General features: G+C 40.1%; 204 protein-coding genes and 2 tRNA genes (2 of these 206 cut by a window edge). 95 read left to right on the top strand and 111 right to left on the bottom strand.

Features of this window, described 5'->3' with window-relative positions; all coding sequences use genetic code 11:
- Positions 1-1,028, bottom strand: partial view of a TonB-dependent receptor gene (locus BGO42_RS12680; protein ID WP_273244251.1) — the 5' portion only. 1,231 nt of this gene lie to the left of the window's left edge; 1,028 of the gene's 2,259 nt are visible here — the first part of the coding sequence; the start codon lies at positions 1,026-1,028; its stop codon lies beyond the left edge, outside the window.
- Between the two features lie 100 nt (positions 1,029-1,128).
- Here BGO42_RS12680 and BGO42_RS12675 point away from each other — a divergent pair, with 100 nt between their 5' ends.
- Positions 1,129-1,785, top strand: coding sequence for a metal-dependent transcriptional regulator (locus BGO42_RS12675; RefSeq protein ID WP_177730640.1), 657 nt, complete (start codon positions 1,129-1,131; stop codon positions 1,783-1,785).
- A gap of 1 nt (position 1,786) precedes the next feature.
- Positions 1,787-3,673 (top strand): Nramp family divalent metal transporter, encoded by a 1,887-nt coding sequence (locus BGO42_RS12670; protein ID WP_273244253.1) that lies wholly within the window; start codon positions 1,787-1,789, stop codon positions 3,671-3,673.
- On the opposite strand, the gene BGO42_RS12665 is transcribed toward BGO42_RS12670, so the two are convergent.
- The 5 genes from BGO42_RS12665 to BGO42_RS12645 form a co-directional block, all read right to left on the bottom strand.
- A complete protein-coding gene (locus tag BGO42_RS12665; RefSeq protein WP_177730636.1) occupies positions 3,670-3,795 on the bottom strand; it encodes a FeoB-associated Cys-rich membrane protein in 126 nt (41 codons plus the stop codon). The genes BGO42_RS12670 and BGO42_RS12665 overlap by 4 nt on opposite strands.
- 1 nt (position 3,796) lies before the next feature.
- Entirely contained in the window at positions 3,797-5,899 is a 2,103-nt protein-coding gene (feoB, locus tag BGO42_RS12660; RefSeq protein ID WP_177730634.1) for a ferrous iron transport protein B, read from the bottom strand.
- 11 nt (positions 5,900-5,910) lie between these two features.
- Entirely contained in the window at positions 5,911-6,138 is a 228-nt protein-coding gene (locus tag BGO42_RS12655) for a FeoA family protein (protein WP_273244256.1), read from the bottom strand.
- A 167-nt stretch (positions 6,139-6,305) separates the two neighbouring features.
- On the bottom strand, positions 6,306-6,821 hold the full coding sequence (locus BGO42_RS12650; RefSeq protein WP_273244258.1) for a MepB family protein: 516 nt from the start codon (positions 6,819-6,821) through the stop codon (positions 6,306-6,308).
- 23 nt (positions 6,822-6,844) lie between these two features.
- Positions 6,845-7,516, bottom strand: a complete 672-nt coding sequence (locus tag BGO42_RS12645; protein WP_273244260.1) for an SCO family protein — start codon at positions 7,514-7,516, stop codon at positions 6,845-6,847.
- Between the two features lie 152 nt (positions 7,517-7,668).
- Between BGO42_RS12645 and BGO42_RS12640 the strand changes: the two genes are divergently transcribed.
- Positions 7,669-9,744 carry a M13 family metallopeptidase gene (locus tag BGO42_RS12640; RefSeq protein ID WP_273244262.1) on the top strand — a complete coding sequence of 692 codons (2,076 nt, stop codon included), beginning with the start codon at positions 7,669-7,671 and terminating at the stop codon, positions 9,742-9,744.
- Positions 9,745-9,819: 75 nt separating this feature from the next.
- On the opposite strand, the gene BGO42_RS12635 is transcribed toward BGO42_RS12640, so the two are convergent.
- The 9 genes from BGO42_RS12635 to BGO42_RS12595 form a co-directional block, all read right to left on the bottom strand.
- Positions 9,820-12,549, bottom strand: coding sequence for a M12 family metallo-peptidase (locus BGO42_RS12635; protein WP_273244263.1), 2,730 nt, complete (start codon positions 12,547-12,549; stop codon positions 9,820-9,822).
- Positions 12,550-13,018: 469 nt separating this feature from the next.
- On the bottom strand, positions 13,019-13,429 hold the full coding sequence (locus BGO42_RS12630) for a DUF6157 family protein (RefSeq protein ID WP_273244265.1): 411 nt from the start codon (positions 13,427-13,429) through the stop codon (positions 13,019-13,021).
- 47 nt (positions 13,430-13,476) lie between these two features.
- A complete protein-coding gene (locus tag BGO42_RS12625) occupies positions 13,477-13,869 on the bottom strand; it encodes a VOC family protein (RefSeq protein WP_273244267.1) in 393 nt (130 codons plus the stop codon).
- A gap of 18 nt (positions 13,870-13,887) precedes the next feature.
- Positions 13,888-14,970, bottom strand: coding sequence for a winged helix DNA-binding domain-containing protein (locus tag BGO42_RS12620; protein WP_273244269.1), 1,083 nt, complete (start codon positions 14,968-14,970; stop codon positions 13,888-13,890).
- Positions 14,971-14,979: 9 nt separating this feature from the next.
- The gene (locus BGO42_RS12615) at positions 14,980-15,579 is read right to left on the bottom strand and encodes a hypothetical protein (protein WP_273244271.1); all 600 of its coding nucleotides are present in this window, start codon (positions 15,577-15,579) and stop codon (positions 14,980-14,982) included.
- Positions 15,580-15,659: 80 nt separating this feature from the next.
- The gene (locus tag BGO42_RS12610; protein WP_273244273.1) at positions 15,660-16,466 is read right to left on the bottom strand and encodes an SDR family oxidoreductase; all 807 of its coding nucleotides are present in this window, start codon (positions 16,464-16,466) and stop codon (positions 15,660-15,662) included.
- A 6-nt stretch (positions 16,467-16,472) separates the two neighbouring features.
- Positions 16,473-16,820, bottom strand: coding sequence for a hypothetical protein (locus BGO42_RS12605; RefSeq protein ID WP_273244275.1), 348 nt, complete (start codon positions 16,818-16,820; stop codon positions 16,473-16,475).
- A 48-nt stretch (positions 16,821-16,868) separates the two neighbouring features.
- On the bottom strand, positions 16,869-17,408 hold the full coding sequence (locus BGO42_RS12600; protein ID WP_273244277.1) for a YfiT family bacillithiol transferase: 540 nt from the start codon (positions 17,406-17,408) through the stop codon (positions 16,869-16,871).
- A 5-nt stretch (positions 17,409-17,413) separates the two neighbouring features.
- Positions 17,414-18,946: a bifunctional GNAT family N-acetyltransferase/carbon-nitrogen hydrolase family protein gene (locus BGO42_RS12595; protein ID WP_177730610.1), complete on the bottom strand. Its 1,533-nt coding sequence runs from the start codon at positions 18,944-18,946 to the stop codon at positions 17,414-17,416.
- 251 nt (positions 18,947-19,197) lie between these two features.
- Between BGO42_RS12595 and BGO42_RS12590 the strand changes: the two genes are divergently transcribed.
- Both BGO42_RS12590 and BGO42_RS12585 read left to right on the top strand, forming a co-directional pair.
- The gene (locus tag BGO42_RS12590; protein ID WP_273244279.1) at positions 19,198-20,964 is read left to right on the top strand and encodes a T9SS type A sorting domain-containing protein; all 1,767 of its coding nucleotides are present in this window, start codon (positions 19,198-19,200) and stop codon (positions 20,962-20,964) included.
- A gap of 86 nt (positions 20,965-21,050) precedes the next feature.
- Positions 21,051-21,386, top strand: coding sequence for a single-stranded DNA-binding protein (locus BGO42_RS12585; RefSeq protein ID WP_273244281.1), 336 nt, complete (start codon positions 21,051-21,053; stop codon positions 21,384-21,386).
- 51 nt (positions 21,387-21,437) lie between these two features.
- Here the strand turns inward: BGO42_RS12585 and BGO42_RS12580 are convergent, their stop codons facing one another.
- Genes BGO42_RS12580 through metG form a run of 5 tightly spaced genes read right to left on the bottom strand, consistent with a single transcriptional unit; the run spans position 21,438 to position 26,204 of the window.
- On the bottom strand, positions 21,438-22,340 hold the full coding sequence (locus BGO42_RS12580; RefSeq protein ID WP_273244283.1) for a histone deacetylase family protein: 903 nt from the start codon (positions 22,338-22,340) through the stop codon (positions 21,438-21,440).
- Entirely contained in the window at positions 22,341-22,799 is a 459-nt protein-coding gene (locus tag BGO42_RS12575; RefSeq protein WP_177730602.1) for an NUDIX hydrolase, read from the bottom strand.
- 2 nt (positions 22,800-22,801) lie between these two features.
- Positions 22,802-23,428 carry a chloramphenicol acetyltransferase gene (locus tag BGO42_RS12570; protein ID WP_273244286.1) on the bottom strand — a complete coding sequence of 209 codons (627 nt, stop codon included), beginning with the start codon at positions 23,426-23,428 and terminating at the stop codon, positions 22,802-22,804.
- Positions 23,428-24,114: an HAD family hydrolase gene (locus tag BGO42_RS12565; protein WP_177730598.1), complete on the bottom strand. Its 687-nt coding sequence runs from the start codon at positions 24,112-24,114 to the stop codon at positions 23,428-23,430. The genes BGO42_RS12570 and BGO42_RS12565 overlap by 1 nt, the downstream gene beginning before the upstream one ends.
- Before the next feature lie 29 nt (positions 24,115-24,143).
- The gene (gene metG / locus BGO42_RS12560) at positions 24,144-26,204 is read right to left on the bottom strand and encodes a methionine--tRNA ligase (RefSeq protein ID WP_273244289.1); all 2,061 of its coding nucleotides are present in this window, start codon (positions 26,202-26,204) and stop codon (positions 24,144-24,146) included.
- A 264-nt stretch (positions 26,205-26,468) separates the two neighbouring features.
- On the opposite strand from metG, the gene BGO42_RS12555 reads away from it, so the two are divergent.
- The 6 genes from BGO42_RS12555 to BGO42_RS12530 all read left to right on the top strand — a co-directional run bounded on the left by BGO42_RS12555 (position 26,469) and on the right by BGO42_RS12530 (position 31,831).
- On the top strand, positions 26,469-27,368 hold the full coding sequence (locus BGO42_RS12555; RefSeq protein ID WP_273244291.1) for a S66 peptidase family protein: 900 nt from the start codon (positions 26,469-26,471) through the stop codon (positions 27,366-27,368).
- Between the two features lie 11 nt (positions 27,369-27,379).
- Complete coding sequence (locus tag BGO42_RS12550) at positions 27,380-27,739, top strand: YraN family protein (protein WP_177730583.1); 360 nt, start codon at positions 27,380-27,382, stop codon at positions 27,737-27,739.
- A 73-nt stretch (positions 27,740-27,812) separates the two neighbouring features.
- Entirely contained in the window at positions 27,813-28,472 is a 660-nt protein-coding gene (locus tag BGO42_RS12545) for an aspartate kinase (RefSeq protein ID WP_177730581.1), read from the top strand.
- A gap of 101 nt (positions 28,473-28,573) precedes the next feature.
- On the top strand, positions 28,574-30,766 hold the full coding sequence (locus tag BGO42_RS12540) for a M12 family metallo-peptidase (RefSeq protein WP_273244293.1): 2,193 nt from the start codon (positions 28,574-28,576) through the stop codon (positions 30,764-30,766).
- 103 nt (positions 30,767-30,869) lie between these two features.
- On the top strand, positions 30,870-31,292 hold the full coding sequence (locus BGO42_RS12535; protein WP_273244295.1) for a hypothetical protein: 423 nt from the start codon (positions 30,870-30,872) through the stop codon (positions 31,290-31,292).
- Positions 31,293-31,369: 77 nt separating this feature from the next.
- Positions 31,370-31,831, top strand: a complete 462-nt coding sequence (locus BGO42_RS12530) for a septal ring lytic transglycosylase RlpA family protein (RefSeq protein ID WP_177730575.1) — start codon at positions 31,370-31,372, stop codon at positions 31,829-31,831.
- Here BGO42_RS12530 and BGO42_RS12525 read toward each other — a convergent pair whose 3' ends face one another.
- Both BGO42_RS12525 and BGO42_RS12520 read right to left on the bottom strand, forming a co-directional pair.
- Positions 31,832-32,272: a YciI family protein gene (locus tag BGO42_RS12525; protein ID WP_273244309.1), complete on the bottom strand. Its 441-nt coding sequence runs from the start codon at positions 32,270-32,272 to the stop codon at positions 31,832-31,834. It lies immediately after the preceding gene.
- A gap of 10 nt (positions 32,273-32,282) precedes the next feature.
- Positions 32,283-32,756: a CYTH domain-containing protein gene (locus BGO42_RS12520; protein ID WP_177730571.1), complete on the bottom strand. Its 474-nt coding sequence runs from the start codon at positions 32,754-32,756 to the stop codon at positions 32,283-32,285.
- 94 nt (positions 32,757-32,850) lie between these two features.
- Here BGO42_RS12520 and BGO42_RS12515 point away from each other — a divergent pair, with 94 nt between their 5' ends.
- Positions 32,851-34,890 carry a site-specific recombinase gene (locus tag BGO42_RS12515; protein ID WP_177730569.1) on the top strand — a complete coding sequence of 680 codons (2,040 nt, stop codon included), beginning with the start codon at positions 32,851-32,853 and terminating at the stop codon, positions 34,888-34,890.
- On the opposite strand, the gene BGO42_RS12510 is transcribed toward BGO42_RS12515, so the two are convergent.
- Positions 34,878-35,852 carry a helix-turn-helix domain-containing protein gene (locus BGO42_RS12510; protein ID WP_273244311.1) on the bottom strand — a complete coding sequence of 325 codons (975 nt, stop codon included), beginning with the start codon at positions 35,850-35,852 and terminating at the stop codon, positions 34,878-34,880. The genes BGO42_RS12515 and BGO42_RS12510 overlap by 13 nt on opposite strands.
- 331 nt (positions 35,853-36,183) lie before the next feature.
- On the opposite strand from BGO42_RS12510, the gene BGO42_RS12505 reads away from it, so the two are divergent.
- Positions 36,184-37,032, top strand: a complete 849-nt coding sequence (locus BGO42_RS12505) for a phage tail-like protein (RefSeq protein ID WP_273244313.1) — start codon at positions 36,184-36,186, stop codon at positions 37,030-37,032.
- A gap of 278 nt (positions 37,033-37,310) precedes the next feature.
- On the top strand, positions 37,311-38,393 hold the full coding sequence (dinB, locus tag BGO42_RS12500; protein WP_177730563.1) for a DNA polymerase IV: 1,083 nt from the start codon (positions 37,311-37,313) through the stop codon (positions 38,391-38,393).
- A gap of 65 nt (positions 38,394-38,458) precedes the next feature.
- Here the strand turns inward: dinB and pyk are convergent, their stop codons facing one another.
- From pyk to BGO42_RS12475, 5 genes are all read right to left on the bottom strand, one after another.
- Entirely contained in the window at positions 38,459-39,889 is a 1,431-nt protein-coding gene (gene pyk, locus BGO42_RS12495) for a pyruvate kinase (RefSeq protein ID WP_177730554.1), read from the bottom strand.
- A gap of 5 nt (positions 39,890-39,894) precedes the next feature.
- The gene (locus tag BGO42_RS12490) at positions 39,895-40,380 is read right to left on the bottom strand and encodes an IPExxxVDY family protein (protein ID WP_177730552.1); all 486 of its coding nucleotides are present in this window, start codon (positions 40,378-40,380) and stop codon (positions 39,895-39,897) included.
- Positions 40,381-40,474: 94 nt separating this feature from the next.
- Positions 40,475-41,215, bottom strand: a complete 741-nt coding sequence (gene rnc, locus BGO42_RS12485; RefSeq protein WP_177730550.1) for a ribonuclease III — start codon at positions 41,213-41,215, stop codon at positions 40,475-40,477.
- A 7-nt stretch (positions 41,216-41,222) separates the two neighbouring features.
- Positions 41,223-42,476 carry a beta-ketoacyl-ACP synthase II gene (fabF, locus tag BGO42_RS12480; protein ID WP_177730548.1) on the bottom strand — a complete coding sequence of 418 codons (1,254 nt, stop codon included), beginning with the start codon at positions 42,474-42,476 and terminating at the stop codon, positions 41,223-41,225.
- A 198-nt stretch (positions 42,477-42,674) separates the two neighbouring features.
- The gene (locus BGO42_RS12475) at positions 42,675-42,911 is read right to left on the bottom strand and encodes an acyl carrier protein (RefSeq protein WP_007137004.1); all 237 of its coding nucleotides are present in this window, start codon (positions 42,909-42,911) and stop codon (positions 42,675-42,677) included.
- A 176-nt stretch (positions 42,912-43,087) separates the two neighbouring features.
- On the opposite strand from BGO42_RS12475, the gene purN reads away from it, so the two are divergent.
- The 4 genes from purN (at position 43,088) to BGO42_RS12455 (ending at position 47,125) form a co-directional block, all read left to right on the top strand.
- Positions 43,088-43,651, top strand: coding sequence for a phosphoribosylglycinamide formyltransferase (purN, locus tag BGO42_RS12470; RefSeq protein WP_177730546.1), 564 nt, complete (start codon positions 43,088-43,090; stop codon positions 43,649-43,651).
- A 1-nt stretch (position 43,652) separates the two neighbouring features.
- Entirely contained in the window at positions 43,653-44,126 is a 474-nt protein-coding gene (gene rnhA, locus BGO42_RS12465; protein WP_177730544.1) for a ribonuclease HI, read from the top strand.
- Between the two features lie 99 nt (positions 44,127-44,225).
- Entirely contained in the window at positions 44,226-45,155 is a 930-nt protein-coding gene (locus BGO42_RS12460; RefSeq protein ID WP_177730542.1) for a PfkB family carbohydrate kinase, read from the top strand.
- Positions 45,156-45,226: 71 nt separating this feature from the next.
- Positions 45,227-47,125, top strand: coding sequence for an amidophosphoribosyltransferase (locus BGO42_RS12455; RefSeq protein ID WP_273244318.1), 1,899 nt, complete (start codon positions 45,227-45,229; stop codon positions 47,123-47,125).
- A gap of 233 nt (positions 47,126-47,358) precedes the next feature.
- On the opposite strand, the gene BGO42_RS12450 is transcribed toward BGO42_RS12455, so the two are convergent.
- Positions 47,359-47,967, bottom strand: coding sequence for a superoxide dismutase (locus BGO42_RS12450; protein ID WP_177730537.1), 609 nt, complete (start codon positions 47,965-47,967; stop codon positions 47,359-47,361).
- A 119-nt stretch (positions 47,968-48,086) separates the two neighbouring features.
- On the opposite strand from BGO42_RS12450, the gene BGO42_RS12445 reads away from it, so the two are divergent.
- The 4 genes from BGO42_RS12445 to BGO42_RS12430 all read left to right on the top strand — a co-directional run bounded on the left by BGO42_RS12445 (position 48,087) and on the right by BGO42_RS12430 (position 56,959).
- Positions 48,087-51,239: a UvrD-helicase domain-containing protein gene (locus BGO42_RS12445; protein ID WP_273244320.1), complete on the top strand. Its 3,153-nt coding sequence runs from the start codon at positions 48,087-48,089 to the stop codon at positions 51,237-51,239.
- A 35-nt stretch (positions 51,240-51,274) separates the two neighbouring features.
- Positions 51,275-52,471 carry a glycine C-acetyltransferase gene (gene kbl / locus BGO42_RS12440; protein WP_177730533.1) on the top strand — a complete coding sequence of 399 codons (1,197 nt, stop codon included), beginning with the start codon at positions 51,275-51,277 and terminating at the stop codon, positions 52,469-52,471.
- A 109-nt stretch (positions 52,472-52,580) separates the two neighbouring features.
- Positions 52,581-53,984, top strand: coding sequence for an OmpA family protein (locus BGO42_RS12435; protein ID WP_177730531.1), 1,404 nt, complete (start codon positions 52,581-52,583; stop codon positions 53,982-53,984).
- Positions 53,985-54,196: 212 nt separating this feature from the next.
- Positions 54,197-56,959, top strand: coding sequence for a PD-(D/E)XK nuclease family protein (locus tag BGO42_RS12430; RefSeq protein WP_273244323.1), 2,763 nt, complete (start codon positions 54,197-54,199; stop codon positions 56,957-56,959).
- Position 56,960: 1 nt separating this feature from the next.
- Here the strand turns inward: BGO42_RS12430 and BGO42_RS12425 are convergent, their stop codons facing one another.
- Together BGO42_RS12425 and BGO42_RS12420 are read right to left on the bottom strand one after the other, a co-directional pair.
- Positions 56,961-57,743: an alpha/beta fold hydrolase gene (locus BGO42_RS12425; RefSeq protein WP_177730527.1), complete on the bottom strand. Its 783-nt coding sequence runs from the start codon at positions 57,741-57,743 to the stop codon at positions 56,961-56,963.
- 107 nt (positions 57,744-57,850) lie between these two features.
- Positions 57,851-59,143: an aminopeptidase P family protein gene (locus tag BGO42_RS12420; protein WP_273244325.1), complete on the bottom strand. Its 1,293-nt coding sequence runs from the start codon at positions 59,141-59,143 to the stop codon at positions 57,851-57,853.
- 113 nt (positions 59,144-59,256) lie between these two features.
- On the opposite strand from BGO42_RS12420, the gene BGO42_RS12415 reads away from it, so the two are divergent.
- The 6 genes from BGO42_RS12415 (at position 59,257) to BGO42_RS12390 (ending at position 65,819) form a co-directional block, all read left to right on the top strand.
- On the top strand, positions 59,257-60,111 hold the full coding sequence (locus BGO42_RS12415) for a ChaN family lipoprotein (protein WP_273244327.1): 855 nt from the start codon (positions 59,257-59,259) through the stop codon (positions 60,109-60,111).
- Positions 60,112-60,165: 54 nt separating this feature from the next.
- Positions 60,166-61,032, top strand: a complete 867-nt coding sequence (locus BGO42_RS12410; protein WP_273244329.1) for a hypothetical protein — start codon at positions 60,166-60,168, stop codon at positions 61,030-61,032.
- Positions 61,033-61,214: 182 nt separating this feature from the next.
- Entirely contained in the window at positions 61,215-62,051 is an 837-nt protein-coding gene (locus BGO42_RS12405) for a succinate dehydrogenase cytochrome b subunit (protein ID WP_177730519.1), read from the top strand.
- A gap of 20 nt (positions 62,052-62,071) precedes the next feature.
- On the top strand, positions 62,072-64,072 hold the full coding sequence (locus BGO42_RS12400) for a fumarate reductase/succinate dehydrogenase flavoprotein subunit (protein ID WP_177730517.1): 2,001 nt from the start codon (positions 62,072-62,074) through the stop codon (positions 64,070-64,072).
- A gap of 58 nt (positions 64,073-64,130) precedes the next feature.
- Positions 64,131-64,874 carry a succinate dehydrogenase/fumarate reductase iron-sulfur subunit gene (locus BGO42_RS12395; protein ID WP_177730514.1) on the top strand — a complete coding sequence of 248 codons (744 nt, stop codon included), beginning with the start codon at positions 64,131-64,133 and terminating at the stop codon, positions 64,872-64,874.
- 177 nt (positions 64,875-65,051) lie between these two features.
- Positions 65,052-65,819: an amidohydrolase gene (locus BGO42_RS12390; RefSeq protein WP_177730512.1), complete on the top strand. Its 768-nt coding sequence runs from the start codon at positions 65,052-65,054 to the stop codon at positions 65,817-65,819.
- Here BGO42_RS12390 and BGO42_RS12385 read toward each other — a convergent pair.
- Positions 65,806-67,407, bottom strand: coding sequence for an Ig-like domain-containing domain (locus BGO42_RS12385; protein ID WP_177730510.1), 1,602 nt, complete (start codon positions 67,405-67,407; stop codon positions 65,806-65,808). The two genes, BGO42_RS12390 and BGO42_RS12385, sit on opposite strands and share 14 nt — an antisense overlap.
- A 77-nt stretch (positions 67,408-67,484) precedes the next feature.
- Complete coding sequence (locus BGO42_RS12380; RefSeq protein WP_273244333.1) at positions 67,485-68,168, bottom strand: ComF family protein; 684 nt, start codon at positions 68,166-68,168, stop codon at positions 67,485-67,487.
- A 62-nt stretch (positions 68,169-68,230) separates the two neighbouring features.
- On the opposite strand from BGO42_RS12380, the gene BGO42_RS12375 reads away from it, so the two are divergent.
- Both BGO42_RS12375 and BGO42_RS12370 read left to right on the top strand, forming a co-directional pair.
- On the top strand, positions 68,231-69,037 hold the full coding sequence (locus tag BGO42_RS12375) for a DUF8428 domain-containing protein (RefSeq protein WP_273244335.1): 807 nt from the start codon (positions 68,231-68,233) through the stop codon (positions 69,035-69,037).
- A 60-nt stretch (positions 69,038-69,097) separates the two neighbouring features.
- A complete protein-coding gene (locus BGO42_RS12370; protein ID WP_177730504.1) occupies positions 69,098-70,639 on the top strand; it encodes a glycine--tRNA ligase in 1,542 nt (513 codons plus the stop codon).
- 407 nt (positions 70,640-71,046) lie between these two features.
- Here the strand turns inward: BGO42_RS12370 and thiL are convergent, their stop codons facing one another.
- From thiL to lepA, 3 genes are all read right to left on the bottom strand, one after another.
- On the bottom strand, positions 71,047-72,096 hold the full coding sequence (gene thiL / locus BGO42_RS12365) for a thiamine-phosphate kinase (RefSeq protein ID WP_273244337.1): 1,050 nt from the start codon (positions 72,094-72,096) through the stop codon (positions 71,047-71,049).
- Between the two features lie 79 nt (positions 72,097-72,175).
- Positions 72,176-76,228: a T9SS type B sorting domain-containing protein gene (locus BGO42_RS12360; RefSeq protein ID WP_273244339.1), complete on the bottom strand. Its 4,053-nt coding sequence runs from the start codon at positions 76,226-76,228 to the stop codon at positions 72,176-72,178.
- Between the two features lie 223 nt (positions 76,229-76,451).
- A complete protein-coding gene (lepA, locus tag BGO42_RS12355; protein ID WP_177730497.1) occupies positions 76,452-78,248 on the bottom strand; it encodes a translation elongation factor 4 in 1,797 nt (598 codons plus the stop codon).
- On the opposite strand from lepA, the gene BGO42_RS12350 reads away from it, so the two are divergent.
- Both BGO42_RS12350 and dusB read left to right on the top strand, forming a co-directional pair.
- On the top strand, positions 78,240-78,530 hold the full coding sequence (locus BGO42_RS12350; RefSeq protein ID WP_273244343.1) for a hypothetical protein: 291 nt from the start codon (positions 78,240-78,242) through the stop codon (positions 78,528-78,530). The two genes, lepA and BGO42_RS12350, sit on opposite strands and share 9 nt — an antisense overlap.
- Positions 78,531-78,706: 176 nt before the next feature.
- Positions 78,707-79,699 carry a tRNA dihydrouridine synthase DusB gene (dusB, locus tag BGO42_RS12345; RefSeq protein ID WP_273244345.1) on the top strand — a complete coding sequence of 331 codons (993 nt, stop codon included), beginning with the start codon at positions 78,707-78,709 and terminating at the stop codon, positions 79,697-79,699.
- A gap of 34 nt (positions 79,700-79,733) precedes the next feature.
- Here dusB and BGO42_RS12340 read toward each other — a convergent pair whose 3' ends face one another.
- The 3 genes from BGO42_RS12340 to rbfA form a co-directional block, all read right to left on the bottom strand.
- Positions 79,734-81,161 (bottom strand): MATE family efflux transporter, encoded by a 1,428-nt coding sequence (locus tag BGO42_RS12340; protein ID WP_273244347.1) that lies wholly within the window; start codon positions 81,159-81,161, stop codon positions 79,734-79,736.
- A gap of 161 nt (positions 81,162-81,322) precedes the next feature.
- Positions 81,323-82,522: an ABC transporter permease gene (locus BGO42_RS12335; RefSeq protein ID WP_273244349.1), complete on the bottom strand. Its 1,200-nt coding sequence runs from the start codon at positions 82,520-82,522 to the stop codon at positions 81,323-81,325.
- Positions 82,523-82,915 carry a 30S ribosome-binding factor RbfA gene (gene rbfA / locus BGO42_RS12330; protein WP_177730489.1) on the bottom strand — a complete coding sequence of 131 codons (393 nt, stop codon included), beginning with the start codon at positions 82,913-82,915 and terminating at the stop codon, positions 82,523-82,525.
- Positions 82,916-83,042: 127 nt separating this feature from the next.
- Here rbfA and mce point away from each other — a divergent pair, with 127 nt between their 5' ends.
- Both mce and BGO42_RS12320 read left to right on the top strand, forming a co-directional pair.
- Entirely contained in the window at positions 83,043-83,447 is a 405-nt protein-coding gene (gene mce, locus BGO42_RS12325; RefSeq protein ID WP_177730486.1) for a methylmalonyl-CoA epimerase, read from the top strand.
- 46 nt (positions 83,448-83,493) lie between these two features.
- Positions 83,494-83,567 (top strand) — tRNA-Ile (locus BGO42_RS12320).
- Positions 83,568-83,732: 165 nt separating this feature from the next.
- On the opposite strand, the gene BGO42_RS12315 is transcribed toward BGO42_RS12320, so the two are convergent.
- A complete protein-coding gene (locus BGO42_RS12315) occupies positions 83,733-86,645 on the bottom strand; it encodes a type 2 lanthipeptide synthetase LanM family protein (RefSeq protein ID WP_273244352.1) in 2,913 nt (970 codons plus the stop codon).
- Between the two features lie 156 nt (positions 86,646-86,801).
- Positions 86,802-87,128, bottom strand: coding sequence for a hypothetical protein (locus tag BGO42_RS12310; protein ID WP_177730477.1), 327 nt, complete (start codon positions 87,126-87,128; stop codon positions 86,802-86,804).
- Positions 87,129-87,699: 571 nt separating this feature from the next.
- Between BGO42_RS12310 and BGO42_RS17965 the strand changes: the two genes are divergently transcribed.
- Positions 87,700-87,915: an Fjoh_0651 family PID-CTERM protein gene (locus BGO42_RS17965; protein WP_502686366.1), complete on the top strand. Its 216-nt coding sequence runs from the start codon at positions 87,700-87,702 to the stop codon at positions 87,913-87,915.
- 15 nt (positions 87,916-87,930) lie between these two features.
- On the opposite strand, the gene BGO42_RS12300 is transcribed toward BGO42_RS17965, so the two are convergent.
- Positions 87,931-88,521: a riboflavin synthase gene (locus BGO42_RS12300; protein ID WP_273244354.1), complete on the bottom strand. Its 591-nt coding sequence runs from the start codon at positions 88,519-88,521 to the stop codon at positions 87,931-87,933.
- A gap of 58 nt (positions 88,522-88,579) precedes the next feature.
- Here BGO42_RS12300 and pdxA point away from each other — a divergent pair, with 58 nt between their 5' ends.
- The 6 genes from pdxA (at position 88,580) to accC (ending at position 93,553) form a co-directional block, all read left to right on the top strand.
- Positions 88,580-89,629, top strand: a complete 1,050-nt coding sequence (gene pdxA, locus BGO42_RS12295; protein ID WP_273244356.1) for a 4-hydroxythreonine-4-phosphate dehydrogenase PdxA — start codon at positions 88,580-88,582, stop codon at positions 89,627-89,629.
- Positions 89,630-89,699: 70 nt separating this feature from the next.
- Entirely contained in the window at positions 89,700-90,233 is a 534-nt protein-coding gene (locus tag BGO42_RS12290) for a YceD family protein (RefSeq protein WP_177730450.1), read from the top strand.
- 9 nt (positions 90,234-90,242) lie between these two features.
- A complete protein-coding gene (gene rpmF / locus BGO42_RS12285) occupies positions 90,243-90,437 on the top strand; it encodes a 50S ribosomal protein L32 (RefSeq protein ID WP_082482157.1) in 195 nt (64 codons plus the stop codon).
- Positions 90,438-90,599: 162 nt separating this feature from the next.
- Entirely contained in the window at positions 90,600-91,598 is a 999-nt protein-coding gene (locus BGO42_RS12280; protein WP_177730448.1) for a beta-ketoacyl-ACP synthase III, read from the top strand.
- Positions 91,599-91,625: 27 nt separating this feature from the next.
- The gene (gene accB / locus BGO42_RS12275; RefSeq protein ID WP_177730446.1) at positions 91,626-92,111 is read left to right on the top strand and encodes an acetyl-CoA carboxylase biotin carboxyl carrier protein; all 486 of its coding nucleotides are present in this window, start codon (positions 91,626-91,628) and stop codon (positions 92,109-92,111) included.
- Positions 92,112-92,203: 92 nt separating this feature from the next.
- A complete protein-coding gene (gene accC, locus BGO42_RS12270) occupies positions 92,204-93,553 on the top strand; it encodes an acetyl-CoA carboxylase biotin carboxylase subunit (protein WP_177730444.1) in 1,350 nt (449 codons plus the stop codon).
- A gap of 51 nt (positions 93,554-93,604) precedes the next feature.
- Here accC and BGO42_RS12265 read toward each other — a convergent pair whose 3' ends face one another.
- From BGO42_RS12265 to BGO42_RS12250, 4 genes are all read right to left on the bottom strand, one after another.
- Entirely contained in the window at positions 93,605-94,801 is a 1,197-nt protein-coding gene (locus BGO42_RS12265) for a DoxX family protein (RefSeq protein ID WP_273244360.1), read from the bottom strand.
- Between the two features lie 104 nt (positions 94,802-94,905).
- Positions 94,906-96,102 carry a C1 family peptidase gene (locus BGO42_RS12260; protein WP_177730440.1) on the bottom strand — a complete coding sequence of 399 codons (1,197 nt, stop codon included), beginning with the start codon at positions 96,100-96,102 and terminating at the stop codon, positions 94,906-94,908.
- Between the two features lie 443 nt (positions 96,103-96,545).
- Complete coding sequence (locus tag BGO42_RS12255; RefSeq protein WP_273244361.1) at positions 96,546-97,253, bottom strand: hypothetical protein; 708 nt, start codon at positions 97,251-97,253, stop codon at positions 96,546-96,548.
- A 358-nt stretch (positions 97,254-97,611) separates the two neighbouring features.
- Positions 97,612-99,462 (bottom strand): T9SS type A sorting domain-containing protein, encoded by a 1,851-nt coding sequence (locus BGO42_RS12250; RefSeq protein WP_273244363.1) that lies wholly within the window; start codon positions 99,460-99,462, stop codon positions 97,612-97,614.
- A gap of 204 nt (positions 99,463-99,666) precedes the next feature.
- On the opposite strand from BGO42_RS12250, the gene BGO42_RS12245 reads away from it, so the two are divergent.
- Together BGO42_RS12245 and BGO42_RS12240 are read left to right on the top strand one after the other, a co-directional pair.
- Positions 99,667-101,031: a T9SS type A sorting domain-containing protein gene (locus tag BGO42_RS12245; protein ID WP_273244365.1), complete on the top strand. Its 1,365-nt coding sequence runs from the start codon at positions 99,667-99,669 to the stop codon at positions 101,029-101,031.
- Between the two features lie 205 nt (positions 101,032-101,236).
- Positions 101,237-102,079, top strand: a complete 843-nt coding sequence (locus tag BGO42_RS12240) for a T9SS type A sorting domain-containing protein (protein WP_273244367.1) — start codon at positions 101,237-101,239, stop codon at positions 102,077-102,079.
- Positions 102,080-102,134: 55 nt separating this feature from the next.
- On the opposite strand, the gene BGO42_RS12235 is transcribed toward BGO42_RS12240, so the two are convergent.
- Both BGO42_RS12235 and BGO42_RS12230 read right to left on the bottom strand, forming a co-directional pair.
- Positions 102,135-104,036, bottom strand: a complete 1,902-nt coding sequence (locus BGO42_RS12235) for a S9 family peptidase (protein WP_273244369.1) — start codon at positions 104,034-104,036, stop codon at positions 102,135-102,137.
- A 130-nt stretch (positions 104,037-104,166) separates the two neighbouring features.
- Complete coding sequence (locus BGO42_RS12230; RefSeq protein ID WP_273244371.1) at positions 104,167-107,520, bottom strand: GEVED domain-containing protein; 3,354 nt, start codon at positions 107,518-107,520, stop codon at positions 104,167-104,169.
- 258 nt (positions 107,521-107,778) lie between these two features.
- Here BGO42_RS12230 and BGO42_RS12225 point away from each other — a divergent pair, with 258 nt between their 5' ends.
- From BGO42_RS12225 to mtgA, 5 genes are read left to right on the top strand one after another with little or no spacing between them, the layout of a single operon-like run.
- Complete coding sequence (locus BGO42_RS12225) at positions 107,779-109,278, top strand: dicarboxylate/amino acid:cation symporter (protein WP_273244372.1); 1,500 nt, start codon at positions 107,779-107,781, stop codon at positions 109,276-109,278.
- Between the two features lie 38 nt (positions 109,279-109,316).
- Positions 109,317-110,003, top strand: coding sequence for a DedA family protein (locus BGO42_RS12220; protein WP_177730424.1), 687 nt, complete (start codon positions 109,317-109,319; stop codon positions 110,001-110,003).
- Positions 110,003-111,118: an NAD(P)/FAD-dependent oxidoreductase gene (locus BGO42_RS12215; protein WP_273244374.1), complete on the top strand. Its 1,116-nt coding sequence runs from the start codon at positions 110,003-110,005 to the stop codon at positions 111,116-111,118. Before BGO42_RS12220 ends, BGO42_RS12215 begins: the two co-directional genes overlap by 1 nt.
- Before the next feature lie 4 nt (positions 111,119-111,122).
- Complete coding sequence (locus tag BGO42_RS12210) at positions 111,123-115,895, top strand: T9SS-dependent choice-of-anchor J family protein (protein WP_273244376.1); 4,773 nt, start codon at positions 111,123-111,125, stop codon at positions 115,893-115,895.
- Positions 115,896-115,914: 19 nt separating this feature from the next.
- Positions 115,915-116,658 carry a monofunctional biosynthetic peptidoglycan transglycosylase gene (gene mtgA, locus BGO42_RS12205; protein ID WP_177730418.1) on the top strand — a complete coding sequence of 248 codons (744 nt, stop codon included), beginning with the start codon at positions 115,915-115,917 and terminating at the stop codon, positions 116,656-116,658.
- A gap of 78 nt (positions 116,659-116,736) precedes the next feature.
- Here the strand turns inward: mtgA and BGO42_RS12200 are convergent, their stop codons facing one another.
- Positions 116,737-117,177: a DUF1842 domain-containing protein gene (locus BGO42_RS12200; protein ID WP_218618737.1), complete on the bottom strand. Its 441-nt coding sequence runs from the start codon at positions 117,175-117,177 to the stop codon at positions 116,737-116,739.
- 214 nt (positions 117,178-117,391) lie between these two features.
- Between BGO42_RS12200 and BGO42_RS12195 the strand changes: the two genes are divergently transcribed.
- Positions 117,392-118,195 (top strand): TIGR00266 family protein, encoded by an 804-nt coding sequence (locus BGO42_RS12195; RefSeq protein ID WP_177730416.1) that lies wholly within the window; start codon positions 117,392-117,394, stop codon positions 118,193-118,195.
- A gap of 86 nt (positions 118,196-118,281) precedes the next feature.
- Here BGO42_RS12195 and BGO42_RS12190 read toward each other — a convergent pair whose 3' ends face one another.
- The 8 genes from BGO42_RS12190 to BGO42_RS12155 form a co-directional block, all read right to left on the bottom strand.
- The gene (locus BGO42_RS12190; RefSeq protein ID WP_273244592.1) at positions 118,282-120,366 is read right to left on the bottom strand and encodes a prolyl oligopeptidase family serine peptidase; all 2,085 of its coding nucleotides are present in this window, start codon (positions 120,364-120,366) and stop codon (positions 118,282-118,284) included.
- A 153-nt stretch (positions 120,367-120,519) separates the two neighbouring features.
- Positions 120,520-121,095, bottom strand: a complete 576-nt coding sequence (locus BGO42_RS12185; RefSeq protein ID WP_273244380.1) for a type 1 periplasmic binding fold superfamily protein — start codon at positions 121,093-121,095, stop codon at positions 120,520-120,522.
- 14 nt (positions 121,096-121,109) lie between these two features.
- The gene (locus tag BGO42_RS12180; protein ID WP_273244383.1) at positions 121,110-123,494 is read right to left on the bottom strand and encodes a TonB-dependent receptor; all 2,385 of its coding nucleotides are present in this window, start codon (positions 123,492-123,494) and stop codon (positions 121,110-121,112) included.
- Between the two features lie 78 nt (positions 123,495-123,572).
- Positions 123,573-123,920 (bottom strand): hypothetical protein, encoded by a 348-nt coding sequence (locus BGO42_RS12175; protein ID WP_177730409.1) that lies wholly within the window; start codon positions 123,918-123,920, stop codon positions 123,573-123,575.
- Positions 123,921-124,019: 99 nt separating this feature from the next.
- Positions 124,020-125,009 carry an aspartate-semialdehyde dehydrogenase gene (locus tag BGO42_RS12170; protein ID WP_273244385.1) on the bottom strand — a complete coding sequence of 330 codons (990 nt, stop codon included), beginning with the start codon at positions 125,007-125,009 and terminating at the stop codon, positions 124,020-124,022.
- A 127-nt stretch (positions 125,010-125,136) separates the two neighbouring features.
- On the bottom strand, positions 125,137-125,514 hold the full coding sequence (gene mscL, locus BGO42_RS12165) for a large conductance mechanosensitive channel protein MscL (protein ID WP_177730399.1): 378 nt from the start codon (positions 125,512-125,514) through the stop codon (positions 125,137-125,139).
- A gap of 83 nt (positions 125,515-125,597) precedes the next feature.
- Complete coding sequence (locus BGO42_RS12160; protein WP_273244388.1) at positions 125,598-128,033, bottom strand: bifunctional UDP-N-acetylmuramoyl-tripeptide:D-alanyl-D-alanine ligase/alanine racemase; 2,436 nt, start codon at positions 128,031-128,033, stop codon at positions 125,598-125,600.
- 3 nt (positions 128,034-128,036) lie between these two features.
- Positions 128,037-128,654, bottom strand: a complete 618-nt coding sequence (locus tag BGO42_RS12155; protein WP_177730395.1) for a thymidine kinase — start codon at positions 128,652-128,654, stop codon at positions 128,037-128,039.
- Between the two features lie 103 nt (positions 128,655-128,757).
- Between BGO42_RS12155 and BGO42_RS12150 the strand changes: the two genes are divergently transcribed.
- The 6 genes from BGO42_RS12150 (at position 128,758) to BGO42_RS12125 (ending at position 134,345) form a co-directional block, all read left to right on the top strand.
- Positions 128,758-129,804, top strand: coding sequence for a DUF8457 domain-containing protein (locus BGO42_RS12150; protein ID WP_273244390.1), 1,047 nt, complete (start codon positions 128,758-128,760; stop codon positions 129,802-129,804).
- A gap of 73 nt (positions 129,805-129,877) precedes the next feature.
- Complete coding sequence (gene rsmI / locus BGO42_RS12145) at positions 129,878-130,582, top strand: 16S rRNA (cytidine(1402)-2'-O)-methyltransferase (RefSeq protein WP_177730391.1); 705 nt, start codon at positions 129,878-129,880, stop codon at positions 130,580-130,582.
- A gap of 13 nt (positions 130,583-130,595) precedes the next feature.
- A complete protein-coding gene (locus BGO42_RS12140; protein WP_273244392.1) occupies positions 130,596-131,018 on the top strand; it encodes an OsmC family protein in 423 nt (140 codons plus the stop codon).
- 33 nt (positions 131,019-131,051) lie between these two features.
- On the top strand, positions 131,052-132,749 hold the full coding sequence (recJ, locus tag BGO42_RS12135; RefSeq protein WP_273244394.1) for a single-stranded-DNA-specific exonuclease RecJ: 1,698 nt from the start codon (positions 131,052-131,054) through the stop codon (positions 132,747-132,749).
- Between the two features lie 67 nt (positions 132,750-132,816).
- The gene (locus tag BGO42_RS12130; RefSeq protein ID WP_273244396.1) at positions 132,817-133,830 is read left to right on the top strand and encodes an LLM class flavin-dependent oxidoreductase; all 1,014 of its coding nucleotides are present in this window, start codon (positions 132,817-132,819) and stop codon (positions 133,828-133,830) included.
- 161 nt (positions 133,831-133,991) lie between these two features.
- The gene (locus BGO42_RS12125) at positions 133,992-134,345 is read left to right on the top strand and encodes a hypothetical protein (protein ID WP_273244398.1); all 354 of its coding nucleotides are present in this window, start codon (positions 133,992-133,994) and stop codon (positions 134,343-134,345) included.
- On the opposite strand, the gene BGO42_RS12120 is transcribed toward BGO42_RS12125, so the two are convergent.
- From BGO42_RS12120 to aspS, 18 genes are all read right to left on the bottom strand, one after another.
- The gene (locus BGO42_RS12120; protein ID WP_177730381.1) at positions 134,342-134,779 is read right to left on the bottom strand and encodes a LexA family protein; all 438 of its coding nucleotides are present in this window, start codon (positions 134,777-134,779) and stop codon (positions 134,342-134,344) included. The two genes, BGO42_RS12125 and BGO42_RS12120, sit on opposite strands and share 4 nt — an antisense overlap.
- A complete protein-coding gene (locus tag BGO42_RS12115) occupies positions 134,770-136,038 on the bottom strand; it encodes a Y-family DNA polymerase (RefSeq protein ID WP_273244400.1) in 1,269 nt (422 codons plus the stop codon). Before BGO42_RS12115 ends, BGO42_RS12120 begins: the two co-directional genes overlap by 10 nt.
- A 142-nt stretch (positions 136,039-136,180) precedes the next feature.
- Positions 136,181-137,548 carry an NADH-quinone oxidoreductase subunit N gene (locus BGO42_RS12110; RefSeq protein WP_177730376.1) on the bottom strand — a complete coding sequence of 456 codons (1,368 nt, stop codon included), beginning with the start codon at positions 137,546-137,548 and terminating at the stop codon, positions 136,181-136,183.
- A 15-nt stretch (positions 137,549-137,563) separates the two neighbouring features.
- Positions 137,564-138,997 (bottom strand): complex I subunit 4 family protein, encoded by a 1,434-nt coding sequence (locus BGO42_RS12105; protein WP_177730374.1) that lies wholly within the window; start codon positions 138,995-138,997, stop codon positions 137,564-137,566.
- Positions 138,998-139,007: 10 nt separating this feature from the next.
- On the bottom strand, positions 139,008-140,894 hold the full coding sequence (nuoL, locus tag BGO42_RS12100; RefSeq protein ID WP_273244403.1) for an NADH-quinone oxidoreductase subunit L: 1,887 nt from the start codon (positions 140,892-140,894) through the stop codon (positions 139,008-139,010).
- Between the two features lie 6 nt (positions 140,895-140,900).
- Entirely contained in the window at positions 140,901-141,221 is a 321-nt protein-coding gene (gene nuoK / locus BGO42_RS12095; protein WP_136403880.1) for an NADH-quinone oxidoreductase subunit NuoK, read from the bottom strand.
- Between the two features lie 6 nt (positions 141,222-141,227).
- Positions 141,228-141,734 carry an NADH-quinone oxidoreductase subunit J family protein gene (locus tag BGO42_RS12090; RefSeq protein ID WP_177730370.1) on the bottom strand — a complete coding sequence of 169 codons (507 nt, stop codon included), beginning with the start codon at positions 141,732-141,734 and terminating at the stop codon, positions 141,228-141,230.
- Positions 141,735-141,736: 2 nt separating this feature from the next.
- A complete protein-coding gene (gene nuoI, locus BGO42_RS12085) occupies positions 141,737-142,282 on the bottom strand; it encodes an NADH-quinone oxidoreductase subunit NuoI (RefSeq protein WP_177730368.1) in 546 nt (181 codons plus the stop codon).
- Positions 142,283-142,295: 13 nt separating this feature from the next.
- On the bottom strand, positions 142,296-143,327 hold the full coding sequence (nuoH, locus tag BGO42_RS12080; protein ID WP_177730366.1) for an NADH-quinone oxidoreductase subunit NuoH: 1,032 nt from the start codon (positions 143,325-143,327) through the stop codon (positions 142,296-142,298).
- Positions 143,328-143,333: 6 nt separating this feature from the next.
- The gene (locus BGO42_RS12075) at positions 143,334-144,362 is read right to left on the bottom strand and encodes an NADH-quinone oxidoreductase subunit G (protein ID WP_177730364.1); all 1,029 of its coding nucleotides are present in this window, start codon (positions 144,360-144,362) and stop codon (positions 143,334-143,336) included.
- An 18-nt stretch (positions 144,363-144,380) separates the two neighbouring features.
- Positions 144,381-145,748, bottom strand: a complete 1,368-nt coding sequence (gene nuoF / locus BGO42_RS12070) for an NADH-quinone oxidoreductase subunit NuoF (protein ID WP_177730362.1) — start codon at positions 145,746-145,748, stop codon at positions 144,381-144,383.
- A gap of 4 nt (positions 145,749-145,752) precedes the next feature.
- Complete coding sequence (locus tag BGO42_RS12065) at positions 145,753-146,283, bottom strand: NADH-quinone oxidoreductase subunit NuoE family protein (RefSeq protein ID WP_273244409.1); 531 nt, start codon at positions 146,281-146,283, stop codon at positions 145,753-145,755.
- Positions 146,284-146,288: 5 nt separating this feature from the next.
- The gene (locus BGO42_RS12060) at positions 146,289-147,524 is read right to left on the bottom strand and encodes an NADH-quinone oxidoreductase subunit D (RefSeq protein WP_177730358.1); all 1,236 of its coding nucleotides are present in this window, start codon (positions 147,522-147,524) and stop codon (positions 146,289-146,291) included.
- Positions 147,525-147,557: 33 nt separating this feature from the next.
- Positions 147,558-148,079, bottom strand: a complete 522-nt coding sequence (locus tag BGO42_RS12055) for an NADH-quinone oxidoreductase subunit C (RefSeq protein ID WP_273244412.1) — start codon at positions 148,077-148,079, stop codon at positions 147,558-147,560.
- A gap of 1 nt (position 148,080) precedes the next feature.
- Positions 148,081-148,632, bottom strand: a complete 552-nt coding sequence (locus BGO42_RS12050; RefSeq protein ID WP_177730354.1) for an NADH-quinone oxidoreductase subunit B — start codon at positions 148,630-148,632, stop codon at positions 148,081-148,083.
- 65 nt (positions 148,633-148,697) lie between these two features.
- On the bottom strand, positions 148,698-149,063 hold the full coding sequence (locus BGO42_RS12045) for an NADH-quinone oxidoreductase subunit A (RefSeq protein WP_177730352.1): 366 nt from the start codon (positions 149,061-149,063) through the stop codon (positions 148,698-148,700).
- A 233-nt stretch (positions 149,064-149,296) separates the two neighbouring features.
- Positions 149,297-149,497, bottom strand: coding sequence for a cold-shock protein (locus tag BGO42_RS12040; RefSeq protein ID WP_177730349.1), 201 nt, complete (start codon positions 149,495-149,497; stop codon positions 149,297-149,299).
- Between the two features lie 171 nt (positions 149,498-149,668).
- Positions 149,669-151,423, bottom strand: a complete 1,755-nt coding sequence (gene aspS, locus BGO42_RS12035) for an aspartate--tRNA ligase (RefSeq protein ID WP_273244415.1) — start codon at positions 151,421-151,423, stop codon at positions 149,669-149,671.
- A gap of 230 nt (positions 151,424-151,653) precedes the next feature.
- Between aspS and BGO42_RS12030 the strand changes: the two genes are divergently transcribed.
- Positions 151,654-152,001 (top strand): toxin-antitoxin system YwqK family antitoxin, encoded by a 348-nt coding sequence (locus BGO42_RS12030; RefSeq protein WP_177730345.1) that lies wholly within the window; start codon positions 151,654-151,656, stop codon positions 151,999-152,001.
- A gap of 133 nt (positions 152,002-152,134) precedes the next feature.
- On the opposite strand, the gene BGO42_RS12025 is transcribed toward BGO42_RS12030, so the two are convergent.
- The 4 genes from BGO42_RS12025 to BGO42_RS12010 are packed head-to-tail and all read right to left on the bottom strand — an operon-like array spanning position 152,135 to position 158,379.
- Positions 152,135-155,308, bottom strand: coding sequence for an efflux RND transporter permease subunit (locus BGO42_RS12025; RefSeq protein WP_273244417.1), 3,174 nt, complete (start codon positions 155,306-155,308; stop codon positions 152,135-152,137).
- A 51-nt stretch (positions 155,309-155,359) separates the two neighbouring features.
- A complete protein-coding gene (locus BGO42_RS12020; protein WP_273244419.1) occupies positions 155,360-156,424 on the bottom strand; it encodes an efflux RND transporter periplasmic adaptor subunit in 1,065 nt (354 codons plus the stop codon).
- Between the two features lie 15 nt (positions 156,425-156,439).
- Positions 156,440-157,771, bottom strand: a complete 1,332-nt coding sequence (locus BGO42_RS12015) for a TolC family protein (protein WP_273244421.1) — start codon at positions 157,769-157,771, stop codon at positions 156,440-156,442.
- Positions 157,772-157,785: 14 nt separating this feature from the next.
- Entirely contained in the window at positions 157,786-158,379 is a 594-nt protein-coding gene (locus BGO42_RS12010) for a TetR/AcrR family transcriptional regulator (RefSeq protein ID WP_177730337.1), read from the bottom strand.
- 135 nt (positions 158,380-158,514) lie between these two features.
- Here BGO42_RS12010 and BGO42_RS12005 point away from each other — a divergent pair, with 135 nt between their 5' ends.
- Both BGO42_RS12005 and BGO42_RS12000 read left to right on the top strand, forming a co-directional pair.
- Complete coding sequence (locus BGO42_RS12005) at positions 158,515-159,489, top strand: polyprenyl synthetase family protein (protein WP_273244424.1); 975 nt, start codon at positions 158,515-158,517, stop codon at positions 159,487-159,489.
- Positions 159,490-159,511: 22 nt separating this feature from the next.
- On the top strand, positions 159,512-159,862 hold the full coding sequence (locus BGO42_RS12000; RefSeq protein ID WP_177730333.1) for a hypothetical protein: 351 nt from the start codon (positions 159,512-159,514) through the stop codon (positions 159,860-159,862).
- Here the strand turns inward: BGO42_RS12000 and BGO42_RS11995 are convergent.
- Entirely contained in the window at positions 159,846-160,391 is a 546-nt protein-coding gene (locus BGO42_RS11995; RefSeq protein WP_273244593.1) for a hypothetical protein, read from the bottom strand. The genes BGO42_RS12000 and BGO42_RS11995 overlap by 17 nt on opposite strands.
- Positions 160,392-160,505: 114 nt before the next feature.
- Between BGO42_RS11995 and BGO42_RS11990 the strand changes: the two genes are divergently transcribed.
- From BGO42_RS11990 to BGO42_RS11980, 3 genes are all read left to right on the top strand, one after another.
- A complete protein-coding gene (locus BGO42_RS11990) occupies positions 160,506-163,277 on the top strand; it encodes a 2-oxoglutarate dehydrogenase E1 component (RefSeq protein ID WP_273244426.1) in 2,772 nt (923 codons plus the stop codon).
- A gap of 55 nt (positions 163,278-163,332) precedes the next feature.
- Positions 163,333-164,553: a 2-oxoglutarate dehydrogenase complex dihydrolipoyllysine-residue succinyltransferase gene (gene odhB, locus BGO42_RS11985; RefSeq protein WP_177730329.1), complete on the top strand. Its 1,221-nt coding sequence runs from the start codon at positions 163,333-163,335 to the stop codon at positions 164,551-164,553.
- A gap of 171 nt (positions 164,554-164,724) precedes the next feature.
- The gene (locus BGO42_RS11980) at positions 164,725-165,942 is read left to right on the top strand and encodes a TCR/Tet family MFS transporter (protein WP_177730327.1); all 1,218 of its coding nucleotides are present in this window, start codon (positions 164,725-164,727) and stop codon (positions 165,940-165,942) included.
- Between the two features lie 37 nt (positions 165,943-165,979).
- On the opposite strand, the gene BGO42_RS11975 is transcribed toward BGO42_RS11980, so the two are convergent.
- The 3 genes from BGO42_RS11975 to BGO42_RS11965 all read right to left on the bottom strand — a co-directional run bounded on the left by BGO42_RS11975 (position 165,980) and on the right by BGO42_RS11965 (position 169,344).
- Positions 165,980-166,810: a hypothetical protein gene (locus BGO42_RS11975; RefSeq protein WP_273244429.1), complete on the bottom strand. Its 831-nt coding sequence runs from the start codon at positions 166,808-166,810 to the stop codon at positions 165,980-165,982.
- Positions 166,811-167,249: 439 nt separating this feature from the next.
- Positions 167,250-168,842, bottom strand: coding sequence for an FIDD domain-containing protein (locus tag BGO42_RS11970; protein WP_273244431.1), 1,593 nt, complete (start codon positions 168,840-168,842; stop codon positions 167,250-167,252).
- A gap of 61 nt (positions 168,843-168,903) precedes the next feature.
- Complete coding sequence (locus tag BGO42_RS11965) at positions 168,904-169,344, bottom strand: retropepsin-like aspartic protease (protein WP_273244432.1); 441 nt, start codon at positions 169,342-169,344, stop codon at positions 168,904-168,906.
- A 65-nt stretch (positions 169,345-169,409) separates the two neighbouring features.
- On the opposite strand from BGO42_RS11965, the gene BGO42_RS11960 reads away from it, so the two are divergent.
- From BGO42_RS11960 to BGO42_RS11905, 12 genes are all read left to right on the top strand, one after another.
- Positions 169,410-170,177, top strand: coding sequence for a TatD family hydrolase (locus tag BGO42_RS11960; protein WP_273244434.1), 768 nt, complete (start codon positions 169,410-169,412; stop codon positions 170,175-170,177).
- Positions 170,178-170,241: 64 nt separating this feature from the next.
- On the top strand, positions 170,242-171,375 hold the full coding sequence (locus BGO42_RS11955) for a 1-acyl-sn-glycerol-3-phosphate acyltransferase (protein WP_177730317.1): 1,134 nt from the start codon (positions 170,242-170,244) through the stop codon (positions 171,373-171,375).
- Positions 171,368-172,396, top strand: coding sequence for an asparaginase (locus tag BGO42_RS11950; protein ID WP_273244436.1), 1,029 nt, complete (start codon positions 171,368-171,370; stop codon positions 172,394-172,396). The genes BGO42_RS11955 and BGO42_RS11950 overlap by 8 nt, the downstream gene beginning before the upstream one ends.
- Before the next feature lie 60 nt (positions 172,397-172,456).
- Positions 172,457-172,544, top strand: a tRNA-Ser gene (locus BGO42_RS11945).
- 449 nt (positions 172,545-172,993) lie between these two features.
- A complete protein-coding gene (locus BGO42_RS11940) occupies positions 172,994-173,674 on the top strand; it encodes a MarR family winged helix-turn-helix transcriptional regulator (RefSeq protein WP_273244438.1) in 681 nt (226 codons plus the stop codon).
- On the top strand, positions 173,671-175,164 hold the full coding sequence (gene crtID / locus BGO42_RS11935; protein ID WP_273244440.1) for a bifunctional phytoene desaturase/3,4-desaturase: 1,494 nt from the start codon (positions 173,671-173,673) through the stop codon (positions 175,162-175,164). Before BGO42_RS11940 ends, crtID begins: the two co-directional genes overlap by 4 nt.
- Complete coding sequence (locus tag BGO42_RS11930; RefSeq protein WP_273244442.1) at positions 175,148-175,984, top strand: phytoene/squalene synthase family protein; 837 nt, start codon at positions 175,148-175,150, stop codon at positions 175,982-175,984. The genes crtID and BGO42_RS11930 overlap by 17 nt, the downstream gene beginning before the upstream one ends.
- Positions 175,981-176,448 carry a hypothetical protein gene (locus tag BGO42_RS11925; RefSeq protein WP_273244444.1) on the top strand — a complete coding sequence of 156 codons (468 nt, stop codon included), beginning with the start codon at positions 175,981-175,983 and terminating at the stop codon, positions 176,446-176,448. The genes BGO42_RS11930 and BGO42_RS11925 overlap by 4 nt, the downstream gene beginning before the upstream one ends.
- A 169-nt stretch (positions 176,449-176,617) precedes the next feature.
- Entirely contained in the window at positions 176,618-177,073 is a 456-nt protein-coding gene (locus BGO42_RS11920; protein WP_177730304.1) for a sterol desaturase family protein, read from the top strand.
- Positions 177,073-177,759: a lycopene cyclase domain-containing protein gene (locus BGO42_RS11915; protein WP_273244446.1), complete on the top strand. Its 687-nt coding sequence runs from the start codon at positions 177,073-177,075 to the stop codon at positions 177,757-177,759. The genes BGO42_RS11920 and BGO42_RS11915 overlap by 1 nt, the downstream gene beginning before the upstream one ends.
- A gap of 269 nt (positions 177,760-178,028) precedes the next feature.
- Positions 178,029-178,286, top strand: coding sequence for a hypothetical protein (locus BGO42_RS11910; protein ID WP_273244448.1), 258 nt, complete (start codon positions 178,029-178,031; stop codon positions 178,284-178,286).
- The gene (locus BGO42_RS11905) at positions 178,287-178,574 is read left to right on the top strand and encodes a hypothetical protein (protein WP_177730298.1); all 288 of its coding nucleotides are present in this window, start codon (positions 178,287-178,289) and stop codon (positions 178,572-178,574) included.
- 215 nt (positions 178,575-178,789) lie between these two features.
- On the opposite strand, the gene BGO42_RS11900 is transcribed toward BGO42_RS11905, so the two are convergent.
- The 4 genes from BGO42_RS11900 to BGO42_RS11885 all read right to left on the bottom strand — a co-directional run bounded on the left by BGO42_RS11900 (position 178,790) and on the right by BGO42_RS11885 (position 182,742).
- Positions 178,790-179,266 carry a hypothetical protein gene (locus tag BGO42_RS11900; protein WP_273244451.1) on the bottom strand — a complete coding sequence of 159 codons (477 nt, stop codon included), beginning with the start codon at positions 179,264-179,266 and terminating at the stop codon, positions 178,790-178,792.
- Positions 179,267-179,280: 14 nt separating this feature from the next.
- Positions 179,281-181,317 (bottom strand): tetratricopeptide repeat-containing sensor histidine kinase, encoded by a 2,037-nt coding sequence (locus tag BGO42_RS11895; protein WP_273244453.1) that lies wholly within the window; start codon positions 181,315-181,317, stop codon positions 179,281-179,283.
- A gap of 123 nt (positions 181,318-181,440) precedes the next feature.
- Positions 181,441-181,692, bottom strand: coding sequence for a hypothetical protein (locus BGO42_RS11890; protein ID WP_177730292.1), 252 nt, complete (start codon positions 181,690-181,692; stop codon positions 181,441-181,443).
- 300 nt (positions 181,693-181,992) lie between these two features.
- Positions 181,993-182,742, bottom strand: coding sequence for a LytR/AlgR family response regulator transcription factor (locus tag BGO42_RS11885; RefSeq protein ID WP_273244455.1), 750 nt, complete (start codon positions 182,740-182,742; stop codon positions 181,993-181,995).
- Positions 182,743-182,804: 62 nt separating this feature from the next.
- Here BGO42_RS11885 and BGO42_RS11880 point away from each other — a divergent pair, with 62 nt between their 5' ends.
- Positions 182,805-183,479, top strand: coding sequence for a response regulator (locus BGO42_RS11880; RefSeq protein WP_177730288.1), 675 nt, complete (start codon positions 182,805-182,807; stop codon positions 183,477-183,479).
- A gap of 76 nt (positions 183,480-183,555) precedes the next feature.
- Positions 183,556-184,260: a porin family protein gene (locus tag BGO42_RS11875; protein ID WP_273244457.1), complete on the top strand. Its 705-nt coding sequence runs from the start codon at positions 183,556-183,558 to the stop codon at positions 184,258-184,260.
- Here the strand turns inward: BGO42_RS11875 and BGO42_RS11870 are convergent.
- The 6 genes from BGO42_RS11870 to BGO42_RS11845 form a co-directional block, all read right to left on the bottom strand.
- Positions 184,255-184,869, bottom strand: coding sequence for a hypothetical protein (locus BGO42_RS11870; RefSeq protein ID WP_273244459.1), 615 nt, complete (start codon positions 184,867-184,869; stop codon positions 184,255-184,257). The genes BGO42_RS11875 and BGO42_RS11870 overlap by 6 nt on opposite strands.
- A 30-nt stretch (positions 184,870-184,899) precedes the next feature.
- Positions 184,900-186,363: an RNA polymerase factor sigma-54 gene (gene rpoN / locus BGO42_RS11865; protein ID WP_177730282.1), complete on the bottom strand. Its 1,464-nt coding sequence runs from the start codon at positions 186,361-186,363 to the stop codon at positions 184,900-184,902.
- 199 nt (positions 186,364-186,562) lie between these two features.
- Positions 186,563-187,996: an asparagine--tRNA ligase gene (asnS, locus tag BGO42_RS11860; protein ID WP_177730280.1), complete on the bottom strand. Its 1,434-nt coding sequence runs from the start codon at positions 187,994-187,996 to the stop codon at positions 186,563-186,565.
- 188 nt (positions 187,997-188,184) lie between these two features.
- Positions 188,185-188,748 carry a ribosome recycling factor gene (frr, locus tag BGO42_RS11855; protein WP_177730278.1) on the bottom strand — a complete coding sequence of 188 codons (564 nt, stop codon included), beginning with the start codon at positions 188,746-188,748 and terminating at the stop codon, positions 188,185-188,187.
- A 24-nt stretch (positions 188,749-188,772) separates the two neighbouring features.
- Positions 188,773-189,480, bottom strand: coding sequence for a UMP kinase (pyrH, locus tag BGO42_RS11850; protein WP_177730276.1), 708 nt, complete (start codon positions 189,478-189,480; stop codon positions 188,773-188,775).
- Between the two features lie 131 nt (positions 189,481-189,611).
- On the bottom strand, positions 189,612-190,391 hold the full coding sequence (locus BGO42_RS11845) for a patatin-like phospholipase family protein (RefSeq protein WP_177730274.1): 780 nt from the start codon (positions 190,389-190,391) through the stop codon (positions 189,612-189,614).
- 108 nt (positions 190,392-190,499) lie between these two features.
- On the opposite strand from BGO42_RS11845, the gene BGO42_RS11840 reads away from it, so the two are divergent.
- A complete protein-coding gene (locus tag BGO42_RS11840; RefSeq protein ID WP_273244464.1) occupies positions 190,500-191,099 on the top strand; it encodes a thioredoxin family protein in 600 nt (199 codons plus the stop codon).
- A gap of 83 nt (positions 191,100-191,182) precedes the next feature.
- Here the strand turns inward: BGO42_RS11840 and truB are convergent, their stop codons facing one another.
- Genes truB through BGO42_RS11820 form a run of 4 tightly spaced genes read right to left on the bottom strand, consistent with a single transcriptional unit; the run spans position 191,183 to position 193,865 of the window.
- Positions 191,183-191,872 (bottom strand): tRNA pseudouridine(55) synthase TruB, encoded by a 690-nt coding sequence (truB, locus tag BGO42_RS11835; protein WP_177736134.1) that lies wholly within the window; start codon positions 191,870-191,872, stop codon positions 191,183-191,185.
- A gap of 10 nt (positions 191,873-191,882) precedes the next feature.
- The gene (locus BGO42_RS11830; RefSeq protein ID WP_177730270.1) at positions 191,883-192,692 is read right to left on the bottom strand and encodes an undecaprenyl-diphosphate phosphatase; all 810 of its coding nucleotides are present in this window, start codon (positions 192,690-192,692) and stop codon (positions 191,883-191,885) included.
- An 11-nt stretch (positions 192,693-192,703) separates the two neighbouring features.
- Positions 192,704-192,958 (bottom strand): DUF3098 domain-containing protein, encoded by a 255-nt coding sequence (locus BGO42_RS11825; protein WP_273244466.1) that lies wholly within the window; start codon positions 192,956-192,958, stop codon positions 192,704-192,706.
- Between the two features lie 31 nt (positions 192,959-192,989).
- Complete coding sequence (locus BGO42_RS11820) at positions 192,990-193,865, bottom strand: cell division protein FtsX (protein WP_177730267.1); 876 nt, start codon at positions 193,863-193,865, stop codon at positions 192,990-192,992.
- Positions 193,866-194,129: 264 nt separating this feature from the next.
- On the opposite strand from BGO42_RS11820, the gene BGO42_RS11815 reads away from it, so the two are divergent.
- A complete protein-coding gene (locus BGO42_RS11815) occupies positions 194,130-197,039 on the top strand; it encodes a leucine--tRNA ligase (protein ID WP_273244468.1) in 2,910 nt (969 codons plus the stop codon).
- Between the two features lie 98 nt (positions 197,040-197,137).
- Positions 197,138-197,833, top strand: coding sequence for a zinc metallopeptidase (locus tag BGO42_RS11810; RefSeq protein ID WP_177730263.1), 696 nt, complete (start codon positions 197,138-197,140; stop codon positions 197,831-197,833).
- Positions 197,834-197,888: 55 nt separating this feature from the next.
- Here BGO42_RS11810 and BGO42_RS11805 read toward each other — a convergent pair whose 3' ends face one another.
- Together BGO42_RS11805 and BGO42_RS11800 are read right to left on the bottom strand one after the other, a co-directional pair.
- Positions 197,889-198,359, bottom strand: coding sequence for an Lrp/AsnC family transcriptional regulator (locus tag BGO42_RS11805; RefSeq protein WP_177730261.1), 471 nt, complete (start codon positions 198,357-198,359; stop codon positions 197,889-197,891).
- Between the two features lie 87 nt (positions 198,360-198,446).
- A complete protein-coding gene (locus tag BGO42_RS11800) occupies positions 198,447-199,799 on the bottom strand; it encodes a saccharopine dehydrogenase family protein (RefSeq protein ID WP_177730259.1) in 1,353 nt (450 codons plus the stop codon).
- Positions 199,800-199,927: 128 nt separating this feature from the next.
- On the opposite strand from BGO42_RS11800, the gene BGO42_RS11795 reads away from it, so the two are divergent.
- The 3 genes from BGO42_RS11795 to BGO42_RS11785 all read left to right on the top strand — a co-directional run bounded on the left by BGO42_RS11795 (position 199,928) and on the right by BGO42_RS11785 (position 202,610).
- Positions 199,928-200,314 (top strand): DUF423 domain-containing protein, encoded by a 387-nt coding sequence (locus tag BGO42_RS11795; RefSeq protein ID WP_273244471.1) that lies wholly within the window; start codon positions 199,928-199,930, stop codon positions 200,312-200,314.
- 79 nt (positions 200,315-200,393) lie between these two features.
- A complete protein-coding gene (gene pckA, locus BGO42_RS11790) occupies positions 200,394-202,007 on the top strand; it encodes a phosphoenolpyruvate carboxykinase (ATP) (protein ID WP_273244473.1) in 1,614 nt (537 codons plus the stop codon).
- Positions 202,008-202,319: 312 nt separating this feature from the next.
- Positions 202,320-202,610, top strand: coding sequence for a hypothetical protein (locus BGO42_RS11785; protein ID WP_273244475.1), 291 nt, complete (start codon positions 202,320-202,322; stop codon positions 202,608-202,610).
- 96 nt (positions 202,611-202,706) lie between these two features.
- Here BGO42_RS11785 and BGO42_RS11780 read toward each other — a convergent pair whose 3' ends face one another.
- On the bottom strand, positions 202,707-203,465 hold the full coding sequence (locus tag BGO42_RS11780) for a uroporphyrinogen-III synthase (RefSeq protein WP_177730251.1): 759 nt from the start codon (positions 203,463-203,465) through the stop codon (positions 202,707-202,709).
- Between the two features lie 20 nt (positions 203,466-203,485).
- The gene (locus tag BGO42_RS11775) at positions 203,486-204,151 is read right to left on the bottom strand and encodes a DUF4271 domain-containing protein (RefSeq protein ID WP_177730249.1); all 666 of its coding nucleotides are present in this window, start codon (positions 204,149-204,151) and stop codon (positions 203,486-203,488) included.
- A 105-nt stretch (positions 204,152-204,256) separates the two neighbouring features.
- Between BGO42_RS11775 and BGO42_RS11770 the strand changes: the two genes are divergently transcribed.
- From BGO42_RS11770 to BGO42_RS11760, 3 genes are read left to right on the top strand one after another with little or no spacing between them, the layout of a single operon-like run.
- Entirely contained in the window at positions 204,257-204,979 is a 723-nt protein-coding gene (locus BGO42_RS11770; protein ID WP_273244479.1) for a polyprenol monophosphomannose synthase, read from the top strand.
- A 15-nt stretch (positions 204,980-204,994) separates the two neighbouring features.
- Complete coding sequence (locus BGO42_RS11765; RefSeq protein ID WP_177730245.1) at positions 204,995-206,335, top strand: dihydroorotase; 1,341 nt, start codon at positions 204,995-204,997, stop codon at positions 206,333-206,335.
- Positions 206,336-206,339: 4 nt separating this feature from the next.
- Positions 206,340-206,720, top strand: a complete 381-nt coding sequence (locus tag BGO42_RS11760; protein ID WP_177730244.1) for a DUF4296 domain-containing protein — start codon at positions 206,340-206,342, stop codon at positions 206,718-206,720.
- Here the strand turns inward: BGO42_RS11760 and BGO42_RS11755 are convergent.
- Complete coding sequence (locus tag BGO42_RS11755) at positions 206,713-207,711, bottom strand: NAD-dependent epimerase/dehydratase family protein (protein WP_273244481.1); 999 nt, start codon at positions 207,709-207,711, stop codon at positions 206,713-206,715. The two genes, BGO42_RS11760 and BGO42_RS11755, sit on opposite strands and share 8 nt — an antisense overlap.
- A 125-nt stretch (positions 207,712-207,836) precedes the next feature.
- Between BGO42_RS11755 and tyrS the strand changes: the two genes are divergently transcribed.
- Positions 207,837-209,129, top strand: coding sequence for a tyrosine--tRNA ligase (gene tyrS / locus BGO42_RS11750; RefSeq protein ID WP_273244483.1), 1,293 nt, complete (start codon positions 207,837-207,839; stop codon positions 209,127-209,129).
- Between the two features lie 32 nt (positions 209,130-209,161).
- On the opposite strand, the gene BGO42_RS11745 is transcribed toward tyrS, so the two are convergent.
- The 6 genes from BGO42_RS11745 to BGO42_RS11720 all read right to left on the bottom strand — a co-directional run bounded on the left by BGO42_RS11745 (position 209,162) and on the right by BGO42_RS11720 (position 216,942).
- On the bottom strand, positions 209,162-210,142 hold the full coding sequence (locus BGO42_RS11745; RefSeq protein ID WP_273244484.1) for a LuxE/PaaK family acyltransferase: 981 nt from the start codon (positions 210,140-210,142) through the stop codon (positions 209,162-209,164).
- A gap of 82 nt (positions 210,143-210,224) precedes the next feature.
- On the bottom strand, positions 210,225-211,055 hold the full coding sequence (locus tag BGO42_RS11740; RefSeq protein WP_273244486.1) for a T9SS type A sorting domain-containing protein: 831 nt from the start codon (positions 211,053-211,055) through the stop codon (positions 210,225-210,227).
- Between the two features lie 153 nt (positions 211,056-211,208).
- On the bottom strand, positions 211,209-212,258 hold the full coding sequence (locus BGO42_RS11735; protein WP_273244488.1) for a T9SS type A sorting domain-containing protein: 1,050 nt from the start codon (positions 212,256-212,258) through the stop codon (positions 211,209-211,211).
- Positions 212,259-212,368: 110 nt separating this feature from the next.
- Complete coding sequence (locus tag BGO42_RS11730; protein ID WP_273244490.1) at positions 212,369-212,695, bottom strand: T9SS type A sorting domain-containing protein; 327 nt, start codon at positions 212,693-212,695, stop codon at positions 212,369-212,371.
- Positions 212,696-212,806: 111 nt separating this feature from the next.
- Positions 212,807-213,994, bottom strand: a complete 1,188-nt coding sequence (locus tag BGO42_RS11725; RefSeq protein WP_273244492.1) for a beta-helix domain-containing protein — start codon at positions 213,992-213,994, stop codon at positions 212,807-212,809.
- 197 nt (positions 213,995-214,191) lie between these two features.
- Positions 214,192-216,942 carry a TonB-dependent receptor gene (locus tag BGO42_RS11720; RefSeq protein WP_177730227.1) on the bottom strand — a complete coding sequence of 917 codons (2,751 nt, stop codon included), beginning with the start codon at positions 216,940-216,942 and terminating at the stop codon, positions 214,192-214,194.
- A gap of 183 nt (positions 216,943-217,125) precedes the next feature.
- On the opposite strand from BGO42_RS11720, the gene BGO42_RS11715 reads away from it, so the two are divergent.
- A complete protein-coding gene (locus BGO42_RS11715) occupies positions 217,126-217,809 on the top strand; it encodes a response regulator transcription factor (RefSeq protein ID WP_177730224.1) in 684 nt (227 codons plus the stop codon).
- Complete coding sequence (locus BGO42_RS11710) at positions 217,810-218,853, top strand: sensor histidine kinase (RefSeq protein WP_273244495.1); 1,044 nt, start codon at positions 217,810-217,812, stop codon at positions 218,851-218,853.
- Here the strand turns inward: BGO42_RS11710 and BGO42_RS11705 are convergent.
- Complete coding sequence (locus BGO42_RS11705; protein ID WP_273244497.1) at positions 218,818-219,894, bottom strand: glycosyltransferase; 1,077 nt, start codon at positions 219,892-219,894, stop codon at positions 218,818-218,820. The genes BGO42_RS11710 and BGO42_RS11705 overlap by 36 nt on opposite strands.
- Positions 219,895-220,149: 255 nt before the next feature.
- Here BGO42_RS11705 and trmB point away from each other — a divergent pair, with 255 nt between their 5' ends.
- From trmB to BGO42_RS11690, 3 genes are read left to right on the top strand one after another with little or no spacing between them, the layout of a single operon-like run.
- Positions 220,150-220,824, top strand: coding sequence for a tRNA (guanosine(46)-N7)-methyltransferase TrmB (gene trmB, locus BGO42_RS11700; RefSeq protein ID WP_177730218.1), 675 nt, complete (start codon positions 220,150-220,152; stop codon positions 220,822-220,824).
- Positions 220,825-221,463 (top strand): LysE family transporter, encoded by a 639-nt coding sequence (locus BGO42_RS11695; protein WP_273244499.1) that lies wholly within the window; start codon positions 220,825-220,827, stop codon positions 221,461-221,463.
- A complete protein-coding gene (locus BGO42_RS11690; RefSeq protein ID WP_177730214.1) occupies positions 221,463-221,795 on the top strand; it encodes an MGMT family protein in 333 nt (110 codons plus the stop codon). The genes BGO42_RS11695 and BGO42_RS11690 overlap by 1 nt, the downstream gene beginning before the upstream one ends.
- Here the strand turns inward: BGO42_RS11690 and BGO42_RS11685 are convergent.
- Positions 221,792-223,153: a sensor histidine kinase gene (locus BGO42_RS11685; RefSeq protein WP_273244501.1), complete on the bottom strand. Its 1,362-nt coding sequence runs from the start codon at positions 223,151-223,153 to the stop codon at positions 221,792-221,794. The two genes, BGO42_RS11690 and BGO42_RS11685, sit on opposite strands and share 4 nt — an antisense overlap.
- 11 nt (positions 223,154-223,164) lie before the next feature.
- On the bottom strand, positions 223,165-224,517 hold the full coding sequence (locus BGO42_RS11680) for a sigma-54-dependent transcriptional regulator (protein WP_273244503.1): 1,353 nt from the start codon (positions 224,515-224,517) through the stop codon (positions 223,165-223,167).
- Between the two features lie 147 nt (positions 224,518-224,664).
- Here BGO42_RS11680 and BGO42_RS11675 point away from each other — a divergent pair, with 147 nt between their 5' ends.
- The 5 genes from BGO42_RS11675 to BGO42_RS11655 form a co-directional block, all read left to right on the top strand.
- Positions 224,665-225,906, top strand: coding sequence for an efflux RND transporter periplasmic adaptor subunit (locus BGO42_RS11675; protein ID WP_273244505.1), 1,242 nt, complete (start codon positions 224,665-224,667; stop codon positions 225,904-225,906).
- 231 nt (positions 225,907-226,137) lie between these two features.
- A complete protein-coding gene (locus tag BGO42_RS11670; protein ID WP_273244506.1) occupies positions 226,138-226,851 on the top strand; it encodes an ABC transporter ATP-binding protein in 714 nt (237 codons plus the stop codon).
- Between the two features lie 18 nt (positions 226,852-226,869).
- A complete protein-coding gene (locus BGO42_RS11665) occupies positions 226,870-227,613 on the top strand; it encodes a head GIN domain-containing protein (protein ID WP_273244508.1) in 744 nt (247 codons plus the stop codon).
- Positions 227,614-227,778: 165 nt separating this feature from the next.
- Entirely contained in the window at positions 227,779-230,190 is a 2,412-nt protein-coding gene (locus tag BGO42_RS11660; protein ID WP_273244510.1) for an ABC transporter permease, read from the top strand.
- A gap of 326 nt (positions 230,191-230,516) precedes the next feature.
- Positions 230,517-230,686: the beginning of an Mrp/NBP35 family ATP-binding protein gene (locus BGO42_RS11655; protein WP_177730200.1), read on the top strand. 961 nt of this gene lie beyond the right edge of the window; 170 of the gene's 1,131 nt are visible here — the first part of the coding sequence; its start codon is at positions 230,517-230,519; its stop codon lies off the right edge, out of view.

The following is a 230,686-nucleotide window of genomic DNA, read 5'->3' as shown; positions in this document are numbered from 1 at the left end:
ATGCTCTCGCCGTATACTTCACTGCCGCCACGGTATTTTTTCTCCCATTGCATTTCTCCTCCCCAGCGGTCTTCATAAAAATAACGTCCGGCAACGGAAAATAATTTATTGCTTTTCCGGTTAAAGTTCCATTTCTGAAAAACGGAAATCCTGTCCTGCAGGGTAACATCGGTAAAATTATCATGATTGTTGTCAATCGGATTGCTGTAATTGAAATAGTTGATCCCGGTTAAAAGGGAAGCGGTTTTTCCGATATTCGCTTTAAAACCCAGATCGGCATTTACTTCACCCCAACTGGTTCCGAAAGCATCCGCAGATACAACCGGGGCATTTGTAGGGCTTTTGGTAATAATATTGATCAGTCCGCCAACGGCTTCACTGCCGTAAAGAGAAGAAGCAGGGCCTTTAACCACTTCTACGCGTTCCAGTAAAGAATTCGGAATTCCGGACAAGCCGTACACGGTCGACAAACCGCTCACGATAGGCATACCGTCAATTAAAACCAGCGTGTAAGGACCTTCCAGTCCGTTGATGTGAATATCACCGGTATTGCAGACATTGCAATTTAACTGCGGACGAACGCCGTTTACGTTTTGCAGTGCCTCAAAAATATTGGAAGTGGGATTCTTTTTAAAAAAAGTAGGCTTGTACACTTCAACGGGAACAGGGCTTTCGATTCTGTTCACCGCCTTCAGTGTACCGGTGACCACAACTTCATCCAATGAATTGTTTTCTTTCAGATCAAAATTCAGTATAACGGTTGTGGTGTCACTAATCGTAATATTTTTTCGTTGTGCCTTAAATCCGGTAAAAGAAACCTGGATCTCATAATTCCCGCGGGCTACTTTTTCGAGCGTGTAATTCCCGTCTGCATCTGCCGATGCACCCTTTTTTAATTTGTCAATAACAACATTGGCATATTGTAACGGTATTCCGTCGGAAGTTACTTTCCCTTTAATTACGGTTTGAGCAGCAGCGAAATAACCGGAAAGTAAGCAAATGGCGAGCAATGGGATTAGATTTTTCACAATTTTATTTTAGATTATGTTTAAATTAATTTTTAGGCAAAGCTAAAAATATTTTTTGAATCAAAAAAAATTGTATTTTTGAATTCGTAAAATTTAACAAATGACGCATTCAGAAGAAAACTATCTAAAAGTAATCTATCACTTGTCTGTTGTATCGCCAAGAGGAGTAAATACAAATGCTATTGCCGGAATGATTGAAAGTAAAGCTTCATCGGTAACAGACATGGTAAAGAAACTGGCAGAGAAAGATTTGATCCTTTATCAGAAATACCAAGGGGTTACGCTGACAGAAAAAGGTGCTTTGGCGGCAAAAATGATTGTGCGCAAGCATCGTTTATGGGAAGTTTTCTTAGTGGAAAAGCTTGATTTTTCCTGGGATGAGGTTCATGATGTGGCAGAAGAACTGGAACATATCAAATCGGAAAAGCTGATTAATAAACTGGATGCCTATCTGGGATTTCCAACGGAAGATCCGCATGGCGACCCGATTCCGAATGCGAAAGGAGAAATTAAAAAAATAGACAAACAATTATTGTCCGATCTGGAAGTGCAGCAAAAAGGAATTTGTGTGGGTGTTAAGGATTCATCGGCCAATTTTTTGCAATACCTGGACAAACAGCAAATCGCGTTAGGATCAAAAATTGAAGTGCTCAGTAAAGAAACGTTCGATATGTCGCTGACGATAAAAGTGGAAGGAAAAGAAATGATTATCTCCAATAAGATTGCCAATAATCTTTTTGTAAAAATAGAGCATTAATATGGCAAAGAAAACCACCAATTCACTGGAAGAAGTTCATGAATCTGTTGCAATAGTCCAGAACACGACTGTCTGGAAAAAGATCCTTGCTTTTTTTGGTCCGGCTTACATGGTGAGTGTGGGCTATATGGATCCCGGAAACTGGGCGACGGATATTGCGGGAGGAAGTCAGTTTGGCTACCAGCTGATTTGGGTTTTGCTGATGTCCAATATCATGGCGCTGCTGTTGCAGAGCCTCAGTGCCCGTCTGGGCATTGTCCGCCAGCGGGATTTGGCGCAAGCCTCTCGGGACACCTATTCCCGTCCGGTGAATTTTGTGCTGTATTTTTTAGCCGAAATAGCCATTGCTGCCTGCGACCTGGCGGAAGTACTGGGAATGGCGATCGGGTTACAGCTGCTTTTTGACATTCCGCTGCTTTGGGGTGTGAGCATCACCATGCTGGATACTTTTTTATTGCTGTTCCTGCTCAATAAAGGCATCCGGAAAATGGAAGCGTTTATCATTGCCCTTATCGCCATAATCGGGATGTCGTTTTTAATAGAAATGTTTTTAGCCAAACCGGATGTGACCGAAATTGCCAAAGGACTGATCCCTTCCATTCCGGATAGCACCGCTTTATATATCGCAATCGGGATTATCGGGGCAACGGTAATGCCGCATAATTTATACCTGCATTCTTCTTTGGTACAGACCCGGAAGTTCGACCGTTCGCCAAAAGGGATCAAACAGGCAATACGCTACAATTTCTTTGACTCTTTAATTGCATTGAACCTGGCCTTTTTTGTAAATGCCGCGATATTGATTTTAGCGGCGGCAGCCTTTTATAAAAACGGCATGTTTGAAGTGGCGGAAATCCAGGACGCACACCGTTTGCTGGAGCCGTTGCTGGGAACACACTGGGCTTCGGTGCTATTTGCCTTAGCGCTCATTGCCGCCGGGCAAAGTTCCACAATTACCGGTACACTCGCCGGGCAGATCGTGATGGAAGGCTATCTGAATTTGAGGATACAGCCGTGGGTGCGCCGTATTATTACACGGTTAATCGCTATTATTCCGGCATTTGTGGCAATTGTTTATTTTGGAGAAGAAGCTACCGGAAAACTGCTGCTGCTGAGCCAGGTAGTCCTGAGTCTGCAATTGGGATTTGCGATTATTCCGCTGATACATTTTGTGAGTGATAATAAAAAAATGCAGGGTTTTGCAATCGGGAAATGGACAAAGATCTCTTCCTGGTTGGTGGCTTTGATTATTGTTGCCCTGAATGCAAAACTGGTTTTTGATGAAATTGTAACCTGGCTGCAGGAATCGGAACATCCGGTGTATATCTGGGCTTTTGTTGTTCCTTTTGCCGTAGGTGCGGCAGTTCTTTTAGTGTATATTATCATCAAACCGATAGTCGATAAAAAATGGTCGAATCCGAAATTAGTACCGCATATTAACGAGATTGTCGTAAGTGAGGCAGATGCGCCCATGATCTATGCCAATATTGCCATTGCGCTGGATTTTTCCAAAACAGACCAAAAGAGTATTTCGAGGGCGTTACAACTGGGCGGTAAAGAAGCGCATTATACCATTATTCACGTGGTAGAAACGGTTGGAGCTATGATATACGGAGAAGAAATCCACGATTTCGAAACGTCAAGCGACCATTTGTATCTGGAAGCCTATAAGAAAACACTGGAAGCCAAAGGCTACAAAGTGGCAATCAAACTGGATTTTGGCAGTCCGAAAAAGAGTATTGCCAAAGTGGTCAATGAAAATAATTTTGACATACTGATTCTTGGAGCACACGGACACAACTGGTTTAAGGACCTGCTATTCGGAACCACAGTAGATGCCGTTCGTCACAGTATCACGATTCCTTTACTGATCGTTAAAGATCATTAACTGCAGCCGCAATCGGGTCCGCCGCAGTTCTTCTTTTTCTTTTTCCAAAGGTATTTCCGGATCAGGAAAAGTACGGCTGCTGCGAGGATAACATAAACGGCTATTTGCTGATAGTCTACCATATTAACTAAGTATTTGATAAGCAACCAGGGAAACAACATAGGCAAATCCGCTCATGAATACAAGCTGGATCGCCGGCCATTTCCAGGAGTTGGTTTCTTTTTTAGTAATGGCCAGCGTGGAAATACACTGCATGGCAAAAGCATAGAACAGCAGTAAAGAAACACCTGTGGCCAGGTTGAAGATTTTTACCCCGGTTACCGGATTTATTTCGGCATTCATACGGTTTTTAATGGTGGTTTCCTCTTCAGAGTGACTTCCCACACTATATATCGTAGCCAGTGTTCCTACAAACACTTCACGGGCAGCAAAAGAGCTGACTACGGCAATCCCGATTTTCCAGTCGTAACCTAACGGACGGATAACCGGTTCAATGCTTTTTCCGATGATTCCGATATAGGAGTTTTCCAGTTTGAATGAAGCAACCAGATCTTCTTTTTCACCGCTGATGGTTTTCTGAGCTAATTCCTGTTCGATGATCTGTTCGGCATTTTTAAAGTTTTTATCCGGTCCGTGAGAACCTAAAAACCATAAAATAACGGACAATGCCAAAATGATTTTACCGGCTCCAAAAACGAAAGCTTTTGTTTTTTCGATAACATTCAACGCGACATTTTTAAATAAAGGAACTTTATAACCCGGCATTTCCACTACAAAGTAGGATTTGCTTTTTACTTTTAAAATCTTGTTCAGGATATAAGCCGATAAGATAGCCATTCCGAAACCTAAAAGGTAAAGCGTCATCAGGGTCAATCCCTGCAGGTTGAATATTCCGAAAATATATTTGTGCGGAATAATCAGCGAGATTAAAATGGCATATACCGGTAAACGTGCGGAACAGGTGGTAAAAGGCGTAACCAATATCGTGATCAGTCGTTCTTTCCAGTTTTCAATATTCCGTGCCGCCATAATTGCCGGAATAGCACAGGCCGTTCCCGAAATTAAAGGCACCACGCTTTTTCCGCTCAAACCGAAACGGCGCATGATCTTGTCCATTAAGAATACCACACGGCTCATATAGCCGCTTTCTTCCAATAGGGAAATAAAAAGGAACAGGAAGGCGATCTGCGGAATGAAAATGATGATTCCGCCCAATCCCGGAATGATTCCCTGCGAAATCAGGTCGGTAAGTACGCCCGGCTGCATGTTTTCGGCTGCATAGGCACTTAAGGACGCAAAACTTTCGTCTATAAAATCCATCGGGATGCTGGACCAGCTGAAAATGGACTGGAATATCAGCATCAGGATTCCGAAGAAAATGATATAACCGAAAATCTTATGGGTTAATATTCTGTCCAGCTTACTGCGGATATCTCTGGCATTAGCCGTATCTACTTTGTAAGTCAGTTTAAGCGTATCGTTGATAAACTGGTATCGTTTGATGGTTTCTTTTTGCTGTAGTCGTTTTAATTCGGTATCCGATTTTACAAAAGATTTAATCGAAACTTCATTACGGTGCAGGCCGCCAAAATTAACGTCCTGAGTTATAACCAGCCATAGTTTGTACAAAAGCTGGTTCGGGAAAGCATTGCGCAGGCTGTTAAAATATTCCGGATCAATACTGGTGGCATTCAAACAAGGTTCGGTAGACAACTCTTTATAATTGATCAGTAAATTTTTCAGTGTTTCAATTCCTGTTTTTTTTCGGGAACTGACCAATGCAATTTTTGTTTTAAGTTCTTTTTCAAGAAGCGGGATATCAAGCGTAATTCCTTTGTATTCCATTCGGTCGGACATGTTGATCACGAGAATGGTCGGAATTTCCAGATCTTTGATCTGAGTGAACAGTAATAAATTACGTTTTAAGTTTTCCACTTCGCTAACCACTACGGCAACATCCGGAAAGTCTTTGTCGTTTTTGTTCATCAACAATTCGATAACGACATTTTCATCAAGTGAACTGGCATTTAAACTGTAAGTTCCGGGAAGGTCAAGGATATTCGCTTTAACGGTTGGGGACAGTTTGCTGATTCCTTGTTTTTTTTCTACCGTGATGCCGGGATAGTTCCCTACTTGTTGGTTTAAACCGGTAAGTTGATTAAAGACGGATGTTTTTCCGGTATTCGGGTTACCTATTAAGGCTACTTTTAACGTATTTGTACTCATGAATTTTTTCCTTATATAATCTCAACCTCAATTTGGCTGGCGGTTTCGATACGAATGGCCACGTGACTATCGTTTACATTAATGTATAACGGATCACCCAGCGGAGCAACTTGCAACAGCTCTACAGTATTGCCGGGTAGACAGCCCATTTCTAAAAGTTTTAGTGGAATTACATCAACATTAAAATCCTTGATCACGGCTTTTTGTCCTTTTTTTATTTGTGCTAGCGTGGTTTTCACCTTATTTAGATTGAATTAAAATAGATATGCAAAAATAAGCATTTAAAACTGATAAGCCATGATAAAACACACTTTCACATTTTTTTATGAAATGATTAGGATATCGATTTCAGTTGAAAAATTCTTACAAATGTTAAATACGGAGATATGTTGAGGCGTGTAATGATTTACGGCAGGAGCAGCGTTAACGCCCGGTTCCGGCTGCTGGTGCAATTGGCGGAGCCTTCTAAAAAGTAGGGCAATTGCCAGGCCTGCGTTTGCTGTGCCTGTTTGCTGCCGGGTATATCCCAGGGCGGATAAACCCTGAAACCACGTTTGCCTTCTTTTTGAGCAGTGGAAATAATACCGCGGGCGGCCAAAACAGCTTTCGGGAAAATAAACTGCCCCGATTGTTCGTCTTTTCGTGTACTGATAATCACGAGATCAATCGTGTCCGTAACCGAAAAGGGTTCGATAGGACCTGCTTCGCTTCTTTTCCAGAGGGTTACAAACTGCCCGGTTTTTGCAGGGGTAATTTTTGCCTGCCGGTAGCAGACAAATTGTCCGTTCAGGCGGAAGGTAAGGGCGTCATATTCCGCACTTTCGGCGGCAGCCCGGAAATCGGAACATTCCAGACCGCATGGGTCATAAACAGATTCTTTGGCTGTTAAAAGGTCCTGAGGTATGGCGAAAATGGATTTCAAAATTATTCCGGTTGTATAAACGACTATTTTTCGTTTTGGGACAACCAGTTAATATCTTCCAGTAAACGTTTTACATCTTCCATTTTGGTACCGTCATAAAAACCGCGGACACGGCGTTTGGCATCTACTAAAACAAAGTTTTCGGTATGCACCATGTCGTATAATTCTTCCGGTTTCCCGGTTTTTACCGCTAAATAAGATTTTCGGGCAATATAATAGATGTCTTTTTTATCGCCGGTAACCAGATTCCATTTGCTGTCAATCACTCCTTTGTCCAGCGCATATTTTTTCAAGACCGGTACGCTGTCAATATCCGGAGTTACCGAATGCGAAAGCAGCATCACTTTCGGGTTGTTCTTAATTTGATCCTGTAACCATACCATATTGGTTGTCATGATCGGGCAAATTGTCGGACAGGTGGTAAAGAAAAAGTCGGCTACATAAATTTTTCCCTCATAATCTTTTTGGGTAATGGTTTTTCCGTTCTGATTGGTAAAGGCAAAATCGGCAATAGTATGTTTATTGGCAATATGCTGAATCGTGGTATCCACCAATTCCGGGTTAACCATGGACGGGGTATAGATAGCAAGCTTTTTTTTAGGGGTAAGGGCGTTATAGAAAAGGGTTATGATAATGGCAGAAAGCACAAAAAGGACAATAAAAAACAGTCGGTATTTCTTGAAAAAAGATAGCATGATTTATTTTTTTGCAAAAGTAAAAAGAAGTTCGCTATTAGCGGGTTAAATATTCTCTAAATCGGGACGGATTCAATTTTAACAAATAAAAAAATCAATTCGGTTACTAATTGTTATTTTTGTTATCCGAACACCAATCAAAAAATAAGAATATGGAATTAAAAGTGAATAAGGGAGTTCTACTTTGTGCTACGGCTTCGTTAGTGTTGTTCTCCTGTAAAACAAATCAGACCGCCACGGCAGAAAAGACGGCTACACATCCGGGGATTAACCTTGGATTTATGGATAAGTCGGTTAAACCGGGGGATGATTTTTTCCGTTATGTAAACGGAACCTGGTATGACAAAACGGAAATCCCGAGTGATAAAACCCGTTGGGGAAGTTTTGACGAATTACGCCAGAATACCGATAAAGACGCTTTAGCCATTTTAAAAGAGGCTGCTGCAAATAAAAATCTGGATCCGAAATCGGATCAGGCAAAAGCTGTAAATGTGTACAGAACATTTATGGATACGATTTCCAGAAACAAACTGGGAATTACCCCAATCAAAGAACAGCTGGCAAAGATCAATGCGGTTAAGAATGCACAGGATGTAAATGCCCTGTTATTAGAAATGGAACCGCAGGGAGGTTTAGGTTTTTATGGTATGGGAATTGGTGCCGATGCTAAAAACAGTAACCGTAATGTGGTATATGTCGGATTGGGAAGCTTAGGATTGCCGGATCGTGACTATTATATTTCGGATGATGCCGATTCTAAAGAGAAAAGAGAGAAATATGTGGCACATGTGGCCCGTATGCTGCAATTTTTAGGAGAAGGACCAAGTCAGGCAAAAGAAGATGCGGTTAGAGTACTGGCATTGGAAACGGCTATGGCAAAACCAAGACTGGACAGAGTGGAGCGCCGCGACCGTAGAAAAACCTACAACCCGATGCGTGTTGCCGACCTGCAAAAACTGACACCAACAGTAAACTGGAAAAACTATTTTGACGGTTTAGGTGTTAAAAATCTGGATTCTTTAGTGGTATCACAACCGCGCTATATGACCGCTCTGGAAGATATTTTTAAAGCAAACGATGTGGATAGCTGGAAAGCCTATTTGCGTTGGACGCTGATTAACAAATCTACCGGTGTGTTAACAACCGATATTGAAAATGCCAACTGGGATTTTTACAGCAAAACCTTACAGGGAGCTATCAAGCAGCGTCCGAGAGAAGAGCGCGCATTACAGGTTGTAAATGGAACGGTGGGAGAAGCTTTAGGGAAATTATATGTAGAGAAAAAATTCCCGGCTGAAGCAAAAGCAAAAGCGAAAGCAATGATTGAAAATGTATTCCTTGCTTTTGAAAACCGTATCAATAAATTGCCTTGGATGACGCCAGCAACCAGACAGGGAGCTATCGAAAAATTAAGAAAATCGACGGTTAAGATCGGTTATCCGGACAAATGGAAAGACTATTCCAAATTAGAGATCAAGAGTATCGCCGATGGCGGATCGTACTATGACAACATGAAAAATGTTGCCAAATGGGGCTTTGATGAAAACATCGAAGACCTGAAAAAACCGGTAGATAAAACCCGTTGGGGAATGTCGCCGCAAACAGTAAATGCATATTTCAACCCGTCGTATAACGAAATCGTTTTCCCGGCGGCTATTTTACAACCGCCTTTCTATGATTATAAAGCAGACGAAGCGGTAAACTACGGTGGTATCGGAGCGGTTATCGGACATGAAATTTCACATGGTTTTGATGATTCCGGTGCCCGTTATAATGCAGACGGAAATTTAGTAAACTGGTGGACAGATGAAGATTTAAAACAATTTACAGGTTTAGGTGGTGCTTTAGCGGCACAATATAGTGCGCTGGAACCGTTACCGGGAACGTTTGTAGACGGTAAATTTACATTAGGGGAAAACATTGGTGACCTTGGTGGTGTGAATGCTGCTTATGACGGTTTACAGTTGTATTTAAAGAAAAACGGTAATCCGGGCTTGATCGACGGTTATACACCGGAACAACGTTTCTTTATTTCCTGGGCGACTATCTGGCGTTCTAAAATGAGAGATGAAGCGATTAAAAATCAGGTAAAAACCGATCCGCATTCACCGGGAATGTACCGTGCTTATGTGCCGTTGCAAAATGTTGAAGCTTTCTATCAGGCATTCGATATCCAACCGGGTGATAAACTATATGTTAAACCGGAAGACAGAGTTAAAATCTGGTAATCAATATAAAAGCCTCCCAAACGGGAGGCTTTTTTTATGAAAGGCAGACAACTTTTTTGATGCTGGTTGCCGTTTTTATTTGCCTTTGTTTACAATGATCTTGGTTGTAAACACCGGCTGATTTTCGGAATGAATCTGTACAATATACAGCCCGCCCGCTAAATGCTGTAAGGATAAGGTGTTGTTTGACCCGGTTAAAGGTTGCTGCAGGACGGTTTTTCCCATAATATCAATAAGGCTGATGTTTGCCTGCTTGATCTCGATATTGTTAAAATCAATATTCAGGACATCATGGGTTGGATTCGGATAGATCAGCATATTGTCGTTAACTGCAATTACCGTTGATTTTTCGATTTCCATTTCCGGACCGGCCTGTTTCATGTTCTGGTTAGGCAATTCCCCGCGGTACATTGAAGCCAGTGATGCTTCATACCATTCTTTATACCAGAACCACCATCCGAAACTTCTTTTAATATACTGGATGTTAAAGATCTGGTCAGGTGCTGTTGGTGCTGCCTTTACTAAAAACTGTCGGGAACGCTGGTTCAGATACCAGTCGTTATAATAGGAACTTCCGCCATTACTCCAGTTAAAGGACATACCGGGACCGCCATTGCTATAGTCATAACTGCCAATCCAGGTATTGCTGATGGCCAGGTATTCGCTGTAGCCGTCGTTGTCCAGATTTCCGGTCATCATTTTGTAGCTGCTGTGCGCCGGCGTCACGTTAGTTGTTGTAAAGCTGGTACCCAATCCCTGTCCGCCGGTTAACGTCCAGGTGCTTCCGGTAAAGCGCATAATAGCAGAGAAATTACTGGAAGAATTGCTCACGAAAGCATAAAGTTCATCACGGGTAGTGGTGCGCATTTTTCCTTTCAGGTAGCGTTGTATCTGCGAGATCTGCAATCCGCCAATCCATCCGGAACCGTTATTGCTCCAGATCGTCTGCGGGGAATACCAACCGCCGCCGCTGGAATTGAATTTTACCAGATGTGCCCAGCCATTCGGGTTAACACACAATAGTTCGTCCTTACCGTCGCCGTCAAAATCGCCAATGGTAAAAGTGTCCTGTGGTCCCATATACCAGTAGGCTATAGGAGTATTACCGCCGTTGTTGCTCCATCGCTCTTTCCACGACCAGCTGCCGGGCAGGTATTCTTTAATCTGAGCCCAGCTGCCATTATCGGTACGGGATAAAATCTCATCTTTGCCATCGCCGTCAAAATCACCGGCATAGTACCGGTCGCCGTAATTACGGTACCAGCAACCGAAGCTTCTGTTTCCGCCATTGCCCCAAAGGTGGTACCAATCGGTTCCCTGGTCGCAGGAGAAATCCATAATACCAACCCAGTTTCGATCCGGATTTGCAAAGAAAATTTCCTCATCGTTGTTTTCACCGTCAAAATTTCCGGCTAACATATAATCGCCTTCCTGCATGTACCAGGTAGCCACCCATTTCAGGTTGCGGTTGTTTGTCCATGATTTTACAATTTCACTGGAATTATTCACATTCGCATAATCATTCAGGCAATAGGCATGGCTGTTTATAGAGTTTAGAATAATACTTCGCGTATGCGGACTGAAATATAAAGGGGAATACGAGGATGTGTACATACACATGATCGGTACGTCGCTGCCGCTGCAGGAAGAAGAGCCGTAATGCTCGTCGTCATGAAGGGAACCGAAAATATGTCCCATTTCATGAGTGATGATACGAATTCTGGTCGGGTCTTTTCCAATGACACCGTAAGCGGAATATGTGGAACATAAAGAATTGGTAAAAGCAATACCTACCGTACCGCCATCTGGCCGTCTTCCGGTAAACAGTAAGGCTAAATCGCGATCCTTGTTTGTATGGTTGGCATTCCAGTTGTCCCGGAATTTATAGAGTATGTCTGTGGCATTGTTGGTGTTGTATAATGAACCGTTCGTAGGTAGAAGGTTGACATGTTTTACGATGAACGAGATGTTGAAGTAGTGCGTATACACACATTCGGCCAAAAAGAGACTGTTCAGGATGTTGGATGCCGAGTTGCTTCCGTTCTGGTCGCACCAGGGTTTATCGCCTTCTGCGGCTATTGTGACAAAGCGCGGCGTACAATCTTTAAAATAACCCTTTTGTACCACAGGAGGTTCCTGGATTAATTCCTGGATTTGCTGGCATCTTGAGTTTTGGGTGCTGATGATGTTTCCGAGATTAAAAACCAATAATGGGTTTTCGTCGGTAACAAAATCATCGCCGTTTAATTTGATAAAATCCTGCAGGGACGTGTAATACAATACCTGATTGCTTTCGGTATCCCATTTCAATCCTACCAGATTGTCTTTAAAGATGGCCAGACGAACCAGTGTTCCGGGATTATTATCGGCGGTTCCTTTTAAAGTAGGGACATTATAGTTAAGATCGGTTTCGGCGGTACGCTGAAAAGTGATCTGATTTTCTCCTCCTTCATGGGTAATCCCTTCGGTATAATCCAACGCTCTCATGTCGTGGCGCTGAAGGGTAAATTTGGTGTTACCGGAATTGTCCTTTAGGATAAACTCTATCGCATAAGGATTTTTAAGAAGGTAATCGTTTAGTGCAGCATAGTTAAAATGATAGGCAGCATAGCCTTCAACTCTGGAGCTGAGGTAGTCCTGTACTTCTCCGCCTATCTGTGCCGGATGCAATTCATAAGCGGGCAGCTGAGGCTGTTGGGGTTGGGTGTAGCTGGGCGGATCGTCCGGACCGCTGGTTTCGGGAACCTGTGCCATTGCCGCCAGAGAGGTCAGCAATGCCGAAAATAAGAGTAAGCATTTTTTCATAATTAATTGTTTTTGGTGTTAAAGTTGTACGCAATGAAAATATCATTTGGTGTATGGAGTACCGTTGAAACAAAAAAGGTAATTATGAGGCTTGTATGAGATTAACAGCTTATATGTTAAAAATGGTATTTTTTATCAATAAAATAACAGTTGTAAAATTAAAAATGGTAAATTTTGTACCAAATATAATAAATAATAAACAGGGTGTTATATTTTATCTGAATAATTAATAAAAAAAAATTTTTGTGAAATAAAGAGTGTTTTAAGGGTGGTTATTTGTAGAATACTGCCGTTTTATGCTGATAGGACGAACAAAAACCGGCTTTGACCTTGATCAAAGCCGGTTTTTTTAGAGGTTCAAAATCCTGAAATCAGGAATGAATTATAACCGTAATGCCGGTTATAATATTTTGGAGCACTGCTCAAAAGCAGGAAACTATTTTTAATAAAGCAGATAAAATATAAGGGATTATTTTTTACCGGAACGCATTGCTTTGGTATGGTGCAGGCTATCGTCGGCAGCCAGTTTTTGATAGGCTTCGGTTTCTATTCCGTAAATAGCCATCTTTCCTTCTTCATTGCAATGAACGCCCCAACCGTATCTTTTGGGAAGCGGAGAGCAGCGAAAACAAGCCTGTCCTTTCGAAAAATAATGCTCTTTTTCCTGTTCTGAATCTTCTCTTTGAATATTGTTTTTAGCGGCATAAATGTTGAATAAAACGGTATCGGAAGTAAACCGGTACGGATTTTCAATAAGGGTTTCAAACTGGATAACCGCTATTGATTTGCCCGTTTTTTTTAAAGGCGGGATTTCGGCGGTTTTTGCCGGACAATCTGCTGCAACAGCAATAAAAGTATTGTAATAATTAGTCGATTTCATTGGCAATAAATTTAAGGTTGAACAAAAGCGACAGCTGACGGTGCCGATTAAGATGCCGGTTCTATCAAATCCCAGAGATTACCGTACAAATCGGCAAAAATGGCAACTTTCCCCCAGGGTTCTTCCACGATACCTCTTATGATCGTTACCTTATTGTTGGTGAAATTTTCGAAATCGCGCGCGATATCATCTGTTTTTAAAAAGAAGGCAACTTTTCCTCCGGTCTGGTTGCCAACGCTTCTTTTTTCTTCCGGATTTTCGGCTTTCATCAAAACAAAAGCACTGCCAGCGGATCCTTTCGGAGCCAGCGTTACCCAGCGTCTTCCGTGTTCGCCATGAATGTTTTCCAAAAGGGAAAAGTTTAATTGTCCGGTATAGAAAGCGATGGTTTCTTCATAGTCGTTTACCATTAAGGTAATATGAGCAATATGCTGTTTCATAAAATAGATTCGTGGGGTTTAGGAATGGTAAATTGTTTCCGGTGTTTTGTCCAGAAAAGTACCCAGTTTCCCGATTTCGTGTTCGATAATTTTTTTGAAATCGGCAGAAAAAGGTTCAAACGGATAAATATCGATTGTCACGGCATTCTTTTTTAAAGACCGTTTCCATATTCCGACAGCTTTTCCGTTACTAACGATTACCGGGTGAAAAATTCCGTTTCGGGTAATTGCTTTTTTGTGATGATCCATCGTCAGGGTTGCTGTCCGGTCCTTGTAGCTGATCAGAAATTCATCAAATGCCGGCAGCAGCTGAACGGAATTGCTTTCTTTTTCCGGAAAAACAAGAGCCGGGGAAAACCAGTAGGTTTCCGTACCGATCGTTTCTGAAATAAAATCGGATTGGACCAATTCCAGTGCTTTTTTGGTTTCGGTTAAAGACAGACCGCACCACCAGTGGAAATCCAGAATTGTTGCCGGACCATGACTGGTAAAATATTTCCGGGCCAGTTTTGCCAGAGCTTCTTCCCGGGGCAGGATGTTTTTTTGAGGAACCCATTCCGGAAGAAATGCGTAGGTGGATTTTTTGTTTTTTGTTTTTCCGCTGCCAAGGATACCGCTCAATTCGGCATGCATCAGTATGTAAGACGAACGGCTGTCATTGGTGGCGATGTTATGCTTTTCCAGTTCTGAAACCAGTTCTTCCCGGGTCAGATGATTGTGATCTCTTAAGGCCTTTTCCATAACGGAATAACATTTGGAAAGGACGGTTTGATCAAGTTCCAGTTCTTTCAGGCCGCTGGTCATAGACGACTTTATCCGGTTTGCCGAAAGTTCAAGGATCCAGTAAATATCGGACGCCGCAACGGTATGCCAGGTCGGGCGCATTACATGCGTACGGATAATTTCGCCATTATCCATGGCTGCTTCAACAAGCGATTCGGTAGCATTTGCATGCCGGATTCCCAATGCCCATTTTGACATCGCATAGTCCTGTGCCTGAAGTGCTCCCATATAGGTGGCGATTTCGGAAATACTACCGGCTTTGTTCCGGATTAAAAGCTGATTGGCCAGGCGGATGTTGGCAATGTCCGTTAAGGTCATACACGTATCTTATTTATACAAAATGATAAACCAGTCGGCATGTTGTGGCTGAAAAACACCTAATCCCGGTGTGTAGAGCATAAAGCCGACTTTTGCATTTTCGGCAGTGAACTGATGGACAATTTCCAGGTTGCTGACCGCATTCCAGATGGTTTCATAGTTGAAACTGGTATAACCTTCCGATGCAATAATATCGGCTGTTGGAGTAAAATACTGGGCAGTGGCCAAATCGGCAGCGCTATTTGTTGGTAAAACAGAATACGTTTCCGGTGCGCTATAATCGGGTGTTGCTATTTCTGAAGAAGTTCCCATCCAGGTAACAGGTCCGTTAAAGATAACTTCACCGGTTGGCGTGAATGCTAATTTATAATTGCCAAAATCACTTGGCGGAAGATAGGTTTCCGTTAGCGGAATTGATGGAGTCATCGGAACACCTTCAAAATGGAATAGTTTTCCGCCTTTAAACTGGTTCGTTTCAAAATCCACCCGTAACATCAAAAGTTCACGGGATGCATTGGGTGTTTCCTGTATTGGCGCATAATCGTCAAAATCTTTTGTACAGGATACAATTAAAAAGAGTAAAGGAAGATAAAGCAATAGTTTTTTCATAATACTGGGTAGCGTAAGATTTTTTTGTGTTGGTTCTGATATTCCGGTTTTGTAAAGTATAAAGTTAGAATTAATTATGATTAAAAATCCAAAACTTTAAAAGTATACTGCAAAACGGTGGTGAGTTTATCGGTATTGATTCGTTTTCCAACGGAAGGTTTCTGATGGTTGAATTTCGGAACTGCCAGGGCTAATGCCGCTGCTTTTTGCGTATAATAGGCTTCCCGGCCTGGATGTACCGGTGCCACAGCATTAAAAGTGGCGCCCCATTGACGCTGTTCGATTATTGTTAAAATGATTCCGATGCAGTCCGTTTGATGAATAAAATTAATCGGGCTTTCCGGGTTTTCGATATTTTCCCTGCCGGCTAAAAATTTAACGGGATGCCTGTCGCTGCCAATCAATCCTCCAAAGCGGAGAACCGTTGTCTGGAAATGGCTGTTTTGCTGTAAAAGCCGTTCTGCTTCCAGAAGCTGCCTGCCGCTTTCGGTATCCGGCTGCGGAATGGTGGCTTCGGACACTTCCGAATTATCATCGGCATATACGGAAGTAGAACTGATAAACAGGACCTGCTTTACTGTTGCCGTTTCGATATGAGGAATAAGATTCCGGATTTTTGCGGTGAAATTTTCCGGATTATCCCCTCTCAATTTTGGCGGGATATCAATAATCAGTATTTCAGGACCGTTAAGAAAAGCGGTTATGTCGCCCTTTGTTGCTTCTTCATGCAGACTGACTAAAAAAGGATGAATCCGGTTTTCGGCTAAAAGGGAAAGCTTGTTTTCGGATGTTGTAGAGCCGTTAACAGGGTAATGCTGATTGATTAATGCTTTCGCTAACGGAAGGCCGAGCCATCCGCATCCTAAAATTGCTATTGGTGTTGTCATACTGAATCAGGGGTCTTTTTTTACCAATACAAAGTAATCGTTTTCTAAAGCCATATAACCCTGATTGTATAAAAAATAATAGGTATTTCCTGTTTTAGTGTTTAAAATGCCGGTAAAAAAATCAAAATCAAATCCTTTGCTCAAAAGTTTGGTTCGGGTGGTTTTTGATTTTCCGTCGGTATTTAAAGCCGACAAAATCCGGTAATTCCTGCGCAGCTTGTTGTTAATATTGCGCATCAGGTTGGTAACATCTTTATTCTTTTTGTTATTGTAGGCATTGCGGCATCCGTCACTGCAGAATTTTTTGTCTTCCCGGCCTACAATTCTCTCTTCACATTCAAGGCATTTTTTCATGATAACTGATTTTGGTTGGCGTATACGGTTTTTAGGAGTGCAGGTATTTTATTCGAAATTTCCTTTATAATGCAGGGCTTGTTTGATGTGTGCCAGATGATGTCTGGAATGCCAGTCGTAAATCCCGATCGCTTCTTTGAGCGAATAAAGGCGCTGGTGCTGCGGATGGAAATACAACAAAGCCAGATCTTCCTCGGTTAAGGTATCCAACAGATAAACCCAGCGGTTGTGTACGCCGGTTATGATCTGCAGGGATGCACTGATGTCGTCATCCTGCCCGTCTGCAGTAACAGCCCATTTGTGTTCTTCATAAGGACGGACTTCCGGTACGTTTTCGGTTAGGGTTAATTTAAAGCGGATAAAGCTGTTCATGTGGCTGTCGGCAAGGTGATGGATAACCTGTTTGATGCTCCAGCCATCGGGTCTGTAAATCCAGTTCCGTTCGGTAACGCTGAGGTCTTTTACCAAGGCATTTAGTTCCTGTGGAAGCGATTGGATTGTTGCTTTCCACGATTGGATGTGCTGCCGGTCTATTTCTGTCGGGACAATAAATTTTCCGACAGGATATCTTAATTGTTCTAATTTCATAAACCTTAGTTTGTTTTTAGTCTTTTAATCTGGTATAAATCTTTTCTACGGTCTTTCATGGTTCGGACACTTCCGTGTTCGTGCAGTTCTTTCAGCAAATCGACATCCACATCCACAATCAGCGTCATTTCGGTATTGGGTGTGGCTTCCGCTTTGATCCCGTTAGTCGGAAAAGCAAAGTCGGAAGGGGTAAATACAGCCGCCTGTGCAAACTGAATGTCCATATTGTTTACTTTCGGCAGGTTGCCTACGCAACCGGCAATAGCCACATAGCATTCGTTTTCAATAGCCCGTGCCTGTGCACAGTTCCGTACCCGGGTATAACCGTTTTGGGTATCGGTAAGAAACGGGACAAACAGGATATCCATCCCTTCATCGGCCAGCAGTCGGGACAATTCCGGGAATTCCACATCATAGCAGATCATGATGCCTATTTTACCGCAATCGGTATCAAAGGTCTTGATCTGGGAACCGCCTTTCATTCCCCAGTAAAACACTTCGTTTGGCGTGATGTGTATCTTGGAATACATTTCGGACGTTCCGTCTCTTTTGCAAAGGAAACCAACATTGTACAGGTTTCCGTTTTCTAACAGCGGCATGCTTCCGGTAATGATGTTGATATTGTAGGAAATGGCAAATTCCTGGAATTTTTTACGGATCGGTTCGCTGTAACGGGCGAGTTCCCGAATGGCATCGGCTTCCGAAAGATGGTTGTAGTCGGCCATTAGCGGAGCGATGAAAAGTTCCGGAAACATCGCGAAATCGCTGGCATAACCGGAAACCGCATCAATAAAAAATTCGGCTTGTTCAAATAAAGCTTCCAGGTTGTTTAACGGACGCATCTGCCATTGAATCAATCCCAGCCGGATCACACTTTTACGGGTGTTGATAAGCTGCTGGTTTTTTTCATAATAGATGTTGTTCCATTCCAGTAACACGGCATATTCCTGTGAGCTGACATCGCCTTCCAGGTAATTTTTCATCACCTTGATCACGTGGAAATCATTGCTGAGCTGAAAAGATAAAACCGGGTCGTGCAGTTCTTTTACCCTTACCTTTTCGATATATTGTTTTGGGGTCAATGCTTTGGAGTGTTCGGCATATTTGGGAATACGGCCGGCAAAAATAATGGACTGTAAATTCAGCTGTTCGCAAATCTCTTTACGGGCATCGTATAGTCTTCTGCCCAACCGGAGTCCGCGGTAATCGGGATGGATAAATACATCAATACCATAAAGAACATCGCCAAAGGGATCGTGAGTGGAAAAAGTATAGTTTCCGGTGATTTTTTCATAGGTATGATTGGCACTGGCTTTCCGGTAATCCATAATTAAGGATAAGGCAGAGCCCACAACCTTGCCGTCTGCCAGTATGACCAGCTGACCGTCGGGAAATATCTCCAGCAAACGTTCTATCTGGTGTTCTTCCCAGTAAGCTTCTTCAAGCTCACTATAGGCTTCCATCATGGAATTCCGGAGTTCTTTATAGTCTTCAATCTTTAAATTTCGTAATTCGACTTTATTGATTGCCTTTTGCATGGGGTTTGTTTTTTCAGAAAGTTACAAAAAATACCAACTGCTTACAAACGCTTACAATTATTTATAATCGAAAGTAAACGGTTAAATGTCGGATAAAGATCCGGCTGCAGTGCAATTTTGCAGTATAACTCTTTGCGGTTCTTTTGAAGTTTGGATTCGAAAACTAATTGGTTTGCGTATAATTCTAATTTACCTTGTATTATTTATTGTAATTTTATTATTTTAGGCAAAATAATGATAAAAACACAGATATGAGATTAAAATTACTTTTTGCAATGGTTTGCATTAGTGCTCTTGACATGTACGGTCAGGCACTGAATCAGAGTGAATGGCTTTGGAATATCAAGGTCGAAAACACATCGATAATTGACAGTAAACCGTTGAGTTTTGTTGATAAAGACAACAACTATTTTATGGTGGGCAACTTTAATGGTGCTACCACTTCTATACAGGGAACCACTTTGCAAAACACGAGTTTGCCGGCTGGTACTGCTATTGTAGGCGATGCGTTTATTGCAAAATTTGATGAAAACGGAACATTCCTGAATGTAAAGCATTTCGGGGGATCCCGCAATGAGGTCATTACGTCTGTTGATTATGATGGTGATGCCCATTATTATATTGCCGGTGCTTTTAACGGAACCATGGATTTGGGCAGTGGTACCGTTTTAGAAAATACCGATCTGTATGCAACAAAAACCTTTATTGCAAAATATACATTATCGGGAACATTGGTCTGGTCCAAAGTATTTGATCAGTATGTAGGAAACGGTTATGTAAAGTATAAAAACGATAAATTGTATTTTGCCGCAAATTATGGCTATGATCAGCTGTCTTTTGATGGGGTAACCTTACCGGTAGCTAATTATTCGCCCACAATAGCAGGCATGGATAAAAACCTGGTAGCGAGATTTGATGCGAGTAACGGAGCGCTTCAATGGGTTTCTTCCTCCCGTTATACAGGACCATACACCAGTATTTCGGCCGACAGGATAGGAGCGCAGATCAGAACAATGACTGTTGATAATAACGGGAATGTTTATATTGCCGGAGAGTTCTTTTCCAGATCGGTAACTTTTGGCAGTATCACCTTAAACAGAACAAGCAGTTCAAATTCCAATTTGTTTTTTGTACGATATGACAATACCGGAGCGGTAGCCTGGGCAAAAACTGCTGCTACAAGCGGCGGTGCTGATTCCAAGGTGGAGGATCTTGCTGTAGATGCTGCCAATGATGTTTATTTGGCTGGAAGGGTGTATAATTCTTCCGCAAATTTTGATGGAACAATTTTGCAATTCCCTGGAAATTACGGTGGTTTTCTGGTAAAATATAATACTGCCGGAAGTTTGGTTTGGGCCCGAAGAGCAGGGATATCCTCCGATCAGGCTCCGACTACAGGACTGAGCCTTTCAAGGTTATCAAAATTACATATCGATGCACAGGATAATGTATATGTGGGCGGAAGCTTCTATAAATATTTGAATCTGGCTCCGAACTTTGTTTACAATCTTAGCAATCAGTTTTATCTTTTGCTGGCAAAATACAGTAAACAGGGAGTGGTACAATCCTGTGAAATTTATCCTTGTGAGCCAAATGGCGTGCGCGATCTGAAAGTACTGAATTCGACGGCTGATAATTTTTCTGTTGTTTCCGACCTGTCTATAGATTTTCAGTTAAACAACCTCCCGATAGCTGCCGAGCAGAAAAACCGACTTTATATTGCGAAAAGAGATGTGGTTACAGCAGGTAGCGAGGATTTTGATAAAACCGCTTTTTCGGTATATCCCAACCCGGCGATGGAATCCCTGTTTGTAAAAGGTATTGAAACATTGGACGACCAGCTGCAATTCTCCATATTTGATTTTAACGGCAGAAAAATCAGCAAAACGGAAAAACAAACAGTAATGGAAAAAGGAATAGACGTTTCAAAATTAGCCGGAGGAGTTTATTTCCTGCGTATAGAGGATGCTAAAGGAAATGTAAAACAGCATTCAAAATTCATCAAAAATAACCAATAATAACTGCCCGCTTCTTTATAAGTGGTGCAGCAGTGTTAATGCAAAAAAGAGATCAGATTTAAGTCGAACCATTAATTTTATAAGCCATGAATGCATTAAGAAACAAAGTACAGTTAATCGGTAATGTAGGGAATGATCCCGAAATTAGAAACTTAGGCGAAGGAAAAAAACTGGCAAAGTTAGCCATTGCCACGAATGAGGTTTATTATAACGACAAAGGGGATAAGATCACCGATACCCAGTGGCATACCGTGGTAGCCTGGGGGAAAGCGGCAGAAATTATCGAGAAATTTGTTGAAAAAGGAAAGGAAATTGCCATTGAAGGAAAGCTGGTTCATAAAGTCTGGGAAGACAAAGACGGCAACAAACGCTATACTACGGAAGTCGTTGCCAATGAACTGCTGCTTTTAGGAGGCAGGTAACTTACCAACACAAAAGCTTGTCTTCGGATAAGCTTTTGTTTTTTTAATAGTTTATGAATAAAGATCGGCAGCAACCCTGTAGGTATTGGCATGCGCCTCGATGATGGTTTTAATATCGGGAGAATAGCCGCCACCCATACTGCATTGTACCGGAATACCGTGTGTCCGGCATAGTTGCAAGACCAATTCATCCCGTCTTTTGCAGGCAGCTACAGAGCAGCCCAGTTTGCCTAACTTGTCTGATGCTAAAATATCAACACCGCTGAGGTAGAAAATAAAATCCGGTTTTTGTTCGTGGATCAATTGCGGTAAGGTCCGGGTAAGAATGGCTAAATAAGCCTCGTCATCCGTATGGTCCGGAAGGGCAATGTCCAGATCGGAAATTTCTTTTTTAAACGGATAATTGGATTTTCCATGCATGGAAAAAGTAAAAACAGCATTGTCGTTCTGAAAAATTTCGGCAGTTCCGTTTCCCTGATGTACATCCAGGTCGACAATAAGGATTTTTTCAGCCAGTTTTTTACGAATCAGGTACCGGGCACCAATAGCCTGATCGTTTAACAGACAAAAGGCTTCCCCTCTGTCAGAATACGCATGATGTGTGCCGCCGGCAATATTGAAGGCAATACCGGTCTGTAAGGCTTTTTCGGCGCCTAAAATGGTTCCCTGTGCCAAACGCAATTCTCTTTCAACCAATTCGGCAGATAACGGAAAACCGATTTTGCGGACAGCTCTCGGATCCAGCGTTAGTGCGGTTAAGGCATCGACATATTCCTTTTTATGAACGGCGGTAATGTGCTCCATGTCGGGTAAACCGGGTTCAAAAAAAGCGGCTGCCGTTACCGTTCCTTCATGGAGTAACTGTTGCGGCAATAACTCATATTTGAGCATCGGAAAGCGGTGTCCTTCAGGAAGCGGATGCCTGTAAATGGGATGGAAAGCAATGGGAAACATCTATAGCGGATTAAGCTCGTCTGTAAGGCTTAACAGTACAAGGTTTTCATCATATTTAGCACTATAGGCAAAGTTTTTACCCTCGAAAATTTTCTGGTATATATGCGCGTCTGTTTCCGGAGTTTTTAGGGTGCCTAAATTGTCTTTAGGAATCCATTCCAGAATTCCTTCATTGGAAACCGGAGCAGGCTGATACGGAATATCGGCAACGTAAACAAAGCTGATCCAGTTATAATCTACCGGAGAAACTTCAAACAGGGTTCCCATAAAGGTGATGGTACTTAATTGTATTCCGGTTTCTTCAAATGTTTCCCTGATGGCGGTTTCATGCGGAATCTCATAAGGTTCCAGTTTTCCGCCCACGGGAGTATAGTGATCCTTAAAAGGTTCTTTAAATCTTTTGAGCAGGAGCAATTCGTCATTGTGTTTCAGAATAACAAAAACAGCTATCTTTTTCATCTTTATTCGTTTAATAATTGCTGCAATTTTTCAAGGAATAAGCCAACGTGATAACCGTCTGCCAGCCCGTGGTGAACGTGAACGGAAATGGCCATTTCCATTACACCGTTTGTAGTGGTCATTTTGCCATAGGATATTTTCGGACAGCTATCGGCTAAGGTAAAACTCCGGGCATGGGATAATGAGGTGAAATTGACCCATGGCACAGAGGAGAAATGAATCAGATTGTCGCTGTTGAATTCCCGGGTAAAAAGACCGGAAGTATTGCGAACGCGTTCGATCTCGTTTTGTGCTATGACGGCAAAAGTATTAATGTCTTCGTGGTACTCAATATAAGAGAAACCAAAACTGGTGTCCTCTCTGAAAATCGTGGAAGAAGCATCGATGCGGTCGTACACAACCACATGGTCACCGTCTATCCGGTAGCGAAAAGCTTCGACAGCATTTACCGCTGCCAGTGTTTTGTGTAAATAATAGGTAAAGAAAGAAATACCCAGGTTTTTTGCCGTGCTGTAGGCTTTGGTACAGTCAACCGTTGCGGTAAGTCCGAAAAAAGGCTCTTCAAATTTTCTAAAAAACTCAAAGTGCTCTTTTCGGTTCCAGTTAGCGATATCCAATTGTTTCTTCACTATAATAGTATCGGCAGTATGTCCGTTAATTTTTCGATTGTTCTGAAATTCGGATGTTCTATTTTGTGATCAATCCGTTCGTGTGCCCAGGTGGTATGAAAAGGAACGTGAACCGCATGGCCGCCAATTCCTAAAACCGGCAGTACATCCGATTTCAGGGAATTTCCGATCATAAAGAATTCTTCCGGTTTCAGATCCAGACGGGTTACCAGTTTCTGGTAATCGATTTCCTGTTTGTCCGACATAACTTCAATATGGTGGAAATAATGCCCGAGGCCGGAATCGTGAAGCTTTCGGTGCTGGTCTTTTAAATCACCTTTGGTTGCTACTACCAAACGGTATTTTCCTTTTAAAGATTCCAGCGTTTCTTCAACGCCGTCCAGTAATTCAATCGGTTTTTCTAAAAGTTCTTTTCCCAGTTGGATTATTCTTTCAATAATGGCAACGTTAATCGTATTGTTCGATATTTTTAAAGCCGCTTCAATCATGGAAAGGATATATCCTTTAATGCCATAACCGTATAACGGCAGGTTTTCAATTTCGATTTTAAATAATTCCTGCGATAAGCCCTGGTGTGACAAATAATCCTGCATTAACTCGCAGAACTTTTTTTCGGTCTCTTCAAAATAAGGTTCGTTTACCCAAAGCGTATCATCGGCATCAAAGGCAATAACTTTTAAAGACATAAGGAATGGCGTTTAAAAAGGTTAATAATTTAGTTGATCGTTTCGCCGTTTTTAACGCCTCCTGCATCCGGATTGACAAAAACCAGTTTTCCTTCGGCATTTTCAGTCATTAAAATCATTCCTTCACTTTCCACGCCTCTTAAAGCTCTTGGCGCTAAATTAGCCAGAACGGTAACTTGTTTTCCAATAACTTCTTCCGGTGTAAAATGTTCTGCAATGCCGGAAACAATAGTGCGAACGTCTATTCCGGTATCTACTTTAAGTACTAAAAGCTTGTTGGCTTTCGGCATTTTTTCGGCGGCAACGATTGTCCCGACTCTAAGGTCAAGTTTTGCGAAATCGTCGAAAGTAGCGACTTCTTTTTGAGGCGTAACGATTTTATTTTCGGCTTTATTGGCTACTTTGGTCGCTTCCAGCTTGTCTATTTGTTTCTGAATTTCTTCGTCTTCAATTTTAGCGAATAATAATGTTGCCTGTCCGATCTGATGTCCGGCAGGAAGTAAGTCGGATGTGGTACTGATGTCATTCCATCCGAAAGTATTGTCAATATTCAGGATGCCTTTTAATTTTGCTGCTGTAAACGGAAGGAAAGGTTCTGCTAAAACACTTAATGCTGCGGCAATCTGCAGGGCAACATACATTTGTGTCTGTACTCTTTCCGGGTTTTCTTTTACAATTTTCCAGGGCTCTTCATCGGCTAAATATTTATTACCCAAACGGGCTACATTCATCAATTCGCCTAAAGCTTCTCTGAAACGGTAACGTTCTATCGAGCTTGCAATAACCGCCGGATAGGCTTTCAGTTCTGTTAAAACAGCTTCGTCTACGGCTGTTAAGGCATTTGGCTGCGGGATGATTCCCTCATAATATTTGTTGCTCAGAACTACCACACGGTTGATGAAGTTTCCGAAAATAGCAACCAGTTCGTTGTTGTTTCTCGCCTGGAAATCTTTCCAGGTAAAATCGTTATCTTTTGTTTCCGGAGCGTTAGCGGTCAGTGCATAACGCAATACATCCTGTTTTTCCGGGAAGTCTGTTAAATATTCATGTAACCAGACCGCCCAGTTTTTGGAGGTGGAAAGTTTGTTTCCTTCTAAATTTAAAAATTCGTTTGCCGGAACATTATCCGGTAAAATATAGCTTCCTTCTGCTTTTAGCATCGCCGGGAAGATCACACAATGGAATACAATATTATCTTTTCCGATAAAGTGTACCAGTTTTGTATCCTGGTCTTTCCAGTACGGTTCCCAGTCTTTTCCTTCACGGGCAGCCCATTCTTTTGTAGAAGAGATATAACCGATAGGCGCATCAAACCATACATATAATACTTTGCCTTCGGCACCTTCAACAGGAACCGGGATTCCCCAATCCAGGTCACGGGTTACGGCACGTGGTTTTAAACCATCGTCCAGCCATGATTTTACCTGTCCGAAAACATTTGGTTTCCAGTCGTTTTTATGTCCGGTCAGGATCCATTCGCGTAAAAAAGCATCGTATTGATCCAAAGGCAGGAACCAGTGTTTTGTGGACTTTAAAACCGGTTTAGTTCCGGTTATCGTCGATTTCGGATTGATTAAATCGGTTGCATTTAAAGATGTTCCGCATTTTTCACATTGGTCACCGTATGCTTCTTCATTGCCGCATTTCGGGCAGGTTCCGATAACAAAACGGTCGGCAAGGAACTGTTGTGCCTTTTCGTCAAATAACTGCTCGGTAACTTCTTCGATGAACTTCCCGTCCTGATACAGCTTTTTGAAAAATTCTGAAGCGGTATCGTGATGGATCTGTGCAGAGGTTCTGGAATAATTGTCAAAAGAAATACCAAAATCTTCAAACGATTTTTTAATAATTCCGTTGTATTTATCGATAACTTCCTGCGGTGTAATGCCTTCTTTCTTTGCTTTCATAGAAATAGCCACACCGTGTTCGTCGCTTCCGCAAATGAAAGCAACATCTTTACCCTGCTGGCGTAAATAGCGGGCATAAATGTCGGATGGGACATAAACTCCGGCTAAATGGCCAATGTGTATCGGACCGTTAGTATAAGGTAAAGCGGCAGTGATCGTATATCTTTTTGGATTTTGTATCATAAAAACGTAAAATTAGATTTTGATAGTATTTTCAAAATGAAATGCAAAAATAGTTTATTAGACACTAATTAGTATGTTTTTTTCGCTCAAATTGCATAAAAACCTTTGTAAAAGGAATGAAAACATTGCCATAAAAAATAGTAAATTTGTTAGAAACGATTTCAAATGAAAATTATCAAACTATTCTCAAAAGCGGTATTTTTGAAGTCCTTTTTGATTTTAATATTATTAAATACAACGACTGATATATACTCGCAGAAAAGAATGAAAATACCATCCTATCTTAAAAAAGGCGACACGGTTGCCATTGTTTGTACCGCAAGAAAATTTTTCCCGGAAGATGCACAGCCTGCCATTGATTTGTTAAAGTCCTGGGGACTTGAAGTAAAATTAGGCAGAACCATCGGACTTGACAGCTGCCAGTTGGGCGGAACGGATAAGGAACGGATCCGGGATTTTCAGGAAATGATGGACGACGACGATGTTAAGGCAATCTGGTGTGCCAGAGGCGGATATGGAACAGTGCGTATTGTAGACAGCCTGGATTTTACCAAATTTAAAAAACACCCGAAATGGGTTATCGGATTTAGCGATGTAACGGTTTTGCACAGCCATATTCACAATATGAAAGTGGCAACACTACACGGTATCATGCCGTTTACAGTTCCCAGAACAGAAGAAATTTCGAAGGAAACGCTTCGGAAAGCTCTTTTTGGAGAAAAACTAAAATATGAAGTACCGGCAAAGGGATATGAAATTGAAGGCAAGGCTAGCGGGCAGTTAGTGGGAGGTAACCTCTCTATTCTGTACAGTTTGTTAGGTTCGAAGTCGTCTATTGATACCAAAGACAAGATCTTGTTTATTGAAGATCTGGACGAATACCTGTATCATGTGGACAGAATGATGTATAACCTGAAGCGGAACGGCTATTTTGAAGGATTGAAAGGACTGGTTGTGGGCGGTATGACCGATATGCATGATAATGAGATACCGTTCGGACAAAATGAGGTTGGAATTATTTTAGCCATCGCCAAAGAGTACAAAATTCCGGTTTGTTTTTATTTTCCGGCAGGCCATGTGAAGGATAACAGGGCACTTATTTTGGGAAGTAGCGTAGATCTGGAAGTTACGAAAGATAAAATTACGCTGGAGTTCAAACCGTAATTGTTTTTAAGATGGCATCGCATAATGATTTGGGAAAACAGGGAGAAGAGATGGCGGTTGCCTTTTTAAAGCAAAAAGGGTATGAAATAGTGGAACAAAATTGGAAGTTTCAAAAGGCAGAAATAGATATAATTGCGAAAAAAGATGCAATTTTAGTAGTAGTTGAAGTTAAGACCCGTTCTAAATTAGATTTCGGTCTTCCTCAGGAATTTGTAAAATCGAGAAAAATTCAGCTTTTACTGAAAGCGGTTAACGAATATGTAATCCTAGAGGATATCGAATGTGACGTCCGTTTTGATATTATTGCTATCCATAAAGAGGAGGGTTGTTTTAATATTGAACATTATGAGGATGCTTTTTATTATTTCTAATTTATTTTTGTTAAAGTTTTAACAGATTGTTTTTTTTGTAATTTTACAAGATTTTTAAAAACCCACTATATTTATGAAAACTATTTCCTCTGTAGTTGAACATTACATTAAAACAAAGCCATTTTTGCTCAATGGTTTGTCGCAAGGCATTATTAATTTAACTTCACTGGCACGGGTAATGATGCCGGAACTAGAGCAAGAATTAGGTAAAAACATTAAACAGGGTGCTGTAGTAATGGCCCTTAAAAGACTTTCCGAAGAGCTCGGATTTCGAATGAACCATAAATTAGATAAGGTTCTGAAGAATCTCGGAGAAATTACCGTTCGCTCTTCACTGACGGATTATAATTTCGCAATTACACCAAAGGTGCTGAGCTGTCAATCAGATCTTATTGCTGAAATTAATAACTATACCGATATCTTTTATACCTCTTCAAGAGGAGTTAACGAAACCAATATTATTGTAAGTGATTCGCTTAATCATCTGGTAGAAAAACATTTCGCAGAAGAGAAGTGGGCACATAAAACAGAAAATCTGGCTTCGATTACCGTTAAACTTCCAAAAGACAATCTTTCTGTTCCCGGATTGTTCTACTATGTTTTCCAGCGTTTGGCCTGGGAAGGAGTAAACATCTGTGAAGTAGTTTCAACAAATTACGAGTTTACTATAATCGTGAGCGACGATCAGGTTGATATTGCCTTTAAAGCAATAAAAGACCTTAAGAGTATGTAGTTAAAAGGTTAAAATCATACGGTTATACCGTTAGTATTGATTAGTAGTTGATTATTTTTTTATATTTGGACTGACTAAAAATACTAACTAGACTAGCTAAAATGAAAAAAATTACCCTTTTTCTGACCCTAATGGTAGGGTTAACTGTCTTTTCTCAGAATAAAGTCGCCCAGAAAGTGGGTGAATTGCAGTCGAGAAAGGCAGACTTCAAGAAATTTTCGATATTAGCAGCGTCACAAAAACCGCAGGGTAAAGAAATTGCCCGGGTGGTAAGTGATGCTTCTTTTGCAGAGATTAAGACGGAAGCGGTTAATGAAATTGTATCCCAGAAAAACGGAACAATTGAGTTGGAAATACCTTATCACGATGAAATCATAACGCTTCAGCTTTATAAAGTGGATTTATTAGCTGAAGGGTTTCATATTGATACGGATAAGAAGAAAAATATTGCCTACCAGCCGGGTGTTTATTATCGCGGAATCATTAAAGGAGATGACAAATCGTTAGTGTCCTTTAACTTTTTCAGGAATGAATTGAACGGAATTGTTTCCAGTGCAAAACTGAGTAATCTGACCATCGGTAAACTGGATAAAAAGAACAACCAGAAAGATTACATTATCTATGAAGATCAGAAATTAAAAATTGCCAACGATGCAGAATGTGCTACTGATGATAAAGTAGGGGAATTCAAAAATGAACCTGCTACATCATTGAACCCAACTAGTACAAAATGTGTGACGGTTTATTTTGAAATGGATTACAACCTGTATCAGTCCAACGGAAGTAATACAACAACAACTTCAAACTGGATGACCTCTGTTTTTAATAATGTACAGACATTATATAATAACGATGGTATTACAACAGCGTTGAAATCGGTTTATATCTGGACAACACAGGATCCTTATGAAGGAGTAGGAACCAGTTCAGGGGATTATCTTGGTAAATTTAATGCCGTAAGACCGGTTTTTGATGGCGATGTAGGACAGCTTGTAGGTATTGATCCGGGAGGATTAGGCGGTGTAGCAGTAACCATTGGCGGAATATGTACAGCTAACAATTACAGTTATTCTGATGTGAACTTCAGCTACAGTACAGTGCCTACTTATTCCTGGACCGTTCAGGTGGTAACACACGAATTGGGTCACTTGCTTGGATCAAGACATACGCATGCCTGTGTGTGGAATGGCAATAACACGGCGATTGATAACTGTGCACCAAGTGCATTGGGATCTACAGCAGAAGGATACAGCTGTATGACAAACCCTCCAACAATCCCTTCTTCTTCCGTTAAAGGAACCATTATGAGCTACTGCCATTTGGTGAATGGAGTAGGAATAAGCTTTACAAACGGATTTGGTCCGCAGCCAACAACGGCCATTTTAAATCACGTAAACTCCAGAGCCTGTTTGAGTACAGACTGTATCAATACCTGTATCAATACGGTTACCGGAATAGAATCGACTATGGGAGCTGGCAATACATCAGCCATCATCACATGGACAGATTCCGGAACGGCTACCTCATGGGAAATTGTGGTATTCCCGTTTTCAGGAACGCCGGGAACGTGGACTACGGTTACTACCAATTCGTTTGATGCTCAGGGCTTAAGTCCGAATACCTATTATAAAGTTAGAATCAGACCGGTTTGTACTGCCGGAGCAACCTCATTATCCCGTGATTATATATTGTTAACAGGTGCAGATTACTGTAACAATATTCAGTTAACAGATACCGGAGGTGTATTTGGACAATATGCTAACAACCAGACTTTTGTTAGATCGTTAGTGCCGAATCTGGCTAATAATAAAGTGAAAATCACTTTTACAAGCTTCAGACTGGAAGACGGTTATGACTTCCTGTATGTTTATAACGGTTCTACTACTGCAGCACCATTGGTGGGCGGTGCAGGATTAACCGGAACAACAATTCCGGCACCAATTGAATCGACAGCTGCAGACGGAGCATTGACACTTAAATTCGTTTCCGATCCGGGTGTAACCGATTCCGGCTGGGTAGCAACAACATCTTGTGTACCGTCATTGGGATTAGATGAAGCAACCTATCTGGATTTCTCTTACTATCCGAATCCTGCAAACGGTTTGGTAACTATAGTTTCCAAAGATGCGATAACCGCTTTAGAGGTGTTTAACGTACAGGGACAATTATTGTACTCGAACAAGCTGAATGATATGACTACAAAAGTTGACATGTCAAATTATGCAACAGGTACTTATTTCTTTAAAATGACTATCAATAATCAGACAGTGAATTTTAAAATTGTGAAATTTTAATTAAAATAAAATCACCAATGTTTAAAAACCGTTTACACTCACAGGTAAACGGTTTTTTTAATTTTCAAATCCTTATCTTTGTTTGTAAAACAAAAACAAAACTATGTACGAAATTATTCAAAAGGCCCATTCCGGTTTGGCTTACCTGGCTTTATTGGCATTATTTATTGCAGTGATTAATGCTTTTATGGGGATTAATTCTAAAAGAAATTTTGAACCAAAAGACCGAAGAATCTCATTATTCGGATTAATTTTTTCCCACATCCAATTACTTTTTGGTTTTATTCTTTACTTCGTTTCCCCGTTAGGTAAAGAAGCACTTGGACAAATGAGTAACAGTGCCCTTCGATTAACATCCTTGGAACATCCGCTGATCAATATTATTGCGATTGCTTTAATCACTGTAGGATGGTCAAAACATAAAAGAGAAGAAAGCGAAAATGGAAAATTCAAAAAAATCGCCGTTTTTTATGCAATAGGATTACTTCTTATATTAAGCAGAATACCATGGAGTCTATGGTTTTAATAATTGAAAGCCCGTAAGGGCTTTTTTTATCAATGGCATGTTTCTTGCTGACTTAAGTATCTTTAAAATTGAATAGAATGAAAAAAATAATTGTATATATAGTATTCGTTTCGCTTTCTGTTTTGCTAATTAGCAGTGTTACCGGTAAGGTTTTTGCCGTACAGGCTGACCCTAAAACAAAAGCAAATGATACCATTAAAAAAGATTCAATCGCTATTCAGGGCGGACTTAAACTTAAGGGTTTCAAAAAAAATGTTCACGCATCCTATTATGCCGATCGGTTTAATGGCAGACGAACAGCCAGCGGTAAAAAATTTGACAATTCAAAATATACGGCAGCACACCGGAACTTACCGTTCGGATCTAAAATTAAAGTGACAAACGTTGCCAATAAAAAAGCGGTTATCGTTGAGGTAATCGACAGAGGACCATTTACCAGAGGACGTGAAATCGATTTGTCCAAAAAGGCGTTTATGGAAATCACTCATGGTAAAGGAAGAGGATTTGTCAATGTAAATATTGAAATAATCCAGGATTAATTACTTCAGCTTACTTCCTTTAGCAGCCCACCATCCGATGGTTTCCACTTCCAGCCGGCCGGCTTTTACCGCCGGATCCAGTTTGGCAAGACTGTCAGCCTCTTTTAAAGTAGCGGTGTTAAAAATGACAATACCGGAAATATTGTCGTGTTTGTCAATAGGACCGGCAAGGCTTATTTTACCGGTTTCATGCAGCCAGGAAAGATGGGCCATGTGATTTTTCTGGATCACTTCCGTTTCTTCTTTCGGCTGATTTCTGTTTTTCCCTTTTTTTAATAAAACCAGGAAATACTTCTGCATGGTGTAGGTAGTATCACCGTCTTGATATCGAAACGTCTCCGGGGCAATTCCGGAAACCACTGCTTTCTTTTCCGTTTGGTTTTTTGGAGTACCGCATGAAAAAAGAAAGAATAATACCGATAAGGAGGTAAAATATTTCATAAACAAGGGGTTAAAGTGACCAGCTTTGATACGGATGATGACTTAAAAAAGCATTGTAATACCTTTTGTCACCCGTGACTTCTTTGCCAATCCAGTCCGGTTTTTCGAAATGCTCCGATTCCGAATCCAGTTCAATCTCGGCAATAATCAATCCTTCGTTTTCTCCGGAAAACACATCCACTTCATAAACGTGATTACCCTGCGGTATCTCGTAACGGATTTTATCGATAACACCCTTTTCACATAAAAGAAGAAGGTTTTCGGCCTCTGCCAGTGGAATCTCAGTTTCCCATTCAAACCGGGTCGTTCCCGACGCATTGCCTTTGCCTTTGATCGTGATATAACCCTTTTTGCCTTTAATCCGTACCCTTACCGTTCTTTCCGGATTGGAATTCAGATAACCCTGAACAATCCTGTTTTCGGTATGTGCAGCGGCTTTAAAAGCATCGGATGTAACTAAAAACTTTCGTTCTATTTCCTGCATTTTTAGAGAAATTAACCTAATTTAGGAGCAAGTTAAGAAAATAATACCGCTCAAATTGTAATTTTGCGGGAGAATAATTGCCAAAAACAACAGTATGAATTTAAGACATAAACTACAATCAGCCTTGACCATTGAAGCGTTGTTTAACAAACACTTTGAAAATCAACAATATGTCTCTGAAGATAATCTGCATTTTTTGGTGGATTTAGTTCATCTTTTCCGACCGAAAAAACCGAAAAAAGAAACCGTTGTTTCCATTGCGAAATTACTGCTCTACCTACAGGAGAATCCCGAAAAAAGAGCCTTACTGATAACCTATCTGACGCATGTTTTTAAAGAAAGAAAATTCAGCCGGATGCTTTCGGATGCAGCGATATTACAGGATTCCGATTTTGTTTTTGAAGTAAAAAAACGATTGTTAGCCAAGGTTTTACCCTATCAGCCGCAAAAAGACACACTGCAATACATCTTGAATCAGGTGTTTTACCTGAACTCGGATGCTGTCTGGATTAACAAAGTCCCGATAGAAGAGCTGTACCAGCTTTATGATTTATTGTCTTTTAACGATATGTATGTTTCGGCTAAAGAAAAATCACCACTATCCGAAATGTTGCAGGTAATGAGCATTATCCCGCAGCGTATGAGCGGTAGAGCGATGGAGAATGATGTGATCAAGATGGTGCCGGAATACAGCCAGTTTGAAAGTCCGTTTACCGCTTTTGAAAAAGAATTGCTGCTGATAATAGAAAGGGTAAGAACCGATGAAGCGCATTCCATTACATCCGATGATCATTTTTACAAGCAATTACTGATCTTACACAAGCAATGTGAAGAATATGTCGACAAGGCATTTAGCAACAGCTCCAAATACGGAATATCGATAAAAGTTAACCAGAGTTTGCTGCGAATCCGCCAGCAGCTGTACCGGATGAAAATCCTGATTCCGTTATTGGTGGTCAATAAAGAAGAAGACAAAAGAAACAATACCATTCAGTTAGCATTAAAACTCATCAAGTTTAATTGCTATAAAAATAATGTTGGCCAGTTGTTCAACGAAAGTACACAGCTGCTTTCGTATGAAATCACGCAGCATACGGCCAAAACCGGCGAGCATTATATTACGGAAAGTGCCGGCGAATATTTTGGCATGCTGAAGGCGGCGCTTGGCGGCGGCTTTATTGTTGGGGTGCTTTGCGTGATCAAACTATTGTTTTCGAAGATTGAAACCAGTGCTTTCGGGCATGCCTTTTTATACAGTTTGAACTATTCACTGGGTTTTATCGCCATTTACCTTTGCGGATTTACGCTGGCAACCAAACAGCCGGCAATGACGGCAGCAACCATTATCCAGTCGTTAGAAAAAGGAATGAAGAAACAGTCCAGAAACGAAGACAAGCACAGCTCGTTTGCCCGGCTTTTTGCCCGTTTATTCCGTTCGCAGTTTATCGCTTTTGTGGGTAACGTAGTCATGGCTTTCCCCGTTTCGTTATTGGGAATATGGCTTATCGACCTTGTTTTCGATTACAATATTGCAGCGACAAAATGGCCTAAACTATTGGGTGATTTAAACCCCATATATTCTGCGGCCATCTTCCACGCTTCGATAGCCGGTGTGTTTTTATTCCTTTCCGGGATTATTTCGGGAAGTATTTCCAATCGAAACAAACACAATCAGGTGTATTATAGAATCCAGGAGCACCCGTTGTTAAAGCTGAGTCTGGGTGTGGAAAAAACAAAAAAAATAGCCACCTGGTTTGAAAATAACTGGGCGGGAATTGTTTCAAACGGATGGTTTGGCGTCTTTTTGGGAAGTACCGCTTCAATAGGAATCTTTTTAGGACTAAACCTGGATATCCGCCACATTACTTTTGCCAGCGGAAACTTTGCCTTAGGACTATACGGAACCGATTTTAAAGTGGATTTCTGGATGATTTTCTGGAGTATTCTCGGAATCGGAATAATTGGTTTTATGAACTTTATTGTGAGCTTTGCACTGTCGTTAGGACTTGCGTTTCGTTCCCGGAATATTCCAATCTCGGAATTCCGTTTGCTGAATAAAGCCATCTGGGCACATTTTAAAAAACATCCGGGTGCCTTTTTCTTCCCGCTAAAGGAAAGAAATCACGAAGAATAATCGTTATTCAGCTGCCGGATCATATCGGAAGGCGTGATCTTTTCAAGCTGCTTAAACACACGGTTAAAAGTAGATTGATTCGAGAATCCGGCTTCCGTATAAATAGACATCAGCGTTACTTTTTCCAGATCGTTTTCGACCAATAGTTTTTTCACACAATTAACCCTGTACCGGTTGAGATAGCTGTTAAAATTGGGATAACCGTGATGGCGTATTGCTTTTGAGATATAGCTGTTGTTTACACCCAATGCTGCCGACAGTTTGGAGATGTTGAAAGTAACATCCTTATAAAACTGCTGGTCTTGCATGGCGCTTTCAATCTTTTCAAACAGTTCATCTGCAAACGGCGGATCTTTTTCGGCAACGTTGCCCGTTCGGGTTTCCGTATTCGGCACATTTTCAATTTGATGGTAAATCTCTTCCCGCCGTATTTTATCCTTGTAATAGATGAGAAGGGCAATCACAGCTACATTAGAGATAACAAGAAAAGTATCCGTCAGCTTTACATCTTCCCGGCTGTGTTCTTTAAAGTCAAAATCAAAATTTACGGAAATCAAATAGCCTGCAGCAATATTTAAAAGAACAAACAGACTGTAGAGAATAACATATTTTCTGGAGAAAAACACATAAGCGGCTAATGGAATTGGCATAAGCCATACAAAACTTGCTACAGAGTTGTGCCAGAAAGCGAGCATGATGTAAAAATTGTAAAAGGAAGCAATGATCATATACGAATGAACCAGTATGTTAACAGAGTACCGCTTGCCAATGATGAAATAAGAATATAGCAGGAAAAAAAGCCCGCCATAGAGATACCAGGACATTGTTTTGTCTACAATGAAAAAGGTAAAAATGCCGGCAAATATAAAAAGCACAATGGCCATTAAAATGATATAGGAACGAACCAGCGCTTTTTTATATTTTTCGATCTTCTGAAGTTTTGTAAGGCCTGAGGATGTCATTACTGTTCTATTATTACCGGGTTATTACTTCAACTATTTTTCAATCAGTCATATTCTGTAAATGACTGTATTAAGGCGTTGACTAGGAGTGCTTTATAGAGTATAAGCCGTTTTCCGGTTTTCATTGATAGGACCTGAAAATGATTTGTCTGGCGGGATAACTTTGCACTTCAATAAAGCGGGATAACTCTTTGTACTATTAAAGCGGGGTAACTTTATTTTGGGGTAAAGTGTTTATTAGTGTAAAGATAAAGAAGACAGGGTAAAAATAAAATGATTTCCAGGTCGTATCCCGCTTTTTTAATAAAATATTTAAAAAGCACGTAAAAAGATGAAGGAAGTTAAGTTATTGGGATGCAGTTTGATTTTAAGTTTTTTTTCTATTGGAATTTTTGCACAGGTAGGCATCAATACTGCGGCTCCGAAAGCCACTCTGGATGTTGTAGGAAAACCGGATGCCGCAACATCGGCCGACGGCGTAATTGCTCCGAGAATGACCGGTGATCAGCTAAAAGCCAAAGATGCGGTCTATCTTGCTGAGCAGACCGGAGCACTGGTATATGTAACGGAAGCGGTAAACACACCATCAGTAAAAACGGCGAGAGTAGATAAGCCGGGATATTATCTCTTTAACGGGGTAACCTGGAAATTTGCTTTTGGCGGAAATGATGAGGACATTGCCATCGGCGAATTGGTCTATTATCACGGTAGTATTCCGGCAAGTACGGCCGGCGCGAATATCCTGGCAAGCACCTATCTTGCTGACCTTCCCGTATTGGGCGGTGTGCTGAGGCTGGATGCCCAGTTTAACGCCAATTCCTCGGGAACAGGTGCCGCAACTACATTTAATCCCCGTTTGTACAACGTGAGTACCGGCAATATTAAAATTTGGGTTTCGGAAGTGTCTACCCATACCGGAGATTCCGATAATGGAAACATAAAATTAGTGCCGGGTGATTACCGGCAGTTTGACGATGGCGTTTACCTAACCCAGACCCATAATGAAACCGTAACTTTTGATATTACAATGCAGGAGCCGGAACCACGATGGTACAGGGTATATTATGCCATTCGCGTAGACAATAAATCCTATGCAGGAAGCAGTAATGCGACTACTACAGATACAAATACGGCAGACAATACCCGGGAATTGTTTTTATCCGTACAGAAGCTGTATTGATTTCCGGAACTATTTAAAAAAATCCATTTCTACAAACATAAAACAGAACCTATGTGATCGGAGAGGCTTAACGGCCTCTTTTTTTATTTGCGGATTTTGTTCTTTCGCCGCTGTAGCAAACAGCCTGAGGGCGAAAAACGGAAGCCTCTTTTTCGTATCATTATCGCTTCATAACAGGGTTAATAATAAATTTCCTATTAAACCGAAAGTGTCTGAAAGTATCGCCGTTTTTTTCAGGAATGCTTATTTTTTTATGGAATATACAATAAATTTACGCCATGGAATCGACTCCCTATTTCCGCAAAATTATCCATGTCGATATGGATGCTTTTTATGCTTCTGTTGAGCAAATGGACAACCCTATGCTTAAAGGGAAACCTGTTGCTGTTGGTGGTAGTGAAGTGCGGGGAGTGGTTTCGGCAGCGAGTTATGAAGCCCGGAAATTTGGTGTTCGGAGTGCAATGAGCGGCTATCTTGCCAAGAAGAATTGCCCGGAACTCATTTTTGTCCGGCCCCGTTTTGACCGCTATAAAGAGATCTCTAAAAAAATCCGTGCTATTTTTCATGATTATACGGATCTGGTGGAGCCACTTTCGCTGGATGAAGCCTATCTGGATGTTACCGAGAACAAAAAAGGAAATCCCAGTGCGACATTAATTGCCAAAGAAATCCGGAAACGGATTTTTGATGAAGTGGGCCTGACCGCTTCGGCTGGAATTTCCATTAATAAATTTGTGGCAAAAGTAGCCAGCGACATTAATAAACCAAACGGACAAAAAACCATCAACCCGGAAGAAGTGGAGCAATTTCTGGAAGAACTGGATATTAAAAAATTCTACGGAATTGGTAAGGTCACGGCGGAAAAAATGTATCAGAGCGGAATCTTTACCGGCAAGGATTTAAAAGCAAAATCGGTGGAATATTTAGAAGAACATTTTGGAAAAAGCGGCGTGCATTATTACAGCATTGTCAGGGGTATTCACAACAGTTCGGTAAAACCCAACCGGACGTTGAAATCGGTTGGTGCTGAAAGAACCTTTAACATCAATCTCTCTTCGGAAATCTTTATGGAAGAGAAGCTGGAAAACATTGCAAAAGAACTGGATAAGCGAATGAAGCCTCAAAAAATAGCCGGCAAAACCGTTACGCTTAAAATTAAATATTCCGATTTTACGTTGCAGACAAGAAGCAAGACGCTGCCGTATTTTATTTCGGATAAAAGCCTGATTTTTGAAACGGCCAAAGAATTGCTCTATCAGGAAAAAATGAAAGATTCGGTGCGTTTGCTCGGAATTTCTTTAGGAAACCTGAATACGGAAATAAAGAAAGCCGTTGTAGTACAGTTAAAATTTGATTTCTAAGTATAATCCGGAAACCGGTATCAAACAAAAAAGCTACCCGTTTGGATAGCTTTTTTAGTAGTATGTTAGTTGATCTGCGAGATTCGTAAGGTATTAACCATCCCTTTGTCAATCACCGGCATGGCGGCAAGATTGATAAGCATGTCGCCTTCTTCGACAAATCCTTTTTCTTTCGAAATTTTATTGATATCCTCTACGGTATCGTCAGTGCTGACCAATTTATCGTATAGGAATGTATGTACCCCCCAAAGCAGGCTCAATTGTGTTACAATTCGTTTGTTTGAAGTAAATACCAGAATATGGGAATGAGGTCTCCATGCCGAAATCTGGAAAGCCGTATAACCGCTATTCGTTAAAGTTGAAATGGCTTTGGCATCAATATCATTAGCCATTAAAGCGGCGTGGTAACAAATCGATTTTGTAATGTAGCGTTTGGTTCTTACCAATGGCGGATTTTGAGGCACTTTAATTAAAGGAGAGTTTTCAACGCTCTCAATAATCTGTGTCATTTTCTCAATTACCTGAACCGGGTAACTACCCACAGACGTTTCTCCGGAAAGCATTACGGCATCGGCACCATCCATTACGGAGTTTGCCACGTCGTTTACTTCTGCACGGGTAGGTGTTAGGCTGGTGATCATTGTTTCCATCATTTGTGTGGCAATGATTACCGGTATACGGGCTGTTTTAGCTCGGTGTACCAGTTTTTTCTGGATCAGCGGCACTTCCTGAGCCGGCATTTCCACACCCAGATCACCACGGGCAACCATTAAACCATCGGCAAAAGCAACGATTTTATCAATGTTTTCAACAGCTTCCGGTTTTTCAATCTTAGCAATAATCGGAATTTTATGGTCGGAATTTGCAGCGATCAGATCCTGTAAATCTTCCAGGTCTTTCGGTGTTCTAACGAATGAAAGCGCAATCCAGTCTACATTGTTCTTAATGGCAAAAAGCGCATCACGGATATCTTTTTCGGTTAAAGCCGGAAGTGATACTTTGGTATTCGGAAGGTTTACCCCTTTTTTAGATTTTAAAGGACCACCCTGAATCACAACCGCTTTTACTTCGGTGTTTTTATCGGTTTCCAGAACTTCGAAAATAAGCTTTCCGTCGTCCAGAAGGATGCGTTCTCCGGGATTCACATCTCTCGGGAACTCTTTATAGTTCATGTACACTTTTTGGGCAGTACCTAAAATGTCTTCGGCAGTGGTGAAAGTGATTTCATCGCCTTTGCTGACTACGACATCTTCCTTCATAACGCCTACGCGCAGTTTTGGTCCCTGTAAATCGGCCAGTATGGATGTTGCATAGCCAAATTCTTCGTTTAGCCCTCTAATAATGTCAATACGTTCTTTAACATCGGTATAATCAGCATGAGAAAAATTAATTCTAAACACATTTACTCCTGCATCGATCATATCTTTAATGATCTCTCTTGTACTGCATGCAGGACCAAGTGTTGCTACAATTTTTGTCTTTTTTCTTGTCGGCATTTGTATTAGAAAATTAAATTATTTTTTGATTTTAGTTTGTTCTGATCGATTTTGTAGGCCATGGTAATCTGTTTAATCGTTAGTAATTGGTCGATTAAACTGTCCAGGTCAAAAAAATCGTCGGTATTTTCGATTTTTATAATGTAATCCACTTTTTTTAATTCCGGAAGCAGGAAGATGTTGGTAGTAATATCAAATTCTGTTTCCTCAAAAAGGGTTGTTGCTTTCGTTTGGCGGGTTATTATTTTGGTCTTGTTCGGAATTAAATTCCAGAACAATTCATTGGCTTCGTCATCAAAAATAAAGCGGGTAAAATGACTTTTTCCCTCCTCGATCTGGATGCCGATGTCTTTACTGCTTTTTTCGAAGGTAACCGGTAATTTCTGATTGATAAAATAGGCTAATCGATAATCTTCCAAGGTAGCATGAATTGCAATCAATTCATAATCTTCGGAAATGAAATCGTCAATCAGTAGTTTGTGAATAGCCATATTTTCTTAAAAAATCAAATGTAAAGATAGTACATTAAAGATTTAAAAAACAGCAAAGCCGTGTTGTTAACGATAATTTAGCAAAGGCAGGTTGTTACTTTTTGTTCATCTTTTCCTGAAAAGCAAAATAGGCTCTTTGTGAGGCTTTCTCTTCTGCTTTTTTCTTAGACGTTGCTCTTGCTCTTGCAACGATCTTGTTGTCAATCTTTAATTTAACGCCAAAATATTTAATGCCTTCGTTTCCGTTGTCTTCAAAAACATCATAATGGAATGACAGCTTTTCTTTCTGGCACCATTCAATAACAAGACTTTTATAACTGATTACTTTTCCTTCCAGTTTCGGGATATCGACATAAGGAGTGATTACCTTTTTATGGATAAATTTCTCACAATAGGTAAACCCTCTGTCCAGGTAAATGGCGCCGATTAAGGCTTCGAATAAATTTCCGTGTATATTCTCGCCAAAATGCTGGGTAGACACTTTGCTTTCCACGTGTTTAATCAGGTTCAGGTCCTTGCCCAATTCGTTAAGGTGTTCCCGGCTCACGATTTTGGAGCGCATCTTGGTCAGATAGCCTTCATCGCCGGTGGGAACCATATTGAAAAGGTGGGCTGCAATAACAGAGCCCAGCATGGCATCGCCTAAAAACTCCAAACGTTCGTAGTTAAGCGGGTTTCCATCCTCGTCCGTTTTGTTCATCGAACGGTGGGTGAAAGCCTTGCGGTAATGGTTTAAATTTGCGGGTTTGAATCCTAATATTTTTTGGATTTCATCAAAAAAAATCCCGTCTTCATTAGAGCGGGAATTTGAAAATATTTTTTTGATAATACTCATTAGAATACTATAGCTCTATTTTTTTAACTAATACGCAAGCATTGTGTCCGCCAAAACCAAAAGTATTACTCATCACAACTTTCATGTCTCTTTTCTGAGCCTGATTGAAGGTGAAGTTTAATTTGTTATCGATGTTTTCATCATCGGTAAAATGGTTGATCGTTGGAGGAACAATTCCGTGTACGATAGAAAGAATAGAAGCAATTGCTTCAATGGCTCCGGCAGCACCCAGTAAGTGTCCGGTCATTGATTTTGTTGAATTCAGGTTTAACGTATAAGCGTGTTCGCCAAATACGTGCTGAATAGCTTTGCTTTCGGCAATATCGCCTAATGGTGTAGAAGTTCCGTGCATGTTCACACCGTCTACATCCGTTGGTTGTAAACCGGCATCTCTCAAACAGTTCAACATTACATTTTTAGCACCAAATCCTTCCGGATGCGGAGCTGTAATGTGGTGTGCATCTGCTGACATTCCGCCACCGCCAATTTCGCAATAGATTCTGGCACCACGAGCCACAGCGTGTTCGTATTCTTCCAGAATTAATGCACCGGCTCCTTCTCCTAGTACAAAACCTTCACGGTCTTTGTCCATAGGACGGGAAGCTGTCTTGGGATCGTTGTTTCTTGTAGAAAGGGCATGCATCGCATTAAAACCACCCATACCTGCAATGGTAACTGCTGCTTCAGAACCACCCGTAACCATAACATCAGCATGGCCTAAACGGATATAGTTAAAAGCATCAATTAATGCATTTGTAGAGGAAGCGCAAGCTGAAACTGTAGTGAAGTTCGGGCCTCTGAATCCGTATTTTATTGAAATGTGACCTCCGGCGATATCCGCGATCATTTTTGGTATAAAGAACGGATTGAACTTAGGAATACCACTTCCTTTTGCAAAATCCATAACTTCCTGCTGGAAAGTTTCCAAACCGCCAATACCGGATCCCCAGATAACACCAACTCTGTCTTTATCTAATTTGTCAAAATTGAAATTAGCATCGTTAACCGCCTCTTCAGATGAAACCATTGCATATTGCGCATAACGGTCCATTTTACGAGCCTCTTTACGATCTATGAAATTTTCAACATTAAAACCTTTTAGCTCACAAGCAAATTGTGTTTTGAAGTTGGTTGCATCAAAATAAGTAATTGGAGCCGCTCCGCTTACACCATTAATAAGACCATTCCAGTATTCTTGAATATTGTTACCAATAGGAGTAAGTGCACCTAATCCCGTTACTACAACTCGTCTTAATTTCATACGTTCAATTTTATAGTTTCAATTTAAACAAAAATACCCATGTTGTTTTCTTTTATGAATCAAAGGAAACATGGGTAATTTGATATATATTTTAATAGATTGTTTCCAATCAGTAGTATTTCTCTTAACCAAATACCTGTTGAAAAATAATAACACCCATGTATTCAGGAAAATGAACACATGGGATGCATGAGGTTATTATTTCTTAGCTTCTTCTATGTAAGAGATAGCTTGGCCAACAGTAGCAATGTTTTCAGCTTGGTCATCTGGAATTTGAATATCGAATTCTTTTTCGAACTCCATAATAAGCTCAACAGTGTCTAATGAATCAGCTCCTAAATCGTTAGTGAAGCTTGCTTCCGTTACAACTTCGTTTTCGTCAACACCTAATTTGTCTACGATAATCGCTTTTACTCTTGATGCAATGTCTGACATAATCTTTAATTTTAAAATTTAATTTGTTGGCAAAAATAAAAAACTTTATTTTAATACAACATTTTAGTTAATAAATGTGGCTACGAAAATAAAAAATTAATTTTACAAAGGCCTCTAAAAACTGTTTAATATCATTTATTATTCTTTTTTTTGCGGAATAAAAAAACACGGGATCGATGAGAAAGATTGTGATATTTGCTTCTGGTTCGGGCTCTAACGCCGAAAAAATTATTTTACACTTCAGGGATAATAGCCAAATACAGGTGGCGGCAGTTTTTTCGAATAATGCCACTGCAAAAGTTTTGGAAAAATCGGAAAAATTGGGTGTTTCGACCGTAATTTTTGACAAAAACGAGCTTTTTGACGGAACTGTTCTGGAAAAAATCGACACAATTCGGCCGGATCTGATCGTTTTGGCAGGATTTCTTTGGAAGTTTCCGGACAGTATTATTGCGCATTATCCCGATAAAATCATCAATATTCATCCGGCATTATTACCGAAATATGGCGGTAAAGGAATGTATGGCATGCATGTTCACCGTGCCGTTCTGGAAAATAAAGAAGCGGAAACGGGGATTACAATACATTATGTAAACGAACATTATGACGAAGGCGGTATTGTATTTCAGGCGCGGACAGCTGTTGCAGATTGTCTGACGCCCGAAGAAATTGCGCATAAAGTGCAGCTTCTGGAACACGACCATTTCCCGGTGGTGATTGAAAACCTGTTAAAAGAATAACGTGAGTCACGAAGTACATATATATACAGACGGTGCTGCCAAAGGCAATCCCGGTCCCGGCGGTTACGGTGTAATCCTGCAATGGGTGGGCAAACCGTATAAAAAAGAATTCTTTGAAGGTTTCCGCCTCACGACCAATAACAGGATGGAATTGCTGGCGGTAATCGTAGGACTTGAAAAGCTCAAAATACAGGGCACAAAAGTGCTGGTTATCTCCGATTCCAGATATGTGATTGATTCCGTAGTGAAAGGCTGGGTTTTCGGCTGGGAAAAGAAAAACTTTGACGGGAAGAAAAATCCGGATCTCTGGATGCGGTTTTTAAAGATTTACCGCAAACACCAGGTGGACTTCAAATGGGTAAAAGGACATAATAACCACCCTCAGAATGAACGATGTGACGAGCTGGCGGTAATGGCTTCACAGTTGGAAAAGCTTTCTGTGGATACCTTTTATGAAAGAGAGCAGCATAATTAGGGAATGCTGTTGTAAACTTTACAATTACTTTGTGATGCTGAATCGTTGCAACTCTGAAACTTATGAAGTATATTTGCACCCTAATTTTCAACTCGTTTTATGAATAAATTATTAATTGTAGGAACTGTTGCTTTTGATGCAATTGAAACACCGTTTGGAAAGACTGATAAAATTTTAGGTGGTGCTGCTACATATATTGGACTTTCGGCTTCTTTTTTTAATTTAAAGTCGGCTATAGTTTCTGTAGTTGGTGAAGATTTTCCACAAGAATATTTAGACTCACTTAAAAATAGAAATATTGATATCTCAGGACTTGAAGTGGTAAAAGGAGGAAAGACCTTCTTTTGGAGCGGACGTTATCACAACGATTTAAATTCAAGAGATACCTTAGATACACAATTGAATGTATTGGCAGATTTCCAGCCAAAAGTACCGGCAGATTTTAAAGATGCCGATGTAGTAATGTTAGGAAACTTGCATCCTATTGTACAAAGCAGTGTTTTGGATCAAATGGAATCACGTCCTAAATTAGTAGTATTGGATACCATGAACTTCTGGATGGATTGCGCTTTACCGGAATTACTGGATGTCATTAAAAGAGTAGATGTAATTACAATTAATGATGAAGAAGCACGCCAGTTGTCCGGAGAATACTCTTTGGTGAAAGCGGCTGCTAAAATTCAGGAAATGGGACCTAAGTTTGTGGTAATCAAAAAAGGAGAGCACGGAGCATTATTGTTCCACAATAAAGAAGTTTTCTTTGCACCGGCTTTACCATTGGAAGAGGTTTTCGATCCAACAGGAGCCGGAGATACTTTTGCAGGAGGTTTTTCAGGATATATCGCGCAGAGCGAAAATGTTTCTTTTGAAAACCTTAAAAACGCCATTGTTTACGGATCCAATTTAGCATCGTTCTGTGTTGAAGAATTCGGAACGCAGCGAATGGAACGTTTGCAAAAACCGGAAGTACTGTCCCGCTTGAAACAATTTAAAGCATTAACGCAATTTGAAATTGCATTACAAGAATAACGGATACATCCGAAGCCTCGAAACGGGGCTTTTTTTATTAATATACAAAAACACACAACAACACAACAACTATGAGTGACGCAATAAAACATGAGTGTGGCATTGCCCTTTTGAGATTAAAAAAACCATTGGAATTCTATAAAGAAAAATATGGTTCTGCTTTTTACGGGATACAGAAAATGTACCTGTTAATGGAAAAGCAGCACAACAGAGGGCAGGATGGAGCAGGTTTGGCAAGTATTAAATTAGATGTGGAACCGGGAGAGCGCTATATCAGCAGAATCAGATCCAATCAGGCGCAACCGATTCAGGACATTTTTGCACAAGTCAATCAAAGGATTAATGAAGAATTAGCGTTACATCCGGAGTATAACGACAATGTAGAACTACAGAAAAAAGAAATCCCTTATATCGGTGAACTGTTTTTAGGGCACGTTCGTTACGGGACTTTTGGAAAAAACAGCATTGAAAGTGTACATCCGTTTTTACGTCAGAACAACTGGATGCACCGCAACCTGATTGTTGCCGGAAACTTTAACATGACGAATGTTAAAGAACTTTTCGACGATTTGGTACGATTAGGGCAGCATCCGAAAGAAATGGCCGATACCGTTACGGTAATGGAAAAAATCGGACATTTTCTGGATGATGAAATTACAGACCTGTATCAGGAATGTAAAAACGAAGGACTAAGCAAAAGAGATGCTTCTCCGGTAATTGCCGAAAGGCTGGATATTGCCCGTATTTTAAGACGTGCTTCCAAAAACTGGGATGGCGGATATGCAATGGCAGGACTTTTAGGTCATGGTGATGCTTTCGTAACAAGAGATCCGGCAGGAATCCGTCCGGCATTTTATTACCAGGATGATGAAATCGTGGTGGTAGCATCCGAAAGACCGGTTATTCAGACCGTTTTCAATGTTCCGTTTGAGGCCATTCAGGAAATTACTCCGGGACATGCCATTATCGTAAAAAAAGACGGCCGCGTACTGGACGAACAAATCAGAGAGGCATTACCTTTAAAAGCCTGTTCTTTTGAAAGAATCTATTTTTCAAGAGGAAGCGATGCCGAAATTTACCAGGAACGTAAAGATTTGGGTAAACTGATCATGCCGGCTGTTTTAGAGGCTATTGATAATGATACGGACAATACGGTATTCTCGTATATTCCCAATACTGCAGAAACCTCCTTTTACGGAATGGTGGAAGCGGCTCAGGATTTCTTAAACCAGCGTAAAATATCCGATATCTTAGCGAATAAAGAAGTTTTAACGGCTGAGAAGTTACAGGATATCCTTTCTGTAAAACTGAGAACCGAAAAAGTAGCGATTAAAGATGCGAAGCTGCGTACGTTTATTACAGAAGACAGCAGCCGTGATGATCTGGTAGCACACGTTTATGATGTGACCTACGGGGTTATTAAACCGACCGACAATCTGGTTATCATTGATGACAGTATTGTTCGTGGTACGACCTTAAAGAAAAGTATCATCAAAATGATGGACAGGCTGCATCCTAAAAAGATAGTGATTGTTTCTTCGGCACCGCAGATCCGTTATCCGGATTGTTACGGTATCGATATGGCAAAACTGGAAGGACTGGTTGCTTTTCAGGCCGCTTTGGAATTGCTGAAAGAGCGTAACCTGTACCATATAGTGGAAGAAGTTTATCAAAAATCGAAAGCACAGGAAAATTTACCGGATAGTGAAGTGGTTAACTATGTAAAAGAAATGTATGCTCCTTTTACAGATCAGGAAATTTCCGATAAAATTGCTGCAATGCTGACTACTTCCTGTGTGGGAGCAGAGGTAAAAATCATCTTCCAGACCGTTGAAAATTTACACAAAGCATGTCCTAAAAATTTAGGAGATTGGTACTTTACAGGCGACTATCCGACAAACGGTGGTAATCGTGTTGTGAACCGGGCTTTTATGAATTTTTATGAAGGTAAGGATGCCCGTGCTTATTAAAGAGTTAAAACGCGCTTTTTATCGAATTTATTAGTAGATAATCTGATTTATTTGATGACGGAAAGCGTTGACAATACATTTGTATCACCATAGCATTAGTAGGTTAAGTTTATGGTAGATTTGGGGCAAAAAGGGTGGAATTCTATTCCACCTTTTTCATTTTATAAAAAGGCATAAAAAAACCCGAAAGAATCATCCCTGATTCTTTCGGGTTTTTTTGTAAAAGATATCTTTTATTTTGCAGCTGCAAAACGTTTTGCTACTTCAGCCCAGTTAATTACATTAAAGAAAGCTTCAATATAATCCGGTCTTCTGTTTTGATAGTTCAGGTAGTAAGCATGTTCCCATACGTCCATTCCTAAAATAGGCGTTCCGCCGCATCCGATTCCCGGCATTAATGGGTTGTCCTGGTTAGGCGTTCCGCAAACATCCAGTTTTCCGCCTTTCTGAACACAAAGCCAAGCCCATCCGGAACCGAATTGTGTTGCTCCAGCTTTTGAAAACTGTGCTTTAAATTCTTCAAAAGAACCAAAAGCAGCCGTAATCGCCTCTGCTAATTCTCCCGTTGGTTGTCCGCCGCCGTTTGGTGACATTACTTCCCAGAATAAATTGTGGTTGTAAAAACCACCACCATTATTACGTACAGCAGCTTTGGATAAATCCAGATTGTGAAGAATTTCTTCAATAGATTTTCCTTCCAGGTCTGTTCCTGCAATAGCAGCGTTCAGATTTGTAGTGTATGCATTGTGATGTTTGGAATGGTGTATTTCCATTGTACGGGCATCAATATGAGGCTCTAAGGCGTCATAAGTATATGGGAGTTGTGGTAATTCGAAAGCCATAGTATGATTTTTTATAGATTAGTATTATTTTTATTCAAATTTATAAATTAAACTTTGGAATAAAAAATAGTAATTCTCTATTCCGTTATTGGTAATTTCAATATAAACTTTTCTTAACTGTGAATAAAACTGCATTCTCCATATATGATGCTTCGGCGGGTTCCGGAAAAACCTATACGCTTGTAAAAGAGTATTTAAAGATACTGTTGCAATCGGATACCAACGATGCCTATAAAAAAATCCTGGCCATTACCTTTACCAATAAAGCGGTTGAGGAAATGAAAACCAGGATTGTTTCCAGCTTGTCGGAGTTTTCAAAAGAAGCGCCAAATGACAAAGCAATGGACCTGATGCAGGATATTGCTGCCGAAATACGGCTCAGTCTGGTTACGATTAAAGATAAATCGAAAGCTATTATTAAAAATATCATTCACAATTATGCCTCGTTTGATATTTCGACCATTGATAAATTCACCCATAAGGTTATTCGTGCGTTTGCACATGATCTGAATCTTCCGGTCACGTTTGACGTTTCTCTGGAAACCGATTCGTTATTGCAGGAAGCGGTTGATGCTATAGTAGCCAAAGCCGGGGAAGACCATGAGCTGACCAATATCCTGGTAGACTTTTCGGTTGATAAAACGGATAATGATAAAAGCTGGGACGTTACCGGGGAATTACTGGATGTGGGCAGGCTGCTGATGAATGAAAACAACCGGAATGAGATCGTTAATTTCCAGGATAAAACAATTGAGGAATTCCAGGTTATCAAACAGCAGTTAACAGCTGCTATTGCAAAATTGGAAGCTGATTGTGTGGCGAAAGCCGATGAGGCAATGGCGTTGATTGAAAGCAAAGGCATCGATTTAAAATCGTTTTCCCGCGGAACTTTTCCGAATCATTTGGGATACATTCAGAAAGGAGAACTGAAAAGCAGCCATAAAAAATTCCGGGAAGCCGAAGATATAGCTGTTAATAAAACGGCAAAAGACAAAGAAATTATAGAAAGCATATCCGGAACGTTAATAACATTGCTGGAGGAAGTCTATAAAAACTATGAAAAGAAAAGTTTTTATGAGGCCTTTCTGAAAAATATTACACCCTTATCGCTATTGAACTCCATTAGTAAAGAACTGGAGCGGATTCAGAAAGAACAGAATATCCTGTCTATTTCCGAGTTCAATGCGATTATTTATAAAGAAATTCAGAACCAGCCGGCTCCTTTTATCTATGAGCGTCTGGGGGAACGGTACAAACATTTTTTTATAGACGAGTTTCAGGATACTTCCGAAATGCAGTGGCACAACCTGATTCCGCTAATCGATAATGCGCTGTCGAGCGAAGACCTGAGCGGAACAAGAGGCTCGCTGATGATTGTGGGCGATCCGAAACAATCCATTTACAGATGGCGGGGCGGTAAAGCAGAGCAGTTTATTGCTTTGAGTAAATGCCGGAACCCTTTTTCAAATCCGGACAAGCAATTGGTGCGTCTGGAGAAAAATTTCCGGAGCTATTCGGAAGTTATCGAATTCAACAACGCCTTTTTTGCCATGCTGTCTGATGAGTTTTCCAATGTGGATTATCAGGATCTGTACAGGAACCACAGCCATCAGCAGGTAAATGCTAAAACCGGCGGTTATGTGAATATTTCGTTTATTCCGGATGTAGTGGAGGCCGACGAAAACAACGAGGAAGAAGCGGATGGAAAAGAGCAGTTGTACCTGAAAGCGACATTGCAGACCATTAAAGAAGTAGTGGCTAAAGGTTTTGCCTATAAAGATATCGTGTTGCTTACCCGTAAGCGCTCTTCGGGCGTGGCGCTGGCAAATTTTCTAACCGAAAATTCGGTTAAGATACTCTCGTCGGAAACCCTGTTAATTGAAAATGCCACAGAGGTGCGTTTGATCCTGAATGTACTGCGATACCTGAAAAATAATAACGATAAAGAAGCGAAAGCTGCCTTTTTGTATTTCGTTGCGCAATACAGGCAAACACAGCTGCCGGTTCACGATTGTATCGAAAAAGGCATGCAGCAGGAAACGGAAGAAGGATTGGAGCAATGGTTGCACGAACTGGGGATTATCATCTCGTTTAAAGACTGCCGTAAAAAATCCCTGTATGAAGCAGTGGAAATTATTGTGGCTGTTTTTATAAAAGAAAAAAGTACGATTTCCTACGTGCAGTATTTTCTGGATCTGGTATTGGAAAGAGATGTGAGAACACAATCCGGAATTGCCGACTTTTTGGAATACTGGGATAAAAACGGATCGAAATTCAGTATCCCGTCACCGGAAGGTAATGATGCTGTCCGGATCATGACGATCCACAAATCGAAAGGACTTGAATTTCCGGTGGTTATTTTCCCGTTTGCGGAAGAAGACTATGCGCGCGCGCCGCGAAGTAAAATGTGGCTGGAAATGGATGAAGCCGATTTTGCTATTTCGAAAGCATTGGTGGATGTCAGGAAAGAAGTGTCGGAATATGGCGAAAAAGCTGCTTTGGTCTATGAAGAAAAAAGTCAGCAGGATTTACTGGACAATATCAACGTTTTGTATGTGGCACTTACGAGGGCGGAAGAACAGCTGTATATTATCTCCGGTAAAAATGTGAGCAGTAAAGGCGAGCTGAAAAACAATATGTCCTCCTATTTTATTAAATACCTGGATTATAAAGGCGTATATCAGGAGGAAAAAAGAATCTTCGAATTTGGAACACCGGAACGAAAATCTGTAGCCAGACCGCAGGGAGAGCAACAGCAGCTGATTACGGTAGTTCAGGAGAAATTAGATCCTAAGGCCGTGAAAATCGCCCAAAGAGAAGCTTTGATGTGGGGAACGGCTCAGGAAAGAGCTATTGAATTTGGAAATGTACTGCATGAGATCCTGTCTTTTGTAAAAACCGGCAACGATATCCCGCTGGCGATAATCAAGGCGCAGGAAAGCGGCTTGATAACGCATACACAAAAGGAAGAAGTAGAAAAAACCCTGCGGGAAATTGTGGAACATCCCGAACTGCAATTGTTTTTTGAAGAAGGCAATGTGGTTTACAAAGAACAGAGTATTATTAAAAAAGGGAACAGAACCATTAAACCGGACAGGGTGGTTTTAAAAGAGCGGAAAGCCTATTTGCTGGATTATAAAACCGGGATGCATCAGGCGAAGTATGAAAAACAGCTGGAAGAGTACAAAATGGCATTGGAAGAGATGGGATTTGAAGTGATGAAAAAGACCCTGGTGTATATAGGGGAAACTTTAAATGTGATACATTTGTAACCGAATAAATAGCATAACCGAATAAACAGCATATCATGTACGGAAAAATCAAAGATTATTTGCAAAACGAATTAAATACAATTCAGGAAAACGGATTGTTTAAAAAAGAAAGAATCATTACTTCTCCGCAGGGAGCCGAAATTAAAATTGCTTCCGGCGAAACCGTTTTAAATTTTTGTGCCAATAACTACTTGGGCTTGTCTTCCCATCCGGAAGTGGTTCAGGCAGCGAAAGATGCTTTGGATACACACGGTTTCGGAATGTCGTCTGTACGTTTTATCTGCGGAACTCAGGATATTCATAAAACATTAGAACAAAAAATAGCCAACTTTTACGGAACGGAAGATACGATCCTTTATGCAGCAGCTTTTGATGCTAACGGAGGTGTTTTTGAGCCGTTATTGGGTGAGGAGGATGCAATTATTTCCGATAGCTTAAACCACGCATCTATTATTGACGGAGTGCGTTTGTGTAAAGCGGCACGTTACCGTTATGAAAACAATAATATGGCCGATTTGGAGCAGCAGCTTATCAAGGCAAATGAAGAAGGAAGACGTTTCAAACTGATCGTTACCGATGGGGTCTTTTCAATGGACGGACTGGTAGCGCCTTTGGATAAAATCTGTGATCTGGCAGACAAATATGATGCAATGGTTATGGTAGACGAGTGCCATGCGGCAGGATTTATCGGAGCAACCGGAAAAGGAACATTGGAAGCTAAAAACGTTATGGGCCGTGTGGATATCATCACCGGAACATTAGGGAAAGCTTTGGGTGGAGCAATGGGGGGTTATACCACCGCTAAAAAAGAAATTATCGAAATTTTAAGACAGCGTTCCCGTCCGTATTTGTTTTCAAACTCTTTGGCGCCTTCAATTGTGGGAGCTTCAATAAAAGTGTTTGAATTGTTGGAGAAAGACACTGCTTTAAGAGATAAACTGGAGTGGAATACCAATTATTTTAAAACCGGAATGAAAGAAGCCGGATTTGATATTATTGACGGCGATTCGGCAATTGTACCGGTAATGCTGTATGATGCGAAACTTTCTCAGGTAATGGCAGATGAATTGCTGAAAAAAGGAATCTATGTAATCGGATTCTTCTTCCCGGTGGTTCCTAAGGATAAAGCAAGAATAAGAGTACAACTGTCTGCGGCTCATTCAAAAGAGCATCTGGATAAGGCAATAAATGCATTTAAAGAGGTTGGAAAAGCATTGGGAGTAATTCAATAAGAAGTTTTTAGTAAGAAAAAGCGAATTTTTTAACAAATTGCTTTGTAGTTAATATTTTACATCTTACTTTTGCTGTAATTATAACGTATTGTAATTAAATAAAAAAAGTATGAGACATCTAAACAAATTATTCGTAGCAGCATTGATGTTTGCGGGTCTTAGTTCGCAGGCTCAGGATAGCAATAACCCTTGGGCTATTACTATTGGTGCGAACGCTGTAGACACAAGATTCAGTGCCAGCAAGAAATTAGAAGAACAATTTTCACAGTATTTTAACGTAAGAGATAATTGGAATATTATCCCTTCTGTTTCTTTCGTTAATGTTTCTAGACACGTAGGAGATAACTTCTCTTTCGGAGTGACTGGATCGGTAAATAAAATTACAAGATTCGTAGAGCCAAGAGTTACGATTCCTGGAGATTACACTGTTGTAAATCCTGGTGATCTTTCTTACTACGGTATCGATGGGGTTATCAACTATAGCTTCATGAATTTAATCGGATCTAAAGTTATTGATCCTTCTGCTCACATTGGTGGAGGTTATACTTTCTTTGGAGATGCTAGTACAGGAACTGTAAACGGAGGTTTAGGTTTAACTTTCTGGTTCTCTGAAAATGTAGGTTTATCTTTCCGTTCAACTTACAAGCATTCATTTGATGAGACAAGAAATCCTTCTGTTGATGTTCCATCTCATATGCAGCATTTCGCTGGTATTACTTTCAAATTTGGAGGTAAAGATACAGACGGAGACGGAATCTATGATAAAGATGACGCTTGTCCAGATGTAGCTGGTTTAAAAGAATTCCAAGGTTGTCCTGATACAGACGGTGACGGTATTCCAGATAAAGATGATGCTTGTCCGGATGTAGCTGGTCTTAAAGAATTCCAGGGATGTCCTGATACAGACGGTGATGGTATCGCTGATAAAGATGATGCTTGTCCTGAAGTAGCTGGTTTAAAACAATTCAACGGATGTCCTGATACAGACGGTGACGGTGTGCCAGATAACTTAGACAAATGTCCTTCTGTAAAAGGTCCTAAAGAAAATGCAGGTTGTCCTTGGCCAGATAGAGATGGTGACGGTGTAGCTGATAAAGATGATAAATGTCCAGACGTTAAAGGAACTGTTGCTAACAACGGATGTCCTGAAGTTTCTGACGAGACTATCAAAAAATTAAATGCTTACGCTAAAACAATCTTATTCAACTCTGGTAAAGCTACTTTCCAAAAACAAACTTTCCCGGTATTACAGTCAATCACTGCAATCTTGAAAGAGTACCCTCATGCTAGATTCAGCATTGAAGGTCACACGGATAGCGATGGTAAAGATGCATTCAACCAAAAATTATCTGAAGAAAGAGCTAAAGCTGTTAAAGATTATTTAATCGAAAACGGAATCGATTTCGAAAGATTATCTTCAATCGGATATGGTGAATCTAAACCAATCGATACTAACAAAACAGCTAAAGGTAAAGCTAACAACAGACGTGTTGAGGTTAAATTAATCAAATAATTTAATTCACATACCTAAATAAATGAAACGTCCCGATTTATCGGGACGTTTTTTTTTATTCATAATTGTGGCTGATTGCTTTTTTTGAAGGCCAATTTTCCTAACTTTATGGAGGCATAATTTTTATTCTGTATGGAAATAAAATCAGCCATAACCAGTTTGGTTTTCAATACAGTTAAAAATTTCCAAGGCAGTTATCTGCAAAAAAATAAATGGTGAATTATTCCTTTTTAGATAAATTAAGCAGCGAAATCGTATCGCAATACCAGGAAAACCTGTCCGGGATTACAATTGTTTTACCCAATAAAAGAGCGAAAATATTTTTAGTAGAAGCGCTGAAAAAACAATTGAACGGAACGGTATTCGCTCCCGAAATCATCAGTATCGAAGACTTTATTCAAAATGTTGCCGGCATTCGCACCTGCGATAGTATTGAATTGCTGTTTGAATTCTATGATGTTTATCTGGAATTAACGCCCAAAGAGAAACAACAGCCTTTTGAGCTTTTTGCTAACTGGGCAAAAACATTGCTGCAGGATTTTAATGAAATTGACCGCTACCTGCTAAAACCAGGCCATGTGTTTTCCTATCTGAAAGATATTGAAGACATCAAGCACTGGTCGTTAGACCTGGAACAAAGAACCACGCTGATTGAAAACTATCTGGAATTCTGGAATTTATTACCCTCCTATTATCAGGGATTATACGAACACCTACTTCGGAAAGGAATAGGCTATCAGGGACTGATCTACAGGGAAGCTGTTGAAAACCTGAACCATTTCTCGGAAGCCATAGGTGATAAAAAACTGCTGTTTGCAGGCTTTAATGCCCTGAATCAGGCGGAAGAAAAGATAATGCAGCAATTGCTGTTTAATGAACAGGCAAAAGTGTATTGGGACATCGATGAGGTTTTCCTGAACGATACCTTTCACGATGCCGGACTATTTGTCAGAAGGTTTAAAAAAGAGTGGAAACAATATACTACGCAGCCGTTTGAATGGATCGTAAACGAATTCAGCCAGGAAAAAAACATCCGGATTATCGGAACGCCCAAAACCGTAGGCCAGGCAAAAATTGCCGGAAAACTGATTGAAGAAGTGCAGCTCAAAACAGAAAGTCTGGACAAGGTCGCGCTTGTTTTAGGGGAAGAAAACCTGCTCATTCCGGTGCTGTATGCGCTGCCCAATACGGTTGAAAGCCTGAACATTACAATGGGTTATAGCAGTAAAAATAACCCGGCTCAGATATTGATACACAAATTGTTCAAACTTCACACAAACGCTATACAGCGGGATGAAAAGAACTATGTGTTCTACTATAAAGAAATACTGGATATCCTGACGCATCCGTTAGTCGAACCGTATGTGAAGGCTTCCTATGCTGTTCAGATTGTGAATAAAAACAATATTACGTTCCTGACGCAAAAAAAACTGCTCGAAATCAACAATTATCCTACCGGATTATTTTCTTTATTATTCGAGAAATGGAGTGATGATGTTATTAGTGTGCTGAACAGGCTTTCGGAAATTATCCTTACAATCAAGTCCTTCCTGAGTAATGATAATGAAGAAGATAAAATATCCAAAGCCTTCCTGTATTCGGTTTTCAAAGTAATTAACAAGCTTATTAATTATTATGAGGCACATCCAAAAATTGATAACCTGAATACGCTTTTCACGGTTTATAAGCAGATTGTCGATCTGGCGGAAGTTTCATTTGAAGGAGAGCCGCTAACCGGATTACAGATAATGGGTGTTTTGGAAAGTCGTGTGCTGGATTTTGAAACGGTAATTATTACCTCGATGAATGAAGGTAAATTTCCGGCCGGAAAAACCACAAACTCGTTCATCCCTTATGATGTTAAAAGAGAATTGGGATTGCCTACCTATAAGGAAAAAGATGCTATTTACAGCTATCACTTTTACCACTTATTGCTAAGGGCTAAAAATATTTACCTGCTGTACAATACCGAAAGTGAAGGATTGGATGCCGGGGAACGCAGCCGTTTTATTACGCAGCTGGAAATTGAAAAAAGACCGAAGCATGTCCTGATACATCAAATTTACAATGCTTTTTTACCGGATAAAGCCTACGAGCCGGTCGTGATCCCGAAATCTGACGGAGTACTGGCGCGTTTAAAGGAAATCGCTACAGTAAAAGGATTTTCGCCATCCGGACTGACGACCTATATGCGGAATCCGATTCAGTTTTATAACCAGCGAATACTGCGGATATCCGAAGTGGAAGAAGTTGAGGAAAACATCGCCCTGAATACTCTGGGAACCATTATCCATGGTGTGCTGGAAGAACTGTACCGTCCATATCTGGGAAAATTTTTGACATTACCTGATGTGGATCAGATGTTTGGCGCATCAAATGCGGAAGTTGAAAAGCAATTCCGGATGATTTATAAGGAAGGAGAGATTGCCAAAGGTAAAAACCTGCTCGCTTTTGAAGTGGCGAAACGGAACGTACACAACTTCCTGAGAGAGGAGAAAAAACAACTGGAAAACAATGATGCGGTTAAGATCTTAGGTCTGGAAATCCCGTTGGAAAGAGTGCTGGAAGACAGCCGGTTGCCGTTTCCGGTCAAAATTGCCGGTAATGTGGACCGGATTGAACAGCGCAACGGAAAAATAAGGATAGTGGATTATAAAACCGGAAGAGTCGAAAAGAACAGTGTGCTCTTAAAAGACTGGACTGGTTTAACCGCGGACATAAAAAATGATAAGATCATACAGCTGCTCTGCTATGCTTTTATGTATGAACAGCACTGTAACGGTATGGAACTGGAAGTAGGGATTATATCCTTTAAAAATATGCGGAACGGCTTTATGCCTTTTGGATTTAAAGAGGAAAAAGAATTCAATATGATGATAACGGCGGAGACGCTGGCCAGTTTCCGGACGGAAATTATTGTCCTGATCAATGAAATCCTGAATGCCGGAATTCCTTTTGAAGAGCGGATACAATAAGTTAGATATTCTTAAAGAAATCCGATAAGATCCCTTTCAGCTCATATTTGTTTTCAATGTGGCTCATGTGGCCGTCGTTGAACGTGACGAGTTTTACAGCGGTACCTTCAAGCTGTTCAAGGCTGTCGTTATAGTTTAGTACCGGATCTTTTTTTCCCAGAATAAGCATAATGGGATACGGCGCAAAGTGTAAAATAACTTCCCGGTCATTGCGGGCTTTCATACCTTCCAAAGCGGCAATAATGCCCTGTAAGGGTGTTTTTAAAGCTTCCAGTTTTACCTTTTCAATGGTTTCGGTCAGTCTTTCGCGATTGTCTTCACTGAATAAATTGGCAATCGACATCCTGATAAAATTCGAATAACTCTGCTTTACGGCAATAATGGCACGATCCCGGTTGCGCTTGCGCTCGTCGCTGTCGGCTCTGGAAGTAGAGTTAAGCAGCACCATTCCTTTAACATTGTCCGGGTACAATTCGGCGAAAGCCAGAGCAACATAACCACCCATAGAATGTCCGGTAAAAACCGCTTTCCGGATACGAAGCTCACTCAAAACGGCATGAACGGCATCGGCCATATCTTCCATACTGTGAATGTAGCCGATAGATTCCGATTGTCCGTGACCCAGTAAATCGATCGTGATAACGCGGTATTTTTTAGAAAAAGCTTTGGTGTAAAAATCCCACATACCGGAATTCTCTAAAAAACCATGCAGAAAAACCAAGGCGGTTCCTTTTCCGGTTTCGGAATAAGCAATTTTAGTATTTTTAAAAAGAATGTGTTTCAACGGTGGGGATTTATCGTGTTGCAAAAGTAAACCTATTCGGCAAACTGAAAAAATAAAACGGTTTACAACTTTAGTCATAAACCGTTTTTATATAAAATAAGCGTTTTTTAGCGATTCATTAAGCTTTCGATTTCGTCAGCCTCAATAGGAATATTGCGCATCAGGTTGAAAGGCTCTCCGCTTGCCTGGATAACCACATCGTCTTCAATACGGATTCCGAATCCTTCAGCAGGAATGTAAATTCCCGGTTCGATCGTGAAAACCATATTTGCCTGCATCGGCTCATACAGCAAACCGTAATCGTGCGTGTCCAATCCCATGTGATGGGAAGTACCGTGCATGAAGTATTTTTTATAAGCCGGCCAGTCCGGATTTTCGTTCTGAACGTCAGCTTTGTCCAGTAATCCTAAACCTAGCAATTCGGAAGTCATTATTTTTCCTACTTCAATATGGTATTGTTTCCAGAAATTACCCGGTACCAGCATTTTACCGGCTTCGTTTTTTACGCGCAATACCGCATCGTAAACTTCTCTTTGTCTTTTGGTGAATTTCCCGGAAACCGGAATGGTTCGGGTCATATCGCTCGAATAGTTGGCATACTCGGCACCAACATCCAATAATAATAAATCACCGGCATTACACTGCTGGTTGTTCTCGATATAGTGCAATACATTTGCGTTGTTACCGGAAGCAATAATAGGAGTATAGGCAAAACCTTTGGAACGGTTTCTCAGGAACTCGTGTGCAAATTCGGCTTCTACTTCATATTCCATAACGCCCGGTTTTACAAACGATAAAATACGACGGAAACCTTTTTCGGTAATATTACAGGCCTGTTGGATTAAATCCAGCTCTTCGCTTTCTTTTACCGAACGCAAACGCTGTAAAATCGGATTGCTTTTTTCTACTTTATGCGCAGGATAATTTTCTTTCCACCATTTTACAAAACGGGCTTCACGTGTTTCGGTTTCCACCTTGGCACGGTAATGTTCATTCGTGTTGATATACATCGTATCGGCATAAGTCATCAGTTCATACAATACCTTTTCGAAATCCTGTAACCAGTGTACGGTTTTAACACCGGAAACCTCAAATGCGCGTTCTTTGGTTAGTTTTTCACCTTCCCATATCGCAATGTGTTCATTGGTTTCTCTTAAGAATAACATTTCCTTTTGAGATTCATAAGGAGCATCGGGGAAAATAACCAGGATGCTTTCTTCCTGATCTACGCCGGACAGATAGAAAATGTCACGGTGCTGTGCAAATGGCAACGTGCTGTCTGCACTAACAGGATAAATATCATTGGAGTTAAAAACAGCGATACTGTTTGGCTTCATTGCCGCGGCGAATTTTTTGCGGTTTTTAATGAATAAGTCCCGGTCTATTTGATGGTATTTCATAACGAAATAATTTTTAAGTATATATGAACCCAAATTTAAAAACTTTAGAAACAAATGCTGTTAATACGACTATAAAATTTTGAAGAATTCATAATTATGGGTAATTTTCTGCCATGAAAAAAACAATATCACTTCTTGTAACACTATTTTTAGTGACAATTTTGCAGGCTCAGCATAAAATGCCATACCAGTTATTTGATAAAAACGGTAAAAAAACAAATTATGAAAAATTAGTAAAGGCCTGTGAAAAAACAGAAGTAGTGTTGTTTGGAGAGTTTCATGACAACTCTGTGGTGCACTGGCTGCAATTGGAATTAACAAAAGACCTGGCTGCAAAAAGAAAACTGGTTTTGGGAGCCGAAATGATCGAAGCCGATAATCAGCCGCAGTTGAATCAGTATCTGAGTGGCGCGATAGACCAGAAAGCTTTCGATACTTTGGCGCGATTGTGGAAAAATCATAAAACAGATTACAAACCATTAGTGGATTTTGCCAAAGCAACCAAAACAGAATTTATTGCCACGAATATCCCGAGACGATATGCCAGTCTGGTATTTAAAAAAGGCTTTGAAGCACTGGAAACCCTTACTGATGAAGAGAAAACCTGGATAGCACCGCTTCCGGTTCCGTATGATGCCAAACTGCCGGGCTATGTTAAAATAGTGGAGATGATGGGCGGCCATGGCGGCGAAACCCTTCCGAAAGCGCAGGCAATCAAAGATGCGACCATGGGATATTTTATTGTGAAAAATAAAAAAGACAATACGGTATTTGTGCATTACAACGGAAGTTATCACAGCGATTACCATGAAGGAATCTATTGGTATCTGAAACAATACCAGCCTGAAATTAAAATTATTACCATTGCAACGGTAAGCCAGGAAAATATTTTGAAATTAGAGGAAGAACACCACAATAAAGCGGACTATATTATCGTTGTAGATGAAGATGTCACGAAGACATATTGATTTAACAAAATCTTGGCAAGATTTTTGTTTATTATATTTTGTTAAACGAAGGTTATGAATTTTAGAAATATTCTATACATATTATTAATTGCCATCACATTATTTGCATGTGATGACAATGACGATGTGAGGAATTCAGAACCGCAGTTGATTGTTAAATTTAAATTTGATAACAACCAGATCCGTTTAAACAATACCGGTCAGCCGGCACCAATTGCCAGTGGCAATGCGGCACAATCCCCTTCTTTTAATGCAATCAGTTCTCATTATCTGGAGCTGGCACCAAATGCCAATACTGCTTTAGGAATGGGTACCGTTTTATACCATGCGCCTGAAACAATGGCAGGTGGTGAAAATGCGATAGATTTTAGTCAGTCGAAAATTGTGGGTGAAAATGAAGTTTTCCTTTCCGTACCGTTGAGTCAGGTGGCTACCGGGAGCTACGAATGGGTAAGGGTTTCGTTGTCGTACCAGAATTATGACATTAATATTTTAAATCAGGGAACGGACTATACCGGAACGCTGGCTGGTTTTGTCGGATTTAAAACCTATTTAACGACACATCACATCGGGAACAGCAGTTTCCCGGTAAATGGTAACAGAGAGCAGGGATACTGGGCTTTAAATGTTAACGGAATGCCTTTTTCCGGACAGGCTCCGGAAGGTGCCACTACGGTTCCGAACCCGCTTTTTGCCACCTCTCCGATACCGCCTAAATCCTGTGTGGTAACCGGTAAATTTGCCAATGCATTTGTGATTACCGGAAACGAAACAAAAAATGTTGAAGTTACCCTGTCGCTTTCTGTAAACAACAGTTTTGAGTGGAAAGAGGTTAATTTTGACGGGAAATATGAGCCTTCAGCAGGTGAAAATGTTGTTGATATGGGGCTTAGAGGATTAATGCCTTCTTATCTGAAATAATATTTCCGGAATAGCTACTCTTCTATTTTTAAAGTATATACCAAATTCAGGCAGTGCATTTTTCGCAAGACATTGCATTTCTCACTTTAAATTCATTATAAATAAGGGTTAAAGGGTTGCGGTTAATTTGAAATAGCGTTACTTTTGTTTGATTTTTTTAAAAACTATTACAATCAAACACTATGGCAAAATCTGCACTTTTAAAGTCATCTATCGGGAAAAAATACTGGATGGCTCTTACGGGTTTATTTTTATGCTTGTTTTTGGTGGGTCACTTAGCAGGTAACCTACAGTTATTATTCGGAACACAATTGCAATTCAACGAATATGCATTGTTTATGACTACCAATCCAGCTGTAAAAATTCTATCTTATTTAACGTACATTTCGATTTTATTCCACGCGATCGATGGTATTCTTCTGACAATCCAAAACAAGAAAGCAAGGCCTGTTGGGTATGCTAAAAACAACGCTGCTGCAAACAGCGCGTGGGCTTCAAGAAACATGGCGGTTTTAGGAACCTTAATCCTGATTTTTATCGCTACTCACATGGTGAATTTTTGGGCAAAAATGCATTTCTCAAATATGCCTTTGCAAAAAATTACAGTAGAAGCACAGCCAGGAAACTCTCAGGAATTTTACCTTACTTCCGGTTGGGGACAGGATAAATTTATCCCGGTACAAAGTGTAGACGGTGAAAACATTGTTGTTGAAGGACGTGATTTTTACTACGTTAAACCGGCGAAAATTAAATTTGCAGAAGGATATAAAGATTTACATACAATTACAATTGCGTTCTTTAAAGATCCGAAATTGGGATTGGCATTTACCATTTTCTACGTGTTTTCAATGGCTGTTTTAGCATTCCACTTACTACACGGATTTAATAGTGCTTTCCAGTCGTTAGGAGCTAATAATCCTAAATATTCTCCGGCGATTCGAATTTTCGGAAAAGGATTTGCAATTATTGTACCGCTTTTATTTGCTATTATTCCTTTATATATTCACTTTGTTAAATAATCCTATAATAGATAAAGATTATGGCATTAGATTCTAAAATACCTCAAGGTCCTATTTCAACGAAATGGACAGACTATAAAGATCACATTAACCTGGTTAACCCGGCGAACAAACGTAACATCGATGTAATCATCGTTGGAACAGGTTTGGCAGGAGGTTCGGCTGCCGCTACTTTGGCAGAATTAGGTTATAACGTAAAAGCTTTTTGTTTTCAGGATTCTCCACGTCGTGCGCACTCGATTGCAGCACAGGGAGGTATCAATGCAGCAAAAAACTACCAGGGTGATGGTGACTCCACTTTCCGTTTGTTTTACGATACGGTTAAAGGAGGCGATTACCGCGCCCGTGAAGCTAACGTTCACCGTTTAGCAGAAGTATCGGCTAATATTATTGACCAATGTGTGGCTCAGGGTGTGCCTTTGGCACGTGAGTACGGAGGTTTATTAGATAACCGTTCTTTCGGTGGAACATTGGTTTCCAGAACATTCTATGCAAAAGGACAAACAGGACAACAGTTGTTATTAGGCGCTTATTCTGCAATGAACCGTCAAATCGGACGTGGAAAAATCCAGATGTACAACCGTCATGAAATGTTAGACCTTGTTATCGTTGATGGAAAAGCAAGAGGAATCATTGCCCGTGACCTGGTTACCGGAGCAATCGAAAGACATTCAGCTCACGCTGTTGTTATCGCTTCAGGAGGTTACGGAAACGTATTCTTCCTTTCTACCAATGCTATGGGAAGTAACGTAACCGCTGCATGGAAAATACACAAAAAAGGAGCTTACTTCGCTAATCCTTGTTATACGCAAATTCACCCAACTTGTATTCCGGTATCAGGAGACCACCAGTCTAAATTAACCCTGATGTCTGAATCATTAAGAAATGACGGTAGAATCTGGGTTCCTAAAAACATGGATGATGCTATTGCTATTCGTGAAGGGCGTTTGAAACCAACACAAATCGCAGAAGAAAACAGAGATTATTATTTGGAAAGACGTTATCCATCTTTTGGTAACCTGGTACCGCGTGACGTAGCTTCACGTGCAGCAAAAGAAAGATGTGATGCGGGATATGGCGTTAACAAAACAGGAGAAGCCGTTTATTTGGATTTTGCTTCTGCAATTCAGCGTTATGGAAAAGAGCAGGCAAAAATCAAACACCTGGATCAGAATGACGCGGCTTTAGTAAAAAAATTAGGAACAGAAGTAGTTGCTAACAAATATGGTAACCTGTTCCAGATGTATGAGAAAATCGTTGACGATAATCCATACGAAACACCAATGATGATTTATCCGGCAGTTCACTACACAATGGGTGGAATCTGGGTAGATTATAACTTAATGACCACAATTGAAGGTTGTTATTCTATTGGTGAAGCAAACTTCTCCGATCACGGAGCGAACCGTTTGGGAGCTTCTGCTTTGATGCAGGGTCTTGCTGACGGATACTTCGTATTACCGTACACTATTGGTGATTATTTATCAAAAGATATCCGTACAGGTAAAATCTCAACAGATTTACCGGAATTTGCGGAAGCGGAGAAAAACGTTAGAGACTTGATTGAAAAATTCAGTAACAATAACGGTACACATTCTGTTGACCATTTCCATAGAAAATTAGGAAAAGTAATGTGGGATAAAGTAGGTATGGCGCGTAATGCCCAGGGACTTACGGAAGCTATGGATGAGATTAAAGCCATCCGTGAGGAATTCTACAGAGACGTTCGTGTTCCCGGAGATATTAACGGATTTAACCAGGAATTGGAAAAAGCATTGCGTGTTGCCGATTTCTTGGAATTAGGAGAGTTATTCGCTAAAGATGCTTTACACAGAAATGAATCTTGTGGAGGTCACTTTAGAGAAGAATATCAAACAGAAGAAGGAGAAGCACAACGTGATGACGTTAACTTTGCATACGTAGCCGCTTGGGAATACAAAGGAAACCCGAGAGAAGCCGTATTACACAAAGAAGAGCTGAAATTCGAAAATGTGAAACTGGTTCAAAGAAGTTACAAATAATTTTAATGTGTTAAGGCAAATTAGAATACCTTGCACTTAATACTTAATACAAAAAGTTATGAATTTAACGTTAAAAATATGGCGTCAGAAAAACGCTCAAGATAAAGGACAATTAGTTGATTATAAAATCAGCGATGTGTCGCCTGATATGTCTTTCTTGGAAATGTTAGACGTATTGAATGACGGATTAGTAGAAAAAGGAGACGAACCGGTAGCTTTCGATCACGATTGTCGTGAGGGAATCTGCGGAATGTGTTCTTTGTATATTAACGGTGAAGCTCACGGACCAGACAGAGGAGTAACGACTTGTCAGTTACACATGCGTATGTTTAAAGATGGTGATACTATTTATATTGAGCCATTCCGTGCGAAAGCCTTCCCGGTAATTAAAGATTTAGTTGTAGACAGAAGTGCTTTCGACAGAATTCAGCACGCAGGAGGATTTATTTCGGTAAATACTTCCGGAAATACACAGGATGCTAACGCAATTCCAATTCCTAAACATGATGCAGACCGAGCTTTCGATGCGGCTACCTGTATCGGTTGTGGTGCTTGTGTGGCTACTTGTAAAAACTCTTCGGCTATGTTGTTTGTTTCAGCTAAAGTATCGCAATTTGCTTTATTGCCTCAGGGTAAAGTGGAAGCAGCAGAGCGTGTACTGAACATGGTAGAGCAAATGGACCACGAAGGTTTTGGTAACTGTACTAATACCGGTGCTTGTGAGGTAGAATGTCCAAAAGGAATTTCTCTTGAGAATATTGCCCGTATGAACAGAGAATATCTTAAAGCAAGTATCAAATAGTTTTATAAAAATCACGATAAAAACGCATTCGGCCACAAGCTGAATGCGTTTTTTGTTTTCAGCAATAAAACCTGCAGTATTTTTGTGGGATGAATCCCTTTTGTTTACAATATCTTTTCTATTTTTATTGAAGAAATACATTTCGAATCCATAAACCGTAAAAACGAAGCACAGGAAATGAAAATTAGCATTATTCAGGCCCCTCTTTTCTGGGAAAACCCGGAAGTAAACAGAAATTATTTTGCTGCAAAAATTCAGAATATTCCCGAAGATTCGCTGCTGGTTGTATTGCCGGAAATGTTCAGCTCCGGTTTTACGATGAATCCCGATGAAGTAGCCGAATCCATGGACGGTGTAACGGTAACGTGGATGAAACACACGGCCGTTGAAAAAAACTGTGCCATAACAGGCAGTCTGGTCATCCGCGAAAATGATAATTTCTATAACCGCCTGCTTTTTGTTTTTCCTAACGGTGATGTGGAATACTACGATAAACGACACCTATTTTCCCTGGCTGGCGAAAACAAGGTTTATACTTCCGGTGGAACCGAAAGACTGATTGTGAATTATCTGGGATGGAGAATCTGTCCGTTAATTTGCTACGATCTGCGTTTTCCGGTTTTTTCCCGTAACAATGACGATTATGATTTGCTGATTTATGTAGCCAACTGGCCTCAGGTTAGAATTTTAGCCTGGGATACATTGTTGAAAGCAAGAGCCATAGAAAATATGTCCTATGTGATAGGGGTGAACCGGATTGGTGACGATGTGAATCATAACTTTTATTCCGGACATTCGCAGGTGCTGGACTATCTGGGCAATGCTTTGGTGGAACCGGTGGAAAAAGAAGTGGTGTTCTCCGTTCAGCTGGACAAAGAATTAATGCTGGCGAACAGAAATAAGCTGGGCTTCCTGAGAGACAGGGATAAGTTTAATCTAATTTAAAAACCTGATCCACATCCCAGTTTGCGCGAACGTCGACATCATTAATAAAATAGATAACCTCTTCCGGCTGTAACTTTTCCAGGTAATTACCGGTGTCCCATTTGCGGTTCTTATTGTCGTCGTAAATCAGGCGCAGCGTGTACAAATTCGGTTCGAGTGTGTTGAAGTCCAGAACCGTTTCTTTTTCGCTGTATGCGGTTGCAATCACTTTGGCATTTTTATCAAGAATTTCCAGAATTACAGGAAAACGTTTTACGTTTTCAAGCTGTACCCGTAAATTACCATACTCCGTAATGCTTTTTGTGGCTAATGAATATTTAAGGGTATCGTTGGCCTTTTCGTAAAAATCGGTTAAAGCGCCCGGAAATAAGGTCAGGGAATATTTCTGATTGGGTTCTTTTTTAAAGTCGAATTCCAGCGCATTATCAAAATCGTTATATTTTGTTTTAAAAGGAACCGCTACGGAATCTTTATTGATCAGCTTCATTTTAGCCTCGTCAATTTTGGTTAAAGGCATCGAAGGTAATACTGTAAAAAGATCTCTCAGGCCGATGGAACCCTTTGGTTTGGCATCAAAAGACAAGGAATCTTTAACTTTCTGCTCCTTGATTTTCGTTTTAAACTCTTTTGAATAATTGCCGTTGCTAACCAGGATCTGCAGGGAATCGGGCGTGATTTTAGGCAGCCAGATGTGTAGGGAATCTTTGGCCGGGAATTTGGTAATTATGGTATTCAGCGTTTCGCCGCCCCGTTTTACAATTACTTTGGTGTTTTTCGGATCTTTCCCTTCGTAACCTAAAATCAGTTTGTTGGGAGTTTCCTGTGTAGGCTTTTCTGCTTTAAACGGAAGCTCTTCCTTGAATAAACTCAGGCTGAAAAGGGTATCGTTAGGAATTGTAATCGGATCCTTAAAAAAAGCGATTTTATCGGTTTTCGGATCAAACTTATAATCGTTATTAACGTCTTTTATAGCAACAACATGGTATTTGCCCTCTTTTAAATTTTCCAGGGTAAACACTTTTAAACTGTCCAGCGTATTGGTAACATAACGCGGCTGTTGTTTAAAAACGGTGGAATCGGTAAATTTTTCGGCTTCATACAGCATTACCGATACAAAATTATCGGCCTTTCGGGAATAGGCATCTTTGATAACACCGCCCACTTTTAAAGAATCAATATACGGACCGGTTGAAAACACATATTTAAACTGGGAATACGGATTGAACTCATTGTTGTCCGTTATACTCTGTCCGAAATTAAAACTGTAAGTGGTGTTGGGCTGTAAAGTATCTTTGATTTTAATGGTGATGTATTTGCTGGCATAGCCCATCGGAACGATATCCGGAGCCTTCTTCATTGGAGGCGAAATAATCAGTTGTTTATTGATGTCTTTTACCTTAATATATTCATCGAAATTGATCTTGATGAAATTCCCGTTAAAATTAGTACTGAAATTCTCAGGATTACTATAGGTGATTGTAGGAGGAATGGTGTCTTTCGGACCACCCGAAACCATACCTCTTTTGGCACAACCGGTTAATAAAAGAGAAAAGACAATAATAAAGAAAGCAATACGGTTCTTCAACATGTTACCAATGATTTTACAGCACAAAATAACAATTATATTCAGTGGAATGAAAATGTTTTTAGAAAATCTTTGTAAAATTAAGAGTGTGTATAACCAATGGCAAGGATGCTCAGGCTGGCATTGGGGATTTTCAGCAGCATTTTGCCGCAGGCTTCCAGTGTGGCACCGCTGGTAATAACATCGTCGATCAGTAAAAAATGTTTGCCGTGGTCTTTTTCGGTAAAATGAACCTCGAATAATTCGGTGCCAATCTCGGTCCGGCTGAAAATAGTCTTCTTTGTCTGGGTCTTGGAATAATATTTACGGAGCAGGATGGTTTCGTTGTACGGAATTTCAAAACCGGCCGCCAGCGCTTTCCCGAATGTGGTGAGCTGGTTGTAACCGCGTTCCTGTAACCGTTTTTTGTGAAGCGGAACCGGAATGATCTCGGTAACGGTTTTGAGAATGGTAAGGTCTTTAATTTCTGTAAAATACCAATTGCCGAGCAATTCGCCTATTTCCTGCCGGCCTTTGTATTTGAGATGGTGAATGAGCTGCTGTACAATACCTTCTTTATGGTAATAAAAAAAGGAGGAAGCATATTCCAGAGGCAGTCTTCCGTAGAACTTTTTCAGGGTTTCATTTTCCGGTATCAGATGATGATTCGTAATCGGGATCTCATGCCGGCATTTGATGCAAATTGCCCCTTCATTTTGCAATAAAATGCTGTTACAGCCGCTACATAATCTCGGAAAGAGTAAGTTTATCAAGTTTTTTATCATTTCATCGATTATTTTTTTAGTATTACAACAGGCGGAATACTTTTATTGATTAATAAATAGAAATGACAAGTAATAATTCTTCAATTTTAGGTCAGGTGAGTGTCGGTGTGCTCGTTATCGGAGTACTCACCCTGTCTTTTAATTTATATCGGTTATCTAGTGAAAACAAATCACTTAAAGATAAGATATCTTTAGAGAATTCCATACATAAAAATGAACTTTCGGAAATTTTAAAACGATATGATTCTGTTAGCAATGTTCTGGGGACAAATACGAAAAGAAGTTCCCTGCTTTTTAAAACAGTCATACATCCCGAAGGAGCCGTAAAACAACCTCAAGCTGTTACGGCAGATTTGAAAAAGACGGAAAAGGTAAAACAGAAGATTGTCAGTACGAAAACGAAAGAAAGAAAAAAAACGGCGAAAGCAGCCAGTAACGAGTTAAGCAGCCTGGAAAATGATGATGCCGGTCTGAAAACGAAACAGCTCAAAGCGATGAATGTAAGTGTTAGAGGTGTTAAAATTATCTACAGCGATTTTTTGGAAACCAACCGGTCCAATAAAATAGACCAGATCAGGATTTGCTACACTTTAGCATATAACGAAAACATCGGCCGCGGCAATCAGGAAATTTTCTATCAGATTGTAAACCCGGAACACACCGTGTTGAGCAACGGCCTTCATCCTAATGAAAAATACAACAGCGATCTGGACTGTACCGCCAGAGGGATCGTGTTTTATGATAATAAAGCGACCGACGTTTGCGCCTTTGTTGACGTCGATAAAAAAAAACTGATTAAAGGCGATTATGAAGTTAACATAATCCATCAGGACAGAATAATCGGAACGGCTAATTTCCAATTTCGATAATACTTCAAAAAGTTAAAATTTCCCCTATTTTTTACAATCTCTTTTTCCTATTTTTGCATTATGGCAAAACAAGAAGACTTATTTAAGAATGTAGTTTCGCATGCAAAAGAATACGGATTTATTTTCCCTTCTAGCGAAATTTATGATGGTTTGAGCGCAGTATACGATTATGCTCAAAACGGTGTAGAATTAAAGAAAAATATACGTGAATACTGGTGGAAATCCATGGTTCAGATGCACGAAAACATTGTAGGTATTGATGCTGCTATTTTTATGCATCCTACTACATGGAAAGCTTCCGGCCACGTGGATGCGTTTAACGATCCGCTAATTGACAATAAAGATTCAAAAAGAAGATATCGTGCGGATGTTTTAATTGAGGATTATGCCGAAAAATTAAACCAGAAAGCACAAAAAGAAATTGATAAAGCAAAAGACCGTTTTGGCGATGCTTTTGATGAAGCACAGTTTGTAGCGACCAATGCCCGTGTTATTGAATACCGAAGCAGACAGCGCGAAATTCTGGAAAGAATGGCACGTTCCCTGGAAACGGAAAATCTTGCCGATGTTAAGGCTTTGATTGAAGAGCTGGAAATTGCCTGCCCGGAATCAGGATCCAGAAACTGGACCGAAGTACGCCAGTTTAACCTGATGTTCGGAACAAAATTAGGCGCTTCTGCCGATTCTGCTATGGATCTGTACCTGCGTCCGGAAACGGCACAGGGTATCTTTGTAAACTTCCTGAACGTACAGAAAACAGGACGTATGAAGATTCCTTTTGGAATTGCACAAACCGGAAAAGCGTTCCGTAACGAAATCGTTGCCCGTCAGTTTATCTTCCGTATGCGGGAGTTCGAACAAATGGAAATGCAGTTTTTTGTTCGTCCGGGGGAAGAAATGAAATATTACGAATACTGGAAAGAAACAAGATTAAAATGGCACCTTTCATTAGGATTAGGAAAAGAAAACTATCGTTTCCACGACCATGAAAAATTAGCCCATTATGCTAATGCTGCTGCCGATATCGAATTTAACTTCCCATTCGGATTTAAAGAACTCGAAGGAATTCACTCCAGAACCGATTTCGATTTAAAAGCACACGAACAGCATTCCGGTAAGAAATTACAATATTTCGATAACGAAACAAACTCCAGCTATGTACCGTATGTAGTGGAAACCTCTGTTGGACTGGACAGAATGTTCTTGTCGGTTTTCTCGAAATCATTGCAGGAAGAAGTATTGGAAGACGGCTCAACCCGTACGGTTTTAAGACTGCCTTCCGTTTTAGCGCCAACAAAGGCTGCGATACTGCCATTAATTAAAAGAGATGGTCTGCCGGAAGTTGCCAGAAAAATTATAGAAGACTTAAAATGGGATTTCAATGTTGCCTATGATGAGAAAGATGCCGTTGGGCGTCGTTACCGTCGTCAGGATGCATTAGGAACACCATTCTGTGTTACGGTCGATCATCAGACATTAGAAGATGAAACAGTAACGATTCGTCACAGAGATACCATGCAGCAGGATCGTGTGAAAATTTCAGAATTGAGAGGAATTATCAATGAAGAAGTTTCTATGCGTAACTGGCTGATGAAAATGTAAATTATAAAAAAGGCTTTCTCTTTTCGGGAAAGCCTTTTTACTATACCGTAATCCGGTTTATAAATGGTACGGTTTTTTGAGATGCTGAAGCCCTTTCAGAACGATTTTAAGCCCTTTTAAACCCTTTGAAAGTGTTAAAAACAAAGAAAAACTCAAAAAAAAACGAAACCGTAAAAAATACTTGAAAAAACCGTAAAATCTGTGTTGTCGAAAGAAGTACTTTTACAGTGTCATTAAATACTTAATTAAGTTAGTTTATACAGTATAAGGTAAAAATAGTGGATTACCTTCTTTAGCCCAGCCTGTAAAAGGTCTTGCTTCAGCCCAGCCAAATAGAGGATTTGGTTTAGCTCATTAAAAATCAAGCGTTAGTAATGTACTAACGCTTTTTTTTTGGAATTATTTTATTACTCAGCGTTTAAAGCGTTCCAGCCTCTTGCCTTCAAAGGAATTTTAGTGTTTGCTCTTGTAATTAAATGGATGCCTTCGCTTTCCGGTGTCATGTGACCGATTACCGTAAAATTAGGGTTTCCTTTAATCTTGTCGAAATCGTCCATCTTGATCGTGAAAAGCAATTCATAATCTTCACCGCCGTTAATGGCAATCGTCGTGCTGTCTACATTAAACTCTTCACAGGTATTGATCAATTGCGGATCAAGCGGTAATTTGTCTTCATATAGGTTACAGCCAATTCCGGAATTCTTACACAGGTGGATGATCTCGGATGACAAGCCATCAGAAATATCAATCATAGCCGTAGGTTTTAAATCCAAAGCCTGTAATAACTCTTTAACGTCTTTACGGGCTTCCGGTTTTAACTGGCGTTCTATTAAATAGGTATAATTGTCAAGATCCGGCTGGTTGTTCGGGTTCACCTGGAATACCTGCTTTTCGCGTTCCAGTACCTGCAATCCCATATAGGCCGCACCAACGTCGCCGGTAACCACCAATAAATCATTATCGTTAGCGCCGGTTCTGTACACCAGTTCCTCTTCAGTCGCTACTCCAATAGCCGTAATGCTGATTAATAAACCTTTCTGAGAAGAAGTCGTGTCGCCGCCAATAACATCCACATCGTAAATTTTGGCAGCCAGTGCAATTCCATCATAAAGTTCTTCCAGTGCTTCCAGCGGAAAACGGTTTGAAACGGCAATCGAAACTGTTATCTGGGTCGGTTTGGCATTCATCGCGCAGATGTCGGAAAGATTCACCACCACAGCTTTATAACCCAAATGCTTTAACGGCATGTAAGCCAGATCGAAATGAACACCTTCTACTAATAAATCGGTAGAAATAACGGCTTTTTTATCTTTAAAATCCAGAACGGCAGCGTCATCACCAATTCCTTTCAGGGTAGAAGGCTGGCTGATCTGGATATTTTTGGTTAAATGATCTATTAATCCAAATTCACCCAGTTGGGACAAACTTGTTCTTTGAGGCGTTTTATCTTCTATCATTTGAATAAATTATAAGAGTGCAAAGTTAAATAAAAAAAACGCACAGGATAAGAATGTTAAAAGGACTGAAAAACGGCGCTTATCGTTTCAGTGAAAAGTGGGCTTTGAATTCTTTTTGATCTCCGTTATCTTTAAAAAGAACCTTAAACCAATAGTCGGTTGAAGGTAGCGGATAACCGTTAAGAGTTCCGTTCCATCCGCTTCCGTTAGGGCTGATTTCTTTTAAGAATTTTCCGTAACGGTCAAAAATATAGATCCGGGCATCTTTCTGATTGCGCAAATCCGGGATGTTCCAGGTGTCGTTATAACCGTCACCGTTCGGAGTGAAATATTTAGGATATTTCAGGATATAGGTTTTTAAGCGGATAAGGCCGCAATTAGCCTTGGTATCAATAATGCTGACCCAGTGCTCTCCTCCCGATACATTGTTGAAAACATTGGACGTTTGTTCGCCACCGTCGTCAAGCTGAAAAACGTAATTCCCGTAACCTCCGGTAACGTTTACGGTAATCGTGCTGGAATCGGCAAAAGGCTCGCTGATGGACAGCGTGGCTATGGCAACACTGGATTGATCGACAATAACGGTTTCCGGACTGTAATTACAATCATTACCCGATTCCGGGGTTAGTTTTATAGTGCTGACGGTATAGGTACCGGTTTGTGTGGCGGTATAATCGGGTCCGGTATGCACGACCTGGTTGTTTAAGGACCATTCCACCGTGAACAGCGAAGGGCTTAACCCGGTGTTTATGGTATAAGGCGTGATGACGGCCTGTGTTACCGGATCGACACAGATGGTGCCGTCTGCAAGAGCTAAATCCAGTAAAGGATGAATGGTAATTTGAAACGGTTTTTCATCAAAACAGTTACTGTTATCCGCGGCGGCAGCATAAACATACATGGTCTGCGAACCGGAAATAACGTCACCGGCATTGTAAGCAGTACCCGTTCCTCCGGAAGCGCTAAAATAATTTCCAAGCGGTATCGCCGGCAGGGTATAGCTTCCGCAGCGCTCTACATCGTTAAATACAGGTAAAACAGGAGTTACGGAAACGGTAACCAGAAAATCATCTTCATCGGTACAGGTAAACCGGTTTCCGGAAACGGCATACACATAAATAGTCTGGGTAGTGGTTAAAACTGTTCCGGCAGGAAGTAGGCTGCCCTGTCCGTTAGGCTGTGTATAATAATTCCCGATAGTTAAATTGGGCAGGGTATAGCTGTCGCAGGCGCGGATATCGTCAAACGTGCCGACATCAATGCCCAGAGCATGTACGGTAAACATCGTTTCGTTAGTACATTGCGGGAAATCACTCCAGTTGTTAAAGATATAAATGGTCTGGGTGGTCGTAATATCGGTTCCGGCGTTTAATTGGGTTCCGGTTCCTCCGGTTCCGGTATAATAATTACCGTTGGTTAACTGCGGCAGGGTAAAAGAAGTACAGGTATATACGTCTGTAAAACTATCTATTGGCGGTAAGGGTCTTATGGTAACAGTAAAAGGATGCTCGTTCGTACAGCCATTGCTGGAAGACGCATAAATATAAAGGGTCTGCGTACTTGTAATAACAGTACCGGCATTTAATGGTGTTCCGGTTCCTCCGGTTCCGGTAAAGTAAGCGCCGTTGTTTAATGGCGGAAGCAGGTACTGGGCACATTCCAACCGGTCAGCCGGAGTGTCCACTACCGGTTTTTGCAGTATCGTCAGCTGGTAGTTCAGATTGTCCGTACAATTGGGTGTGGTGGTGGTATTGGCATAATAGTAAACTGTCTGTGATGTGGTGATGCTTGTTCCGGCCGGAATAACGGTACCGTTGCCTCCCGGCTGGGTATAATAATTGCCAATCGGAATGGCCGGCAGTATAAACTCTCCGCAGGCGGTTATTGGCTGAAAAACAGCAGTGTCAATAATATTGATGCGAAAAGGATGCTGGTTAGGACAGGTTCCGTTAAACGCATATACATATAACGTCTGGCTGGCGGTAATGGTGGCTCCGGCGCTTAACTGGGTTCCGGTTCCTCCGGTTCCGGTATAATAATTACCATTCGTGAGCGCCGGCAATACATAGGAGTTGCAGGTTACCACATCGGCCGGAGTATCTACCGGTGGTAACGGGAAAATGGTAATGTTATAGGTTTTTTCCTGACAGGGAACGCCATTAACAAGCGCATAAAAATAAATGGTCTGATTGGTTGTCAATACGGTTCCCGGTGACAGCAGTGTTCCGGTTCCAGCCGGTCCGGTATAGAAATTCCCTGCCGGCGCACTTGGGATGATATATTGGCCGCAACCGGTATCCGGAAAACTCAACTGATCGATTAACGTTACCATAAAAGAATTCTGGTCGGTACAGCCTAAAGGGCCTATCGGGCCGTTAAAAATAAAATAGGTACCCTGTTGTGTAATCACGTCACCCGGATTGAGCGGAACGCCCGTGCCGTTCGGACCGGAAAAATAATGCCCGTTTACCAAAGGCGGCAGCGTATAGCTGCTGCATTCAATTACGTTGGGATGGGTGTCTACCGGAGGAAGCGGTTCGATAACCACATCAAAGCTAACCAGGGCATAACATCCCGGATTGTTACTATCGGACATTCTGACCCAGATGGTCATTGGCGATTGCCCGGCAGTCATCGTGAAAGCACCCGGATTGCTTATCGCAGCAGTATTGTTTTGAGCATTGCTCTGGGAAGTGAAATACTGTATGCTGAAAGCGTTGGCATTCTGTCCGTTTAAAATTATGGGAGTCTGAACCGTTAAGTTAATGCTTAAATTTCCGGAACGGGTGCTGCATCTGGACAGATTGGGCGGTTGTGTAGCCGTAATCATGGCATTGACCAGCAGGTTAAAGGAAATAAGATTGTTGCAAATTGTATTGTTGCTCAGTCTTCTCACTTTAATGTATATGGTTTGGTTGCCGGCACTGGAATAAGCTGTCAGATCCGATTGCGGAATAGGATTGTTCGCATTGGCATCGGCTAAAGAAGCATAATACAGCAATTCAAAGCTGGCGTTATTCAGGCCCAAAGCAGCCGCATTGTTTTGTGTCAGGTTAAATACAAAAGTACTCTGTCCGTTGTTGCAGACTCTCAGGTCATTTGGCGTTGTGATAGCCAGATCGGTAATCACAATGTCGTCGGTTATCTGGCAGCTGCCATTGCCGGTTGTGGCAATCACGCCATAGGTTCCGGCCTGGGTAACGGTTAATGTGGCTGCGGTTGCTCCGGGAATTATAGAGCCGTTAAAAGTCCAGACATGATTGAACTGCGGTCCTAATCCCGATTGCAACAGTATGGTTTCTCCCTGGCAGATCGTGGTGTCCGGTCCTAAATCGGTATTGGTTACAAAACTTTTCCCGGCGATAAATACAGCTGAATCAAAATTAGCATCGTTATAATCGCCTATGGCAAGTTTAATGCGGTAGGCCCTGTTGGGCGTTACGGCAGAGGAAGCGGTCAGCAGGACAGTTTCTCCGCGCATGTTAATGGCAGAATTGGCAACATCGGTAACATTATAACGGCCGAATAGATTCGGATTCGATGATGTACAGCCGGAATTGTAGAGATTGTCGCGGATGGTTTTTACCGAAATCGGAATGGCTGTATTCGGTACGACCGCCAGGTTAGTGGTCACACCGGTGGTCAGATCGGTAAGTAAAAAGGCGAAAATATCACTAAACCCGCATTGGTACTGACCGTATTCGTTGGATGCAAAAAGAAAATCAAAACTAAAACTGCTGGATAAGGGCGTGAAATCAAATTGTATATACGCCACATCGTTTATAGATGACGGCTGTCCGCTGGCATTGCTGATGTTTTGTAAATCCGGATCGCCGGCTGCGGTGAGCACACTGCTTTCGTTTAATCCGGTATATTGCCCTTCCGTATATTTCGCGATACCGTTACGAATAATGATACCGCTTTGAATCGGGAAATTCGGATTGGTGCTCGTAAACTGCCCGATACCGCGATGGGAAGAATATTGAAAGTTGGTTTCGTTAAAACAGGAATTCTGTAAAAGGGAGTTGCTGATCAGCTGCGGAACGCTCTGTGAAGTCGTGTCAATAGTGATCCCTTGTGCATATAAAGAGAGATTAAAGAGAAATATTAAAATGGGGATAAATTTTCTCATAACTAAAATGATTTTTAGCCATGTAAAGTTAACGAAAAAACGCTTTTCGATATTGTGAAAATGCAATTAAATTGCAGTTATGATTAATTAAAAAGCTATTTAAAGTTAAAATATTGTAAATATTGTTTTAAAATTAAATTTACTTTAAACTTTCAGTATAATTTATTCGGAGGAGGGTTACAGCAGTATAAAAAAAAGACCTGATTATATCAGGTCTTCTATGTTAATCATTCAGCTTTAATACAGCCATAAATGCTTCCTGCGGGATTTCTACGTTACCCACCTGGCGCATACGTTTTTTACCTTTTTTCTGTTTTTCAAGTAGCTTACGCTTACGGGAAATATCACCACCATAACATTTTGCGGTTACGTCTTTACGCAACGCTTTAATGGTTTCACGGGCGATAATTTTGGCGCCGATAGCAGCCTGAATCGGAATATCAAATTGCTGGCGCGGGATTAATTCTTTCAGCTTTTCACACATTTTTTTACCAATGTTATATGCATTGTCTTCGTGAATCAGCGCAGAAAGGGCATCCACAGAATTCGCATTCAGCAGGACATCCAGTTTTACTAATTTTGACGTACGCATTCCAATCGGAGAGTAGTCAAAAGAAGCATATCCTTTGGATACCGTTTTTAAACGGTCGTAAAAATCAAATACAATTTCGGCCAGCGGCATGTCGAAATTCAATTCCACACGCTCGGTCGTTAAATACGTCTGGTTGGTAATCAAGCCACGTTTTTCAATACACAAAGACATTACGTTACCCACAAAGTCCGATTTGGTAATGATCGTCGCCTTGATGTACGGCTCCTCTACACGGTCTAATTTTGAAGGTTCCGGTAAATCCGAAGGGTTGTTTACAATCAGCGCCGTTTCCGGATCTTTTTTGGTGTAAGCCAGGTACGAAACGTTCGGAACCGTTGTAATAACCGTCATGTTGAATTCACGCTCTAAACGCTCCTGGATAATTTCCATGTGTAACATTCCTAAGAAACCACAACGGAAACCAAACCCTAAAGCCGCCGAACTTTCCGGTGTGAACACCAGAGAAGCATCGTTTAGTTGCAGTTTTTCCATAGAGTTACGCAATTCTTCATAATCTTCCGTATCAACAGGATAAATACCGGCAAATACCATTGGTTTCACATCCTCAAAGCCTTTAATCATGTTTTGCGTCGGCGTTTTGGCATCGGTAATAGTATCACCCACTTTTACTTCACGGGCTTCTTTAATTCCGGAAATCAAATACCCAACATCGCCTGTAGAAACAACCTGTTTGGGAACCTGATTTAATTTTAAAGTACCAATCTCGTCAGCATAATATTCATTGCCGGTAGCCATGAACTTGATTTTCTGTCCTTTTTTGATTTCACCGTTAATAACACGGAAAATAACTTCAATACCGCGGAACGGATTGTAAACCGAGTCGAAAATCAAAGCCTGAAGCGGTTCTTCTTTATCGCCTTTCGGAGCAGGGATACGCTCAATAATAGCTTCTAATATTTTGTCTACGCCAAGACCTGTTTTTCCGGAAGCCGGAATGATCTCGTCGTGTTTGCAGCCTAATAAATCTACGATGTCATCGCTCACTTCTTCCGGATTTGCACTTGGTAAATCCACTTTGTTCAGTACCGGGATAATTTCCAGGTCATTTTCCAAAGCAAGGTATAAGTTGGAGATCGTTTGCGCCTGTATACTCTGTGCAGCATCTACAATTAATAAAGCACCTTCGCAGGCAGCAATGGAACGGGAAACCTCATAGGAGAAATCCACGTGTCCCGGAGTATCAATCAGGTTCAGGATATATTGTTCCCCTTTATAGGTATATTCCATCTGGATGGCGTGGCTTTTAATCGTGATTCCACGCTCACGCTCCAGGTCCATGTTGTCCAGTAACTGCGCCTGTTGCTCACGGGCCGTTACGGTTTGGGTGGCATCAAGCAATCGATCGGCTAACGTACTTTTTCCGTGATCGATGTGTGCAATAATGCAAAAATTTCTAATATGCTTCATCTTCGTTTAGTATCAAGTTTATTTGGGCGTATCCTGCCGGAAGCAGGCCAGGCTTTCCGCTGTATCTTTTGCTCACTTCGTGAGACAAAAGGATGCCGCTGCAATCCTTTACGCATCCAATCAGCAGCTTATACGCTCCGATTAGTCATCATTCACCATGGTCCAACATATAAAGGTAGTGAAATAATCGGCAAATATAATTTAAAGTTAAACAGTTACAAACGATTAATTTTTAAATCGGCACCTTTTTTGCTGCTAACTGTAAAAATAACGGCGGCATAACACTGTTTCGCCCGGATTTGCAGGAAAACAGCCCGGCTGAAAGGAGTATTAAGGCTGTTTTTTATGCCTTCGGAAAGCGTTAATGCTTTCCTGTAAAGCAGCTTAAAAAAGCTTTAAACATTTCTTAAGAAAAAGAATCGCTGAAAAATTCGTAATTTTGCGCCAAAATGTAGAAGATGGTCAAGATTGGCAACATAGAATTACCCGATTATCCGTTATTGCTGGCACCTATGGAAGATGTGAGCGATCCGCCTTTCCGCAGGCTGTGCAAACTTCATGGCGCAGATTTGATGTATTCGGAGTTTATCTCTTCGGAAGGACTCATACGCGATGCAATGAAAAGCCGTAAAAAACTGGATATTTTCGATTATGAAAGACCGGTTGGGATTCAGATTTTCGGCGGTGATGAAGAAGCCATGGCGCTTTCGGCAAAAATCGTGGAAACGGTCGAGCCGGATTTGGTGGATATCAATTTTGGATGTCCGGTAAAGAAAGTGGTGTGCAAAGGAGCCGGAGCCGGAGTGTTGAAAGATGTCGACCTGATGGTGCGCCTCACGAAAGCGGTCATTAAAAGTACCCATCTTCCGGTAACGGTAAAAACAAGACTGGGCTGGGATGAAGATTCGATCAATATTGATGAAGTGGCCGAAAGACTACAGGATGTAGGCGTGCAGGCGCTGACGATTCATGCAAGAACCCGTGCCCAGATGTATAAAGGGCATTCCGACTGGAGCCATATTGAACGCGTGAAAAACAACCCGAGAATTACGATGCCTATTTTTGGTAACGGCGATATCGACAGTCCGCAAAAAGCACTGGAATATAAAAACCGCTACGGATTGGACGGTATTATGATCGGGCGTGCTGCAATTGGATATCCATGGATATTTAACGAGATCAAACATTATTTTAATACCGGGGAATTACTGCCAACGCCAACCATACAGGACAGAGTGGAAGCAGCAAGAAACCACCTTACCTGGTCAATGGACTGGAAAGGGGAGCGTGTTGGTATTGTAGAAATGCGCCGTCATTATACCAATTATTTTAAAGGAATCCACGGATTTAAAGAATACCGTCAGAAACTGGTAACTACCGATGACGGGGAAGCCTTATTCCGGATACTGGATGAAATCCAGGAAGCCTATTCGGATTATCAGATGTTATAAAAAAAGGAGCAACGCAGTTGCTCCTTTTTGTTTGTTATACTTCAATGCGTTTCCAGCGCCCTTTTTTATACAAAATAATACTGGCAATCGTGATCGCAGTTTCCGATACCGGAATGGCGATAAAAACACCGGTAGGACCCATCTGGTAGTATCTGGCCAGCAAATAGGCCAGTGGGATCTGGAACAGCCAGAATCCGAAAAAGTTTACCCACGTTGGTGTCAGGGTATCGCCGGCACCATTAAAGGTGTTGATCAATACCATCCCGATTCCGTAAAATACATAGCCCAGGCAGATGATGTGCAGAGCTTCAACGGCGATGTCTTTTACCTGAATATCGTTTGTGAAAAAACCAATGATATAGTTGGCAAATAAAAACGTAACTACGGTAATCGTTACCATAAATATGACATTATATTTTGCGGTTGTTAAAACCGATTTTTCAGCACGTTCCACCTGCTTGGCACCCAAATTCTGCCCTACCAGAGTAGCGGCGGCATTGCTTAGTCCCCAGGCCGGAAGGATAAAGAACATCATGATCCGCAAAGCGGTCTGGTAACCGGCAGAGCCGTGATCGCCTCCGGTGGTTGCAACCAGCTGTGCTAAAAAGATCCAGCTGCAGGACGCAATTACAAATTGTAGAACGCCCGGAGCGGCAATTTTTACTAAAGCTTTAATCTGCTCAAAATCCGGAATAAAATAAGACGGGATGATTTTTAAAATACCTTTTCCGCGGAACAAATGATACAGCTGGTATACAACACCAAGGCTTCTTCCGGTAGTGGTGGCAATAGCAGCACCGGTTAATCCGAATGCCGGAATGGGGCCGAATCCGTTAATTAATATCGGGCATAAAATGATGTTGCAAATATTGGCAATCCATAGACTTTTCATTGCAATCGCCGCATTTCCGGCTCCTCTGAAAATACCGTTGATCAGGAAAAGCAGCATGATGCATAAGCTTCCGCCCATCATGATACGGGTGAAATTCACGCCATAGGCAGCCGCTTCTTCCGATGCCCCCATTAGCAACAGGATCTCTTTGGCAAAAATAAAACCTAAAATGCTGATAACGGTATTGATCGTTACGGCAATAACAATCGCCTGCATACCGGCTTTGGCTGCGGCAACGGGATCTTTTTCACCAATACGGCGTGCTACTACGGCTGTGGCTGCCATACTGATTCCGATGGCTAACGAGTAAATAATCGTAATTACCGATTCGGTAAGACCAACCGTCTGTATAGCATAGCTGCTGTGCTCCAGGTGGCCGACAAAATACAAATCGACTAACGCAAAAACGGATTCCATCAGCATTTCCAAAACCATTGGAATGGCTAACAGGATGACTGCTTTTTTAATGCTTCCGGATGTAAAATCGAAAGTTTCGTCGCCTTTAACGGCTTGTTTTATAGTGCTGAAAATTTTAGAGAATAAACCTTGTGATATAGGGGTTTCTGTCATAACAAATTAGGATTAATGATTAATGAGCCCTGAGAATAGGGCGAAAAAAACAAATCGGAATGTCCTAATCAGCAATGGATGCCTTTAGGACTGTACAGAAACAATCATCGGCTTTCAATTTTGAGAGTGACAAATGTACGATTTATTTTGTACGGCAATAATTATTGCAATAATTTTTTACTGACACGGCTCGAAGCGATTAATGACGCCAGGAAGCCTAAAACCATGATGGTCAGTAAAACAATAAGGATGTTGGTAAAGCTGAAAACAACCGGATATGCCATGCTTGGTGTAACCATGATCAGCGAGAACTGCTTTTGGAGAATGACAATTATAATTCCTAAAAGAAGTCCGATAACGCCTCCTGTAAAGGTGAGCAGGCTGCCCTGTAACAGGAAAATGCCTCTCAGGTGCCGGATTTCGGCACCCAGGTTAAAAAGGGTTTTCAGGTTGCCTTTTTTATCGAGGATCATCATGATTAAGGCACCGACCAGATTGAATAAGGCTACAACAATTACCAGTGTAAAGATGAGGTAAACGGCAATGTTTTCGGTGTTCAGCATTTTGTATAAACTGTCGTTTAGCTGCGCACGTGTTTTTACGGTGACCTTGTTTTTAAAGATAGTTTTTAATTCGGCTATAGCCGCATCATCCGTAGTATTTGGTTTTAGTTTTACTTCCATTGCAGAAACCTGGTTGGGCTTGTATTGCAGTAATTCCTGTGCCAGGCCAAGGTCGGCAAAAACATATTTGTTGTCCAGATCTTCGTTAATGGCATAAATTCCGATGGGTACCAGAACCGCTCTGTTAAAAGCGTCGTTCGGACTTTCGATAGTGCCTTTTCCGGGTTTCGGTACAAAAACCTCGAAAGGATTGTTGTAATCGAATAGTCCCATCGAAAGCTTGTTGGTGATTCCAAGACCTACCACTACCTGGCTGGTATTTGGATTGAGCCATTGTCCGCCGTAGAATTTCTTGTCAAAAGGATTGATGTTTTTAAAAATGCTGTCTACGCCTTTCAGGTAAGCCACCTGTTCTTTTCCGTTAAAATAGAAAAGAACCCGTTCTTCCACAACTTTACTGTATAAGGCAATGGTTTTGGAGTTTTTAAGCTGTGTGTCCTGTTCCGGACTGATTTCAAATGATTTTCCGGTGGTGCCCGATATCTTCAGATCGGGATCGGTATCATTCGCAAAGGAAAGACTGAATTCCCGCAAACCGCTAAATACGGATAGCACAACAAACAGGGACATGGCGCTGACAATAATGCCCAGCGACGCAATCCCGGTAATAATGTTAATGGCAGTACTCTTACTGAAACTAACCGTATAACGTTTTGCTATGTAAAACGGGAAATTCAATTATGATTTCTTTCTTTTGATTAAAAGTTCCGGGTTTTCAATCGGGTTTTCTTCTCCGGTAAGGGCTTTGTCTATCTTTTCGATATAGTCAAGGCTGTCGTCGATATAAAAAGAAAGGTTCGGCACTTTACGCAATTGTAATTTTACACGTTGTGATAAGTCGTGTTTGATTAAAGGGGTATTGGTGCGGATCGCATTTAAAAGTTCCGGTCCTTTTTCGGGCGGGAAGATGCTTAAATATACTTTTGCGATGGATAAATCCGTCGTAACGCTCACTTTTGATACAGAAATAATTAGATTGCTAATTCCGTTTTTACGCACTTCGCCCTGCAAAATATCTACAAGATCTTTTTGCAAAACGGTTCCTATCTTTTTTTGTCTATTTGTTTCCATGCTGCAAAAATACGATTTTTTGAGTAGTAAATTTTTAAAGTTGCAGCCGGATAAAGTTTTTTATCTTTGTTTTAAGAATAAAAGCAGAATCTCCGGCGGGATTTAAAGAAATTTTTGAAATATTCAGATGAGAAAAATTGAACATATCGGTATAGCCGTAAAAGACTTGGAAGTGTCCAATCTTGTTTTTGAAAAGCTGTTTGGAGCTCCGGCTTACAAACAGGAAGAAGTAGCCAGTGAAGGTGTAAAAACCGCTTTCTTTATGAACGGACCCAATAAAATTGAATTGCTGGAAGCGACCAATCCGGATAGCCCTATTGCGAAATTTATTGAGAAAAAAGGGGAAGGCATTCACCATATCGCTTTTGATGTGGAAGATATCGTATCGGAAATTGCGCGGTTAAAAGCAGAAGGTTTTACGGTGCTAAACGAGATCCCTAAAAAAGGGGCCGATAATAAATTGGTAGCGTTTCTTCATCCTAAGGGAACGAACGGGGTTTTGGTGGAATTATGTCAAGAAATTTCGAATTAAGCTTGCACTAAATAAAAAATAATAGTAATATTGCAACCTCAAAACCGGTCCTATAGCTCAGTTGGTTAGAGCACCTGACTCATAATCAGGTGGTCCCTGGTTCGAGCCCAGGTGGGACCACAGGTTTTTAATGGAAAGCGCTACAGTAATGTAGCGCTTTTTTTGTTTTTTACGGCAGCGGTATTGCACCTGCTGCTATCAGGATTGAAAATAGAATATATATCAGTAAATCCACAACAAAAAACTTAAAATCAATTATGTTAAAGATCTCGTAGCGTTTCAGGATTATTCAAAAAACAAGACCGATTTAACGGCATCCGGTTTAGCGGCTCGCATTAAGCTAAATGCCAGGCTGGAAGAACCGGTAAACAGGGACGATGTTAAGGTGGAATAATGGCTGCAAGGCGATTTTGTTGCGATTGCTTTTACGGCATGCTCCAATGTTGCGTCTATATGATGATGATTACAGCAATGATGTTTTACTTCCAGCATGGCGTCAATTACGCCGGCCGTACCGCAGCACAAACCGGAGGAAACATCTTCCAGTACGTCTGTTTTTTCGGCCTGTATGGAATCGGAGATCATTGCGTTGCTTTCAAAGGGGATGCCCAGTGCCTGGGCAATCGATAATCGGGATAAAATAGCTCCGGAGCGGCCGTTGCACCAGCTCCAGTTGGTTTTCTTGTCGTGGTCTAAATGAAGGAAACGCGCATCGTCCCAGCCTTTTTCTTTTTCATTCCAGAAGTTATCATCAAACTGCATGGCTTTTAAAACAATTTGTGCAGCGGCATCATCGCCTCTCAATGCTGCCCATCTGGCTAAAGCCATTGCTATTCCGGAATTTCCGTGGCTTACGTGTGGAAGCGGTTTGCCGTTTGGAACCTGCCAGTAAGCCTCTTCACTGTTGCTAATGACGTTTCTTTTTAAGGTGATCGCAATGTCGTCTATTATTGCCAGTAAGCGTGCATTCGGATTTACTTTGTATAGCGACAATAAGGACAGCAGTAACCCGGCGCGGCCATATAAAACCTCATTCAGCACCTCTTTTTCGTTGATTTCAGGAGCATATTGTGTGGCAATGGTAGTCGCGGTGTTTAAAAGCTGATCGCTGTCTGCCGACTGGGCAATTCTTGTCATCGAGTAGAGGAGGCCGCCGAGTCCTCTGGCGATTCCGGCACCCCGATGGACGGCAACAGGTTTTTCGCCGTTTAGCAAAGGATCAAAAACATTTACTGCCAGTTGCTGCCATTCCCGCTGACCGCCGAGACGCCCGGCTTCGGCTAAAACTAAAGCCGTTCCGGCAGCTCCCTCATAGAGCGATTCCCGGTCAATATGTGCCATGGTTGCAGCAAAACCGGGGGCATAACTGGTGTATACCCAGTGTGGCGCTTTGTTTTTGGAAATAGCAGCATCATAAAGCGAAGCGGCTATTTCAAGGCCATGCTGCAATAAATCCCCGGATTGAAATGTAGTGGGTTTGTTGGCAATAACATTCTTTTCCCGTTGCAGCAATCGTTCCTTTATACTGGTAACCTGCAGCATTTTGTCGAAACTGTCCATAGCCTGCCATCGGCTTTTGGCACAGTCTAACGGAGTGGACAACAATGCCGATGCTTTGTATTGCAGTACATTGGAAGGCAGTTCAAAAAGAGGGATATCTCCGCCCAATATACTGTTCAGTTCGGTTTCCAGCAAGCCGTCTATAGTGTCCATTCTTTGACAGGATGTAATTTCCAGGTCGGTTTTTATGAGCTCTTTACGGGCTTCATAGTCGTTTAAAACCTCCGGACTCAGGGAACGGGATAATATGTTGGTATAATCCATTGTTGGTCGTGCCAGCATCCGGATTTTAGCGGTTTCGAAATTTTTTAAAAAGCCGTCATCAGAAAGAAAATCGTCTTTGTACTGTTCCAGATACTCATAGGTAGCGGTAAAGCCATTGATGATTTCGTCAAGATAATCTTTTGGTAGCTGAACAGTGCCGTTTAAATAAGGCAGGTTCGGAAAAGAGGAGGCTTTTACTTTGATAGGTCTTATTTGCAGGTCGTCGCTGTCTTTTGCGCAGGGAAGCATATCGTAAAAAGACTCCAGGCCGTAAGGAACCAAAGCTCCGATTTCATGCTCTGCCTGAATGTCTTCATTTTCTTCATTTTTTAACGGTGATTTCATGACCAAAGGAAGGATTCCCAATTCTAAAACGGATTCCTTTACGTCTAAACCTTCGAGCGACAGGTTTCGTTCGAATTTTAGCCGGTCTTCACCGCTTTGGGAAATGCCGAGGCGTGCCCGGAATAAAGGCTCGGCATCAATAACAACCGGATGAGCACCGGAAACGATGATGTTTTCATGATGCAGATCGCAGGTGCCGATCACGTGTGCGATAGCCAGGATGGCGCCGTACCGTTCGTAACACAATTGTATCTCATCGGTATGGGAGCAATCTTCGGAGCCGATGAACTCCATAAAGCCGTAACCATCGCCTTTGATGATTTTAGGAACAAGCACTGCTTTTTTCATCCGGGTATTCAGGACCTCGTTTACAATGGCATTCCAGCCTTCTTCTCCGTCAAGAGAACGGGGTTTGTATACTATTTTTCGATCGCCAAAAGACAAAATAGCGGCGGTTTGACCATTATTGTGTGCGTCGGATATTCCGAATTTTGCCGATTTAAGATTTCCTAATGCTGTTGTTGTGATGCCCATCAGCCGGGCGATTTCTTCATGATGCAGTGCAATGCGTTCCAGCATTATGCGGGTATTTTCCAGCCAGTTTTTCTTTGTCAGGGCGACTAAGCGGCCTAATTCGGGATACGGTCCTTCTGTTGAAAGTAATTTCAGGGTTTCTTCCCAGTTAATATAAGCATCCAGAATGGTTCTGGAACTCCCTGTTGCCGCTTTTCCGGGGGTTGCTTTTCTGGGTCTCCATAAAGGGTTTAGCGCCAGGTGAAAGCTGGAAAAACGCTGCAGGATGGTAAGATTGGTAAGCCGCGCCAGGTGCTGCTCGTAGCATAGGATAAAGTCGGGTAAGGCACTTTTAAATAACGCTGTAGAAATGCTTGTGGTGGCAACCAGTTCTTTTTCGGCAGTTTCCAGTAATTCCTGGAATAATTCCGGTACTATGGGAGATCGGGCCAGTACACCGGCTTCTTCCATGTCAATACAGGTTTCTTTTGGTACAAATTTTTCTGTAACAAGCATACTATAGGATTTTAAAAGTGAGTAAAGGGAAAGCGAATAAATGAGGTTGTTTTCACAATGGAAAACAACCTCATTTGAATACAATATAGATATTACGGAAAAGAAAATCTTTTCCGTGTTTTAGCTCAGGTATAATTAACAATGCGATGCCGTTAATTATGCACAAGTAAGAGAAGCTAAAGAACCTGCACAAATCGGAGAAGTTGGTGTACATGTAGTACATTCCCATGTAGAGGCATTGGATGCTTTTTGTAAAGGTGCTTTAGACAGATCGCTTCCTACAAACGGCAATAAAGCAAAAGTGTGACTCTTATCGGTATCTTCAACAACATTTAGCGATACTCCAGCCGGAACGTCTATTCCTCTTTCTTTAAAAACAACTTCCGGCTCGCTTAATAAGCGTTTTCTTAATTGTCCGTTAGTTGCACTTTCGATTTTTAGTTTGTCTAATTCGGACAAAGCAATAGTTTTGGGCCAATTCATAATTGTTATTTTTTAATTGTTTTTACCTACTCTTATTAGCTTTTCGGTTTCCGCTTGTCAAAAAAATGAAGCTTCGGAATGACACTACTAAGTAAGGATTAAAAAAGCGGTTAAAAAAGGGTGATATTACGGGTTTTAAAAACTAAGTAATTTTACCTTATATTGTTGTTAATCAGTATTTTGTTTGGTTGTTTTTTGTGGACTAACAGAGTGTAATGAAAGGCTACTGCAAAAGGGAATAGCCCCGGATTCAGGAGGTTTTTAGGGCAGCTGCGGTTAATTTGGTCGGAAGCTGATTTTTTGAAATTTACGGACTTTGGAATAAGTGATTGTCCTGTTGCATGTGTTATTTCGACCCCTATAAAAGTGTGATGGTCGAAAAAAATAAGATTTTCACTTGTTTTTTTAAAAAAAACATTGTTTTGTTAAGAAAACTTGCTACATTCGTGTCCGATAGGTTAATTATGGCTTAATGTAAAAATATGAATAAGTTGGTGCTTGTGACTTAAGGTTAACATTAACTTATGAAAGATTTTGTATTCACATTAAGAATATTTTTTACTTTTACCAAATGAAAGACAGTGCATTAAAGATAGGAGTCGTTTCCTGTTTCGTTTTAAATACATTCACAATAATGGGAGCACCTGTACCGCCACCGCCGGCACAAGGAGCGCCGCCGCCGCCGGGAGCACCGATTGACGGAAGTGTGTATTTTCTGTTAGGCATTGGATTGATTTATGCATTCTATTACTTTAAAAATATAGCTATAAAAAAAGCGTCCCGTTAATCAGGACGCTTTTTTTTATTTTCGCAGCTCGTGTAGTCGGCTGACATATTTGCCGATTACATCAAATTCCAGATTGATTTTTGAGCCAACCTTGAAATCCTTGAAATTAGTGTGTGCCAGTGTGTACGGTATGATCGCCACGCTGAATTCATTTTCTTTTGAATTGACAACCGTAAGGCTTACACCATTAACAGTGATGGAACCTTTTTCGATGGTGATATTATTCTGCTTTGAATCGTATTCGAAAGTAAAATAATGACTTCCGTTAGCATCTTCAATGCTTTTGCAGATACCGGTCTGGTCCACATGTCCCTGAACGATATGCCCGTCAAGACGATCACCCAGTTTCATGCCGCGCTCTAAATTGATCGTATCGCCAATGTGCCACTCGCCTAAATTGGTCTTTTCAATAGTCTCTTTAATTGCGGTAACGGTATAGGTGTCTTCATTAATGGCAACAACGGTCAGGCAGACACCATTGTGGGAAACACTCTGGTCAATTTTTAACGCGCCGGTTATAGAAGATTTTACGGTAACGTGTATATTATCGTTTTCTTTTTGAATGTCCTGAACGGTGCCAAGAGTTTCAATAATTCCTGTAAACATAACTGATTTATTTTGCTAAATTTGCATATCCAAAAATAGCAATAAATAACTAGTGGACATGGTGAAAAAAGCAGAAAATATAATTGTAGGAATTTCTATTGGAGATTTAAACGGAATTGGGAGTGAGGTTGTATTGAAAACTTTTGAAGATACACGCATGTTGGAGTTATGCACGCCGGTGATTTTTGCAAATGTGAAAATACTCTCCTTTATCAAGAAAACCTTGCGGTTGAATTCGAATCTTCAGGGGATTGATAAATTAGAACAGGTAGTACCCGGAAAAATAAATGTACTGAATGTCTGGAGAGAAGGCGTTAATCTTGAATTTGGAGTGAATGACGAAACGGTAGGGAAATATGCTATTAAATCGTTTACAGCGGCAACTGCGGCGTTAAAAGGCGGTTTGATCGATGTACTGGTGACCGCTCCTATTAATAAGTATAATATTCAATCGGAAGAATTTCATTTTCCGGGACATACGGATTATCTGGATCAGGAACTGGAAGGCGATGCGCTTATGCTGATGGTTCAGGATAATTTAAGAGTAGGGTTGTTTACGGACCACATTCCGGTAAATGAAATATCCAGTCACCTGACGGAAGCCCTTATCCGGAAAAAAATCGAAACCGTACATAAATGCCTTATTGAAGATTTTGGGATCACAAAGCCGAAAATAGCCGTTTTGGGATTAAATCCGCATTGTGGTGATAACGGCGTGATTGGTAAAGAAGATGATGAGGTGGTAAAACCGGCATTGAAAAAATTGTTTGATGAAGGTATCCTGGTTTTCGGGCCTTTTTCGGCAGACAGCTTTTTTGGACTGAGTCAATATGAAAAATATGATGCGGTTATCGCTAACTATCACGACCAGGGATTGGTGCCTTTTAAAACGCTATCTTTCGGAAACGGAGTGAATTATACGGCTGGACTGAATAAAATAAGAACCTCGCCCGATCACGGAACGGCCTATGAAATTGCCGGAAAAGGAGAGGCGGATTATAACTCGTTTAAAGAAGCCGTTTATCTGGCACTGGATGTGTATCACAATAGAAATGAACACAAAGAGCTGGTTAAAAACCCTTTAAAAACAAAACAAAAGCAGTTATAAACAAAAAAATGTTTACAACTCGTTTGGATTTACAATAATTTTATATCTTTGCACGCTCAAAACTGTTGTTATGAACAATGATAAAGAATTTTTAATCCCGTTTGTAGGATTGAAGCAAGGTAAGCATCAGTTTGAATATCAGATAGATAAAAAGTTCTTTGAGAACTTTGATTTTGATGAATACAACGATGTCAATATCAAAGTAGATGTGGTTTTGGATAAGAAAAGCACGATGCTTGAACTCAGTTTTAAACACAAAGGCACTGTAAACGTTCCTTGTGATTTGACAAGTGAGGAATTTGATTTGCCAATAAAAGGTAAGATGAATTTGATTGTAAAATTCGGTGATACCTATAATGATGAGAACGATGAGTTGCTAGTGTTGCCTCATGGCGAATTTCAGGTCAACATCATGCAGTACATTTATGAACTAATTGTACTTTCCGTACCGTCAAAAAGAATTCATCCCGGAATAAAGGATGGAACATTAAAGTCGGAAGCAATTGAAAAATTGAATGAACTGGCTCCAAAAGAACAAAACAAAGAAGAAGAAAATATTGATCCCCGATGGGATAAATTAAAACAACTATTAACGGATAAATAATATAGTAAGATGGCACATCCTAAGAGAAAAACCTCGAAAACAAGAAGAGATAAGAGAAGAACGCATTATAAAGCGTCTGTTCCTCAAATTGCTACATGTCCTGTAACAGGAGAGGCACATTTATATCACAGAGCTTACTGGCATGAAGGTAAAATGTACTACAGAGGTCAAGTTGTAATTGATAAGCAAGAAGCTGTTGCTTAATCAAAGAAAATAATAGAGAAAACTCTCACTATGTGGGAGTTTTTTTTGTTAAAAACCCTTTGAAACGAATTAAGTAGCAATAAAAGAGGTTGGGTTTCGGATTTTTTTTGTAATTTCCACCACTTTTTTTAGCTAAAATTTCAAAAAGAAAAAGTAACCCTTATGACTAAAATTACAGCAGCCATTACAGCAGTTGGATCCTACGTTCCGGACTATGTTTTATCGAACAAGGTACTGGAAACTATGGTGGATACGAACGATGAATGGATTACCACTCGTACGGGAATTAAAGAAAGACGTATTCTCAAAGAAGAAGGGCAAGGCACTTCTTTTCTGGCAATAAAAGCAGCCCAAAATCTGATTGAAAAATCTGGAATTGATCCTAAAGACATTGATTTAGTATTACTGGCTACAGCAACACCGGATATGCCGGTGGCTTCTACAGCCGTATATACCGCAACACAAATTGGAGCGACAAATGCATTTGCCTACGACTTACAGGCAGCATGTTCCAGTTTTCTATATGGTTTATCGACAGCTTCCGCTTATATTGAATCCGGAAGATATAAAAAAGTATTATTAATAGGAGCCGATAAAATGTCTTCTATTATTGATTATACCGACAGAGCTACCTGCATCATTTTTGGTGACGGTGCCGGAGCGGTACTTTTTGAACCCAATACGGAAGGACTTGGTTTTCAGGATGAATTTTTAAGAAGTGACGGTGTAGGAAGAGAATTTTTGAAAATCGAAGCAGGAGGATCTATCCTGCCACCTTCGGAAGAAACCGTAAAAAACAAACAACACTTTGTACACCAGGATGGAAAAACCGTTTTCAAATATGCGGTTTCAGGAATGGCAGATGTAAGTGAGAAAATAATGGAACGTAACAATCTTTCCAAAGAAGATGTTAACTGGTTGGTTGCTCATCAGGCTAATAAAAGAATAATTGATGCGACGGCAAGCCGAATGGAACTCGACGAATCTAAAGTGTTGGTAAACATTCAGAAGTATGGCAATACCACTTCTGCAACGTTGCCATTACTACTTTCCGATTTTGAGAACTCTTTCAAAAAAGGAGATAATATAATTTTTGCTGCATTTGGTGGTGGCTTCACTTGGGGAGCGATCTACTTAAAATGGGCTTATAACAAACAATAAACTAACTAAATCAAAATTCCGAACAAGATGGATATTAGAGAAATTCAAAACCTAATCAAATTTGTAGCGAAGTCTGGTGCTACCGAAGTAAAATTAGAGATGGATGATTTTAAGATCACCATTAAAACTACAGAGGCAGGAGCAGCTGAAACAACATATGTTCAACATGTTCCAATGCAGGCTGCAGCACCTCAGGTTGCTGTACCGCAAGCTGTAGCTCCGGCAACACCTGTTGCTGTAACTGAAGCTCCGGCAGCTGATGAAAATGCAAAATACATTACTATTAAATCGCCTATCATCGGTACCCTATACAGAAAACCATCTCCGGATAAAGCACCATTCGTTGAAGTAGGAAGTACAATCAATAAAGGAGACGTAGTTTGTGTGATTGAAGCAATGAAATTGTTTAACGAAATTGAATCGGAAATTTCCGGTAAAATCGTTAAAGTATTAGTGGACGACGCTTCTCCAGTTGAATTCGATCAACCGTTATTCTTAGTAGACCCATCATAAGAAATTTTAAATGCTAAATTTTGAATGATGGTTTTTTTATGCCTCATTTAGAATGATTTAAAATTTAGAATCCAAATTTAAAGTTTCAAGAGATGTTTAAAAAAATATTAATTGCAAACAGGGGAGAAATTGCACTTCGTGTTATTAGAACCTGTAGAGAAATGGGAATAAAAACGGTTGCGGTTTATTCTACAGCTGACGCGGAAAGCTTACACGTTAAGTTTGCTGATGAAGCAGTATGTATAGGACCACCACCAAGTAATTTATCCTATTTGAAAATGTCAAATATCATTGCTGCTGCAGAAATTACAAATGCAGATGCGATTCATCCGGGTTACGGTTTCCTTTCTGAAAACGCTAAGTTTTCAAAAATTTGTGAGGAACACGGCATTAAATTCATCGGAGCTTCTGCAGAAATGATTGACAAAATGGGTGATAAGGCTACAGCCAAAGCAACCATGAAAGAAGCTGGTGTTCCAACTATTCCAGGTTCTGAAGGATTATTAGAATCGTTCGAACAAACTAAAAAACTGGCTAAAGAATTTGGTTACCCGGTAATGTTAAAAGCTACTGCCGGTGGTGGTGGTAAAGGGATGCGTGCTGTGTGGAAAGAAGAAGATCTTCTGAAAGCATGGGAAAGCGCCCGTCAGGAAGCTGGTGCTGCCTTCGGAAACGATGGTATGTACATGGAAAAACTGATCGAAGAGCCTCGCCATATTGAAATCCAGATTGTTGGAGATTCTTATGGAAAAGCCTGTCACCTTTCTGAAAGAGACTGCTCGGTTCAACGTCGTCACCAAAAATTAACGGAAGAAACACCTTCGCCATTCATGACCGATGAATTACGTGAAAAAATGGGTGAAGCAGCCGTTAAAGCAGCCGAATATATTAAATATGAAGGTGCCGGTACAGTAGAGTTCCTTGTTGACAAACACAGAAACTTCTACTTTATGGAAATGAATACCCGTATTCAGGTAGAGCACCCTATTACAGAACAGGTAATTGATTATGACTTAATCCGCGAGCAGATTTTAGTAGCTGCGGGTGTGCCGATTTCCGGTAAAAACTATTTACCGCAATTGCACTCTATCGAATGTCGTATCAATGCGGAAGATCCTTATAACGATTTCCGTCCGTCACCTGGAAAAATCACGACTTTACATTCTCCTGGAGGACACGGAGTGCGTTTGGATACTCACGTTTATGCAGGATATACCATTCCGCCAAATTATGATTCAATGATTGCCAAGTTAATTACAACGGCGCAAACCAGAGAAGAAGCGATCAATAAAATGAAACGTGCTTTGGATGAATTCGTAATCGAAGGAATTAAAACTACCATTCCGTTCCACAGACAATTAATGGATGAGCCGGATTATGTAGCGGGTAACTATACTACAAAATTCATGGAGAGTTTTGTAATGAAAGATCCAACAGAATAAAAACAACTTGTTGTTATAAAAAAGCCTCACAAATTTGTGAGGCTTTTTGTTTTAACGGTTAAAAGGCGTTTCATTTATCCAGTGAAATCCCCTGTTTGTAAGCAGGAAATCTTCTTTTGTTTTTAGCTTTAACTCTATTTTGACCGTATCTTTTGTGTTCAGTATTAAGCCGTCTTTGGTTTTCGTATACTGAAAGCTCACTTCTTTGGGCGTTACGGTGCTGTCCTTTTCAATAGAAAACAATTGGATGGTATGCGCAATACTGTCAATCTTTGAATTGAATTTTTGCTCTTCATTATTGGTATAGCGAATCTGTGCACCGTTATAGGTTTCAAAAACGAAACTCACATAAGGTACCGGTTTGTCGGAGGTCTTCACTTCATAGAACCCGAATAATTCCGGATTGTCTTCTTCCTGATTTGACATTTTTATATACGAAAGGGTATAGGCGGTAAAAATACCGGCAAACAATAATAATTTAAACCCCGTTTTTACCATTTCCAGGAGCTTCTCTGTTCGTTTGTCTTTAAGGTTATAAGGAGCTTCGTATGCTGCAGTTGGTTTGTTCTGTATAAAAAACGTAAGCAGCCGCTTGCGGTCATTCAATAAGAGGATCAGGGCAGCAAGCAGCATGTGCATCGAATTTAACTTTACCGGAATATCATAGCAGAAATTCATCATCACAATATTCGAAATAACTCCGGTAAGGATAACAGCGCCCAGTGTGACGGTTTTCCGGTGCAGTAACAGCAACCCTCCGATTATTTCTGCAAGGCCGGTAAAAGCCGTGTAATAGGGAGAATACTGCATAAAGGTCCAGGCAAGACCCATTGGTGACGATTCGCCATAAGGTTGCGCCAGCCTGAAATAATGAACAGGAGGAAATTGAAAAGGAAACACCTTGCTGAATCCGTAAACAAGCATATAAAAAGCAAGGTAAACCCGAAGCAATACCAGGAAAAAATAGGCCAGTGCTTTATAGATATTCTTGTCTTTAAGCTGGCTGAGCTGCATGTTTAACGGAAAGGCCAGGATAAAACTCAGGCAAAGATGCCAGAACGTTTCAATGTATTTATAAGTATAATCACCGCTGCCGTAACCTCTTGCCTCAAAAGTATAACCGATATGAAAAAGGTTTTTAGCCGACCAGAAAACGATTGGGTTTAAGACCAATGCAAACAGGAAGCTGAAAAGATGAAAAATGAAATAAATAAGCAAAAAACACAGGAAATATTTTTTTATCCGCATATACTAAAGTTTTGTATAAATATAACTGCATTTTTTTAGAATTAGTATTAAAGAAAAATCCCGGAGCATGCCCCGGGATTTTTCTTGATTGATGATGATAGTATTTATACTTTTAATTTTTTTGCGATAGCCGCCGGTAAAGCCGATTTGTGAACCATGAAGTCTGTAGTTTTGTATTTCACAAAATCTTTGCTCATATACAAATACCCTTTATAGTCATTGCTAACACCCCATGAATTTTTCACGATATAGTATTCTTTACCGTTCTGGTCTTTAGCGATTCCAACGATGTGCATACCGTGGTCGTCTGTAGTTGTATAATTGTCAAAAGCTTTCTGACGCAATTCCTCGGTAATTTTCATTTCCGGTTTTGGACCGTTAAACATGTCTGCTTTTTCTTCTGCTGTCATGTCTGCAAAGTTTTTCTCCGGTACAAAGGCAACACCATTTTTCCAGCTGAATCCTTTTTCGCTCACGTCACCAGCCCATGCAACAGTGTATCCTTTTTTAACAGCGTTGTCAATGATCTCTGTTAATTCGTCCATTTTAACATTGTAAACCTGGTCAAAAGCCCAGTTGTCCGGTACTAACAAAGTGAATTTAGTATAATAAGGATATTCCTGTAAAGAAGAGATTTCTACATAATCGTCAGGATTAATACCTACAACTTCTTTAGCGAAAGATTGCGGAGTGTATTTTTTTCCTTTGTAATCAAAAGAAGCCGGAACCTGTCCTAAATAAGAATCTACAACAGAAGTATATGCTTTTTCCCAGTTTGGTGTTAATTCTCCGTTAGGATTCTTTACAACCGCCTGTAATACGCCTTCCATGATAGCGCTCATTTCTGAGAATTTATTTTTGTCAGTTCCGTAGTTTAACCCGGTATAAACACTTTGCGGAACAGCACCATATTTTCGGTACATGTTCATAACATCGTGAAAAGCACCACCATCACCTAAAGTAACGGCACCATGCATACGAACATACATTTTTCCCTTTTCTACATACGCATTACGCGCAGAGAAAATCTGGGATAATTCAACCGGCTGTTTTCCCATTCGGATCATTTCTGATTCGATAAAAGAGTTAGCCGAATAACTCCAGCAAGTACCGGATGAACCCTGGTTCTTGATAGAAGTGTTCTCAAGATTAATTACGTCTGTAAATTTAAACGATTCTTTACTGTTTGAACTCGCGTTATTCTTTAAAGCATTTACTAAGTTGTCCTGTGCGAATCCGGAACTTAAACCCATCAGTAAGGCAGAAGCCAATACAACCGGTTTAATTGAAAAATTGTACATAATTTAATTTTTTTGATTTCTCTAATTGGAGTCCGAAATTATAATCTTGTTACACGGGAAACTAAAATTTAACAGTTATTTATGCTTTTGTTCACTTTTGTGAAAAGTATTTTCTTTCATTTAATACAACTGATAAAACGATAAAGTGATAACGCGATGCACAAGTTGCTTTTGATAATGCAATGATTTATTGAGGTAGTGCAAGAAAAAATGATAACAATGCACAACAATTTTTAGCAATGCAAGGAATGATTGTTTTTGTGCAGCTGAAAGTTATGATGATGCATAACAATATCTAAATCATGTAAGTATTGATTAAGGGAATGCAGTGGTTTGTGAAAGAGAAGTGATGTTTTAGGTCAGGGATGCTTCCTTAAAAATATCCGGAAAACAAACTACCGGTAGTATCAGGAATACTACCGGTAGTTGTAACGCTTTAAGAACTATATTTTGAATCCTTTAATGAGCCGGTATTCTGACTTTTGGGTTCCGTATTGCGCTTTAACGCTGTCCTTGATGCCCTGTGCGGTGGCAGACAGTTCTGCATGGGCAGTAATGCGGTTCCTGTTTGCCTGACGTAGTTCGGTATAAACAGCCATCAGCAGGTTATTCGCTTCGGTAGCCTCAGCCAGTAGGTTTTTTAAGGCGGTAATGGACAAATTACTGTTGGAAGGCGCATAAGCCGCTCCGAAATTTTCAAGATTAACAATCAAATCAGAGAAGAACTGTGCCTGCGAACCAAACGATCGGTAAGACAGGCTGACGTTGTTTTCAATACTGCTCCTGTCAACATTGTAGGTTTTATTGGTTCCCCTGATTTTTGCAATGATGCTGTTAATGTCATGTGCCTGTTTGGACGTTTTTCCAAAACTGGCCCGGATGGTAGCTCTGATAGGGGAAAGTAGTTTGCGGATGGCATTTTCGCCGCTTGTAAAAAGCTGCTTTCGGTTTTCGACCGCCAGCGAATAGTTTTGCCTTTTTTCGGCAACCATACGATTCTTTTCTTTTACAATCAGCAGCAACGCGCTGAATGCAGCAAAACCCTGGCCGGGCTTTTGTGGCTGATAGTTGTCAAAATACTGTAAGGCGGTTACTAACTTTTCGGCATTAGCCGCCCGGGCTCCAAAGCCTGATTCGGAAGATGATTTCATGGTGTATAGATTAAATATTGATATTCCGGCTTTTACGTTCTTCGTTTATAGTCTTTTAAATCAGGAAAAGACGGTTTGTGTCCTTCCTGTGTTATTTGCGAGGGGCGCTGATAATGATATACAACCATGCTGTCCGTTTAACAGTGGATAAACGGATTGAAAAAGGGAGCGGTTGTGTTGGTTGGGGGAGCGTTGCTGTGATCCGGTAATACCGGATGATCAGCGCGATAAATATAGGAATAATTTTGAATTAACTATTCCGGAAAGTACTGTGTGCTTAGCTTTTTAAAAACGGAATATTTTGAAAGCCAATGCGGAGTACTGTACTCCGCATTGGCTATAGGCAGGCTGAAAGCCGTTATTTTTTGATGATTTTTTCGATTATGCTTGCTCCCTGCCGGGTTAGCAGTTTTACAAAATAAGTGCCGGAAGCCAGATTTTGCAAAGAAATGCGTTGCTCATTTTGCGCCAGCGTATTGCTGTATAAACGCTGTCCTAAAAGATTGTAAAGTTCATAGCGGAGTATTGTTTCCGGGCTGTCAATATAAACCACATCAGCCGATGGGTTAGGATACAATGTTGCGGATGTTTTTCCAAACGCTTTACTGCTCAGCGGTACGCCGCATTCGGTTGCGGCCAGTTTTGCAAAAAAGAAATCGGTATAACTACCGGTTCCGGCTGTGTTGAGTAATGTCGGGATACTATTCGGATTGTTGGAAAAAAGATTATACCGGAAATAACCGCCCACGGCATAGTTGCCGTCATTATCGGCAGTAACCGCTGTGATAGCGTCGTCAAACCCCGGCATACTCATAATATCGTGCAGGCCGATGACGTTTCCGTTTTGTTTGCTGAACCGGATCAAAACCGGATCTGTCCGGTGTCCCTGCGGCCTGTCAATAGAAAAAGCATCCCAAACCGATGACCGACCATGAGTAGCCAGAGCAACTTCATTGCCATTCAGCGCGACTTCATAGGCAGCGTGTCGCCCCGTTGCCACTAAAGGATCGATATAGGCACTCGGAACTTTGCTCCATTGTACATCGCCGTTGCTGTTCATTTTTAAAATAAAAGGAATGTTGCCGGTAAGATTATTGCTGAGTGTATGCGTGCCGAAAAGCAAGGGCGCATTACCGGTATTAAAGAATTTACCGCCAATATAAATGTCATTATTCGAATCTATTTTAAGATCATAAATACGACTGTCGTCAAATTGCGTATCGGTAGTATTCATTTCTTTGCGCCATCTTTCGGAACCGTTTGCAGCATTTATAGCCAGTACATACGATCGGCCTTCTATAGCGATGTTGTTGTATGCCAGCGGCAGAAAAGTACCGCCACCATTGTTTCGGGTACCGGCTATATAATAGGTGTTCAGGTTTTCATTGTACCTGAAATCGGTATGGTAATCCAGAAAAGTACCGGCTGCCGGTAATACTATAGGACTTCCCTGTAGATTTCCCTGCACGTCAAATTTTACAATATAATACTGGTAGGTAGTGCTAAAGGTATCGGGAACGGTAATGGCGCCATTTAAATGAGTTCCTTTGCTATAGCCTACCATCAGGTGTAGGATGCCGTTGCTGTCAATCGCTACCTGGTAGGCATTGGCATTGCGGTTTTGGCTGTTTACGGCGCCCTGCAAATTTTTACGCCACAATAAGCTGCCGTCAGCAGCATTGTATTTTAATAGAAAACTGGTTTTCCAGGCCTCGCTGATCTGGCTGTTATCAATCGGGGTGTAAGGCAGGCTGTTGTTGTCGCTAAAACGGGGTGGGAATAAATTGGAGCCTTCATAGGCGCTGTTCAGCACATTAACGGCTGTATAAATTCCGCCATGGTTGTCTACTGCCAGTTTATAGGCAGTGTCCTGCTGACTGCCGCCGATTATCCGGCTCCATAAATATTCCCCTTCACAATTCGTTGCGAATATTGCGATGTCATTACCGGCTACCGCACCGTTGTATGTAGTAACAGGCTGGCCGGCAATATGGGTATTGCCCTGTGAAATAGTTGCCAGGTAATAGTAATTGTTGTCGCTATCGGTAATGATGTCAAAAATCTGTTCCGAAGATTGCCAGTAAGCATCCGGGGATTCGTTGAGGCCTCTGGCATTTCCGCCGCCGCTTTTCGCCCATTGCCATTGGTAATTTTGTGAAAAAGCCAGGGTGTTTAACAGCAAACAGCTACAGAGTAGTATTCTTTTCATTCATTTAAAATTTGATTGTTATAAGTGTATAGGCTGAAAATGGAAATGTATATAAAAATGTAAATATTGTGTCATTTTAAAGGAATTAATTCTTTTTTGTTGTGTAAAATAGTGATTTTATTTTTAAACATTGCATAATATGTAATACATTGCATAGCTTTTTTGTTAAAAAAATACAAAGTGTAACCTTAATAACGATCGATTTTGAAAATAAAACTACTCTTATTATTAACGGCAACCTTTGCTGTCAGCGGGTATGCACAATGTGTCACAACGATATTTTCTTCGGATGAAAATTCTTTTGCTTTTCGGCCGGATGGCACGTTATGGACATGGGGGAGAAATCAGTACGGACAATTGGGTGACGGGACAAAACTGGAACGATTAGCACCCATTCAGGTTGTATCGGCTGTTGGCTGGAAAGAAATTGCACCGGCACGTATGCATACTGTCGGGTTAAAACACGATGGTACTTTATGGTCCTGGGGTAATAACGAAGTAGGGCAATTAGGAGCGGGTACTGCTCCGGAAGGGCTGGTTCCCGTTCAGGTGGGAACGGCAACAGACTGGAAAACGATATCCGGAGGAAACCTGCACACATTAGCACTGAAAAATGACGGTACGTTATGGGGCTGGGGCAATAACGGAGCAGGTGAATTGGGGAATTACCAGAATAATACCAATCTTTTTGCACCCACCCAGATAGGAACGGCAAATGACTGGAAGGCAATTTCAGCCTCCTATTTCCGTTCATTTGTCATAAAAAACAACGGTACTTTATGGGGCTGCGGAGGGAATCAGTTCGGTCAGCTTGGAAACGGGAATAATGGCTCTCAGTATGTGCTCACGCAGATAGGAACCGATAATGACTGGTTGAAAATTTCGGCAGCACGAGGAACTCATACGCTGGCATTGAAAACAAACGGAACCTTGTGGGTTTGGGGACAAAACGACCAGCGGCAATTGGGTGACGGAACCACGACTAATAGAAATACGCCTTTTCAGCTGGGTACAGATACCTGGCTGGATATTGCCAACGGTACATTTCATTCGGTTGCTGTAAAATCAGACGGGACCTTATGGCAATGGGGCAATACAATTGCTACCCAGAACGGCCATAATTCCGTTAACTTACCGGTTCCTACTCAGGTTGGAACGGAGAATGACTGGAAAAGTGTTTCGGCCGGTAGCTTTTGCTCGTTTGCGATCAAAAACGATAATTCCCTGTGGGCATGGGGCTATAACGGCAATGGCCGTTTTGGCGACGGAACGACTACGAATCAGCTGCTTCCGAAACTCGTGTTGGGATGTCCGCTGGGAACCGGCGAATTTACGGCTGCGGATCTGAATCTTTATCCGAATCCCGTTAAAGATAAATTGTATTGGGAAAATGCTCCGGCATGGCATCAATATGAAGTATATTCGTTGCTGGGACAGAAAATAAAAGGCGGTGCAATCGCTTCCGGAGAACAGGCAATAGGACTTGACAATCTTTCTTCCGGGTTGTATCTCGTTACGTTTTATACCGAAAACGGACAATCCCAGAAATTTAAAATACTTAAAGATTAAAATCGCCTGTTAAAGAAAAAAGCCCCAAAGTGTTCCTTTGGGGCTTTTTCTTTATAAAAATAATGTTTTGGGACTATTCTTTAGAGTTTTGTGATTTTTGTGAATTGTTTTTTATTGATAGTTTATGAAAAAGTTTGTTTTTCTGTTGTATTATAAAAATTTTAATACATTTGAATTAATATTAATAAATTAAAAATCATTAATTATGAAGCAAAACTATCCCCAGCATTTGTTTTTTACCCCTTTCTTAAAACAGTGCAGCCTGACTGTTTTACTATTTGTTTTTACTGTTGCGGCGAATGCCCAGATTTCCACTTTTCCCTGGATGGAAACATTTGAAGACAGTTCGCCAACCCGCGGCAGCTGGACTCAGATTTATGAAGTGAATAATATGTCATGGACATTTGCTACCTCGCCTTCTACAGGCGGAACAGGAGTGAGTGCTTATGAAGGCGTGAAATTTGCCAATTACCCGGGAACTTCCCATCTTTTTGATAAGACGAAATTAGTGAGCCCGGTATTGAACTTATCCGGTGTGACAAACCCTACGGTAAGTTTCCATTTCAGAAATCCTTATTGGAATCCGGATCAAAACTGGTTGCGAATCTTTTACAGAACTTCTGCAACTTCTGCCTGGGTACAAATTGCTGAGTTCCATTCTAATGTTACTGCCTGGACTTCTTCGGGAGATATTGCACTTCCGGATCCTTCTGCAACATATCAGATCGCTGTTGAGGTAGAAACCGATTATGGTTATTCGACTACAGTAGATGCTTTGGTGGTGAATGGTGTTCTTGCAACCAGCGAATTCGAAAAAGCAGCGGTCGTTAAATATTATCCGAATCCGGCAGAAAATGTATTGCATTTTTCCAGCCATGAAACGGTTTCAGACGTAGCGGTGTTTAACCTTTTAGGTCAAAAAGTGCTTGAAACGAAAGTGAATGCTAATGAAGGACAAATCGACATTTCCGGTTTGGCCAGCGGTAACTACGTTGTTCAGGCAAATACCGGAGCCGGTAAAGAAACGTTCAAGATGGTTAAAAAATAGTTGAATACAACCTTAAAAAGAAATCCCTCAGGAATTACCTGAGGGATTTTTTATTTTATAATGTTTCTTTTAACCATTTAAAGAATTCACGCTGCCACACCAAAGCATTTTGAGGTTTTGTAACCCAATGATTTTCTTCCGGGAAATACATAAAACGGCTCTTAATACCTTTTAGCTGTGCTGCCTGGAAGGCTTCCTGTCCTTGTCCGATCGGCACACGGTAATCTTTTCCTCCCTGGATAATCATGATTGGAGTATTCCAGTTGTTTACCAGTTTTATAGGGTTAAACTGGTTGTAAGCCTTTTGTGCAACTACATTGTTTTCCTGCCAGTAAGGTCCGCCATGATCCCAGTTGTTGAAGAATACTTCTTCGGTGGTACCATACATGCTTTCCAGGTTGTACACACCACAGTGTGAGATGAATGTTTTAAAACGGTTTTTGTGAATACCGGCAAGGTAGAATACCGAATATCCTCCGTAGCTCGCGCCAACAGCTCCCAAACGGGTTTTGTCTACATAAGGCTCTTTTGCCATGTCGTCAATAGCCGAAAGATAATCGTCCATTACCTGTCCGCCCCAGTCTTTACTGATCTGTTCATTCCACTGCACCCCATGGCCCGGCATACCGCGACGGTTAGGCGCTACAATGATATAACCCTGTGAAGCCATCAGGGAGAAATTCCAACGGAAAGAATAGCTTTGTGTTAAAGCCGATTGCGGTCCGCCCTGACAATATAATAACGTAGGGTATTTTTTAGTCTTGTCGAAGTTTGGCGGTAAAATCACCCATACCAGCATTTTTTTACCGTCTGTTGTGGTTACATACCGTCTTTCGGTTTTACCTAAAGTCAGTTTGCCATAAAGATCGTTGTTAACAGTGGTTAACTGTTTCCATGTTTTTTTCTTTAAATCATAAGCATAAATTTCCGGTGCATGATTCATGTCGGTTCTCGTAACAATAGCATTGTTTCCGGAAACACCAATAAGTTCGCTAACATCGAAATCACCATTTGTAATTTGCGTCACGCGAACAGCGATTTTAGTCAGTCCCGGGAAGTTTACTTCAAAAAGTTGTTTGGTTCCGTCAACAGCGGCAATGAAATATACCTTTTTACCATCGGCACTCCATTTAAAGCTGTCCACAGTTCCGTCCCAGGCTGCGGTTAAATTGATATCTTTTTCTTTGTGACGTACGATAATGTCATTTTTATCGGCCTCATAGCCGTCGCGCTTCATTTGCAGCCACGTTAAGTCACCATTTGGTGAAAGCATCGGATGCGTATCGTATCCCATGTTTTCATCGGTAAGGTTTCTTGTTTTTTTAGTGTTGATATCGTATTCGTACAGATCAGTATTGGTGCTGATCGCATAGTTGGTTCCGTATTGTTTTTTGGAAACATAAATGATTTTAGATCCGTCATGTGACCAGATATAATCTTCATCACCACCGAAAGGTTTTTGAGGTGAATCATACGGTTCGTCTTTCATGATGTCGATCGCTTTTGCCTTATCGGCATTTTCAGCATAAAAAACGTGGTTGTGTGTTCCGTCATTCCAGGTATCCCAATGGCGGTAATCCAGTTCGTTATAAATTTGGGCTTCCGATTTTTTTAGTTCCGGATAAAAATCTTTTCCTAATACCCGGGATACTTTTACTTCTTTGTGTGACAGGATGTACTTGCCATCCGGCGACAGGTTTTTGTCGGCAACCAGGTCTTTTACATCCGGAACTTCTGTTGCAACACCGCCATTAACAGGAATGGTGTAGTATTTAGCGTTGGATTTGTTCTCTTCAATAGAAGGAGTTGCCACTTTATAAACAATATTCTTCCCGTCTTTAGAAATCCCGATAGGGGAAAGTCTGCCTAATTTCCAGAGTAAATCCGGTGTTAAGGTCTCTTGTGCTGCGGCTGTTAGTCCCATCATACCAAGGGTTAAAATAAGGAGTTTTTTCATTGGGTATTTATTTTTTTAAAAAGAAACCTTAAAAGTAAACATTTTATTGCTATCCGAAAGGAGGTTGTGCCGTAAAAAAAAGCGACCTTATGTAGTTAAGGTCGCTTTCAGGAATCAATCGGTTTTAAACTTATCGCTTGATAAAACGTTTGCTGACAACAGTGTCGTTATCATTTATTTCCAGAATATAATTTCCGGAAGTGATGGTGTTCACATTAACAATGTTGTTGTTTATGCTTCCTTTTATTACTTCCTGTCCTAAAAGGTTGAAGATTCGGAACGTTGCTTTTTCTGAAACGGCTGTGATGTTTAAAATATCGCTGGTTGGATTCGGATACAGCTGGATGTCGGCTATGGTGTTTCCTCTTCCGAAGCCGTCTTCTTTAGCTGCGTTTACGATATTCACCGTGTAATCTTCCACTTCTCCGTAAGAGAAGGCTTCGCAGGCTGTTGGAACAGCATTGTATTTCATTGAAACACGCATTCTGGTCGCGCCGCTCAAAGCCGTAGCCGGAACGGTGAATGAACCGGTTGCCGGTGTGGCAGTAGAAGCGGTTTTGCTCCATACTAATTCTCCGCTGTCGGCAAAATCACCATCCTGGTTATAGTCGATCCAAACGGCATATCCTTCGGAATAAGCGGTACCGGTCCATGTTGGGGTTACCGTAATGGTGTTGGAAGAACTTTTTACAAGATTTGTGGAAATGCTGGTGAAATCGGTATAACCTGTTCCTCCGGTCGAAGCGTTGTTGATGGTTCCTAACTGAACACGCCCGATATATTCGTCGGAAACACTGTTTCCTTTAGAAGTACAATAAGTAACCGGTGTGGTGCCTCCGGTTTGCAGGTTTACGGTATAATCTTCCACTTCTCCGTATGAGAAGGCTTCACATGCTGTTGGAACCCCGTTGTATTTCATTGAAACGCGCATTCTGGTCGCTCCGGTAATTGCTGTTGCCGGTATTGTGAAAGTTCCGGTTGCCGGTGTGGCAGTCGAAGCGGTTCTGCTCCAAACCAATTCTCCGGCATCGTCAAAGTCCTTGTCGCCATTATAGTCAATCCATACAGCGAAACCTTCCGCATAGGCCGTTCCGGTCCATGTTGGTGTTACGGTAATGGTATAGGCCGTTCCTTTTGACAGGTTTGTGGAAATACTGGTGAAATCGGAATAACCCGTTCCTCCGGTCGAAGCGTTGTTGATGGTTCCTAACTGCACACGTCCGATATATTCGTCGGCAACGCTGTTTCCTTTAGAGGTACAATACGCAGCAGTAGCCGGCAAGGTGGTTACGTTTACGATGTTGCTTTCTGCAGAGATATTCCCGGCAGCATCTTTTGCTTTTACGGAAAAAGTATAGGCCGTATTCGCAGTAAGTCCGGTAGCAGTATAGGTAGTTGTGGTTACCGTTGTTAACAATGTTGTTCCTCTGTAAACATCATATCCGGTTACGGCTACGTTATCTGTAGCGGCTGTCCAGGAAAGATTGGTTGTGGTTTGCGTTGTTCCGGAAGCGGCTAAGCTTGTTGGCGCAGTAGGAGCCTGAGTATCGCCGCCGGTGCCGCCGGTAATGGTAAAGTTTACATTGGAGATATCAAAGAAGATATGATTGGAGCCTTTTACCATGATCCGGTTTTGTGTTCCCGGATTATTCGGTACGGTGATGGCTTGTGTACCGTCGTTTGGTGTTCCTGCCAGTATTGTGATAGGGTAGGTATTACCGCCGTCTGTTGATAACAGGATGTCCACATTGGCAGCATTTACACCATTAGCAGTTGTTCCGGCTACATTCCAGGTTACGGTTTGTGTCGAACCGGCTGCCCAGGATACGGCTGTATTGGGTGCGCTTACGGTAAATGGTCCGGCTGTGGCATTAACGGTAACGACCATATCGTCACTGTTGTTTGCCGGTCCGCCGGCGCGATTGTCGCGAACGGTTAAACGGAAGTTCATTGTTCGGGCAACATTTGGCACTGCTTCCCATTTCCATGAGGTGGCTCCGGTTTTAACGGTAGACAGCTGCGGGAAATAACGTACGCCCGATGTGGTTGGTATAAATGATTTAAAGGCTGGTCCGGATGTAGCGGTTACGCTCGGGTATGTTGTGGTTGAGGTTCCGGAATTCATTTGTTCCCAGCAGTAGGTCAAAGCGTCGCCATTGGCATCGGTTCCGGCTCCGGTTAGCATAAAAGGCGTTCCTTTCGGAATCGTATAGTCGGCTCCGGCATCGGCTGTAGGAACCGCATTTCCGGTTGCGGTATTGGTCTGACAGGTTGTTGTTTTGATATAATTGGTTACCTGCTGTATGCTTACGGCATGGAAGAACGGGTCGCTGTGTGCCTGTACATCGGTTGCTCCGGTAATTCCGGCATAGCCCATGATGGTGGTTCCGCTACCCGGTTCGTTTTGCACACCGGTTCCTTCATTGCTGAATGTAAAGGTGTGGTTCGCACCAAACTGATGTCCCATTTCGTGGGCTACGAAATCAATATCAAAATTGTCACCCACCGGAACGGTACTGGTGGTAAATCCGCTTCCTTTATTGGATTTACAAACACAGCCAATACAGCCGGCATTACCGTTGTTTCCGATAGCCGACATTAAATGCCCGATATCATAATTGGCTGCTCCGATAACACTGGTTAGTGTGGATTGTAATTCAGAGTTGTAATTGGCATCGGTACTTCCGTACGGATCGCTGCCTGCACTGGTGTAGATTACCGCATCGGTATTGGCAATTAAAACCATCCGAACCCCGAAATCCATTTCAAAAACACCGTTCACACGGGTCATGGTGTTGTTAATAGCGGCTAAGGCCAGGGCTTTTGTTCCGCCATGGTAAGTGGTGTATTCTCCGGTTACAGACATGGCCAGGCGGTAAGTCCGCAACGTGCTGTCGTCTGCATTAGGACGTAAAGCTTCTCCGGAGCCGCCAACTTTGGACATGGCATGATCCAGCACTTCACATTCAAATTTTGTAAATCCGGCTACTTTGTCGGAACGTTTGTAAATGGAATATGTTTTTAAATCGGTAGAAAAAGGCTCTATAAAAACCGTTTGCTTATCGGCAGCTGTTCGCATACTCTGGATGCCAAGTGGCGAAACGCTGATGCGGATAATGGCAGACGGATCGTCGATTCCCTGACCAATATATGATTTTATTTCCGGATAACGCGCGGCAAGTTCCGGTGCAAAAACGGAGGCTTCGGTCATGCGGAATCGCTCCAGTTCACCATCGGCATTTGGAAAGGCGATTATTACCGTTGATTTTGTATAGGTTAAGGATCTGTCCGGCGATTTTAACAAGGCTGTTTTTAGTCCGCTGACATCAAGATCAAACAAGTTTTTTGTAGGAAGTGGTGCTCTTTTTTCAAAAGTAGTCTGGCTACTTTTTTTTGAAGACACTTTCCAGAAAGAGTTTCCGCTTTGGGCAAAGGAAAAACTTGTTATTGCTAATAAAGCAAACGAAAGTAATTTACGCTTCATAAGTTGGTAGTGTTTTAGGTTAATTCATGGTATAACAAAGGTATTTTAACATTTTCATTTAATTAAAATAAAAAAGCGCATAAGTGAACCTTATCTTAATCTTATCTTTTTGTTTTGGTAAATTGGTATAGGAGGCTTTTTTTTAAATTAGTTGTAAAAAAAGAAGCCAAAAGAGGGTGTTAAATTCGCTTTTTATGAAAACAGGGGCGGAAAGTTTGGAAAAATATAACTATTTTCACGGACTAAAATTATCGGCACGTGAAAAGTAACAACAAACTGTTTATTGCGATTATCATATCATTAATATTAGGGATACTTCTGGGGTTTCTGGTAAACGCTTTCGGAAAAGGAAATACGCTGCGGTATACCCCTGCAAAACAAGGTGAAGATGAACTTGTTTTTTTAACAAATGATGGGGTAAAACATACTCAAAAAGTGTTTGTCGTAAAAGACAGTCTTGAATATAAAGAATTTCAAAAAACGCTTGCTCCGGATGCTGAGGTGATGCCTTTGGTAGTAACCGGAAAAAAGATCGCTTTTGTTCCTGCAATTCTGGCAAAGAACAACAATTTAAAATTAGATAAAACGTTTAAGTCAAAAAACGAATCGGTTACCGCAATCGATAATATTGATTCGTTTTCTGAGAAGATAAAATTACTGGGGACGATTTTTATCCGTCTGGTTCAGATGATTATCGCACCGTTAGTGTTTTCCACACTTGTGGTGGGGATTGCCAAAATGGGCGATATGAAAATGGTAGGCCGTGTAGGCGCAAAAGCAATGGGATGGTTTATTTCGGCTTCCCTGATGTCGTTACTGTTGGGGATGATCCTGGTAAACTGGCTTAAACCCGGGAAAGGAACATCCATTCAGATGGAGGACACTTCATCGGCGGGAGAGTTATTGGAAAAAACACAGTCATTTTCATTGGAAGAGTTTGTGAAACACGTGGTTCCGAAAAGTATTTTTGAAGCGATGGCAACCAATGAGATTTTACAGATTGTAATTTTCTCGATCCTGTTCGGAATTGCGCTGGCATCATTGGGCCGTGTGGCGAAACCGATGATCAAATCACTGGATGTTATTTCGCATGTTATTTTAAAAATGGTTACCTATATTATGTGGGTAGCGCCTTTGGGAGTTTTTGGAGCAGTAGCGGCGGCAGTAGCCAGTTACGGATTCGAGATCTTCGGGCTTTATGCCAAATATTTACTGGATTTTGCAATAGGAATAGCTTTACTGTGGGTAGTATTGCTAACCGTTGGGTATATTATTTTAGGAAAACGTCTTTGGGAATTACTGCGACGCATTAAGAGTCCGTTGCTGATTGCCTTTTCTACGACAAGCAGTGAAGCGGTTTTCCCGAAACTGGTTGAAGAACTGGAGCGTTTTGGCTGTCAGAGCAGAATCGTGTCTTTTACCTTACCATTGGGGTATTCGTTTAATCTTGACGGTAGTATGATGTATATGACCTTTGCCAGTATTTTTATTGCCCAGGTTTATGGTATTGATATGCCAATAGAAAAACAGTTGACCATGCTTCTGGTATTGATGTTAACCAGTAAAGGCGTTGCCGGAGTACCCAGAGCATCCCTGATTGTGGTAGTTGCCACCTGTGCGATGTTCGGAATCCCGCCGGAAGGTATTGCATTGATCCTGCCAATTGACCATTTCTGCGATATGGCAAGAAGTATGACAAACGTATTGGGTAATGCCCTGGCTACTACAGCAGTAGATAAATGGGAAACAAGCGAATAAAACGAAAACGAATATTATAAAAAAGACACAAAAAAATTATGGAAGGCTTTAAGTGGACACAATTGTTGAACCCTGAATTTTATATTAACTTAGAAATAGGAGGGCATCACATTGGTATTTATGTAGTATTGTTTATCGTTTTTGCAGAAACCGGTTTATTTGCCGGATTCTTTTTGCCGGGTGACAGCCTGTTATTCCTTTCCGGAATTTACAGCGAAGTATTAATGAAAGAGCTTTTTGATATTAAAGGCGATTTTGCCAATGTGGCTTTGCTTTCTACTTTGGTAGCGATATCCGGAATTATCGGAAATATATTCGGGTACTGGTTTGGTGCAAAAAGCGGCCACTTCCTGTACTCTAAAGAAGATAACTTTTGGTTTAAGAAAAAATACCTGATTCAATCCCGTTTGTTTTTTGAAAAACATGGAGGAAGAGCAATCATATTTGCCCGTTTTTTACCAATCCTGAGAACATTTGCTCCTATTGTAGCCGGGATTGTGAGGATGGAGAAAAAGAAATTTATGTTCTATAACATCGTAAGCTCGGTGTTATGGTCGTTTGTACTGATCTTCTCAGGGCATTACCTGTATCGTTATTTGCTGGACAATCACAATCTGGATCTGAAAGCGAATATTGAATACATCATCATCATCATTATTGTGGTATCGACGTCACCTTTGGCGATCAATTACTTTAAAAACAAAATAAAAGAGAAAAGAAGCTAATGCTTAACCTTAGTTATTGGGAAGTAAAGAACTGGTTTTCCAATGTGGATTATACCGTAGTAGGAAGCGGAATCGTTGGCCTTCATACCGCCTTACGGCTTCGTGAAAAATTTCCCGATAGCAAGATCATCATACTCGAAAAAGGGCCGCTTCCGCAGGGAGCCAGCACTAAAAATGCCGGCTTTGCCTGTTTTGGCAGCCTTTCGGAAATTATTGAGGATTTAAAAAATCATACCGAAGAAGAGGTTATCGGACTCATCCAAAAACGCTGGCAAGGGCTGCAAATGCTCCGCAAACGGCTGGGTGATTCCGTGATTGACTTTAAGCCTTATGGCGGTTATGAGCTCTTTTTACAAGATGATGAAGCTTCGTATACGGAATGCCTGCAAAAACTGCCTTTTATAAATGAGGTATTAAAACCGCTCTTTCGTGCGGATGTTTTTTCAAAAGAAGTAGACCGTTTTGATTTTAAAGGCATTCAGGAATACCTGATCTTTAACCCTTTTGAAGGGCAGATCGATATCGGTAACATGATGCAGGCACTGCTGAAAGAAGCCGTTGTAAACAATATACTTATTTTAAATTACCAGACGGTTTCCGGTTATCATGATAACGGAAACGGGGTTGAAGTGAACACGAATGACTTTGTTTTTACCACAAAGAAATTGCTGTTTGCGACCAACGGATTTGCCGGAACGCTCACTAACGGTGCCGTTCGTCCGGCAAGGGCACAGGTACTGATCACAGCGCCCATCCCGAATTTAGATATCCGGGGAACCTTTCATATAGACAGCGGTTATTATTATTTCCGGAATATCGGCGACAGGATTCTTTTTGGCGGCGGACTAAATCTGGACTTTGAAGGAGAGACTACCACGCAATTCGGAGAAACAGAATTAATTCAAAACCGATTGGAAACATTGTTAAAAAATGTAATTTTGCCCGGTCAGGAAGTCCGTATCGAACATCGCTGGAGCGGTATTATGGGAATGGGTTCCCATAAAAACCCAATAGTACAGCAATTGTCACAAAACGTATATTGTGGGGTTCGTTTAGGCGGAATGGGTGTCGCTATCGGCAGTTTAATTGGTAAGGAATTAGCAGATTTAATATAAAAACATGGTGAAAAAATACTTGGTCAGCAAAGCCTTATTTGCATTTTTATTTCTTTTTTCTCAAACTAATATGCAATCTCAGCATAATGCAGTATTGGATATTTCAGGGAATTATAAGGTAACTAACGTATATAATTTTTGGCAATTAAAATATAAACCAACGTCAGACTCTGTCTATACTCAGATTAATTCAAATATAAATAGTAATTCCTATACATTAAGGTTAAATCCATTTGTAAAAATGGATTTTTCTGTAAAGAGCCTGATGGCTTATTGGTGGAGTGAATGGTCGGAACCTGTTACGGTAAACGAAGAATATGATTTGATAAGTAAATCTACCGGATATAGCTATGATTTTAATTCTTCGGCTATTAGTGAAGGATGGAGAGGATACAGATTAGAAAATACAACGTCGATTAATGGTAGTAATATCTTAGAAACAAATTTTTTATATAATGGTACAGCCGGAAAATCATTATTTTATTCATGGAGTGGAGATCGTGGGTTAATGTTGGTGTCTCCGAAAATCACAGATTTGGCTACTGATAAGAAGTTTTCATTTTACGTGGCTACATCGAATAGTTCAAAAGTTATTTATGGAACAATAACCAATCCGTATGATCCATCGACATTTCATCCTTTAAAAACAGTTACGTATAATAATGGAAGTACTTTTGTGAAGGAGACTGTATTTATGAATAATTATAATTCTGAAGACCAGTATATTGCTGTTAAAAGTTCAGGGAATAACGGAACGGTTTATTTTGATGATTTTAGTTATGAACAGTCTGTTAATTGTTTCGATCTTACAAATGTCAATGTTTCTGATATTTCACAGCATACAGCTCAATTAAATTTTACAGCTTCAGGACAAGATGCCCGGGAAGTAAGTTTAAAGAATTTAAAAAATGGGATCACAAATGTTTTCACAACGACTAATTATCCGGTTGTTCTTGAAAATTTATCCGGAAATACGAATTACGAAGTGAAAATCAGAGCTAATTGCGGAGGAGGTCTATATTCAAACTGGTCATCTGTAATTCCTTTTACAACGATATGTACTCCTTTGACAGAAGGATATTCAACTTCTTTTTTGGAAACGGAATATTTAGATCCATGTTGGACAGGTTTAACACAAGGGAGCGGCAGTATTAGTCAGATTTCGACAAATTTATATCTTTCTGTTCTGCCCAGAACAGGTAGTAAACTAATAAATATTAATATTGGTGGATCAACAGCAGATCAAAAAGCTTACCTTATTACACCTTACATACAGGATTTAGATGATAATAAAAAAATAGCGTTCTATTTAATATCGAACGGATTTAATAATTATAATTCTCATCCTATTATCATTGGAACCATGTCCAATCCAAATGAAGAGACAACTTTTACTCCTCTTAAAACCATTGCGCCAGGTGAAATGAATGAAATAGGAGGGCAGCATAAGAACAGGTATTGGAAAAAGCATATAGTATATCTTGATAATTATAACAATGAATTGAATCATCATTATATCGCTTTGAAAGTAGGTATAGATCCAATGGACTATCTTAATTCAGGAGGTAATTTTTTTATCGACGATTTTGTATACGGGAATATTCCTGACTGTAAGGAGCCTACAAATTTAAATGTTACTATGACCGATTATAATTCTGCCATAGTAAAATGGGATGATTATGATAATCCGGTTCATGAATGGCAGATTGAGTACGGGCCGACCGGATTCCTGTCAGGGACGGGTACATTGATAACGGTGAACTCAAATCCGTTTCAGATCAATCAATTGTCAGGGAATACAGAATATGATTTTTATGTGAGAACTAAATGTGGTGCAAACTTTAGTAGTTGGTCAGATAGAGGTTATTTTAAAACAAGATGTGAAGGGATTGTTTCAGGATACAGTATTGATTTTGAGAATGATGATTTTGAAGTAAACAATTCTTGCTGGAGGAGATTGACACCACAATTTACGAATAGATACTGGAATGAAAACATATTTATAAAAGTAGCTCAGAATGTTCCGGGGCAACCAATAAGTACACATTCCGGAGTTAAGGCCATTATGCATAGAAATCAAATAAATGCACCTGATCCAAATGTCAGTGCGAAAAATATTCTGGTAACACCAAGACTAATTGATTTTGATAACTTCAAAAAAATATCCTTTTGGATGTATTGCAAACAAAATAGTTATGCCTTATTTAAAGGATTAACAATAGGAACGTTATCAGATCCGAATGATTATACAACATTTACGCCTTTTCGCGATATTTCAGGCACATTTGTTGAAAATCAATGGAAGGAATATACCGTTGATTTTTCAGGGTATAGCGGACAAGATAAATATATTGGAATCAGGCAAAAATCAACAAACGGAGATTATATAATATATTTGGACGATTTCAGGTATTATTCGGTTGAATGTGCTACGCCAACAGGCTTAAGAGCATATCAGTCGGGTAATAACAGTGTAAAGATGGAGTGGACTACTAATCAAACAGCTAATATAGATTCCTGGGAGATTGAATATGGTTCAATGGGATTCACTCCTGGTTCCGGAACGGTTATTTCTGTAAATTCAAATCCTTATCAACTGGAAGGATTGATACCATTCGCTAAATATGAGTTTAGAGTTAGAAATAATTGCGGAAATGGTATTTATGGTGATTGGAGTGAAAAATATGCTTTCAGAAATTCCTGTGCGGTTTCAACGCCTTTTTCCGAAAATTTTGATCAGTATAATGCTTCAGAGAATAATACGCCGTCTGGTATTCAAAATTTTTGTTGGACTCCTTCAAATGCTAATGTTGCCGGACTACTAAAATATGTTCCATTTGAAACTATTAATAGTAATCCTAATGCAGCCCAATTGAGTTATTATGGCAATAATGCAGCCTCCGGAATACATCATAAACCCGGAATGCTGTCATCTCCTTATTTAGCTGATTTTGGTAATGATAAGCGTGTCAAATTTTGGGCTAAAAGAGATGGCGGAGAAACAAATCTAATTGTAGGAACTATTGAAAATCCATTGGATTATACAACTTTTGAGCCTTATACAACTATAAGTTTGAATGATATTCCGCTTGTTGGAAAAGAATTTAATATTGATTTTTCTAATTATTCCGGAACAAATAAGCATATTGCATTTTTACACGGAGGAAATGATACTTATACTTATATATTTATCGATGATATCTATTATGATGTAATTCCTCTCTGTTTAGAACCTACTAATATTTTAGCAAAAAACGTAAATAGTGATTCTGCATTGATTGTTTACGATTATGTTCAGAATTCACAGATCGAATTTGGACCAACAGGCTTTGCTATGGGAACCGGAACAATAGTTTCCAATTCCGGAAGCGAGATGCTTATTTCTGGGCTAATTCCTAATACCGGATATGATTACTATGTGAAAACAATATGCGGATTAACAGGAGAAAGTATTATTGTGGGACCTAAAAAATTTAGAACAACATGCGAAGAAATGATTAGTCTGCCTTGGGGAGAGAATTTTAATTCAATGCCTTCTTATGGCAATAATATCTTACCGAATTGTTTTAAAACGATAAATCCTGAATTTGTATCCATGAATGTTCCGCAACAACTCACACCTGGTTCAGGAGGTTACAGCTTTGATTATTTATTAACCGGTTATGGTGATACATCCTATATCTGGTTTAATAACGGAACCATCTCTCAGTATTTTTTCACGCCACTTTTTAGATTAACTGCAGGTACTACATACACATTTAGTATGAAAACAAGGGTTAGCTATCAATATGGGAATCATTTTTTATATTCAAGTGTTGGTAGAGGAAATACCAATGAAGCAATGGAAACTGAACTGGAAAAATCAGCATTAATGTATGAGTATGCATATGGAGACAATAAATTCGTATTTACTCCTATTGTTTCAGGAGACTATAGTTTTAAATTCAAATTCGGTATGAGTTCTAATAGTATAAATTGCGTAATGGACCAATTCAGGTTAGATGAGGGATATACCAATACAATAGTAACAAATAATGAATTTTTTGATTTCCAGTATGGAGCTAACGATAAGGTACTTTTAGAAAGTACAGAATATGCTAAAATATTAAATTCGCCCGATCCTGAAAATTCTTCAAACAAACTTTTAGTGATGAGAGGAAGTAGTAATCCGGCTGTATGGAAAACCGGACAGAATGTGTGGGAAAATAACGGGAGCAATATTACAAAGGTTAATATGAAAATTATTCCTAATGCCATGACGTCATTATATATGCGATTTGATTTAAAGCAAACCTATATTGATAATAATAATGAATCGATGTTCAGAGTGGTTGTTAATGGTAATGTATTAGGTAATGTTCTTAAACCGGTTACTGCAAATCAGGATAATTTCGAAACATTTGAATTTGATTTATCGCCATATTTGGGTACAGATATTAAGATTTCTCTTCAACACATAGGAAAATCAAATGCAGGAACGGGAGATAATGCTTTGTTAGATAACCTGACTTTTTCACCATACACACTTTCTGATGAAAAATTCGCTTTTAAGGATTTGAAAGTTTTTCCAAATCCGACAAACAATATCCTGACGATTCAAAATAATGAAGTGCTAACCGGCATTGAAATTGTAAATATTAGCGGGCAGGTCTTATATGCTTCTAAATTTGATATGACAGAAGTTAAATTAGATTTATCAGACTATTCAAGTGGAGTTTATTTTGTTAGAATTACTTCAAATGAAAAAAGAAAACTAATTAAGGTTATAAAAAACTAATAATTGTTTTAATAGAATAATGGCAGTAAAAAAAGCATCAAAAACAAATACCAGCACAAAGCCAAAAGGAGAAAAAAGAAGTTTTATGAATAAAGTAGTCCGTTTTTGTATCAAAGCGTTTCTATGGTTCTTCGCTTTATCCTTATTTTTTGTAGTACTCTTTAAGTTCGTTCCGGTTCCTTTTACACCTTTAATGGTTATCCGGGCAATAGAGAACAAAGAATCCGATGCCAAAGTGGAGCACAGCCACGACTGGGTTCCGCTGGAAGATATTTCCGAAAATTTACAAAAAGCAGTTATTGCAAGTGAAGACGGTAATTTTTTAATACATAGCGGTTTTGATTTTAAGGCGATGCAAAAAGCATTCGACAGCAATCAGAAAGGACGTAAATTAAAAGGAGGCAGCACAATTTCGCAGCAAACGGCAAAAAATGTTTTCCTCTGGCAGGGAAGAAGTTACCTGCGAAAAGGACTGGAAGCTTATTTTACCGTATTGATAGAACTTATCTGGGGTAAAGAACGCATTATGGAGGTGTATCTGAACAGTATCGAAATGGGTAACGGAGTTTATGGCGCTCAGGCAGCATCGGAATTCTGGTACGGAAAAGATGCTAAAAACCTCTCTAAATATGAGGCTGCGGGAATTGCCGCGATTCTTCCGAATCCCCGAAAATTTAAAGCCTCTAATTCTTCTTCCTATATCAACAAAAGAAAAGACAGGATCGTAAGGGTAATGCGCCATATCGGCAAACTTGAATATTAGCATTATACCGGCTAAATATAAAAAAGCGGATGTTACCCTGGTAGCATCCGCTTTTTACAATTATTACAGCGTTGTTTCTTAGTTGCTCGCAGCAAATTCGTTTACTTTGATAATCGTTACAGCTGCGTCATTTACTTCATGCCAGTTTCCTTTGTCGTCTGCATAAGCGTAGTTTGCAGTACCGGATTGCCAGTCAGCTTCCAATACCATTCTTAATTTGGTGTTTGGTAAAATAACCGGACCAATTCCTGCATGTGGAGGGAAATTGAAATGAGGATATCCTTCTGCAACAACTAAAATATGTGTTTCTTTAGGCATTACAGTCATGTAAGTAAAATCGCCGCGTAATTCTGTGAATACGTTTAACGGAGGATTAACCGTAGGATTGCGAACAACACCTTTTCCGGTAACGGATTTTCCCGGAGTGTTTACTGCTAAATGTACGTCAAATGTAGGAGCTCCAAGGTTAGGAGATGCGATACGGTACGATACGATAAATAAACCTGTTTCAGTTTTCATAATGTTATTGATTTGAGATTAGGATAACAAATTTCAGTTGTTTTCAAATCCCGTTTCAGCGTAAAAATACGGTTTGTTGTTTTTAGGTAAAAGCACGTAGTAATTGACTGGTATTAAAATTGTTAGGTAATTGTAAAGAAAAATGTTGCTATGTTTGATTGTAACATTTTTTTGAAGTGATCGTCTAATTATAAAATCAAAAAACGAAACAATTATGCAGGCACATGAAATCGATTACCAAATTTTTGGTGAAGAAATGCAATATGTAGAAATAGAACTTGATCCGCAGGAAGTTGTAGTAGCTGAGGCGGGCAGTTTTATGATGATGGACAACGGTATTAAAATGGAAACGATCTTCGGGGACGGTTCCGTACAGCAGCAGTCGGGCATTTTCGGGAAACTATTATCAGCGGGGAAAAGGGTGCTGACAGGCGAAAGTTTGTTTATGACGGCTTATACGAATCAGAATAACGGAAAAAGCAAGATTTGTTTTGCCTCTCCATATCCGGGAAAAATCGTAGCCATCGATTTAATGAAATACGGCGGAAAATTCATCTGCCAGAAAGATTCTTTCCTTTGTGCAGCCAAAGGTGTTGCCATTGGGATTGACTTTTCAAGAAAATTAGGAACCGGACTTTTCGGAGGTGAAGGTTTTATCATGCAAAAACTGGAAGGAGACGGAATGGCATTTGTACATTCCGGGGGAACACTGGCACGAAAAGAATTACAGGCCGGTGAAATACTAAAAGTAGATACCGGATGTATCGTTGGTTTTACCAAAGATATCGATTATGATATTGAATTTATCGGAGGGATAAAGAACTCCATTTTTGGAGGGGAAGGATTGTTTTTTGCGACACTTCGCGGACCGGGGATTGTGTATGTACAATCGTTACCGTTTAGCCGTCTGGCCGACAGAATTATTGCTTCTGCCCCGAGAGCCGGAGGAAAGAGCCGGGAAGAAGGAAGCCTTTTGGGCGGATTAGGGAACCTGCTTGACGGTGATAACCGTTTTTAATACGGTCATTTTTTCTATTTATTTGGTTATATAATGAAAAACGCACTTCAATTGAAGTGCGTTTTTATTTTTATGGAATCCGCTTATTACTTTTTCAGGTTTGGCAATTTTGTGATGCCCATGTTGAAAAGGGTGAAAGCCTGGATGTCTACATTTTCCTGGATAGTAGCCGCTACCGATTTTCCGGCACCGTGACCGGCGTTAATGTCGATACGGATCAATACCGGATTTGTTCCGGTTTGTTTCTCCTGTAATTCTGCAGCAAATTTAAAGCTGTGTGCCGGAACAACACGGTCGTCATGATCACCTGTAGTAACCATAGTTGCCGGATATTGTACGCCAGCTTTTACATTGTGAACCGGAGAATATCCTTTCAGGTAATTGAACATTTCTTTGTTGTCTTCCGCTGTTCCGTAATCGTAAGCCCATCCTGCTCCGGATGTAAACGTATGATAACGCAGCATGTCCATTACACCCACAGCCGGTAAAGCGACTTTTATAAGGTCCGGACGTTGGGTCATGGTTGCTCCTACCAATAATCCGCCATTAGATCCTCCGCGGATCGCTAAGAAATCTTTAGACGTATATTTTTGAGCGATCAGGTATTCACCCGCAGCGATAAAATCGTCAAATACATTTTGCTTTTGCAATTTCGTACCGGCATCATGCCATTTTTTACCATATTCACCACCACCGCGTAAGTTTGGTACAGCATAAACACCGCCATTTTCCAGCCATACCGCATTGGCAATGCTGAAACTTGGGGTTAAGCTCACGTTGAATCCGCCATATCCGTAAAGGATCGTCGGGTTCTTACCATCCAGTTTTAATCCTTTTTTATGGGTGATAATCATCGGGATTTTAGTACCGTCTTTTGAGGTATAGAATACTTGTTTGGAAACATAGTCCTCACTGTTAAAATCTACTTTTGGTTTTTGGTATACCGTCGATTTTCCGGTGTTCGGATCGAAAGCATACGTAGTTCCCGGTGTGATATAATTGGTGAAAGAATAGTATAATGTTTTCGCATCTTTTTTGCCTCCGAAACCTCCGGCACTACCTACGCCCGGTAATTGTACTTCACGAACTAATTTTCCGCTGTAGTCGTATTGTTTTACAATAGAAACAGCATCTTTCATATAGTTGGCAAAGAAATAACCGCTACCAGTAGACGGCGAAAGTACATTCTCTGTTTCGGCAATAAAGTTTTTCCAGTTTTCCGGTTTCGGATTGTTAATGTCAACCGTTACAATACGTCTGTTTGGCGCGTTTAAATTGGTAACGATGAATAGTTTTGTTCCCTCGTTTTCAATGATGTAGTTGTCGCTGTTAAAATTGTCTACTATAGTAACGATAGGACTGTTCGGATTTGAAAGGTCCTTAATGTATAATTCGTTTCCGGATGTAGATGTTGAAGCGGTAATTACTAAATATTTATCATCTTCGGTAACGGCACCACCTACATATCTTCTTTTCTGATCCAGTCCGAAGATCACTTTATCTTCTTTTTGAGAAGTTCCCAATTTATGGAAATACAGCTTGTGCTGGTCTGTTTTAGCCGATAGTTCACTTCCGGCCGGTTTGTCGTAACTGGAATAGTAGAAACCTTCATTTCCTCTCCAGGATACACCGCTGAATTTTACATCAACCAAAGTATCTTCAATTATTTTTTTGGTAAGGGCATCCATGATGATCACTTTTCTCCAGTCGCTTCCGCCTTCAGAAATCGCATAAGCCACTTTTGAGCCGTCTTTAGAAAAATCAAGACCACCTAAAGAAGTCGTTCCGTCTTTTGAAAAGGTGTTCGGATCCAGAAATATTTCTTCTTTACCGGCAGCATCTTTGCGGTACAATACCGACTGGTTTTGCAAACCGTTATTTTTATAGTAGTAAGTGTAATTTCCTTCTTTAAAAGGAGCACCTATTTTTTCGTAGTTCCACAATTTTTCCATTCTCGCTTTTAAAGCATTACGAAAAGGAATCTGCTCTAAATAATTGTAGGTAACCTTATTTTCAGCTTTAACCCATGCTTCGGTTTCGGCAGCGCGGTCATCTTCAAGCCATCTGTAAGGATCATTTACTTTAGTGCCGAAATACGTATCAACGGTTTCAACTTTTTTGGTTTCCGGGTATTTTAGCTTACCCGTACTTTTGGACGTTTGTGCATTCATAGATAAACTGCAAACCACAACTATGGCTGTTATTGTTTTTTTCATCAGTTTTTTTAACAAAAATAAGGAAACAATTGTTATCGTTTCGTTAAAATCAAAAAGTGCTGTTTTTAAGGCAGCACTTTTTTGGATGTTTTATAACTTTTTTTGAAATTATTGCACCGTTACCGGGAAAGTAACTTCAGCATCCGTTCCACCGGCAGCATTGGTAATGTCACCGCCAGAAACCCCGGCACCGTTTTTATTTGGTAAATGTCTTAAGGTAATGGTAACCGTTCCGGAAGCAGCATTTGTTGTGGTAAATACCGATTTTAATCCGATTGGTTTTCCGTTGCTGTCAAAATTATCAGCAGTAGCGGCATATTCGAAAGCATTTAAATTACCGGTTTTTCTATAGAAAATCTGGTGATCCACACCTTCTTCGATGATTTCCGGAGTGATATCTTCAGCCGGAGAAGCAGCTTCGTTCATAAAAGTAAGCGAACCATTGTAAGTAGTATTGGCCTGGAAATTACCCGAAACCGTTACTACCGGTGCATTAGGACCGTCTCCGTCCAGATCACGGGACACTAATGTAATCACCTGTCCGCCGCCGGTAAACGTTGCCGTTACGGTTGTAATCACTTCTTCTTCGTTAACGGCCTGTGGTGTTGCATTGTCGTCTTTGGAACAGGAAGCGAAAGAAATGATGGCGATTATGGCTAAAGCGGCTATTTTGAAATTTTTCATGGTAAATGTTTTTTTTAATAATTGAATTTTAATTGTAGTTGAAAATTTCTACCCAGTTCGTCGGCAAAAAAGCGCTGACGGTTCAGGTAGTCTCTATAGTTTGTGTTGAAAATATTCTGAACGGATAATCCGACGGTGGTCTGGATCCCTTTAAAGGCTTTTAATTTCATTTCGGAATTGAAATGCAGCAAATGATACGCTTTTGGCGGCGTACTGATGTCGACCAGCGTGGGAACAAATTGATTGTTTGCAATGGTATTGGTGATAAAGTTATTATTCGGATACTGGTTCTGACGGAAAACCAGCTCGCTCTTTAGTTCCAGTTGTAAACGGTTCCACTCTTTTTTCGTAAAGCGCAGGGCATTGCTAATGTTTAACGGCGGCATGTCTATTAATGCCTTACTGTTTGTAAGATCCCTTCCGTTTACGTAAGCCAGTGCAAAATCGTGTTCGAAATTCGAATTGATTTTCCAGTTGGAATGAACATCAATACCCAGCAGGCGGGCATTTGTCTGACGGTATTCCCAAACCAGGAAAGCACCGCGAATTGTTGTTTCCTGACCGATAGGAGTCAGGTACATAAAATCGGAAATGCTATTCAGGTATGGATTGATCTCAAAAGAGAAGGTTTCTCCTTTACGGGATAAAGCGGATGAAAATTTAAGCGCTTTTTCTTTTTTCAGGCGCAAATCTCCCAACTCGATCATACCGGTGGAATGGTGCAGTCCGTCGCTGAAAAACTCCGAAGGATTTGGATTCCGGGTCGCCAGGCTAATGTTGTTTAACCAGCTCCAGTGATCGCCGAATTCTTTTCGGGCTCCGATACTTCCGGATACATTATGGAAAGAAAAGGTCGGTTTTGTCAACCATTGGTTACCCTCTTCACCCACAATAATATTCTGGAAATCGTTGTTATAACCACGCTCTTCCCAGCGGGATTTCAGGTAAAATTTGGTTGCTTCCACCCGTGAATAATCATAGCGAAGTCCGCCTTCTAACGTGAAATCATCCGAAAAGGAATGGGATACGACAGCATAAGCACCCGCATCATATTTGTCATAATTTGGAATTAAAGGACGGATTCCGGTTGCAGGACTGGCATAATTTGTCTGATAGGCGGCATTTACGCCAATCTTCGTTTGCCAGTTGTCTGTTTCCCGTTTCCAGTCTGCCTGCAGCGCATGCGTTGTTAAATCCAGGTCGAGCGCTGCCTTGTTAGCATTGTCGCCACGACGCAGGTCATATTCCAGACGGTTGTTAAACTGATAGGCATATTGTACCTCCAGCTGGCTGTTGGGATCCAGTTTTTTATGGAAATTAATTTTAGCCAGGTGGTGTTCCACTTCCTGTCTGGGCGCATTGAGCGTATAGGTGAAATCCGCAATATATGCAGGAGCCTGATTGTTGATACTATTAACCAAATCAGTACTATTTCCTATATGGGAAGCTCTTAAAATACCAATCTGGGCTTTATAGAAGCTATAAAAACCGGTAATGGAATAATCGTCCCCGATATATTTCAGGTCGCCTGAAAAATTGGATTCCCGGTTTCCGGTATTGGACAGTACATAATCGGGCGCTTCTCTGTCGCCCAAATATTTAAAAGTACCTAAAACGTTCCATGCCCAACCTTTGCTGTTTCCTTTGTGCAGGCTGGAAGTGATACTTCCGCCGCGGCCATTGGAAACCATATTCACAATTGTTTTACCAAATAAAGTATCTTTTTTTACCGATAAAGGTTCGATAATAACAATTCCGCCCACGGCATCACCACCATATTGCAGGCTTGAGGCACCTTTAATAACGGTAATTTTCCCGGCACTATTAATGTCCATATTCGGGGCATGTTCTGCGCCCCACTGCTGGTCTTCCAGGCGGACATTGTTGTTGATAATCGGTACGCGGCTGCTGTGCAGCCCGTTGATCACCGGTTTTACAATAGTGCTTCCGGTTTTAAGAATGGAAACCCCGGCAACCTCTTTTAAGGCGTCCCCTAAGGTCTGGTTGCTGTACCGTTCGATAGTTTCACTCTTTATTTTCTGCTCGGAAGCGGTTGTTTTGGGCGCACTGCCTTTTTCCCTGATGACCACTTCTTTTAAAGCGGTAATGTCGGGTTTGAGCATAACGTTCAGTACCACATTGTCATTGATGCTGACAAGGGTATCCAGTGTTTTGTAACCCACATAGGAAATGAAAATCTTCTGATTACCGTCCGGTAAATTCCTGATTTCATATTCTCCCATAGGATTAGAGGCAGCACTTTTATCGCCTGCGTGAATATGTGCTCCGTTTAACGGTTGCTGCTTTTCATTGGTAACTTTTCCGGACAGTTTGTTCTGCGAAAAACCAAAGTGGCAAACAACTAAAAAACAGAGAACAAGGAAAGGTTGTGTTCGCATTTTTCCAGTTCAAAATAATACACAATAGGTCAAAATCACGAGAAATGATCATGACAGTTTTTTTAATAAACGATGTGATTATAATGTACCGGGAGGTGCACGAAGTGCAAAAAGGCTTCCTGAAAAAACAACAGGTTTTTCTGTTTTGGCAAAGCTATAAGCAATAGCTTTAAAAGTGTTTTTAAAGGAAAAAGAGAAAAATTCAGTAGGGATATAATTACTGAAAGAGAATTCGCAGGTAAAACAATGATCGAAATCATGATGCCCGTGTGTGAATTCTGTTTTGGTATGGTCGTATTTGTGGTGGCAGTGTTCGTGACTGAATTCGTCAACCAAATGCTCAAAGGAATGTATCGATTGGAACAGTATTGCGAACAATACAGCAATCATTAAAGAAAGGTTCAGTATGGCCAGTTTCTTTTTCATTCCCTGCAAATATAGAAAACCAAAAAAAGAAAACCGTTTTATTTTAACAAAATTTATGTTTTGCCAAAATAAAACGGTCAATATGTTCCAAAAGTGATATTATACTAACTTGTTCGCTACAAGGTATTCTGCGATCTGGATGGTGTTTGTTGCGGCTCCTTTGCGCAGGTTGTCGGAAACGATCCACATGTTTAGGGTATTCGGCTGACTTTCGTCGCGACGGATTCTGCCCACAAATACATCGTCTTTTCCGTGTGCATATAAAGGCATCGGGTACGTTTTGGTATCCGGATTATCCTGTACCACCACACCCGGCGTGTTGTGCAGGATAGCGCGTACTTCGTTTACGTCGAAATCATTTTCAAACTGGATGTTTACCGCTTCACTGTGGCCGCCCACCACCGGAATACGGATGGCTGTAGCTGTAACAGCAATCGTTTTGTCGTCCATGATTTTCTGTGTTTCACGAACCAGCTTCATTTCTTCTTTCGTATACCCGTTTTCTTCAAAAACATCACACTGCGGAATGGCATTGCGGTGAATTGGATACGGATAGGCCATTTCTCCCTGTATACCGGCAAATTCGTTTTCCAGTTGTTTTACGGCTTTTACTCCCGTTCCGGTAATGGACTGATAGGTCGAAACAACAACTCGTTTAATGCCGTATTTTTTATGTAAAGGTGCCAGGACCATCACCATCTGAATAGTCGAACAGTTTGGATTGGCAATAATTTTGTCTTCTTTGGTCAATACCGAAGCATTGATTTCCGGAACGATCAGTTTTTTAGTCTGGTCCATTCGCCATGCAGAAGAGTTGTCGATAACGGTAGTACCGGCTTCGGCAAATTTTGGCGCCCAGGCTAAAGAGGTTTCGCCTCCGGCTGAAAAAACAGCAATATCAGGACGCATTTCAACCGCTGTTTGTAATCCTACTACAGCGTACTTCTTTCCCTTAAAATCAATCTGCTTCCCAACAGACTTTTCTGATGCTACGGGGATTAATTCAGTTACGGGAAAATTTCTTTCTGCCAGTAATTGTAACATTACTTCACCAACCATTCCGGTGGCTCCTACAACGGCTACTTTCATTTTGATATTATGTGTTTTAGTTAAATTTTTAGTATGACAAAAGTAAATAATAATGCGGTTAAAATAACAATAAATAAAAAAACCGTCCACACCGGGACGGTTTAGGTTAGAATATGTGTGTAGCGGATTATTTTTTCAATAAATCACGGATTTCAGCCAATAATTCTTCCTGAGTAGGACCAGCCGGAGCGGTTGGAGCCGGCGCTTCTTTTTTCTTGGAAGCATTGATTCCCTTGATTAATAAGAACAGCACGAATGCAACAATCACAAAATTAATGACAGCCGATAAAAACATACCGTACTTGACTCCTCCAAAAATGGTAAGCTCTTCAATTTTTGATAAATTAGCAGCTTCCAATGCCGGTTTTAACAGTAAAGGTGTAATTACATCATCGATAAATGAACTTACAATTTTACCGAAAGCACCACCAATGATCACCCCGATTGCAAGATCAACAACGTTGCCTTTCATGGCAAATTCTTTAAATTCTGATAGCATTCCCATACCTAAAATGTTTTAGTTAATAATTTTTGTTAGTACTAAAGTAGTAAAACGGATTAAAAATTTAACAATTTTAGTAGTCTTTTTTATTCTTTAAAGAAAATGCGTTTTACCCGGTGCGAGATGCTGGTCAGTATTTCGTAGGGTATGGTGCCAATGGTTTTTGCAATTTCGGTTACTCTTGGCTGCTGGCCAAAAATGATTACCGTATCACCTTCTTTACAGTCAATACCGGTAATGTCGACCATTAACATGTCCATGCAAATATTGCCGATTATGGACGCTTTCTGGTTTTTAATCATCACATAACCTTTCTGATTGCCCCAGCTTCTTGGAATTCCGTCGGCATAGCCAATGGGAATTGTAGCGGTTTTAGTGGTTTGGGTTGCCATGAATTTCCGGCTGTAGCCCACACTTTCACCGGCCTGAATTTCTTTGGTTTGCAGGATAACGGTTTTTAACGTGCCTACATTTTCCAGGTGTTTCATTTCTTCCTCATCATTTCCTACGCCGTATAGTCCGATACCCAGGCGTACCATGTCGAACTGATAATCCGGGAAATTGTAAATTCCGGATGTGTTCAGGATATGGCGGATAGGGGTGATGTTCAGTTCCGATACAATTTTTTGCGACCATCGGTCAAACGTATGGATCTGCTGTAACGTGAAATCGTTGAATTCCGGTCCGTCGCTCGCCGAAAGGTGGGAGAAGATACTTTTAACGGAGACAAAATTGTTGTTTTTTAAAACAGAGATCAGATCATCGAGATTGTTTTCCTCAAAACCCAGACGATGCATACCGGTATCCAGTTTGATGTGTATCGGGTAATTGGACAGGTTTTTCTGCTGGGCCAGAGTGATAAACGTTTTTAATACAGTCGGCGAATAGATTTCCGGTTCCAGATGGTAGGCAATCATCGCCGAAAAAGCACTGTTTTCGGGGTTCATCACAATAATCGGCATTTCAATACCGGCGTTGCGAAGTGCAATTCCTTCATCGGCGAAAGCCACGCCTAAATAATCAACTTTGTGATGGGCCAATAATTTTGCAATTTCAAAACTGCCACTTCCATATCCGAAAGCTTTTACCATGACCATTATTTTTGTGGACGGTTTTAGCTTCGATTTGTAGAAGTTCAGATTGTGGCTGATGGAATTCAGGTTGATCTCCAATACCGTTTCATGTGTTTTTTCTTCCAGCAGGGTTACGATTTCTTCAAAATGGAAGGTTCGTGCGCCTTTTATCAGTATCGTTTCATTCTGAAAAGAAGCGGCATTGTATTGCACCAGAAAATCATGGGTGTTTTTAAAGGCAATAAATCCCGGAAAATCTTTCAGGTAACGACTGATGGTTTCGCCAATCCCGATAACGCGTTCAATTTTATTGTTGGTTAACAGCCGGGCAACTTTGGCATATAATTCTTCCACCGGAAAACCGCTCTGGAAAATATCGGATAGTATTATTGTTTTCTGCTGATGGGTTTTGTGCTGCTCCAGGAAATCCAGCGCAATTTTTAGCGACTGGTAGTCGGAACTGTAACTGTCGTCAATTAGCGTACAGTTGTGAATGCCGTTTTTCACCTGCAGGCGCATTTCTACCGGATACAGGTTGTGCAGGCGTTCTTTAATGACAGCCTTGTCATACCCGAAATGCAGTAGTACCATCAGGCAGTTGATGGTGTTTTCAACAGACGCTTTGTCCTGAAACGGAAGTTGCAGCAGGAAAGGCTGTTGCCGGTAGTGTACTTCCAGTTCGTCAGGAGCCGTTTTGGTAATGAATACACCGGCAGTGCGGTCTTCAAAACTCCAGCTGAAAGTTGGGATATTTTTGTCCAGAAGATCGTCAATTAGCGGATTCTTCTGGTAAATAAGAATTTTGGTGTTTTGGAAGAGTTTTATTTTTTCGGATATTTTTTGGGCTACGCTTTCGAAACCTTCGTCATGTGCCCCACCGATATTGGTTAAAATACCAATGGTCGGTTTGATAATGGCTTCCAGTTTGTCCATTTCGCCGACAGTGGAAATACCGGCTTCAAAAATCCCTAAGTTGTGTTTTTCATTGATCCCGATGATCGATAGCGGAACACCTACCTGGGAGTTGTAGCTTTTAGGGCTGCGGATGATATTGTATTCCGGGCTTAACAGGAAATTCAGCCATTCTTTGACAATGGTTTTGCCGCTGCTTCCGGTTACACCTATTACCGGGAAATCAAACTGCATGCGGTAATAGGCCGCAAATTCCTGCAGGCTGTGCAGTGTATCGTTAACTACCAGGAAGTTTGCCTTGCCTTCCAGCGTGTCCGGAATGTGATTCACTACAAAGTTCTGAACGCCTTTGGCAATCAGGTTCGGAATGTAATGATGTCCGTCGTGATTGTGTCCGACCAGTGCAAAAAATAAAGTTCCGTTGTTGTTTTGTAACGAACGGCTGTCGATGGAAACATTGTCTACAGGACATGTTTCATCAGTCCCTAACCATTTAGCGTGAATGACCGGGATAATATTTTTTATAATTAAACTCAAAGCTTATTCTTGATTTTTTTTGTTTCTGGACTCTTGTTCCTGCATTTCTTTCATAGCATTAAAATAGGCCGCACGGCTTAACGGTTCGTATTCTTCCGTTTCACCCAGTAAAACAAGATTGTCGTTGTGGGTTTTTCTAAAACTATAGTTGGCTAAATTTCCGGTGCGGGTGCAAACGGCATGTACTTTTGTAACATATTCGGCTGTTGCCATCAGGGCGGGCATCGGGCCGAAAGGATTGCCTTTAAAGTCCATGTCCAGTCCTGCTACGATAACGCGTACGCCGGAATTGGCAAGGTCATTGCAAACGGCAACAATCTCGTCATCAAAAAACTGGGCTTCGTCAATTCCGATGACATCACAGCCATCGGCAAGAATACGGATATTGGCCGCTGCCGGAACCGGAGTAGAGCGGATTTCATTAGCGTCATGAGAAACAACCATCTCATCGTGATAGCGGGTATCGATGGCCGGTTTGAAAATTTCCACTCTTTGTTTGGCAAACTGAGCGCGTTTTAAACGACGAATAAGTTCTTCAGTTTTACCGGAAAACATCGAGCCGCAAATGACTTCAATCCATCCAAATTGTTCTTTATGATTTACCGTATTTTCGAGAAACATTTTGTACTTTTCAGGCTGTAAACAGCGTTTTTTTCTGTTACTTTTGTAATGGAAACAAATTTATTAAAAAACCACCGCTTTACTCCATATAAAATCAAAAGTTATGAAGAAAAAATTAGAGGCCGAATTAATTAGTATTGCCCACCGCATTTTAAAATTAAAAAATAAATCGGAAGTGATTCAGTTACATCAGGAAACGCAAAAACTGTATGAGATATTATCGGTATTGCGTTTTTATGAGGAAAATTTCGAAGCGGTAAAACCAACAATCGGCCTGGAAGAACTGGAAGAGAAATTAGACGGAGCTTTTGAAAACAAAGAAGAAGAAACAGCGGTAGCAGTGCCGGAACCTGTAGTGGAAAACGAACCGGAACCGGTTGCGGAAGAAATAAATATTGTAGCCGAACCGGAAGATGCCGAACCGGAAATGGAGACGGAAACCGAGCCGGAGGAAGAAGAACTGATTATAGCCGCAGCCGCTGAAACGGAAGCGCCTGTTGTTGAAACGGAAACGGAAGACGAAGAAGAACCAGCGGAAGAACCAATAATAGTAGCGGAAGAAGAAAAGGTGGTTGTCGGCCAGATTGATATTGATGAAAGCGAGCTGGATGAAGAAGAAACGACTCCGGAAGACGAAGAAGAACCAGCAGCACCGGCAGAAGCGATTATTGAAGAACCGGTTTTCGAACGTGTAAAAGAAGAACCGAAACAGGAGCCAAAGCAAATCACTTTGGAAGAGTTGTTAGGGCATTCCTATAAAGAACCGGAATTTGTAAAAGTAAACGATGTACCTGCCGAAGTTGAAAAAGTGGCGGATATTGTTTTTGAACCGGCTGTGGAACCAATAAAAGAAGAACCGGTACTTTCCATTTCATCCGAAAAAGAAGCCTATACCCGAAAAGCAACGGGCGATGCCCACAGTAAAGCCATCGCTTTGGGACTGAACGACCGGATTGCTTTCGAAAAGAACCTTTTTGGCGGAAGCGGTGAAGACCTGAACCGTGTTTTATCCCAGCTGAATACCTTTGATAATTTTGAAGATGCTCAGAATTTTATTGAAGATCTGGTAAAACCGGATTACAATAACTGGGAAGGAAAAGAAGAATATGCAACCCGTTTTATGGAGATTGTAGAGAAGCGATTCTCGTAGTCTTTTTATAAGTATAAATTACGCCAACCTGCATGAATTTTATTGATGCAGGTTGGTGTTTAAATTTTAGGATATGTCTAAATTGTATTTAGTACCCACACCCATCGGGAATTTGGAAGACATGACATTCAGAGCGATTCGCGTTTTGAAGGAAGTCGATCTGATATTGGCAGAAGATACCCGGAACAGCGGTAAGCTGTTAAAGCATTTTGAAATTGCTACACACATGCAGAGCCATCACATGCACAACGAACATAAAACAGTTGAGAATATCATCAGACGCCTGCAGGCAGGAGAAAGTATTGCGCTGATTTCCGATGCGGGAACGCCGGCAATTTCCGATCCCGGATTTTTGCTCACGCGTGCCTGTGTGGAAAACAATGTGGAAGTGGAGTGTTTACCCGGAGCGACGGCTTTTGTACCGGCATTGGTTAACAGTGGACTGCCAAACGATAAGTTCGTCTTTGAAGGGTTTTTACCGGACAAAAAAGGCAGACAGACCCGTTACCTGATCCTGGCAGAAGAAACCCGGACAATGATATTGTATGTGTCCCCGCATAAACTGGTTAAAACACTGGCGGAATTTGTGGAGTATTTTGGTGCGGACCGCCCGGTTTCGGTATCCCGTGAGTTGTCAAAACTACACGAAGAAACGGTGCGCGGCACTGCGGAGGAAGTTTTAAAACATTTTGAAGCCAAACCACCCAAAGGAGAGATCGTGGTTATTGTTGGCGGGAAAGTGACTGCAAAAGAAAGTAAAAAAGAGAAAAGCGAATAAAAAGATACGATTTATGACACATCAGGTTAGTACAAAATGGTTGGGGAAAATGCAGTTTGAATCGACCAATCCCAGTGGCGATGTCATGACTATTGATGCCGGACCCGAAAACGGTGGTGAAGGAAACGGTCTTCGCCCGAAAGCGTTAATGCTGTCGGCGCTGGCTGGCTGTACCGGTCTGGATGTTGCTTCACTGATTGAAAAAATGAAGCTGGATGTAACCGATTTTAAAATCGAAACGGAAGGCGATTTAACGGAAGAACATCCGAAAACCTATCACACGGTTCGTGTGGATTACCATTTTTACGGAAACAATCTCGATCCGAAAAAACTGGAACGGGCAGTAAATCTTTCTGTAGACAAATATTGCGGCGTGATGGAAATGTTCCGTCAGTTTGCCAAAGTAAATATTGCGATACACTATCATACCCTATAGGTACTTTTTTTATAATCCATACAAATTGTTATTATGCGCTGGACACTCAAACCCAAACCCGATTTACAAAAAGTAAAGCAACTGGCTTCCGAGCTGAATGTTGAAGAATTAATAGCCACTTTACTGGTGCAACGCGGTATTGAAACGTTTGAGCAGGCCCGGTCTTTTTTCCGTCCGTCATTAGACGATCTGCACGATCCGTACCTGATGCAGGATATGGACAAAGCCGTGGCACGGATAGAAAAAGCGGTTGCGCAGGGGGAAAACATCCTCGTTTTTGGCGACTATGATGTAGACGGAACAACAGCAGTTTCTTTAATGTCGTCCTATTTGAGGAGCTTCTATCCGAATGTCGCCACCTATATTCCGGATCGCTATGCCGAAGGATACGGTGTTTCATTCAAAGGGATTGATTTTGCCGATGATAACGGATGCTCGCTGATCATTGCGCTGGATTGTGGCATCAAGTCCATCGATAAGGTATTGTATGCCAAAGAAAAGAATATCGATTTTATTATTTGTGATCACCACCGTCCGGGTGATACCTTACCGGATGCGGTGGCTGTTTTAGATCCGAAAAGACAGGATTGCCACTATCCGTATAAAGAATTGTGCGGTTGTGGTGTCGGATTCAAAGTGATCCAGGCTTTGGCCCAAAACCGGAACCAAACCATAACGGACCTGCTTCCGTATCTGGATCTGGTAGCAACGGCGATAGCGGCGGATATTGTTCCGATTACCGGCGAAAACCGGGTGCTGGCAAAATTCGGACTGGAAGTAATCAATGCGAATCCGCGTCCCGGAATCAAAGCGCTGATCCAGAATATAAAAAAACAGACCTTAACAATTACCGATGTTGTTTTTGTGATCGCACCGCGTATCAATGCTGCCGGACGTATCAAACACGGCAACTATGCTGTGGAACTGCTGACGGAATTCAACCTGGAACAGGCAGCGGAGTTTGCATCACAGATTGAAATGTTTAATGCCGACCGGAAAGACCTGGACAAGCAGATTACCAAAGAGGCTTTGGAACAGATCCGGGTAAAAGAGGAAGACAAGCGTTTTACCACCGTGGTGTATCAGGAAGACTGGCACAAAGGGGTTATTGGTATAGTAGCGTCCCGGTTGACGGAGACCTATTACCGTCCGACCCTGGTTTTTACCAAAAGCGGTGATAAACTGGCGGCTTCTGCCCGATCGGTAAAAGATTTTGATGTCTATAATGCTTTGGAAGCCTGTTCGGATTACCTGGAGCAGTTTGGCGGGCACATGTATGCCGCCGGATTGACCCTAAAAGAGAAAGACTACGAAAATTTTAAAAAGCATTTTGAAAAAGTCGTTTCGGAAACCATTCATCCCGATCTGCTGGTTCCGGAGATAAGCATCGATGCCGAAATGGAGCTGCAGGCAATTGATCCTAAGTTTTTCCGGATTTTAAAGCAGTTTGAGCCTTTCGGACCGGAAAATATGACGCCGGTTTTTATGGCCGAAAAATTAAACGATACCGGTTATGGAAAAACGATAGGTCAGGACGAAGAGCATTTGCGATTGTATGTCAAACAGCAGGGTGAAGAGCCGGGTTTTGCCGCTATCGGATTCGGATTAGCCGATAAAATCAACCTGACCGAAAACCGGAAATCCTTTGACGCTGCTTTTTCCATTGACGAAAACGAATGGAACGGCAATGTGAGTTTGCAGCTTCGCCTGCGCGATATTAAACCGCATTAAGATTAACAGTTTCTTGGGTTTTCGGAAGCAAGTATTTCTCTAACTTTATTTTTTATAAATACGAGAAATGGCTTCACACGATAATCCGCTCCACGGACTTAAATATTCCTTATTAGATTTAGCAGTTGTCTCCCAGGGAGATACGTATTCCGATACTTTTGAAAAATGCAGAACACTGGCTCAAAAAGCGGAAGCTTTGGGCTATTCCCGTTTCTGGTTATCCGAACATCACAACATGCAGCATGTGGCGAGTTCTGCCACTTCTGTACTGATTGGCAATATCGCCGAACATACAAAATCCATACGCGTGGGCTCCGGTGGTATTATGCTGCCCAATCATTCGCCGCTTGCGGTTGCCGAACAATTCGGAACGCTGTCTACATTATATCCCGATCGTATTGATCTGGGATTGGGCAGAGCACCCGGAACCGATGGCGCAACGGCTATGGCACTGCGTAAAAACAATTATGACCTGAATTATAATTTTGAAGCCCATATTGAGGAGCTGCAAAAATACCTTAGTGCCGAAAACCGGTTTTCAAACGTGAGAGCCTTTCCGGGTGAAGGAATTGATATTCCCCTCTGGATTTTAGGTTCCAGTATGGAAAGTGCTGTTCTTGCCGGAAAAATGGGATTGCCGTATGCTTTTGCAGCCCACTTTGCACCGGCACAGTTTTATCGTGCGATTGAATTATACCGACACTATTTTGAGCCATCCGATTATTTGTCGGAGCCGTATGTACTGGCCTGCGTGAATGTTATAGGCGCGGATACCGATGATGAAGCGAATTATCTGGCAACTTCCTTATACCAGGCATTTACCGGGATTATTACAAATACCAGACGTCCTTTGATGCCGCCGGTAGACGATATGGATGAGGTCTGGTCCGGAGATGTAAGGGAAGCTGTGATGCAGATGACCGCATTTACTTTTGTGGGTAATAAGGAAACGCTGCAACATCACTTTAAGGAGTTTGCGAAAGCGACCAAAGTGAATGAGATTATGGCCATTTCGCAGATTTTCAGCCAGGAGGCGAAATTGCGTTCGTTCGAAATTTTTGCTTCTGTTTTTAATGAGTAATGCAGGATAGCCTATTAATGGTTTTTTGGATATAACCCTTATATTCTAAAGGTTGAGGTGTATAAGGGTTTGGCTATCCTATCATGATAAAATAAAAATTAACATTATTTTATTTAGAATGAATATAAATAATTATTTATATTTGTTTAAAATTGGAAACGATGCAACAGATAGAGCAGCTTTATTACAATGATTTCGGAGTAGCATTCTTTTGGATAAAAGAGGAGAAGGTTTTGCGCCATAAAGTACAATTGGTGTTTAAAGAAACAGGTTTTTATCTAACGCCGGAGGAAATGCAGGAATTTTCGGAACTGATTGATCTATCCTGTGAGAAAGCTTGTTGCTCGGAATGCGAGATGCGTGGCCGCTGCCATAAATTTTTACTGAAAACGCCCTTTGAGGCCATCGAACTGGCGGTTACGGAAAAAGAGGTGTACCAGATTAAAGACCTGGTTCAGGGAACTTTATTCCAGCTGAATTTAAACAAGTACCTGCGCGAATTGTGTAAAAACTAAACGCTTTTCAATACATAGGTTACAATTCCCCAAATAATGAGTTCGTTTTCTTCCGTTACTTTTATCGGTTCGTAATCGGAGTTTTCCGGAACGAGATACACACAGTCTTTTTCTATTTTAATCCGTTTTACGGTAAATTCCCCGTCAATATAACACACGGCGATTTTGTTGTTTTTGGGTTCCAGACTTTTGTCGATTACTAATATATCGCCATCATCAATTCCGGCTCCGGTCATTGAGTTTCCTTTGGCACGGGCATAGAACGTTGCTTCCTGATTTTTAACGACAACCTTATCAAGGCTGATTTTTGTTCCGTCAAAATCGGCAGCAGGCGAGGGAAATCCCGCTTTAATACCGGCTGATATAAAAGGCAGTTCTAAAGCGTTTTCCGAATCGGGGATAAAAAAGCTGAGGTTCTTTTTTGCTAACGGCATACGACTTCCATGATCTCTTTAATGTTTGTTGTATAATTTGGCGACAGATGTTGCTGTTTCATTTTCCAGGTTTTCTGTAAGTCCTGACTACCCAGCCTGATTTTTCGTTCGCCGGTTTTCCGGTGATAGGCATCCATGACTTCCATCAGTTTGAGGTGTTTCGGGTTTTCATCTTCAAACAGGTGCAGCTGTTTCTGATCCTGCGGCAGGAGCTGGGTTACAATCACTCCGGCTTTCAGGTAAACTTCATTGGGTTCGTATAGTTTTTCCAGGATAGTGACCGCCATATTGCTGATCGTTATGTTGGAATTGCTGGCAAAGGACAGGTTTTCCATCTGGCTGTAATAGTACCGTTTGGTTTTGGACTGTTGTTTGTCTTTTACCAGTAGTACAATTACGCTATAGCAGCAGGATTGCTGTTTGCGGAGTTTTTCGGCACAAACGGAAGCAAAGGTCGCGATGCGTTCCCGGATTTCCCGGTAATCGGATAGTTTCTTTTCAAAGCTCCGGGTTATGGCAATACTTTTTTTAGAGTCCTGGTGTTCTTCGAGTTCCAAAACGGATCTGCCCAGCAGTTCACTGCGCAACCGCAGTCCGATAACACCCATTTCCCGTTTAATCCAGGCTTCGTGTTGTGGTAAGGTAAAATCGTAAGCGGTATGGATATGCTGTGCTTTTACTTTTTTGATCAGCCGGTAGCCAATGCCCCAAACGTCTTCAATTTTAGTCCATTTGAGTGCTTTGATCCGTTTTTCGTCGTTATCTATCACATATACGCCACCGGTACGTTCCTGGAATTTCTTGGCAATCTTGTTGGCCACTTTAGAGAGGCCTTTGGTGGGTGCGATACCGACGCAAATCGGGATACTGATCCATTTCTGTACCCGTTTTTTCATCTGCACGCCATAGTCGTGGTAATCGGCAATAGCCAGGCCGTCAAAGTTTAAAAAGGCTTCGTCAATGCTGTATTCTTCCACATTGGGTGTAAACTGCCGGAGGATGTTCATTACCCGTTGGCTTAAATCGCCATATAACGGATAATTGGATGAAAATACTTTGACGTTGAGTTGTTTCAGCTGGTCCCGTACTTTAAACTCCGGAGCGCCCATAGGGATTCCCAAAGCTTTGGCTTCTTCACTGCGCGAAATGATGCAACCGTCGTTGTTGGATAAAATGACAACGGGTTTGCCTGCATATTGGGGTTGGAATACGCGTTCGCAGGAAGCGTAAAAGTTGTTACAGTCTACCAGTGCATACATGCTGTAAAATTACAGTTTTGTTGGCAATGGGAGTGATAGGGAAGCGTTAAAATTGTTTTTCGGGCAGTATCTTAAAAATGGTGTAAAAACAAAAAAGTCATCAATAACTGATGACTTTTTGATATGATAAGGGTATTGTATTTTATAACAGATCCATTAAAGCAGACGGGAATAAACCAATAGCAATGTTTAACCCGATGGCAACTACCGCTACGATATAGAATTCAAACGGAACCGGTTTTGCTTCTTCGGAAGCTTCTTTGGTGTACATGGCACTGATTACTCTGAAATAGTAGTAAACACTAATGATAGAGTTTATAATTCCGGCAATAACCAATATTAAATATCCTGCCTGTAAAGTCTGGTTCAGGATAAAGAATTTTGCAAAGAAACCGGAGAAAATCGGAATACCGGCCATTGATAATAAAGAAGCCGAAAGGATCATGGCCATTAGTGGTTTGGTTTTACCCAATCCGTTAAAGTTGTCAATGTTTTCATTGTCTTTACCATTGCATACATAAAGAATTACAGCAAAAGCAGCGATTCCTGCCAATGTATAGGCTACGGTATAGTAGAATAAACTTCCCGTTGCACTGGTAAGGTTTAATAATGCCATTAGCATAAAACCGGCATGGGAAATACCGGAAAAGGCAAGCATTCTCTTAATGTTGTTTTGGCGTAATGCCATGATATTTCCTACGGTCATGGAAGCGATAGAAATGATTACGATAACCGTTTCATAAGCAAAGTTCATGTTGCCGTTCATTGCCAGATTCAATTTGAAGAATGTCGCCATGGCAACTACTTTTGCCAGGGTACTCATTGTTGCTGTAGTCAGCGACGGAGCGCCTTCGTAAACATCCGGTGCCCAGAAATGGAAAGGTACAGTGGCGATTTTGAACAGCATACCTACGGTAATCATACATACCCCGATATAGAACCAGTCTACCGTAGTAGCAGAGTTTGACGCTTCATAAATCATGTTCATGTCAAATGACGCTACGGCACCATATATTAAAGCAATACCGAAAAGAATAATTCCGGATGCAAAAGATCCCATCAGGAAGTATTTCATACCGGCTTCATTACTTTTTAAGCTTACAGGGTTACTACCGGCAAGGATGTATAAAGAGATAGATAAGATCTCGATGCCTAAGAAGAACATTGCCAGGTTTCCGAAAGAAACCATAGCTACAGCTCCTAATAGCAGGAATATTTTTATTGCTACAAAATCGGATAATTTTGAAGGACGGTCTTTGTAAAAGTTATGACTTAACGTAACCAGAAATACGGTTAACAAAATGAATAAACTGGAGAACGTTACGGTAAAGCGATTCACAACAATCATGTTGTTGTAATAACTTTCCGTTACATTAAATTCAGCCACGGTAATACCCAAAATTGCCAATAACCCTATTACTGTTACGGGAACAATGGCTTTTCTTAAGTTGAAAATTTCAGCTATAAGGCAGATAATACCTAATACTGCAATTGCTATTATTGTACTCATTATACTGGACTAAATTTATTTAATATGTACTAAAATCTCTTGTAAACTTGGTGTAATCAATTCGATTATCGGTTTCGGATACAATCCGAAGAACAATAAGAATCCGATGATTACCACAAATACAATTCCTTCGTTAACACTAACATCTGCAAACGGTTTTGCATTAGTTTCTCCTAACATTACGTGCTGGAACATTCTTAACATATAGAAAGCTCCTAAAATAATTGTTGTTCCGCCTACGATAGCAAAAGCTAAATTAACGGTGAACAAGCTGTATAATACGGTAAATTCACCTACAAAGTTAAAGGTTCCCGGTAATGCTACGGAAGCTAAAACCAGAATCATGAACATGGACGCAAATTTAGGCGATTGTGTTCGGATACCACCCATATCATGGATTGTACGGGTTTCGAAACGTCTGTAGATTACTTCTACTGCGAAGAATAAACCAACAATTACAAAACCGTGGGCAATCATTTGTAAAACAGCTCCTCTGAAACCATCCAAAGTGAGCGTATAGCATCCTGCTGCGATTAAGCCAACGTGGGCTAAAGAGGAATAGGCTAATAATTTCTTTAAGTCTTTTTGTTTTAAAGCAACAATAGAACCGTAAATCACACCGGCAATACTCAATCCGATAATCGGATACAGCATTTCTTTAGCCGCATTTGGTGCGATTGGCAACTGCCAGCGGATAACGGAATACAATCCCATTTTCAGCATGATACCCGATAATAACATCGTACCTACGGTTGGTGCTTTTTGGTACACATTCGCCTGCCAGGTGTGGAAAGGAATGATTGGAATTTTAATAGCATAAGCAAAAAAGAACGCTAAGAAAATCCAGAATTCTTCTGTTGACGTTAATTCCAAAGCGTATAATTTATCTAACTGGAAACTTCCTGCTTTCTGGTATAAATAAATAAAACCAACCAGCATGAATAAAGATCCGGCAAAGGTGTAGATAAAGAATTTAATAACGGCTTTTTTACGTTCTGCGGCATCGCCATTACCCCATAGTAACGCGATAAAGTAGATTGGAATTAAAGAAAGCTCCCAGAAAATATAGTATAGGAAACCGTCGGAGGCTAAGAATGTCCCCACCATGGCGAATGACATAAACAGCACCAAGGCATAAAAATTTCTGGCATTGTTAAAGTTGTTTCCAAAAGAAGAAAGCAGGATCAAAGGCGTTAAAGCAGTTGTTAAAACCACCATTGCCAGTGAAAGACCGTCGGCTTTTAAGGAAAACAGTATGTTAGGATTCGTCATCCAGACAGCGGAAAAGCTACTGTCTGTACCCTGACTAAACTGGTTTAAAATCATAAGGGAAGCACCTAAAGCAACCACACTGAAAAGTAAAGCTACTTTTGAAGCATTTTTATTTCCGGAGAAATAGGTTGCTACAGCTCCTAGTAATAAAATTAATAATAATATAGTTACGTCCATTTCTAACAGATTATCGTAAAAAGAATAAATAAAACACTACCGAACAAAGTCCGAATACAAAGGCGAATAAATAGAAACCAATATTTCCGTTTTGTAATTTTTTACCTTGTAAAGCCAATCCGTCAGCAACAGATCCGAATCCGAAGATTATTTGTGATAATCCGGTTTCGATATAATCTCTGAAGAATTTAGCAAGACTGTAAATAGGTTTTACAATAACGGCCATATAAGTCTCGTCAACATAATATTTGTTGTACAATACTTTGGCAAAGCCTGTAATTTGTTCGTCTTCTGCAGGAACCTGCGCTTGTTTGATATATTTTGAATAAGCAATTCCGATACCGATTAAAGCTCCGATAACTGCAAAGGCCATCAACATATATTCTGTTGTACCCAAATGGTGTTCTACGTGAACTTTGTGTGCAAAAATAGGCGCTAAATAGTCGTTTAACCAACTGTTGCCCGGCAGGCTGATCGCTCCGCCAATAACCGAAAGGATTCCTAAAACGATTAACGGGAACGTGATTAATCCCGGACTTTCATGCAAATGGTGTTTTTGTTCTGCAGTACCTCTGAATTCTTTAAAGAACGTCAGGTATAACAAACGGAACATATAGAACGCAGTCATAATAGACGCTAAGGCTGCAATAACCCAAAGCGCTTTATTTTGATGGAAGGCAACCATCAGGATTTCATCTTTAGAGAAGAAACCGGCAAATGGCGGTATTCCGGAAATAGCCAATGTTGCTAATAGGAAAGTCAGGTAAGTCACTTTCATTACGCTTTTTAAACCACCCATTTTGCGCATGTCCTGTTCGCCGTGTAAAGCGTGGATAACCGAACCGGAACCCAGGAACAAACAGGCTTTAAAGAAAGCGTGTGTGATTACGTGGAAAACAGCAATTTCATAGGCACCCAATCCTAAAGCCAGGAACATTAATCCTAACTGGGAAACAGTGGAGTAGGCCAATACTTTTTTGATATCGTTTTGTACCAGTCCGATAGAAGCTGCAACCAGAGAGGTAATTGCTCCCACAACTGCGATGATGCTCTGAACATCCGGAGTTAGGTCGAAAAGGAAGTTTAAACGGGTGATCATAAAGATACCGGCAGTAACCATCGTAGCGGCGTGAATTAAAGCCGAAACAGGAGTTGGTCCAGCCATCGCGTCCGGTAACCAGGTGTATAACGGGATCTGGGCACTTTTACCGGCAGCACCAATAAACAAGCACAATGTTGCAATGTTTAACCATGTTGCCATTTCCGGGTTAGAACCGGTTAATACCGCATGTTTGATGGTCATGAAGTCCAAAGAGTTGAACAGGTATCCGATGATAAAGATTCCCACAAGGAAACCTAAATCCCCGATACGGTTCATGATAAAGGCTTTTTTAGCCGCATCGTTATAGTCCTGATTCTTGTACCAGAATCCGATTAATAAGTAGGAACACAATCCAACACCTTCCCAACCGATGAACATGATCAATAAGTTGCTTCCTACAACCAAAGTGATCATAAAGAAGATAAACAAATTCAGATAGGCAAAGAATTTGTGCATGTTCTCGTCATCATGCATATAGCTGATGGAGTAGATATGGATTAACGATCCGATTCCTGTTACGAACATTAGCCATAACAAGGATAGCTGATCTAATAATATATCAAAGTTGATGTTGAATTTCCCTAAAGAAATCCAGTCAAATAAATGAACATGTATAGGTTGTTTGCTTCCGCTTACCTGAATGAAGAAATAGGAAGTAACCAGGAAAGAAACCACTACGGCAAGTGTTCCTAAAATTCCGGAACCGCTTTTACCCAGCTGCTTTCCAAAAAATATATTAGATAAAAACCCGACAAAAGGGGCCAATAATAAGAGTAAAACTAAACTTGTCTCCATTAGGGATTATCCTTTTAAATTCTTTAAATTATCAATATCGATCGATCCTAAGTTTCTGAAAATAGAAACTAAAATCGCCAGACCTACAGCTACTTCTGCGGCAGCTACCGCCATTGAGAAAAATACGAATACCTGTCCCGATGCATCCTGATGGAAAGTAGAAAAAGCTACTAACAAAAGGTTTACAGCGTTTAACATAATCTCAATTGACATAAACATGATGATGGCATTTCTACGTAAAAGAATTCCAAAAACACCTATGCTGAATAACAGAGCGGATAAATATAAGTAGGTTTCTACACCAATTTCTTTTAAAATATGTTCCATATCAAATTAGGCTTTTTGTTTCTCTTTTTTAGAAATTAATACTGCTCCAATCATGGCTACTAAAAGTAATACCGAAGCAAATTCAAAAGGAACCATGTATTCGTTTAACAATACCTGTCCAAGAACTTTAATAGACTGGAAATCTTCACCGGACTGGTAGTAACTTTCTACAACCGGTTTTGTTTTTAATAAAGCAGCTAATAATACTAATGCTACAAGGCAGAAGGCGATGGTAGCGGCAAAGATTATTAATTTAGGTTTATGCTTTTCGTGATCTTTGTTCAGGTTCATTAACATGATGGTAAATAGCATCAGGATCATGATGGCGCCCGAATAGACAATGATGTGTACAATTGCAAGGAACTGTGCATTCAGCATTAAATAATGACCGGCAATCGAAAAGAAACAAATAACCAGATAAATAGCACTGTGAATCGGGTTTCTGCTGAAAATTGTCAGAAGAGCAGTTCCCAGTGTAATGGTCGATAGTATATAAAATAAAACTTCAATCATGATTAACTTGCCTTATGCTGATTAGTATTTTGTATGGCCATTTCCAACGGCATAACCAATTTGTCTTTTCCGTAAATAAAATCCTCGCGGTTGCTGCTTGATTTTACGATTACTTTTGATTTTGTAAGGAAAATCGCTTCTTTCGGACAGGCTTCTTCACACAATCCGCAGAAAATGCAACGCAGCATGTTGATTTCATAAATAGAAGCATATTTCTCTTCTCTGTACAAATGTTTTTCTTCCGGTTTGCGTTCTTCTGCTTTCATCGTGATGGCTTCTGCCGGGCAGGATAGCGCACAAAGTCCGCAGGCAGTACAGCGCTCTCTTCCCTCGTCATCACGCATCAGCATGTGCTGACCGCGGTAAACGGGACTGAATTCACGTTTTTGTTCCGGATATTTAATCGTTACTTTTCTTTTGAATAAGTGTTTGATTGTAATGATTAATCCTTTGAATATCGCAACCAGATAAAGGCTTTCCCAAAAAGTCATCTTTTTGTTGGAAACCTCTTTTTTTCTTCCTGATAATGAAATTGTATCTAATGACATCTCTTTTATTATTTTATTGGAAAAGTAAGATTACTGCTCCTGTTATAAGAATGTTTATAATAGCAAGAGGAAATAACATTTTCCATCCTAAATTCATCAATTGATCGTATCTAAATCTCGGGATCGTCCATCTTACCCACATATAGAAGAAGATGAAGAAACAGATTTTGGCAAACAACACACACATTCCAATCACGTTTGCAGCGTTTACACCCCAGTTTTCAACAGCCCAGTCCATACCCGGATAATTATAGGCTCCGAAATACAATACGGCTAAAATGGTTGAGGAAATAAACATACTCGCATATTCCGCGAACAGATAGAATCCCATTTTCATGGACGAATATTCCGTGTGGTATCCACCGATAAGCTCCGCCTCACATTCCGCAAGGTCAAATGGCGTTCTGTTCGTTTCTGCGAAAGAACATACCAGGAAAATCAGGAAGCCTAAAGGCTGGTAAAACACATTCCAGTTCATGCCGGATTGTTGTGCGGCGATTTCACGAAGACTTAGGGTTTCGGTCATCATTACCAAAGCAATAATGGATAATCCCATTGCTACTTCATAGGAGATCATCTGGGAAGCGGCACGCATAGCACTCATTAACGAGAACTTGTTGTTCGATGCCCATCCACCAATCATGATTCCGTAAACACTCACAGATAATACGCCAAAAACGTATAAGATCGCTACGTCAATATCGGTAGCCTGCAGGATAATATCCCTTCCGAATAAGTGTAATTTATCGCCCCATGGAATTACAGCACTGGTAATTAATGCCATACTCATGGAGATCGCCGGACCAATCGTAAATAAGAATTTATTAGGGGTATTCGGCAGGAATTCTTCTTTTGAGAATAATTTTAAACCATCGGCAAGGGGTTGTAAAATACCTCCTTTACCGGCACGGTTAGGACCAACACGGTCCTGTAGCCAAGCTGCAATTTTACGCTCTGCTAATGTAGAATACATCGCCATTATCATGGTAATAGCAAAAACAGCTATGATAATGACACTTTTCTCTATGATAATTGGAGTCTCCATTGCAAATTATGATTTAGAATTTCCGTTGTTCTGTAAAGGAACATCCACCATACTAATTTTCTTTCTGTCCATTTCACGACCCTGAAGAATTTGTTTTTCAGTATCGATAACCACTTTATCCAGTTTGCGGGTATAGTTGTTCTGGTTGATAACCGAGAATTTCTCGAATTTACGAGGTCCTTCAATTACCCAGTCTTCTACGTTTTTGTGGTCGAAACGACATTCGTTACAGATAAATTCTTCCACTTCGTGGTAAATATCTTTACGGGCTGTAACACGCTGGATTTCGTTTCCAAACATCCAAACCGTAGTTTTTCCGCAGCATTTGTCGCAATTTCTATGAGCATTGTATGGTTTGTTAAACCAAACTCTGGATTTGAAACGGAAAGTCTTGTCGGTTAAAGCACCCACAGGACAAACGTCAATCATATTTCCGGAGAATTCATTATCAATCGCTTTGGAAATACAGGTTGAAATCTGGGAGTGGTCTCCGCGATTCATAACCCCGTGTACACGTCCGTCCGTTAACTGATCTGCTGTCATTACACAACGATAGCAAAGGATACAACGGTTCATGTGCAATTGAATGTTATCACCGATATTTTCCGGTTCAAATGTTCTTTTTTCTTCAATAAAACGGGTTTCCGATTTTCCGTTGTTAAAGCTTAGGTTTTGTAAATCACATTCCCCTGCCTGATCACAAACCGGACAGTCTAACGGGTGGTTGATTAATAAAAATTCGGTAACCGATTTTCGGGCTTCTACAACTCTCGGGGAAGAGATACTTTTTACTTCCATACCATCCATTACACCTGTAACGCATGATGCCATTAATTTAGGCATAGGAGTAGGGTTAGCATCACTACCTTTGGATACCTCTACTAAACAGCAACGGCATTTTCCACCGCTTCCTTTTAATTTAGAATAATAGCACATTGCCGGTGGAACCGACTCGCCTCCAATCATTCTAGCAGCTTGCAGGATAGTGGTTCCTGGTTCTACTTCTATTTCGTGACCGTCTATAGTAACTTTCATAGTACGCGATTCTTGACTTTATACAGTTTGTTTTGAGATTAAATGTCTTACTTTTTCAAAAGGCTCGTTGACAAAGTGATCTCTGTTTTTTATTTTTTCTGGGAAACGAACGTGGAATTCGAATTCGTCTCTGAAGTGACGGATTGCCGCCGCTACAGGCCATGCTGCAGCATCTCCAAGCGGACAGATGGTGTTTCCTTCAATCTTGCTCTGAATGTCCCAAAGCAGGTCGATGTCTTCCATTCTTCCGTGTCCGTTTTCAATTCGGTGTAATACTTTTTCCAGCCATCCTGTTCCTTCACGGCATGGGGAACATTGTCCGCAGCTTTCGTGGTGGTAGAAACGGGAGAAGTTCCAGGTGTTTCGTACAATACAGGTCGTATCATTATATACGATAAACCCACCGGATCCCAACATGGATCCTGTAGCGAAACCACCGTCACTTAATGATTCGTATGACATTAAACGGTCTTCACCGTTTGCTGTTTTATTGATAAGGTGTGCCGGTAAAATAGGAACAGATGATCCTCCCGGTACTAATGCTTTTAAAGGTCTGTCGTCCATCATTCCACCCAGATATTCATCGGAGTTCATAAATTCTTCAACGCTTAGTCCTAATTCTATTTCGTATACACCCGGATTTTTGATATGTCCAGATGCAGAGATTAGTTTTGTTCCTGTAGAACGTCCGATTCCGATTGTAGCATATTCGGCACCTGAATTGTTCACAATCCAAGGCACAGCAGCAATAGACTCTACGTTGTTTACCACCGTTGGGTTTGCCCATAAACCGCTAACCGCCGGGAATGGTGGTTTGATTCTCGGGTTTCCTCTTTTTCCTTCCAAGGATTCAATCAGCGCCGTTTCTTCACCGCAGATATAGGCTCCGGCACCGCAATGAACATGTAAGTCCAATGAGAAATCGGTTCCTAAAATATTCTTTCCTAACCATCCGGCAGCATAGGCTTCTTTGATGGCTCTTTCCAGAATTTTAAATACCCACATATATTCCCCACGGATATAAATGTATGATAGGTTGGCACCCAATGCATAACTGGAGGTAATCATCCCTTCAATTAATAAGTGCGGAATATATTCCATCAGGAAACGGTCTTTGAAAGTTCCCGGTTCCGATTCATCGGCATTGCATACCAGGTGTCTTGGCTTGCCCGATTTTTTATCAATAAAACTCCATTTTAAACCTACAGGGAAACCAGCACCACCACGACCGCGAAGTCCTGATGTTTTTACTTCTTCTGTAACTTCGTCCGGAGTTAATGTTTTTAAAGCTTTCTCCACAGAAGCATATCCTCCGTTCTGGCGGTATACTTCATAGGTTTTGATACCTGGAATATTTATCTTGTCTAATAATATCTTTCTTCCCATGGTATTATTTATCGTGTAAGTTGATTTTACCTTCTCTGCAATCGGCAATGATTGCATCTACTTTTTCTTTTGTAAGATGTTCTTTATAGAAATCCCCGATTTGCATCATTGGTGCATAACCGCAGGCTCCCAAACATTCTACACCAACAACGGTAAACATTCCGTCCACTGTGGTTTCTCCTTCCTTAATACCCAGTTTATTGCAGGTATAGTCCATTAAATCTTCGGCTCCGCGAACGGCACAACAGGATGTTCTGCAAAATTCGAACATGTATTTACCGATAGGCTTCTGATTGAACATGGTATAGAAAGTCACTACTTCATACACTTCAACAGGCTGAATTTTTAAAATTTCAGCAACATTGTCCATTAATTCGTAGCTTAACCAATTTTCGTGAGCATCCTGTACTTCGTGTAATACAGGAAGTAAAGCGGATTTTCTTTTATCTTCCGGATAGTGGCTGATCAGTTCATTGATTCGGGCCATTAGTTCCGGGGTCATATTTATTTCTTGTTTGTAGTGGGTATTTTCCATAATCATTATGCGTCTAATTCACCGGCAATTACGTTAAGACTTGACAAAGTTGCAATCGCATCGGAAAGCATTTGTCCTCTAACCATATCGTTATAAGCCTGATAATATATAAAGCATGGTCTTCTGAAATGTAAACGATAAGGGGTTCTGCTTCCGTCGGTAATCAAATAGAAACCAACTTCTCCGTTTCCTCCTTCAACAGGATGGTATACTTCCGTTAACGGCACAGGAACTTCTCCCATTACGATTTTAAAGTGGTAGATTAAAGCTTCCATATTGTGGTACACTTCATCTTTTGGCGGCAGGTAATAATCCGGTACATTTGCATGGTATGGTCCTTCCGGTAATTTTGCCAATGCCTGGCGGATGATACTCAAACTTTCCCAGACTTCTGCATTACGAACGCAGAAACGGTCATAAGTATCTCCGTGTTTTCCTACGGGAATGTTGAATTCGAAATCTTCATACGAGCTGTATGGCTGCATTACACGAACGTCATAATCCACACCGGCAGCACGCAGGTTCGGACCTGTAAATCCGTAGCTGATTGCTTTTTCTGCAGTAATGGCTCCTACTCCGATAGTACGGTCCATAAAGATCCTGTTTCGGGTTAACAGGTTTTCAAATTCTGTCCATATTGGCGGGAATTCTTCTAAAAAGTCGTTGATCTTTTTAAAAGCTGCCGGACTCCATTCTCTTTCAAAACCTCCGATTCTTCCCATGTTTGTGGTCAAACGGGCACCGCAGATTTCTTCGTAGATTTCATATATTTTTTCGCGGAACTGGAATACATATAAGAATCCGGTTAAGGCCCCTGTATCTACTCCCATAACCGAACTACAGATAATGTGATCGGCAATACGGGCTAATTCCATGATGATTACACGAAGGTATTGTACTCTTTTCGGCACTTCAATTCCAAGTGCTTTTTCTAAAGTCATCCACCATCCCATATTATTAATAGGAGCGGAGCAATAGTTCATACGGTCGGTTAAAACCGTAATCTGGTAAAAAGGTCTGTTTTCGGCAATTTTCTCAAAAGCACGATGGATGTATCCAACGGTACCTTCACCATCAAGAATGCGTTCCCCGTCCATTAAAAGGATGTTCTGGAAGATTCCGTGGGTAGCAGGGTGCGTAGGACCTAAGTTCAGTATCGAAAGCTCACTTCCGTCTTCATTTCTTCTGCTCTCAATAACTTTCGCATATCGATGCTCTGGTGGTAATAATAGATCTGACATTTTAGTTGTAAAAATATTTTTTTCAGGTTACTATTAGCAATTTTGGGTTGTTCTACCGAAAAATCGGTCGTCTTTATCGGTTCTTCCGCCGTCTTCCATTGGGAATTCTTTACGCAAAGGGAAAGATTCCATTTCATCCATGTTTAGAATACGCTTTAATTGCGGGTGTCCTTTAAATATGATTCCGTAAAAATCATAGGTTTCTCTTTCCTGCCAGTTTGAGCTTAGGAAAAGCCCGGTTACCGTATCGATTTCCGGCTGGTCGCCGTTCAGATAGCATTTGATGCGGATGCGAACATTGTCCACCCAGTTGTGCATGTGGTATACCACGGCAAACTGACGGTCTTTGTCGTAATCCGGATAATGGATACCGCACAAATCGGTTAGGAAATTAAAACGTAAAGTAGCATCATCTCTTAGAAATTTCATAACTTCTACGATAGAGTCTGATGCTACTTCAAATGTGAAAATATCATGTTGTTGAAAGAAATCGGCTACTTTTAATCCGAAATTTTCAATCAATTTGTTTTGTATTACTGAGGTTTCTAAAGCCATTTTATTTGATGTTATAAGAACCTAATAAGTCTTTGTATTCGTCTGATCCTCTTCTTCTAACGGATTCGCTTTTTACAATTTCCTGTAAGCGCATGATACCGTCCAGAATTTGCTCCGGTCTTGGCGGGCATCCCGGAACGTACACATCCACAGGAATTACCTTGTCAATACCCTGAAGTACGGAATAGGTATCAAAAACACCACCGGAAGAAGCGCAGGCTCCAACAGCGATAACCCATTTCGGTTCTGACATTTGTTCGTAAACCTGGCGTAAAATCGGAGCCATTTTTTTAGCTATGGTTCCCATAACCAGCAGCATGTCTGCCTGTCTTGGCGAGAAACTCATACGTTCCGATCCGAAACGTGCCACATCATAATGGGCAGCCATGGTTGCCATGAATTCAATACCGCAGCATGATGTTGCAAACGGTAATGGCCATAAAGAATTGGCTCTGGCTAATCCTACAACAGAATCTAATTTGGTAGCAAAAAATCCTTCTCCGGCAAATCCTTCCGGAGCGTCTACCATGTTATATTTAGAAGTATCACTCATCGTTATTATTTTTTTGGATTTTCAACGGGTTTCAAAAGTCCAGAAAACCGTCTACAATCAAATTCTTATTCCCACTCCAATCCTTTCTTCTTGAGGACATAAAAAAAGCCCACTACAAGAAGCGTCATAAAGATCCCCATTTTTAAGAATCCTTCTAAGCCCATAGCTCTAAAGTTAACGGCCCAAGGATACATAAATATCACTTCAACATCGAAAAGAACAAATAATATAGCGACTAAAAAGTATTTAACTGAGAAAGGAATACGGGCATTACCGACAGATTCGATACCGCATTCGAAATTTTTATCCTTGTTTTTCGAGTGCCTTTTAGGTCCTAAATAGCCTGAAATTATGATGGTAGTTACCACAAATCCGATAGCTAAAAGTGATTGCATCACTATTGGAATGTAATCAATTTGGTTTGTTTGCATGATTAATCTCTTAATTCTGGAAATAATTCACAAATATACATTCCTTAGCGGGATAAGCAACTTTAATTTTTAATGATTTTGGCGTGGTTTTCTGCTGTAATCGCAAAATATATTTAGACTAAATATAAATAATGAAATTTTATAAAAGAGTTTTTGTGTAAAATGCAGGTATAAAAAAACCGCTCTGAGAAGAGCGGTTTAGTCATTTAGGTAACCAAAAATTAATATATTTATTAGTCTTCGATAACTACTACTTTAGCAGCTACTTTACCTTTTCTTCCTTCTTCTTCTTCGTAAGAAACTTTATCACCTTCATTTAAAGTTTCAACTTTAATTCCAGTAGCGTGAACGAAAATGTCCTTTCCTGTTTCTTCGTCAGTAATAAATCCATAACCTTTGGATTCATTAAAAAATTTTACTTTGCCTGTTCGCATAGAGTAATAAAAAAAAATAATTAATAATTACCAAAGATAAACTTTTTTTTAACACAAACAAGTTTTTAGTGAAAAAAATAAGGTGATTATGTTTAATTTTTGATAAGTTTAAATTTCTGTTAAGATTGTTTTAATTCATTAAAAAAAGCGGACCGAAATCCGCTTTTTTATCTATTTTTTAAGGGCAATCCTAATGGATAATTCCTCCAGTTGCTTGTCGTCAATTACTGCCGGCGCATCGATCATAACGTCTCTTCCGGAATTGTTTTTCGGGAAGGCGATAAAATCGCGGATTGTTTCCTGGCCGCCTAAAATGGCTACCAAACGGTCCAGTCCGAATGCCAGTCCGCCGTGTGGCGGCGCTCCGTATTGGAAAGCATCCATCAGGAATCCGAATTGTGCTTTGGCTTCTTCTTCGCTGAAACCTAAATATTTAAACATCAGCTGTTGTGTTTCTTTGTCGTGGATACGGATAGATCCGCCGCCAATTTCATTTCCGTTTAAAACCATGTCGTAAGCATTGGCTCTTACTTTTCCGGGATCGGTTTCCAGTAAGTGCATGTCTTCCGGTTTCGGAGAGGTAAACGGGTGGTGCATCGCGTGGAAACGTTCGCTTTCTTCATCCCATTCCAATAGCGGGAAATCGACTACCCATAGTGGTGCAAACTCCTCCGGTTTGCGGAGTCCTAAACGCGTTGCCACTTCCATACGCAAAGCGCTTAACTGGGAACGTGTTTTGTTTGCCGGACCAGATAAAACTAGGATCAAATCGCCCGGGTTTGCCTGAGTTGCTTTTGCCCAGTTTTGTAGGTCTTCCTGGTCGTAGAATTTGTCTACAGACGATTTGAAACTGCCGTCTGCTTCATATTTACAATAAACCATTCCGGAAGCACCAATCTGTGGTCGCTTAACCCAGTCGATCAAATTGTCAATTTCTTTTCGGGTATAGGCAGCACCGCCCGGAACTGCAATACCCACAACCAGCTCGGCACTGTTGAATACTGCGAATTCTTTGTGCTGTGCTACAGCATTTAATTCTCCGAATTCCATCCCGAAACGGATATCCGGTTTGTCATTACCATAGGTTTTCATGGCATGATCGTATGTCATTCTCGGGAATTTGTCTACTTCAATTCCTTTGATCTCTTTTAGTAAGTGACGGGTCAATCCTTCAAAAGTGTCCAGGATGTCTTCCTGTTCCACAAATGCCATTTCGCAGTCAATTTGTGTAAACTCCGGCTGTCTGTCGGCTCTTAAATCTTCGTCACGGAAACATTTCACAATCTGGAAATATTTGTCCATACCGCCCACCATCAGTAATTGTTTGAATGTTTGCGGCGATTGCGGCAGGGCATAGAATTGTCCTTCGTTCATACGGGAAGGAACAACGAAATCACGGGCTCCTTCCGGAGTGGATTTTATTAAATAAGGTGTTTCTACCTCGCAGAAATCCTGTGCGGAAAGATAGTTTCTAACTTCCTGAGCCACTTTGTGACGGAATAGTAAACTGTTTTTTACCGGGTTTCTGCGGATATCCAGATAACGGTATTTCATACGGATATCTTCGCCACCGTCGGTTTCATCTTCAATCGTGAACGGCGGTGTAATGGCCGCATTTAATATGTTTAATTCGGAAACTAAAATTTCGATGTCTCCGGTTGGAATGTTAGCGTTTTTGGATTCACGTTCAATAACGGTTCCTTTAACCTGAATGACAAATTCACGGCCCAATGTCTTGGCTTTTTCAAAAACATCGGTATTTGTTCTGTTTGCATCAAAGATTAATTGTGTGATTCCATAACGGTCGCGTAAATCAACCCAGATCATGAATCCTTTATCACGTGTTTTCTGAACCCATCCGGCCAAAGTAACTTCTTTACTGATATCGGAAGCTCGTAATGCTCCACAATTATGACTTCTATACATTTTTTTAAAATTTAAGCGCAAATTTAAGTTTTTTGTTTCAAGTTTAAAGTCAAAGGATTAAAGTTTTGTATGGATTCTTTTGTAAAAAATGACCCTGTGTGTCATAAATGCCTGCTTTCCAATGTTAAGTTTTATCCAATGTTACTAAATTGTTAAGTAAAAGTTTTCTAATTGTAAATTTAATTTATACATTTGATATATAATTGTTAACCTATTTAAACTTTAAAGCTATGAAAAAGAACTTAATTGCAGGATTATTATTGTTTTCGGGAGTGTTGTTTGCACAAAATATAGAACCAAAATATGAGATTGTAGGTGGGTTAGTCAAAGCAACATACTATTACGATAATGGCCAGTTGAAGCAGGAGGGATTCTATAAAGATGCTAAGCCTCACGGAAAATGGGTTGCCTTTAACGAAGACGGATCGAAACAATCAATAGGCGAATATGCTGACGGTAAAAAATCAGGAAAATGGTTTTTCTGGAATAAAGCGACTTTAAGTGAAGTGGATTATTCCAATAGCAGAATTGCCGATGTGAAAAGCTGGAAACAGGAAGCTTTGGTAAACAGGAATTAATTATGGTTTGAACTTTCAAAAAAAGTTAATACTGTTCGCACGGTCTTAATAGGACCAGCTTCTTAAAAGAGGAATGGCTGTTATAAAATTTATAACAGCCATTCTTAGTTTAAATTGTTTTGTTTGTTTTTGTTTACATTTTATGCGTTGGCGTAAAACCATCTTCGCTAATTTCATTCGCGACATAGTCTTCTACCATTAATTCGGCATAATTTGTGCTTTTCCCTTTAGAGAATTTGTGAATAATTATCTCCATGATATCATAGATAACCGGTACGATTACTAAAGTAAGGAATAAGGAACTGATTAATCCTCCGATAATTACCCAGGCCAGTCCGTTTTTCCATTCGGCTCCGGCTCCGGAAGCCAATGCGATAGGTAGCATACCGAATACCATCGCAATCGTAGTCATCAGGATCGGACGAAGACGCGCGTGGTTTGCCTGAATTAGGGCATCGTGAATGGACTCCCCGGCAGCACGACGCTGATTCGTAAAGTCAACAAGCATGATCGCATTCTTACAGACCAATCCAATTAGCATGATAATTCCCAAAATGGTAAAGATATTTAAGGAGTTGTTTGTTAAACCTAAGGCTAATAACGCTCCAATGAAGGATAACGGTACCGAGAACAATACTACAAACGGGTGAACATAACTGTCATATAGACCAACCATTACCAGGTAAACCAAAATGATAGCGGCCAATAAGGCGAATCCTAATGTTCCGAAACCTTCTGTCTGGTTTTCCATATCACCACCCCAAACATAGTTTACACCGGTTGGTTTGTGTAATTTTTCGAAAGCCGACTGCCATTCTGCAGCAACAGTACCCGTAGGGCGACCTACTGTTTGTCCCTGAACGGTTACGGAAGCACTCTTATCACGACGCTCCAGCTGGCTTGGTCCTGATCCTTCTTTTACCGTAGCAAATTGTGACAATTTGATTTGTTCTCCTTTGTCGTTAACAAAGTTCAGGTTGCTGACATCTTCAATGTTTTTTCTGTTGAAAGCATTGTATCGGATGTTGATGTCGTATTCGTACTCTCCGGCACGGTATTTTCCGTCGGTATTTCCGCTGAAAGCTGTTTGCATAGTCATACCAACCGTTTGTAAGGTCAATCCTAATGCCGCCATTTTATCACGGTCTACCTGAACATTTACTTCCGGGTTTCCGGTTTCTACCGATAGTTTAATCTCGGAAGCTCCTTTTATTTTGTACAATTCTTTCTCGGCCGCTTTTGCGAAAACCATAGCACTGTCCAGTGTGGTTCCGGTAATCACTAAAGCTAAAGGTGCTTCTTCTGCCGTACCCATGATACTCATACCTACGGTTTTGATTTTAGCGCCTACCAATACCTTTTGCAGTTTACGTTTTGTTTTGGCCGCATATACATAAGAATCGTCCTCACGGTCTTTCTGGTCAACCATTTTTACACGGATTTCAGATTTATAAGCCGTAGCCTGTGTTCCTCCGAATCCTTCACTGGTTTGCCCTACCGTAGTGATCATACTCTTAACATCTTCTTCTTTTTTAAGGAAATCTTCCGCTTTCTGCGTCATAAAGTTCGTTTGTTCCAATGAAGCGTCTTTCGGCATTTCGATTTGTACCAGGAATTCTCCGGCATCCGATCTGGCGAAGAATTCTCCACCCACATAACCACCGGCAACCATATATAAAGAGGAAACAAATAAAACCAAAACAACGGCTAAAGTTCTTCTTTTATGTCCTAAACACCAGGTTAAGATATTACTTACCCAGTTTGTAAAACGGGTTAGTAAGCTTTCAAATCCTAAAATGATTCTTCCAAACAGGTTTTTACCTTCAATGTGCTCCAGTTTTCCAAAACGGGAAGATAACCACGGAACAATCGTAAAGGACGACAGTAATGATAATAAGGTTGAGATAATTACGGTAACACAGAATTGCGTAATAATGTTGGATACCAAACCGGTACTCATCGCAATCGGTAAGAACACCACCACAATTACCAATGTAATCGATACTACGGTTCCACCAATTTCGGATGTAGCATCATAAGCGGCGCGTACCCTGTTTTTACCCATCTCCATGTGCCTGTAAATATTCTCCAGTACCACAATAGCATCATCCACAAGAATACCAACTACTAATGAAAGTCCTAATAAACTCATTAAGTTAAGGGTATAATCCAGGAATACAAACCCGATAAAGGTTGCGATCAAAGAGGCCGGAATGGAAACCATTACAATAAGTGAGTTACGGATACTGTGCAGGAAGAATAACATTACCAGGGCAACCAGGATTACCGCCAAAATTAAATCGTGAATAACCGAGTCGGCAGCTTCCAAAGTAAATACGGAACTGTCGTTGGCAATATTTAATTCTAACTGCTGTGCCTGATAGTCAACTTTTAATTGGCCTAATAATTTCTGAACCTGCTCACTTACATCAACCGCATTCGCATCAGATTGTTTGATAACCTGCAGAATAATCGCGTTTTTCTCGTCTACACGGGCAATTTTTTCAACATCTTTCTGGGCATCCTGAACATCGGCAATATCATCCAGACGAATCTGTATTCCGTTTTTGTCCGATACAATTAAGTTTCGAAGCTCCTGAACATTTTTGTATTTTCCGGCTAAACGGATTAATACTTTCTGGTCACGCGTCTGGATACTTCCTGTAGGGAAATCCAGATTTGAGGTTAAGATTCCCTGTTGTACCTGAGGAACAGATAATCCGTATCCTTTCATTTTATCGGCATCCAGGTTTACCTGAATTTCACGTTCCTGTCCGCCAATCAGACGAATCTGTGCCACACCGTTTACACGGGAAAGGATCGGGCTGATTTTTTTGTCGATAAGGTCAAAAAACTGTGCTTCATCCATTTTGGCATTGGCAGCGATAGTCATGATCGGTAAATCACTCAGGGAGAATTTACTTAATGACGGCTGTTTTACATCGTCCGGAAGATCACTCAAAATGGCATTGATCTTACGTTGGGCATCATTTAAAGCAAAATCCACATTGGCATTGTTGTTTAACTGAATGGCAACAACCGATAAGCTTTCGTATGATTTGGAGTCGATTTTTTTAATGTTCTCCAATGAAGAAATCGCATCTTCTATTTTCTTTGTAACGGTATTTTCAACCTCACCAGGAGAAGCTCCGGGATATATGGTAGAAATACTGATTACGTTATTTTCAAATTTCGGGATTAATTCATAACCCAAAAGGCCGTAGCTGAATAATCCTCCTAATGTCAGAATCGTAAAGAGAACGACAATTAGTGACGGGCGTTTTATTGATATTTCTGCTAATTTCATATATTTTTTGAGTTTTAAGTTCTGACGTTGATTGTTTCAATCAGGTCCTAACTATTTTAAAACAGTCACTTTTGCACCATCGGTTAAGTTAATCTGACCACTGGTTATAACAATATCACCATTGTTCAGACCACCCAGGATTTCTACTTTTTCACCAATGATTCTTCCCGCTGTTACTTTTTTCATTTTAGCAGTACCGTTGTTCTCCATTACAAAAACTTCATTAGCGCTAACACTTCCTACAAATGCATTTCTCGGAACGATCATTAAAGGTGTTTTGTCCGATGACGGAGCAAATTGAGCCGTTCCGTACATACCTGCTTTTAAATCGTTACCGGCATTGTTGGTAATTTCGATTTCTACAGGGAAATTCAGACTGCTGTCTGCTTTCGGAGCGATAAACGTAATTTTTCCGTTAAATTCTTTATCCGGATAAACACTTGCTTTTACGTTAACCGGCGTACCGATTTTTAATCCGGCAATCTGGTTCTCGCTTACGGTTACTTTTAATTTTAACGTGGATACGTTTACTAATTCAAACAATGCCGTTCCCGGAGAAACTACAGATCCCGGTTCGATAAGACGTTTGTTAACGATCCCGTTGATAGAGGATTTGATGGTTGCATCGCCCAAAGTAATGCGCGCCTGAGCCAAATGTGCTTTGGCATTTGCCAGGGCTAATTTTGCCTGATCCAGTTGCTGTTTGGTAACCCCGCCGGTTTTAAAAGCACTTTCGAAACGCTGTGCATCGGTCACTGCATTCTGGTAGGATGCTTCTGCATTTTGAAGATCCACATTCATTTTGTCTGCTTTGATAACCGCTAACGTCTGTCCGATTCGAACCGCGCTGCCTTCGTCTACTAAAACTTTGGTAACACGTCCTGAATTTTCAGCAGAAAAGTTTAATTCCTGTGAAGGGTAAAAGTTTCCGTTAGCTACAAAATCCAACGAAACCGGTTCTGTTCTTACAGTATCTATTTTGACAACTACCGTCGCGTTAGTTTCCGCAACTACAGCCGTTTTTTCTTCATTCTTCTCTTTATTACTGCTTAACACATATCCTATCAGACCCAGTGAGCCCAATAAAACGATTGCTGTGATAATCTTTCTTTTCATATTGATTGATGGTTATTAATTTAAAAGTGTTTTTAATTCTCCCTGTGATTTGATGATCTGAATTTCGGCTAATTTGTATTCCAGTAAAGCGGATGTGTAATTGTTTTTCGCTTCTGTTAAAGCATTTTCCGAATCCAGTAAATCGGTTAAAGTAGCCAGCCCGTTGATATAGTTGTTTTTCGTATTGCTGAAAACTTCCTGTGCCAGATTAACATTTTCTTTCTGATTGTTGATCGTGATTAAACTGTTGTTGATCTGCGATTTTGCATTTTCAAATTCCAGTCCTAACGACAATTCCCGGTCTTTCATATCTTCTTCGATTTTCTGAAGGCTGATATCGGCCTGTCTTACTTTGGAACGGGTTGCAAAACCGGTAAAGACAGGAATTCTAAGGTTTAGTCCTATAGCGGAATAGTCAGACCAGTACACACCGTCTGCCGGTTTGGCGCCAAGCGGTAATTTTGGTCCCTGCCCGATATAGTTATAGTTTGCTGTTAAAGAAAGTGTTGGATAATGCTCCGCTACAAACGATTGCTTCTGATATTGTAATAATTGTTTTTGTTTTTCTAACAACTGATACTCTGTTCTGTTGCTTACCGTTGGTGTTTCTTTCATAAAAGGTTTTACCTGAATGTCCTCTTTTACGATTTCAATTGGGGTAGCTGCCGGTAAACCGATTAAGAATTTCAATGAATTCTCCTGCATCTGAACACCGTTAACCAATTGTTGTCTGGTTGAATTCAGGTTGATGATTTTTACATTTACCCTGTCTAAATCGATTTTTTTCGCCAGACCGTTTTTAAACTGACCACTGATGATGTTTCGCACTTTGGTAGTGTTGTCCAGAGTACTGTCAATCGTAATCAGTTTTTGTTTCTGAACAAAAACCTGGTAGTAGGCATTCGCTACTTTTTCGATTACCTGTTCTTCCGTTAACTGTGCATTAACCTGGTAGAATTCTCTTGTGGATTTCGCCGCTTTTAAACCGGTGAAAATAGAATAATCAAAAAGATTCTGGGTTAAGGTTGCTCCGGCTACGGAATTCCATTTTTGTCCTAAAGGCGCTAAAATGGTCGAACCCGGTTGTCCGAAAAAGTCCCCAGGTAATGCGTTTAACTGTAATATAGGGTTATAGGTTACATTGCCGTTCAGGCTTATCTGCGGAAGCGCTCTTGAACGTACCTCTGCAATCTGATGATTGCTGTTTTCGACATCCAGTTTCGCTTTTTTTGCATCAGATTTGTTTTCCAATGCATATTTAAGAGCGTCTTTCAGGGTCAGACGCTGAACTTGTGCCTGAGTGATTATGGCAAAAAATAATAACGCAATTGTTATTCCTGTTCTCATATAGTGGTTATTAATTATTTAAGTAATTTTTCTAACGTTTCAATTCCTTTTGGAGTGGCGATGCCTCTCACATGGTATTCCAGTAATTTCTCATCAAGTTCATTGCGGGTGTACATTTCTTCCGGGAACAGTTCAAAATCCATAATGCTCATCGCACTGGCATAATAGATACGCCCGATAAATTCTTCATCGATCTCAGGTCGGAACAAACCGGCTTTTTTTCCGCGATTCAGATTGTCAATAACACAGTGGTCCATTTTTTCAAACTGCATGGTTTTTAAACAGGCGTGTATTTTCGGATAGTATTTCTGCAATTGGAAAATTGGAGACGAATTCGGGTCTTTTAAATTATTCTGAACATACTCTTTAATATCAAACAGCTCTTCGATAGGGTTTTTTTCCAGCGAACAGATATGGTCTATTCCCGATGAGATTTTCTCATACAGGAAAAAAGTAGCCGCTTTTACTAATTCCAGCTTGGTGGCATAATGTTCGTAAATGGTTTTTTTTGAAATCCCCATCTCAGCAGCTATGTCATCCATCGTAACACTTTTGAAGCCCAGTCGTAAAAACATGTCGGATGATTTCTCTAAAATTTCGTTTTTCATTCTTAAAAATTTCGGCAAATGTATAACGGAAACTTTTAATACTAAAAAAGTTTCCAAAGTTTTTACGATTATTTAACATTTTTTTTGGCTTTGATTGCGCTGATATTTGAACTATTTTAGCCGAAAATATCATCCATGCATTCAGTAAGTTATTATCAGACGCTTATTTCGGAATACTTTTCTACAATTTCTTTAGAGAAAGAACCTAAAAATTTATACGATCCCATTGTTTATATTTTGTCCTTAGGAGGAAAACGGATGCGTCCGGTTCTGACATTAATGGCGGCAGAAGTTTTTAACGCCGATGCTGAAAAAGCAGTTGCTGCAGCCACAGCGGTTGAGTTGTTTCATAACTTTTCGCTGATTCATGACGATATTATGGATGATGCGCCTTTGCGCCGCGGGAATGAAACGGTTCATGAAAAATGGGATGTGAATACCGGAATCCTGTCGGGCGATGCGATGCTGATATTGGCCTACCAGTATTTTGAGAATTATGAACCTGCGATCTTTTTAGCTTTGGCAAAACTGTTTAGTAAAACAGCGCTGGAAGTTTGTGAAGGACAGCAATGGGATGTGGATTTTGAACAACGTGACGATGTAACCATTCCGCAGTACCTGAAAATGATCGAGTACAAAACAGCGGTTCTGGTTGGGGCTGCCATGAAAATGGGGGCAATTGTAGCCGAAACCACAACGGAGAATGCCGATTTGATTTATGATTTCGGACTGAATTTGGGAATAGCCTTCCAGCTTCAGGATGATTATCTGGATGCTTTTGGCGATCCGCTGACTTTTGGAAAACAGGTTGGTGGTGATATCATTGAAAATAAGAAGACTTATTTGTATCTGAAAGCGTTAGCGTTTGCTAATCCGGAAGCCAAAGCCCAGTTACTGCATCTGTTCTCGATTCAGCCAACGGATAATAAAGAGAAAATTGATTCCGTAAAAAGAATATTCGAAGAAACCGGCGCGAGCCAGGCGACTCAGAAAGCGATTGAAGAGTATACGCTGAAAGCTTTTGAAACGCTGGATAAAATGAATATTGAAGCGGATAAAAAAGAAGAGCTGAAAACTTTTGGCGAGAACCTGATGAAAAGAAAGGTATAGCTTTTATATAAAACCCAATACCATGTTTGTAGCACCACAAAATACCGATTTATTGCTCTCGGAAGCGCAAAAGGAAGATTTGTATCTGAAACTGATCGAACAGATCAATAAGGATTTTACGCTTGCTAATGAAAGTGTGGACTTTCCGGTGGCTATAACGCCGATCGATTTAAAGCTGCAGCTGCATGAAAAAATATACCGCCTGATTCAGTTTAAATTTGCCGAATATTTAAACCTGCTGTACATCATTGACGTGCCGGAAGACCAGATTAAAAAATTAGATGGTTCCGACCTGGTTGACCTTTCGGAACAGGTTGCTTTTTTGATTTTAAAGCGGGAATGGCAAAAGGTATGGTTTAGAAATAAATTCTAACAAAAGGCATAAAAGCCTCGTGGTACACATTGTCTCTTTCTTTGAATAAAACATTATAACGCACCCCGACGGTTACCCCGTTAAAGTTGTATCCCGCACCCAAAAATAAGGCTGTATTCCAGAAATTATCTTCAATTTCCGGTGTAAACTGCGTGTAGGTATTGTTTACGCGAAGTTGTTCAATTTCAGCCGATAACTGTACTTCGGGAATAGGGTTAAAAAGCCCTATAATACTGGCTCCGTAAATGTAGGAATCATAGAAATTTTTCTGCTTAACATAGCTGCCCTGTAAGCCAAGACCTATTGAAAAGTAAGGGTTTACGTCATAAATTGCACTTGGTGCAACCATGACATTGGTGAAATTATTCCCGAAATTAAGTCCTAAGCCGCCACCAAAGCGTACGCTGCTCCAAAATTCATTTTTTTGAGTGATTTGCAAGCGTTCTTGCGCTTTTATTGAAGAACTCGTCATTAAAAAAAATACACAACTCAAAAAGATTGTTAAAAAACTACGGATGCTTGATTTCATAATCATTTTTAGGAATATTTTATGATATAAAAGTATGAAAAACATTGAAAGATTATTACAATTATCGTACTTTTGCGAAAAATTTTCTAACAAAAAAGGTCTTTAGACAAAGTTATGGATAGGTTTTCCTTTTTAAACGCGGCACACACTGCATTTTTTGCAGACTTATACGATCAATATTTACAAAATCCTGATAGCATTGAACCAAGCTGGAGGAGTTTCTTCCAGGGGTTTGACTTCGCAAGCGAATATAACGAAGGTCCGGTAGAACAATTAACAGCAATGGCTGGTGGTCAGACAGACTGTTCTGCGGTTTCCGATAAACTACAAAAAGAATTTAACGTTCTGAAATTAATAGAAGGTTACAGAACAAGAGGACATTTATTTACCAAAACGAACCCGGTTCGTGACCGAAGAATTTTCAGCCCTTCTTTAGCGATTGAAAACTTCGGATTGACTTCTGCCGATTTGAATACGGTTTTTGATGCTGCGAGAGTAGTAAACTTAAATCCGTGCTCGCTTCAGGAAATTCTGAATCATCTTAATAAAGTATACTGCGAATCGATTGGAGTAGAGTATATGTACATCAGAGATCCTAAAGTGATTGAGTGGATTCAGAAGCGTTTGGATATCAATGATAACCTTCCTGATTTTAATGCAGACCAGAAAAAACGTATCCTTAAAAAACTGAATGAAGCGGTTTCTTTTGAAAACTTCCTTCATACAAAATATGTAGGGCAAAAACGTTTCTCGTTAGAAGGATGTGAATCGGCAATTCCGGCTTTGGATGCGTTAATTGAAACGGCAGCCGAAAAAGGAGTTGAGCAGTTCGTAATGGGAATGGCACACAGAGGACGTTTGAATGTATTGGCTAATGTTTTTGGAAAAGCGACTCAGGACATTTTCTCAGAATTTGACGGAAAAGACTATGATGATGACGCGTTGTTTGACGGTGACGTTAAATACCACCTTGGTTTAACCGCAACCCGTACCACACAGACCGGTAAAAATATTAATATCAACTTAGCGCCAAATCCATCTCACTTAGAGACTGTTGGTGCTGTGATTGAAGGAATCGCAAGAGCAAAACAAGACCGTTATTTCCCGGACAATACCTCTAAAGTATTGCCAATCGCCGTTCACGGTGATGCAGCTGTTGCCGGACAGGGTATTGTTTATGAAATTGTTCAGATGGCTAATCTGGATGGTTACAAAACAAACGGAACGATCCATTTGGTGATCAACAACCAGGTTGGATTTACAACAAACTATTTAGACGCCCGTTCGTCTACTTATTGTACCGATATCGCTAAGGTAACCTTATCACCGGTATTACACGTAAATGCAGATGATGCAGAGGCTGTAGTGCATGCCATGTTGTTTGCATTGGATTACCGTATGGAATTCGGATCGGATGTTTTCATCGATTTATTAGGATATAGAAAATATGGGCACAACGAAGGTGATGAGCCTCGTTTTACACAGCCACAGTTATATAAAATAATTTCCAAGCATAAAAATGCAAGAGATATTTATGCTGAAAAACTGAAATCGGAAAACGTAATTGACGGCAATTATGTATCCGGATTGGAGGCAGAATACAAAGCAGGCTTAGAGGAAAATTTAGAAGCTTCCCGTAAAAAAGACCTTACGGTGATTACTCCTTTCATGCAGGATGAATGGAAAGGATTCGAGCAGGTTAGTGACGAAGGAATGTTGCAGCAATTTGATACGAAAGTTGATAAATCGGTGCTAACGGATGTTGCTAAAGTAGTAACGGAACTTCCGGCAGATAAAAAATTCATCAGCAAAATCCAGAAGCTGATTAACGACAGAAAAACGATGTTTTTCGAAACGGACAAGCTGGATTGGGCTATGGGAGAAATGCTGGCTTACGGTTCGTTACTGACAGAAGGATATGATGTTCGTATTTCCGGACAGGATGTAGAAAGAGGTACGTTCTCACACCGTCATGCGGTAGTGAAAGTAGAAGATTCGGAAGAAGAAGTAGTATTATTAAACCAGTTAAAAAATCAAAAAGGAAAATTCTATATCTATAACTCTTTGTTATCGGAATATGGCGTGGTAGGTTTTGATTACGGATATGCATTGGCAAGTCCGAACACACTGACAATCTGGGAAGCACAGTTCGGGGATTTCTCTAACGGAGCGCAGATCATGATTGACCAGTACATCTCGGCAGCAGAAGACAAATGGAACAATCAGAACGGTTTGGTAATGTTATTGCCTCACGGTTATGAGAACCAGGGAGCGGAGCACTCTTCGGCACGTATGGAGCGTTATTTACAATTGTGTGCCAAACACAATATGTATGTGGCCGACTGTACAACGCCGGCAAACTTCTTCCACCTGTTGCGAAGACAGATGATCACAAAATTCAGAAAACCATTAATTGTATTCACACCAAAAAGTTTACTGCGTCACCCGTTAGCGGTATCTTCTATTGAAGAATTTGCAAACGGAAGCTTCCAGGAGGTTATTGACGATGCTTCGGTAAATCCTAATGACGTAAAATCATTGGTATTCTGTACCGGTAAATTCTACTATGATTTATTGGCAGAAAGAGAAGCGCAGGGCAGAACAGATGTGGCTCTTGTAAGAATAGAACAGTTGTTCCCGTTACCGGTAGCGCAAATCAAAGCGGTTATTGCAAAATACCCGAATGCAGACGATTATGTTTGGGCTCAGGAAGAACCTAAAAACATGGGTGCTTACGGTTATATGCTGATGAATTTTGACGAAGTTAAATTCCGTTTGGCATCGCCAAAAGCGTATAGTGCACCGGCAGCCGGAAGTTATACCCGTTCTAAAAAACGTCATGCAAATGCAATTGCAATGGTTTTTGACAAGAATTTATTCAATTAATACGTATTTTTGATACTCATATAAAAATAACAACACCTTATAAAATTATATACCGATGATTTTAGAAATGAAAGTCCCTTCACCGGGGGAATCGATCACAGAAGTTGAAATCGCAACGTGGTTGGTAAAAGACGGAGATTATGTAGAAAAAGATCAGGCTATTGCAGAGGTTGATTCGGATAAAGCAACCTTAGAGTTACCAGCGGAAGCAAGTGGTATTATTACCCTTAAGGCGGAAGAAGGTGATGCAGTTGCAGTTGGTCAGGTAGTTTGTTTAATCGATACGGGAGCAGCAAAACCGGAAGGTGGCGCAGCAGCACCGGTAAAAGAAGAAAAAGCAGCTGAGGCTCCAAAAGCGGAAGCTCCAAAAGCAGCTCCGGCTCCGGCAGCAACTACGTATGCTACAGGAACTCCTTCACCGGCAGCAAGAAAAATCTTAGACGAGAAAAACATTCAGCCTACAGAAATTGTTGGTACTGGAAAAGGTGGAAGAATTACTAAAGATGATGCTGTAAATGCAGTACCGTCTATGGGAACGCCTACAGGTGGATCCAGAGGTTCTGAAAGAACAAAATTATCCATGTTGCGTCGTAAAGTGGCAGAGCGTTTGGTTTCTGCTAAAAATGAGACCGCAATGTTAACTACATTCAATGAAGTTGACATGAGCGCTATTTATGCTTTACGCGAAGAATATAAAGAAGCTTTTAAAGCAAAACACGGTTTAGGTTTGGGCTTTATGTCTTTCTTTACAAAAGCAGTTACAAGAGCATTACAATTATATCCTGATGTAAATTCAATGATTGACGGTCAGGAGAAAATTTCATACGATTTCTGTGATATTTCTGTAGCGGTTTCCGGTCCTAAAGGATTAATGGTACCGGTTGTTCGCAGTGCAGAATTATTAACGTTCCGTGGTGTTGAAGCAGAAATCAAACGTTTGGCTATCAGAGCACGTGACGGACAAATTACAGTTGATGAAATGACTGGCGGAACATTTACTATTTCTAATGGTGGTGTTTTCGGAAGTATGTTGTCTACACCAATCATCAACCCTCCGCAATCCGGTATTTTAGGAATGCACAATGTAGTAGAGCGTGCGATCGTTAAAAACGGTCAGATTGTTATCGCTCCGGTTATGTTTGTAGCATTATCTTATGATCATAGAATTATTGACGGTCGTGAATCTGTAGGATTCTTAGTGGCTGTAAAAGAAGCGTTGGAAAACCCAATGGAAATCTTAATGGATAATAATCCTAAAAAAGCTTTAGAGCTTTAATCTAAGATAGACACAATAAAAAAACCACGCTTTTAGCGTGGTTTTTTTATGCTTTGTAAATCAGGATGTCACGGCATCCCGGATGTGATTTTTATACCAACTTTAAAAAGAAAATTAACAAACGCAGTCAAAAAAAATTATTTTTGTGCTGTAATTATTAAGAAAAAATTAATGAAACAAAATAAAAAGTCGGCCGCTATTGGTTTTATTTTTATTACCATGCTTATCGACATTACGGGATGGGGAATTATAATTCCGGTTATCCCAAAGCTGATAGAGGAGCTTATTCACGGCGATATCAGTGTGGCTTCCAAATATGGAGGCTGGCTGACTTTTTCGTATGCCATAACCCAGTTTATTTTTGCGCCGCTCATTGGAAACCTCAGTGATAAATACGGAAGACGGCCAATTATCCTGTTGTCGCTTCTGGGGTTTGCACTGGATTACCTTTTGCTGTCCTTTGCGCCCACCATTACCTGGCTGTTTATCGGGCGTATTTTGGCCGGTGTAACCGGAGCCAGTATTACGACAGCTTCGGCCTATATAGCCGACATCAGTACCAGTGAAGACAGGGCAAAAAACTTTGGAATGATTGGTGCTGCATTCGGATTGGGATTTATTATCGGGCCGGTTATCGGTGGTGTTTTGGGGCAATACGGTTCCCGTATCCCTTTTTATGCCGCAGCGGTTTTATGTGCCGTTAACTTCCTGTACGGACTGTTTGTATTGCCGGAATCCTTATCGAAAGAAAACCGCAGGGAATTCGACTGGAAACGGGCTAATCCGATCGGGGCAATTATGAACCTGAAAAAATATCCGGCTTTACTGGGACTCATCGTTTCGATGGTGATCCTGTATGTCGCTGCCCATGCCGTACACAGTAACTGGAGTTTCTTTACCATGTACCGGTTTGACTGGGATGAACGAATGGTTGGTATTTCTTTAGGTGTGATTGGTTTGCTGGTTGGTATCGTTCAGGGCGGACTGATTCGCTGGATCAATCCGAAATTAGGAAACGAAAAGAGTATTTATTTCGGAATGGTCTTGTATACCTTGGGGATGTTTTTGTTTGCCTTTGCTTTTGAAGGCTGGATGATGTTCCTGTTCCTGGTTCCGTATTGTTTGGGTGGTATCGCAGGACCGGCTTTACAATCGGTTATAACGAGCCATGTTCCGGCTACAGAACAGGGAGAATTACAGGGAACCTTGACGAGTTTAACGAGTGCAACTGCGATTGTGGGCCCGCCGTTAATGACCAATACGTTCTATTATTTTACACATGATGAAGCGCCGTTCCAGTTTGCGGGAGCACCATTTGTTTTAGGTGGTGTTTTGATGCTTATCAGTACAATCATTGCCTATATGGTTTTTAAGAAAGGCCAGTTGTAATATTTAAAAACCCCGTACATTTTTACGGGGTTTTTTATTAGACTTCCATTTTTTTCATCATGTCCTGTGAGACTTCTGTATTAAGGTTGTTGTAGTCCGGATTATAGTTGTCCCAAATGCGCCAGCTATCTCCCCGTTTTTTTATAAAATAGGTCTGACGGTTAATTTTATTGTAAACGTTGACAATCTCTCCCTGGTGGTTTCTCCATTCGAGGTTCCAGAATTCTTTTGCAGAAATAACAACAAGGGTGTCGTCAATACTGGTGATCCGGAAATCATAAATTTCAAAATTAGAACGGTTGTTTTCGTTGTTCAGCTGTAAGTCCAGTTTGGAGTACTTCTCCAATAAATCCGTGACGCGTTTTGTTAAGGGGCCATCTTCAAAGATGGAATCGGAAAGACCGCTTAAATCGACCTGAGGGAGTTTTAAAAGACAGTTAAATTCATCCTGGCAAAACTGATAAATCAGGTTTTCAAAATAACTGCTGAGCACATCTTTGGTTCTGTGTTCCTCAGCTACAGCAGTATTGTTCTCGCAGGATTGGTTTAAAATAAAACTGTTCAGAGAGGGAAACCCGATAAAAATAGCGAGTTTGTCTAAGGTTTTTAAAAAGCGTAAGTCGGTGTTTTCCTTGTTGGAATAATCATTAGTGAAAATCCGCTGTAAGGTCGTGCTGGAGATAGTTGTTCCTAATTCATTTTTTTTGACACCCTGCAGGTGTTCCGATTTGGATAGTTTGTGTGCAATAATTTCAGCCAATATAAGGTATTGGGCTCTTTTCCATGTTTTTACACTCGACAAGGTACTGTTAAGAACGGAAGGATGGGTTTGAATGCCTTTTTTTAGTTGTTCAATAATCAGTTTCATTTTTTAGTTAGTTAAGATTGGGTTAGATTTTTAGTTCTTTTTACATAGTGTCATTAAATTGAGTTAAACATGAGGGTTAGTTACGCATAAGTTAGTGTTAAAGTTTTACAAATTTTAACAATATTTTTGGATTAATAAAAATATTTAACATAAATAAATTATTAAAAACTGTTTTTTAATTCTTTTTCAAGAAAGTTGTTTTTTAGGGGATGGATGGGGAAGTAATGAGCAAAAGGCGAAAAGCAAAAAGCAAAGGGTAAAGGGTAAAGGGCAAAGATAATTTTTGCGTTAAAATCCGGTTTGCTGCTGCCGGATCTTTTATTGATAAAATCCGGACCTGTTGTCTTCGGGTTAAATGGGGTAGACCTTAAACGCTATCTATAAAAAAAACCAGCCAGGAAATCCTGACTGGTCATGTGTTTTGGAGAATTTATCGTTGTTAATTTTTGATGATCTTAAACGTTTTTTCCTGATCAGCGGCTTTTACTTTTATAAGATAAATACCTTTTGACAGGCTGGAAAAATCCATTTCATATTGGTTTGTATTCAGGGATTTATTTACAATAAGCTGCCCCAGTAAATTGGTAACAGTAATGTTACTGAAATTCTCCTGGTTTGAAACAGTTAACGTATTGGCTACCGGATTCGGATAGTAAGCCAGTTTTTTAAAGGTGAAATCTTCGCTGTTTAAAGCAGTGGAGACTGTTACCGCTAAACGGTCCGGGCTTTCAATACCGTTAATGGTTTGTGAAGCATAATAGGTAGTATTGTTTACTAAAACGGTTGATAGCGGTAATGTAGGCTCGGTTGTTAACCCGTGAGCAGCCGGATTTGCATACCATTGGATGTTTTGCCCGTTAACGGTAAGATGGGCTAATGTCTGTCCCGGTGTGAATGTCTGTGTCGGTTGTCCTAATGGAGCCGATGGTGTGGTCACGGTCACGGTTAAATATAGTGGGCCACAGCTGGAATGCGAAGGGATAATGGCTATGGAATGCGTTCCTAAAGCAACATTGGTAAAGATGTTACTGTTTTGTGCCGGCTCATTATCAATTTGAAATTGGAAATCACCCTGGCCGCTAACATTTATGGTTACCGTTTGGTTGGTAATCGCAGCAGTAGCGGTAGGAGCATTTGTTAAGCTAAGTACAATTTCGGAAGGCATTGAGGTACATCCATTAACAATATCGGTGGCTGTTACACTGTATACACCTTCTTGTGTAGCATTAAAAGTTGCGCCGGCAGCACCGGAAATAGGAGTGCCGTTCAGGGACCATACAAAAGAATGCAGGGTGCCGGACAGACCGGTTGAAATGGTATAAGGCGTTGTTGTACTGGTATTGGCATCAAAACAAATGAAACCTGTTCCTGGTAAACTTACAACAGGTGAAGCATTAACGGTCAGGTTAAAGCTAATAACGCGATGACAGCCGGTTGCGGTATCGCTAACCCGTACAAAAATTACTTGTGAAAAAGGAGTTGTGTTGGTGTAGCTTTGAGGTGTGGCTATCGGATTGGCGCTGTTACTAGCATCCTGCATGGTTGTATAATAGTCTACAGTATGTGTAGCCGGATTTAAGCCGTCTAATACAACCGGGGTTTGTGCCGTTAAATTAAAAAGGGCAAAACCGCTATTATTCATGCCGCATATTAATAAATTAGGCAGGCCATTGGCAGGTAGAGACATTATGGTATTGAAATTTACCGGAGCAGACCAGTTGCTGTTTGTTGTTGGAGTGCAAATGGCTCTCACATATACATCATAGGAAGTACAAGGCGATAGCATCGTAACGGTATAAGGACTGGTTACCGATACTATTCCGGGAGTGCCAGGTTGTGGTGCAGGAGTACCAAGTGGCAAAATAATAACTTCCCACTGCGTTTCATTGTTGGAAGATGTCCAGCTAATGTTGGCGGTAGTCGCTGTAACATTGGTCACGGCAATATTTGCCGGAACGTTACAAGCCTGTCCAAACGAAGCGAAAGAGATCAGTAGGATAAGTAGTGATGTGATAAAGTAGTTTTTTTTCATGTGCTTTGGCTTTCAGTGATTTGAGTCTCAAAGCTAATGAAAAATGCACAAATAGCGAGGATTATTTTTTTAAATATAAATAATGGTTGTAGTAGTCAATGATTCCTTTGCCTTTTAGTAGTATATCTGCCCCGATTATTCCGTGTACCGGTTTTGCTTTGTATTGTTGTAAGGCCAGATTGACATGGCTCATGTCAAAAATGACCAGTGCAAAATCACTGGTTTTCCATCGGGAAAGCTGCAGCAGGTTATCCGTTGCCATTTTAGTCTGCATTCCTGTGGCGCCGGCTCCGGCAGCCATGGTGGGCGAATCCTGTGCGGCCAGTTTAAAAAGGTCGATGCTTTCAAAGCCAATACAGCTATTGGATGCTCCGGTGTCTAAAATAAAACTGCCGGGAACGCCGTTGATTTTGGCTTTTATCAGTAAATGCTGTGTTTTTGATACTTTAAAAGGAATTTTAAGATAGCCTTTATCTTTTAAGATCTCATGCAAGTTTTCCATAACTCAAAAATAGTTTAAAAAACGAACAACTTTGTACCTTTGCACTTTTAAAAGAAAAGATTATAATGACTTTAACAGATACGCATACCCATTTATATTCGGAAGAATTTGACCAGGACAGAACCGAAATGATAACCCGGGCAATTGCTGCCGGTGTTACACGCTTTTTTGTGCCTTCCATAGATTCTGAGTATACTCAGAAAATGTACGACCTGGAAAAAGAATTTCCGGAAAATATTTATTTGATGATGGGACTTCATCCGTGTTATGTAAAAGAAAATTACGAACAGGAGCTGGCACATGTTGAAGCGGAGCTTAAAAAGCGAAAATTTCTGGCTATCGGAGAAATCGGGATTGACCTGTACTGGGATAAAACAACTTTGGCGATTCAGCAAACAGCGTTCCGCCGGCAGATACAATTGGCGAAACAATATAAATTGCCTATTAACATTCATTGCAGAGAAGCCTTTGATGAGATTTTTGAAGTGCTGGAAACGGAAAAATCAGCCGATTTATTCGGGATTTTCCATTGCTTCAGCGGAACCTACGAACAGGCATTACAGGCAATATCCTATAATATGAAGCTGGGAATAGGAGGCGTGGTGACTTTTAAAAACGGAAAAATCGACCAGTTTTTAAATCAGATTGATATCAAACATGTTGTATTGGAAACAGATTCTCCATATCTGGCTCCGGTTCCTTACAGGGGGAAAAGAAATGAAAGCAGTTATACGAAATTAGTAGCCGAAAAGCTTGCGCTAATTTATGAGCTCCCTGTAGAAGAAGTTGCCCGGATAACAACGGAAAATTCTAAAGCAATTTTTGGTATTTAACAAAGAAATTCCGTTCAATTAATAAAATTTTCGTTCATTTGTGGATTGCTAAATAAAATAACTAATGTCAAAATTTGATCATATACGCCAGTTTTATGATTCTGAAGTAAATGAAGCTCTAAAAAGCATCATGCATCACCCCATGATGAAGGCCCTGATGAGCTTTACGTTTCCCGATACAGATGATGCGGTATGGATGGAACAATTGGAAAGAACACACTCCATCAGAGATTTTCAGGTGAATTTTATTTATCAGTCAGTTCAAAGAGTTCTGGAAAAAAGTTCAGACGGGTTAACGGCTTCCGGATTTGAAAAACTGGAACCGAATACGGCTTACCTTTTTATATCGAACCATCGCGATATCATTTTAGATACTTCCCTTTTAAATGTCAGCCTGTTTGACCATGGGCAGATTATGACGGCTTCTGCTATTGGTGATAATTTAGTGCAGAAATCGTTTTTGCTGACCTTGTCAAAACTCAACCGAAACTTTTTGGTACAAAGAGGATTGCCGCCAAGAGAATTGCTGCAAAGCTCAAAACTGATGTCGGAATTCATGTATCATTTACTGACAAAAGAAAACCGGTCTGTCTGGATTGCACAAAGAGAAGGAAGAACAAAAGACGGTAATGACGCCACCAATCCGGGTGTGCTGAAAATGCTGGCGATGGCCTGCGAAGGAAAGAACGTTATCGAATTCTTTAAAAAAATAAAAATCGTTCCGGTTTCAATTTCATACGAATACGATCCTACAGATGCTTTGAAAATGCCGCAACTGATGGCTGAAGCAAATGATGAAGTGTACATCAAGGAGAAGAATGAAGATTTTATTACGCTGATCAGCGGTATTATCGGGCAAAAGAAAAGAATACACATTCATGTGGGCGATGTGCTGGATAAGGAACTGGATAAGATCGGAGCGGAGTTTGATAATTCCAATAAGCAGATTCAGGCTTTGGCGCAGGTTATAGACGATTCGATACTTTCAACTTACCGCCTGTGGCCGACCAATTATATCGCATACGATTTACTGCATAAAACCGATCGTTTTTCGGAACGTTATACGCAGAAAGAAAAACAGCTTTTTGAAAGACGACTGGAAATGAAACTGGGTGGAGAAGTAAAAACGCTGCGCGACGGATTCCTGGCCATGTATGCCAATCCGGTAATCAATAAAATGAAATACGAAAATGTCTAACAGACCCAACATTCTGTTAATATACACCGGTGGAACAATCGGTATGGTGAAAGATTCCGAAACAGGAGTATTGAAAGCATTTAATTTTGATGAATTGCTGCTTCGTATTCCGGAACTGAAACTGCTGGATTGTGATATCGAAACATTTTCTTTTAAAGAGCCCATCGATTCTTCGAATATGAATCCGAAAAAATGGGTGGCGATGGCGAATGCCATTGAAAACAATTATGACAGGTTTGACGGATTTGTGGTATTACACGGTTCGGATACCATGTCATATTCTGCTTCTGCCTTGAGCTTTATGCTCGAAAACCTGAGCAAACCGGTCGTGTTTACAGGTTCCCAGCTGCCAATAGGTGATTTAAGGACCGATGCCAAGGAAAACCTGATTACGGCCATACAAATTGCGACACTTCAAAATAAAAATAAACCGCTTATAACGGAAGTATGCCTGTATTTTGAATACAAGCTGTACCGGGGCAACCGGACGACTAAAATAAGTGCGGAACACTTTAATGCTTTTACATCGCCCAATTATCCTGCTATTGCGGAATCGGGTGTGCATTTAAAAGTGAGTGAGGAACTGCTGTTAAAGAGAAACGGAAACAAACAACTGAAAGTAAACAAGGATTTTGACGATCATGTGGTGATTGTTAAAATGTTTCCGGGAATCAATGAAAGTGTTTTACATGCCGTTTTGAATATTCCGAATCTGAAAGGAGTTATACTGGAAACATACGGTTCCGGTAATGCGCCAACGGAGGAATGGTTTATTGCAATACTGGAAAAAGCCGTAAAAAACGGACTGCACATTATTAATGTGACACAATGTTCCGGAGGAAGTGTGAATATGGACAAATATGAAACCGGATTAGAGCTTAAAAAAATAGGCGTTATTTCGGGTCGGGATATCACGACAGAGGCTGCAATTGCTAAGCTGATGTACCTTTTGGGGCAAAAAGTTTCCCCCGCAGTTTTTAAAACTATATACGAAACATCAATACGTGGAGAAATGACATAATATTTTTGTAAAAAGCATTGATAAAACAAAATAAAAGTCGTTAATTCGCAATCTGAAATTAGAGAGGTGGCCGAGTGGTCGAAGGCGCACGCCTGGAAAGTGTGTATACTCCAAAAGAGTATCGAGGGTTCGAATCCCTTCCTCTCTGCTTAATGGTATAAACCGCAGTAAATCAATGATTTACTGCGGTTTTTTTATGATTTAAATTCTCTCGAACCTATATAGTCAAATAATGACAAATGATTGACTGATAGTAAATTAAATATTCTGCTCTTTATTGCTTTTATAAATTTAAATTTTATTTCAATTATCAATGCATACATAAATTTCCTATCCGCTAAATGGTCAGGTACTTTCTTTATTTATTTTAGATGATGTTTACATGAAACACTCATCAAATAGTTAAATGATTATCGAGTAACTCAGTTTGCTAATTGGTAATAGATTCCGATAGTCAGGTTTATGGTAAAATGTATTTAAAGTTTGCCTTTCTCTTCTAAAATAAAACTTTATAAGCATTGTAAATGCGTTCTTTTTGGTATTTAATAATTCTTTTATTTTAAAAAATAGTATATTTACATACTAAAAAAATGATTTATGAACTATCAACTTATTAAGGACGTTATTCAACTTGTAGAGAAATTTGAAAGGGACAATAACAGTGATGGTTATCCAAAAGATATAAAAGGCTTTAAAAAATGGGTTTCTGATAATGAAAAGGAGACGAACTCTGATTTAAAAGAACCTGATTGGGAGGGTAAAATAGATGGCAGAAGTCCAGAGAGTGTAATCAGTACTTTATTGGTACACATGAATCGATATGCTAAAGCCTACTCTAAATCTGCTATTCACGGTTCTGAGTTTTCGACACAAGAAGATTTCGTTTACCTAATTAATTTAAAAGCTTTTGGTGCAATGACAAAGATGGAGCTTGTTAAAAAAAATATACAGGATAAACCAACAGGGATGCAAATCATTAACCGTTTGATCAAAAATGGCTGGGTAATACAGAGTGATTCAGAAACGGACAGAAGAAGTAAAGTAATTAAGATCACTTCCAGAGGTTTGGAATCATTAAGCGAACAAATGGGAAAAATACGCCTTGCAACTCAAATTGTTTCAGGTGATTTGTCTTATCCTGAAAAAATGCAGCTGATAAGGTTATTAAATAAACTGGATGATTTTCACCACCCGATTTTTTCCCAACATATAGACAGTCATGAGCTTTTGCAAAAAGTGAATGATCACTTTTTATTCACTAAAAAGACAAGTATATGAAAAAGAAAATCGCAATAATTGGTTCAGGTATTTCTGGTTTATCTGCTGCGTCGTACTGTGCTCAGGCAGGTAACGAGGTTCACGTTTTTGAAAAACAGGATCAACCCGGTGGAAGAGCCAGGCAGTTTCAAACAGATAATGGTTATACCTTTGATATGGGGCCAAGCTGGTATTGGATGCCTGATATTATTGAATCGTTCTTTAATAATTTCGGTTATCATGCTACAGACTTTTACAATCTTGTTGCCCTAAACCCACAGTTTGAAATAATCTTCCAAGATGGTAAGATTACAGTTCCGGAATCCTATGATGATCTTAAAGTTTTATTTGAAGATATTGAAAAGGGAGCAGGTGAGAAGTTGGATCTTTTTATGAAATCTGCTAAATATAAATATGATATCGGAATGAAAGAATTTGTAAATAAGCCCTGTCACAGTTGGCTGGAATTCTTATCTCCAAAGATTGCTGGTAGTACTTTAAAACTAAATCTGCTCACCAATTTTAGAAGTTATGTGGGGAAATATTTTTCCAATCATAAATTAAGAGCGCTTATGGAGTTCCCTGTTATATTTCTCGGGGCCTCGCCAACCAAAATTCCGGCCTTGTATAGCCTGATGAATTATGGAGGCTATGCTCTGGGAACCTGGTATCCGATGGGCGGTTTCTATCAATTGGTTCTCGCCATGCAAAAAGTAGCAGCAGAACAAGGCGCCTATTTTCATTTCAATCAAAATATTGATCAGATTATTGTTGAACAAGGTCAGGTCAAAGGATTAATTGTTAACGGAGAATTCCTGGTATTTGATTCGATAATAGCATCTTGTGATTATCATCATACAGAGACATTACTGGAACCCAACATGCGTAATTATGATGAAAAATACTGGGCTAGCCGTACTTTTGCTCCTTCCTGTCTGATTTATTATTTGGGTTTTAACGAACGGATTCCCAATTTAAAACATCATACCTTATTTTTCGAAAACGATCTGGACGAACATGTTGCCAACATTTACAACACCAAAAAATGGCCGGAAAAACCATTATTCTATGCCTGTTGTCCATCAAAAACCGATCCATCGGTCGCCCCGGAAGGGTGTGAAAACCTTTTTTTATTAATACCCCTTGCCACTGGGCTTTCCGATGCGGAATCGATGCGGGAGAAGTATTTATACGAAATGTTGGAACGTATCGAAAAACATACCGGAACGAAGAACCTGAAGTCAAAATTAGATTATAAAAAAAGTTATTGTGTCAGCGATTTTATAAACGATTACAATGCTTATGGCGGTAATGCCTACGGATTAGCCAATACGCTAAATCAAACGGCGGTACTAAAACCATCTATTAAAAACAAGCACGTAAAAAATCTGTTTTACACCGGTCAGCTAACAGTACCCGGACCGGGAGTTCCACCCTCTATTATATCAGGTAATATAGTTGCAAAAGAAGTAAACAAACTCAAAATATCCAGGTATGAAAAAGCTATTTGACGAAGTATCCTATAAGGTTAGCAAAATTGTGACCGAAAAATATAGTACAAGCTTCTCTCTAGGCATTTTGGCTTTAAAGCCCGGAATCAGACCTGCTATATATGCTATTTATGGCTATGTACGACTGGCTGATGAGATCGTTGACAGTTTCCACGATTATGACAAAGCCGCATTACTGGAGCGTTTTCGAAATGAAACCTACATGGCGTTCCAGGAAGGGATTTCACTAAACCCAATATTGCAGTCATTTCAGGAAACAGTAAACCATTATAACATCGACCAATCATTAATTGCACAGTTTCTGCATAGTATGGAAATGGACTTGCATCAGGTAGATTATAATTCCGAGCGCTATCAGGAATATATTTTAGGCTCAGCAGAAGTGGTAGGACTTATGTGTCTTCAGGTATTTGTGAATGGAGACAAGTCTTGCTTTGAAAAACTAAAACCCTATGCGATGAAATTGGGGTCCGCTTTTCAGAAAGTAAACTTTTTAAGGGATCTAAAAGACGACTATCAGATTTTGGGACGTACCTATTTCCCAAATATCCAAATGAATCTTTTTAACCCAGAGATTAAACATCAGATTGAAACTGAAATTGAATCAGAGTTTGAAGAAGCACTGATCGGGATAAAAATGCTGCCAGCTTCTTCCCGATTTGGAGTATATTTAGCTTACAAATACTACTTATCGTTGTTTACTAAAATAAAGAAAACTCCAGCTGAGAAAATAATGTCCCAACGGATTCGTATTGCCAATAGTCAAAAGTTATCCCTTGCGATGAGTAGTTATGTGCAATATAAAATAGCCGTTCTATGAAGTTATTAACGGTATTACTAATGCTTTTTACCTGTCTTGTCACAGTAGCACATAATGATCCTAATATGGATTCCATACGTGCGAATTATGTCAAAGCAGTATCGGATAAAAAGCTGTGTAAAGCCATGTTAGCACAATTACAGACTAAAAATGGAAATAGTGTTTATCTTGCTTACAGGGGGGCTTTCAGAACAATCTGGGCCAGTCATGCCATTAATCCGATAGTTAAGCTTAATGCTTTTAATAAGGGTAAAAAGGATATCGAAAATGCTGTAAAAGAAAGTCCTAATAATATTGAAATCCGTTTTATCCGATTATCTATTCAGCAAAACTGTCCTTCCTTTTTAGGATACAACAACGAAGTAGAACAAGATTTGCAATTTATTCATGCTAACAAAAATAGGATAACCTCAATACCGCTAAAAAATATGATTGCTGCAGTCGTTAAAAAAGAAATACAATGATTACCGATTTAAACAAGAGTAATAATTAAATATGTAAATACCGCTTTTTCGATGAGACACAACGAATTTTAGGTGTTTTAGCAAGTTGCATATCTGTGAAAAACTGCAATATATACTTAACCGGCATTACCGCATAGGAACAATTGTCTAATTAATCTTTCAAACCGCTATGAATTTTAGCATCGTTATTTTAACATTTATACTAATGGAAGGTGCAACCTGGATTATCCATAAATATGTGATGCATGGATTTTTATGGGTCTTGCATCGGGATCATCACGATCACACCAATAAAGGACCGCTTGAAAAAAATGATTACTTTTTTGTAATCTTTGCATTACCGGCCATTGCCTTATTATATTGGGGGTCTTTAAACAATTTTGATTACCGGTTTTTCATAGGTTTAGGTATTACCTTATATGGGATTGCTTATTTTTGGGTGCATGATATTTTTATTCACCAACGAATAAAAACATTGCAGAAAACACAAAACCCATATTTTCTGGCTATCCGAAGAGCGCATAAACAGCATCACAAACATACGGGCAGGCACGATGGAGAATGCTTCGGTTTTTTATGGGTTCCCTTAAAATATTTCAGAATGTATTTTAATACTAAACAATAATGAAACCGTATACTTATTTATTGATTAATTTGCTTACCGTAATTGTTTGCTTTATTTTTTCATTTGACAAAAGGATACAGTTCAACAAACAGTTTTCTGCCTTTTTAAAGGCCGGTATCTTGGTTGCAATACCATTTATAATATGGGATATCTTTTTCACAAAAATAGGAGTCTGGTGGTTTAATAAAGCCTATACCCTTGGTATTAGCATTTTCGGTTTGCCAATCGAAGAATGGTTGTTTTTTATATGTATTCCGTTTTCTTGCATTTTTACATTTTTCTGCCTCGACAAATTTTTTAACCTTGACCGGGCTAGGCCTTACAATAATATCATTGTATTCATCAGTGTGATTGTATGTGCCGTGTTTGCTTTATTATATACAGATAAGATTTATACTTTAGTTACTGCAATTATTACAATATTAACGTTAGTCTTTTTACATTTTATAGCTCGGGTAGATTGGATCGGAAAAGCTTCTCTGGTGTTTTCTGTATTAATGCTTGGTTTTTTTCCAGTTAATGGGGTGTTAACCGGTACAGGACTGGAATCTGCAATAGTCAATTATAATCCCGAAGAATTTTTAAATATACGATTACTTACTATTCCCATTGAAGACGCTGTTTACGGATATGCTCAATTTCTTCTTAATCTTTACTTCTTTAAGATGTTTCAAAAACGTAATTAGTGTTTTTGATATCTTATTTGCAAGTTGAAAATATAGGATACTATTGCTTATTATTATTTAGAACGATTTTATATTTTACCTGTAGTTGCTACAATTTAATCTGGCGAAACATTTTTACTGTAGTTTTGTGTTAAACCTAGCCTGATATCAAATATGAATTAACAAAAGTTATTCATGCATAATTGATTAATTGGCAAATCTGCCAGAAATAATTCTAAAAACTAGTGTGCAATGAAATTGCATAAAATATAAAAGCCTGTATTCATAAGATGTATCATTTCATTAATTTTATTCAGGGAATTCCTTTAGCACAGCCATTAAAAGTTAAGGTGCTAAGGGAGAATGATGAGTACCTGTCTATTGTTCAGGATTTGAATTTATATGCAAAAGGTGATGATTTAAATGAAACCATTGAAGAGTTAAAGGAGGATTTGAAGAATCTATATCAGGATTTATTTAATAGTGATTACATCCCTTCAGGTAATGCAATGAAACTTAAAAGTGAATTTGAAAAAATATTAAAGTAAATGGGGAAATTTATAATATTTACCGAAAAGGAAGTTAATGTTGCTATTCGAGAAAAAATTCCAACGAAAGATATACATAATAATGGCAGACATGATACTGCAAAAATCGTTATAGGGAATAAATATTATGGTACGATAAAATTGCCTGATTTAAGCGATGAAAAATTTGGAGAAAGCAGAACTAAAATAACTATTAAGCAATTGGGATTAACATCTATTCAGTATAATGAATTTGTAAAAGGTATAATGAGTAAGAAGGAATATAATAGCATCTTAAGTAGTAAGTGATTTACATATTACAAGTTTTATAAAACAAAAAAGAAGATGATACAGTATTACAAAAAACTAACAAAAAAGATACTAATCATAGTACTATTCTTTTTTTTTCCACCTCACTTATGGAACGAAAATAATTAATGTAGATCAATTGACTCAGATTTTAAGGTAACGCTTGTATCAAATATTTTTACCGGTAAATAGCTATATTTAAGCGAAACTGTAGTTTAGTCCTCTATATGGCCGGCTATGATGTTTTCACGGAACTTTGCCCAGTTTGAGTCGCCTTTCCAGTAATAGCATTCGGACATCCGGTAATCATCAAGATTTAGCTGGTGGAATTCATTTTGGGTATTTAAAACTTCAACGCCTAATTGCTGCAGTACTATATTGATATCGCCTTCTGCTGCTTTAATGGCATTCCGGTATAATTCGCCATAATATTTGTAAGAGAGATACGTAATTACATAATCCTCAAATCCTATTTCTTTGGCAAAGAGATGGACTAATTCACCGCCAAATTGTAAGTTGTCATTATCAGTGCTGTAGTCTAAATGCAGTTTACGGCTCCAGTGCAAAAGGTGGTAGTCGTCCAGAAAAACAATGGCAAAATCGTTTTCGAAAGCTACAGCCAGTCCATAATATTGAATCTTTTCGAGATTAACAGGCATTCGGCCGATTAAAGCATTGGTATCATGTCCCATTAGAGATATAGGTTTTAAATCGAAAAAACAGCCTCTATCTGGGTCCCTTTTCCAACATTCGATTTGATTTTCAGTTCTCCTCTTAAGGCAGTAATACGTTCGGTCATGTTTTTCAGTCCGATACCTTTTTTGGACGATTTCAGATCAAAGCCCTTGCCGTCATCACTAACCACCAGTTTTAGCGTATTCTCCTCAATCGGGGTGATCGTGATAAAAGCATTTTTAGCATTGGCATACTTGTTTATGTTTAAAATAGCCTCCTGGATAATGCGGTAAATGTTAATCTTGGTTGTGCTCGGAACTGTATCCCAATTGATACTTTCATCAATTTCATGATGGAAACTGGTGCTGTTGATGTTTTCCTGACTTTTGATCAGGAAGCTGAGTAATTCGGAGAAATTACGCTCTTCAAAGAAAGAGTTTTTCTTTAAATCATGGGATATCGTCCGGATCTCTTTTTCAATATTCTGAAGTTCCAGGATATACTCTTTTCTTTTTTCCGTTGCCTTTTCGTCGGCTTTATTGTTGAAAAAACCTAAATTCATACGAACACCATAAATCTTATTCATGATGTTGTCGTGCAGCTCCATTGCAATTCTCGATTTTTCTTCTTCCTTAGCCACACTTACTTTTTCCTGCTGTTCGATAAGTAAATGATAGATTTCTTCATTGGCTTCCTGTTGCTGTTGCAGTAATTGTAACTCTTTGTTTTTCGCTTTTAAGTGGCGGATGATCCCCAGGGCTGTTACCAGGAAAATAAAAAAGGCAGCACCAATCAGGATATAAAGATTTCGTTTTGTCAATACCTGGTTTTCTTCTTCCAGTCGTTCCGTTTCGTAGGCTATCCGGGCATATTTATTTCTCGTGGCTCTTTCTTTTTTCTGTAAACTGTCGCTAACGGCTATATATACATTGGAATAGTGCAGGTTGTTTTGATTGTCAATTTGCGATAACAATTTTAAAGAACGCAGTATTTCATAGTAACTTTTGATATCGTTAGCCAGTTGGTAGCTTTCTTTAAAAATAGAAATGGATTTAGCGGTGTCTTTTTTCATCAGGTAGTATTCTCCTAACTGTATTTTACTGAACACCACAGCCGATTTTATATCAAGACTGTCCCGGATGTGCAGCGCTTCAAAGAACATATCCGGTAAATTCGAGAAGTTGCCGGTTTTCATTCGGGAATAAGCCAGGTTACTCAAAGAAGTGGCATACGAATCCGGAGATATTTTCCGCAGGTCTTTAATGGCAATTACTTTTTCAAATTGTTCGATAGCCTTATTGTGCTCACCCATTTTTTCATACAGGTAACCCATATTGTTTAAAGTGGGAGCTGAATAACTGATGATAATCCGCGGATCGGTTTCTTCCAGTTTTAGCTTTTCAAATTCTTTTAATGCCAGTTCGTGGTATTTTAATGCTTCCGAATCGTAGTTCAGTCCCTGTAAATTGATGGCAAGCATGTTGTAGCAGCCGTAAATTAACCGGTGATTTTTTGTTGGCGTTAAAAAGTGCAGGGCATTACTAACTTCAATTTCGCTTTCGGTGTAGTTTCCTTCGTTATATAAGATACCACCTTTGTACAGATACATTCTGCCAAGGTTTTCATAGTCTTTTTTCTTGCTGTAGATTTTTTCTGCCTGAAGATAGTAGTAGAAAGCACTGTCTTTTTTGGTAGGCTCATAGCAGTCACCGATATAGTAAAGCGCTTTAGCAACAGCCAGGGTATCTTTCCCTTCTACTGAAAGCCGGTGCGCGATACGGCTGATGGTTTTGGAATTGTCAAAATCATTCTGACGGTAATATTCAGAAGCAAGCTGGAAATAATAATCCCGGGTAATAGAATCGTTTTTCCTTTTAGAAATATAATTGATGATGGAATCGTAGTAGATCTTTTTCTGTTCAACTTTCAGATTGGTATTACCGGCATCTTTAAATAATGATTTTATTTTTTTGTCAGAATCATTAATGGGGAGATTTGTGTTATCTTTTTTACAGGCGAAAAAAAATAAACAGCAGAACAATAGTATGGTGTTGCGTAGTAATTTCAAATCAAAACGAGTTGCGGATTATTTACCAAATGTAAGACTTTGATGTAATAAAGTAAAAAAAAGTTGGGCAATATGGTTAGTTAAAACCGTATTGCCCAAATGTAGGTTGCTTTAGAAGTTAAATTATCTTTTTGGTGGGATAATGGTTCCTCCGCCATTGTCGTCACCTTCAAGATTTGTACTTATCGGCTCAGTGGTCGTGTTGTTTGGTAAAATTGCTGTGGAATCGTTAGGGATCACACGCATTAAGTCACTTTCTTTATTAAATTGTTGTTTTGCGCTGGTTTCTTGTGAAGCATCATATTCGTCAGTTGAACAAGAGAAGGTTAATCCGCCAACAATAATAAGTGTCAAAATAAGAAGTACTTTTTTCATAAAAAATTTTTTTAATGTTAAGATAATGGGGTCGTTACAACATTTTTTATGATGTTGTGGTATTTGTTTTGTTTGTTGATCTGAAAGATGGGATTTCTTTTCAGTATTACTAAAGATGTCATTTGTAAATTATGATCCCTCATCCTAGTAATTGTTTAAAGCTTTAAATTGTTCCGTCATTATTACAGTTACAAAATTATATAATGTTGAATCTCTTTTTGTTATCATTGACTGCGTATTTAGTGGTTGTAAGGCGGTTGTTAGTAGAATGACTGTTTTTGCGGGTGAATAGCAGATTTACTAAGAAGAGATACGCCGGATAATGGTGTCAATGTTATCTTTATAAGACCTTGAGAAAGGAATCGAAATTTCATTATTATTTAAGTAGCATTTTAATTTCCCTAAATTAATTCTGGAAACATAATTAATATTTACAATTGAACTGTTGTGCACCCGTAAAAAATAGAAAGGTAATAAACTTTCAAAATGTTTTAACGTCTTGTAGGCACTAATTTTTTGCCCTGAATTCAGGAAGATATCAGTAGTGTTATTGTCTGCTTTTAAATGCGTAATGTCTTTTAAATGTACAAACTGATAATCACCGTATGATTTCACACAAATAGTTTCAGGCTCTTTGACCGGATTTTTTTTCTGGAAACGAAGTAAGCATTTTCGAAGCTCACTTTGGCTCAGCGGTTTTAATAAATAATCCGAAACCCCTTTTTTAATAGCTTCAAACGCATGGCTCTCATCGGAAGTAATAACCACAAAATAGGGTAATTCCTCTAAAAACTCATTCAATTCCGATAAAATAGCGAAAGATAAATCAGAATCGGGCTTTTTTGAAGCAATTTCAATGAACACTAATTTCGGCTTTAACTCTAAAATCCTGTTTATGGCTTCCTCCTTGGTTTTGATGATACCAAGGCACAGGAAGTCTTCAAAATCTTCAAAAACATCTAAAATACTTTTGGCAACTTTCTCATCGTCATCAATGAGCAGAAACGGATAATGCACAGCTGAAATTTTAGTGCAAGCTATGATTTTCATACGATATAGTTTTACGGATATTCCGTACTTTTTGTTTAGATTTGTAATAGAAAATAAACGTTATGTCAAAAGAGATAAATATTCTGTTAGTTGATGACCATCCGATGACACTGGATGGCTATATTAATTTGCTTTCTGAGTTTAATACAGAAAATTTAGCGCTTAATTTTACGACAGCCCATAATTGTACCGCTGCCTATAATGCGATCATGAACTTTTTCAGATTAAAAAAGGCTATTGATTTTGCTTATCTGGATATCAGCCTGCCGGCTTATAAAGAGATGAACATGGAATCCGGTGTGGATCTGGCAATGCTGATAAGAGAGAAATTTCCCAATTGTAAAATTGCGTTGCTTACCATGCATAATGAACCGGTTTTGATCGACAAGATTATGAACAAGGTAAATCCGGAAGCTTTTATATCAAAATGTGATGTGAACTTCGAAATGTTTCCAAACGTTTTTGAAAAGATTTACAGTGGTGAAAATTTTGTGAGCCATACCATTTCCAACTCACTGAAAGAGCTGATGATGAAGAATATCAAATGGGATTCCATTGATAGCCAGATATTGCTCCTGATTTCTCAGGGTGTTAAAACGGCAGACCTTCCCAATTATATCCCGCTTTCGATGAGTGCACTGGAAAAAAGAAAAGCAAATATTAAAAGTCAGTTGCTCCGTTCCAAAGGCGGTGATAAAGAACTGATTGAAGAAGCAAAGAAAATCGGATTGATATAGGTTTTCAAAAGATTCGAAGGCAATAAACCAAAATAAAGCTAGTTTTTATTACTTTAGTACAGAAATTAAGCAAAGTATGATTAAAGTTGGCCTGCTATACCTTTTATTGATTTTTCCGGTTTGTATTTTTGCTCAGACAGAAGAAACAGAAAAAAAAGAAGAAGAGAAAAAAGTTGTTGTTGTAGACTCTTTGTATAGAGAAGATCAGTTTTATATCAGTATTGCCTATAATTTACTTCAAAACAGCCCGAGCGGTTTTTCACAAAACTCGTTTTCATTAGGGCTTAGCACCGGTTTTCTCCGGGATATTCCACTGAATAAAAAGAGAACTTTTGCCATCGCACCCGGAATAGGATATACCTTTAACAGCCTGCGCCAGAACATGAAAATCATGGAAGAGAACAATGTTGTGAACTATTCCATCAGTTCTGATTTTGACAGAAACAAGCTGGAAATGCATTATCTGGATATTCCTGTCGAAGTGCGCTGGAGAACGTCTACACCGGAAAGCCATAAATTCTGGAGAGTATATTCGGGATTCAAATTCAGCTATCTGATGTACAGCAAATCCGTTTATACCGGTAGTGACGGGAAATATAAAGTGACCAATAATTCCGATTTGAATAAAATCCAATACGGTCCTTATGTGGGGATCGGCTACAATACTTTTAATGCGTATGCTTTTTACGGCCTGAATCCGTTATTTAAATCCGGTGAAATTGAAGGAGAGAGAATTAAGATCAATGTTTTCAGCTTCCTGGTTATCTTCTACATCTTATAGCCAGTAATACCAAAGCGCGATTTGCGGTAAGGCGCCAATTACAATGCCTGCGATAATTTCTTTCATCGAATGGGCATGCATATACAACCTTGATGTGGCAACAGCACCTACAGCCATTATAAAAAAGGCAATCATGTTTACAAAACGGATGTGGTAATGCAATGAGATTCCCATGATAAAAAGGGTAAATCCGACCAATCCGATCATGTGCAGGCTGGCTTTGAAATGAAATAACAACAGCAGTAAAGCCAGTACGGAACTGATTAAGGCTCCCAGGAAAAAATAATAGAGCTCGGGTATGGACAGCATCGCAAAGGAATGCTCAATCAATACCAGAAAGAACATGGCCTGGAAAGCCAATGGTAACCGGCGTTCTTTCTTTTCAGAAAGCATAATACCGGAGCGGATTAATCCCAAAGACTTCAACAAAAAATAAGTGGAAACAGGAAGGAATACCGTTAAGATTACCACCTGAAAAAGAATCAGGTAAATTTCATGCGGATAGAAATAACTGCGCGTTACAAAAAAGTAAAATAAGGTAGCATAAACCGAAATAAACAGTGGATGAAATAAATAAGAAAATAAAGGAAAAATCTTCTTCAAATCCATTTTTGATGTATTGAGGTTAGGCAGAAACGGTTATATTTTCTTTCTCATCCGGGCTACCGGAATATCCAGCTGTTCGCGGTATTTGGCAATCGTTCTCCGGGCTATCGGGTATCCTTTTTCTTTTAAAATTTCGGCAAGCTTGTCATCCGGCAACGGTTTGCTCTTGTCTTCATCTTCAATGACATTCTGAAGGATCTTTTTAATTTCAATTGTCGAAACATCTTCTCCCTGGTCATTTTTCATGGCTTCCGAAAAGAAATCCTTGATTAGCTTGGTGCCATAAGGAGTGTCTACATATTTGCTGTTTGCCACACGGGAAACGGTAGAAATATCCAGACCGATCATGTCGGCGATATCCTTTAAGATCATCGGTCGCAACTTGGTTTCATCGCCATCAAGGAAATATTCTTCCTGATAGTGCATGATGGCATTCATGGTCACAAACAGGGTTTCATTACGCTGTTTGATGGCATCAATGAACCATTTTGCAGAATCCAGTTTTTGCTTGATAAACTGTACGGCATCTTTTTGGGAATTCGATTTTTCCCGGGACTCTTTATACGTTTGCAGCATTTCCTGATAATCTTTGGAAACGTGTAATTCAGGCGCATTTCGTCCGTTCAGGGAAAGTTCTAACTCACCTTCCACAATGCGTATTGAAAAATCGGGAACCACATGTTCGATCGCTTTGGTGTTGCCGTCGAAAGAACCGCCCGGTTTCGGGTTTAGCTTTTCGATTTCATCAATAGCTTTTCGAAGCTGTTCCTGAGTGATGTCGTATTTTTGTAATAACTTGTCGTAATGCTTTTTGGTAAAGGCATCAAACTGGTTTTCCAGAATGTCAATAGCTAGTGCGATCGCTTCTGTTGGTGTTTTGTGACGCAGCTGTAACAACAGGCATTCCTGTAAATCTCTGGCGCCAACACCGGATGGTTCCAGTTCGTGGATAATGTTCAGAATGCGTTCCACATTTTTATCATCGGTATAAATACCTTGTGTAAACGCCATATCGTCAACAATGTCCTGAATATCGCGACGGATGTAACCCATGTCGTCGATGCTGCCCACTAAGAATTCGGCAATTTCCCTTTCGCTGTCGGAAAGTATAAAAGTATTCAGCTGGTTGATTAAATCCTGATGGAAACTTACAGGTGCGGCAAAAGGCAGGCTTCTGTCTTCGTCGTCATCGCTGTAATTATTCGCCTGAAGTTTGTAGTCCGGCGTTTCATCATTGCTTAAATATTCATCGATATTGATCTCGTCAGCATCAATGCGCTCGTTATCATAATCATCATACTCGTCAAAATTATCATCGGCAAACTCATCGGCATCCATTTGTTCTTCCTTACCGGTTTCCAAAGCGGGATTCTCAACCAATTCCTCTTTAAGACGTTGTTCAAAAGCCTGTGTAGGCAATTGTATCAACTTCATCAATTGGATTTGCTGAGGCGATAGTTTTTGGGATAATTTAAGTTGTAAATGTTGTTTGAGCATTATATTGTGTATTCGGTTATTCGTTGATTTGGTTATTTGTCATTTCTGAATAACGTAATGATTGAACCTGATGAAATGTATATTCAAAAATAAAAAATTTTCAGCAAAGGTCACGTCTTCTTTAGTGATATAATCAGGATAAGAAAGCTATAATTTTCTTATCCTGATTTAAACCATAACCAAATTCACAAATTCTGGATTAGAATTCTGCGTTTTGAGGAGTTCTAGGGAAAGGAATTACGTCACGGATGTTTGTCATTCCGGTTACGAACAATACCAGTCTTTCAAAACCAAGTCCGAAACCGCTGTGAACAGCACTTCCGAAACGTCTTGTGTCAAGGTACCACCATAATTCTTTTTCATCGATTCCTAAATCGGCGATTTTTTGTTGCAATACATCCAAACGCTCTTCTCTTTGAGAACCACCTACGATTTCGCCAATTCCAGGGAAAAGGATATCCATCGCACGTACCGTTTGTCCGTCTTCATTTAAACGCATGTAGAACGCTTTTATTTTTGCAGGATAATCAAATAGGATTACCGGGCATTTAAAGTGTTTTTCAACAAGGAATCTTTCGTGCTCACTTTGCAGGTCAGCTCCCCATTCGTCAATGATATAATTGAATTTTTTGTTCTTGTTTGGTTTGGAGCTCTTTAAAATGTCAATAGCTTCGGTATAGCTAACGCGTTTAAAGTTGTTGTCCATCACGAAGTTGAGTTTTTCTAATAAACTCATTTCGCTTCTTTCCGCCTGAGGTTTTGATTTCTCTTCATCAAGCAAACGCTGCTCCAGGAATTTTAAATCGTCGCCACACTTGTCAACCGTGTATTTAATTACATATTTGATAAAGTCTTCGGCTAAATCCATGTTGTCTGCCAGATTGTTAAAGGCAACTTCAGGCTCGATCATCCAGAACTCAGCTAAGTGACGGGAAGTATTCGAGTTTTCCGCTCTGAAAGTAGGTCCGAAAGTATAAATCTGACCCAGGGCCATAGCATACGTTTCTCCTTCCAGCTGTCCGGAAACGGTTAAGTTGGTTTCTTTTCCAAAGAAATCTTCCTTATGGTTTATTTTTCCGTCTTCTGTTCGCGGGGTACCGTCAAATGGTAACGTTGTTACTCTAAACATTTCTCCGGCTCCTTCAGCATCCGAACCGGTGATGATTGGTGTATTTACATAAAAGAAACCGTTTTCCTGGAAATACTGGTGCACTGCAAATGCTAATGTCGAACGGACACGCATGATAGCTCCGAAAGCATTCGTACGGATTCTTAAGTGAGCATTCTCACGTAAAAACTCCAAAGAGTGCTTTTTAGGCTGCATCGGATATTTTTCCGGATCGGAATCGCCTAATATTTCCAATTTGGTAACCTGGATTTCTACTGTCTGTCCGGCTCCTTTGCTTTCTACCAAAGTTCCTGTAAGGCTGACAGCAGCACCGGTGGTGATTCTTTTTAAAGTCTCTTCCGGAGTATTTTCAAAATCAACAACACACTGAATATTATTTATCGTAGAACCGTCATTCAACGCGATAAACTGATTATTTCTAAATGTTCTAACCCAACCTTTTGCTTTTACTTCATGCAATGTCTTTGTACCGTTTAGTAGGTCTTTAACTTTAGTGTGCTTCATTGTAATGATTTTTATATTGATTTTTAGTGAATATAAAGTTTTTAATGCCCGCAAAGGTAATAAAAAGCATGTCAAAAAGATAGCAATAAAGCTAATTTAAAGCGGGAATTGATTCGGACTGTAAAGCGGAGTAGCGGAATGCTGTGTGGGGAAATAAAAAAATCCGCTGATTCAGCGGATTTTTTGACTTATACTTTCATGATCTCGGCTTCCTTACCGGCCAAAAGCTCATCGATTTTTTTGATAAAGATATCGGTTAGTTTCTGAACGTCTTCTTCGGCAGTTTTACAAATGTCCTCAGAAGTTCCGTCTTTTTCTAATTTCTTGATATCGGTATTGGCATCCTTACGTACGTTACGGATACTGATTTTGGCATCTTCTGCTTCCGATTTTGCCTGTTTAACAAGGTCGCGACGACGTTCTTCTGTTAATGGCGGAACACTAATGATGATGTTGTCACCATTGTTCATCGGGTTAAAACCAAGATTAGCAATCATGATTGCTTTTTCGATAGGTTGTAACATACTTTTTTCCCATGGCGTAACGGTAATCGTTCTGGCATCGGGCGTGTTAACGTTTGCAACCTGAGAAAGCGGCGTTTGAGAACCGTAGTAATCTACAAAAACACCACCAAGCATTTGTGGTGTCGCTTTTCCGGCACGAATGTTCAGGAATTCTTTCTCCAAGTGCGATAAAGAACCGTTCATGGATTCTTTTGTGCTATCTAAAATAAAATTAATTTCTTCCGTCATGATACTAATTTTTATGATTCAAAATTAAATATTTACTGTTGTTCCAACTGTTGCGCCTTCGCACACTTTTAATAAATTACCTTCTTTGTTCATATCGAAAACAATGATTGGTAATTCGTTTTCCTGACTTAAAGTGAAGGCGGTTGTGTCCATTACATTAAGTCCTTTTTTCAATACATCTTCGAAAGTGATCGAATCATATTTTACAGCCGTAGCATCTTTTTCCGGATCGGCAGTGTAAACACCGTCAACACGCGTACCTTTTAAGATTACATCGGCATTGATTTCAACACCTCTTAAAACTGCTGCCGTATCGGTTGTAAAATAAGGATTTCCGGTTCCGGCTCCGAAGATAACAATTCTTCCTTTTTCCAGGTGGCGAACAGCTCTTCTTTTGATATATGGTTCTGCAATGGCTTCAATTTTTAAAGCAGTCTGCAAACGGGTCTGCATACCGGCTTCTTCCAAAGCACCCTGTAATGCCATACCGTTAATTACGGTAGCAAGCATTCCCATATAATCTCCCTGAACACGATCCATTCCATTACTCGCTCCGGCTACACCTCTAAAAATATTTCCACCTCCAATAACAATAGCGATTTCAACACCTTTGTCATGGATTTCTTTTATTTCAGCTGCATATTCGGCTAATCTTTTAGGGTCAATTCCATATTGTCTTTCACCCATTAAAGCTTCACCGCTTAATTTTAGAAGGATTCTTTTGTATTTCATTGCAAGTTTTGTTTAGTGGTGCAAATATAGTTATTATCTGTTTTTTTAAAACTAACTCCGTAAATATTTCTTAAACAAAGCAATACTTTTGGTTAACAGGCAAATGCATACGCAGCGGAACGGGGTGTTATTTATAATTTGAGCTCCAGATAGGACTTTCTGGCAGCCTCATAGCCAATATTGAAAATAGATTCCATTCGCAGTTTGTTGGTTTCAAAAGTGCTGTAAATGGATAGTTCTTCCGGCTCGATCACCCAATCGCAGTTATTGAATTTCTGCATGTTGGAATTTGCAGAAAGCAAATCGAAAGCTCTGGTTGTTACCGCTTTTATGGAAGTAAGATCCCTGGCCTCTATTTTCTGGATAGGACTTACATACACACCGATTAAGGTGTCGCAGCGGCCTTGTAAAATATCGGTCGGAAAGTGATTCAGGATACCGCCGTCACTATAAATGCGTCCTTTTATCTCATAAGGCGACATAACACCGGGAAAAGAGGATGAGGCTAAAATGGCATCAACGATCTTGGTTTCCGGGCTGAAAATTTTCAGCTTCCCTTTTACCATATCGGTTGCAGTAATATGGGTGTGTATTTTGAGGTCGCCCAAAGTTGCGTCTTCAAAAATTGAGGTAAAATATTTTTTAAAAGATTCCGAATCAATTAAGCCGGCTTTTTTGAGTGTAAAATGTTTCCAGTGGAAAAAGTAAATGGATTTGAAGAATTCCAGAATCTGATCAGGCGATTTTCCCCAGGCATATAAAGCACCTATGATGGATCCGGCACTGGTACCGGCAATATGAACAGGGCGGATATTTTTTTCTTCTAAAAATTTAATGGCTCCGGCATGTGCTAATCCTTTTGTGCCGCCGCCGGAAAGAATTAAACCTATTGATTTTGTTTGTAAATCCATTTGTACTGTAAAAAGATAAAGTTACACTTTTTGTCCATTGGATTGTGACTTTTGTTACTTTTTAATCCTGTTTTTTGCGCTAAATTTGCACAGTATAATAAATAGAAAATGGAAAATTATATCGAAGACAGCCTGAAAAGAAGTTATACTTATCAGGAATACAGAAGCTTGGTGACAAAATTACTGAAAGAGGGGAAATCGACGGGTAATGAACAGTCTGATGATTTATTGCATTACAGTGAATTGAATGAAACCCGGATGAATCGTCTGGATAAAACAATTGCGGTGCCGCAAAACATACAGGAAGGTTTGGCGGCTATCCGTAAAAAATATATCTGGCTGGTGCTTTCGGAAGGCTGGTGCGGCGATGCGGCGCAGATCTTGCCGATCTTGCATAAAATGGATGAATCTGCAGAAAATATAACACTGCAACTTGTTTTCAGAGATGAAAATGAGGAATTGATGCAGCACTTTTTAACAAACGGAGGAAGGGCTATTCCAAAAGTGATTGTTCTGGATGCCGATACTAAAGAAATACTGGCCGATTGGGGTCCGCGGCCACAGGGAGCCAAACAATTAATACTGGATTACAAAGCAGCACACGGTGTTGTTGATGAAACGGCGAAGACGGACCTGCAAATGTGGTACCTGAAAGACAAAGGACTTTCGACACAACAGGAACTGCTTGGTGTGATGGAAGGTTTGTAATTGAAAATCGTATCTGATTTTATAAAGGCGGTATTGGGATAGCTAATGCCGTCTTTTTTGTGACCTCTTGTCTGGTATGTGGTTTAAGGCGTTACCGAATCTTCAAAGTCGGTAACCAGCATGGCATTGTCAACAGCATAATCTCCGATTTTAGTACGGCGCAAAGCGGTTAAGTGTGCACCCGACTGTAAAGCCAGACCATAATCGTAGGCAAGAGAACGGATGTAGGTCCCTTTACTGCAAACCACTCTGAAATCTACTTCCGGTAAAGCAATGCGGGTAATTTCAAATTCATGGATAACGGTTTTTCGGGCCTGGATTTCTATTTCTTCGCCTTTTCGGGCATGTTCATACAATCGTTTGCCGTCTTTTTTAATAGCGGAAAAAATGGGTGGTTTCTGGTCGATTTCACCTAAAAAGGATGCTACTGTTTTGTAGATCAGTTCTTCGGTGATGTGTCCGGTCGGGAAAACAGCATCGATTTCCGTTTCCAGATCATACGAAGGTGTTGTCGCGCCCAGGTGAAAAGTTCCGGTATATTCTTTGATCATTCCCTGTAATTCCGGGATGCGCTTTGTGAATTTACCGGTGCACACAATCAGTAAACCGGATGCCAGCGGATCTAAAGTCCCGGCATGTCCTACTTTGATTTTCTTTAATCCCAGGTGTTTCTTCAGGGACCATTTAATCTTATTCACGGCTTGAAACGACGACCATTGCAAAGGTTTGTCAATCAGTAAAACTTGTCCCGTTTGGAAATCTTCGGCTGTAATCAAAGTGTAATTATTTAATATAGGTAAAGTAAATCAGAAGAGCTGTTCCGGCAATAATACGGTAATATCCCCACGGACGGAAACCGTATTTTTTAACCACGCCGATAAAAAATTTAATAGCGATAACCGCCACAATAAAGGCAACTACATTACCGATAAGGAACAATTTGATATTGTCGCCGGATTGCAGTAAAAGTTCGTATCCTTTCAACTGGGAAACTTCATACGTTTTTAAAAACAGCGAATATACAGTAACGGCAAGCATCGTGGGAACGGCTAAAAAGAAAGAGAATTCAGCGGCAGCCTGGCGGGTTAAGCCCTGCTGCATACCACCAATAATAGAAGCGGCAGAACGGCTTGTTCCTGGCATCATTGCCAGACACTGCCAGAATCCGATAATCACGGCTCTCTTAATGGAAATATCTTCTTCTTTGTGAATCGTCGGGTTTTTGAAAAAATTGTCCACAAATAACAAAATAACACCGCCTAAGATCAATACAATCGCGATCGGAATAGGTTTTCCCAATACGGCATCGATCATGTCGTCAAAAATTTTGCCTAAAATCAAAGCCGGTACTACGGCGCAGGCTAATTTGATATAGAAATTGAATTTGGAGAAATCGAAAAACTTTTTCCAGTATAACGCCACAACGGCAAGGATAGCTCCGAACTGAATGGAAACCTGGAATAGTTTTACAAAATCGTCATTTTGAATGTCAAAATAAGAACTGGCAAAAATCATGTGGCCGGTTGAAGAAACAGGTAAATATTCTGTTAAGCCTTCAATAACGGCAAGAATAAGGGCTTGTAATAAATCCATTGAAACGGGTACTAGGCTTTAGTATCTTTTTTAGGGTTTTTGATAATCGAATAAATCGTAATTCCAAAACCGATTAAAACGATGGTCGGTGCCAGTTTGATTCTTCTGAAATTGAAGATATCTTCACTAAATACGTTCGGGTCGGTACTGCCGCCACCCGACATTAATAAAAAACCTAAGGCAATAACACCAAGACCTATAAAAAGGATTTTGTAATTAACGCTTTCAAAAAGAAAGTCGTGTTTGTGTTTGTTTTCGTTCTCCATTGTATCGTGTTCTTACTATTATTTTAGATTCTTAATATAAATCGTCTGTTCTTAAATTTAAAAAGCGCTGGGTCGCAAAGAAGGTGCTGATCCAGGTAATGATAATGCCTACCAGCAATACGGCTGCCAGTACAATACCAATAGAAAGATAATCGGTTGCAATACCTAAACTAGGAAACAGACCGTCTACATAGAAAACCAGTCCGATTAAAGCAATAATAGCCAGTCCGGAACCAATTAGTCCCAGTTTGATGCTTCTCCAGATAAACGGTTTGCGGATAAACGATTTTGTTGCCCCGACCATTTGCATGGTTTTGATGATAAAACGGTTGGAATGAATCGATAAACGCAGTGAGCTGTTGATTAACAACATTGCTACCAAAGCCAGTACGGCACTTACGATTAAAATCCAAAACGTAATTTTCTTTACGTTCTCATTTACCAGATCAACCAGTTGTTTGTCGTAAATAACCTCTGTAACCATAGGGTTTTTACGAATATTGCTTTCAATTTCTTTAATACTGTCGGAAACAACATAATCCCCTTTCAGGTGAATGTCATAAGAATTTTGAAGCGGATTGAATCCTAAGAACTCCATAAAATCCTCACCGATGATATCTTTGTGTTTTTTTGCTGCATCGTCTTTGGAAACAAAAGTGTGATCCTTTACATAATTGGAAGCAACCAGTTGTGTTCCGAATGCTTTCAGAATACTGTCGTTGGCCTCACTGTTAAAGTAAACAGACATCGGAATGTTTTCTTTAAAATCGTTTGAAATCTTTCCAGAATTAATAACAAAAAGCCCTAAAGCGCCCAAAAGGAACAGCACCAGGAAAATACTCAAAATAACCGAAAAATAGGAGGAAATAAGTTTGCGTTTTTGATACTTTTCAAAAGATGAAGCCATAGAATCTGATTTAAGCCGTAAAAATAATAAAGAAAATTGTTTTTAGGGTTTATAACGTCCAAAGTTTTAACTTTCTTATAATATAATGTAAATTTGCCTGCCCAAAAAGAAGGTTTTTTGATTGGGAAACGAATCGTTTTGGGATTTTTTGGCAATCCACACCGGTTTTTCAGTATCTTTTGATGCGTGGAAACGGAACGATTCACGATAAATTAGTAGAAAACATACAGGAACGCAATTTCCGGTAACATAGAATTCAGAGCAATGAAGTACAATCCAAATGAAATTGAAGCCAAGTGGCAGAAATTTTGGTCGGAAGACCAAACCTTTAAAGCAGAAAATAATTCGTCTAAGCCTAAATATTTCGTATTAGACATGTTTCCTTACCCGTCGGGAGCAGGACTGCATGTAGGGCATCCGCTGGGCTATATCGCTTCAGATATTTATGCGCGATACAAACGTCATAAAGGATTTAACGTACTGCATCCGCAGGGATACGACAGTTTCGGATTACCGGCAGAACAATATGCCATTCAAACCGGTCAGCATCCTGAAAAAACAACAAAAGAAAACATTGCCCGTTACCGCGAGCAATTGGATAAAATAGGCTTTTCATTCGACTGGAGCAGAGAAGTGCGCACGTCAAATCCGGATTATTACAAATGGACACAATGGATTTTTATCCAATTGTTTAACTCCTGGTACAATATCGATACCGACAAAGCGGAAGATATCGCTACTTTGACAGCTGTTTTTGAAAAAGAAGGCAATGCCGGCGTAAATGCGGTTTGTGACGAGAATATAGCGCCGTTTTCGGCAGCGCAGTGGAATGTCTTTACCAAAGAAGAAAAAGAAAAGATATTGTTGCAGTACCGGTTGACCTATCTGGCAGAAACCGAAGTAAACTGGTGTCCGGCTTTGGGGACGGTATTGGCAAATGATGAAATTATAAACGGTGTTTCCGAACGTGGCGGACACCCGGTTATCCGTAAAAAGATGACACAATGGAGTATGCGCATTTCTGCCTATGCAGAGCGTTTGCTACAGGGATTGGAAACCATCGACTGGAGTGAAAGTATCAAGGAAAGCCAGCGTAACTGGATTGGGAAATCCGTTGGAGCTTCTGTTACATTTAACCTGAATGACCATGATGCGGTTGTGGAAGTATTCACGACCCGTCCCGATACGATTTTCGGAGTAACTTTTATGACTTTGGCGCCGGAACACGAATTGGTGGCTAAGATCACTACTCCGGAACAAAAAGAAGCTGTGGAGGCGTATGTTACGGCTACGGCAAAACGAAGTGAAAGAGAGCGTATGGCAGATGTGAAAACCATTTCCGGTGTTTTTACAGGAGCGTATGCAGAACATCCTTTTACCAAAGAACCGATTCCGGTGTGGATAGGGGATTATGTATTGGCAGGATACGGAACCGGAGCTGTTATGGCAGTGCCTTGCGGTGATGAAAGAGATTATGCCTTTGCCAAACATTTTAATATTCCGATTCAGAATATTTTTGAAGGAGTGGATATTTCGGAAGAAGCTTTTGCCGATAAAGAAAAAACCATCATTGGTAATTCCGATTTCTTAAACGGACTGAATTATAAAGAAGCTACAAAAAAAGCAATTGAAGCCCTTGAAAAATTAGGACAAGGAAACGGAAAGACCAACTACCGTTTGCGTGATGCGGTATTCTCCAGACAACGTTATTGGGGAGAACCGTTCCCGGTATATTATGTAAACGACCTGCCGCAAATGATCGAAGCACAATACCTGCCGATCGTATTGCCGGAGGTGGAAAAATACCTGCCAACAGAAGACGGACAGCCGCCGTTAGGAAATGCAACGGTTTGGGCCTGGGATACGCAAAACAACCAGGTAGTGAGCAATGACCGGATCGATCAGGTGACGGTATTTCCGTTGGAATTAAATACAATGCCGGGCTGGGCGGGAAGCTCCTGGTACTGGATGCGTTATATGGACGCTCATAATGCAGAAGCATTTGCTTCGGAAGAAGCTTTGAAATATTGGGAAAATGTAGACTTGTATATCGGCGGAAGCGAACACGCTACCGGCCACTTGCTATATTCCCGTTTCTGGAACAAATTCTTAAAAGATAAAGGATTGGCGCCAACCGAAGAACCGTTCAAAAAACTGATTAATCAGGGAATGATTTTAGGAACAAGCGCATTTGTATACCGATTCAATATCGTTTCCGATATTTTATTTGCTTCAAAAAACCTGACAAAAGAAATTAACGGACAGTTAGGGGTATTGGTGGCTTATAATGAGGAATCGAAAAAATATGTTGTTACCAATAATGAAGCGGATTTTATTCCGGTACTAAAAATACATGCCGATGTTAATCTGGTAAATGCTTCAGACGAACTGGATGTGGAAGCATTTAAAAAACACCCGTTATCTCAGGATTATACCAATGCTGTTTTTATTACAGATGAAAACGGTAAATATATCGTAGGTCGTGAGGTGGAAAAAATGTCCAAATCAAAATACAACGTCGTAAACCCGGATGATATCTGTGAACAGTACGGAGCCGATACGTTGCGTTTGTATGAAATGTTCTTAGGACCGTTAGAGCAGGCAAAACCATGGAATACAGCCGGAATTACCGGAGTGTCAGGATTCCTGAAAAAACTATGGCGTTTGTATTTTGACGATAACGGCTTGATCGTTACGGATAACGAGCCAGGCAAAGAAGCCTTAAAAACGTTGCATAAAACGATTAAGAAAGTACAGGAAGATATAGAGAACTTCTCGTTCAATACTTCGGTTTCCGGATTTATGATCGCGGTAAATGAATTATCGGCGGCAAAATGCAATGAAAGAGCGATCCTGGAACCATTGGCGGTTTTGATTTCTCCGTATGCTCCGCATATCGCAGAAGAATTATGGAGTGCCTTGGGGAACGAAGGTTCCGTTTCAAAAGTACCTTTCCCGGTATTTGATGCGCAGCACCTGGTAGAAAGCAGTAAGGAATACCCGGTTTCTTTTAATGGAAAAATGCGTTTCAAAATTGAACTGCCCATGGATTTAACAGCAGAAGAAATTGAGAAAATTGTGATGGAAGACGAAAGAACAAAAGCACAATTAAACGGAAATGCACCGAAAAAAGTGATTATTGTTCCCGGAAAAATCATCAATTTAGTAGGATAAACCGGACTGACAAAATTGCAGATTCTGTTAAGAGAGTCCTAATTGGCTTGTAATTTGATGTTGTTTTAGTAATTTTAGAAAACTAAAAAGTAAAAACGATGTTAGGATATTATATTTTATTAGGAGGAATTGCTTTAGTAAGCTGGATTGTAAGCCACAAATTAAAGAGCAAGTTTGAAGAATATTCAAAGGTGCATTTGCGCAACGGAATGTCCGGAGCGGAAATAGCCGAGAAAATGCTTGCCGATAACGGAATTTATGATGTAAAGGTTATTTCGACTCCCGGAAGACTGACGGATCACTATAATCCGGTAGATAAAACGGTTAACTTAAGTGAGGCGGTATACAATGAAAGAAATGCAGCGGCAGCGGCAGTAGCGGCACACGAATGCGGACACGCTGTTCAGCACGCCACCGCTTACGGAATGCTGCAAATGCGTTCCAAAATGGTACCAATGGTGAGTGTTACCTCGGGTATGTCACAATGGTTAGTGGTTGGTGGTTTGATTTTAGGCGCTGCGGCAAAAGTTGGTTTCGGATTTTATATTGCCATATTAGGTTTGGTGTTAATGGGTGTAGCCACTGTTTTTAGTTTTGTCACCTTGCCGGTCGAATATGATGCCAGTAACCGTGCTTTAGCATGGCTGAAAAATAAGAACATGCTGAGCCAGCAGGAATATGCCGGAGCGGAAGATGCCTTGAAATGGGCAGCAAGAACCTATGTGGTAGCTGCAATTGGTGCTTTGGCATCCTTAGTATACTGGGCTTTCCAGGTTTTTGGAAGAAGAGATTAAACTGAAAATATAAAGTAAAAAAAATCCGGTGCGCAAGTACCGGATTTTTTTATGGTTATAATTGAATCTGCCGTTCGATCTGCTGGTCTAATGAAATGAATGTTTCCGTACGGGAAACACCCTCAATTGCCTGTATCTTTTTGTTGAGCAACTGCATTAAATGCTCGTTGTCATGGCAGATCAGTTTGATTAAAATGCTCCAGTTTCCGGTTGTATAATGGCATTCCAGTACTTCCGGTATTTTTTTTAATTCCCTTACAGCTTCCGGATTCCGGGAAGCTTTATCCAGGTAAATACCAACAAATGCCATCGTACTGTAGCCTAAAATTTTCGGACTAACGGTAAAACGGGAACCGGTAATCACACCGGCCTGTTCCAGTTTTCGCAGCCGCTGGTGTATGGCCGCACCGGAAATACCAATTTTGTTGGCAATCTGTAAAATCGGTTTCCGGGCATCTTCCATCAGGTAACGGAGGATTTCCTTGTCGATTCCGTCCATTTCAATTTGTAAGGAATTTATCTTCATCGGTAATAATTTGAAGTTAAAGTTACAAAATGAAATGCTTTATTAAAGTAAAAAAGGCTGATTTGTTACAATCAGCCTTTTTTGTTTTTATTTGTATCCTTTGTAGGCTACTTCTTTTTCTTTAAAAATCACACCGTATTCTTCCAGTTCTTTCAGTATAGGAAGGTATACTTCTTTGTTGATCGGAAGCTGTACACCCGGCGTTTTAATATTGCCGTTCAGGATCTGAAGCGTTGCCATAGCAACCGGCAGTCCTACGGTTTTTGCCATTGAAGTATAAGTCTGGTCGTCGCCGATGCAAACCATAGTAGCGTCAATCTGTTTCTTTTCGCCGTTTACCTCATAACCGATTTTGTGATACATGACAATCATGTCTTTATCATCCGGTGCTAAAGTCCAGCTGTCCGTCAGGATCTTTTCAAGGATTTGCGCCGGAGTGGCGTTTTTAAGGCCGATAATTTTATTGGCGTTAAACAGGTCCAGTTCTAATAATTTATCCCATACAACATCGTCCTGGTCGATTTTAAGGACATGGCGAAGTTTGATCTCAACAGAATCTGTCGGGTGATATGGTAAAAACAAATTTACAAACTCCCGATAGCTCATGGTTTCGGTATTGTCAATAGTGTATGAGTCGTCTGTCATACCCAATTGTACAAACATATCCCAGGCTCTGGAATAGCCTACACGGCGAATGGTACCTCTAAAAACGGTTAAGGCATTGTCTAAACCGTAAACACTTCTGTATTTAAGGGAATCACGGTTTGCATAACCTTCAAAACGGCCGTAACCTTCCACTTCCAGGAACTCTGTTCTTCGGAACAGTTTGTGGTACGGAATGTATTTGTAGGTTCCTTCCTGGATGAATTTAGCGGCGCCGCCCTGTCCGGCTAAAACAACATTACGGGGATTCCATGTAAACTTATAATTCCATAAATTGTTATCGGATTCCGGGGCAACTAATCCGCCGCAGAAAGATTCGAACAGGATTATTTTTCCGCCTTCTCCGCGAATTTCATCCAAAACCTTCATGGCACTCATGTGGTCGATACCCGGATCCAGTCCGATCTCATTCATAAACACAAGATTGTTGGCAATGGCGGCTTCGTTCAGTTCCTGCATGGCATCCGAAATATAAGAAGCGGTTACCATGTGTTTTTTATAGGCAATACAATCTTTGGCAACTTCAATGTGCAGGTAAGCCGGCAACATGGAAATTACGATGTCTGCTTTCTGGATTTCGGTTTTACGCTGCGCATCATCAAACATGTCAAAAGCAATAGCCGTTGCTCTTGGGTGATTATTGGTTTTCTTTTGAGCTAATTCCAATGATAAATCGCCTATGGTTAAATGTAAATTTTCCTGTTCCGATTTATCTAATAAATATTTAATGAGCGACGAAGCCGAGCGACCGGCTCCGATGATTAAAATATGTCTCATTTTAGTTGTTTGTTTTAAAAAGTCTACGAAAATAGGAATTTGTTATATTCTTTAAAAACATAAAAGATGATTAATATCATTATTTAACTTTTTAAAATAATAGTAACTTTGAGCATAATTTTGAAAATATGGATAGAAAAATAGCCGGAGTAGCAGCTATCATGGGAGCTGTTGCGATAATATTGGGTGCTTTTGGCGCTCACGGATTAAAACAGGTTCTGGATGAAGCGCAGCTGGCCATTTTTGAAACAGGAGTAAAATACCAGATGTATCATGCCTTGTTTTTATTATTTGTGGGTACCACGGCCATGCTTACGGAAAAAGCTAAAAAAACAATCTTCTATTTGGTGGTTACGGGAGTGTTATTTTTTTCAGGATCCATTTACCTGTTGGCAACAAAGGCTGTAACGGGCTGCGATTTTAAGGTGCTGGGACCTATTACGCCTGTTGGTGGTCTTTTACTGATATTGGCATGGGGAATACTCTTTGTACAGCTAATCAGGAAAAAAGCATAATATTTATTAAAAAAAAATTATTATAAAATTAAATTTTTACTTTTGCGTTCTTAAATAACAAACAACACATTTTTAAGTTATGAATGTTACTAATACAATTTCATTAGAGAAATACGGTATCGAAAATACGGTTGAAATTATTTATAATCCATCGTATGATTACCTATATAATGAAGAATTGAATCCGGAGCTAGAGGGATTTGAGAAAGGGCAGTTGACGGAACTGGGAGCTGTTAACGTGATGACGGGTGTTTTTACAGGAAGATCCCCTAAGGATAAATACATAGTTAAAGACGATATTACAAAAGATACTATTTGGTGGACATCAGAAAAAGCAGTAAATGATAATAAGCCAATTACAAAGGAAACCTGGGATGCTTTAAAGAAAACTACGGTTGACCAGCTTTCCGGGAAAAAATTATATGTAGTGGATACTTTCTGTGGAGCTAACGAAAACACGCGTTTAAAAGTGCGTTTTATTATGGAAGTGGCATGGCAGGCACATTTTGTGAAAAACATGTTTATCCGTCCTACAGAAGAAGAACTGGAAAACTTCGGAGAGCCTGATTTCGTAGTAATGAATGGTTCTAAAACAAATTTTAAAGAGTATGCTGCTCACGGATTGAACTCTGAGGTTTATGTGGCATTCAACTTAACAGAAAAAATTCAGTTAATCGGCGGAACCTGGTATGGTGGAGAAATGAAAAAAGGATTATTCTCCATGATGAACTACTATTTACCATTACAGGGAATTGCTTCGATGCACTGTTCTGCTAATAAAGGTAAAGATGGTGATGTTGCGGTTTTCTTCGGATTATCCGGAACAGGAAAAACAACGTTATCAACAGATCCTAAACGTGAATTAATCGGAGACGATGAGCACGGATGGGACAATGAAGGTGTTTTCAATTTTGAAGGCGGTTGTTATGCTAAAACAATTGACTTAAGTAAAGAAAACGAGCCGGATATTTTCAATGCCATCCGTAAAGATGCGTTGTTGGAAAACGTAACGGTTGCTGCCGACGGAACAATAGACTTTAAAGATGGTTCTGTAACACAAAACACACGTGTTTCTTACCCGATTTATCATATTGACAATATTGTAAAACCGGTTTCTAAAGCTGGTCATGCTTCAAAAGTTATTTTCTTAACAGCAGATGCTTTCGGAGTAATGCCACCGGTATCTAAACTGACTCCGGAACAGACAAAATATTTCTTCCTATCCGGATTTACCGCTAAATTAGCAGGTACTGAGCGTGGTGTAACACAGCCGGAACCTACATTTTCTGCTTGTTTCGGAAAAGCATTCTTATGTTTGCACCCGACAAAATACGGAGAAGAGCTGGTTAAAAAGATGGAAGAGCATAACGCTACAGCCTATATGGTAAATACAGGATGGAACGGAACCGGAAAACGTATTTCTATTAAAGATACCCGTGCAATCATCGACAGAATCCTTGACGGTTCTATTGAAACAGCCGAAACGCAGCTTGTTCCGATCTTTAACCTGGAAGTTCCTAAAGCTCTGGAAGGTGTAAATACCGAAATTCTTGATCCGAGAAATACGTATGCTGATGCTGCAGAATGGACAAACAAAGCGACGGACTTAGGGAAGTTGTTTGTTAAAAACTTTGTTCAGTATACCGATAATGAAGAAGGACAAAATTTAGTTAAAGCGGGTCCGCAGTTATAATTAAATTTGCAATAATATTTTGAAAGCCATTCGTTTGAATGGCTTTTTTTATGCGCTGATGTTACCTGAAGATTAGTTTTTTGTTGTGTTAACTATTTATTGAATCCGTAACATAAATGTAAAAAAACCGTAATATTTGTTTTGATTTTTGTTGTAAATTAGAATGATTTTAAAAAAGACAGATTTTATTTTAATAGTTAGCTGAAGAATAAATATTTTAGGGGGCTATAGTGTTGAAATTCAGTTAACTATTAAAATATTTCGCTTTTGAATAAAAAGGATACATTTTAAAAAAGTATATAAATAAAGTATATGAAACTGTCTGCAAGTGAATTGGAATTATTAAAAGCGAACTCGTTAAGCATGAGAAACGCAAGAGATATTGCCAGGCATATTGAATCGGATTATACGGTAGGCGGGATTTTTCCAAACGGGAAATCGGGTGATTTTGATACTCCGAATGTGGAGCGGTTTCAGTCGAAATGGTGTTCGTGGTGGCCTGTAGCCAGAATACTGTTAACCTTAGCCAAGATTTTTACAGGCGAAAAAGGAGATAAAGCAATTAACGCACTGATTGCACTTGGTGATACAGTGTGTGTTTAAGATAATTATCGGGTAATGTAAATTATATTCGATTTTGTTTTTTTGAGAGTTTAAAAAGAAAAAGCCTCCCATTTGGGAGGCTTTTTTATTTGAGGTTTATTTCTCTTTTGATTCTTTGTTGGCTTTAACAATGTATTTTTCTAAAGCCATGGTCATCGATGGTGTTTCCGGTGTCGGAGCCATGATGTCTACCCGTAGGCCGTGTTCCAGGGCTTCTTTTTGGGTGGTGCTTCCAAAAACAGCAATCCGGGTGTTGTTTTGCTGGAAGTCCGGGAAGTTTTTAAATAATGATTTAATTCCCGTTGGACTAAAGAACGCTAAAACATCGTAATATACGTCTTTTAAGTCCGATAAATCGCTCATTACAGTTCTGTAGAATGTTCCTGGTATCCAGTCAACTTTTAAGCTGTTCAGCGTTTGTGGGATATCAGCATTCAATTGATCGGAAGACGGTAACAGGAATTTTTCGTCTTTATACTTTTTGATTAATGGTGATAAATCAACAAAGTCTTTTTGACCAACATAAATTTTACGTTTTCTGTAAACTACATATTTTTGCAGATAGAAAGCGATAGCTTCAGATTGGCAGAAATATTTTAAATCTTCCGGAACCTTATAGCGCATTTCTTCCGCTACTCTGAAAAAGTGATCGACCGAATTTTTACTCGTAAGAATGATGGCAGAATAATTGTTTAAATCAATTTTTTGCTGTCTAACCTCTTTGGCAGGAACGCCCTCTACGTGAATAAATGGTCTAAAGTCGACTTTAATTTTCAGCTTCTGTTGAAGCTCAAAGTATGGTGAATTTTCTACTTTAGGTTCTGGTTGAGAGACCAAGATTGTTTTCACTTTCATATTAAAATAATTGTAATGCTCTAACTTTTCGTAAACCAATAATACATGAAATAATAGGGGGCTATTTCAAGTGTGCAAAGATACAAAATAAAATAGAACAGCTTGCCCAGTATTAAATTTTGATAAATTTTCAATGTAAACACATAAGTTGTTATGTTTATTATTAAAATAATAGAAATAACGCCTAATATTAGTTTTTTTGATGGGAAATTGTTGTAAAAGAGGAATAAATTGATGGGTAAAATGAGTAAACCGATGTAGGTTCGATAGTTAACTTTTTGTAAATTAAATTGCTCGTTGAACTCCTCAATGTTAAATGATGTCGCGATGATCTTTTCAATCAGGTATTTGGAAAGGATAAATACGCCCAGAAGCGTTACAATCTGTATGTAGGAAATCCAGTTGGTCTTGGTGGTATGGCCGTAATAGCTCAGGATAATCTGGATGAGAAAAGCAAAGGAAATCAGCTGGACAAAAAACATAGAGATGGTGAACCAGCTTTGCATGTTGCCGCTGTCCTTATAAATCTTTATGTATTTATCGGAAATACCGAGCCGGATGAACTCGTTAAAACGAACTTCAAAAACGGCCTTATTAATTGCAAGTAAAGCAAAGCAAACAACAAATAAAATTGTTGCCCAGTCTTTGTTTTCAACTACTCTCTCGTTAAATATTAAATCCATCATATCGCCTGTAAAAGTACTAATTTTTAAACGGAATATTTTTATTATACTTTTATTATGAAACAACCATCAGAAATAGTTTATTTTTGCAGGCAAATTTAAGTAAAAATGAGTTTAGGAGTAGTTGTCATTCCAACATATAACGAGATTGAAAATATAGAAAATATCGTGAGAGCTGTTTTCGAATTGGATGTCCCGTTTCATATACTTGTGGTCGATGATAATTCTCCGGACGGAACGGCCCGTAAGGTTGCCGAATTGCAATCGGAATACCCGGGTTTGCTGCATCTGGAAAACCGCTTCAAAAAATCGGGACTGGGAACGGCTTATGTACATGGTTTTAAATGGGCTCTGGACAGAGGATACGAATACATTTTTGAAATGGATGCCGATTTCTCCCATAATCCTAAAGATTTAAAGCGTTTGTATGAGGCTTGTGCTGCCGGTGCGGATATGGCAATAGGATCGCGGTATATAACCGGTGTGAATGTGGTTAACTGGCCGCTAAACCGTGTTTTGATGTCCTATTTTGCTTCTGTTTATGTGGATATCATTACCGGAATGAAAATTCACGATGCTACCGCCGGTTTTATCTGTTACAAAAAACAGGTTCTGGAGCAGATCAACCTGGATAAAATTAAATTTGTCGGGTATGCTTTTCAGATTGAAATGAAATACCGGACTTTCGTCAAAAAACTGAAGATTGTCGAAGTGCCGATTATTTTTACGGACCGGACAAAAGGACAGTCAAAAATGAGTAATGCGATTATAAAAGAAGCAATATTCGGAGTGATTACATTGCGATTGAAAAAAATGATAAACCGATTATAAGAGATAAGATTCACAATGAACAAGATATTAATAAAAAATGCGAAGATTGTAAATGAAGGCGTTATTTTTGAAGGTGATGTATTGATAGAAGGACAAATTATCAAGGAAATCGCAGAAAGTATAAGCCCTAAATCTTCTGATTGTAAAATTATTGATGCCGAAGGAAATTATCTTATTCCGGGTGCAATCGACGATCAGGTGCATTTTCGGGAACCGGGATTAACGCATAAAGGCGATATTGCTTCCGAATCGAAAGCTGCTGTTGCCGGAGGAATCACTTCCTTTATCGAACAGCCCAATACGGTTCCGAATGCGGTAACGCAGGAATTATTGGAACAAAAATACCAGATTGCAGCCGAAACATCCTATGCGAATTATTCGTTTATGATGGGCGGAACAAACGACAATCTGGAAGAAGTTTTAAAAACCAATCCGAAAAATGTTGCCGGGATAAAATTGTTTTTAGGTTCGTCAACCGGAAACATGCTTGTGGATAATGAAGAAGTTCTGGAAAAGATTTTTTCCAGTACGCCCATGCTGATTGCCGTTCACTGTGAAGATGAAGGGACAATCAAAGCGAATCTTGAAAAATATAAAGAGGAATACGGAGATGATATCCCGATGAAATTCCACCATTTAATAAGAAGTGAAGAGGCGTGCTACCTTTCTTCTTCGAAAGCGATTGAGCTGGCGAAGAAAACCGGAGCCCGTTTGCACATTTTCCATGTTTCTACCGCTAAGGAAACGGAATTGTTTACCAATAAAATCCCATTGGAAGAGAAGAAGATCACCGCAGAAGTTTGTGTGCACCATCTTTGGTTTACCGATGCCGATTATGAAAAGAAAGGGACATTTATAAAATGGAATCCGGCCGTAAAAACGGAAAAGGACAGGGATGAATTGTGGAAAGCCTTATTGGATGACAGAATCGATGTGATTGCAACAGATCACGCGCCGCATACATTGGAAGAAAAGAAAAATCCGTATACCAGCGCCCCTTCCGGCGGACCATTGGTTCAGCATGCAGTTGTGGCGATGTTTGAAGCGTTTCATCAGGGGAAAATTTCCGTGGAGAAGATTGTGGAGAAAATGGCACACAATCCGGCTAAAATCTTTAAAATCGAAAAAAGAGGTTTTATCAGGGAAGGATATTATGCCGATCTGGCTATTGTGAATCCGGGACTTCCGTGGAGCGTGAAAAAAGAAAATATTCTGTACAAATGCGGATGGTCGCCTTTTGAAGGTTCGAATTTTAAATCACGAATTACCCATACGTTGGTAAACGGACAGTTAGTTTATGTAAATTCGAAGATTAAAGATATTCGTTGCGGAGAGCGTTTATTATTTGATAGATAAAATTATGAAAAAACTTCTTTTTCTTATCGGATTGCTATGTGTGGTTACTGCCTGTGAGCAACAGGTCATGAAAAAACCCGTGAATCTTATTCCGGAAGATACTATGGTCGAAATTTTATCGGATATTGCGATATATCAGGCTGTTGACGGCTATGATCCGCTGCGGATTTCCTCGAATAATCTAAAGCTGGATGATTATATCTTTAATAAGTATAAAGTCAATGCTAAAATAATTGAAGCCAGTAATAAGTACTATGCGTCCGATGTGGAAGGATATAAAAGACTGTATAATAAGGTGATTGAAAGACTGGATGAGCAGCGAAAAGCGGTAGGCGCAGAAATCGAGAAAACTACAGGTGTTCCGCCTACGGATGCAGCTAATTAGTATATTCTTTCCCTAGATTTAAAAGATATTCCTCCATGGAGATAAAAGAATAGTTCAGTTCCTGAGCTATTTTTTTATTGCTGTAAATTTCCTGTGAGTGGGAGGATTTTGATGTAGCTTTTGTGAAACTTCTGCTACGGAACAATAGTTTGGAAAATAACCAGTCCAGTCGCCAGACTATCGCTGTGAGCAGCGGACCGGCATAAACGGAAGGTCTTTTTTTACCCATGCCGTCGGCGATGGTAAACAATATTTTTTCTAAAGAAAGATTTTCTGCGACAAGCGTATAACGGTTTCCGGCAAGATCACTGTTCATTAAGGCGGTCATGATGCGGATAACATCTTCAATAGCTATAATTCCGGTTACGCCTTTTGAGTAGAATGGGAATCCGCCGGCAATTTTTTTAAAAATCTGGCCGCTGCCGTTATTCCAGAAGCCGCTTCCGAAAATGATTCCGGGATTAACAACAATTACTTTTAAACCTTCCTGAGCGGCACGCCATACTTCCATTTCAGCGCCAAACTTTGTAATGGCATAATCACCGTGGAGTTTTTCGGGGTTCCAGTCTGTTTCTTCGGTAATGAGTGTTTCGCCTTCTTTTGTGTCGCCTAAAGCAGCGATAGAGCTTACATAGCAGAGTTTTTTGACTTTGAAATCCAGTGCACAATTGACAACATTGGCGGTGCCTTCAATATTGGTTTTGCGCAGCAATTCTTCGTCGTCCGGATCAAAAGAAATTAAGGCAGCACAATGGTACACATATTCTACTTCTTTAAAGGCTTTGCTTAAACGGGGAATGTCGGTAATATCGGCTTCAAACCAGTCTATTTTTTCAAACAGGGCCGTTTGCCGGTGTTTTTCAAAAAGCTTTTTGGTGTTTTGGATATTGGAATGCGAACGGTAAATAGCCCGAACGGCCTCTCCTTTCTGAAGTAAGTCCAGAAGAAGATATGCGCCTACTAATCCGGTTCCGCCTGTTACTAATATCATAGTTACAAATGTAGTAATTATAGCAGCTTATGGAAGTAGGAATTATATTAAAAAATACAAAATTGTCAAAAAGGATGCTTCATCAAATAGTTTAATTCGATTATCTTTGTGCAAATTGATTAAAAATGAAGAATTTTATTGAAGAAGTGACTTGGAGAGGAATGCTCCACGACGTTATGCCAGGCACGGAAGAACATTTGTTGGAGCAGATGCGTGTGGCGTATGTGGGTATTGACCCAACAGCGGATTCATTGCATATAGGACATTTGGTAGGCGTAATGATGCTGAAACATTTCCAGTTGAGCGGTCACAAGCCTTTGGCTTTAGTGGGCGGTGCAACCGGAATGATTGGCGATCCGTCCGGAAAATCAAACGAAAGAAATTTACTGGACGAAGCAACGCTGCGTCACAATCAGGATGCGATAAAAGGACAGCTGTCCCGTTTTCTTGATTTTACTTCCGACGCTCCCAATGCTGCGGAACTGGTAAATAACTATGACTGGATGAAGGAGTTCACGTTTTTGGACTTTATTCGTGATGTAGGGAAGCATATTACGGTGAACTATATGATGGCTAAAGATTCCGTTAAAAAACGTCTTTCGTCAGAATCGGCAGAAGGAATGTCTTTTACCGAGTTTACTTACCAATTGGTTCAGGGGTATGATTTCTTACATTTATTCAAAGCGAAAAACTGCACCCTGCAAATGGGAGGTAGTGACCAATGGGGTAATATTACTACCGGAACGGAACTGGTTCGCAGAAAAGAAAGCGGAAAAGCCTATGCGTTAACCTGTCCGTTGATTACAAAAGCAGACGGTACTAAATTCGGAAAATCAGAAGGTGGTAACATCTGGCTGGATGCTGCCAGAACATCGCCATACAAATTCTACCAGTACTGGTTGAATACATCCGATTTAGATGCTGAAAAATATATCAAGATCTTTACGTTTTTATCGAAAGAAGAAATTGAAACCTTAACGGAAGAACACCGAAAAGAACCGCATTTAAGAATCTTACAGAAACGTTTGGCGGAAGAGATCACAATTATGGTGCATTCAAAAGAAGATCTGGACAATGCGATTAAAGCGTCGAATATTTTATTTGGAAATTCAACTTCGGAGGATTTAAGACAATTGGATGAGAAAACATTTTTAGATGTTTTTGATGGTGTGCCGCAAGCGGAGATTGCTAAAGTGGAGATTGCATCCGGTTTAGGGATTGTTGATGCTTTAGCCGGTAAATCGGGATTCCTGTCTTCTAACGGTGAGGCAAGAAGAGCTTTAAAAGAGAACTCGATCGCGGTTAATAAGGAAAAAGTAGGAGAAGATTATTCCATATCCGATACGGATCTGATTAACGGACAATTCGTTTTGCTGCAAAGAGGTAAAAAGAATTATTTTGTTATCAGAGCAATATAATGAAAAGGGAGCTTTAAGCTCCCTTTTTTATTTTATAAAACCATCAGATTGCATCCGCGGATATCGGAATTGTCAAAACGGCCCAATACTTCGAAGGATTGGTTGGTGTATTTTTTTCCTAAATCCTGGGTGGCGATAAAGGAGCAGGAATTGATGTTTGCGAGGTCAATTACGTTAATGCCGCCGGTTTTTCCGTAGGCAATATACGATAAGGCGTCTTCGGTATCGCGGATCAGGATATCCATCCACGGAGGGCATTCAAAAACACCATCGCCTAAAGAATATGCCTGCGATAATAATTCGGTCATACCATATTCGGAATGGATCTTTGACACGCCGAATCCTTTGCATAAGATATCGTGCAGTTCTTCCCGGATGATTTCTTTGCGGCGCCCTTTCATGCCTCCGGTTTCCATGATAATGGTGTTTTTCAGGCTGAAATCCTGCATTTCAATTAAATCCAGTAAAGCATAGGTAACCCCTATCAGGATGACATTCTGTCCCTGCCTGTCCAGAGTAACCAGTTTTTCAATCAGCTCGTTATAATTGTTTAAATAGAAGCCGCTGTCAGGTTGATTGGATGCCTGTATTAAATCTTCTACCATGTAGATTAATGAAGAGCCTTCCCGTTCCAGATAAGACGGTAACAGGGCTAAAACAACATAATCTTCAATGTTGCCGTAAAATTGGGAAAATCCCAGACGGAAACTTTCTTCATAGTACTGTAAGTCGGTTATCAGGTGGCGGCTGGTACTCATGCCGGTTGTTCCGCTGCTGGTAAACGTGGTCTGTATGGGTTCGGTTGAACTTAATACATCATGACTTTTAAAAAACTGTATGGGTAAAAATGGAATGTCTTGAATGCTTTTGACATTGGTTTTGTCCTTTTTTAAAAGATTGCAAAAATCCTGATAAACACTATTGTTATCATATTGATGGCGAAAAACTTTGAGCGTTGTTTTCTCAAATTCTTTTTTGGATGCAATTTGAAATATATCGGATGTTGAGATCAAGGGAAATTCTTTTTGACAAAAATACAAAATAAAAAAGCACCAATAGAAATTGATGCTTTGCAAGGTTAAGGATTATGGAAGGCTATTTGATGATTAATTTTTTGGTCGCCGTTTTTCCTTCTTCAGTGACTTTAAGCAAATAAACGCCGCTGTTTAATTGGGAAAGGTTAACCGGGCTGTTGTTGTCGGCAGTGGTGTTTTTAACTTCTTTGCCCAGGATGTCATACATAAGAATCGATTTTGCAGCGCCGGAATCGGAAATGATAAACAGGTTGTCATTGGCTGAAGCCGGATTGGGATATATTTTCAGTCCTTCAATAGTGTGATCGGCTGTTCCCATTGGAGTGTTGTTTACGATGGAGAAATCGTCATAATAAATATATCCGCCAACATTTGTTGCCGACTGTCTGTAGGTTCTTGCCTGAAATCTGAAATGTGTGGCGTTAGCTGGTGCGGTCAGGGTAAAACTGATCTGTACCCATTGTGCGTTGTTGCTGGAATAGGAGGTGGGATGCAAAATGTCTCTGTTGTCTGTAAGTTCCATTTCTACGCCATTGTAGATGCTCACCCAGGAATGCCAGGCGCGGGAACGTGCTTTGGTATCGTTATCAAGAAGCCAATAGGAGATGGTATAGTTGTTTCCGGCAATAACCGGGATCAGATTGTTAGGACTTACGGTTTGGGTATCGTCCTGCGATTGGTGTTTTACGGCAGACAGGCCATTTTTTTTAATGCCGGTTTCTTTTGCTATAAAATTGTTTGCAGAAAACGTTTCGGTATTTACCGGTGTAAAATTTGTTGGAGTCGTGTTGTTTGTCCAATTTTCAAAATCCCCATTTGGAATTAAATTCGTCTGAGCACTGCCCGTTAGTGCTGTTGCGATGCTGAATAAAGCGAAGTAGATTTTCTTCATGGTATTTTTATGGAAAGATACCGTATGAAAATTTGTTTTTAATGACGATAATGTAAAGCTATGTTTAAATTTTAGCGGTTTTTTGAAGATTGTACGGAAATAAAAAAAAGCGCTGACATTGTCAGCGCTTTAAGAATATCTTGTTTGAAGAAATTATTTGATAACTAATTTTCTAGTTGCCGTTTTTCCTTCTTCAGTGATTTTAACGATATAAACACCAGCGTTTAAGTTAGAAACGTTGATTGCTGCTTCGTTCTCAACTTTAGTGTTGATTACTTGTTTTCCTAATACATCATAAACTGCAACTGATTTTACAGCAGTAGCGTCAGAAGAGATATAGAAGTTATTTCCGGAAACCGGGTTAGGGTATACTTTTAATCCAGCGATAGCGTTGTCAGTTAAGCTGGCAGTAGCTTGAGGAGTAACACTAGCCCAAGTGTTTCCTACTCTGATTTCGTCAATATGTGCTTTAGGAGTACCTGCTCCACTTGCAAGAGCATTTCTTAAGAAGATGTTTGCGAAAGTGTTGAATGCTGAAGTTCCTGAATTGTTTGATACAAATCCTGTTGCTGGTTCAGCTCCTCCTAAACTAGTAGGGTTTACCCATAATGTTGCATTAGTTGGTGATGCAGATTTATCATATTTTACAACTACTAAATAAGTTGTGCCAAAATTTAAATCTTGAACAAAATCAGTAAATGTAGGTGCTCCTCCGGATGTGTTTTGAATGCTTAATCTGTAATTAGTTCCTGTAGTAGAGTTGATACCTAAACGGGCACCAAAAGCAGTAGTTGAAGCTCCTAATCCGAAGAAGTAGTTAGGGGTTCCGCTTAATTGAGTGTTGTCGATAACATTGATTAATAATGAATAGTAAAGAACGTTATCAGCAGCATTTGGAGTGATTGCTCTGTTTATGTCTCTTGGAACGGCAGTATTATTTCCTGGTAATAAAATTTTATTACCTACTGAAGCTTGTAAGCCAGTGTAGGATAAGCTACCAGCGATAACGTCTATTGTACCTGAGTTTCCAGAAGTATTACTTTGTGTAGTCCAGTTGTTTGCTCCGGTAGTGTCAGTTGTAGCTGTTGAATTACCTCCGACATTTTGTCCTGCTGTATAGTTAAAACTTTCGGTTAAAACGGTTTGTCCGAAAGAATAAGCACTAGCTAATAATACTAATGATAAAGTGTAAAGTTTTTTCATGTTTTGAATTGTTTTTTAAAAAGTGGACAACAAAGTTAATAAGTATTCATTAGTTATGAAAACTTTTAATGTAAAATTATGGTTAATTATTGTAAATTTTGTTGTGTTAATTATCTGATAATAAGCTTTCTTGTTGCGGAAGCTTCACCTTCTTTGATTTTTATGATATAAACGCCGGCATTTAAATTGGCAATGTTTAACTCTTTGGAATTAAGAGTGGCCTGCAAAATACGTTTTCCCAATACATCAAAAATTTCAACTTCTTTGTCCTGTGAAGAACGGGAAGTGATGTAAATCTTGTCTCCGTTTGTTGGATTGGGATAAATGTTTAACCCTTCAATTGTAGTACCAGAAGAACTTTTTGATTCCTGTGCCATCGCGGTTACAGAAAACAAAAAGAGGGAGAATAGGATAATATAAAAGTAATTTTTCTTCATGTGTACAAATATTGTATAAAGATACAAAAAAAGTTCAAAATTTATGCCAAAAAAAATATCCCTCTTAAAAAAGAGAGATATTTTTCTGAAAAAGATTATTTTTTATGTAGATTAGAAACCGATAGCCCATCCTGTTGCCCAGCTTGGTGCTGCTGTTCCGTTTCCAGCTCCTGTTGCAGTAGTTGAAGTTGTAAATACAGCACTTACATCAGCACTTGAAGCATCCGTTTTCTTACCTTTTGAGTTTGTTCCGATTCCGTCGAATTTAACGTTAGTAGCTTTTAAAGTACCGTTAGCAACGTAAGCGATAGTTTGATCGTGCTCTACATCGAAACCAACTTTGAAATCTTTTATAACCAGGTTGCTGAACATTCCTTTAGTTCCTCTTCTTAATTTTAATGCCTGGTTTTCGGTATAGATGTTAGTATCCGCAGTACTTCCAGGTCCGATTAAAGTAAGGTTGGCGATTGTAGGGTTAGAGTTTGGATTTGCGTCAAAGTTGAACTCATAGTTGTCTGCTTCGATACCTCTGTTTCCTTTTCCGAAATCAATTTTACCATACCAGTTTGTGTTTGTTCCGTTCCATCCTTCTGTCCAGTCAAACTGATCGTCTTCGTTTCCGATAGATACTAAGTTTGAAGTGTTAACAGTTCCTCCGAAGAATTCGAATCCGTCATCAGCACCGTGGTAAACCTCTACATTTTCAACTACAGTTCCGGAACCTACACCGAAGAAAGAAATTCCGTTGAATTCTTTTTCTGTGTTAAAAGCAGCTCCGGAATATTCTACTCTTAAATATTTAATTACACCTGAATTGTCAGTAGCAACTGTACCACCATAAGTTAAATCAGCAACTTCTGATTGTGCAGTAACAGTACCTCTGTTAATCGGAGCTTTACCACAAATTACTAAACCTCCCCAGTCACCTGCATTTTTAGTAGCTAAACCGCTGGTCATGATAACCGGGCTGCTTGCTGTACCTAAAACGTTGATTTTACCACCTTGAGCAACTGCAATATAAGCAGATGTTCCTCCAGTACCTTCAATTCTTGTTCCAGCAGGAATTGTTAATGTAGCACCGTTATTTACTTGAATTTTACCTGTAAGCTTATAAGTTACACCAGCAACTAAAGTTACCGTACCATCATTGATTACTCCTTTGAAATCGTTTGCATTAGCAACGAAAGAAGAAGATGGCTGGGAGTTATTGTTGTTATCGTCATCAGAAGAAGAACAACCTGTTAAGATCCCTGCAGTTACTGCGAAAATTCCAAATAATTTTACAATCGATTTTTTCATTTTTTTTCTAAATAATTTTTTAGTTATGTCTTGATGCAAAAGTGCTCTGATTTTTCTGGAAACAGGTTAAGCGATTATCAATGTTAGATTAACTTATTTTGTCCTAATTATTAAGAGAATGTTTCTTGTGTTAAGTAATCTTGCTGCAAATAAAAAAGGAGCACGATCGTGCTCCTTTGTGTTTCTGTATTGTTTTCTTAAAACTGGTAACTAACGTTAAAACTCAGGTTCAAACCTTTAGTATAAGTTAATAATGTGATGTCGCCGTTATCGTTTTCCTGAACACGTTCGATTTTTGGATTCAACAGGTTTTTTGCAGTGAAACCAAAACCTAAGTTTTTGTTGATTTTGGATTTCAGGATAAAGTCCAGTGTGCCTACGGCTTTGTCAACCTGGTCGCCTCTGTAGTTTGTTCCGATAGCATAAATCCTGTCTGAGAAATACGAATAAGCCAGAGTTGTGGAAACATTCGCATTTTTATTATCCCATTCTTTTAAGAATGAAATATCAGCATTTAACAACAATGGAGAAGCTCCTGTAAAAGCGCTTTTAGCGTTTGTGAACTGTACCTGGTATCTTGTTTCGTTCTCAACCTTTGACGTATTCAAATCCTGGGTTGTATACATATAAGAAGCGTTTACGCCTGCTGTCAGCTTTTTAGTGTTGTTCTCACCGGATTCAAAAATTAACTTTCTGAATTCTGCTTCGGCACCGGCTACATAACCTCTGTCTCCTGTATTGATAAAAGAAATATCGTTAGTAGAAGAAGCGATCGTAACTTCGTTGATAGGATTAACAATATATTTACCAAAAGCAGTGAAAGATAGTAACTCGTCATTTTTAGGGAACATTTCCCATTTTAAGTCTAAGTTATAGTTGTCTGAAGGATATAAATCCGGGTTACCGATTTTTACCTCTGTAACATCTTCATAGATAAATAAAGCTCTTTCTTTAAATTGAGGAAGTGTGTAGGTTTTGCTTAATCCCAAACGAAGATTCTGCTTTTCGTTCAATTCGTATTTCATGATTAAATTCGGTAAGAAAGTCACTTTGTCGAATTCATCTTTGTCACCGGTCGGGTCAAGCTGTGTTTTCCAGTTTACTTTTTGGAAAATATACTCGGCACGTAAACCTAAAACCGCAGTAAGCTTGTTGCTGAATTTGTACTCGGTATTTAAGAATCCTCCGTGAATAATCTGCTCTCCGGAATATTTTTGAGGATCCAGGGCATTGCTGATTTCTGAGTTTCCAATGAAGGTACTCACGTTAAAGTAACCATTGTTCAGATTTTGCTGGTTGTAAAACAAATCCAGGTTGTCAGGATCAACAAGAGTACCCAGATAAGGACCTTCCGTTTTGAAGTTGAACTGTGTGGCTTTAAAATCTCTGTTTTTAAAACGACCGTTATACCCTAATGTGAATTTTCCTTTAAAATCACCTTCTCCGTCTTTTTTGAATTTATAGTCAACAGCGGCATTGGCAACGGTTTCATACTCTTTTAATCTCTGGAAATAACGGTGGTTGTCCGGTTTTGATTTACTGATTAGTACATAGCCTTCGTCAGTCTTTTTAAAAGAATTGTACATTCTGTCCGGTGTATCACCTGTGATGTTGTTTTGGGCTACACCCCAGTTGAATTTTGAACGGCTGCTGATCGTGTGCTCTCCCAATAACTGATTTACAAAAAGGGTGTTTTTGACATATTGAGAACGACGGATCAAACCGTTTCCGGTATCTTCCAAATCGGCAACATATCCGAAATACTCATCTTTAACCTGGCTGGAAGAGTTGATGAACAGGGAGTTGAAGCTGATTTTGTGGTTGTTGTTTATTTTGTAGCCAACATTTACCAATCCGGTGGTGTTGGTGTTGTAACCCATTGAAGTATAGGTTTTGAAATTTTTGTTGATCAAACTTCCGTCACCGCTAACGCTTCCTTTTGCGCTACCGTTTCTTTTGGAGGTATATTCATTGCTGAAAGATCCGGTTGCGAAAACGCTTAATTTTCCTTCAGCTCCGATGTCGAATGATTTACCTCCGGAAATTCCGAATGATCCGGCTACCGGAGTTTTACCTTCCAGCTGCCATGACTGAAAATCGTAGGCAGCAATTGTTTTCGGATTCGCCTGATTGCTGAAGCCAAAGCTGTTTGGTCCTTTCTGCAGGCTGAAATTGTCCTCTGCCAATGCGTTCGTGTTCACATTAGAACCGATGTCCAATTTTAAAAATCCTTTTCCTTTGTAGTCTTTCGATACGATATCTACGTTACCTCCGGCAAAATCTCCGGAAACTTTTCCGTTGTATACTTTGTCAATAGATACATATTCTACAATGTCTGTAGGGAAAATGTCCAGTTTGATATTCTTTTTTTCCGGATCGTTTGAAGGAATCGGCAGGCCGTTCATGGTGGTGGAGTTGTAACGGTCACCCAAACCTCTCACATAAATATTCCCGGAACCTTCCTGTTTGGTGATCCCTGTAGTTTTGGTTACAGCTGTTGCCACATCGCTAACCCCTTTTCGGGATAATTCCTGCGCTCCGATACTCTGTTTTATTTCAATTGCTTTTTTCTGTTCTACTAATAAAGCGCTTTCTTTCTGACGGCTGGTTTCTATTTTAAGAACAACATCTTCCAGTTGTACTCCGTTTGCACCAATTGCTTTGTCAATGGTTTTTGTTTCTCCTGAAGCTATTTTAAAAGGCACCTCAGTAGTTTCGTAGCCTAAGAAGGCAATCATCAAAATGTGATTTCCTTCCGGAACACTCAGACTAAAATTACCTTTTTCATCTGTACTTGCTCCAATTGTTGTACCTTTAATTGTTATACTGGCAAAAGGTAACGGTTCATTGTTCATTTCTTTGTCTGTAATGGTACCCTTGACAGTTCCCTTTTGTGCGAAGGCAAAGACCGTGAACAATAATGTTGTTAATAATAATTTAAATTTCATTGTGTGTTTATTAAATTTTGTGCAAAGGAACTTGGTGAGCGTTAACTTGAGGTTAGTGACTTGTTATGCTTTTGTTGGTTATTTATTACTAAAACGTTAACAGATTAAATAATCGTTAACACATGTAATCGTTTTGTATTATCTTTACCTTTACAACCCGAAAACACACATACAGTGTCCATTATGAAGAAAAAAGACATTAAGATTTTATTGGTTGATGATGAGCAAGATATCCTCGAAATTGTAGGGTATAATCTATCACAGGAAGGTTATCAAATCGTGACCGCCAGCAATGGAAGAGAAGCGATTGCAAAGGCAAAAAAAGAAATGCCGCAACTAATCATTATGGATGTAATGATGCCGGAAATGGATGGAATGGAAGCGTGTGAGAACATTCGTAAAATTCCCGAATTAGCCAATGTTATTATTACGTTCTTAACGGCAAGAAGTGAAGATTATTCGCAGGTTGCAGGTTTTGATGCCGGAGCAGATGATTATATCGCCAAGCCAATCAAACCAAAAGTGCTTGTGAGCAAGGTAAAAGCCTTATTGCGCCGCTTAAAAGAAGAAGAGCAGCAGGGTGATGTGCTTAGAGTAGGTGAAATAGAAATCAACCGCGAAGAGTACAAAATCGTAAAAGAAGGTGAAGAGATTATCCTTCCCCGTAAAGAATTCGAACTGTTTTACCTGTTGGCTTCAAAACCCGGAAAAGTATTCAAACGTGAAGAAATACTGGATAAAGTCTGGGGTAATGAAGTAGTTGTAGGTGGAAGAACAATTGATGTTCACATTCGAAAACTAAGAGAAAAAATCGGCGACGAATTGTTTAAAACCATCAAAGGAGTAGGTTACAAATTAGAAATATAAATGTCCATAAGCTTTAAAAAATCATACAGATTTGCGGTTAAATCTGCACTTTATATTACCATTTTTTCAACTTTATTAATTGCAGGATTGACCTATTGGTTTTTTGAACTGAATTACAAATTCTGTATTGTTTTTGCTTTAGGCGTATACTTCTTTTCCTTTTTCGTTCTGCAATACCGTGTGGAACGCTTTATTTACAGAAGAGTGAAAAAAATCTATGACGATGTTTCGCTTCTGGATTCTTCCACACTCAGAAGTCAGCCGGTTACTACAGATATGGCGACTTTAATGAACGAAGTGCAAAAATTTGCCAAAGACAAAAAAATTGAAATAGAAACCTTAAAAATTCGTGAGGAATACAGAAGAGAATTTCTGGGCAATGTTTCTCACGAATTAAAAACACCGCTGTTTACGGTTCAGGGCTACCTGCTCACGTTGCTGGATGGCGCGATGAACGATAAAGCCATCCGTAAAAAATACCTGCAGCGTGCCGAAAAAGGAGTGGAACGCCTTATCTATATCGTAAAAGATCTGGATATGATTACCAAACTGGAAGCCGGGGATCTGAACCTTGAATTTACCGAATTCAATATTGTAGATGTTGTTCAGAATGTTTTTGACCTGCTTGAAATGCGTGCCGACCAGAAAAACATCATGCTGATGTTTGACCGCAAATACCCGAAAGCGATTAAGGTTTTTGCCGACAAGGAAAGAATCCAGCAGGTAGTGACCAACCTGGTTGAAAACTCCATTAAGTACGGAAAAGAAAACGGAACGACTGAGGTTAGTATTGAAGACCTGGTAAACAATAAAGTGATCATCCGTGTTACCGATAACGGTGAAGGAATTCAGAAACAATACATTTCGCGTTTGTTCGAACGATTCTTCCGTGTCGATAAAAGCGGAGCCCGTTCGGAAGGCGGTTCCGGTCTGGGTCTGGCTATCGTGAAGCATTTAATTGAAGCCCATGACGAGCGCATTTATGTGGAAAGCAAACTCGGCGTTGGCTCAGAGTTTTCCTTTACGCTCGAAAAGACTAAATAATTGCCTCCAGGTTATTTCCTGGGTAACATTCTTTAACCCTTTATACAAGGCCACCTGAAGCAGGTCGTCTGCTTTAAAATCCTCCTGTCTGGAATACGGGATCAATCCTTTTTTCTTTAATTTCTTAGCCAGATATTCCTGTTCATATTGTCCGGGTGTTGGAATAAAAAAAGCTTTTTTGCCCAGTTGTGCCAAATCCATGATAGTCGTATAGCCGGAGCGGCTCAATACGATTTTACTTTGGTTAAAAGCCATCTCAAGCTCTTCTGTATTCATAAAATTATAACAGGTAAAATTCAGTCGGCGGGTAATGGTCTGCTCTTCTTCGATCACACCTCTGATAAAAATGATCTTGCCTTCAAAATATTTCAGCTCCAGTTTCAGCTTCTCTTCCAGCAGGGTGCGTTGCGGCTCCGGTCCGGAAAGGATAACCATAAGGTCATATATCGGTTCGACTGCTTTTTTGTGCAGACGGCTCAACGGGCCAATGTATTTCACGTTTAGTGAAGAGCTGTCCAGATGTCCTAATTTACCGGAAAGATTAGGTGTGCCGGCAATATCGGGAACCCAGCATTCATTAAACTTTTTAATAAACTGATGGTGTATTTTGGTCGTTATCCAGGAAGTATTTCCGGTCAGCACATTCAGCTGATGCGTTATAAACACCGTTGGGACCTTATTGGAATACAATCCCAGGCGATTGTCCGATATAATACCGTCAATCTCATGCTCATCGATCCAGCGTTCTATAGTGCTGTGCTCCGTGCGCATGGCTTTAACCATATTCGGGATCTGCGAAATAAGCTTCCATTTAAAATTGGCGCCGTTTTGGGCATACTGGATTTTATAGGAAGGCAATTCCAGTGTCTGCAAATGCGGAAACTCTTTTTCCAATAGTGATAAAGCAACACCATCGGAAGCAACTACCGGCTGATAACTGTTATTTTCCAAAGCCTCGATAATAGGAATGCATCGTGTGGCATGGCCTAATCCCCAGTTTAACGGGGCAACTAAAATTCTTTTTTTATGTACTTTATGCATTTTACAAATTTTCCAAAAGTTTTTCTCTTAATCCCGATAGCATTGGAAACCCTTTTTGAAAAAACAACCCAAATCAAACGCTGAAAGAACAAGTTTTTTCCAAAGATTAGCATGCATAACGGAAACTTAACGATTAAAATTGTCTGAAGTTTCGTTCAAAATAAGTATCTTTAATAACTTGTTTGATAAGTGCAAAGTAAAACTATTTTTGTTCTTGGATATTTCCGTAATTTTACCAAAATTTTAAGTTTAGTCGTGGGAAGTAAAAATAAATTAAAAAGATTTAAGGAAAACGAGACTTTCGGTAATGTTTTTCAGCCAACAAGAGAAGAGGTAGTAACGGATTCTTTTCCGTTAAAAGGAAAGTGGAATAAAGAATTTTTCAAAAACGACAACCCGCTTGTTTTAGAACTGGGTTGCGGAAAAGGAGAATATTCTGTAGGTTTGGCAGAACGTTACCCGGATAAAAATTTTATCGGTATCGATATCAAAGGGGCACGATTTTGGAGAGGAGCTAAAACAGCTGTAGCGAACGAATTGCACAATGTGGCTTTTTTGCGTACGCAGATTGAGCTAATCGAACATGTTTTTGATAAAAATGAAGTAGATGAGATCTGGATCACGTTTCCGGATCCGCAGATCAAATACAAACGTACCAAGCACCGCATGACCAATACGGAGTTTTTACAGCGTTATAAAAAAATACTGAAAAAAGACGGATTGATGAACCTGAAAACGGATAGCGAATTTATGCACGGCTATACGTTAGGATTGCTTCACGGAGAAGGACATGAGGTTATTTATGCGAACCACAATGTATACAAAAATGAAGGCGCTCCGGAAGTGGTAACAGCGATCCAGACCTTTTATGAAAAACAGTATTTAGAACAAAATAAAGCCATTACCTACATACAATTTAAAATTAAGTAGATGAACTATTTTATGCCGCTTATTCTGGGTTTTACAGCAGCATCCATCGGAATCACTCCGCCTGGATTGCTCAACATGACTGCTGCAAAAGTTAGCGTAAGAGATGGCAGAAATAAAGCCGTTATGTTTGCTTTAGGGGCGACACTCACTGTCCTTTTTCAAACCTATATGGCGGTTCTGTTTGCAAAATTTATAGACAGAAATCCCGATGTCATTAACCTTTTACAGGAAATCGGACTTGGGATTTTTGTTTTGCTGACGATTTACTTTTTTACAACAGCCAACAAACCGAAAAAACAAAAGGAAGAATTAAAAATGAGGAGCAAGACCAGCCGGTTCTTTTTAGGAATGCTGCTGTCTGCCCTGAATTTATTCCCGATTCCGTATTATGTATTCGTGAGTGTATGGCTTTCCCGAAACGGGTACTTCTTTTTTAACCAGTCCTATATTTCATTATTTGTATTCGGAGCGGTTTTAGGTTCTTTCCTGGTATTCTATATGTACATACTGTTCTTTAAAAAGAAAGAGGAAAAAAAACCGTCTTTCCTGATGAACAATATCAACTACATTATCGGGTCCATCACCGGGCTGGTATCCGTTATCACTCTGGTTAAATTAATCAACAATTACCTGGGCTAATGATAGCCGTTAACGACAATTTTTTTGAAAAAGTCTATGCCGTTGTCCGGCAGATTCCCTACGGAAGAGTAACCTCCTACGGTGCTATTGCAAAAGCATTGGGTGCGGCGCGTTCTGCCAGAATGGTAGGCTGGGCAATGAATGCCGCGCACGGAAAAGATGATGTACCGGCACATCGTGTGGTCAACAGAAACGGACTGCTTTCCGGGAAACACCACTTTGAAGGCACCAACCTGATGCAGCAATTGCTGGAAAGCGAAGGCATAAAAGTGAAAAACAATCAGGTGGTTGATTTTAAAAAAGTACTCTGGGAACCGGAGGTTACGTTTTAGGACGGCTCTTTCGGACTGTTCTCAATCAGGCAGATTATAAAAGTTGTTTTTTGCTCGTCACTCTGGTAACTCAGATAGCCTCCGTGTGCTTCAATAATATTTTTGGAAAGCGTTAAGCCAATACCGGCACCGTCTTTACGGGTGGTAAAAAACGGCAGGAAAATTTTATCCTTAATAGCCGCATCAATCCCAAAACCGTTATCGGAAATAGTCAGGTAAAAACGATTGTTGCTAAACGATGCCGCCACTTCAATAAATCGATCTTCAGCATTGCTGTTTTCCAGCGAAAAAATACTATTCGTAAACAAATTGATAATAACCTGTTCCATTTGTTGTTTGTCAAGGTGCAGCTGTCGGTTAAAATCAACCGTATTGCGAAGAGTAATGCCGTTTTTCTTAAAAAGCGGGGCCATGACCGCAATGCATTCGTCAAGCAGGATTTTAAGTTCCGTTTTTGTTTTTTGAGGGGAAGGAAGCATCGCCAGTTTCCGGTAATTGTCAACAAAAAACTGTAACTGGTCACTTCTGTTCACAATGGTGGAAAGACTCAGGCGGATGTCCTCGAAATCTTCATTGGAAAGTGTGTCCTGGTTAACAATGTCCTGGAGGTTTTGCGATAAGGAACGGATGGGCGTCAGGGAATTCATCAGCTCATGCGAGATAACCTTCATCAGGTTGATCCAGGCTTCTTTTTCTTTTTTCTCAATAACCCGCTGAATGGAATCCAGCAGTATAATATAGTATTCTTTATTGTTTGCTTTACTCAACGAAGACTGGAGTATAAACGTTTGCGGGTCGCTGTTCTCGTTAACCCGTATTTGTACAGGAGCTTTAAGTTCCTCAAAATTATTGTCTTCAATGACCTTGCAAAAAGCTGGCAGCTGGTTTTTTAAATACAACCATTTAGACACCTTGGGCACCGTAAAATAATCGGAAAAATAGTCATTTATTAAAAAGATATTCCACTCGTCGCTTTCTTTTTCAAGAATAAGAACGCCGCTGTCAATATTGTTCAGGATGGACTGGTAAATGATCTCTCTGGAAGTCTGTTCCTGCGCTCTTGTTTTTAAAACGTCATACAGTTCGTATAGCTTTTTATAATTCCCGAACTGGTATTCTTTCGAATAACTGGACGAAAAATCATTCTGTAAAATAGCCGAAATGGTTTTGTCGTAAAAGGAAAATACATTCTTGAAAAAAAAGTAAAGCTCGAGCAAAAGCAGTACCAGCAGGCAGATACAGCAAAACAGGCTGTAGGTGAGCCCTTTCTGAAATAAAAACAGGCCAAGCCCGGTTGTTAGTAAAATGACAAACAGCCGCAAAAACAAAGCATTATGAACTCTCCAGGATTTGGTCATCGAAACGGGATTTATTCTTTTACGTCAATTTTAAACTTCTCTATTCTCCGGTATAAAGCCGCACGGGAAAGCCCTAACTCTTCCGCAGTTTTGCTAATGTTGTTATGATGTTTGGCCAGTATTTTTTCTATGGTAGCCTTTTCAATATCGGATAGCTGGATCTCCTCGGCAGCTGTTTCCACCGGTACAATAACGGTCAGATCCAGGTCGGCTGCGGTTATGGTACTGTTTTCACATAGAATAACAGCGCGTTCAATCCGGTTTTCCATTTCGCGGATATTACCGTTCCAGGCGTGTTTTTCGATGTTTTGAAGTGCTTTTTCGGCAAACGTAATACGCTCGCGGTTGTACTTTGCAATCATTTGCGTCAGTAAAAAATCAGCCAGCGGAATAATGTCTTCTTTCCGGTTTCGCAAAGGCGGTAACAGGATTTCCATGGTATTGATCCGGTAAAACAAATCTTCCCGGAAATTTTTAAAAGCAACTTCCTGTTTTAAATCCAGATTGGTAGCGGTAATGATGCGCACATCCAAAGGTCTTGGTTTTGCTTCGCCAAGCCGGGTAACCGTTTTATTCTGAATGATCTGCAGTAATTTGGATTGCAGGTGCAGGGGAATGTTTCCGATTTCGTCTAAAAAAATAGTGCCGTTCTGAGCCGCTTCAAAGCGCCCCGGGGTATCGGTCCTGGCATCGGTAAAAGCCCCTTTGGCATAGCCGAAAAGCTCACTTTCAAAAATATTCTCATTTAAGGAACCCAGATCAACATGAATAAAAGGCTTGTCTTTACGATTGGAATTTTGATGGATATATTCGGCAAAAACATATTTTCCGGTACCGTTTTCACCCAGTACCAGCACGTTGGCATCCGTTCGGGCTACCTTTTCGGCAATGGCATACGCCTGTTTTATAGCGGCGGAACTACCGGTAAAAATAACTTTGTTTTTAGGGAGTGCCTCCGACTTTTTAGTTTCTTTCCGGCTCTTTAAAACGGCATTTTGCAATAACGAGATCAGCTGCTCGTTGTCCCAGGGTTTCATGATGTAGTCAAAAGCACCGCTTTTTAAGCCTTCCACCGCCGTTTCTACCTTGCCAAAAGCCGTCATTAAGATCACGATCGTATTGGGAGAAAGGGTTTTGATCTCTTTCAGCCAGTGAATTCCTTCGCGGCCATCTTCAAAACCAATACGGTAATTCATGTCCAGTAAAACAACATCAATGGGATTATCGGCAAGCAACTGCACAATTTTTTTAGGAGAACTTACCGTAAGGATGGTTTCAAAATGTTTTTTTAACAGCAGTTTTGCCGACAAAAGAATGTCTTCCTGGTCATCGATGATTAAAATTTGGGCTTGCATTTTTTTCATGGCTGTTCGATTTCGTACAAAAAGTGTCCGATAATGAACACTGCTTTATTTTGATTGATTGGGAAAGGCTTGATTTTTAGCAAGTTTTTGATTTATAAATCTATGGCACAAAATTGACTATGGATAATACAACAAAAACAAATAAAAATGGACACCGTTATTACCCGTAAAAATAGAAAAAATAGCTATCGTATCGGATTTATTTTGCTCTTTTTAGCGGCGGGTTATTTTGCTTATGCAATGATTACCAATGAAAGAAGTCTGAATATCAGCCAAAGTGAAATCATTGTAAAAACTGTAGAAAAAGAATACTTTGAAGATTTTATCGCCTTCCAGGCAAAAGTGGAGCCGTTGCATTCCATGCTGATAAATGTTGTTGAAGGGGGTTCCGTTCAGGAGATCTTTGTAGGAAACGGTGATAATGTTGAAAAAGGACAGGCTTTGGCAAAATTGTACAACCCGAATACGGAACTCAGTTACCTGACGCAGGAAACTTCCATTATTGAACAGATCAATAATTTAAACAAGGCACGGCTGGATATCCGGAATCAGGAACTGAACCTGGCAAAAGACCTTATTGCAATTGAGCACGATTACAATGCTGCCAAACAACTATATGATCTGAATGAAAGACTGTTCCGAAAAGAGATCATTGCTAAAAACGACTGGGAAACCACTAAGGAGAGTTTTCGTTTTCAGCAGGAAAGAAAAAACATTATCCAGCAGAGTATCCAAAAAGAAAAACAAACCAACCGCGTACAGATCGGCCAGATCAACCGGTCGATTGCAACAATGGAAAAAAGCCTCGAGATTTTAAGAAGCAATAAGAAAAACTTCCTGGTTACCGCCCCTTTATCTGGCAGACTTTCCTCTTTTGAACCTATATTAGGGAAAACCTATCAGGCAGGAGAAAGTATCGGTAAGATTGACGTGATGAAAGGATACAAGCTAATGGCAAAAATAGACGAGTTTTATCTGGAAAGAGTCGCTACGGGACAAAAAGGAACGATAGAATATAAGGACAAACAGGTGAACGTTATCATCTCAAAAGTGATTCCGGAAGTAAAAGAAGGCAAATTCCAGATTGAGATGAACTTTGAAAGTGAAAAAGACCTGGATTTACAGCAGGGATTAAGTTTTGGCGTAAAGCTGATCCTTTCCGAAAGCACCAGGAAAATTGTATTGCCCAAAGGCAATTTCAGTCAGGAAACTTCCGGGAAATGGGTTTTCGTGGTTCAGGGAAATAAAGCCGTAAGAAGATCGATAACACTGGGAAGGGAAAACCCGTTGTACTTTGAAGTGCTGGACGGCTTAAAAGCAGGGGAAAAAGTGATTACCTCTTCCTATAAAGATTACCAGGAGGTAACCGTATTAAATCTCGAAAAATAGCATCATTAAAAGAGAAACCGCCAGTAAAAGCAGCTTGTATAAAAGATAAAGCCGTAACTTTTGCAGTCGTGACGACTAAAAAACATATACATTTAGCAGCCGCTTTAAAGCAGGTAAAAGCAATCTGACAAGGGATGCCCAATGTGGAAAAAATAAAACAAACGGTGCTGTTTTACGAACAGGCTAAAAAAATAATTAAGAAATCAATCATCAATCAATAAACGAACAGTTATGATAAAAATCGAAAATCTTTCAAAAGTTTTTAGAACGGAAGAAGTCGAAACAGCCGCCTTAAACGGAATATCCTTACAGGTTAATGAAGGCGATTTTGTGACCATTATGGGACCTTCCGGCTGTGGGAAATCGACATTGCTAAACATTGTAGGACTTTTGGACAGCGCTTCCGGCGGCAGTTACCTGATGCTGAATCAGGAAATCAACGGCTTAAAAGAAGTGGAGAAAGCCAAAGTGAGAAAACAAAACATCGGGTTTATTTTTCAGAATTTTAACCTGATCGATGAGCTTTCGGTGTATGATAACATAGCGCTGCCGCTGATTTATAACAATGTGAATGCTGCCGAAAGAAAGAAAAAAGTTGAAGCAATAGCGCAAAGACTGTCCATTTCACACCGTTTAAAACATTATCCGCAGCAGCTTTCCGGCGGACAGCAGCAGCGTGTAGCCGTAGCCAGAGCTTTAATTAACGACCCTAAAATTATCCTTGCCGATGAACCTACCGGAAACCTGGATAGTAAAAACGGAAATGAAGTAATGGAGCTACTGACCGATTTGCACGCAAAAGGAGCCACGATACTAATGGTGACCCACTCGGATTATGACGCTTCTTTCTCGCAGAAAACAATTTACATGAAAGACGGCACCATTCTTACCGAAAAAAACAATTCCAGAAATGTAGACGTCTTTGTTGACGCAAAAGAAAACTAACCTTAAACAGACACAACCATGATACGATTTATTATTACAGCAACGATAGGACTTGTAGGATTACTTTGTAATGCCCAGGTTTCCGAAAACAGAGCGATTGCCGGTTTTACCAAAATTGAAGTTTCCAAAGGCGTTCAGGTGTTTTTTACACAAGGGAATACCACGACAGTAAAAGTGGAATCCGATAATGAAGATAAATTAAAGCAGATAGTTACGGCCGTAAAAGGTGAAACACTGAAAATCAGTGTGCAGTCCAAAAAAGGCTCAACCAATTTCCAGGTATTAAAAGTGTCGGTAACGGCACCCAATGTATCGTCTTTTAAAATTGATTCCGGTGCCGGATTTTCGTCAGAAAACACCATTACGGTTAAAAAAGCGGTTGTTGATCTGGCTTCCGGGGCGGTATTTTCCGGAAACATAAAAGCTACAGAAGCGGTATTGAAACTCAATTCGGCGGCAACTTTTAAAGGAAATATTGAAACCAAAGATCTCGGCGCAAATCTTTCCGGTGCCTCCACTCTGAAAGTGACCGGCAAAGCCGAAAATATGAAACTTGAAACCGCCAGCAGTTCGTTTTGTAAAGCAAAAGACCTTGTGGTACAAAATGCTGTGGTAAAGGCAGAAAGTGCCGCAGTGGTTACGGTAAATGTAAAGAATTCGCTGGATGTATCGGCTAATTCAACGGCTGTTGTTAAATATTACGGAACACCTAAAAATATAAGCCAGCAAAAAGCAACTTTGGGTAAAATTTCAGCCGAATAGGAAGGTTCAGAAAAGATAAAATGAGAACACTGAAAATAACAATGGCTGTAGTACTGTTGAACACCCTGAATGCTTTTGCCCGGGAATGCAATTGTGGACAGAAATTCCGGTTTGTGAAGCAGTACATGGCTGAGCAATAAGGTGCTTCCTTAAAAATATAAAACTATGATTTTAAACTGGTTAAAAATATTTGTTTATCATTTTAAACAAAACAAACTGTTCTCAATACTGAATGTATTGGGGCTGAGTATCGGAATTTCGGGATTGATCTTTGCGATCCTGTACTGGAATGAGGAACATTCGTACAATGCCTGGAATCCGGAAAAAGAAAAGATATTTGAAGTGTTTAACGATATGGGCGATGCCGGTATCTGGGCCTCCAATCCGGCTCCGCTCGGACCGATAGTAATCAAAACGTCTAAGGATATTGATAGCTATTGCTATTACAATCCGTGGTATTATGAGGAAATTGTAAGCTACAAAGGCAAAAAAGAATTAATCAATAAAATTATTGATGCCCAGAGCAACTTCTTTTCCTTTTTTCCTTTTGAATTTGTCAAAGGAAGCCCGAAAACGGCTATACAGGATGGCAATAGTATGGCGATTTCAGAAAGCACGGCCAGGCTGCTCTTTAAAGAGGAAGAGCCGTTAGGAAAACAGGTAGAATACTCCGGAAGAATTTTTATGATCCGGGGCGTGTACCGCATTCCCGGGAAATCGTCACTGGCACCGGAAGTTGTTACCAATCTGATCGCATCAAGCCTGCAGGAAAATAGCGACCAGTGGGGCAACTATAATTATGGACTGTTGCTGAAACTAAAAAATCCGGCAAAAACAGCTGCGGTGATCAAAACAATAGACAGGATATATTATGAGAACACCACTTTAAAAATGGCTAAAGAGCAGGGATTGAGCGGTCCGGAATTTGTAAAAAGATATGGTGCTACCAAATCCGGGCTCAGTTCGTTAGAAACGGCAAGGCTTAATGAGAATGTCAGTATTCTCCCGGAGAAAAAAGGAAACTACCAGTTTTTGGTAATCATGATCGGCTTATCGGTACTTATTTTAGTATTGTCCATCGTTAATTATGTAAACCTGACAACGGCAAATGCCATCAAAAGAGCCAAAGAAGTAGGCGTCAGAAGAATTATCGGAGCTACTAAAAAACAAATTATACAGCAATTTGTTTTCGAAACCATTTTAGTGGTCTGCTGTGCCGTGGTGTTGTCGCTTATGTTAGTGGAACTATCGTTGCCGTATTACAACTCCTTTTTAGAAAAATCGCTTGAGCTGGAAGGAAGCCAGTTTTATTTACAGTTACTGGGCATTGTGCTGGTTGTTATTTTGGTGGCCGGAATTTTTCCGGCAGTTTATGTATCCAATTTCGAAACCCTGAAAGTACTGAAAGGAAATTTCGGACGCAGTAAGAACGGAGTATGGCTGCGAAACGGAATGCTGATCCTTCAGTTTACGATAGCCACTTTTTTTATAATAGGTTCCTATATTGTTTACCAGCAGGTGAACTTCATGATGAACAAAGAACTGGGCTTTCAGGGAAATCAGGTTATTGATATTTCTTTTAGAAGAACCAGCAACGAAGGGAATTTTGAACGCTATGCCACCATTAAAAAAGAGCTGATGAAAATTAAAGGCGTGCAGGACGTTTCGGCAGGAACTTTTAATTTCAGCGGCAGCGGAGCAACCTCAACATCCGGATTTAACTATAAAGATGTGGCGGTCCAGGGACAAAATATGGCAATCGATTTTGGAATGCTGAAAATGCTCGATATCAAAATGCTGGAAGGTAGAAACCTGTCGCCGGGTATTGCATCAGATACGATTGATTCGGTGATCCTTAATAAAACAGCACTGGACAGGCTAAACGAGAAAGAACCGTTAGGAAAAGAAATTTCATGGAATGGCAACAAACTTAAAATAGTAGGAATTGCCGATGATTTCCACCTTTTCGGACTACACGAAAAAATCCCGCCTATGGTCTTCTTCCACATTAAAACCATTCCATGGATGGGTAAAACCATGAGCCGGGTGTATGTTAAAATGTCACCGGAGGACATGGAAAAAACCATAGCAGCACTGGAAAAATTCTGGACCAAAAAAGTAGATACGGATTACCCGTTTAAATATGATTTTGTAAACAAGGAATTTGCCAGAACCTATGCCGCCTATGTCAAACAACGAAACCTGTTTGCCTTGCTAAACGGAGTGGTGATATTGATCGCGTTATTCGGATTATTTGCACTGGCATCCTATTCGATTGAAAGAAGAATGAAAGAAATTGCCATTCGCAAAACATTGGGTGCCGAAACCAAAACATTGCTGAAAGAACTGTCTTTGCAATACCTTATTTTCGGAATAATCGGGTTTGTTGCAGCAACTTTCCCGGTGTACTATCTGCTCAATAAATGGCTGGAAAACTTTGCGTTCCGAATAACGATCGCGGTGAGTCCTTTCATTATCGGATTCCTGGTGCTGATGTTTTTAACACTGCTGATCGTCCTTTCGAAAGCCTATCAGGCTACGCGGGTGGATGTATTGCGATACCTGAAGTACGAATAGTATTGGCTATTATTATAACTACCTTTTGCTGTGACTGGATTTTTTCAGTCACAGCATTTTTTTTAAAGAAAGGGCAGTTTTGATGATAAAATGTGAACTTTTAAGTGAATTTTAATTGCCTGAAAATCTTTTCAGCAGGAAAGGAGCATGGGGAAACAGCTGGTAACTATTGTAATTACGGTGGTTTTGGAGGGATAATGACCGGGGAGAAACAACTCTATCGCACTATAAACAAATACAATTCTTTATCTTTATTTTAAGAACTTTTCATCTTATCTTTGCAAGATAGAGTCAGTCTTAATAAACGACTTAAAGAAAATAATATAATGAAATTAGATAGAAAAGAAATTCTTAAAGCATTGGAGTCCATTTCCATAGCTGGAGAAGGTAAAAATATGGTTGAAAGTGGTGCTGTTCAAAATGTAATCACTTTTGGAGATGAGGTTGTAGTCGATTTATTGTTGCATACGCCGGCACTGCATATCAAAAAACGTGC

It is taken from the genome of Flavobacterium sp. 40-81, assembly GCF_001898245.1.
GTDB lineage: Bacteria > Bacteroidota > Bacteroidia > Flavobacteriales > Flavobacteriaceae > Flavobacterium > Flavobacterium inviolabile.
Note: the sequence above shows the minus strand (reverse complement) of the source record. Positions and strands in the feature narration are given on the sequence as shown.

Bases quoted from the DNA above. Each gene is read 5' to 3' on its own strand.
- BGO42_RS12675 (WP_177730640.1), top strand. From the start codon at position 1,129: ATGACGCATTCAGAAGAAAACTATCTAAAAGTAATCTATCACTTGTCT.
- BGO42_RS12670 (WP_273244253.1), top strand. From the start codon at position 1,787: ATGGCAAAGAAAACCACCAATTCACTGGAAGAAGTTCATGAATCTGTT.
- BGO42_RS12665 (WP_177730636.1), bottom strand. From the start codon at position 3,795: ATGGTAGACTATCAGCAAATAGCCGTTTATGTTATCCTCGCAGCAGCC.
- feoB (WP_177730634.1), bottom strand. From the start codon at position 5,899: ATGAGTACAAATACGTTAAAAGTAGCCTTAATAGGTAACCCGAATACC.
- BGO42_RS12645 (WP_273244260.1), bottom strand. From the start codon at position 7,516: ATGCTATCTTTTTTCAAGAAATACCGACTGTTTTTTATTGTCCTTTTT.
- BGO42_RS12640 (WP_273244262.1), top strand. From the start codon at position 7,669: ATGGAATTAAAAGTGAATAAGGGAGTTCTACTTTGTGCTACGGCTTCG.
- BGO42_RS12635 (WP_273244263.1), bottom strand. From the start codon at position 12,549: ATGAAAAAATGCTTACTCTTATTTTCGGCATTGCTGACCTCTCTGGCG.
- BGO42_RS12630 (WP_273244265.1), bottom strand. From the start codon at position 13,429: ATGAAATCGACTAATTATTACAATACTTTTATTGCTGTTGCAGCAGAT.
- BGO42_RS12625 (WP_273244267.1), bottom strand. From the start codon at position 13,869: ATGAAACAGCATATTGCTCATATTACCTTAATGGTAAACGACTATGAA.
- BGO42_RS12620 (WP_273244269.1), bottom strand. From the start codon at position 14,970: ATGACCTTAACGGACATTGCCAACATCCGCCTGGCCAATCAGCTTTTA.
- BGO42_RS12615 (WP_273244271.1), bottom strand. From the start codon at position 15,579: ATGAAAAAACTATTGCTTTATCTTCCTTTACTCTTTTTAATTGTATCC.
- BGO42_RS12610 (WP_273244273.1), bottom strand. From the start codon at position 16,466: ATGACAACACCAATAGCAATTTTAGGATGCGGATGGCTCGGCCTTCCG.
- BGO42_RS12605 (WP_273244275.1), bottom strand. From the start codon at position 16,820: ATGAAAAAATGCCTTGAATGTGAAGAGAGAATTGTAGGCCGGGAAGAC.
- BGO42_RS12600 (WP_273244277.1), bottom strand. From the start codon at position 17,408: ATGAAATTAGAACAATTAAGATATCCTGTCGGAAAATTTATTGTCCCG.
- BGO42_RS12595 (WP_177730610.1), bottom strand. From the start codon at position 18,946: ATGCAAAAGGCAATCAATAAAGTCGAATTACGAAATTTAAAGATTGAA.
- BGO42_RS12590 (WP_273244279.1), top strand. From the start codon at position 19,198: ATGAGATTAAAATTACTTTTTGCAATGGTTTGCATTAGTGCTCTTGAC.
- BGO42_RS12585 (WP_273244281.1), top strand. From the start codon at position 21,051: ATGAATGCATTAAGAAACAAAGTACAGTTAATCGGTAATGTAGGGAAT.
- BGO42_RS12580 (WP_273244283.1), bottom strand. From the start codon at position 22,340: ATGTTTCCCATTGCTTTCCATCCCATTTACAGGCATCCGCTTCCTGAA.
- BGO42_RS12575 (WP_177730602.1), bottom strand. From the start codon at position 22,799: ATGAAAAAGATAGCTGTTTTTGTTATTCTGAAACACAATGACGAATTG.
- BGO42_RS12565 (WP_177730598.1), bottom strand. From the start codon at position 24,114: ATGTCTTTAAAAGTTATTGCCTTTGATGCCGATGATACGCTTTGGGTA.
- metG (WP_273244289.1), bottom strand. From the start codon at position 26,204: ATGATACAAAATCCAAAAAGATATACGATCACTGCCGCTTTACCTTAT.
- BGO42_RS12555 (WP_273244291.1), top strand. From the start codon at position 26,469: ATGAAAATACCATCCTATCTTAAAAAAGGCGACACGGTTGCCATTGTT.
- BGO42_RS12550 (WP_177730583.1), top strand. From the start codon at position 27,380: ATGGCATCGCATAATGATTTGGGAAAACAGGGAGAAGAGATGGCGGTT.
- BGO42_RS12545 (WP_177730581.1), top strand. From the start codon at position 27,813: ATGAAAACTATTTCCTCTGTAGTTGAACATTACATTAAAACAAAGCCA.
- BGO42_RS12540 (WP_273244293.1), top strand. From the start codon at position 28,574: ATGAAAAAAATTACCCTTTTTCTGACCCTAATGGTAGGGTTAACTGTC.
- BGO42_RS12535 (WP_273244295.1), top strand. From the start codon at position 30,870: ATGTACGAAATTATTCAAAAGGCCCATTCCGGTTTGGCTTACCTGGCT.
- BGO42_RS12530 (WP_177730575.1), top strand. From the start codon at position 31,370: ATGAAAAAAATAATTGTATATATAGTATTCGTTTCGCTTTCTGTTTTG.
- BGO42_RS12525 (WP_273244309.1), bottom strand. From the start codon at position 32,272: ATGAAATATTTTACCTCCTTATCGGTATTATTCTTTCTTTTTTCATGC.
- BGO42_RS12520 (WP_177730571.1), bottom strand. From the start codon at position 32,756: ATGCAGGAAATAGAACGAAAGTTTTTAGTTACATCCGATGCTTTTAAA.
- BGO42_RS12515 (WP_177730569.1), top strand. From the start codon at position 32,851: ATGAATTTAAGACATAAACTACAATCAGCCTTGACCATTGAAGCGTTG.
- BGO42_RS12510 (WP_273244311.1), bottom strand. From the start codon at position 35,852: ATGACATCCTCAGGCCTTACAAAACTTCAGAAGATCGAAAAATATAAA.
- BGO42_RS12505 (WP_273244313.1), top strand. From the start codon at position 36,184: ATGAAGGAAGTTAAGTTATTGGGATGCAGTTTGATTTTAAGTTTTTTT.
- dinB (WP_177730563.1), top strand. From the start codon at position 37,311: ATGGAATCGACTCCCTATTTCCGCAAAATTATCCATGTCGATATGGAT.
- pyk (WP_177730554.1), bottom strand. From the start codon at position 39,889: ATGCCGACAAGAAAAAAGACAAAAATTGTAGCAACACTTGGTCCTGCA.
- BGO42_RS12490 (WP_177730552.1), bottom strand. From the start codon at position 40,380: ATGGCTATTCACAAACTACTGATTGACGATTTCATTTCCGAAGATTAT.
- rnc (WP_177730550.1), bottom strand. From the start codon at position 41,215: ATGAGTATTATCAAAAAAATATTTTCAAATTCCCGCTCTAATGAAGAC.
- fabF (WP_177730548.1), bottom strand. From the start codon at position 42,476: ATGAAATTAAGACGAGTTGTAGTAACGGGATTAGGTGCACTTACTCCT.
- BGO42_RS12475 (WP_007137004.1), bottom strand. From the start codon at position 42,911: ATGTCAGACATTGCATCAAGAGTAAAAGCGATTATCGTAGACAAATTA.
- purN (WP_177730546.1), top strand. From the start codon at position 43,088: ATGAGAAAGATTGTGATATTTGCTTCTGGTTCGGGCTCTAACGCCGAA.
- BGO42_RS12460 (WP_177730542.1), top strand. From the start codon at position 44,226: ATGAATAAATTATTAATTGTAGGAACTGTTGCTTTTGATGCAATTGAA.
- BGO42_RS12455 (WP_273244318.1), top strand. From the start codon at position 45,227: ATGAGTGACGCAATAAAACATGAGTGTGGCATTGCCCTTTTGAGATTA.
- BGO42_RS12450 (WP_177730537.1), bottom strand. From the start codon at position 47,967: ATGGCTTTCGAATTACCACAACTCCCATATACTTATGACGCCTTAGAG.
- kbl (WP_177730533.1), top strand. From the start codon at position 51,275: ATGTACGGAAAAATCAAAGATTATTTGCAAAACGAATTAAATACAATT.
- BGO42_RS12435 (WP_177730531.1), top strand. From the start codon at position 52,581: ATGAGACATCTAAACAAATTATTCGTAGCAGCATTGATGTTTGCGGGT.
- BGO42_RS12430 (WP_273244323.1), top strand. From the start codon at position 54,197: ATGGTGAATTATTCCTTTTTAGATAAATTAAGCAGCGAAATCGTATCG.
- BGO42_RS12420 (WP_273244325.1), bottom strand. From the start codon at position 59,143: ATGAAATACCATCAAATAGACCGGGACTTATTCATTAAAAACCGCAAA.
- BGO42_RS12415 (WP_273244327.1), top strand. From the start codon at position 59,257: ATGAAAAAAACAATATCACTTCTTGTAACACTATTTTTAGTGACAATT.
- BGO42_RS12410 (WP_273244329.1), top strand. From the start codon at position 60,166: ATGAATTTTAGAAATATTCTATACATATTATTAATTGCCATCACATTA.
- BGO42_RS12405 (WP_177730519.1), top strand. From the start codon at position 61,215: ATGGCAAAATCTGCACTTTTAAAGTCATCTATCGGGAAAAAATACTGG.
- BGO42_RS12400 (WP_177730517.1), top strand. From the start codon at position 62,072: ATGGCATTAGATTCTAAAATACCTCAAGGTCCTATTTCAACGAAATGG.
- BGO42_RS12395 (WP_177730514.1), top strand. From the start codon at position 64,131: ATGAATTTAACGTTAAAAATATGGCGTCAGAAAAACGCTCAAGATAAA.
- BGO42_RS12390 (WP_177730512.1), top strand. From the start codon at position 65,052: ATGAAAATTAGCATTATTCAGGCCCCTCTTTTCTGGGAAAACCCGGAA.
- BGO42_RS12385 (WP_177730510.1), bottom strand. From the start codon at position 67,407: ATGTTGAAGAACCGTATTGCTTTCTTTATTATTGTCTTTTCTCTTTTA.
- BGO42_RS12380 (WP_273244333.1), bottom strand. From the start codon at position 68,168: ATGATAAAAAACTTGATAAACTTACTCTTTCCGAGATTATGTAGCGGC.
- BGO42_RS12375 (WP_273244335.1), top strand. From the start codon at position 68,231: ATGACAAGTAATAATTCTTCAATTTTAGGTCAGGTGAGTGTCGGTGTG.
- BGO42_RS12370 (WP_177730504.1), top strand. From the start codon at position 69,098: ATGGCAAAACAAGAAGACTTATTTAAGAATGTAGTTTCGCATGCAAAA.
- thiL (WP_273244337.1), bottom strand. From the start codon at position 72,096: ATGATAGAAGATAAAACGCCTCAAAGAACAAGTTTGTCCCAACTGGGT.
- BGO42_RS12360 (WP_273244339.1), bottom strand. From the start codon at position 76,228: ATGAGAAAATTTATCCCCATTTTAATATTTCTCTTTAATCTCTCTTTA.
- BGO42_RS12350 (WP_273244343.1), top strand. From the start codon at position 78,240: ATGCTTCATCTTCGTTTAGTATCAAGTTTATTTGGGCGTATCCTGCCG.
- lepA (WP_177730497.1), bottom strand. From the start codon at position 78,248: ATGAAGCATATTAGAAATTTTTGCATTATTGCACACATCGATCACGGA.
- dusB (WP_273244345.1), top strand. From the start codon at position 78,707: ATGGTCAAGATTGGCAACATAGAATTACCCGATTATCCGTTATTGCTG.
- BGO42_RS12340 (WP_273244347.1), bottom strand. From the start codon at position 81,161: ATGACAGAAACCCCTATATCACAAGGTTTATTCTCTAAAATTTTCAGC.
- rbfA (WP_177730489.1), bottom strand. From the start codon at position 82,915: ATGGAAACAAATAGACAAAAAAAGATAGGAACCGTTTTGCAAAAAGAT.
- mce (WP_177730486.1), top strand. From the start codon at position 83,043: ATGAGAAAAATTGAACATATCGGTATAGCCGTAAAAGACTTGGAAGTG.
- BGO42_RS12315 (WP_273244352.1), bottom strand. From the start codon at position 86,645: ATGCTTGTTACAGAAAAATTTGTACCAAAAGAAACCTGTATTGACATG.
- BGO42_RS12310 (WP_177730477.1), bottom strand. From the start codon at position 87,128: ATGAATTGGCCCAAAACTATTGCTTTGTCCGAATTAGACAAACTAAAA.
- BGO42_RS17965 (WP_502686366.1), top strand. From the start codon at position 87,700: ATGAAAGACAGTGCATTAAAGATAGGAGTCGTTTCCTGTTTCGTTTTA.
- BGO42_RS12300 (WP_273244354.1), bottom strand. From the start codon at position 88,521: ATGTTTACAGGAATTATTGAAACTCTTGGCACCGTTCAGGACATTCAA.
- pdxA (WP_273244356.1), top strand. From the start codon at position 88,580: ATGGTGAAAAAAGCAGAAAATATAATTGTAGGAATTTCTATTGGAGAT.
- BGO42_RS12290 (WP_177730450.1), top strand. From the start codon at position 89,700: ATGAACAATGATAAAGAATTTTTAATCCCGTTTGTAGGATTGAAGCAA.
- rpmF (WP_082482157.1), top strand. From the start codon at position 90,243: ATGGCACATCCTAAGAGAAAAACCTCGAAAACAAGAAGAGATAAGAGA.
- BGO42_RS12280 (WP_177730448.1), top strand. From the start codon at position 90,600: ATGACTAAAATTACAGCAGCCATTACAGCAGTTGGATCCTACGTTCCG.
- accB (WP_177730446.1), top strand. From the start codon at position 91,626: ATGGATATTAGAGAAATTCAAAACCTAATCAAATTTGTAGCGAAGTCT.
- accC (WP_177730444.1), top strand. From the start codon at position 92,204: ATGTTTAAAAAAATATTAATTGCAAACAGGGGAGAAATTGCACTTCGT.
- BGO42_RS12265 (WP_273244360.1), bottom strand. From the start codon at position 94,801: ATGCGGATAAAAAAATATTTCCTGTGTTTTTTGCTTATTTATTTCATT.
- BGO42_RS12260 (WP_177730440.1), bottom strand. From the start codon at position 96,102: ATGTACAATTTTTCAATTAAACCGGTTGTATTGGCTTCTGCCTTACTG.
- BGO42_RS12255 (WP_273244361.1), bottom strand. From the start codon at position 97,253: ATGAAATCATCTTCCGAATCAGGCTTTGGAGCCCGGGCGGCTAATGCC.
- BGO42_RS12250 (WP_273244363.1), bottom strand. From the start codon at position 99,462: ATGAAAAGAATACTACTCTGTAGCTGTTTGCTGTTAAACACCCTGGCT.
- BGO42_RS12240 (WP_273244367.1), top strand. From the start codon at position 101,237: ATGAAGCAAAACTATCCCCAGCATTTGTTTTTTACCCCTTTCTTAAAA.
- BGO42_RS12235 (WP_273244369.1), bottom strand. From the start codon at position 104,036: ATGAAAAAACTCCTTATTTTAACCCTTGGTATGATGGGACTAACAGCC.
- BGO42_RS12230 (WP_273244371.1), bottom strand. From the start codon at position 107,520: ATGAAGCGTAAATTACTTTCGTTTGCTTTATTAGCAATAACAAGTTTT.
- BGO42_RS12220 (WP_177730424.1), top strand. From the start codon at position 109,317: ATGGAAGGCTTTAAGTGGACACAATTGTTGAACCCTGAATTTTATATT.
- BGO42_RS12215 (WP_273244374.1), top strand. From the start codon at position 110,003: ATGCTTAACCTTAGTTATTGGGAAGTAAAGAACTGGTTTTCCAATGTG.
- BGO42_RS12210 (WP_273244376.1), top strand. From the start codon at position 111,123: ATGGTGAAAAAATACTTGGTCAGCAAAGCCTTATTTGCATTTTTATTT.
- mtgA (WP_177730418.1), top strand. From the start codon at position 115,915: ATGGCAGTAAAAAAAGCATCAAAAACAAATACCAGCACAAAGCCAAAA.
- BGO42_RS12200 (WP_218618737.1), bottom strand. From the start codon at position 117,177: ATGAAAACTGAAACAGGTTTATTTATCGTATCGTACCGTATCGCATCT.
- BGO42_RS12195 (WP_177730416.1), top strand. From the start codon at position 117,392: ATGCAGGCACATGAAATCGATTACCAAATTTTTGGTGAAGAAATGCAA.
- BGO42_RS12190 (WP_273244592.1), bottom strand. From the start codon at position 120,366: ATGAATGCACAAACGTCCAAAAGTACGGGTAAGCTAAAATACCCGGAA.
- BGO42_RS12185 (WP_273244380.1), bottom strand. From the start codon at position 121,095: ATGAAAAATTTCAAAATAGCCGCTTTAGCCATAATCGCCATCATTTCT.
- BGO42_RS12180 (WP_273244383.1), bottom strand. From the start codon at position 123,494: ATGCGAACACAACCTTTCCTTGTTCTCTGTTTTTTAGTTGTTTGCCAC.
- BGO42_RS12175 (WP_177730409.1), bottom strand. From the start codon at position 123,920: ATGAAAAAGAAACTGGCCATACTGAACCTTTCTTTAATGATTGCTGTA.
- BGO42_RS12170 (WP_273244385.1), bottom strand. From the start codon at position 125,009: ATGAAAGTAGCCGTTGTAGGAGCCACCGGAATGGTTGGTGAAGTAATG.
- mscL (WP_177730399.1), bottom strand. From the start codon at position 125,514: ATGGGAATGCTATCAGAATTTAAAGAATTTGCCATGAAAGGCAACGTT.
- BGO42_RS12155 (WP_177730395.1), bottom strand. From the start codon at position 128,654: ATGTTTCTCGAAAATACGGTAAATCATAAAGAACAATTTGGATGGATT.
- BGO42_RS12150 (WP_273244390.1), top strand. From the start codon at position 128,758: ATGAAGAAAAAATTAGAGGCCGAATTAATTAGTATTGCCCACCGCATT.
- rsmI (WP_177730391.1), top strand. From the start codon at position 129,878: ATGTCTAAATTGTATTTAGTACCCACACCCATCGGGAATTTGGAAGAC.
- BGO42_RS12140 (WP_273244392.1), top strand. From the start codon at position 130,596: ATGACACATCAGGTTAGTACAAAATGGTTGGGGAAAATGCAGTTTGAA.
- recJ (WP_273244394.1), top strand. From the start codon at position 131,052: ATGCGCTGGACACTCAAACCCAAACCCGATTTACAAAAAGTAAAGCAA.
- BGO42_RS12130 (WP_273244396.1), top strand. From the start codon at position 132,817: ATGGCTTCACACGATAATCCGCTCCACGGACTTAAATATTCCTTATTA.
- BGO42_RS12125 (WP_273244398.1), top strand. From the start codon at position 133,992: ATGCAACAGATAGAGCAGCTTTATTACAATGATTTCGGAGTAGCATTC.
- BGO42_RS12120 (WP_177730381.1), bottom strand. From the start codon at position 134,779: ATGCCGTTAGCAAAAAAGAACCTCAGCTTTTTTATCCCCGATTCGGAA.
- BGO42_RS12115 (WP_273244400.1), bottom strand. From the start codon at position 136,038: ATGTATGCACTGGTAGACTGTAACAACTTTTACGCTTCCTGCGAACGC.
- BGO42_RS12110 (WP_177730376.1), bottom strand. From the start codon at position 137,548: ATGAGTACAATAATAGCAATTGCAGTATTAGGTATTATCTGCCTTATA.
- BGO42_RS12105 (WP_177730374.1), bottom strand. From the start codon at position 138,997: ATGGACGTAACTATATTATTATTAATTTTATTACTAGGAGCTGTAGCA.
- nuoL (WP_273244403.1), bottom strand. From the start codon at position 140,894: ATGGAGACAAGTTTAGTTTTACTCTTATTATTGGCCCCTTTTGTCGGG.
- nuoK (WP_136403880.1), bottom strand. From the start codon at position 141,221: ATGGAACATATTTTAAAAGAAATTGGTGTAGAAACCTACTTATATTTA.
- BGO42_RS12090 (WP_177730370.1), bottom strand. From the start codon at position 141,734: ATGATTGAAGTTTTATTTTATATACTATCGACCATTACACTGGGAACT.
- nuoI (WP_177730368.1), bottom strand. From the start codon at position 142,282: ATGTCATTAGATACAATTTCATTATCAGGAAGAAAAAAAGAGGTTTCC.
- nuoH (WP_177730366.1), bottom strand. From the start codon at position 143,327: ATGGAGACTCCAATTATCATAGAGAAAAGTGTCATTATCATAGCTGTT.
- BGO42_RS12075 (WP_177730364.1), bottom strand. From the start codon at position 144,362: ATGAAAGTTACTATAGACGGTCACGAAATAGAAGTAGAACCAGGAACC.
- nuoF (WP_177730362.1), bottom strand. From the start codon at position 145,748: ATGGGAAGAAAGATATTATTAGACAAGATAAATATTCCAGGTATCAAA.
- BGO42_RS12065 (WP_273244409.1), bottom strand. From the start codon at position 146,283: ATGGAAAATACCCACTACAAACAAGAAATAAATATGACCCCGGAACTA.
- BGO42_RS12060 (WP_177730358.1), bottom strand. From the start codon at position 147,524: ATGTCAGATCTATTATTACCACCAGAGCATCGATATGCGAAAGTTATT.
- BGO42_RS12055 (WP_273244412.1), bottom strand. From the start codon at position 148,079: ATGGCTTTAGAAACCTCAGTAATACAAAACAAATTGATTGAAAATTTC.
- BGO42_RS12050 (WP_177730354.1), bottom strand. From the start codon at position 148,632: ATGAGTGATACTTCTAAATATAACATGGTAGACGCTCCGGAAGGATTT.
- BGO42_RS12045 (WP_177730352.1), bottom strand. From the start codon at position 149,063: ATGCAAACAAACCAAATTGATTACATTCCAATAGTGATGCAATCACTT.
- BGO42_RS12040 (WP_177730349.1), bottom strand. From the start codon at position 149,497: ATGCGAACAGGCAAAGTAAAATTTTTTAATGAATCCAAAGGTTATGGA.
- aspS (WP_273244415.1), bottom strand. From the start codon at position 151,423: ATGTATAGAAGTCATAATTGTGGAGCATTACGAGCTTCCGATATCAGT.
- BGO42_RS12030 (WP_177730345.1), top strand. From the start codon at position 151,654: ATGAAAAAGAACTTAATTGCAGGATTATTATTGTTTTCGGGAGTGTTG.
- BGO42_RS12025 (WP_273244417.1), bottom strand. From the start codon at position 155,308: ATGAAATTAGCAGAAATATCAATAAAACGCCCGTCACTAATTGTCGTT.
- BGO42_RS12020 (WP_273244419.1), bottom strand. From the start codon at position 156,424: ATGAAAAGAAAGATTATCACAGCAATCGTTTTATTGGGCTCACTGGGT.
- BGO42_RS12015 (WP_273244421.1), bottom strand. From the start codon at position 157,771: ATGAGAACAGGAATAACAATTGCGTTATTATTTTTTGCCATAATCACT.
- BGO42_RS12010 (WP_177730337.1), bottom strand. From the start codon at position 158,379: ATGAAAAACGAAATTTTAGAGAAATCATCCGACATGTTTTTACGACTG.
- BGO42_RS12005 (WP_273244424.1), top strand. From the start codon at position 158,515: ATGCATTCAGTAAGTTATTATCAGACGCTTATTTCGGAATACTTTTCT.
- BGO42_RS12000 (WP_177730333.1), top strand. From the start codon at position 159,512: ATGTTTGTAGCACCACAAAATACCGATTTATTGCTCTCGGAAGCGCAA.
- BGO42_RS11995 (WP_273244593.1), bottom strand. From the start codon at position 160,391: ATGAAATCAAGCATCCGTAGTTTTTTAACAATCTTTTTGAGTTGTGTA.
- BGO42_RS11990 (WP_273244426.1), top strand. From the start codon at position 160,506: ATGGATAGGTTTTCCTTTTTAAACGCGGCACACACTGCATTTTTTGCA.
- odhB (WP_177730329.1), top strand. From the start codon at position 163,333: ATGATTTTAGAAATGAAAGTCCCTTCACCGGGGGAATCGATCACAGAA.
- BGO42_RS11980 (WP_177730327.1), top strand. From the start codon at position 164,725: ATGAAACAAAATAAAAAGTCGGCCGCTATTGGTTTTATTTTTATTACC.
- BGO42_RS11975 (WP_273244429.1), bottom strand. From the start codon at position 166,810: ATGAAACTGATTATTGAACAACTAAAAAAAGGCATTCAAACCCATCCT.
- BGO42_RS11970 (WP_273244431.1), bottom strand. From the start codon at position 168,842: ATGAAAAAAAACTACTTTATCACATCACTACTTATCCTACTGATCTCT.
- BGO42_RS11965 (WP_273244432.1), bottom strand. From the start codon at position 169,344: ATGGAAAACTTGCATGAGATCTTAAAAGATAAAGGCTATCTTAAAATT.
- BGO42_RS11960 (WP_273244434.1), top strand. From the start codon at position 169,410: ATGACTTTAACAGATACGCATACCCATTTATATTCGGAAGAATTTGAC.
- BGO42_RS11955 (WP_177730317.1), top strand. From the start codon at position 170,242: ATGTCAAAATTTGATCATATACGCCAGTTTTATGATTCTGAAGTAAAT.
- BGO42_RS11950 (WP_273244436.1), top strand. From the start codon at position 171,368: ATGTCTAACAGACCCAACATTCTGTTAATATACACCGGTGGAACAATC.
- BGO42_RS11940 (WP_273244438.1), top strand. From the start codon at position 172,994: ATGAACTATCAACTTATTAAGGACGTTATTCAACTTGTAGAGAAATTT.
- crtID (WP_273244440.1), top strand. From the start codon at position 173,671: ATGAAAAAGAAAATCGCAATAATTGGTTCAGGTATTTCTGGTTTATCT.
- BGO42_RS11930 (WP_273244442.1), top strand. From the start codon at position 175,148: ATGAAAAAGCTATTTGACGAAGTATCCTATAAGGTTAGCAAAATTGTG.
- BGO42_RS11925 (WP_273244444.1), top strand. From the start codon at position 175,981: ATGAAGTTATTAACGGTATTACTAATGCTTTTTACCTGTCTTGTCACA.
- BGO42_RS11920 (WP_177730304.1), top strand. From the start codon at position 176,618: ATGAATTTTAGCATCGTTATTTTAACATTTATACTAATGGAAGGTGCA.
- BGO42_RS11915 (WP_273244446.1), top strand. From the start codon at position 177,073: ATGAAACCGTATACTTATTTATTGATTAATTTGCTTACCGTAATTGTT.
- BGO42_RS11910 (WP_273244448.1), top strand. From the start codon at position 178,029: ATGTATCATTTCATTAATTTTATTCAGGGAATTCCTTTAGCACAGCCA.
- BGO42_RS11905 (WP_177730298.1), top strand. From the start codon at position 178,287: ATGGGGAAATTTATAATATTTACCGAAAAGGAAGTTAATGTTGCTATT.
- BGO42_RS11900 (WP_273244451.1), bottom strand. From the start codon at position 179,266: ATGGGACATGATACCAATGCTTTAATCGGCCGAATGCCTGTTAATCTC.
- BGO42_RS11890 (WP_177730292.1), bottom strand. From the start codon at position 181,692: ATGAAAAAAGTACTTCTTATTTTGACACTTATTATTGTTGGCGGATTA.
- BGO42_RS11885 (WP_273244455.1), bottom strand. From the start codon at position 182,742: ATGAAAATCATAGCTTGCACTAAAATTTCAGCTGTGCATTATCCGTTT.
- BGO42_RS11880 (WP_177730288.1), top strand. From the start codon at position 182,805: ATGTCAAAAGAGATAAATATTCTGTTAGTTGATGACCATCCGATGACA.
- BGO42_RS11875 (WP_273244457.1), top strand. From the start codon at position 183,556: ATGATTAAAGTTGGCCTGCTATACCTTTTATTGATTTTTCCGGTTTGT.
- BGO42_RS11870 (WP_273244459.1), bottom strand. From the start codon at position 184,869: ATGGATTTGAAGAAGATTTTTCCTTTATTTTCTTATTTATTTCATCCA.
- rpoN (WP_177730282.1), bottom strand. From the start codon at position 186,363: ATGCTCAAACAACATTTACAACTTAAATTATCCCAAAAACTATCGCCT.
- asnS (WP_177730280.1), bottom strand. From the start codon at position 187,996: ATGAAGCACACTAAAGTTAAAGACCTACTAAACGGTACAAAGACATTG.
- frr (WP_177730278.1), bottom strand. From the start codon at position 188,748: ATGACGGAAGAAATTAATTTTATTTTAGATAGCACAAAAGAATCCATG.
- pyrH (WP_177730276.1), bottom strand. From the start codon at position 189,480: ATGAAATACAAAAGAATCCTTCTAAAATTAAGCGGTGAAGCTTTAATG.
- BGO42_RS11845 (WP_177730274.1), bottom strand. From the start codon at position 190,391: ATGGATTTACAAACAAAATCAATAGGTTTAATTCTTTCCGGCGGCGGC.
- BGO42_RS11840 (WP_273244464.1), top strand. From the start codon at position 190,500: ATGGAAAATTATATCGAAGACAGCCTGAAAAGAAGTTATACTTATCAG.
- BGO42_RS11830 (WP_177730270.1), bottom strand. From the start codon at position 192,692: ATGGATTTATTACAAGCCCTTATTCTTGCCGTTATTGAAGGCTTAACA.
- BGO42_RS11825 (WP_273244466.1), bottom strand. From the start codon at position 192,958: ATGGAGAACGAAAACAAACACAAACACGACTTTCTTTTTGAAAGCGTT.
- BGO42_RS11820 (WP_177730267.1), bottom strand. From the start codon at position 193,865: ATGGCTTCATCTTTTGAAAAGTATCAAAAACGCAAACTTATTTCCTCC.
- BGO42_RS11815 (WP_273244468.1), top strand. From the start codon at position 194,130: ATGAAGTACAATCCAAATGAAATTGAAGCCAAGTGGCAGAAATTTTGG.
- BGO42_RS11810 (WP_177730263.1), top strand. From the start codon at position 197,138: ATGTTAGGATATTATATTTTATTAGGAGGAATTGCTTTAGTAAGCTGG.
- BGO42_RS11805 (WP_177730261.1), bottom strand. From the start codon at position 198,359: ATGAAGATAAATTCCTTACAAATTGAAATGGACGGAATCGACAAGGAA.
- BGO42_RS11800 (WP_177730259.1), bottom strand. From the start codon at position 199,799: ATGAGACATATTTTAATCATCGGAGCCGGTCGCTCGGCTTCGTCGCTC.
- BGO42_RS11795 (WP_273244471.1), top strand. From the start codon at position 199,928: ATGGATAGAAAAATAGCCGGAGTAGCAGCTATCATGGGAGCTGTTGCG.
- pckA (WP_273244473.1), top strand. From the start codon at position 200,394: ATGAATGTTACTAATACAATTTCATTAGAGAAATACGGTATCGAAAAT.
- BGO42_RS11785 (WP_273244475.1), top strand. From the start codon at position 202,320: ATGAAACTGTCTGCAAGTGAATTGGAATTATTAAAAGCGAACTCGTTA.
- BGO42_RS11780 (WP_177730251.1), bottom strand. From the start codon at position 203,465: ATGAAAGTGAAAACAATCTTGGTCTCTCAACCAGAACCTAAAGTAGAA.
- BGO42_RS11775 (WP_177730249.1), bottom strand. From the start codon at position 204,151: ATGATGGATTTAATATTTAACGAGAGAGTAGTTGAAAACAAAGACTGG.
- BGO42_RS11770 (WP_273244479.1), top strand. From the start codon at position 204,257: ATGAGTTTAGGAGTAGTTGTCATTCCAACATATAACGAGATTGAAAAT.
- BGO42_RS11765 (WP_177730245.1), top strand. From the start codon at position 204,995: ATGAACAAGATATTAATAAAAAATGCGAAGATTGTAAATGAAGGCGTT.
- BGO42_RS11760 (WP_177730244.1), top strand. From the start codon at position 206,340: ATGAAAAAACTTCTTTTTCTTATCGGATTGCTATGTGTGGTTACTGCC.
- BGO42_RS11755 (WP_273244481.1), bottom strand. From the start codon at position 207,711: ATGATATTAGTAACAGGCGGAACCGGATTAGTAGGCGCATATCTTCTT.
- tyrS (WP_273244483.1), top strand. From the start codon at position 207,837: ATGAAGAATTTTATTGAAGAAGTGACTTGGAGAGGAATGCTCCACGAC.
- BGO42_RS11740 (WP_273244486.1), bottom strand. From the start codon at position 211,055: ATGAAGAAAATCTACTTCGCTTTATTCAGCATCGCAACAGCACTAACG.
- BGO42_RS11735 (WP_273244488.1), bottom strand. From the start codon at position 212,258: ATGAAAAAACTTTACACTTTATCATTAGTATTATTAGCTAGTGCTTAT.
- BGO42_RS11730 (WP_273244490.1), bottom strand. From the start codon at position 212,695: ATGAAGAAAAATTACTTTTATATTATCCTATTCTCCCTCTTTTTGTTT.
- BGO42_RS11725 (WP_273244492.1), bottom strand. From the start codon at position 213,994: ATGAAAAAATCGATTGTAAAATTATTTGGAATTTTCGCAGTAACTGCA.
- BGO42_RS11720 (WP_177730227.1), bottom strand. From the start codon at position 216,942: ATGAAATTTAAATTATTATTAACAACATTATTGTTCACGGTCTTTGCC.
- BGO42_RS11715 (WP_177730224.1), top strand. From the start codon at position 217,126: ATGAAGAAAAAAGACATTAAGATTTTATTGGTTGATGATGAGCAAGAT.
- BGO42_RS11710 (WP_273244495.1), top strand. From the start codon at position 217,810: ATGTCCATAAGCTTTAAAAAATCATACAGATTTGCGGTTAAATCTGCA.
- BGO42_RS11705 (WP_273244497.1), bottom strand. From the start codon at position 219,894: ATGCATAAAGTACATAAAAAAAGAATTTTAGTTGCCCCGTTAAACTGG.
- BGO42_RS11695 (WP_273244499.1), top strand. From the start codon at position 220,825: ATGAACTATTTTATGCCGCTTATTCTGGGTTTTACAGCAGCATCCATC.
- BGO42_RS11690 (WP_177730214.1), top strand. From the start codon at position 221,463: ATGATAGCCGTTAACGACAATTTTTTTGAAAAAGTCTATGCCGTTGTC.
- BGO42_RS11685 (WP_273244501.1), bottom strand. From the start codon at position 223,153: ATGACCAAATCCTGGAGAGTTCATAATGCTTTGTTTTTGCGGCTGTTT.
- BGO42_RS11680 (WP_273244503.1), bottom strand. From the start codon at position 224,517: ATGAAAAAAATGCAAGCCCAAATTTTAATCATCGATGACCAGGAAGAC.
- BGO42_RS11675 (WP_273244505.1), top strand. From the start codon at position 224,665: ATGGACACCGTTATTACCCGTAAAAATAGAAAAAATAGCTATCGTATC.
- BGO42_RS11670 (WP_273244506.1), top strand. From the start codon at position 226,138: ATGATAAAAATCGAAAATCTTTCAAAAGTTTTTAGAACGGAAGAAGTC.
- BGO42_RS11665 (WP_273244508.1), top strand. From the start codon at position 226,870: ATGATACGATTTATTATTACAGCAACGATAGGACTTGTAGGATTACTT.
- BGO42_RS11660 (WP_273244510.1), top strand. From the start codon at position 227,779: ATGATTTTAAACTGGTTAAAAATATTTGTTTATCATTTTAAACAAAAC.